A 201,201-nucleotide genomic window follows, 5' to 3' on the forward strand; every position below is an offset into this window, starting at 1 on the left:
GTGAAGGAGGCTGTCGGGGCGGCCGGGGGCGCTGTGCCCAAGGAACGGTCCGAGAACCAGTAGCGCTTGGCCACGTTGTCACTCGCCAAAACAACGAGGCCGGTGGAACTGTTCACGCTCTGCTTCGATGTAGTGACGTCATTCATGTTGGAGGACGAGGCACTCTGGATGATCGGTGTGCCCCTCCCGGCTGTGAAAACCGGGTTATCCATGGAAGCGGTCTTTTCATAGATGCTTCCTGCCACTCCGGAGTACGCGCAGCTGCTCACCGAAGTGGGTGGCGCCGTCTGGAAGGCCCGGACGAGGTTGTTTTGGGTGTCCAGGACGATCTGGGGACGTGAGACACATTCGGCAATGGTTGAGATGGTGGAGCTGGAGAAGGAACCGGTTCCGGGCTTGAAAACGAGCAGCAGGAGCTGCGGAAGAGTCTTGTCTGAGGAGGTGTCATTCAAGCTTGTCTTGACGGCGGCGAAGACCCGTCCGGTGGAATCAGCCTGCAGTGTTTTCAGATTAACGTGGTCATCAGCCTGGCCTTTGCCCCTAAGTGCCGGCTGAATCTTCCACGACCCGCTGGCCGTGGCAGGGTCACCGTCCTTGTGGGTGGCCCACCACACCGAATCCGTGACGTGATCGCTCCACATCACGCCGATCCTGTCGTTTCCGAAAGCTACTACCGCCGAAATATCGTCGGGTCCAGGGTTGGGATTGGTGACGGGAAGGACGAACGGTGACCCCCAGGTGGCGCCACTGTTCGCGGAGAAGTTCATGTACACCGTGTTGGTGAATCCAGCCGTCGCGTCGCCGGCAACCTGGGTCCACGTCGCCCAGACGCCCCCGGTCGAGTCAATGTCGATGGTCATGGATTCGCTGGAGTTGTTGGTGATCTGGGTGGGGAAGCCTGCATCCAGGGTGTACTTGCCGCCGGAGTAGCTGTACCTGTACAGCTTGGCGGGCTGCCCGGAAAGCGATGGCTTGGGTGTTCCGTCTCCGGTGATTGTCACCGCGTGCGAGGCAATATAGAGGTGGCTGCCGTCCCAGAGTGTGTCTGCAAGGGTGCTGCCGCGGGCGTCGTTCACCACGCCCGTGTCCACCCACGCTCCGGTGTTACGGTCGAGTCGGTAAATGCTCCATCCGGTACCGGTCGTCCACATGTCCGCCCACCAGGACCCGTCATTCCACCACAGTTTGCTCTGCGGTTTGTCGGAGGTCGGAGGGTTGCTCACACCGGAATAAGCCAGGCTCTGCGTGCCGTAGACGGGGTCCGCCGAAGAAGCCGGAGCCGTCGCCACCAGGGCTGCCCCGGAGATCGTGGCCAAGACAACTGCCTGAACAAGCCAGCTGATGGGGCGTCTGCTGTTCATGGAAACTCCTGGGCGTGAGTGTCTTCGAACTCGTCCGGCTGGAGGCATCGAAACCGTCAGCCCAGAACGACGGAAAACCCCAGTAAGACTAAACATAGCCCTAGGTTCCCGCCCCGGCAAGCAAATCCTAATTACCCCCTAATACCTAAGAATTTGGACCGCCGGAAATCCCCTATCCCTAAGATTCGCACCGATCCGCCACCCCCTTACTTACGTACGAACAGGAGCGGACGGCGGCGAAAAGTGAGTACCTACTACTGGTGACACCGGTTTGGTCCCACCGTAGGCTTTTCCCTACGGCCAGAGTCAATGGCAAATGAGAGCTGGGGCCAGAGACCAGACCACGACCGGATTAGCGCTTGTGTCGCGCTCTCCGTCCTCGGTGAGCGGGACGTTGAAGAAATCCGCAAACGTCATGAAGTGGTGAGGCATTTGTCCATTTCCACCCAGCTCTCAATTACTAATCCCCTCCCGGCCTTTGAAGCCGCAATGGCATCCGTCAGCGTCGTAATACCGACATTGAATGAGGCAAAAAATCTTCCCTGGGTCCTTCGCCGCATGCCCTCATATGTGGATGAAGTAGTTATCGTCGACGGGAGGTCAGAGGACAACACAATCGAAGTCGCCAAGGCCCTTCGTTCGGACGTCGTGGTGGTCCAGGAGCGTCGCAAAGGCAAAGGAGTGGCGGTCCGGTCCGGATTCGCCGCCTCCTCCGGCGACATCATCGTGATGCTGGATGCCGACGGTAGTATGGATCCGCAGGAGATCGGCTGGTTCGTCTCCCCGCTCCAGCATGACTACGACTTCGTCAAAGGATCCCGCTATGTCACCGGCGGTGGGTCCGAGGACCTGACCCGCCTGCGGAACGTGGGAAACCGTGCCCTGACCGGGCTGGCCAACGTGGTCCTGCACAGCAACTACTCAGATCTTTGCTACGGCTACATCGCCTTCCGCAGGGAATGCCTGGAGGTACTGGAGCTGGAATCGGACGGCTTCGAAATCGAGACCGAACTTATTGTCCGCGCAGCCCGGGCCGGCCTTCGGATCGCCGAAGTTCCCAGTATCGAGCTTGACAGGATCTCCGGAGCATCCAATCTTCAGACATTCCGCGACGGATGGCGTGTCCTGGGAACCATGGCGCGGGAATGCACCATGTGGGAGGCCCCCACGGCCGGAGCCCGGCCGGAAGCACTTCGCAGGGTCAAATACGCCTATGCCAATGTGCGGTTTCCCCGGACACCCACAGACCCTCAGAGTGTCCTCACAGTCGTCGGGGGTGCCTAGGATGTCCGGCCTACTGGCCACGGCCACGGTCTCCGTTGTCATCTGTGCGTATACAGAACGGCGCTGGGACCAACTGCTGGACGTCATCGAATCCGTGAGGGCCCAGACTGTTCAGCCGCAGGAAATCCTGGTGGTCATCGATCACAACGAGGACCTCTACGAGCGGCTGATCGAGATAGTAGATGACGTGACCGTCGTGGAAAGCACCGGCCCGCGGGGACTCTCCGGAGCCCGAAACACCGGGGTGGGCCTGGCGGACTCCGACATCGTGGCTTTCCTTGACGACGATGCCGAAGCGGCACCGGACTGGCTGGAGCGGTTGCTGGTCCTCTATGACGACCCCGATGTCCTCGCTGTAGGGGGACGGGTTGAACCTGTTTGGGAAAAGGGCCGCCCCGGCTACTTCGGCGAAGAACTCGACTGGATCGTCGGATGCAGCCACCGGGGAATGCCCAGGGTCGCCTCCGAGGTCCGCAATGTCATCGGAGCCAACATGTCCTTCCGGCTGGAGGTCCTGCGCCAGGTGGGTGGCTTCAACCTGGCTCTGGGCCGGCAGGGAACGTTGCCGCTTGGCTGCGAGGAGACGGAGATCTGCATCCGCTCCAAGATGGGATCACCGGGGTCCCGGATCGTCTATGAACCGGCCGCCCTGGTACGCCACCACGTGCCGGCCGAACGCGGAACACTCCGTTACATGCTGTCCAGGTCCTGGTCCGAAGGGATCTCCAAAGCCCAGGTCAGCCAGATCGTAGGCCACAAGCGGGCACTCGGCCCGGAACGGCGGTATGTCCGCAGCACCCTGCCACGTGCGTTCTTCTCCGGCATCCGGGACTGGAGCCGGGGCGACAACCCGCAAGGGCTTGGACGTGCCGGCGCTGTCGTGGCAGTGCTGGCATGCACGGCCGCAGGATACGTGCGCGGCCGGCGCAACGCCGTCCGCCTGGACCACATGTCCCCCGGGACCCTGGTTATGGATGCACCGTGGAGGGAGGTCCAGTGAGCGAACGCATCGACGAACTGGTTCCCGCGAGCGAAGAATCGGACTATCTGCTTGCTCCGGCCATGGAGAGCCTCTCCGCGCCGGAGTGGCCCGGCGCGCGCTGGATTGGCACGGTGGACCTGGAAACCGTTCCTGCCCGCCAGCCCATGAGGTTGCATCAACACCAGGGCTACACGCGCGCACGGCTGCTCGTCCGGGAGGGTGCCGCGGTACGTGGTTTCATCGATGTGGCGATCTCGGAAGGTTCGGTGGACCCCGCAGGACTCGAGGAAGCCGTTGCTGCCCTTCCGCCCCGGATACCGCAGAATTCCCCGTCGTCGTTGCCATTCATCTCGGTTGTCGTCTGCACGCGGGACCGGGCCGCCCAGCTGCGAGGGGCACTGACGTCCATCCTTGCCCTCGATTACCCGCATTTTGAAGTGCTGGTGATCGATAACGCGGGACGGACCGCCGAGACCCGGGACATGGTCAGGAACGAGTTCACCGATTCCAGGGTAACGCTCATTTGTGAACCGACGCCTGGACTGTCCAGGGCGCGGAATGCGGGCCTGCTCAAGGCCAGGGGCGCCATTGTGGCGTTTACTGACGACGACGTTAGAGTTGACTCCCTCTGGTTACGGCAGATCGCGGCGGGGTTTGAGCGCTCCCCGGGGACTGCCTGTGTCACGGGTCTGGTCCCGGCCGGTGAGTTGCGCTCACCCGCTCAGGGATACTTTGACAGCAGGGTCAACTGGTCCAGTTCCCTGGTCCCCGAGGTCTACTCGCTCGCGGATCCCCCGGAGGATCTCCCCAAGTTTCCCTTCAGCCCCGGCGTTTTCGGGACCGGCGCCAATTTTGCCTTGGACAGGCTCGAAGCGATCAGGCTCGGCGGCTTCGACACAGCCCTGGGGGTGGGAACCCGGACCGGCGGCGGTGAGGACATCGACATGTTTTGCCGGGTGATCCTCGAAGGATACGCCCTGGTGGTGCAGCCGTCCGCGATTGTTTGGCACCGCCACCGTGACGGATTGCCGGATCTCCTTGCCCAGGCACGCGGCTATGGCAGCGGGCTGGGGGCCTGGATGACCAAGATCCTTCTTGATCCGAAGACATCCGGGCTCGCCCTGGCCCGGAGCAGCGGCGTGGCCAGGCAATTTGTCCAAAACAGGAGGCTGGCCGCCGAAAAGCGTCCAGAGGACGCCCCGTCTGCTGACCTGCAACTCGCGAGGGTACTGCGCACTGAGCTGTTGTGGGTGGCACGGGGCCCCTTCAACTACTTCCTTGCCCGCGGGTTTGGTCCCGGCAGGGCACCCTGATGGCCACGCGCACCGCTAAGCCCGAACCTACCTAGGAGTTGCAACGGCATGGCCTTACTGATCCAGGACGATATTTCCGCACCTTCGCCACGTCCCACCGGTGCGGGGCAGGGTCTCCGATACGCCGAGATTGGCCTTGCCGCTGCGGGTGCCATCGCGGCTGTCTTCGTCCTGCTGGACGCCGGCGGCCCGATGCTCGCGGCCTTCAAACTGATGATGTGTATGGCCCTTCCCGGCTGGGTACTGATTTCACGGATCCCGAAGGTGGACCCCGCCGCGAAACTCGTCTGGACAGCTGCCGCCAGCGCCGCCGCTTACGCCATACTGGCTGTTGTGATGGCATGGTCCGGACTCTGGGCTCCGCGTCCCGTAGCCGCCGTTGTGCTCCTGTGCTCCGCTGCTGCAGTTTTCCTGATCCCGGGAAGGGCGGCTCCCGGTTCCGTCGAGAACGGACCTGGGCCTAATCCGCCCGGCAGGGTGGCAGTTCGTCCGGCCCGTGGCTTGCGGCTGGTGCTTCCATGGCTGATCCTTGGCGTTTCGGCGGCGCTGTGGGGGATTGGTCTGGCCATGACTCCCCAGGTGGAGTTGGACGACTTTGGGCTCCTCACTGTCCTTCCGCCCGTCTGGTTTGTTGGTGTGGCGCTCGTGGTTGGCCTCTGCATCTGGGGGACGGTGGCACACCGGATGTTCTCACCCCGGCTGATAAGCGCGTCGCTGACCGGTCTGGTGCTGATGCTTTATGCGACGCCGGCCTTGCTGGCTTCGGTCCCCCGCTTCCCCTGGACCTACAAACACATCGCTGTCACGAACTTCATCTCTGGCACAGGCCAGGTCGATCCATCCATCGATATCTACAACCGGTGGCCCGGTTTTTTTTCGTTGAGTGCCTTTCTTGGCGATGTGATGGGATACCGGAACGCACTGGACTATGCGGCCTGGGCTGAGACCGGTTTCGCGCTCGTTGACGCCGTGCTTGTGCTGGCCATTGCGCGGTCCATCACGGGCCGTGCCCGGATCTACTGGACCGCGACCCTGGTGTTCACGCTGTCCAATTGGGTAAACCAGAACTATTACTCGCCGCAGTCCTTTTCATACACGATGTATCTCGCGATGTGCCTGATAGCGCTCACGTTCCTGCGCAATGACCCGATCCGGGCCCTTGCCGGATTCGAGGGGCGGCTTGAAAGATTCTCAATAATTCAGCGGTTCAAGAAGCGGCAGCCCACCCCTGTGGCCGAGAAATGGGGGCAGCCGGTCATGGCAGCGCAGGCCGGCGCAATCGTGGCAATTCTGTTGTTGCAGACCGTCATCGTCGTCAGCCACCAACTGACGCCATACATGGCCATCCTGGGGCTCTTCCCTCTGTTCTTCGCAGGCTATTTCCGGGCCCGGTGGCTCGGGTTGGGTCTGGTGGCCATCGCCCTTGCCTACCTCGTTCCGAACCTGGCCTATATCAAAGGCAAGTACGGCCTGTTCACCGGCTTCGATATCTTTGCCAACACCGGCTACAAGCCCCCCGAGCCCGGAGCGGTGGTCCTGGGGACCTGGGTGTTGACCGGGCAGACCCTGGCGCACTTAGCGGCGGTACTGACGCTCCTGACCGGCCTGCTGGCGCTTGCGGGATTCGTCCGGCGCATTATCAAGGGTGACGTGCGTACCACCTTGGTAGTGGCATGGCTCGCGTTTGCACCGATCCTGAGCCTCCTGGCCCAGTCGTACGGCGGGGAGGGTCGCTTCAGAGTGTTCCTCTTTTCCCTGCCTTGGCTGTCCATTGGCGTGGCCTGGTTCTTCTGGTCAGGGCCCGTTCGCTCCTCCAAGGCCGTTGCGGGGGCGACTGCAGCTCTGGCTGCGATGGCACTGCTGTTCACTGTGGTCCACTTCCAGCCTGAGGCGGATAACCGCATTTCCAAAGACGTCGTGGCCGCGAGTCAGTGGCTTGATATGAATACTAAGGCCGGAGACCTCGTTTTTGATACGAAGTACTTTTTTCCCCATCTGATCGGACCAAATTATCCGCACTTTTTACAATGGGGCGCTGTGTCGTCGCTGGTTGAATACTTCAAGAAGGCGGACGGAGATATCAGCGTGGAGGGGCTACGCGATTATGCTGACCGCCTTCGCGGAGCCGAAAACAACTACGTAATTATTTCTGAGGACCAAAAGCGTGATGCGGTAGAAAGACAGCGTTTTGAGGCCGATTACTTACCCAGGCTGGAGGGACTGCTTGAGAATGGAGTCGCTGCCGAAAATGTCTACAGTAACGATACAGTCAGTATCTTCAGAATCAAGTCAGCCCGTTAGCCGCTCCTTTCTCAGGAAAATTGTCTTCGGTACCACTGCGGCTGCGGCGCTTATTACGGGGGCATTCTGGATTCCAATCGTTATAGAAGAAAGGTCAACGGAAATGCCCCTTGGGAATCTTCCCGGATGGAACCAATCCGGTGCGCAGGACTTTTCGGTGCCGGCTGCCCCTGGGCAGGTGGGGGACGTCTATGGTTCCGACATGAGGGGTTACGCCGGCTTTGCCGACAGTTCGGGGAGGGGGACGTACGTGCCGGATAAAGTCCTTTCGGTAAAGGATGGACACCTCGACTATTTTCTCCACACGGAAGCCGGAACCCCGCGCGTGGCCAGCGTTATTCCTTTTGGCTATGACGGTAAGAATTATGGCCGGTATTCCATCAGGTTCAGGTACGATTCCATGCCAGGATACAAAATCGCCTTCTTGCTGTGGCCTGCCAGCGATAACTGGAATGAAGGAGAAATTGACTGGCCGGAGGGCGGACTCGATGGCGCGCTTTACGGAAACTCGGCCATAAAGGGGTCTTTAACCGAAGGCCCTATGAAGTTCGATCCGGCGGAGCGCACGTTCACCTCCACAGGACCCGGGGATTGGCATGTCGCGACGACCGAGTGGACGCCGGGGAAGGTCAAGTGGTTTTACGACGACCACCTCATCGACCAGACCACGCTGCCCGCAGGTGTTCCCGATACTCCGATGCGATGGACGCTGCAGGCCGAAACGTCTGATCGCGCCGATGGAACGTATCCGGCGGCAAACACATCCGGGCATCTGCAGGTCGATTGGGTGGTGCAGTATGACTACGCTCCCTAACCCGATCGACCCCGCGCAGACCGTGGAACCGAACGTGGACATGGCCTTGCAGGCGCTGGAGAACTCTGGAATGCCGTGGCTGCTCCTGCGGGGCGAAGACGACCTCGCACGGCCTTCCGGTGACGTAGACATCCTCATTGCAGAAGAATTGATGCCAAGCCTGGATGGTGTCTTAGGCAATGCCGGTTTCCGCCGGGTGCTGGCCCCTGGTCACGGGAGCCACCGTTTCTACTTCGCGTATTCCCCGGGGGAGGATTATTGGGCAAAGCTTGATGTCGTCTCCGAGGTTGCCTTCGGTCCGCACCAGCAGTGGCGGACGGCATTGGCGCGGCGGTGCCTCGGCCGCCGTATCCGCTGCGGTTCGCTGTGGCTGCCTGCTGAGGGGGATAAGGCCTGGTTGCTGTTGCTTCACCTTTTCCTGGACAAAGGAGAGGTGACTCCGGCCAAGGAAGAGGCAGCCCGGTCCGCGGCTGAGGCGGCCTCGGCCGAAGATGCACTTGCCCGTTTCGTCGACCGCCGGATGGGTCAGGGCACGGCACGGCGGCTCCTGGACGTGGTGCTCTCGGGCAGGCTCGACGACGTTCCCGCCACCGCAGCACGAATGCGGTCCTTGTGGGCCGCCAGGGGCACTCCGCCCCGGCTGCTTGCGCTGCGGAGCAGAGTGCTGCGCCGGCTCGGAGCCAGGGTCCGGGGGCGGGGTCCCGTGGTGGGGGTGATGGCACCGGACGGTGCCGGCAAGACCACCCTGCTGCACGGGCTCAAAGACGCGATACCACTGCCCACACGCTACGTGTACATGGGGTTGTGGGGAGCCGGGCCCTGGGACTCCTGGCTCCGGCGGATCCCCGGGGGCCGCAGTGCCAAGAAGGTGTTCCGGGTTATCCGGGGCGGCCTGACGGCCAGATGCTTCAGCCTGCTGGGCCGGATCGTCCTCATGGACCGGGTTGTCTACGATGCCCTGCTGCCGGGGACCGGGGGTTCCGGACCCCAGGGCACCGCCGTGGACTCCCTCGCGTTCGCCCTCGTCCCCGACCCCGATGCGCTGATGGTCCTTGACGTATCCGGCGCGGTCATGTTCGAACGGAAGGGCGAACATTCCCCGGAAATACTGGAAGGCTGGAGGCAGGCCTACAGGCAGCTGTCGGGAAAGCTGCCGCGCAGCGTCATCCTCGACGCCGCACGGCCTCCGGAGCTGGTTCAACGTGAGGCAACCGGAATTCTCTGGCGCATGCTCACCCCCGCATCTTCCGCGGACACGCCCGCCAGCGCGGATGCGCGCAGCCAGGCAGGCTATCCGGGTCCAGCTGCCGGCGAAGATGAGGATTCAGAGGGTGCCTTGGCGCTGCATTTGTGGAGGCTGCTGGATTGGCGCTTCCTCCTGCCGGGTCTTCAGGCAGGGACGGTGGGCTATGGCGGCAGTATCGGCGCCGAACTTGACTCCGCCCTCCACCTGCTGGATCCCGGGGCAGTGGAGATCCGGGTGCCCCAACGCAGCACGGACGGGCTGGTCAACACGGGCGGACAATTCGATCTGGTTTTACTGGCAGCACCCGATTGGGCACTCTTCAGAACGGCGGGCTCGGCAATGGAACCCGGGGGCTGGATCTGCGTGCAGGCGCGGCGGTCCCTGCTGGCAAAATCGGGGCCCCGGACGCTGAACGGGTGGAAGCGGGCCTTTCACCGCGATGGTTATGAGGATGTCGCCGTGTACTGGAACGCGCCCTCGCTGGACGCCACCGCCCGCCTCGTTCCGGTTACTTCCGACGCCGGGATCAAGGACACGCTGTCCCTTCACAAGGACGTCCGTTTTGGAAGCGCCAAAGCCTTTGCCGCGCACGTGGCGCTGGCATTGGGCATGTTCGAGCTGGCCATTCCTGGCGGTACCATCGTGGGGCGAAAGCCCCGAGGGGGGAGCAGCAGTGACATTCATTGACCGTTTCCTGAATGAGCACCACCAGGAGCTTGACCTGGGGAAGTACGGTCTTACCGCCGGCTGGGAGAGCGTGCTGCTGACGCCCCGCTTCGTCACGTCCCGGCATGTGGTGGCCCTTATTTTCCCGGCGGGAGCGCGCCAGGCGAGCCTGGTGGTCAAGGTGCCGCGTCAACCAGGTGATAACGACAGCGTGCGGCATGAAGCGCGCGTCCTGAGGGAGCTCGCTGCCGGAGGTGCCGGTCCGGCTGCGGGCGTTCCGGAGATCGTGACCCTCAAGGATGTCGGCGCCCACGCGGTCCTGGTGGAAACCGCTGTCACCGGCGACCCGCTCGATCCGCGGAGGGTGGCGTCCGACCTCACCCGTGCTGTCAGCGCGGGCACCGATTTCGTGGACGGCATGCCTTGCACACGGGCCGCGGCCCTTAATCGCGACTGGTATGAACGGACCATCAGCGGGCCGCTGGAGGCCCTCACTGAGCTGGTGTCCCAGGCACCCCAGACCCGGGCGCTGGTGGAACATACGCACCGGAAGCTTGAGCCGCTGCGCACTGTTCAACTTCCCGCCGTCGTCGAGCACGGCGATCTGAGCCACCCCAACCTCTTCCTCAAACCTCAGGGGAGCCTCCAGGTGGTGGACTGGGAGAGGGCGCGTACGGACGGCGTTCCGGGCCATGACCTGGTCTTCTATTTCCAGTACCTGAGTGAATCGCGCGAACACGCCTTCTCCCGGGAAAACCAGGTTGCGGCCTTTGAGAAGGCTTTCGGGCCAGGCGGCTGGGCCAATGCCCCGTTGGCCAGCCATCTGGAATCCAGGGGAGTGGAAGCCGGGTTGCTTCCCTTGCTGGTGATCGCCACCTGGGCCCGGTCCGCGGCAACCCTCTCATACCGGCTGGACGGCAAAGCTGACGGCGCGCGGGCGGTTGGCCAGCTGCGTGCGGCAGTGGCGTCAGACCGCGATTACTGGCTGTGGCGGCACGTTGTTGAAGGCTGACCGGGTCTGAAGGCTGACTGAGCCGGCCTCAGGCCCGCAGTGCCCACAAGCCAGGAGCACACAAGCTAGGTCCTGCGCGCAAGCTTCAACAACTCATCGTGCAGGGTGGCGAACCGCAGCCGCAAAATCGCGTAGACGAGTCCCACTGCCACGATGACCACCGCTGCCGTTGTGGTCACGGGACCGAGGAGCGGCAGGGCCAGTGTGCCCAGTCCGGTCACGGCCACAGCGGCCCCGCAGACCAGGCCCGGCAGCGCAGCCCGCACCAGGCGGCGTGGCCTGATCTTCATCACCTTGGCCGCCACGGTCTGCATTCCGCAGGCGAACACGAAGGCCACTACCAGTTGTGCGCAGGCAACGCCCACGATTCCCCACTGAGTGGCAAACAGCAGGGCCGGCACCAGGATCACGAGCCGGACCACCGAGATCCCGATCGAAAGGCCGGGCCTGCCCAGTGCCTTGTAGACGTCGTTGGCGCCGGCGCCGAGGGACCGCACTGCGGCGTAGAGGGCCAGGAAGACAAGGGGCAGGACAGCGTCGGTCCACTGCTGTCCGAACAGCAGGGGCACGAGGAGGGGCGCCAGGATGGCCAGTCCGACGCCGGACGTGATCCCGTAGAGGGTCTGGATCTGCACGCTCATGAGATAGCCGTCCCGCAGCCTCTCCGGATCGCTTCTGACTTGGGCATAGAGCGGGAAAAGCACGGTGGAGAGCACAAAAAAGATGTTCAGGATCAGGGCCTCGGGGAGCCTGAACGCCAGGGTGTAGTAGCCCAGGGCCTGGGCTCCCAGCAGGAGCCCGATGATGAGGTAGTCGACGTCGAAGATCAGCCGGGCCAGGAGGTTGCTGCCCGCCACGGGTGCCCCGTAGTTGATGGTGGCGCCGAGGGCAGCCTTGCTGACGCGCCACACCTGCCATGGCCCGTTGGACCCGATCAGGATCCAGCACGTTATGGCATAGGCAACGGATCCCGCGGCCGTCCCGACTGCCAATGACCAGGCCTCGTAGCCCGCAAAGGCCAGAGACAGGGTCACGGTACCCATGGTGGCGGCACGCATCACGGGCGCCACAGTCAGCTTCTTGAATTGCAGGTCGCGTCGAAGAAGCGCCTCCGGAACCGCGCCGAAGGACGTGGCGAGCACCGACACGCCTAGCACCTGAACGAGGGGAGCGACGTCAGGAAGGCCGAAAACCGCGGCGATCCATGGCGCCGCGAGGAAGGCGCTCACGGCGAGGACCATGCCCAGGCCAACGGAAATCAGCAGGGCCGAGCGGGCGATCACCCCCTCACCCGGCAAGTAGATCAGGGCCTGCGCAACCCCGGCGTCGGCGATGGTCTCGGCATAGGCCATCAGGACAAGTGCCAGCGCCACCAGGCCGTAATCATGGGGAGAAAGCAGCCTGGCCAGCACGATGGTGGTGATCAGGACGATGACCCGCCCGGAAACGAAGGCTGCGCCCTGCCACACGGCGCCCATGACCCCGGTCCGTGCCAGGTCTCCAGGCGTGTCCTTCATGCGTTCCGGTTTCCCAACGGCTGACCGGCGCCTGCGGAACTGATCGCTGCGCGCAGCTCCTCCAGGTATTCGTTTGCCACGGTCTGCCACGTCCGGACGGGTGCTTCGCTGACCATGCCCGCGCGAGGCGGGCGGGACAGGATTTCCACTACGCGGTCCACGAAAAGTTCCGGGTCAGCTTCAATGCTCAGCAACGGATGGGCATCCTGTTCCCTGGCGGCCACCGGCGTGGCAACCACGGGAACGCCGGCGGCCAGCGCCTCGCGTACAGAGTTCCGTATCCCTACTCCGTGTTCGTCAGGAAATACTGCAACGTCGGCGCCGTCGAATACGTCGACGACGGATGGCACGTTCGCCAGAACGTTCACTCTTGGCCCGGCGAGGGCGAGGACGGCAGGGGTGGGACGGCGGCCGGCGAGTACGAACCTGGCTTCGGGAATCCGCTGCCACACCCGCGGTGCGACCTTGTTAACAAGGACAGAGGCACTGTCGATGTTGGGGCCGTAGTTCAGGCTTCCCACGAAACAGGCCACCGGCGCAGTCCGCGTACTGCCGGTCCGGACTGCAGGTTCGGCACCGTTCGGGATGCTCCTGACCGGGCGGCCCAGCCGGGCCGACCAGGCAACGGCATCCTGGGCCCCCACAGTGAGGAGCCTCGCCCGCAGGGGGAGGCGGCGCTCCGCCCTCAGGGATTGGAGTTCCCTGGCCAGGTAGGCCGGCCTCTGCAGGCCACCTGCGATGGCGGTGTCCATGCCCGCACGGATGGACCAGGGGTCCACTGTCTGCAGGACCAGGGGCCCCCGGACGTAGTGGGAAAGGAACAGGGCATGCGGACCGTGGATCAGTGTGGCGTCATGGCTGGCCGAGAGTTCGGATACCGCCCCAGTGGCCCGGGGTGTGGACCGTTCGTGCTTTCCGAGGCCGTTCAGGCCAAAAGCTGAGCGTAGCAGCGCCGAGCGGCGGGGGCGGGTGGGCAAAATGACCACTGCTTCGCAGCGCCCGCGTACGTCATCGGGAACAGGTACCGGACCGCCATACGTCAGGAGCGTGACAGTGACGTCCGCGGGGAGGTGCCTGATCAGCTCGTAGGGGATCATCGAGCTGCCGTCGCCTAGCACGGGGTCTCGGTTGGGAACGCTTTCTGTTGCGTAAAGCAACCTCATTGCAAGAGTGTACTGGAGGGGTACCGCGCTCCGAGGGGTAGCGGGGAATAACTGTGGTATTACACAGCAAAGGCGGCCGGACGGCTGCGGGAAGCCCCGTCGTCGTCCGTCCGCCTTAACTTTGGCCGGCTGAAATTACTGCCAGGCGCGCACGTAGTCAACCTGGACCTGCGATGCAGCTCCGTAGGTGGGGTTGGTGGATGCGGCACCGACGTTGAGGACGATGTACTGCGGTGCGTTTCCGTCGTTGGTGGGGTAGGACTTGACCTTGACGCCGTCATAGTAGACGTCCGAGGAAGTGGCCGTACGGTGGAGGCCGTAGGTGTGGAAATCGTTGGCCCAGTTTCCGGGGACCGTGCCCTGGTTCTGTGCGCCGGACGTTGAGTGGTAGTTCACGGTCATCTTGGCCTTGAGGACCTCGGCGATGTCGTTTTCCCCAGTGGACGGCCAGGACTGGCCGGTGGTCCAGAAGGCGGGCCAGTTGTACAGGCCGTTGGCGTTACCGGGGAACTTGATCCGTGCCTCGACATAGCCGGTGCCGAACTGGTAACCGGTGGTGGCGCCGCCCTTGGGGTTCGTCGAGACCAGCGCCCCTGACGTCGCGGAGTTGAGGGTCAGCACAAGATTTCCGCCGGCGACAGCAACGTTGCCGGGGCTGGTGCTGACCTTGTTCATGGTGCCGCAGTTCGAAGAGAACCAGCAGTTGGACCATTTTGTGCCGTCCAGGGACGGGGCGTTGAAGTCATCGTTGAACGCCATCGTCCAGTTTCCGGGAACGCCGAGCGGCGCAGCGCCGCCCGTGGCGGCAAGTGGCGCGGGCGCGGCGGCCTGTGCCAGCACGGGTGCCATAGTGGCGGGTGCAGGGGCCGGTGCCGGGAGTGCCTCGGCTGCCGGTGCCGCGGGCGGTTCGGTGGTGGCTGAGGGGGACGGTGTTTCAGCCGCAGGGGCCTGCGACTGTTGGCCTGACGTGTCGGTGACCGGGCTGAGCTCGCTGCCGGCGGCGCTGGAGGACTGGTCCTGGGCCTGGCCGCAGGCGGAAACTGCAAGGAGTGCAGCTACGGCAGCGGCAGCGAACGCAAGAGTGCGCGGGCTTTTCCTGTGCAGGAAGCCGTTCTTGAAACGGGAATCCGGCGTGGTGGGTTGGGTGGAGTGGACAGCTTTTTGGCGCGCGCTAACGCGCGACTGGGTTGATCCAGACATGGGTGATTACCTCTCAACGCCTGCGGAGTTAGCTGTCGGGTTCGGATGAGGCCATCCGGCCGCGCCCCATTGCGGCTTCACCCCGAGGGCCGGCAAAATGCCAAGGCCCGGACTCTGGGTCCCCCGTCTCTGCCTAAACCTAGTGGACTCCGGGAAGCGGCAGAGCTCGGCGTAACATCCCGGATTCGGGTCCGGATTGGCCGGGCCCACTGATCGACCGTACAGGACCGGTGGGTGATAATCACAATCCGGTAACAGGAATCACAACTGCGGAGGGTCCCCTTGCGCTCGGCGTTCCCGAGCTTCGGTTATCCCTTGTCGATGGGGTGGGCGGGTACGCCGACCCAGGTTTCGCCGTCGGGCACGTTGCTTAGAACGGCCGCCCCCATACCCACCGTGGCGTAGGACCCGACTGACGTCCGTTCACGGACGCTGCAGTTCATCCCCAGGTAGGCCGCCCGGCCGATCCGGACTCCCCCACCCAGCGACACGCCGGCCGCGAACGTCGCGAAGTCCGCCACGTCGTCGTCGTGCGTGAAGGTCACGGACGGCATGGCCACAACGTGGGCCCCGAGCGTGACGGAGGCTGTCAGTGTCACGTTCTTCAGGAGGATGCTGCCTCGGCCGATCCGGCAGCCCTCAGGGCACTCCACGCTGGGATCGATGGCGGTGGCGTAACGGGCATCGCGGAGGCCCAGGGCCGCCAGCCGCTCCACCACAGCTTCCCGGGACTTCCCGGAGGCCAGGCACACGAGCACCAGCGCGTGGGTGAACTTGGGTGCATCGTCAATGGTCCCCAGCACAGGCGCTCCGTCGACGGTGACGCCGGCCATTTCCTTGTCGTCGTCGAGCATACCGACGACGTCGTACTGCCCGCTGGCGCGGACCATTGTCAGGACTTCCCGGGCCAGTCCGCTGGCGGCGATCAGGACCAGTTCGCTCACCGGTGGACCCCGGCGGCCGCCCGGATGCTGTTCATGACGCGGTTCAGTCCGACGTTGTCCAGCCTGTGGAAAAGCGGAAGAACCAGGGTCCGGTCGGCGAGCCGTTCAGTAGCCTGGAGCCCGGCGTTTCCCGTATCCCGCCACCGGTAGGCCGGCTGCCGGTGAGCAGCCACGGCGCCGCGGTGCGCCGAAATCCCGGCATCAGCCAGGCGGCCCAGGAGCCCGTCGCGGTCGGTGGCAAAGCCCGGGAGGACTTCGAGCCAGAAGGACTGGAAGTTGGTGGCCCCATACGGTGGGTCGGCAACCAACCGGAGCCCGGCCAGGGCGGAAAGGCCTGCCGCATAACGAGCGGCGATCTCCCGACGGCGGGCCACGATCTGGCCCAGCCTGCCCAGTTGCACCATGCCGATGGCAGCCTGCAGATCCGTCATCTGGTAGTCGAAGCCGACCTCGACGTACACCTCCGGCGTGCAGACGCCGGATCCGCGACGGTCCGCCACCGGCACGTTCAGTGAATGGCAACGGAGGCTCCGGGCCCGCGCCGCCCAGTCCGCCCGGTGGGTGGTCAGCATGCCGCCTTCGCCCGTGGTCAGCACGTTGTCCGGATGGAACGACCACACGGCAACGTCCGCTCCGGCGCCCACCGGTCTGCCCTTGTATGCGGAACCGACAGCGCATCCGGCGTCTTCGATCACAATGATTTCGTGACGCTCGCAAAGCTCGCGGACGGGGTCCAGGTCAACCGGAATGCCGGCTTGGTCCACCACGATCACGGCCCGGGTGTCCAGGGTCAGTGCAGCCCGGACGGAGGCCGCAGTCACGGTGCCGGTGACTGGATCCACATCGCAGAACACTGGCCGCGCGCCGACATACGTCACCGCATTGGCGGTGGCGATTAAAGCCAGTGACGGAACCACCACGTCATCGCCCGGACCGATGCCGGCCACCACCAGCGCCAGGTGCAGCGCGGAGGTGCCGCTGGAGGTCGCGACGGCGTGGCGCACCTCCTGCAGTGCGCTGAACCTTGCCTCGAAGGCCTTCACTTTCGGCCCCTGGGTGAGCACCCCGGAGGCGAGGACCTCAGCCACGGCGCGGGTCTCGTCCTCGCCGATCCATGGTTCCATGACATTGATGCAGGCCAGCACGGTTTCCGCAGTCACCACACACCGGCTTCGCTGGCGACCGTTCTCATTTGTCCGCGTCCTTCCCACGTTCCGGCCCCCGGGGACTTTGAATCCGTACTGCCAAATTAGTCGGCTGCGTCCTGGTGGGGCACCGGAAGCCTCCGGTTGTGTGGGCACCGGCAGGGAACAATGCGGGAATTGCGGGAACCTGCAGCACCGTGCCCCGGCAGCTGGGCTAGAGGACCGGAAGGACGAACTGTTCCTTTGCCTGGGCGGTTTCCTTGCCCGTGGCAAGCGCTGTCAGCTGGGCGCGTGATTCCACCCCGAGCTTCCGGTAGATCGCGGTGAGGCGCACTTCCACGGTCCGCACAGACACATACAGGGTGGCCGCGATCTCCTTGTTCCGCATCCCGCGGGACACCATGCCCGCCAGCACGCGTTCGTGGTCTGCAAGCATGAGGATTGCGGGGTTGCCAGGGGCGCCGGCCAGTTCCACACGTTCGTCGAGGAGCAGCGAGTCAACGTGCTGGGCCCAGGCGTCCGCACCGGCTTCGTCAAACATGACCTTGGCGCGCATCAGCCCGTCCTTGGCCTCCCGCTGCCGGCCGAAGGCGCCCAACCGCTCCCCGTAGCAAAGCAGGGTCCGGGCGCGCTCCAGAATCGAATCCTGGGAGTTCCGGGCTTCGAGGGCATGCCTGAACAGTTGAAGGGACTGCTCGCCGTCGGCAAGCATGGCCCGGCTGCGGGCCACGGCCGTCAGCAGCCAGGGAGACCGCAGGCCGACCGCACGGCTCTCCAGCCGGTAGAGGGCCTGCGCCGCTTCGTGGTGGCGGCCGAGCCTGACCAGGACTTCCACCAGATCCGCCTCGCAGCGTAGCAGCGTAGGGTTTCCGTACGCCGTTCCGATCTCGGCGGCACGTGAGAGGTGCGCGAAGGACTCCGCCAGGTTGCCGCGCATGAGTGCAAAGTGGCCCTGGCAGGCCGCCAGCTGGGCCGTGATGGCCGGGTGGCTGTCCGCCCCGGAGAGATGCTGCGCCTCGGCCACGTACAGCCGTGCCAGGGCCTCATCGCCCAGGGAATGGGCCCGCCACACCCGGAAGATGTGCCGCATCCCCCGGTGGTATTTCGATTCCGGTTCGCTGAGTTCCAGGTCTTCAATGAGCCGGATGGCTTTGCCGACGCGGCCCGCCCTGACCTCGTTGTCAACGGCGAGGTAGGCTGCGGTTTCCCGCCAGTTGACGTTGCTCGCCTCCACCGAGTTCCGCACTATGGCGAAGGCTTCCTGGGCAAGGTCATATTGCTCGGCGTAGCTCAGGGCCCTCCCCTGCACCAGGAGCATGGCGATGGTGCTGGCGGCAGCCTCGTGCTTGCGGGCAACGTAGTCCCTGTTCCCACTGATCGCTTCGATCAGCAACCTGGCCCGGTCCGCCACCGCCAGGCAGTCCTTGGAGGCGGCATCGTTGAACTTTTCGGCGTGCTCGAGCAGCGCTTTCGCATCCTCCAGTTCCCACCGCTCGGCGTAATAAAGCGAACCGACAGCCAACAGCGAGGCAGCGTACGCCGGATCGTGCTGTCCGAACTCCTTCACCAGGCGCAGCACCATGCTGGACCGCACGGCGGCGCCCTGCATGAACTGGATTTCGAAGCCGAGTCCTGTCAGGCGAAGAATCAGCGGAGGGTTGCGTGTCACGCGCTGTGCCCAGTCCAAGTAGCGCCTGGCATAGACGAACTCGCCCCTGTTGAACAGCAGTTCCGCCACCGTGGAGAGCCGCGCCGCCGTCTCCGCCTCCCACGGATTGATGGTGAGCGCGCGCTCGATGAATTCCACGGCGAACGGCACCTCTCCGCTCCGGATCAGGTCGACAGCGAACCGCAGCAGGCCAAAAGGTGTCTGGCGTTCCAGCGCGGTGAAACTCTGGTGCCACCGGCGTGCGTACGGGTCCGTTTCCCCGGCGGCCTCTGCCAGTGCGCGGTGGTTGGCTGTCCGGACGGCCGGGGTCATCGTGGCGAAGGCGTAACCCCGGAGCAGTTGGTCCTGGATCCGCAGGTGCGGACCGGACCTGCTGACCATGCCGTTTGCCAGGAGTTCGTCGACCCCCGCCCACAGGTCGCCATACGCTTTTTCCAGGGTGGCGATGTCACTCCGGCAGGACAGCGACATCAGGTCCAGTACGTGCCGCGCGGCCGGGGTCAAACCGCCGACTGTTGCGGCGAATTCGGATTCAAAACTTCCCTTACAGGGCAGCGGAATGGGGAGGGCGTACTTTCCTTCCGCCTGGCGTTCCAGCAGGCAGGTGTAAAGTTCGACGGCGGCCAGCGGGTTGCCCTGGGTGGCAGCAGCGACCGCGTGGACAGCCGCCGTCGCAGTTTGCCGCGCGGGAATCGATTCCAGCATCCGAACGGTGTCGTTGTAGCTGAGCACCCGCAAGTGAAGCGCGGGGAGGCTGTTAAACGGGCTGTCCGGTGACACTTCCCGGACGCTGGTGAAAAGTGCGATGTCCGTGCCGGAGAGCCGGCGGGCAAGGAATCCGATCACCGCCTGGCTGCTGGGGTCCAGCTGGTCGGCATCGTCGATCGCAATCACAGTCCGCGACGATGAGCGCTGGTGCAACCCGTTCAGCAGCATGGATGAAACCGTAGGGACGTCCATGGTGCCTGCGGAATCCTGCAGCAAATTGTCGGCGAACCGGTTGAGCACAGGATCGTCTATCCCGTTGAGCAGTGCGGTGAGGCCTGACAGCGGCCAGTCGGACTCCGAGGCGCTGGCCCGGAGGAAGACCGTCCGGTATTCGGAGAGTTGGGGGATCCCGGACAGGAGGGCGGATTTGCCCACCCCCCTCCGCCCGACGATGGTCAGCGCGGATTCCTGTGGTCCCCGGATCACTGAGAGGATCCGCTGCAACTCCATGCTTCTGCCAATTAACGACATGCGGCCCCCATCATCTAAGAAGGAGACCGATTTCCCTTTACATCAAGCACTGCATCATATGGAGTCCGCACTGTCACAGGCGTGGCATTGCGGGCCAAAGTTCCTGGGCGCCCATTTGCGTCCAGCACGGTACCCAGCCGATGGATGCCAATATAGCTTCGATCAGGGGTTGGCACCAGAGAAATCCGAGGTCAGGTGTACTCGAGTTTGGCGCGCAGCATCTGGCCGCCTTGCAGGTACCGGCTGCGGCAGGGACCGGTTGCGGCTCAGACCGCAAGGCCCAGCACGAGGTTGATCGTCGCCGCGAGGATGACTGTGCCAAAAAGGTACGAGAGCAGGCTGTGTTTCAGCGCCTCCCGCCGGATCCGCGGATTCTCCAGGTTGGTGTCGGATACCTGGTACGTCATCCCGATGCTGGTGGCCAGGTACGCGAAGTCCGTGTACTGCGGGGCCTCGTCCTGGTTGAAGCTGACGCCCCCGTCCTTCTCCCCGCCGTAATAGTGCGCCGCGTACCTGAGGGTAAAGAGCGTCTGGACGAGCATCCAGGACAGTGCCACGCTGGCGAGCACCAAAGCCGCCCCGCCCACTTGTGTGGCGTCGTCGCGCCCTCGCGAATATGCCACAACGACGGCGACTGCGGCCAGGGACGCAACGTTCGCCGCCAGGATCAGCAGGTCGGTGGTGCCCCGGGAGGGGTCTTCGGCGACGGCATGGGCCTTGGTTTCCGCGGGATCCATCCGCCCCACCACCAGCCAGACCCAGGCGACGTAGACAAGGGCTGCCGTCGCCCACCCGGCGGCCGGCGCCTGCACCCACAGGCCGGCGGCACCGGTGGCCAGGGCCGCACTGATTCCGGCCACCATCATGGCCACGAACCTGAGCCGGCTGCGTCTCACCTTGAGCGGGCGGGCGTTGTGCTGGGCGGCTTCCATGCCCTGTACTCTAGCTTCGGCCCGGCCCCCCGGCGGGCTATGGACCGGCCACCGGCGCCGTTTTCCACATACGCGGCCGTCGGCTTCCTCGGGTCTTGGTCCGGCGATAGCCTTGAGTCAAGCGCGAATCGCCTATCCGGTCCAAATGCACTAAGATATTGAAGTCTGTGCTGCGCCCTGCCTCCGTTCCGTTGGCCGGGCATTTGCATGGCATCGCAAATGAACCTCCTGTTACGGAAATGCCGTAACCGCTTAGCCCAAAGGAGGTGGGTTCACATATGCGTCCTTACGAATTGATGGTAATCATCGACCCCGAGGTCGAAGAGCGTACCGTTGAGCCGTCGCTTCAGAAGTTCCTGAACGTCATCACCAACGATGGTGGAACCATCGAAAAGGTTGACATCTGGGGCCGTCGCCGGCTGGCCTACGAAATCAAGAAGAAGTCTGAAGGTATCTACGCCGTGGTGAACTTCACCGCCAAGCCGGACACCGCCAAGGAACTTGACCGCCAGTTGTCTCTTAACGAGACGATCATGCGCACCAAGATCACCCGCCCCGAAGAGCAGAAGGTTGTTGCTGAGTAATTCAGCTCCAGTTTTCATTCTTCACCCCGCAGGATCGAATTCTTCATCCAGGATCGAACAAGGAGGCAGTAGATGGCAGGCGAAACCACTATTACGGTCATCGGTAATCTCACCAATGACCCGGAATTGCGGTTCACACCGTCAGGTTCGGCAGTAGCGAACTTCACCATCGCTTCCACCCCACGCACCTTTGATCGCCAGTCCAACGAGTGGAAGGACGGGGAAACCCTGTTCCTCCGCGCCGCCGTCTGGCGTGAAGCAGCCGAGAACGTCGCCGAGTCCCTCACCAAGGGCATGCGCGTGATTGTTTCCGGCCGGCTGAAGAGCCGTTCCTACGAAACCAAAGAAGGCGAAAAGCGCACCGTCATCGAGCTCGAAGTCGATGAAATCGGCCCGAGCCTGCGCTACGCCAATGCCAAAGTCAACCGCACCCAGCGCTCCGGCGGTCAGGGTGGTCAGGGTGGCTTCGGCGGCGGCAACAGCGGCGGCGGCTTTGGCGGCGGCAACTCTGGTGGAAACCAGGGCGGCAACTCCGGTGGATTCGGTGGCGGAAACCAGCAGGCTGCACAGGAAGATCCTTGGGCAACGCCCGGTGTCTCCAACGCGGGCGGCTGGGGCAACGGCCCCGATTCCGAACCTCCCTTCTAAACAACAAAAAATAAGGCCCGACGCCGGGACCGCCACGGGTGCCGAAAGGCGCCCAGGCGACTGCCGCCGTCGGACCACCACCATCCCGTGGATCAACATCCACGGGCTCCATAGAATAGGAGCTCCACGATGGCTAAGGCTGAACTCCGTAAGCCCAAACCAAAGTCCAACCCCTTGAAGGCCGCTGACATCACTGTCATCGACTACAAGGACGTAGCATTGCTGCGCAAGTTCATCTCCGACCGCGGAAAGATCCGCGCCCGTCGCGTCACTGGCGTTACGGTTCAGGAACAGCGCAAGATCGCCCAGGCAATCAAGAACGCCCGCGAAGTTGCTCTGCTGCCTTACTCCGGCGCTGGCCGCGGCTAAGGAAGGGATTAACTAACATGGCAAAGCTCATTCTGACCCACGAAGTAACCGGTCTCGGTGCTGCTGGCGACGTTGTCGAGGTCAAGGACGGTTACGCACGTAACTACCTGCTGCCCCGCAACTTCGCCCTGACCTGGTCCAAGGGTGGCGAGAAGCAGGTTGAGTCCATCAAGGCTGCCCGCGCCGCCCGCGAGCACGCTTCCCTGGAAGATGCTCAGAAGCAGGCCGCTGCACTCTCCGCCAAGCCGGTCAAGCTCGTTGTCAAGGCTGGCGAGACCGGACGCCTGTTCGGCACCGTCAAGCAGGGCGACGTAGCCGACGCTGTTGAGGCCGCTGGCCTTGGCCGCATCGACAAGCGCAAGGTTGAACTGCCGGCACACATCAAGTCGGTTGGTTCCTACCAGGCCAACGTCCGTCTGCACGACGACGTTGCTGCTGTGATCGAACTCGACGTAGTCGCAGGCAAGTAGCACTTCCGGCCCTTTGGTCAGAGCGTTACGCAGTACTGAACTACCGGAAGACCCCTGTCGCCCTCACCGGCGGCGGGGGTCTTTCTGCTTCCCGCCACAGCAGCGCGGGGTCACTTATCGCCCAAAAAAGAGCCTCCGGAGGGCATTAAGTGACCCCGAGTTGGGGTGGCCAGGGGCGGGTCACGGGCTGTGAAGCACGGTGGTGGCGTGCCGGTATCCCGCCCGGATCAGCCCGGCCAGAACGCCCTCGTCCACGTCCTCGAGTTTGTTGATGTACAGGCAGCCGGCGCCGGTTTTGTACTTGCCCAGCCTGGGCAGCAGCTCCCCGGCCTCGGGCCCGTAGGTGAGGCCGTAGAGCGAGAGGCTCGCCTTCCGGGGAGAGAAGCCCACCGCCGCCGCATCGCCTTCCCTGCCGGTTTCGTATTTGTAGTGGTACCGGCCGAAGCCCACGATGGTGGGTCCCCACATCTCCGCCTTCTCTCCAGTGATCCCGCTCATCAGCTCCAGCAGGCGAAGACCGTCGCGATGCCGGATGGGGTGTTCCACGGCGGCCAGGAATTCGTCTACGGACGCGTCGGTTGCCTGGGTCTTGTTTTCAGCCATGCAGGCAGTCTGGCAGAGCCAAGACGGGTTGTCAGCCGCGCCCCGCGGGCATTTACTTCGGTGCTGAACGCGTCCCCGAGTCCGTGCTCGGGCCCGACGTTGGAACGAAGTTCCAGTCGAAAGACCCATCATCATGCAGCGTCAACCGAAGGAACCCGTGTGTGTCGCTGAACCGCTTCAGGATGTACGTCGGACTGTTGGTGAAGGGACGGAGGCCGATACCTCCCGTGGAAACCTGGAACGCTGTCATCCCGTCACTGACGCACCGGTCAGCGTTGTTCACCGGACATGACCGTTCGTAGTTGTGCTGTGACCCTGACAGAGTTAAACGGACCCGGTACTTCCACATCACGTCGATCCATGGCTTGTGGTCAGCGGCCCGCTCATGTTCGTCCGTGTTCGACGTGAAGTACGGCTCGTGGTAAACCACCGCCAGATGCTTACCCGCGGCCTGAGCGGCAGCGAGGTCATTGTCCAGCCACGTGGTCAGCTCCCGGGCCTTCGTCGGGTTGTACCGCCAGTGCGCGGACGACAGGAACGCGAAATGCCAGTTCCTGAAGTCCTTTGAGTACGGTTCCCCGTTCTCGATGAACCCACGCTCCTGGTTGATCGCAGCCTTCGCGGTAGACCCAGGGCATTCGCCATTCATAAAGTTGTCGAGGTCTTCGTTCCGCCCGGGCTGCCAGTCGTGGTTGGGGGCGGAGACCCAATACAACTTAGGCATCGTGCCGCCCCACAGCCGCGTCCAGTACTTCACGTAGTCATCGCAGCTTGGGGTGTCGTACTGGAAGTCCCCGAGCCCCAGGAACGCGTCAATCTCGTTATTCTCCACGAGCCGGGTGATCGCCGCTCCGTTCAGGCCGGACGCGCTATCAGGCTCGTAGGTCCTGACGCCGTTCATGTCACCCACGGCAGCAATCCGAACATCAGGCACAGGCTCCGGAGCCTTGGTGCAGCCCGCGACAGAGAGAGCCAGAAGGGCTGCGGCGGCGGTGGCCACACTCCGGATGAATCTGGGGTGAGGGAGTGCTGACTGCATCCGAAAACCCTTCGCGAGGCCGGACCGCTGGTCGGCTCCTAGGGGCGGCCAGGCGCACCGGCATGTCTTGATACTCCTCAAGCCCCGACTGGCTGTCAAGGCGTGCGATGCTCATGAAAGATGCCCGTAGATGCTATGGAACCACATGAGTGCTGCAGCGGTCATGTGTCAGGAATAAACACGGAAGGCCGCCGGTTACCCAGGTACATGCAAATACATGTAGCTTGGAATTAACCGAACCTCAGGAGTCCATCGTGGAAACCCGCCGCATCACCGTCCTGTCAGCCGGCCTTGGTGTGCCGTCATCCAGCAGGCTTCTCGCCGACCAGCTTGCCGCCGCTGCGGAACGCCGGATAGCTGCGGCAGGCTACGACGTAACGGTGGACGTAGTTGAACTCAGGGACTTTGCCGTGGACATCGCAAACAACTTTGTCACCGGCTACGCGGCCCCCCGCCTTGCCGGGGTCATCGCCGGCGTGGAGGCATCCGAAGGCATCATCGCCGTCACCCCGGTCTTCAGTGCGTCCTACAGCGGCCTCTTCAAGTCCTTCATCGACGTCCTGGATCCCAAGTCACTCGACGGCAAGGCCGTCCTGCTGGGCGCTACCGGCGGAACGGACCGTCACCAGATGGTGCTGGAGTACGCCATGCGCCCGCTGTTCAGCTACCTCCGGACGCGTATGACTGCCACGAGCGTCTTTGCGGGCCCCCAGGACTGGGGAAACACGGACGACGGCGGCTCGCCCCTTTCGGTACGGATCGACCGCGCAGCAGCCGAGTTCGCCGGCCTACTTGCCGGGGAGCAGCCCGGCCGCCGGCCTGCCGCGGCGGAGTCACTTCCCTTTGAGCAGTTGCTGGCAGGGATCTCGGGCGGCCGGTGACCTGGTGGACGACTATTCGTCCAACAGGGCGATGAACTCGCGCGCCTGCTTCAGGGTGATGTCCGAGTGCCGGATAAGGGCGTTTGCCGCGGCCTCGGTGTCGCCGCTTCTCGCCAGGGTGCGGATGCGGCCATAGATCTCGTCGTTGAGCATGTTGCTGCTGACCTCTCGCGTGACATCGCCCTTGCTGGCAATGGCGCGGTACCTGTACGGGAACCGCTGCGGCGCGTCGTCGTCGGCCTCCACCTCCACCACGTCAGGCGCCGGGCTTCGGTAGGGCTGCGGGTGCGCGGCCAACGCCGCCACAGCGTCACGGGCCGCACGCAGGCCGTCACCGGTGGACTCGTAATAGAGTTTGATGGCCGCCATCGCCTGCCCCTGCGCGATCAGTGCGTAAAGTCTGCGGTGCTGGTCCTCGGTGAGTTTTGCAGCGGCGTTCCGGGCGAGCTCAACCGGATCCGGCGGAGGCACGCTGCCGGCTTCCATGGCGGATGACTGCCGCCTGCTGAACGCACGGGCTGCCACTGCTACACCGGCGGCAACAACCACCAGGATGATGACGGGGATCACGAGCGATTCCATTTCTAAAGCCGATCTACATACTCTTTGGCGGTGGCCAGATCTGTTTGGGTTGCTTGGCGGAGGAGCTTGATGGCTTCGATTTTATGCCCGTTTCCGGCCAGGGTCTTCAGCTGCAAGGCCAGCTGTGGATTCAGTTGCCCGCCCAGCGCTGACGCGTGACCGTGGTGACCGGATGCCGTCAGCGACTGCGCGCGCCGCGCCGCCCGGGCATTATCTTCCTGCTGGGTCTGCTGCTGCTCGTTCTGGCTCGGGCGGGTATTGGCATCGAGCCTGGCACGTGCGGCCGTAGCCACCCGCACCTGCTCCGCATAGTGCTCCGCCGAACGCCTGGCCAGATCCTGCTGGTACTTCTCCGCGTCCGAGGTACCCGAATCGCGTGGCTTCAGAGCCGTTGAGAGCGCCCAGATAACTCCCCCCAGGATGATGGCCGGCAGCAGCATCATCAGTACGTCGCCCATATCTAGAGCTTATGCCAGATGCGGCGTTATCCACAGCACATTCCGCTGCTCGCATACGTCCCTTTGGGTGCTGCGTCAAACCCGGGCGACTATTGTGGCGTGCATCACCAAAGAGGTATGGATCGATCGCCCTAGGGTGCCAAAAGCATGGCCGCGGCAGCGCGAAGCTACTGCAAGCTGTGGATTAAGGTTGGGCAAAAGAATATTTAGTCCACACCCTCGACGAAGAGTTTTCGCAGGTCAGAGTCATATACAGGCTAAAAGTATTTCGGTTTCCACAGGTTCACCCACAGGCTGTGCACAAGCTATGCCGGTTAGTGCACAGGTTATCCACAGGCGGCCCGCGGGGTGGGCTTGGATGGCGGAGCAGGGCCGGATACCGTAGCGGGAGACCTGTTCCGTGGGGTGCGATCCGCGCCGTTGAAGGACAGGTTGGGTTCTTTGCGGCAGGGTTCCGGCCCCGCTTCAGGGCTCCCTCTGTGGATAACTTGTGGATTGTGGGGATAACTCCTGCGCGGCAACAAGGACTGCACGGGCCTGACGGCCTTGGTTGTCAGTGGCGGCTGATAGACCTGATCACAGCCGGGCTGTGAAGGCCTGCCCAGAAAGATCCACAGGCCGGCATCCGGCAGAAATTGGCTTTACGCGCCGCGGCATCACGCGGTACATAACGGAGGACGGCAGCTTTGTCAGTAACGCACCTGGACTCGATCGAGGGCACCCGCGGATCAGAAACCAGCCGAAAGCCGCCGCAGGACATTCCCGCCGAGCAGTCAGTTCTGGGCGGCATGATGCTGTCCAAGGATGCCATCGCCGATGTCGTGGAAATCCTTCGCGGCCAGGACTTCTACCGGCCGGCGCACGAAACCATCTACGAAGCCATCATTGACCTTTATGGCCGCGGCGAGCCCGCGGACGCCGTCACCGTTTCGGACGAACTGACCAAGCGTGCCGAGATCAACAGGATTGGCGGCCCGGCGTACCTGCACGAGCTCATCCAGACGGTTCCCACTGCGGCCAACGCCGGCTACTACGCGGAGATCGTGGCGGAAAGGGCTATCCTGCGCCGCCTCGTCAACGCAGGCACCAAGATCGTGCAACTGGGCTACGGCTCGGACGGCGAGGTCGAGGACCTGGTCAACCAGGCGCAGGCCGAGGTCTACGCAGTGGCCGAGCGCCGCACGGCCGAGGACTACGTGGTCCTCAAGGACGTGATGGAAGCAACGGTGGACGAGATCGAAGCGTCCGGCCACCGTGGCGAAGGCATGACAGGGGTGCCCACCGGGTTCTACGAGCTGGACGAACTCACCCACGGCCTGCACCCGGGACAGATGATCGTCATCGCGGCCCGGCCTGCGGTGGGTAAGTCAACCTTTGCCCTGGACTTTGCCCGTTCAGCGGCGATCAAGAACAACCTGGCCACCGTGATGTTCTCCCTCGAAATGGGCCGGAACGAGATCGCCATGCGGCTCCTCTCCGCCGAAGCAACCATCGGCCTGCAGGACCTCCGCAAGGGCACCATCAAGGACGAGCAGTGGTCCAAAATCGCCACCACCATGGGGCGGATGAATGATGCCCCGCTGTTCATCGACGACAGCCCGAACATGTCGCTGATGGAAATCCGTGCCAAGTGCCGGCGCCTCAAGCAGCAGCATGACCTCAAACTCGTGATCCTCGACTACCTGCAGCTTATGAGCTCGGGCAAGAAAGTGGAGTCCCGTCAGCAGGAAGTCTCCGAGTTCTCACGTGCGCTCAAACTGCTGGCCAAGGAGCTCCAGGTGCCGGTGATTGCCCTCTCACAGCTGAACCGTGGTTCCGAGCAGCGCCAGGACAAGCGGCCCATGGTCTCTGACCTTCGTGAATCCGGCTCCATCGAGCAGGACGCCGACATGGTGATCCTGCTGCACCGTGAAGACGTCTACGACAAAGAGTCACCCCGCGCCGGCGAGGCTGACATCCTGATCGCCAAGCACCGTAACGGCCCCACCAAGGACATCGTGGTGGCCTTCCAGGGCCACTACTCGCGCTTCGCCAACATGGCGGCCGACGCCGGGGGCGGCGGCTTCTAAAGTCTCCCCACTGGCGGAACAGGCTTAGCCCTGGGGCAGCAGGTGGTTGGGGAGCCGGTTCCCCGGCGCTGTACCCCGGATTTCGAGCAGCTCACGCGCATGCGCGTGCAGCCGCTTGTCCTCCTCCGAGACCGGCACCCACTCGGGAATGGGCACTGAGGTACCTTCGGCGTCGCGCGCCACCATCACGGTGAGGCAGTACGTGGTGAGGTTCAGTTCCCTGGTCTTCGGGTCCCCGGAGCGTACGTGGACTGCTATGTGCATCCCCTTCGTCCCCGTGTAGACCAGCCGTGCCTCCACCTCCACCACATGGCCGATCAGCAGTGGCCGGTAAAACCGGACGCCGCCGGAGAACACCGCTACGGTGTCCTTCCCGCAGTAGCGGGTTGCACAGACGTAGGCGGCCTCGTCAATCCACTTCATGACGATCCCGCCGTGGACCTTCCCGCCCCAGTTCACGTCGGTGGGGGCGGCCATGAACCGCAACGTCACGCGTTCGGCAGTCCCTGCGTCGGTATATTCCTGTGCGTTCATGGCTTCGACGATCTGTTCGCGCACCTTGATCCGCGCCAGGGCGTGGTCCCGCTGCTCAATCTCTTCCGGGGTGGACGGTTCAAACTGCTTGACCGGCGTGGGCCTGCCGTCATCGCCCACGGCTACGAAGATCACCATGCACTGGCTGCGCATCGTGGCTGGTCCGCCCTTGGGGTCGCCGGAGGAGACGACAGTGCGGATGTGCATGGAGGAACGGCCGGTGTACACGATGGTGGCCTCCACTTCCACCATGTCGCCGCTGTTCACAGGGTCCGCAAAGTGGATGTTGCCCACGTAGGCCGTGACGCAGTACGACTTGGCCCAGCCGACTGCGGCAGCGTAGGCGGCCTTGTCGACCCACTCCAGGACGGTCCCGGCGTCAACGGAGCCGCTGTGCCCCACGTCTATCGGGGCCGCCAGGAAGCGGAGGGTCACGGAGTTGGCCGGGGTCTCAGTCATGGTGCGATCATACTGAGCCTGCGGGTTACCGGAGGGTTGGGCAGGACACAAACCCGCAACAGGAACTGCCCTGCCCGCCACAGGGCAGGCAGGGCAGTTGCTGATGCAGCGGCCGGCGGTGGTGGTGTAGATCCGGAGTTCCATGCTGTCCGACGACGGCCACGCGACTTTCCGCGCCAGTCGCCAAGGAGGTCTGCCTTGGAGGCCTAATAAGAATGAGTATCATTAGTGTCATGATGAAACCCTCACTGCAACCCTCTCCCATCCATCGACGTACCCTCGCGTTCCCGGCTGCTGTCGCCGCCTCGGTGCTGGTGCTCTCAGCCTGCGGAGCCGCTCCCGGCATGGACGCAGGCCCCGTGGCCGGGACACCCTCTGACACAGCCGGCAGCAGTCCCGCCGGCGAAGGGGGCCGGGCAAAGGAGTCCCGGGCGCCGGTCCCGCGCCTGGTCCTGACGCATTCGGATGGGGTGTCTGTCCTGGATGCCAAAACCCTCGCGCCTGTTGCCGAGGTGCCGCTTGAGGGCTTCACCAGGGTGAACCAGGCGGGCGACGGCAGGCATGTCCTGATCTCGTCGGGAGATGCCTTCCACGTGTTCGATTCCGGCGTGTGGACCGAGCGGCACGGGGACCACGGCCACTCCTATGCCGGCGTGCCGCAGCTGACGGGCCGGGCCTTTGATGCCAGCGAGGCGGGTCATGTGGTCAGCCACGCGGAGAGGACTGCCCTGTTCAACGACGGATCGGGAAAAGTGGAGATTTTTGACCCTGCCACGCTTCCGGATGCGCTCAGGACCGGGTTGCCGGCAACCACCGCCTACACTGCGCCCGAGGCCCACCATGGCGTCGCCGTCACGCTGGAGGGCGGACAGTTGCTCGTCACACTGGGCGATGACGGGGGGCGCACTGGTCTTGCGCTGCTGTCTGCTCCGGCGGGCGAAGATGGCCAGGAGCGTGCCGAACTGCTCCGCAACGAGGACTGCCCCGGCGTGCACGGTGAGGCGGTGGCTGGCAAAGGAACGGTGGTGGTGGGCTGTGAAGACGGAATGCTGGTCTACCGGGACGGTGCCTTCACCAAGGTAGCCAGCCCTGACCCGTACGGCCGGATGGGAAACCAGGCAGGAAGCCCCGCATCCCCGGTGATCCTGGGCGACTACAAGGTGGACCGGGAAGCTGTGCTGGAGCGGCCAACCCGGATATCGCTGGTCAACACTGCCACCGGGGCGTTGCAGCTCGTGGACCTCGGGACCAGTTATTCCTTCCGCTCCCTCGGCCGTGGTCCGGCCGGGGAGGCGCTGGTATTGGGGACGGACGGCGTGCTTCACGTTGTTGATCCGGAAACGGGCGTTGAGATTCGTTCGCTTCCGGTGGTTCCTGCCTGGGAGGAGCCGGAGATCTGGCAGGATCCCCGCCCCGCACTGTTTGTCCAGGGCTCAATGGCCTACGTGACGGAGCCGGCCGGCTCCAAGATCCACGCCGTGGACCTCACCTCCGGCAGGGTGGTGAAGAGCGGCGAGCTGCGGCATGTTCCCAATGAGCTGACGGGCGTCAGTGGCTAACGGCGCCGACCACGCACGGGCGGATCAGCAGGACGATTAACTGCCGACGGCGGGCCGGCACCTGGGTGCCGGCCCGCCGTCGGGCGTGGTGTCTGTTGGGGGAGTCCGCTCTAGGCGAGGACGGCCAGCCGGGAATTCCTGCGGCCAAAGAGGGCGCGGTCCACGGAAAGCCGGCCGGCACCCGTGAGGGCCAGGGCAAGGGCTGCAGCGGCAAGCAGCAGTACCAGCTCATAGCCGCCCTTGTCTGCGAAGACGCCGGCCGGAGCGTGCACCAGGAACAGTGCGCCGAGCATGTTCAAGGCCAGGAGCGCTGCCACAACCCGGGTCAGCACGCCCAGGATCAGGGCGATGCCGCCGGCGAGTTCGAGGCCGGCAACCAGCGGAGCGGAGATCTGGGCGGCGGGTACACCCATCTGGGCGAAGGCTGCCTGCGTGCCGGCGACAGTCCATTCGTTGAACTTCTGCCAGCCGTGGGCGGCGAAGAGGAAGCCGAGGATGACGCGCAGGACGGTGATGGCGGTGGTGGTGAGGCGTGACTGATTCATAGGTCCAGTTTCCCTGACCATTAGTTGAAGTGTCAACTAATGGTCAGGGAATGTGTCCTTCGTCATGACTCGGGGCGTCACGGAAGGACGACCCTCGCCGGGCAGGCCGCATTAGGCTGTTCCTGTGCCCCGTCAATCCGCTCCTGCTGCTGTGGAGAGGCCAGCCACCCATGCCCGGGAGATTCTGCGTCTTGCCGTTCCGGCGTTCGGTGCGCTGATCGCAGAGCCCCTCTTCCTTCTGGCGGATTCCGCCATCGTGGGCCATCTGGGGGTTGCCCAGCTGGCCGGAGTGGGGTTGGCGTCCGCTGTGCTGCACACCGCCGTCGGGCTGATGGTTTTCCTGGCCTACTCAACCACGCCCGCGGTGGCCCGCGCCGTCGGCCACGGGCAGCTGGGAAAGGCACTCGCCGCCGGGCGCGACGGCGTCTGGCTGGCGCTGCTGCTGGGCGTCGCCCTCGCCGTGGCCGGTTTTTGGACCGCCGATCCGCTGGTGGGGCTGATGGGTGCGGAGGGCGAAGTGAGGGCCTTCGCCGTTGACTACCTCCGGTGGTCCATGCCGGGGCTGGTGGCGATGCTGCTCATTTTCGCGGGCACCGGGGTCCTCCGCGGACTGCAGGACACCAGGACGCCGCTTCTGGTCGCAACCGCCGGATTCGGCCTGAATATTGTGCTGAACCTGTGCCTGGTCTACGGGCTGGGCTGGTCCGTGGCAGGCTCCGCCGCAGGCACCAGCCTGGCCCAATGGGCTATGGCGGCCGTCTATCTGGTGATGGTCCAGCGGAACGCCGCCCGGCACGGCATCAGCCTGTGGCCGGACTGGAGCGGCATCCGTGCGATGACCCGGGTTGGTTCATGGCTGATGCTGCGGACCCTGAGCCTGCGCATCGCCATCCTGGCCACTGTGTTCGTGGTGACGGGCCAGGGTACGGTCAACCTCGCCGCGCACCAGCTGGCCATGACCATCTTCTCCTTCCTCGCCTTCGCCCTTGATGCGCTCGCCATCGCGGCGCAGGCGCTGATTGGCAAGGAACTCGGGGCCTCGCGTCCGGAACGGGCGCGTCTGCTGACGCGGACAATGACCCGCTGGGGTACCGGATTCGGTGTCGTCACCGGAGTCCTGCTGGCCGTGGCTGCGCCGTGGGCCGGCGCCTTGTTCACCACCGACGGCGGAGTCCAGTCGGCGCTGATGTACGCCCTGTGGGTCCTGGCAGCGGGTCAGCCCATCGCCGGATACGTCTTTGTCCTCGATGGCGTGCTGATCGGTGCGGGAGACGCCAGATATCTGGCCGTCGCAGGGGTGGTCAACCTCGCCGTCTACCTGCCGCTGCTCGTGGCCGTGGCTGCTGCAGGCATGTCCTCGGATGCAGGGCTGGTCTGGCTGTGGGTTGCTTTTGCCTTGGGTTACATGAGCGCACGGGCCGTGACCCTGGGTGTGCGTGCCCGGTCCGACCACTGGATGGTGCTGGGTTCGCACTAGGGGACGGGCCCACTAAACTGGACCGGTGAACCCACCACTGACACCCGCCGACACCGCTGAAGGCACCGCCCAGCAGGCTGACCTGTGGCAACCGGTCCTGCTGCGGGCCCTGGCTGCCCTGACGTTCGGAGCGCTGACCGTTTTCTGGCCCGGGCCGTCAGTGGAGGTCATGGGCATCTCGGGCGGACTCTATCTTCTGGCCACCGGCCTGCTGATGCTCTGGGGACTCCCGAGGACAGGGTTCGTGCGCAGCGGGGCTCCCGGCAAAATCCTCTCCGCCGGAGGGGCCGCACTGACCGGGGCCGGCGCCGCGGCCCTACTGCTTCACGGGGATGGCGTGTTTACGGTTGTCGCGGCACTGGGCCTCGGAATCGCGGGAGCCGCGGAACTGTACTGCGGTCTCCGGTACCGCGGGCGGCACGTGCTGGCCCGGGATTGGGTGGCTTCCGGAACCATCGGCCTGGGCACCGCGGCCGCCCTGCCTTTTTTCACCAGCCTGGGAGCCCACGCCTTGCTCGGCGTCGCCGGCGGCGGGGCCATCATCTCCGGCGTTCTGTGGGTGCTGTCCGGGCTGAGCCTGAGGCACGATTCCCGGCCCGCGTCCTCGAAGCCGTAAACTAGAAGCGAACGGGTTCTACCCGGCGTAGAAATGCCGCGGTCCACAACCCGCCTATTCGCGGGCCAACCGCATATCAGACCAGCAGCCTTCGGTGTGGCTGGAGGAGAGGAACTACCTTGGCAGACCAAAAACCAGGAAAACCGCGCAAGTTGCGGACCTCGGTGAAGGGGCCGCTGATGTTCTCCGCGTTCTGGGCCGTCCTCGCTTTTGTTGCGGTGCTGGTCTTCGCCTCCGGTGGCAGCGCGCGGGCACCGAGGTTTGATCTCGCCTTCACGGGCGCCGGAATCGCGTTCATCGTCACGCTGGTGATCGCCGCCATGCTGTCCATGAGCTACAAGGAAAACGCCGAACACCTGGGTAAGGGATCCGGTATCAACCTCAGCTCGTCCAAGAATGCTTCACATGGATTGGGCAGCCGCGGCCAGGACCGGCCAAGCGGACCGCCTGAGGCGCCCGACGCCGACAGTCAGGGCCCCGGCAACCCCTAGGTTTCGCCGGACAGGATCAGCCAAGCCTGGGCTGGATGGCCACGCCGGGCTGGATGGCCACGCCGGGCTGGAACACCCGGACAGGTCAGCCGGTTGTCACCCTTCGCGCCCGATAGGCGGCGACATGCGCGCGGTTCGCGCAGTTCCCGGTATCGCAATACCGCTTGGACCGGTTGCGGCTGAGGTCCAACACAACGGCGTCGCAGTCCGCCGCCGCGCATACCAGCATCCGGTCCATCTCCTTGCTGCGGATGACGTCCGCCAGTGCCATGGCAGCCTCTGTGCCCATCCGCTCGGCCAGCGGCGCTTCCCTGGTGGTGGCGTGCAGGTGCCAGTCCCACTCGTCATGCTTCATCAGCTGGGGCAGGGCGTTGGCTTCGCGCAACAGGCTGTTGACCATAGCTACTGCGGTGTCCTCGTCAGCAGTCCACAGCTCCGTCAGCCGGCCCCGGAGTTCCCGGACGCTGGCAATTTCGGCCTCATCCCTGGTCCTCGACCCGCTGAACCCTTCCGCCTCGAGGAAGCCGTCAAGATCAGCCACAGAGGCCAACATTTCCCTTCCGTTGGCGGCAGTGTTGACCAGATTCACCACTGTGCGCAGGGCGATCTCCGTGTCAGGGGCAAAGACCATCTTGACTCCTTACTGGGGCCGGGCGTAATGTCAGGACCATTACCCCACTTTACTCCTGACAGGAGGTCGCGGTGTCTGCCGCCCGCAATCCCGCAGCCGTGCGGTCGATCCTTGGCTCCGGCCTTGGCGTCGCGCTGTTCTCTTCGGCGGTCTTCGGACTCTCCGGCTCCTTCGCCAAAGCCCTCCTTGAAGCTGGATGGTCCCCGGGTGCCGCCGTAACAGCCCGGCTGACCGGTGCCGCGCTGATCCTCGCTGTCCCTGCCTTCCTGGCATTGCGGGGCCGCTGGCACCAGTTGCGGGACAACTGGGTCACCATTGGCCTGTTTGGGCTGATCGGGGTGGCCGCGTGCCAACTGTTCTATTTCAATGCGGTGGCGCGGCTCTCCGTGGGCGTGGCACTGTTGCTTGAATACCTGGCCCCCGTCCTCATCGTCTTGTGGCTCTGGGCTGCAAGCAGGAAAAGGCCACGGGCATCCACGTCCGCCGGAACACTCCTGTCCCTCGCCGGCCTGGTTCTGGTGCTGGACTTCACCGGAGCCGTCAAAATCGACCTCATTGGGGTCCTTTGGGGAATGGCCGCCGCGGTCTGCCTCGCCATCTACTTCTTCATCACGGCGAAGGAGAACGAGTCGTTGCCGCCCATCGTGCTCGCGTCGGTCGGCCTGATGGTGGGCGCGGCCGTGATGTGGCTGGCCGCGGCCACGGGCCTGCTTCCCATGGCCTTCAGCACCGCGGACACAAGGCTGGGGCCCTGGATCACGCCGTGGTGGGTTTCGCTGGCCGGCCTGATCGTCCTTGCCACTGTCCTGGCCTACGTTTCCGGCATCATGGCGGCCCGCGCCCTGGGGTCCAAGGTGGCCTCCTTCGTCTCGCTGACAGAGGTGCTGTTCGCAGTCATCTGGGCCTGGCTGCTTCTGGGCGAACTCCCCGGCGCCATCCAGCTCCTGGGCGGTGTCCTCATTGTGGGCGGCGTCATCCTGGTCCGGCTCGATGAGCTGCGCGGGGACGGCGAAGCGGCCGCTGCCATCAGGACTGCCCCGCTGGACCACGCGAACGACGTCGAGCCCGTCCCGTAGGTCCGGGCCATCGACTACCGGTGGTCGGGGGATTGACCCCCCCGACGCCGGAGGGCCCGGACACTGTGCTGTGTCCGGGCCCTCGGGGTGAATCTGTGGTGCTGGAGGCTAGCGTGAAGCCTGGTCCTGCTCGTTGGCGTTCTTGGTGGCCTTCTGGCCGGCTTCGTTCAGCGCCTGGATGACCTGGTTCAGCGCGCTGGTGTGGGCGCCGTTCCATTCGCTGCGGAAGTGCTGTGCGTCCGGGCCTTCCCAGTTGGTGCTCTCCAGCACGCGGCCGAGGTTGGTCCGCTGCTGCTCGATTTCCGATGCACCAGCCTTCAGCTTGTTTCCCAGAGTCCTGAGCTGCTCTACATCTGCGCCCCAAATAGCCATCAGTTTTCTCCTCATATCTTGGATCCGAACTCGTCGGCATCCCCAGCGGCCTCCGGCTCATCCGGAAGATCCATCACCTAGAACCTATCCCGGCCCCCGAAACACTGTCGATGGGCACCGCTGCCCATCCCGGACTGCCCCTCCACACCGCCCAGGCACCCGTCACAGACTGCTGACGGGCAGGCGGCCGGAAGGGCCAGGCCGAGGGGTCGATTCCAAGCGCTCCAGAGCCTAGCATGTCCATATGTGCCGGAATATCCGAACCCTTCACAACTACGAGCCGCACGCCACCTCCGAGGAGGTGCACGCCGCAGCACTGCAGTATGTGCGGAAGATCAGCGGAAGCACCAAGCCGTCCAAAGCCAATGAGGACGCCTTTGACGAGGCGGTACACGAAATCGCCCACATTACTCAACACCTGCTGGACTCGCTGGTTACGCACGCGCCTGCCAAAGACCGCGAGGAAGAGGCGGTCAAGGCCAAGGCGCGGGCTGCCGTGCGTTTCGGCACAACCTAAGCGCTGCTCTGAGTGAGCTGTGCTGCCTACAGCTGCTTGCCAGAGTTTCTGGACTGACTTTCCCGGCTTGCGCTACTTACCGAAGCTGCGCAGCCTGAGCGAGTTCGCTACCACCAGGACTGAACTGGCTGCCATCGCGGCCCCCGCGATCATGGGGTTCAAAAGCCCCAGCGCGGCCACCGGAATGCCGATGGCATTGTAGAAGAAGGCCCAGAACAGATTTGTCTTGATGGTGGCCAGCGTCCGCCGTGACAATTCGATGGCCTGGGCCACCTGGCCCAGATCGTTGCCCATCACGGTGAGGTCAGCCGCTTCGATGGCCACATCGGTACCTGACCCCATGGCAATGCCCAGGTCCGCCTGAGCCAGGGCGGCGGCATCGTTTACGCCGTCGCCCGCCATGGCCACGATCGACCCGGCGGCCTGGAGCCTGCGGACAGCTTCGACCTTTCCGGCGGGCAGGACACCCGCGTAGACATCCTCAGGGGATATGCCGACGGCGGCCGCCACCTGCTGCGCCACTGCCGCGTTGTCCCCTGTCAGCAGGACCGGCCGCAGCCCCAGTTCCTTCAGCCTCGCGATGGCGGCCGCAGAGCCGGGCTTGACGGTGTCACGGAGGCTGATGATGCCCGCAGGAACGCCGTCCACCGCTACCCAGATGGCGGTGGAACCGGTCGCTTCCGCCGCTGCGAAGGCCTTCTGCTGGCCGGCCGAAATGCTGATTCCGTTCTCTGCCAACCACCCCGTCCGGCCCGCCAGGACGGTCCGCCCTTCCGCTGTACCTTCCACCCCGCCGCCGGGTGCTGAACGGAAATCTCCGACGGCGGGGGCGCGCCCGCCGTCGAACGCGGCGGCAGCTACCGCCTGGGCTATGGGATGCTCCGACGCCGCCTCGACGGTGCCGGCGAGGCGCAGCACGTGGCGGTCCTCGTAACCGTCGAAGGCGAGGGTGGTGTCGACGGCGAGTCTGCCGCTTGTCACGGTGCCCGTCTTGTCCAGCAGGATGGTGTCCACTGTGCGGGTATCTTCCAGGACCTGGGGACCCTTGATCAGGATGCCCAGCTGGGCTCCGCGCCCGGTTCCCGTCAGCAGTCCCACGGGGGTGGCCAGGCCGAGGGCGCAGGGGCAGGCAATGACCAGCACGGCAACGGCGGCAGTGAAGGCGGCGCGGAGTTCGGCGGCTTCGATCACCGGGGTGCTGAAGGCAAGCCACAGGACAAACGTGAGCACGGCGATGGCCAGGACGACGGGGACGAAGACCGCGCTGATCCGGTCGGCGAGCCGGGCAATAGGGGCTTTGCCGGTCTGGGCCTGCGACACCAGCCTTGCCATCTGGGCCAACGTGGTTTCGGAACCCACCCGGGTGGCCCGGACCAGCAGCCTGCCGGAGGTATTGATGGTGGCTCCGGTGACCTTGCTCTCCGGCCCCACCTCCACGGGAACCGATTCCCCGGTCAACAAGGAAGCGTCAACGGCGGAGCTGCCCTCGATCACCACTCCGTCGGTGGCGATCTTCTCGCCGGGACGGACCACCACGACGTCGCCTACGCGGAGCTGATCAGCGGGGACTTTACGTTCCGAGCCGTTGTGCAAAACGGTGGCATCTTTGGCGCCGAGATTCAGCAACGCCTTCAGGGCATCGCCGGCTTTCTGCTTGGCATTGGCCTCCAGGAAGCGGCCCAGGAGCAGGAACGTCGTGACCACCGCGGCCACCTCGAAGTACAGGGCGCCCGACTCCATGCCGGCCATGGCCACATGCTCGGTCATGCGGGGATCGATGAACAGCTGCCACACGCTGAAAAGGTACGCCGCCGAAACTCCGATGGACACCAGGGTGTCCATGGTGGAGGCCAGGTGGCGCGCATTAATGGCTGCCGCGCGATGGAACGGCCAGGCTGACCAGCTGACAACCGGAAGCGCCAGCGCCCCCGCAACCCAGCCCCAGTTCGGGAACTGCAGGGCGGGCATCATCGAGACCAGGAAAACCGGGACCGTCAGGACTGCCGCCACGATCAGCCGCGGCCTCAGCCTGGCTGCGGCGGGACCACTGGGACGGGCCAAGGGGTCACCTTGTGCCCCGACTCCGGTGCCATGCTCCGCGTGCTCGGTCGTTCCTCCCCGGTGGCCCCCTGGCCTCGCAAGCTCGGCGAGGGAACCCTGCCCCCGTGGGCCCACCTTAGACGCACGCTTCCGCATACCACCGGAATCGGCGCCGGGCTCGCCCTCCGTACCGCCGCCCTGCAGCGTGCCCTGATGGTACTCGCGGCCGTGGTGACTTGGGATGGGAGGTGGGCGGAGGTGGGCCGTGTAGCCGATGGCGTTGACCGTGTTCACAATCTGTTCATCCGTGATGCCGGCCGGAACGGTGACGTGGGCCGACTCCAGGGGGAGGTTCACCGTGGCTTCCACGCCATCAAGCTTGCCCAGTTTGCGCTCCACGCGGTTGACGCATGAGGCGCAGGTCATGCCCTCGATGTCGAGTTCAAGCACCCTGGTTTCTTGGTGCTGCAGGTGGTCGGTGCTCACGGCGGCTCCTGGATCGGGAGGTTCTTAGGCCTCGTTGGCGACTACCAGGTAGCCCGCTTCTGCCACTGCTTCGCCGATTTCGGACGGCGAGAGTTCCTCGCTGGAGGTGATGGTGACGGTGGAGATGCCCCCGGCGTTGAGTTCGACGTCGACAGCTTCGACCCCGGCGAGCGACTCAAGTTCTTCGCTGACGGACGACACACAGTGCCCGCAGGTCATGCCCGAAACGTTGACAATGGTGGAGGTGGTGCTCATGGCGTGCTCCTTTGTAGGTGCCGGCGGATAGCCGGCAGCGGTTGGTAATTGCGGGTGTGCTTAGTGGGTGCGTGCTTCAGCGGAGGAGGCGGCCGATGGCCTCCGCTGCCTCTTTGACCTTGGCGTCAACTGCCTGAGCCCGGAGGCCGGCATCCGGCTCCGCTGCTGCGCCGATGACACAGTGTCCGATGTGTTCTTCCACGAGGCCCAGGCTCACGGCGTGAAGTGCCTTGGTGGCCGCGGCGACCTGCGTCAGGATGTCGATGCAGTATTTGTCCTCATCCACCATCCTGGCGATCCCGCGCACCTGGCCCTCGATCCGCTTGAGCCGGCGCAGATACGCTTCCTTGTTCGCGGTGTAGCCATGAACCGCGCCTGACTCACCGCCCGACTCGGCGCCAAGGTGCGGCGCGAGGCTGGTTCCGGGGTCGGTGTCGGCCTGGGCGGCGGCGGTTGCCTGGGAAATATCCATAGGGTCAACCTATACCCTGCGGGGGTATGCCGCAAGTACCCCCTGGGGGTATTCAACCCAGCCAGATCCCGGGTGGCACTCCGCCGCCGCTGCCAATAATTGGCCACAAAAAAGCTCCGGAGTGCGTTATTGGGGGATACGCACTCCGGAGCAGTCTTTGGGCAGATTCTCCCCGGCACGGTGGCCGGATCGCTCTGCTTGAACCAGCTTACTTGCCGGTATGCCTGTTCGCTACCACCTCGAATAACTACTTTCGCTTTATTATTCCGGCCGTCCGGAACGGCATCTCAGGCACCCTGCGGAGCCGCTCCCAGCTCCTCGCCCAGCTCCTCGCCCAGCTCCTTTTCCGGGTCCTCGCACGAGGACCTCATTCGCGGTCCTCGTGCGCGGGCCGCCGGTACGGAACCACCAGCACCGGCCGGCTTTGGTGGTGTGCGAGCCAATGCCCCACCGAACCGCTCAGCGCTTCAGCAATCCTGTGGGAGAGCCCCTTCTCGGACGTTCCGACGATGATCAAGGTGGCGTTGCTTTCCGCGGCCAGCCGGGCCAGCGCCCGGGCGGGATCTCCCGCCAGTGTCCGCAGGGTCCACTCCAAGGGGGCGCCGCCGGGCACTGCGCCGGCGAGGGCTTCCTCGATGACCGCCTTGAGGTCGCTGGTCACTGCGCGGAGGTCGTCGTCGTTCTGGTCCGGGTGAAGCGAGAGCCGGTGGGCGGATCTGGCCGGATCCCACTCCACCAGGTAGCTGGCCTCATCGACATAGGCGAAGACCAGCGGTGCGGACAGCCGGGCTGCCAGCGTTGCCGCGGTTTGCAGCACTTCAGGATGCTGTTTGGGCAGCACCCCGACCAGCAGCGGGGCGGGGGCACTGCGTTCTGGCGTCATGAACCCATTCTGGGCCCGCATGCCGCGCTTGAACAGGGCGTCCTCTGCCGATTCGGTTTCCTAGTGAACAGCCGGCGACGCCGAGACCACCACATTCTTCCCCCACGGGTCCTCCGTATAGCAGCTGATCAGGACCACGCGGTTGGGAACGATGTCCCAGACGGGACTGTCTTTGAGGCCGGACTTCACGTAGGTGGTCACACTGTCCACGCGGTACTGGATGCTGCCCGTGGCTGTGACGACGTCAAAGACATCGCCCACCATGGCTGCGGAACTCAGGTGGTTGAAGGGGGCATCGCGGCCCTCCCAGCTGTGCCCGATGATGTACGTCGTGTTTCCTGACCCGTTGCCGGGCGTCCCGAACGGAGTCAGCCAGTATCCGTCCATGGTGGTGGGCGGAACGAGGGTCCGGCTGGACACGGCCGATGCGTCCGGCTCCAACGGGTGGATGGCGGTATCTATCACCGCGGCTGGATACAGGATCCGCATGGGTGCGGACGCCTCGGGCAGGACAGGACCGGCCGGGGGGCCGGCCTCGCCGGGCACCGGTTCGGTGGCCGCGGTCGGTTCCGCCGCGGTTTCTGCCAGCGAACCCGTGACGGACGACGGCGGTGCCACCGCCGCTGCCGGCCTGGCTGCTGCCGGAACGGCGGGTTGCCCGTGGCTGAGCAGGGGAGCGCCGAACGTCAGGGAAAGGAATCCCAAAATTCCGCACAACAGGATGGCAAGATCTCCCCGGTTCCATCCACGGCCGAGCGACACACGGCTGAGGAGGCCACGCGGGCCGGAGTGCTTCGCCATGTTGCCCCCTAGGTGATCGGCCGGCCCTGGCCGGAGTCTTGCGCTTGGAACGGTTGGGTTTTGAGGGCGGGAATTGCACCGAGGGCGCCCCGCCTGGTTCGGCGGAACGCCCTCGGTATGAGTCCCCCAAAACCGGCTGGGTCAGCCCGCCGTCGGAGATTCCGTGCGGGCCCTGCGACGCACTGCCACCACGGCGCCGGCGCCAAGCAGGAGGCCCATGCCAGCCATCCACGTGGAGCTGTCCTCTGCCCCGCCCACCGTGGTCTGCGCGTTATAGCCCTGGTTGGTGCCACGGACTGCACTGGCTGCCGCGGCGGGAACCTTGGCTGCAGTCTTGGCGGCCGGCTTCGGTGCGGCAGCCTGTGGTGCCGGACTGACCGTCACCGGCGTTTGGGCCGTCACTGTCTGCGGTTCCACCACCGGCGGTTCCACCACCGCCTGTTCCACCGCTGCCGGCGGGTCGACGACGGCGGTGGGCGGGTCGACGACGGCGGTGGGCGGGTCAACGACGACGACGACGGGCGGGTCAACGACGACGACGGGCGGGTCAACGACGACGACGGGCGGGTCAACGACGACGACGGGCGGAATGACCACGCCGCAATTCTTGAAGCCGTCAGCGGCTACCCAGTTCAATCCGCCAGGCAGAACGTCGTTTGGCTCGATGATGTCCTCCGGGTGTCCGCTGTGGCCGTTGGGGCCGCCGACGCCGTTCAGATTCAGGCTGAGCAGCTTTCCGTCGTGACAGATTGAGACAAGCTTTTCTGCTTGTTTATCGTTTTCCGCGGAGGCCGGTACCGCGACACTGAACAATGCCAGCCCCACGACCCCCAAAGTTGTGATGGCTCGTTTCATGGTGTTTCTCCCAGTCGGTTTCGAAACGGACCATGGGTGGAGGGAGTAGCGACGGCTCTCGATGCCCCAACGACATGGCCAGCTTGCTTACCACTTCAGGCTAGGGGTGGGGGTACACCGCAGTCGCGAGTAGGGGGTACTCGTCTTTTCCTGGCTTTGACCTGCGACGATACCTGCGAGTACCCGGAACCGGGCGAGTACTACTTGGGCGCAGCGGGCCTTGAAGGAAGGCGGGAGCGAGCATAACGTTGGAGCATATGAAAGGTGCGTGAGGGTCATGGAAATCTTCATGTGGTGGCTGGATCTGGACCTGGAAAGCAAGGAATGGCTGCGGGAAAACCTCCGTGCGGAGGAGTTGCCGCTTTCTGTCCTGCAGGGCATCGCCGAAGCGGGTGGGCCCCACCCGGACACTCCCGTCGCGGTCCTGACGGAGGCCGACTGGGATTTTGTCGAAACACAGTCGGAATTCGTGGACTGAATTTCTGGGCTGAATTCGTTGGGTGCATGGCCGCGGCACCGCTTCAAGGGGTGGCGGTCCACATAGGTGAAGAAAAGCGTTGCGGCTGCCCGGCGGCGATGGTTGCATGGGGTGCATGGCAACCGCAGAGAGTTTTGTCTTGGCAGTAGGGACCAAAAAAGGCCTGTGGCTGGCCACCAGCCAGGACAGGCAGCAATGGTCCTTCTCCGGCCCGCATTTCCTGATGAGCGAAATCCCCAGCATCGGAATCGACACCCGGAACGGCCGCACGCGCATCATGGTGGGCGTCAGGTCGGAGCACTGGGGGCCCACGGTGGCGCACTCCGATGACCTTGGCGCCACGTGGTCCGAACCGGAACAGGGCGCCATCACCTTCCCTGAAGATACGGGCGCGGCACTGGAGCGCATCTGGCAGATCTACCCGGACGCAGAGTCCCGGCCCGGCGTCGTCTGGGCCGGAGCCGAACCGATCTCCGTATGGAAGTCAACGGACGGCGGGGAGCACTTCGAGCTGAACCGCGGGCTCTGGGACCACCCCCACCGCAGCGAATGGGGTGCCGGCTACGGCGGCGCTGCCGCCCACTCCATCGTGGTGAATCCCGCCGGAGACAACGTCCACATCGCCATGAGTACAGGCGGGGTGTACCGCTCGCTCGACGGCGGGACGTCCTGGGAGCCCAGAAACAAAGGGATTTCGGCCTACTTCATGCCGGACCCCAACCCCGAATTCGGCCAGTGCGTTCACAAAATTGCGGCAGATGCCGCCATCGAAGGCCGGCTCTACGCGCAGAACCACCACGGCGTCTACCGCACGGATGACAACGGCGAGAACTGGAGTTCCATCGCTGAGGGGCTCCCCGCCGATTTCGGCTTTGTGATGCTGACGCATCCCCGGCGGGAAGGAACGGCATGGGTGGTTCCGCTGAAGGCCGACGGCGAGCGGATCCCGCCGGACGGAAAGCTCGCGGTGCACCGCACTGACGACGCCGGGGCCAATTGGAAGAGGCTGGACACGGGCCTGCCCGAGCACGAGTACAACAGCGTCCTGCGCGACGCCGCCTCGGTGGATACAGCCGAACCGGCAGGTGTTTACTTTGGCACGCGCGGCGGAACGGTGTACGCCAGCCCGGACGAAGGCGAGACGTTTGCCGAGGTCGCCACCCACTTGCCGGACGTCCTCTGCGTCCGGGCCGCCGTCGTCTCTGGTGCGGTTGCCGTTGCCTGACATCAGCGTGGTGCTGCCCAGCATCCTCCAGCCCTTGGCCGGCGGGCAGCCGGTGCTCACTGCGTCCGCCGACGCGCCGCTGACAGTGGCCTCCCTGCTTGATGCGGTGACGGATGGTTACCCGGTGCTTGGCAGGCGCCTGCGCGACGAGACCGGTTCACTTCGCCGGTTCGTGAATATCTACGTGGACGGCGACGAAGTGCGCCGGCTCCACGGCCTGGACACCGAGGTTGCACCGGGCCAGGAAGTGCTCATTATCCAGTCCGTGGCAGGAGGATAGGCGACGCTGGCGGGTAGCTGAGAACCGGCGGCAACGGCGCCGCCAGCATTCCAGGGAGGCTACCTCTCGGCGACGGTATCCTGTTCCCTGGCCGAGGACTGGGTCCGTTCCGCGCACGATGTCGGCGCGGCGGTTCCCCGCTCGCGGATCGAGACACCCCTGGCGCTGAGTGGTTCCGCAGCAGGGGAGCTGCAGGCCATCCTCACGGGGCTGCGGATCCCAGCCACCAGCGTGGGTGGCGAGGCGGGAACAGCGGCCGGGCTGAAGTTGCTGCGCAGTGTTTTCATGAAGGGCCTCGCCGCGTCGGTCCTGGAGTCTGTCGCTGCCGCCCGCGCGGCAGGGGCGGAGGACTGGATCATCGACCAGATCGCTTCGGAGCTCGGCCCGTCCGGGCATGCGGTGGTCTCACGGATACTCGAGGGGACGCCTGTTCACGCCGCGCGGCGTGCGGCCGAAATGTGCGATGCCCGCTCGTTCCTTGAAACGCTCGGCGTATCCCATCCGATAACAGACGGCGCGATCGAGTGGCTGAACTCGCTGTCGCGGCCGGATCCAGAGTGAAACCGGGACCAGGGTAAAGCCGGATACGTGCTGACCAGGTGGGCTTGGCTGCTGGCCGGCGGGCAGTCCTGACTGACTACACCCGCCGCTGGCCAGCGCCGTGCATTGATTCGCACCCGAAGCCCATGCCGTTGAAGCCGGGTCAGGCGATCCGCCAGATCCTGCATTCATCCGCGTTGATGGCCTTGCGCATTCCCGTGTGGTGGTCCATGATCCACACCACCCCGATGCCCGGTGCAGTCTCCTGGACGCTGCCGCGCCGGATGACGACGTCGTCGTAGCTGGGGCCCACTGACAGCCGGGCCTCGATTTCGTCGCCGCGGTGGAGTTGGTCCAGGGCGCGGACTCGTGTCACATGGGTTCTGGCTTCCTTCAACATGGGGGGCCTCCTGGCTGGAGCTGGGTGTCTGCGCTTGCGGACAACTCCAGTGTGGCGGGGCAATGTTGCGGCCGGGTTTCCCCGGCGTTAGCTGCCGGTTAGTTCTCGGGCCGAAGTGTTGCCGGGCCGTTGCCCTCAGGCCGCCAAACGGGTTCGGTACGCCGCCAGGAACGTCGAGATCCTGCGGACCGCTTCCTCGATTTCCAGCACGGTGGGAAGGATCACGAAACGGAAGTGGTCCGGCGCGGGCCAGTTGAATGCGGAGCCGTGTGAGACGAGGATCTTCTGGTCCTGAAGGAGATCGAGGACAAACTCCTCGTCACTGCGGACCGGGTAAAGCTCAGGATCCAGGCGGGGAAAGAGGTACATGGCGCCTGCGGCGGGGACACAGCTGACGCCGGGGATTGCCGTCAGGAGGCTGTAGGCGAGGTCCCGCTGTTCCCGCAGCCTGCCGCCGGGCCGGACCAGCGCATCGATGCTTTGGTAACCGCCGAGGCAGGTCTGGATGGCATGCTGGGCGGGGACATTCGCGCACAGCCGCAGCGACGCAAGCAGCTCCAGCCCTTCCCGGTAGTTCGCCGTGGCCGCCAGGGGGCCGGTGACCGCCACCCAGCCCGCGCGGTACCCGGGCATGCGGTAGGCCTTGGACAGTCCGCTGAAGGTCAGGCAGCAGACGTCTTCCGCCACCGACGCAGTATGGATGTGCTGCGCTTCCTCATAAAGGACCTTCTCGTAGATCTCGTCGGAGAACAGGACAAGGTTGTGCCTGCGGGCAAGGGCCGCGAACTGCTCCAGGATGCGCCGCGGGTACACAGCGCCTGTGGGGTTGTTCGGGTTGATGATCACGATGCCTTTGGTGCGCTCGGTGATCTTTGCCTCGACGTCGGCCATATCCGGCCACCACTGCTCTGCCTCGTCGCACATATAGTGCACCGGCTTGCCCCCGGTGAGCGTGACGGCGGCTGTCCACAGCGGGTAGTCCGGGGCAGGGACAAGGATCTCGTCGCCGTTTTCCATGAACGCCTGCAGGCACATGGAGATCAGCTCGCTCACGCCGTTGCCGATGAAGATATCCTCGACGCCGATCTGCATCAGTCCGCGGGTCTGGTAGTACTGCGAGATGGCGGTGCGGGCCGAGAAGATGCCTTTGGAATCGCTGTAGCCCTGCGAACCCCGTAAGTGATAGATCATGTCCACCACCACCGATTCGGGAGCTTCAAGTCCGAAGGGGGCGGTGTCCCCGAGATTCATTTTCAGGATCCGGTGCCCCTCGGCCTCCATCTTTTTGGCCGCCTGGAGAATCGGCCCGCGGAGTTCGTACCGGACATTCTGGAGCTTGCTGGAGTGCTGCATCGTGCGCATGACTGATCATTGCACAGGGTGATTTCACATGGCGTTTTCTTGGGGCGCCAGTGAACGGCCCGCCGGAGGCTTTGGCAGGCAATCCGGGCCAAATGCGTCGCGTCAGATGCGTCGATCCCCCGGCCGCTGGATCCTGAACCAGCGGAAGCCGTAACGGCCCAGCTCAATGGAGAAGCCGCCGTCGGCCTCCAACGGCACATTGTCGCCGACGAGCAGATCCAGCAGGATGGCGCCGTCAAACGTCTCGTGGGGATTCTCCGGCGAGGAGACCTTGGCTGTGACCGCGGCGGGCTGCGCGGCCAGATTGTGGGCCACGACCATTGTGGAACCGGCTCGCGTGCAGCTGTGCAGGAGCACCCCCGGATCCGGCTGCTTGATGAGCTCGAAGTCTCCCCAGCTGAGCTCGGGGCTCTCCCGGTAGCGCCGGATGAGCGTGGCAATGAAATTCCACAGCGAACCGGGGTCCCTGACGGCCTGCGCTGCATTGATGTTCTTCGGCCCGAAGTAGCCGTCAACCATCTGGGCGACCAGCTTGTCCGCGGGCGCGGTGGAGAATCCGCCGTTGTCGGTTTCATTCCACTGCATGGGCGAACGGACGGCTGAGCGTCCCTCGGCCCGCAGGTCCTCACCCATGCCGATCTCCTCGCCGTAGAAAAGGACCGGTGTTCCGGGCAGGGAGAACATCAGCGAATAGACCATGCGCAGCCTGGCGGGATCGCCGTCGAGCATCGGCGGGAGCCGGCGCCGGAGGCCGCGTCCGTACATCTGCATGTCCGGGTCCGGGCCAAAGGCCGCGAAAACCTCCCCGCGCTCTTCGTCGGTGAGCTTGTCCAGCGTCAGCTCGTCGTGGTTGCGCACGAAGACTGCCCACTGGTTGTCCGGATGGATGGCTGGCCTGGCGGCGAGGGTTTTGGCCAGGGGGCGGGCATCCTCCCTGGCCAGGGAGAGGTAGAGGTTCTGCATGCTCAGGAAATCGAACTGCATGTTCAACTCGTTGCCCTCGGGACCGCCGAAATACTTCACCTGCTCCTTGTAGGGGAGGTTGACCTCGCCCAGGAGCACTGCGCTCCCGCTGCGCCGGTTCAGGAAGCTGCGCAGGGCGGACAGGTAGTCGTGCGGATCGATCTTCGCCGCATCCTCCTTGGACACCCCCTGCAGTTCCAGGAAAAACGGCACCGCATCCAGCCGGAAACCGTCAAGCCCCATCTGCAGCCAGAAACCCATGGATTTGGCGATCTCATCCCGGACCTTCGGGTTCGCGACGTTCAGGTCCGGCTGGTGCTTGGCGAACATGTGCAGGTACCACTCGCCGGTTGCCTTGTCCTGGGTCCAGATGGAGGTCTCCTCGCCGGGGAAAACCACCTGTTCGGACGTGTCCGGGGGCGTGTCTTTCCGCCACACGTAGTAGTCGCGGTAGGGGTTGTCCACGGACTTCCGCGATTCCTTGAACCAGGGGTGCTTGTCCGAGGTGTGGTTGATGACGTAGTCCGCGATCACCCGCATTCCCCGGTCCTTTGCGGTGCGGATGAACTCCACCACGTCACCCAGGGTGCCGAGGCGCGGATCCACGCCGTACATGTCGGTGATGTCGTACCCGTCGTCCCTGTCCGGCGACGGGTAGAAGGGCATCAGCCAGATACAGGTAACGCCCAAGGCGGCGAGGTAGTCCACCCGCTGGGTCAGCCCGGCGAAGTCACCGGTGCCGTCGCCGTCGTCGTCGAAAAAAGTCTCCGGATCCAGGCAGTAGATGACGGCGTTTTTCCACCAGAGGTCCGACGTTTCTGCGATTCTCACAGGGTGCTCTCCTTGAGAGGTGAATCCGGGAGGGATGATTCCAGGGGGGATGACGCAGGAACGGATGATGCAGGAACTGATGACTCAGGGGCGGCCTCAGCAGCGGCCGCGCGCCGCAGTTGCGGCAGGACATCGGCCGCGAATGCGTCGATGAACGGGGCCTGCTCCTGCCCCACGAAGTGCAGGTAGAGCTCGTCGAAGCCCAGGTCCGCGTACGCGGCGAGCCACTCCGCGTGCTGCTGCAGGCTGGCGGAGACGTTCACGGATTTGCGGATCTGATCCTCGCCGATGTGGGCGCTGACGCCGTCGAAATGCCCCGCGGTGGGGAGGTCCCACGGGACGGGCGGGGCGAAGGTGTTGGTGCGCCACTGGTCCATGGCTACCGCCACGGCGTCCTGTTCACGCGGAGCCCAAGACAAGTGGACCTGCAGTACGGCCTTGCCCCGGCCGCCATGGTCCCGGTAGACGGCCAGCATCTCCCTGAGCTTTTCGGCAGGCTGGTTCACCGTCACCAGGCCGTCCGCCCAGCCCGCTGCACGGCGCGCCGTGTCCACGCTGATGGCCGGGGCGATCAGCTGCGGGGGAGGCTCCGGGACATCCCAGATGCGGGCCTGCTCAACGGTCACCAGCCCGTGATGGGTCACTTCCTCGCCCCGGTGCAGGCGGCGGATGATGTCCACGCACTCTTCAAGCCTCTGCTGCCGGGTTTCCTTCGGCGGCCAGGGGTCCCCGGTGACGTGCTCATTCATGTTCTCGCCGCTGCCCGGGGCCAGCCAGAACCGTCCAGGGAACATGCTGGCCAGGGTGGCCGAGGCGTGGGCGATGATGGCCGGGTGGTAACGCTGACCCGGCGCCGTCACGACGCCGAACCGCAACGATGTGGTGGCCAGGGCAGCGCCCAGCCAGGACCAGGCAAAGCCCGAGTGCCCCTGCCTGGCTGACCACGGCTCAATGTGGTCAGAGCACATGGCGGCGTCAAAGCCCGCCTGTTCCGCGTGCTGGACGTCCTTGAGCAGCTGTCCGGGACTGATCTGTTCATGCGAAGCGTGAAATCCGATAGTGGGCATCGTTAAGGTCTACCGTCCCGCGGCGTGCAGTGTCGAGGCCCTCAACTGGGCTTTTGCCGCCGAAGGCCTTTCGCAGCCGCCGTGGCCGGGCAAGAATGGGCACTATGGACCTTCCCGTGATGCCTCCCGTTTCGCCCATGCTCGCCAAATCCGTCAGCGGCGTGCCGGACGGCGACTTGAGCTACGAACCAAAGTGGGACGGCTTCCGCTCCATCATTTTCCGCGACGGCGATGAGGTGGAGATCGGCAGCCGCAACGAGAAACCCATGACCCGGTATTTTCCTGAGCTCGTGGAGGCCCTGAAGGAGAACCTGCCGCGGCGATGTGTGGTGGACGGCGAGATTGTCCTGGTGGGTGCCTCAGGGGACCGGCTGGACTTCGATGCCCTGCAGCAGCGCATCCACCCGGCCGCCAGCAGGGTGAACATGCTGGCGGAGAAGACCCCCGCCAAGTTTGTAGCATTTGACCTGCTGGCCCTGGGCGGCGACGACTACACCGGCCGGCCCTTCGCCGAGCGCCGTGCCGCATTGGAGGAGGCGCTCGCGGGGAGCAAGGCGCCGGTCCATCTCACGGCTGCGACCCGGGACAAGGCGCTCGCCGAACAGTGGTTCCGGCAGTTCGAGGGCGCGGGCCTGGACGGGATCGTGGCCAAGCCCGTGGGCGGCAGCTACCAGCCGGACAAGCGCGTCATGTTCAAGATCAAGCACGAGCGCACCGCGGATTGCGTGGTGGCCGGCTACCGGGTGCATAAGAGTGGCCCGGATGCCATCGGCTCGCTGCTGCTCGGGTTGTACAACGACGACGGCGCCCTGGCCAGCGTGGGGGTGATCGGCGCCTTCCCGATGAAACGCCGCCAGGAGCTGTTCGAGCAGCTGCAGCCGCTGGTCACCGACTTCGACGAGCATCCCTGGGCCTGGGCGAAGCAGGAGGAAGGCGAACGGACGCCCCGGAACGCCGAAGGCAGCCGCTGGAGTGCCGGGAAGGACCTGTCCTTTGTTCCGCTGCGGCCTGAGCTGGTGGTGGAGGTCAGGTACGACCATATGGAGGGAGACCGTTTCCGGCACACCGCCCAGTTCAACCGCTGGCGGCCGGACCGCGACCCGGAATCCTGCACCTACGAACAGCTGGAGGAACCTGTTAACTTCGATCTGGCTTCCGTGCTCCAGACCGGTCAGCCCTAGGCGCGAGGGGGTCAGTCCCGACCAGCTCACCGGAGGCGCGAGGGGTTCAGTCCCGCCAGCCGGGCATGCGCGGCTAAAACGCCGCGGACTCCCCGGCGCGGCGGTTCCGTCTCTGCCGGTCCTAGACAGCGGTGTGGAGGAACCGTTCGATGCCGCCTTCTCCGAGGGAGAGGCCGATGTGGATGAAGTCGGGTTGGCCGGGACCGGGACAGGGTTGGTGTCGGGGTTCGGGTTTTTGTTGATTTTGGGGTTGTTGGGGCCAGTGTGGTGGTTCCCAGTCGTGGGGTTCGGCTTTGTAGTTCCTGCCGGTGGGTGAGGGCCAGCCGGGGGATTGGCTTCTGGCGGCGGCGGTGGGTGTCCAGCCGCTGTTGTGTTTGAGCTCATGGTGTTTGGGGCAGAGCTGGGCCAGGTTACTGATGCCTGTGGTTTCGCCGTGTTGCCAGGCGGTGAGGTGGTCGATGTCGTTGTCCAGGGACTGGTTGTTGCAGCCGGGGAAGGTGCATTTGCCGTCCCGGAGGTGGAGGGCGTGTTTCATGGCTCTAGTGAGCCGGTAGCTGGTCCGGCCGATCTCCAGGGGTGCCCCGTCGCGCGGGTCAACGAGGACCCGGTAGAAGGACTCGGCACCGTTGGCAACCAGGTCCCTGGCCATGGAGGCAGGGATCGGGCCGTACCCGTCGAGCATCGCGGGTTCAACGGTGGCGCCGAGCAGGGCGACCAACGGCACGGTGACCAGGACCTGGGCCCGCGGGGTGGGGACCCTGCCGGGATCACGTCCTTCCCCGTCGCCGGGCTGGTTCCCGGTGGTGAACGGGGTTCCAGTGTTCAGGAGCGCGGCGGCGAGGGTGTCGGCGCGGAGCTGGGTGAGGGTTCGGGATTCGCCGGGGCCCTGCAGGCCGCGGGAGATGGCGGTGGTCCGGTTCCAGATCGCTGCGGCCTGGTGCGCGGGGAGGTGGGCTGAGAGCCAGGCCATCCCGTCCTGGTCCGGTGTGTACTCGACTCTGCGGTCCAGGACACTCTTGGCGTGGCGTTTTTCGATGCTGTCGGCGTGGTGGCGTTCGCGCCAGGTCCGGGCCTTGTGCCGGAACCGGAACGCCGGTATTTGTCCTGCCGTACAGGCGCGGGTGGGGTCCGGGGCGTCCGGGCCAGGGTTGAGGAAGTGCGCTTCCAGCCCGGCAGCGCCTTCGGGGTGGAGGGTGGCTGCTTCGTCCACCATGACCCGGGCGTGCTGCCAGGACATGGTGCCTGCCTGAAGGGCGGACAGGGTCAGCGGCAGGGTAGTGGTGAGCATCTGTGCCTGGCCCAGCAGGGCGCCGGCGGCGCGGTGGCCGATGGTCAGGACGCAGGCGATTTCTGCCCTGACAGCCATCTCCTGCCCTGCCGCGTCGCCGGGCGCGGTACGGGGACCGGCGATCAACGCGGCAGTTTCCACGTATTTCGCGGCGGCGAGGGCCTTCACAGCAGCCATCCGCGGCTCCGATCCGGCCACCGCTGCAAGGATCTCCAGGCAATCTTCGGCCAGGCGGGCCGCCGGATCACCACAGGTATCAGCCCCTGAATCCGTCCCGGCGCCTGACCCGGCGCGGGCTTCGGTGACCAAAGCAGTAAGCACAGCAAGGCCGGCATTGATTGCCGCAAAAGCCTCCGTCACCACCGCGCTTGTTCCCATGAATTCATCATCACAGGTGGGTCTGACATTAATGCCTGGGCGGATGCAGGCCGGCCCCGAACACCGGAGTCCACGCGCCAAAACGACGGGCCCTGGGCGGGCGGAATGGCGGGGGCGAGTGAAAGGCGGGCGATACGCACCTGCTAAGCATCCGCCGTCGTACCCTTCCACTTCCCCGGGTGCCTCGACTTTCCCGGCGGCGCGGCTTCCTGAGCCGTGGGCTCGTGATCCGTGACTCCTGCCCACTTGGTCCCGTCCAGAACACGGAAAGCACGGAAAAGCCCGGCGCGTCCGTGGACACACCGGGCTTTCCGGTAAAGCAACTGGGCAGGAACATCCGGAAACGTCCGGACTGCCGGTTCCGCAGGGTTTACTTGAGGCCGAGCTGCTTCGTGGGGACCTTGAAGGTTTCCTTGGCGGTGAGGGCTGAGATGGCGGCCACACCGCAGATGACGGCGGTGAAGATGCTGATCTGGACCCATCCGCCGGGCTTGATGCCGCCCATTGCTGCCACGATGGCCGGGGCGAACCCTGCCATCAGGAAGCCAAGCTGGGTGCCGATCGCCAGACCGGAAAACCGGACCTTGGTGCTGAACATCTCGGCGTAGAAGGACGGCCAGACGGCGTTCGAGGCTGCGTAGCCGAAGGAGAAGAAGCCGATCGCGGCGAGGAACATCAGCGGAACGCTGCCGGACTCCAGGCTCAGCAGGAACACCGGGGTGAGGACGGCGCTGGCCACGGCACCGTAAATGAAGACGGGCTTGCGGCCGATCTTGTCGGCCAGCATGCCGAACAGCGGCTGGGTGCCGAGGGCCACCAGGTTGGCGCCGACGACGAGCCACAGCGTGGTGGTTCCGTCAACGCCGGCGACGGTCTTGGCGTAGCTGATGGCGAGGGTGCCGAACACGGTGGACACAGCGGCGATGAAGGCGCATGCAATGACGCGGAGGACATCGCGCCAGTGGCCCTTGAGCAGGTCCGCGACGGGGAGCTTGGAGATCTGGGCGGTCTTCTGGGCTTCCTCGAATGCCGGCGGTTCGTGCAGGGTGCGGCGGATGAAGAACGCAACGATGACGACGACGGCGCTGAGCCAGAACGGGATGCGCCAGCCGATGCCGTACTTGATCTCGTCCGGGAGGGCCAGGACGGGGATGAAGACGAGGGCGGCGAGGATCTGGCCACCCTGGGTGCCGGTGAGTGTCCAGGAGGTGAAGAAGGAGCGGCGGTTGTCCGGTGCGTGTTCCAGCGTCATGGACGAGGCGCCGGCCTGCTCACCTGCGGCGGAGAGGCCCTGGCAAAGCCGTGCCAGTACCAGGAGGGCCGGAGCCCACCAGCCCACCGTGCGGAAGTCGGGGAGGCAGCCGATCAGGAAGGTCGAGGCACCCATGAGGAGCAGGGTGAACATCAGGACTTTCCGGCGTCCCACCCGGTCACCGAAGTGACCCAGGATGACGGCGCCGACGGGCCGGGCCACATAGGCAAACCCGAAGGTGGCGAAGGACATGACCGCCGCGTTGGCCCCGGCGTCCGGGAAGAAGACTGTGGGGAAGATCAGGGCTGCGGCTGAACCGAAGATGAAGAAGTCGTAGTATTCGACGGCGCTGCCCAGGAAGCTGGCGAGGGCTGCTTTCTTAGGCGTCCCGGCCGGGGCAACTGTGCCCTGCCCGGCGGACGGAAGTGTCTGGCTCATGAAGTTCCTTAGATGTGACGACATTGTCGCGGATGGATCGGGGGTTCGCAGCCGCAGCTGCCGGGGTAAGGCGGGGCGCGGTGCGGCTGGGAGTCCAGTGAAAGACCCGGACCAGTAGCCACATGGTGGAAGCTACTTGTGCGATACAGCAATGATGACCGTGATGATGGTCACTTGTCAAGAAAATAATCATCATCTAGAAATTACTTCCACGATGTGGCAACATCGAAGCATGAGTGTGAACCAAACCACAGCGGCCGATGACGTCACTGCTGACATGAATGAAGCTTCCGCCGAGCCCGGGGCAAAGATCAAGACCGCCGGGGTAAAGGCCGGGATGAACGCTGCGAAGGCCGACCGTACTGACATGGTGGGCAAGGCGCTGGGGCTCCTGGTTCTCCTCGGGGATGAGCCCCGCGGAGCCAGCGCAGCGGAGATCTCGCGCCGCGCCGAGCTTCCCTTCAGCACCACCTACCGCCTGCTGGGGTCCCTGACGCGGGACGGATTTGTGGACTACGAACCGGACGGCCGCCGCTACCACCTGGGCCTCCGGATCTTCCAGTTGGGCCAGCGGGTGTCCAACCATCACGGGTTCGCTGGAACCGCGATGCCGGTCCTGCGGCGCGTCACCGAGCAGACGGGCGAGGCCACCATCCTCAGCGTCCGCGACGGCCACCACCACCTCACCGTCAACAAAGTGGACGGCCCACAGACCTTCCGGGTCACCAGCGATCCTGGACACCTGGGTGCCTTGCATGCCACTGCGGTGGGCAAGGCCCTGGTGGCCTTCGCCGAAGACGCGGAGCGCGAAAGCCTGATCGAAGAGCTGGAACTTGATCCCCTGACCGAGCACACCATCACTGACCGCGCAGCCTTCCGGGCGGAAATGGAAAAGGTGCGCCGCCAGGGCTACGCCGTCATGGATGAGGAAAACGAGAACGGGATGCGCGCCGTGGCCGTGCCGCTGCTCAATTCCCAGGGGCACGCCTTCGCCTCCCTGGCTACCGCCGTGCCGGTCTTCCGGCTCAGCATGGAGGCGCTGCTTGCGCACGTCCCCTTGCTGCAGGAGGCTGCCGCCGAGCTGGCGGCCCGCCTCCCGCAGCGGTGAGCTCCGAGCTGCCGCGGCGCTGGCAGGGCTGCCAAAGCAGCCGATGCCTGGCGTAACCGGCGCTCCCCACCGGGTGGCGCCGTCGTACTCTGTTCGTATGTCGAACAAGAGTGCGAGAAGTGAACAAGTGTTGTACTGTAATCCCTATCACCCGGCCCGCCGCGTCCGCCCAGTGCGCCGCCGCCCGCCAGGTGCCGTATCAAAGGAGCTGCCCGGATGAGCAATCGAACTGAGTCCTACCTCGTGGGACTGGTCGGCGATGGCGTGATGCCGTCACTCACCCCGCCCATGCACGAACGCGAAGGTGATGTGCAGGGCCTGCGCTATCTCTACCGCCCCATCGACCTGCTGGAGCTCGGCCTTCCGGGGGAAGCCGTGGGCGACCTGCTCAAAAGCGCCCGCAGCCTCGGCTTCAACGGCCTGAACATCACCCACCCCTGCAAGCAGCTGGTCCTGGCGCACCTGGATGAAATTTCCCCGGACGCCCTCAAGCTGGGCGCCGTGAACACCGTGGTGATCGAGGACGGCCGGTTCGTCGGCCACAACACCGACTTTTCCGGTTTCGCTTCCGCCCTGGCCTCCGGGCTCCCCGGCGCGAAGCTTAAACGTGTGGTCCAGCTCGGCGCCGGCGGTGCCGGTTCCGCCGTCGCCTACGCCCTGCTGACCGCCGGGGTGCTGGAACTGGATCTGGTGGACGTCGACCCCGCCCGTGCCGCGGCGCGCGCTGGCGAACTGGCCGGCTTCTTCCCGGGCAGCACCGTCACGGCGCGTACGACGGCGGAGCTGCCGCAGCTGATGCCGCTGGCTGACGGTCTGGTGCACTGCACGCCGGTAGGCATGGCCGCCCACCCCGGCACCCCGTTGGATCTTGACCTGCTCGAACCCAGGCACTGGGTTGCCGACATCGTCTACCGCCCCATCGAGACCGAACTGGTGCTCGGTGCCCGCGCCAAGGGCTGCGATGTCCTGGACGGCGGCCGGATGGCCGTAGGGCAGGCTGCCGATGCTTTCCGGATCTTCACCGGGCTGACGGCTGACGCGGACCGCATGCGCGGCCACTTCCTGGAGCTTGTGGCCGCCGAAGAGGTGGCCGCCTGATGCGCACCGGAATCGCCACGGTCTGCCTCTCCGGCACGCTGAAAGAGAAGATGCAGGCCTGCGCCATCGCGGGCTTCGACGGCATCGAAATCTTCGAGCAGGACCTTGTCACCTCGCCGCTCGCTCCGGAGGACGTCCGGAAGATGGCCGCAGACCTTGGCCTGACCCTGGACCTCTACCAGCCCTTCCGCGATTTCGACAGCGTGGAAGAGGACCTCCTCGCCGCCAACCTCCGCCGGGCCGAAGCCAAATTCAAGCTCATGGCCCGGCTCGGCATGGACACCATCCTGGTCTGCTCCAATGTGGCCACCGCCAGCATCGACAACGACGACCTCCGCGCCGAACAGCTGGGCCGCCTGGCAACCCTCGCGGGGGACCACGGCGTCAAGGTTGCCTACGAGGCACTGGCCTGGGGCAAGTACGTCAGCGACTACGAGCATGCCCACAGGCTGGTGGAAGCAGTGGACCACCCCAACCTGGGCACCTGCCTGGATTCGTTCCACATCCTTTCCCGCAACTGGGACACCGCCCCCATCGAAGCCTTCAACCCGGAGAAGGTCTTCTTCGTCCAGGTTGCCGACGCGCCTAAACTTTCCATGGATGTGTTGTCCTGGAGCCGGCACTACCGCGTGTTCCCGGGGGAGGGCCAGTTTGAGCTGGCCAAGTTCATGGGACACGTGGTCCGGGCAGGTTACAGCGGACCGGTGTCCCTGGAGATTTTCAATGACGTGTTCCGCCAGTCGGATGTGGAGCGCACGGCCGTTGACGCCATGCGCTCGCTGATCTGGCTCGAGGAACAGAGTGCCAAGTGGCTGGACGCGAACGCCCCCGTGCTGGCTGCCGCGGGTGCCGCCGGTAATGGTGCCGCAGCTCCCAAGGGCCAGGGCCGCCGTCGCTACCCTATGGAACTGGCCACGCTCCCGCAGGTTGCCGAGCCGGCGGGGTACAACTTCGCCGAGGTCCGGGCCGCTGACTCCAAAGTCCTCGAAACGGTCCTGGGCCAGCTGGGCTTCGAGTTCAACGGCCGGCACCGCACCAAGGACGTGCAGCTCTGGACCATGGGGCATGCCCGGGTGATCATCAACGAGCAGGCTGCGACGCATGCCGAACCGGCCATCGCTGCTTTGGGCTTCGACGTCGAGTCTCCCGTCATTGCCGCAGCCCGCGCCGAGCAGCTGAAGGCGCCGGCGGTCCCGCGGAAGAGCCAGGCCAACGAGGAAATCTTCCAGGGCTTCGCAGCCCCTGACTCCACGGAGATCTTCCTGTGCCAGGGCAGCCGCGACGGCACAGCGGCCTGGACGCGCGAGTTCGGCGAAGGCCTGGAAGTGCCGGCAGCCGGTGCCACCGCCGTGATTGACCACGTCAACCTGGCCCAGCCCTGGCAGCACTTCGACGAAGCCGTCCTGTTCTACACCAGCGCACTGGCCCTGGAGCCCCAGCCGTTCGCCGAGGTGCCCAGCCCCACCGGGCTGGTCCGCTCCCAGGTCATGCTCACGGCGGACCGCTCGGTGCGGCTGGTGCTGAACCTCGCGCCGCTGATGCAGCAGGACGGCGCCTCCGGACCGGGTTCAGCCACCGGTACCGGTACGCGCAGGACGTACCAGGAACACATCGCCTTCGCCGTGGATGACCTGGTGGCCACCGCCCGGGACTGCAAAGCCCGCGGCCTGGAGTTCCTGCAGATTCCGGCCAACTACTACGAGGACCTGGACGCCCGCTTCGGTCTGGCCCCGGACTTCCTGGCCACCTTGCAGGAGCTGGACCTCCTCTACGACCGCGACGCCGACGGCGAGTTCCTGCACTTCTACACCGCCACGGTGGGCAGCGTGTTCTTCGAGATGGTGGAACGCCGCGGGGCCTACGACGGCTACGGCGCCCCGAACGCGCCCGTCCGGCACGCGGTGCAGTACGACCACCTGCAGCAACGCAGCCCCCACCTCTTACCCTGACCCAACCCACCCAAGAGCAGTACCGCACATAGAACAGAAACCAGAAAGGAGCCAGCCGTGTTGCAAGAAACCAATGCCGAGCTTGAGACGGACGAGCTTGTACCCCCTGCTGAACCGAAGGCGGGGCACGCCCCCCTGGACGCAGCTGTCGAGACCCAGCAGGATCTCAGCGCCGAGATCAAGTCCATCGGGGAGGCTTACGCCCAGGCACTGAAGGGCGGCGCCCCGGCGGAAATCCAGCCGCGGCTGGACTACCCGCCGTACCGCAGCAGCATCCTGCGGCACCCCACCAAGGACCTGCACCACGCTGACCCGGAGACCATCGAGCTGTACTCGCCGGCGTTCGGCCACCAGGACGTGCACGCCCTGGAATCGGACCTGACCATCCAGCACAACGGCGAGCCGCAGGGCGAGCGGATCATTGTCACCGGGCGTGTGCTCGACGGCGACGGCCGGCCGGTGGCGGGCCAGCTGGTGGAGATCTGGCAGGCCAACGCCGCCGGCCGTTACATCCACAAGCGCGATCAGCACCCTGCCCCGCTGGATCCCAACTTCACCGGCGTCGGCCGCTGCATTACCGGCCCGGACGGCTCCTACCGGTTCACCACCATCAAGCCCGGCGCCTACCCCTGGAAGAACCACCTGAACGCCTGGCGCCCGGCGCACATCCACTTCTCGCTGTTCGGGACCGAGTTCACCCAGCGCATCATCACCCAGATGTACTTCCCCGGTGACCAGCTCTTCCCGCTGGACCCGATCTACCAGACCATCGTGGACCAGGATGCCCGGGACCGCCTCGTGGCCGACTACGACCACAACATCACCCAGCCCGAGTGGGCCCTGGGCTACAACTGGGACATCGTCCTGACCGGTCCCAAGCGGACCTGGACCGAAAATGAGGCCCTCGGTACTGCAGGCGACCAGAGCGAATAGGCAGAGGACAGTCACATGAGCAACCAGACCAAACTCACCCCCACGCCCGGCCAGACCGTTGGCCCCTTCTTCGGCTACGCCCTGCCGTACGCAAAGGACCGTGAACTGCTGGCCCCGGGATCACCGGGCTCCATCCGCCTGCAGGGCACCGTGTACGACGGCTCCGGCGCCACCGTCCCGGACGCCATCCTGGAAATCTGGCAGGCCGATTCCGAGGGCAAAGTGGTGGACCGGACCGGCTCGCTGGTCCGCGACGGCTACACCTTCACCGGATTCGGCCGGAGCTCCGTCGGCAATACCGGCGTTTTCACCTTCACCACGGTCAACCCCGGCCCCACTGAGGAGGGCGCGGCACCGTTCATCGCCGTCGCCATTTTCGCCCGCGGCCTGACCAACCGCCTGTTCACCCGGATCTACCTTCCGGAAAATGAGGAGGCACTGGCCAAGGACCCGCTGCTGTCCTCACTGGATCCGGAGCGCCGCAAGACGCTGATCGCACGCCGCGACGCCGACGGCGGGCTCACCTGGGACGTCCGGCTGCAGGGTGAGGGCGAAACAGTCTTCCTGGACTTCCAGTGACGGCTGCCGCCCTGGGCAGTTACGGAGGCGCCGCTGACGGCGACGCCGGCCTGCTCAGTCCCGTGTCGGCGTCGCCTTTGGTGCGGGCGCTGACGGGGGACCGCGCGGTGCTGGCGGCAATCCTCGCCGTCGAGTCCGGCTGGGCCGCGGTGCTCGAAGCGGCGGACCTGGCACCTGCCGGTTCCGCCGCCGTCGTGGCCTCCGCCGCCGAGGCGGGCCGCTACGACGTGGCGGACATCGCGCTCCGTGCCCAGGGCGGCGGCAATCCCGTGATCCCGCTCCTCGCCGATCTGCGGAAGCAGGTTTCGGCGCTTGATAGCGCGGGCATCGGGGCCGGGAAGGCGGTCCACACCTCCCTGACCAGCCAGGACGTGCTGGACACTGCCCTGATGCTGCTCGCCCGGAACACCGTTGACGCTCTGCTCGCGGACCTGAAATGCACGACGACGGCGCTCGCCGCCTTGGCGGAGAAGCATGCGGACACGCTGGGCGTGGGCCGCAGCCTGACCCAGCATTCCCTGCCCTTTACCTTCGGGCTCCGGGCCGCACAGTGGTTCCACGGTGTGGCCGCGGCGGGACGGCAGCTGGAACGCACTGAATTTCCGGTGCAGTTTGGTGGCGCGGCCGGTACCCTGGCCGCCGGAACCGTGCTGACTACGGGAGCTGCCAAGAACCCCTTTGACCTCGCGGACGAACTCGCCGTGCAGTTGGGGCTGGCCGCAGCGCCGGCACCGTGGCACACCAACCGGCTGGCCGTCACGTCCCTGGGCAATGCGTTGGCCACGGTGCTCGACGCCGCCGGCAAGATCGCGGCAGACGTCCTGTTCCTGAGCCGGGCCGAGGTTGCCGAGCTCGCCGAACCACGGGCAGCCGGACGCGGTGTGTCCTCGGCCATGCCGCAGAAACAGAACCCGGTCCTCTCCGTCCTGATACGCAGTGCCGCCCTGCAGGCCCCCCAGCTCGTGGCCCAGCTGCACCTGGCTGCGGCCAACTTCAACGACGAACGCCCGGACGGTGCCTGGCACACGGAATGGCCTGCCCTCCGCCAGCTCCTGCAGCTGGCCCTGGGGGCAGCCGGCCATCTCAGGGAGCTCGTCGAAGGCCTGCAGGTTTTTCCGGATGCCATGCGCCGCAACCTGGACCTCGCCGGTCCGCTGCTGCTGGCCGAAGGGGTGAGCGCCGCCGTGGCTCCGTTGCTGGAGGCCAAGGACGGCCGCACCGGCAAGGAGCAGCTGCAGGCCGTGGTGGACCAGACCCTGCGGGCCCCGGCCGCCGAGCAGGCCGCCACCTACCGCCGGCTGCTCCGCGGTGCCGTTCCGGCGGACCGGCTGTCCGACGAACAGCTGGCCGAACTGCTGGACCCCGCCAATTACCTGGGCCAGGCGGCCGAAATCACCCGGCGTGTCCTCGCTGCCTATCCGGACTTTGCCAGCCCGGCAAAACCCATTTCAGACCCCGGGTCCTCTCTGGACCCCAACCCCAACGCGAACGGAGCCAAGCGTGGCTAATCCGACCCTGAAGGCAGTCCTGCTTTCGCCCCAGCGCCCCTTGGGCGAACGTCCCCTCCTGGTGGTGGGGCCCTCGCTGGGTACGTCCTCGATCCTGTGGACCGCAGCGGCGTCCCTGCTGGGCAACGACTACGACGTGGTGGCCTGGGACCTTCCCGGCCACGGTGTTTCGCCGGCCGCTACCGAACCGTTCGACGTGGCCGCGCTGGCGGACTCCGTGGTGGACCTGGTGGACTCGATCGCCCCCGGTGTGGCCTTCCACTACGCCGGGGTTTCGCTCGGCGGAGCCACCGGCCTGCAGCTGGGCATCAAGCACGGCGAACGGCTCAAGAGCCTCTCGGTGCAATGCTCCGGTGCGAAGATCGGCACCCCCGAAGGCTGGCTGGAACGGGCCGAGACCGTCCGGAAGCTGGGGACGCCGGTGGTGCTCCAGGGCTCGGCTGAACGCTGGTTTGCGCCCGGCTTCATGGACCGGGATCCGGAGCTGAGCAGCCGCCTTCTGCACTCACTGCGCGACGCCGACCGCTTCAGCTACGCCTTCTGCTGTGAAGCGCTGGCAGCCTTTGATGTCCGCGCCGAACTCGGCAGCATCACCGTCCCCACGCAGGCGGTGGCAGGCGCGGCGGACACTGTTGTGCCGCCGTCGTTCGCGGAGGAAATCGTTGCCGGCATCACGGCCGGCGGCGGCACCGCGAACGCTGTGACGCTTGAGGGAGTGGCGCACCTGGCCCCCGCCGAGGCGCCGGCCCATGTGGCTGAACTGCTGCGGAACCTGATCTCCTGGAGCGAATCCCGCGGAGCAGGCAAATGACCGGTCCGGAATCCTCACACGCGGAAGCCTCAGGCGCGGAGCGCCACGGCGTGGTGCAGCCCGCTGCGACGAGCAAGGAAATTTACGACGGCGGCATGGTGGTCCGCCGCGAAGTGCTGGGTGACGCGCACGTGGACCGGGCAACCGCCAACATGGACGCCTTCACCGAGGACTTCCAGGACATGATCACGCGGATCGCGTGGGGCGGCATCTGGACCCGTCCCGGCCTCACCCGCCAGATGCGCTCGGCGGTGACCATCACCGCGATGGTGGCGCACGGGCACTGGGAAGAGCTGGCCATGCACATCCGTGCGGCCCTCACCAATGGCCTGAGCCGGGACGAGATCAAGGAAATCCTGCTCCAGACCGCCATTTACTGCGGCGTTCCGTCGGCGAATACGGCATTTAAGACAGCGCAGCAGGTATTCCATGAAATGGACAACGCCGTCATCGATACAGAAAGAAACGGGCAGTAAAAATGAATCAGGCTTTTGTGTACGACGCGGTGCGCACCCCGTTCGGTAAGTTCGGTTCGGGTTTGGCGGGGGTCCGTCCGGATGACCTCGCGGCGCATGTGATCAAGGAATCGGTGAAGCGCGCGCCCGCTTTGGATCCGGAGCGGATCGATGAGGTGGTGTTCGGCAACGCGAACGGTGCCGGTGAGGAGAACCGGAACATCGCCCGGATGGGCACGCTGCTGGCGGGCCTTCCGGTGTCGATTCCGGGCACGTCTGTGAACCGGTTGTGCGGTTCTTCTTTGGATGCGGCGATCATCGCATCGCGGCAGATCAACGCCGGTGATGCTGAGCTGATGCTGGTGGGCGGTGCGGAGTCGATGTCCCGTGCCCCGTGGGTGCTGCCGAAGACGGAGAAGCCCTACCCGGCCGGGGACCTGACACTGGCCTCCACCACGCTGGGCTGGCGGCTGGTGAACAAGGCCATGCCCTCTGAGTGGACCATCTCCCTGGGCGAGGCCACCGAACGGTTGCGGGAGAAGTACGGGGTGACCCGGGAGCAGCAGGACGAATTCGCCGCCAAGTCGCACAACCTCTCGGCCGCGGCGTGGGATGAGGGGTTCTACGACAACCTGGTCACCCCGGTCCCGGGCACTGACCTGGTCCGGGACGAAGGCATCCGTGGCGGGTCCTCCGCCGAGAAGCTGGCCGGGTTGAAGACCGTGTTCCGGACGGAGAACGGCACCGTGACCGCCGGAAACGCCTCCCCGCTCTCCGACGGCGCCTCGGCGGCGTGGATCGGCTCCGAGAACGCCGCCGGGATCCTGGGCCTGGAACCGCTGGCCCGGATCGCGGGCCGTGGCGCGCACGCCAATGACCCGCAGTTCTTCGGCTACGCCCCGGTGGAGGCGGCGAACAAGGCCCTCGCGAAGGCGGGCATCGGCTGGGACCAGGTGGGCGCCGTCGAACTTAACGAGGCGTTCGCCGCGCAGTCCCTGGCGTGCATCAACGCCTGGGGCATCGACCCGGGAATCGTGAACCGGCACGGCGGCGCGATCGCGATGGGCCACCCGCTGGGCGCGTCCGGCACCCGGATCCTGGGCACCCTCGCCCGGTCCCTGCAGGCCTCCGGCCAGCGCTGGGGTGTCGCCGCGATCTGCATCGGCGTCGGCCAGGGCCTCGCCGTCGTGCTTGAAAACGTAACCGCAGGAAAGGCGTAAGCGCATGTTGAACTTCGTAGACACCGTCAACGAGGCCGTCGCCGGCATCAAGGACGGCTCCACCGTGATGATCGGCGGGTTCGGCAACGCCGGGCAGCCGTTCGAACTGATTGACGCCCTGATGGACTGCGGTGCCAAGGACCTGACCGTGGTGAACAACAACGCCGGCCAGGGCGATCAGGGCCTCGCGCTGCTGATCAAGGAAGGCCGGGTGAAGAAGATGATCTGTTCCTTCCCGCGGCAGTCCGACTCCTGGCATTTCGACGCCAAGTACAAGGCCGGCGAAATCGAACTGGAGTTGGTGCCGCAGGGCAACCTGGCCGAGCGGATCCGTGCCGCGGGTGCCGGCATCGGCGGGTTCTTCACCCCCACCGGCTACGGCACCATGCTGGCCGAGGGCAAGGAAACCCGGATCATCGATGGCCGCGGCCAGGTCTTCGAGACCCCCATCCACGCCGACGTCGCGCTGATCAAGGCACTCAAGGCCGACGGCGTGGGGAACCTTGTCTACCGCAAGACCGCCCGGAACTTCGGCCCCATCATGGCCGCCGCCGCCAAGCACACGGTGGTCCAGGTCACCGAGATCGTCCCCACCGGAGGCCTGGACCCGGAAAACGTGGTCACCCCCGGAATCTACGTCAACAGCATTGTGAAGGTGGCATGAGATGAGCGCACAAACCAACAGCCAAGCCAGCATCCAGGCCTCCGATAAGCCACTGGGCCGTGACGCCCTCGCCGAACTCGTGGCGCGGGACATCGCGCCCGGCTCGTTCGTGAACCTCGGCATCGGCCAGCCCACCCTGGTCTCCAACTACCTCAAGCCGGAGCAGAACATCACGCTCCACACCGAGAACGGCATGCTCGGCATGGGCCCGGAAGCCAAGGGTGACCAGATCGACGGCGACCTCATCAACGCCGGCAAGATCCCCGTCACCGAACTCCCGGGTGCCTCCTACTTCCACCACGCCGATTCGTTCGCGATCATGCGCGGCGGCCACCTGGACATCTGCGTGCTCGGCGCGTTCCAGGTTTCCGCCACGGGCGACCTCGCCAACTGGCACACCGGTGCCCCGGATGCCATCCCGGCCGTGGGCGGAGCGATGGACCTGGCCACCGGCGCCAAGGACGTGTTCGTGATGATGACACTCCTGACCCGCGAAGGTGCATCCAAGATCGTGGAATCCTGCACCTACCCCCTCACCGGGGTGGGCTGCGTGACCCGCGTGTACACGGACAAGGCGGTGTTTTTGACGGGCCCGGACGGCGTCACCGTCCGCGAGACGTTTGGCTGCACTTTGGAGGATCTCCAGGAACTCGTGCCGGTCCCGCTCAAGGCAGCAACGTAGCAACGGTCCGACGCCCGCCGCGCCACTAGGATTGGTAACCATGACCGACGCACGCCAGGACGTACTGCCCGCACCGCAGGCGAGCGACCAGTACGTGCAGTCGCTGGCGCGCGGGCTGGCCGTGATCCGCGCGTTCGACACCGAACACCCGGTCATGACCCTCACCGAAGTAGCTGCCCGGACAAACCTGACCAGGGCCACGGCGCGGCGTTTCCTGCACACGCTCGTTGAGCTCGGCTACGTACGAACCGACGGCAAAACCTTCGCGCTCACGGCAATGGTTCTGCAGCTCGGGTACGCCTACCTTTCGGGGCTGTCCCTGCCGCAGCTGGCCATGCCGCATTTGGAGGAACTGTCCCTGAAACTGGGGGAGTCCACCTCCGCTGCGGTGCTGGACGGCACCGACATCGCCTACATCGCCCGGGTGACCACGCGCCGGATCATGAACGTCGGCATCACGGTGGGCACTCGCTTCCCGGCGTATGCCACGTCCATGGGCCGGGTCCTGCTCGCAGCCCTCCCGCCGGCCGGCCTCAAGGCCTACCTGGCGGCGACGGAGATCAAACCCCTGACCCCGCGGGGGCTGGGCAGCGTCCCGGAGCTGTTGGCGGTACTCGAAGCCGTCCGGGCGCAGGGCTGGTGCCTCGTGGACCAGGAGCTCGAGCTGGGGCTGATGTCCGTTGCTGCCCCGGTATACGACGGACCCACCAAGGTGGTGGCCGCGGTCAACGTTTCGCTGCAGGCACAGTCGGTCGCCGCCCAGCCGGACCGGGACGACTACCTCGCCTCCGTGGCCGAAGAAATTGTGGCCACAGCCAAGCTGATCTCCGCGGACCTGACCGCCCGGGGCTAGCAACCACTTCCCCCGCGATGCGATTCTGCGCGAACTGCTGCCACTTTGCGCGGGCGGGTCATAGACTCTAGCCAACTACGTCCGTGAGGGGAGTTGGCCGGTGAAACTGGGCATACCGCGGGAAGACCATGGCGGTGAGCTGCGGGTGGCGGCCACACCGGAAACGGTCAGGCAACTGGCAGGACTGGGCCTCGAGGTCATCATCGAGTCCACGGCCGGGGCCGCGGCCGGCTACCCGGACCAGGACTACGTCGACGCCGGTGGCCGGCTGGTCCGGGCCCTTGACCTTCCCGAACTGGACGTCCTGGCCCATGTCCGCCCGCTGGAACCTGCGACGGCGAAGGCCCTGAAGAGGGGAGCCGTCACCGTGGGCCTGGCCTCGCCGTCGTCCGAACTCCCCACCGTTCATGCTCTGGCGGATGCCGGTGTCACGTCCTTCGCCCTGGAACTGGTGCCCCGCATCTCCAGGGCGCAGTCCATGGATGCCCTCAGTTCCCAGGCGCTGGTGGCCGGCTACCGCTGCGTCCTGGAAGCGGCCATCCGGCTGCCACGGTTCTTCCCGCTGTTCATGACCGCCGCCGGAACGGTTCCGCCGGCCCGTGTGCTGGTGCTCGGCGCGGGAGTTGCCGGCCTCCAGGCCATCGGCACCGCGAAACGGCTGGGTGCCCGCGTCTCCGCCAACGACATCCGGCCGGCCTCCGCGGACGAGGTCGCCTCGATGGGAGGCACCTTCATCAAGCTCGACCTCGAAACCGCCGAAGCGTCCGGCGGCTACGCCCGCGAGCTCAGTGCTGATCGCGGCGCCCTCCAGCGTGAGCTGCTCGCCCCGTATGTGGCCCAGTCCGACGTCCTGATCACGACGGCGGCCGTCCCCGGCAGGCGCGCCCCCCTCCTTGTCTCCCGCCAGATGGTGCAGGCCATGCGCCCCGGTTCAGTCGTCGTCGACCTCGCTGCAGAGTCCGGCGGCAACGTCGAAGGCTCCGTTCCCGGCGAGGACATCCTGGTCCCCACCGCCGACGGCCACGGCCACGTCACCCTCGTGGGGCTGAAGGACGCGCCCTCAGCGCTGGCGTCGGACGCGTCCCGCCTCTACGCCAAGAACGTAGCCAACCTGCTGGCCCTGATGATCCGGGACGGCGTTGTTGCACCCGATTTCGACGACGACGTCATAGCGGGTGCCTGCCTCACCCACGACGGCGCAGTACGGCACCTGCCCACGGCGGAAGCACTCGCGGCGCTCATCCCGGCCCCGCCCGACCACGCACCCCATGTAGCCGCGCCCCACGTACCCGACCACGCACCCAGCGTGCCGGAAAGGGGTGAGCGCTGATGGACGGCATGAGCCTGCTGACGGTGACCGTGCTGGCGGTGTTTGTGGGCTTCGAAGTGGTCTCCAAGGTCTCCAGCACCCTGCACACGCCCCTGATGTCCGGGGCGAACGCCATCCACGGCATCATCCTGGTGGGCGCCATCATCGTGGCCGGGCAGGCTTCGGACCCGTGGGTCCTCGCGGTGGCGCTGCTCGCCGTTGTCCTGGCCACGGCAAACCTGGTGGGCGGCTTTGTGGTCACGGACCGGATGCTGCACATGTTCCACGCCCGCAAAGAGACCACTGCCCGCAAAGATCCGGCAGGTTCAAAAGAGCTGCCGGCAAAAGGGGAGGGGAAATGACCCTCCTCGATCCGGTCTGGACATCGCTCCTTTACCTCGCCGCCGCGGTGTTCTTCATCCTGGCGCTGCGCGGTCTGAGCTCGCCGCGCACTGCCAGACGAGGAAACCTGATCGGCGCCTTCGGGGCCCTGCTCGCCGTCGTCACCGTGTTCCTTTCGGCGCGGCTGGACAACATTCCCTGGATCATCGGCGCCATCGCGGTGGGCACCGCCGTCGCCGCACCGGTGGCCCGGCGGGTCAAGATGACGCAGATGCCCCAGCTGGTGGCGCTCTTCAACGGAGTGGGCGGCGGCGCCGCTGCCCTGGTGGCGCTGCTCGAACTCAGCCACACCGGCGACCCCTGGGTGCGGCTCGCCATCGTCTTCACCCTCCTGGTGGGCGCCGTGTCCTTTGCCGGATCGGGGGTCACCTTCGCCAAGCTGCAGGAACTGATGACCACCCGGCCGGTCGTTTTCCCCGGGCTCCCCGTAGTCATGGCGGCGGTGCTGCTCGCGGCAGTGGGCGCCGGCGTCGCCGTGGTTCTCACCGGCTCCCTGCCGCTTGCCGTGCTGCTCATGGTGTTGGGACTCGCGGCCGGGGCACTGCTGGTGCTTCCCGTGGGCGGCGCGGACGTACCCATCGTCATCTCGCTGCTGAACGCGTTCACCGGCCTCGCCGTCGCGGCGTCCGGCGTGGTGCTCGGCAACGTCCTCCTGGTGGTGGCCGGCACCCTGGTGGGAGCCTCCGGTACCATCCTGACCCGTGCGATGGCGGCGGCGATGGGCCGCAGCGTCGCCGGCATCCTGTTTGGCGCCTTCAAGGGAGGTTCGACGGCGGGATCCACTGCCGTGAGCGAACGTCCCGTAAGGTCCTCCAGCGCGGAGGACGTGGCCGTGCTTCTGGGTTATGCACAGCGGGTGATCATCGTGCCCGGCTACGGCCTGGCCGTGGCCCAGGGACAGCACACCGCGGCCGAACTGGCTTTGGCACTGGAAGCCCGCGGCATCGAGGTGGACTTCGCCATCCATCCCGTGGCCGGCCGCATGCCCGGGCACATGAATGTGCTCCTGGCCGAGGCCAACGTGCCGTACGAATCGCTCAAGGAAATGGGCGAGATCAACTCCGAGTTCCGGACCGCGGACGTGGTGCTGGTGGTGGGCGCCAACGATGTGGTGAACCCCGCCGCCAAGACCTCTTCGGGCTCGCCCATCTACGGCATGCCCATCCTCGAAGTGGCCGAGGCCCGCCAAGTGATCTTCCTGAAGCGCTCCATGCGGCCCGGGTTCGCCGGGATCGAGAACGACCTCCTGTACGAGCCGCAGACCTCCCTGCTTTTCGGCGACGCCAAGGACTCCCTGGCCAAGGTGCTGGGCGCGGTTAAGGCCCTTTAGCCAAGTACGCTTTCCTTTAGGCCCACCTCCACGTCAGCGAAGGACACCATGTCAGATACGAGCTCCACTACCCTCAAGCGCGCAGCCGTCATCATCAACCCCGCCAAGCCCGTGGAGATGGACGTGCGCGGCCTGATGGCCAAGCACTCCGAGAACAACGGCTGGGGCGAGCCCATCTGGCTGGAGACCACCAAGGATGACCCCGGCGTAGGCCAGGCGAAGGAGGCACTCAAGCAGGGGGCCGACGTCGTCATTGCGGCCGGCGGGGACGGCACCGTGCGGTGCGTCGCTGAGGTACTCGCCGGCACCGGCATCCCGATGGGGCTGCTGCCGCTGGGTACGGGAAACCTGCTGGCACGCAACCTGGGAATGGACGTCACCGACGTCGAAGGCGCCATGGTGGGTGCCCTGACCGGCTGGGAGCGCAAAATCGACGTTGTCCGCGCGGTCCGGAACGACCCGGACAAGGAACAGGTGTTCCTGGTCATGGCAGGGGTGGGGTACGACGCCACCATCATGGCTGACACCAACGAGGACCTCAAGGACAAAGTGGGTTGGCTGGCCTATGTGGACGCCGGCATCCGGAACCTGCCCGGCAAGCCCGTCAAGGCCACCATCATTGTTGACGGCAAGGACGTGGTCCACCGCGGGGTCCGCAGCGTGATGGTGGGAAACTGCGGCAAGGTCCAGGGCAACCTGGAGATCTTCCCCGACGCCAAGGTGGACGACGGCCTCCTGGATGTGGTGGTCCTCGCCCCGAAGGGGAAGCTCGGCTGGTTCTCGGTGATCGCCGGCATGATCGGCAAAGGCAAGGGCCAGGACACCTCCGTTGAATACTTCCAGGGCAAATCCGTGGAGATCACGCTGGAACACAACGACGACTACCAGCTCGACGGCGACCACGAGGGCGACGGCAAGCACGTGGTCATGACCATGGATCCCGAGGCCCTGACCATCCGGATGGCGGCCAACTAGCTTTCACTGGGCAGCGGCGCCGGCCGGTGGGCGAGGATTTCCGCGAGCTCGGCGAGCCGGTGGGCCCGGGCTGATTCGGCGGGCGTGAACGGCTCGCCGGGACGGGCGAAGGTGATGGGCCCGTGCCAGGCGGTGGGGATCTTCAGCCGGGTACCGGCGTCGTGCTTTTCCAGAACGGCCTCTGCCGGGGTGAGGATCCGGGCGCGGAGCAGCTCGGCCACTGCCAGCGGCAGTTCGTCCGGGGCGCCGGCGATCCGGGCCGCAAGGCTCAGCGCCTTGGTCTGCCCGTCGGCCATGGCAAGGGCCGTGGTGGGCCAGACCTGGGAACGCGACCCGCCGCCGTCGTGCAGTGCCTCCAGCAGCTGGCGTTCGCTGAGGTTCCCCGGAGCGGAGAGCACAAACTCATCAAGTACCCCACCGGGCACGGGATGGACGTGGATGCTCAGGATATTGGTGTCCAGACGGGCCAAAGCCTGGGTGACCTTATGCAGGGAGCCGGGCGTGTCCTGCATGACCGTGCGGGCCCGCCACAAGGCCGGTGCGGTGCCCAGTTTCCTGCGGAGTTTCAGCGCCGGCGCATGCAGCCAGCCACGCAGGATCCGGGCTGCGGAGGGTTCCGCCACCCAGATGACCAGCGCGGTTGCCGTGAGCGTGAGCACCAGGACTTTCGCCACATACGGCAGGTGCGTTTCCACCACCAGGGCGTGGACCAGCAGCTCTATCGGGAGCATCACCGCGATGTTGGCAAGGGTCAGGCGGGTCTTGGTGGGTTCGGGCATGAGTCCGCAGACTTCGCAGCTCAGGTCGGCGGCGGCAGGATTGGCGGCAGCAGGCTTCGTATCCCCGGAGTCCTTCATGTCCTTAGAGTCACAGGGCGGTGTTTCGGGGGTGTTGCCCTGCCGTTCCGATTGTGCGAAAGCTCCGGGACATAGGATCTAGAGGTGAAGTTCCTCGCTGAAATGTTCAGCATTGCCCCCGGCAACAAGGACCACCATCCCGCCCTGCGATGCGCCGTGGGAGTGTTTGTGCCCCTGATCACCCTGGTGCTGCTGGGCAGGCTGGATCTTGCCATCTTCGCGTCGTTCGGCGCCTTCACGGGGATCTATGGACGCGGGGAACCCCATGGCACCCGCTTCGCGCTGCAGCTCCGGGCGGGTCTACTGATGCTATTGGTCATGTTCCTGGCAGCCCTCGCGGCCCGGCTGGGCGGCGCCTGGGGGCTGGACGGGATGGCGGCCACGTGGTTCACGGTCCTGGCCACGACGTTGGTGGCCGGCGGCTGCTCCCTGGTGATTTCCCTGCTGCGGCTCCGGCCGGGCGGCTCGCTGTTCCACATCTTCGCCTTCGCAGCCATCGCCTCCATCCCCAACCAGCCACCCTTGGGCGAGGGGATGCTGGTTGCCGTGCTCACCACGGCGCTGTCCCTGGTGATTGGCTTTTCGGCACGGATCGTCCCCAGCCACCGCACACCCTGGGTACGGCCGCAGCCCATCCGGCGCGCTCCTGGCGAGAGGCGGGCCGCCTGGCTGGAAGGCCTCGGCTACCTTGTTGCTGCGGGCCTGGCAGGCTCCCTCGCCACCCTGGCGGGCCAGTGGCTGGGATTCGGCCATAACTATTGGGCCATGGTGGCCGCCGTGGTGCCGCTGGTGGGGCACACCACGCGGCACCGTATCCGCCGCGGCGTCCAGAGGATCATCGGGACGGTTCTGGGCCTCGTGGTGCTCGCGGCCATCCTGCTGCTCGGCCTGGAACCGTGGCAGACAGTGCTGGTGATGGCCCTGTGCCAGTTCGGAGCGGAGATGTTTATCATCCGGCAGTACTTGCTGGCGCAGGTCTTCGTCACACCCCTGGCCCTGATCTCCACGCTGCTGGTGGTGCCGGCGTCGCCCACTATCCTGCTCAGGGACCGGATCATCGAGACGGTGATCGGTGCTGCCGTGGGTGTGGGCGTGGTGCTGGCTCCTGCGGCCTGGCGGCGGCTGCGCCGGATGTAGTCTGGAAACAAAACGCACCATTGAACGGAAGCAGCAGCCATGGCCAATTCGACATCCGGGGACTCTGTTGTGGACCGCGTAGTGCGGGTGATCTCCGCCTTCCCCGAAGGGGTCAACAGCCTCCAGCTTTCCGAGCTCGCCGCCCGCTCCGGGCTGCCCCTCACCAGCGCCCACCGCATCGTGCGGCAGCTGTCAGCCCATGGGCTCCTGGAAACCGGCGACGGCGGTAGCGTCCGGCTCGGCCTGCGGCTGTGGGAACTGGTGAACCGTAATTCGCCCACACTGGCACTGCGGCAGGCTGCCCTTCCCTTTATGGAGGACATCCATCAGGTCCTCAACCAGAACGTTAACCTGGCGGTCCTTGACGGCTGGGAAGCCCTGTTCGTGGAGCGGATGTCGCGCCGCGGGTCCGTTGCAAACAGGGCCAGAGTGGCCGGCCGGATGCCGGTTCATGTCTCCTCGGCAGGTCTTGCCCTGATGGCGCACCAGGAAAAATCCCGGCAGGGGGACTACCTCAAACAGTTCAAGGATCCGGCCGGAAAGATCACTCCGGACGCCGTCAGGCTCCTCCTGACCGAGACCGCCCACCAGGGGTTCGCCCAGTTGGCCGGCGTCGTTGATCCGGATACATGGGGCATTGCCGTCCCGGTGCTGGACGGAAGGCAGCGTGCAGTGGCGGCGCTCGGCGTCGTCGTTCCTTTGAAGGAGATGCGCCTGCAGGCGCTGGTCCCGGCCCTTCAGACCGCCGCCCGTGGCATCGCGAGGCAACTGACAGAGAACTGAAAATTCTCCTTCCGTTGAACGGAAGCGGCCTTTGGGGCGGGACGGCTACCGGCGGACACTGTTAGCAGACGCAACCACCGACTCCTGTCTGCCAGGAGTCCCGCAACGAAGCGAGACAAGTCATGGCCCCACGCAAAGTCATCACCACCCAAGTTGCCATCATGGGTGCCGGCCCGGCAGGGCTGATGCTTTCCCATCTGCTGGCCAAGTCAGGCATCGAGTCCACCGTGATCGAGGTCCGCAGCCACAAGGAGATCTCCGAAACCGTCCGCGCCGGCATCCTCGAGCACGGCACCGTGAACATGCTGGTGGAAAGCGGCGCGTCGGACCGCGTGCTCCGCGACGGTGACCGGCACGACGGCATTGAACTGCGCTTCAACGGCGAAAGCCACCGCGTCGACTTCAAGGAACTCGTGGGAGAGTCCGTGTGGCTCTACCCGCAGACGGACGTCTTCCTGGACCTCGCCGCCCGGCGGAAGGCCGACGGCGGCGATGTCCGGTACAGCGTCACCGACACCACGGTGCATGACCTGGAAGGCAAGCCGAAGGTCTGGTTCACGGACGCGGACGGTGTGGAGTTCGAGATCCAGGCCGACTTCCTGGTGGGTGCGGACGGCTCCCGCAGCCACTGCCGGTTCCAGATCCCGGAGGCGCACCGCAAGTGGTACTTCCACGAGTACCCGTTCGCCTGGTTTGGCATCCTGGCCGAGGCCCCGCGCAGCTCAGACGAGCTGATCTACGCCAACTCGGACAACGGCTTCGCCCTCATCAGCCAGCGCACCCCTACGGTGCAGCGAATGTACTTCCAGTGCGATCCCAAGGAGAACGTGGCCGAATGGGACGATGACCGGATCTGGGCGGAATTCCGCGGCCGGGTCAACGGCAATGGGTTTGAGCTCAAGGAAGGGCCGGTCATCGACAAGATGGTGCTCCCCTTCCGCAGCTTTGTGCACACCCCGATGCGCTACGGGAACATGTTCCTGGCCGGCGATGCAGCCCACACGGTTCCGCCCACCGGGGCGAAGGGACTGAACCTGGCCATCCATGACGTCAAGGTCCTGTTCGAAGGGCTGGATTCGTTCTACGGCAACGGTTCCACGGCACTGTTGGATTCCTTCAGCGACCGCGCGCTGGAGCGGGTATGGAAGGCCCAGCAGTTCTCCTACTGGATGACCACCATGCTGCACACCCCCACCGACGCGGACGACTTCTCCCGGGCCCGCCAGCTCGGCGAACTGAACTCCGTGGTCTCATCGAAGCACGGCATGGCCTACCTGGCCGAGGCCTACACGGGGTGGCCCGGGGCGCAGTAGGCGCCAGAGCGTCACGGTCCCAGCAGCCTCCGGATCGCGTTTGCCACTGCGGCTTGGTCCGGCTGCTCGTCGCGGCGCGCGGTCAGAAGGTGGAGCAACAGGCCGTCCCCGTAGTCGGACACATCGCGGGCCCGCACACCTGCATCGGGGACGCCCAGGCCGGCGAGGGTCTGCTCCAGGCCGCCCACCAGCCGGTAATGTCCGGCCGTCACGGCCTCGGGCCGGTCCAGTGAGAGTGCCAGGCGGGCTCGCGTGAGGGGGGCGTGCTGCCGCATGAGGGCCATGACCAGGGCGGCCAACTGCTCGGCAATTTCCCCGGTATCCTGTGGTGGCCCGGTGGGGCCGAGGCGCTGGAGCAGTTCGACGTCCAGCTGCTCCAACCGGTCCAGCACGGCCTGCACCAGGGTTGCGCGGTTCCGGTAGTAGTTCGACGTCGTCCCTTCCGGAAGCTGCGCGGCGGCATCCACCGAACGGTGGGTCAGGCCCTTCATTCCTTTATCCGCCACGACGTTCAAGGCGGCATCGATGAGTAGCGTCCGGCGATCAGGCATTCATCAAGTCTAAGTGGGATCTTCCGCTTCACTACAAAAGTAGTAAAATGGGTCGCATGGAATCGATCTCGATCATTGGCGGCGGCATAGCCGGCCTTGCCCTCGCGGCTTGCCTGGATGAAAGCCGCTTCGACGTCACTGTCTATGAGAAGCGGCCCGGGTTGCCGGTTGTTGGAACGGTGCTGGCCATGTGGCCCAGTGCGCAGCGGGCGCTGGAAACGGTGGGTATCCTCGAGGACGTCAGGCGGTGCAGCCCGGCTGTCCGCAGCGGGGCCCTCCGAAATGCCGCTGGAGCTCCCTGGATCAGTATCGACGGCGCGGACGCGGTGGCCGTCTCCCGCGTGGACCTTTTGCGCCTGCTTGACGCCGCTGTCCCGGCCTCAGTCCGCCGGATCACCAGGCGGGTGGACACGGTTACGTCAGGACCAGATCTGGTGGTGGGTGCGGATGGCGTGCACAGTGCCGTCCGCCGGGACCTGTGGGGCGTACGGACCGGCGCGAGGCTCACGCCCTATCTCGCAGTGCGCGGTGTCGTCCCGGTACCCGTCAACCCTGACCATGTGGGAGAGTACTGGGGCCGTGGGGACCTGTTCGGCATCGGTCCCATCGCTACCGGTACCCTGTGGTTCGCAAGCTACCGTTCCGAAATTGGGCCCACCGGCATCAATGTCGCGTCAACGCTCGAGGAGGTCAGGCAGCGCTTCTCAGAGCACGGGCCCGCCATCCGCCAGGTGCTCGAGGGGGCCACGCCCGAACTCTCGCTGGCCCAGCGGATCTGGACAACTCCCCTGCTGCGGTCCTACGTCCGCGGCAACACCGTCCTGATCGGCGACGCCGCACATGCCATGACGCCCAACCTCGGACGCGGCGCCTGTGAATCGCTGGTGGACGCAGTCACGTTGGCCGGCCTGCTCAATACCCGGCCCCGCGCAGAGGCGCTGCGCACCTACGACCGCTCGCGCCGGCTCCGCACCCAGGGCATACGCTTGGCATCTTCGGCGATGGGGCGGGTGGCTCTCGCCGAGACTGCCCAGCCGCTGCGGGACCGGCTCCTGGCCCAGGCCGGACGGCGCACAGCACGCACCGCCGTCGGAACTGGCAGGTAATCAGCCCGAATCGGCGCCGGTTGGGGCAAGGCTGCTCACCGCATTTGACGCGGGAATCAGCGCACGGGCGCGGCAGGCTCCTTGCCGCCCGGAACCTCAGCCAGGACTGGACCCGGAACCGTTGGGGCCACCGCCACGCCGGCCCGCTTCCCCGAGGTCCCGCGGCGGCTGGACCGGCCGTAGACGAGGTACATGGTCACGCCCGTGATCACCATCAGCAGCACGGTGTACACGAAGGTGTTGGCCACCCCCTGGACCCCTTCTGCGCCGTCGGTGTTTGCCTTGATCACCAGGCCCAGCGGCTGGAATAGGGGGTGCGCCAGGAAGATCGCGGTGTCGTAGTCGTCCAGCATGCTGTTGAAATTCAGGGCCGTGATGGCGGCGGCGGCAGGCAGGACCAGCGGGAGCAGGATGCGACGGAAGACGTACAGCGTTTTGGCGCCCATAATGGCTGCAGCTTCCTCCAGGGAGGAGTTGACCGAGGCGAAAGAGGCTTTGAGCATCCGCAGCGTGAAGGGAATCTTGACTGTCACGAAAGCAATCAGCAGGATCACCGTGGTCCCGGTGAGGACCGCCCCGCCCACCAGGGGATTCGGGTGGTCGTAGCTGAGGATCAGGCCCAGGGCGAGCAGCGCTGACGGAAGCACCCAGGGGATGTGCAGCAGGTACTCGAACACCGTGCTGACCCAGTTCTTGTACTTCTGCAGCAGGCGGGCCACGAACAGCAGCCCACCCACGGCGATGACCGCCGCCAGTGCGCTGTAGATGACGCTGACAATGAACGGCCGGAGGCCCGAAGGCTGGGTCAGGACATGGATGTAGTTGTCCAGGGTCAGGCTGCCGAAGGAGATCTGGCCGGTCTGGATGGCGGCACCGTCAGCAAACGAGTAGAGCACGATCAGGACCACCGGAAGGGTGTAGATCGCGAACAGCAGGTAGGCCAGGATATGGACTGTGGCGTTCGCTGCCGGGCTGGTGATCTGCTGTTTCTGCAGCGCTGAGGAGACCTTGGACACCGAGAAGTAGGTGCCGCCCTTCTCCAGCCGGGACATCACGGCCAGCATCAGGATGGTGGCCACGCCCAGGATGACGGCCAACAGGGCGGCCAGGTCCCGTGAAGTGGGGCTGTTGGTGAACGTCAGGATCATCGGGGTGATGGTCTGGAAGTCCCGCCCGCCCAGCACCTGGGGAGCGCTGAGGGCACCGAGGCCGGTGAGGAAGGACAGGATGGTGACCGCGAAAAGGGTGGGTTTGAGCATCGGCAGCACTATCCGGCGCAGGATGGTCCATGTTGAGGCGCCCAGATTCCTGGCCGCCTCGATGGTCTGGTAGTCAACGCCCTTGAGCGCGTTGGCCACGAACAGCATGTGGTTGGTTGTGGTGGCGAACGTCATCACCACCAGCACGGCGAAGAAACCTGAGAACCAGGACGGGTCCATCCCGGGAAGGACCTTCACCAGGAGCGAAGTGACGATCCCCTTGTCCCCGTAGATGAACTTGTAGCCCGCGGCCAGCACAATACCGCCGTAGATGAACGTCGAGGCGTAGCCCAGGAACAGGATCCTGGATCCGCGGATTTTGAAGTAATGCGTGACCAGCACAATGAAGATGCCCACTACGTTGACGGTGATGGACAGTGCCACGGCCAGGAGGAAACTGTTGCCCAGGGACTTCATGGCCCGCTGCGATGAGAACAGTTTTTCCGCGGCGCGGCCGGAGAAGTTGCCGTCCGGAAAGAACGTGACCATCAGGACGTTCAGGTTGGGCCACACCAGGAACGCCGCGATGAACCATGTGAGGATCACGCCGACGATCAGTACGAACGGGGAGCGGAGCATGCCTTTGGTGGAGGAAGGCGCGCTCATGGCATGGCCACTGGTTCGCCCTGCCTGTCCAGGGCCAGCCCGGTATCCGGGTGGTACTGCAGAATGTGGTTGGGCTGGACATAGACAGTGGTGGCCGCCCCCGGCTCGGGCTGCGCGCCGCCGTCCTCTTTGACGAGCAGCCGGATGTCCGCGCCGTGGCTGCGGACCACGTAGCGGCTGTGAAGGCCGTGGTACGTGCGCGAGACCACCTGTCCGGAAAGTCCGACGGCGGCGCCTCCGTCCGCCGGCGGTGTGAGGGAGGCTTTTTCCACCCGGAGGTAGGAGCTGGCGTCCGTGCTGAGTTCCTCACCGGACACCCTGTTCACCTCCGCCACAAACCCGGCGGTGAGGACCGAGCTGTCACCAATGAAGTTGCAGACAAATTCCGTGGCCGCATTGTCGTAGATGTCCTGCGGTGTTCCTATCTGCTCCACCACGCCCTTGTTGAAAACAGCCACCCGATCGCTCATGGCCAGGGCCTCATCCTGGTCATGGGTGACATAGACCGTGGTGATCCCGAACTCGCTCTGCAGGTCCTTGAGCTGCTGCCGCAGCTGGTGCCTGAGCTTCGCATCGAGGTTGGACAGCGGCTCATCCAGCAGCAGGATCTTGGGCTTGAGGACCAGGGCGCGGGCCACTGCCACGCGCTGCTGCTGGCCACCCGAAAGCTCGGCCACGTTTTTGTGCAGCTGTTCATCGCTGAGCTCCACCCGGTGCGCGATATCGCGCACCAGGCGGTCGCTCTCAGCCGACTTTTCCTTCCGCACCCGGAGGCCGAACGCGATGTTTTCCCACACACTCATGCTGGGGAACAGGGCATAGTTCTGGAAGACCATGCCCACCTGGCGCTTGTCGCTGGGCAGTTTCGTCACGTTCTTCCCGTCCACCTGGACAGTTCCCTTGGACGGCTCAATGAACCCCGCCAGGGTCCGCAGCGCCGTTGTCTTGCCGCACCCGCTCGGACCGAGCAAGGTGAAAAACTCGCCGGGCCTGACGTGCAGGTCAAGGTTGGGAATGGCAATGAAATCGCCAAAGGTAACTTCGATGTTGTCCAAGCGGATCATGACGGAGCCTGTCTGGGTGGGACTGGATGGAACGGGACGGGCGGGGACTGCTACGGCATGTACTCGAGTTCGATCTTCTCCACCCACGGGCCCATGTTTTCCTGGACGAAGTCCCAGTCGATGTCCTGCTGCTTGAGGCTGGCGAAGAAGTCCACAACCTCGGGGTTGGCCTGTTCTGCCGCGACTTTGTTGACCGGCATCGAGTTGAACTTCTTGGCGAATGCGCCCTGGACCTCGGCGCTGCCGTACCAGTCGATGAACTTCTGGGCCTCTTCCTTCTTGTCGGTTCCCTTGACCATGGCGATCTGTTCCACGGCAAGCGGAACTCCGACCGACGGCATGACAGTCTCCACGTTGACCTTGAAGGTCTTCTCACGTTCGGTGATGATCGAGGACGGCATCTGGCCCATGTCCACTTGGCCGGATGCGATGCGGGCAAACAGGTCCGTCTTCGCTACGGCCGGGCTGCCGTTCTTGAAGTACTGCTCCACCTGCTTCCAGCCTTCATCCGAGATGCCCAGTTCACCCGAGTCATCCTTGTAGCGGGTAAGGATGCCGGCGAACACGAGCTGCGCAGTGGCGGTGCCCATTCCGGTGACGCGCTCGTAGCGGTCCTTGAATTCGTCCTTGGTCCAGAGGTCGGTCCAGTCCTTCGGGGCGGCATCAGCCTTGATTTTGTCCGAGTTGTAGCCGAGGAGAATGGCCTGCTTTACCAGCGGCCAGTAGGCCTCGCCGTCGCCCAGTTCCTGGTCCACGTCACCCGCCCAGGCCGGCTTGTACGGCTCAAGCGCACCTTCGGCCTTGATCTGGGCGAAGTACATGTTGTTCAACCCGAAGGCGATATCGGCGATGGGGTTGTTCTTCTCGGCGATCAGCTTGTTCGTGGCATCCGCCCCGCCTGCGCCCACCACCTCCACCTTGAAGCCCGCCTTGGTAGCCTCAGCAGTCAGCCAGTCGCCACGGCCTTCACCATTGGAGTTGGTGTAGATGACGAGGGTTTCGCCGGAAGCACCGGCGGGCGCGGACGAGGCATCACCGGACGTGGCCGGGGTAGGGGATCCGCCCCCGCAACCGGCAAGCAGGGTGGCGGCGACGACGGCGGTGGCCAAGGTACGGAATTTTCGCACGATCAGGACTCATTTCTGGACTGGAGCGGACCGGAGCATTGTTCGGCAAGCCTATAGCTGGGCGCGTCGAATAGAAGCGTCTATTGCTATCGATTTGATAAACAGCCCGGCTTATCAGTCTGGTGTGAGCACTGAAACGTTCTGCGTGCGGGAGGTAAACGGACGGAAAACCCTCGCGTGGACCGTCGTCGGACCCTCAGTCCTGTTCGAGCGTCTCCGTCAGGTGGTGCGTGGGGATCCTGTCACGGTCATACGTGATCTCGGTGTAGCCGTGCGGTTCCGGCTTGCCTGCCTGGTTGAGGTTCACAAACACGATCTCCTCGATGGTCAGGATGCTCTGGCGCGTAATCATGTTGCGTACCTCCGCCCGCATGGTCAGTGACGTCCGGCCGAAGCGGGTTGCCGTCAGGCCCATCTCGATCAGGTCGCCCTGGACGGCGGAGCTTACGAAGTTGATTTCGGAAATGTATTTGGTGACAGCGCGGCCGTTTCCGAGTTGCAGGATCGCGTAGATCGCAGCCTCTTCATCGATCCACTTCAGCAGACTTCCGCCGAAGAGCGTCCCGTTGGCGTTGAGGTCCTCAGGGCGTACCCACTTGCGGGTGCGGAAGGTGATGTCAGCGGATTCCATACGGCGAGGTTAGCCGACGGCGGGACGCGGTGCGCAGTGGCGGAGGCAGTGTGACGGCGCAGGGTCCTCCCGCTCAGGCCATGGCGGTGTGCGCTGCGCTGTGGGAATCGATTGCCTTGGCGTAACAGTACGAGTGAGCCACCCCGATGTAGGCACCGAAGTTGGGGACGGGTTCGAATCCGGAGTTCTGGTAGAAATTGCGGCCATCCGGCTGCGCCGAGCCTGCCTCGGCCTTGACCCGGGTGATGCCCTGTTTGTAGGCCTCCGCCTCAAGCGCCGCGAGAATGGAGCTGGCCACTCCCGAACCCCGTGTATACGGGAGTACGTAGAGCCTCTTGATCTCCGCAGTGACGCCGTCCAGGAGCCTGAGGCCGCCGCACCCCACCGGCTGCCCGGAGGCTTTGTCGTACGCCACCAGGAACACTGCACAGTCAGCGCCCGACGGCGGGGTGCCCGGTTCGTGGTCAGGCGTACCGAAGCGGGCATCAAGTTCGGCCTGCTGTGCCCTGCGCAGATCAGCCCCCACTGGGTTGGACCACGTGACGGATCTGATGCTGAGACGGGGATTGGTCTGCATGACTGCCTCGATTCCGGCGAACTCGAAGGTGGCGAAGGGCTATGCCTATCAAGCCTAGGAGGACACCGTTAACGCTGTGTTTCCTTGGAGTAAGCAAACTGATAACCCGGCGCTGCTTCGCGGGGCTCTCATAAAGCGACTTTGCATGGAAGCCTAGATATAAGACGGGCTAGTGTTATGGCATGGCTTCCATCGACAATGAGGGTTCCGGGTACTGGTACGGGCCTGACGGACAGTTGGACTACAGCGCAGCCGTATTGAAATCGCTGAGGGACTATCGCGCCGCCGAAACTGCGCTCCGGCGCTCTACGCGGGACTCCATGGGGATGGGCGAAACGGACATCCTTGCCCTCCGGTACCTGTTGCGCGTCCAGGCGTCCGGCAGCAGGACGGCTCCGAAGGACCTGAGCCGGTTCCTGGGCATCACCAGCGCCTCCACAACGTCCCTGATCGACCGTCTGGTGGAGAGTGGCCATGTGCGGCGTGAACCGCATCCAACGGACCGCCGTTCTGTCGTGGTCGTTCCCACTGCCGAGTCGGACAGCGAAGTCAGGTTAACCCTGGGAGGTATGCATCGTCGCATGATGGCGGTGGCCGAGGGGCTGTCGGCGGAGGATGCCCGCGTGGTGGTGGACTTTCTGCGGCGCATGGCGGAGGCGCTGGAAGGCGAGCGGCGGAACCCCCTTGAAGAAAGTACCTCGCCGGACTAGTTAGTTGAACTACATATATGTATGCTTACGATTGTTCAGTCCGTTGAGATGGAGTCGTGAGTCCGTTGGTCACTTTTGCACCGTGTTCCGAGATTGACTTCCTGTTCGACGAACAACCCTTTGCACGGGAAGGCAGCGCGCCGCTTCATTGCAGCGAGCCCATGGAATTGGTGATCCCCGCCCTCGGCGATGAGGCTGCCGGCTACTCGTTCGATCAAACCGAGGCTCCCGTCCAGCTGCCGCCGGTATGGCGTTGCGGTTGCGGGTTTCAACTCGATGCCTGGATCCCGCCGGCGCTAGCGCGGGGATTTGATGCCGACATGGCCCCAGCGGCCATGCACCTTGGCCTGTGAGGGTTTCCGCCGGCCCGGCCGCCGACACCGATCGTTTTCAGTTGCGGGAACGCCTGGGCCGCGGCTCGCTGGCTGTGGTTTTTCGAGCCATTGACCGCGCGGAGAACCGTGAGGTGGCTGTGAAAGTCGCAGCGGAGCCCGGCCCGAAGGCCCAGGAACGCATCCACAACGAAGCCCGGGTTCTTGCGGCCCTCGAGCACCCCTCCATCATCGGTTTCATCGCCGAAGGCATCATGCCTGCCGGCGGACCCCTTGCGGACCGGCCGTTCCTGGTGGAAGAACTGGCTCTTGGTACAAGCCTTCTGGGGGTGATCCGGACTGGTCCCCGCGGCCCGGCGGAAGTGGCGCCCTGGGCAGTGGGCATGTTCGAAGCGTTGAATCACATCCACACCAACGCCCTGGTGCACGGCGACATCAAGCCGGCAAACCTCATGCTCAGTGGCCTCCGGCGCAGTCCTGTGCGACTCGTCGACTTCGGCATCGCCTCACAGCTGGGAGCCGCGCCCCAGCCCGGCATCTCATCGGGAACCGTCCACTACATGAGCCCGGAGCAGGCCTCCGGTGGCGCTGCGCAGCCTGCCTGGGATGTCTACGCCATGGGGCTTGTCCTCCTTGAGCTGATGACGGGGAAGAAGTCGTTTCCCGGCACGGCAGTTGAATCCCTGGTTGCCCGGACGCTCCGGAACCCGGAGATTCCGCAGAACCTGGGCCCGGGATGGGAACCCCTGCTTCGGGCACTGACGGCCATGGATCCCCGGGATCGCCCAACGGCCGCCGAAGCTGCTGCCTGGGTTGGGCGGCTGCTCCCGGCGGTCTCATACCCCGATTTCACTCACCGCCGCCTGCGGAGCGCGCGGTTCCCAGGCAACCGGCAGCGGCTGCTGGCTTAGCTGGGTTTTTCCTGGCCAGTGGGGTCCTCAGCCGTGGGGTCCGCCAGCGCGAGGCCGCCCACCGGGCTCCCGTCCCAATGGATCAGCTTCCAGCCGGTGTCGGGATCCCCCTCCAAGGCCACAATTCCCGTGTTGGACAGCACATGTTTGGCAGCGAACTCGTGATCTGCGCCGTCTGCCCGAAGCCCTGCCCAGGTGCGGATCGCGGCGCCGTGGCTGACGACGGCGGCCACTCCTTCGTCGCCATCGCGGAAAGTGCGTTCAGCAATCACGGTGATGGCGGCGTCGAACCGGCTAAAAAACTCGTGGCCGTCGGGGCCGGCAGGCATTTTCCGGTCCAGGTCGCCGGCCGCCCACGCAAACACCGTTCCCATGTAGTGCTTGTGCGATTCCTTGTCCGTCAGCTTTTCCAGCGACCCGGCTTCAATTTCGTGCAGTCCGTCCAGCACCTCGATCTCAAGCCCACGCAGCCGGGAAAGCGGGGCAGCGGTGATCTGGGTCCGCAGGAGCGTTGAGGCGAAGAGGGCGCCGATCGGTTCATTAACCAGCGACCGTGCCATCGCCTCGGCCTGCCGTTCGCCGAGTTCGGTCAGCCCAGGCCCCGGATGGGCTGTGTCCAACTGGCCCAGTACGTTGCCGGGAGTCTGGCCGTGACGGATGAGGAGCAGCTTCATGAGTCCAGTTTCGCACCCGAGGCGCACTGCCGGCACAACCCCGTGCCGGCGTCGTAATTCATGTTGGCTGAGCGTTCAGCACCGCCAGCGGGCCGCAGCATATGTGCTGTGCGGCCCCTCCTACTTGAGGTGGTCCACCAACTGATCGGCGATACCGGTGTACTTTCCGGGGGTGAGCGCCAGCAGCCGCTCTTCGGCCTCGGCCGAGAGGCCCAGGCTCTGGACGAATTCCTGCATGCGGGCGGCGTCCACGCGCTGGCCGCGGGTGAGGTCCTTGAGCCGTTCGTACGGGTTTTCCATGCCCTCGACGCCGGCAATCGCCTCGGCGCGCATGACCATCTGGATGGCCTCGCCAAGGACTTCCCAGTTGGTGTCAAGGTCCGCGGCGAGGACGTCTTCGGCAACATCGAGGCGGTCCAGGCCCTTGGCCACGTTGGAGATGGCCAGGAGGGAGTGGCCGAACGCCACGCCAATGTTGCGCTGGCTTGAGGAGTCAGTGAGGTCGCGCTGCCAGCGGGAAGTCACCAAGGTGGAGCCGAGGACGTCCAGCAGGCCGGAGGAAATCTCCAGGTTGGCCTCGGCGTTTTCGAACCGGATCGGGTTGACCTTGTGCGGCATGGTGGATGATCCGGTGGCGCCGGCGACGGGGATCTGGGCGAAGTAGCCGATCGAGATGTAGCTCCAGATGTCAGTGCAGACGTTATGCAGGATGCGGTTGAACCGCGCGACGTCGGCGTACAGTTCCGCCTGCCAGTCGTGGCTTTCGATCTGGGTGGTCAGCGGGTTCCAGGCCAGGCCGAGGCCCTCGACGAACGACTTGGAGACCTGTTGCCAGTCCGCGCCCGGAACCGAAGCCACGTGGGCGGCGTAGGTGCCGGTGGCGCCGTTGATTTTGCCCAGGTATTCCGTCTTGGCGATCCGGTCCAGCTGGCGGGTCAGGCGGTGGGCGATGACGGCCAGTTCCTTGCCCAGTGTGGTGGGCGTGGCGGGCTGGCCGTGGGTCCGGGACAGCATGGGCACCGAGCGGTTGTCCGCGGCCATGGTGCTGATCCGGGCCACGAGGGCGCGGGCGGCGGGCAGCCACACGTCCTCCACAGCGCCCTTGACGCCGAGGGCGTAGGAGAGGTTGTTGATGTCCTCGGAGGTGCAGCCGAAGTGGACCATCGCCGTGAGGTGTTCGATGCCGATGGCGGGGAGGCGGCGGCCAATGTAGTACTCCACGGCCTTGACGTCGTGGACCGTCACGGCCTCGATTTCGGCCAGTTCGGAGACTGAGGCGGAGTCGAATTCGGTGACGATTGTGCGGAGCCGGTCCTGCTGTTCCTGGCTGAGGGGTCCGGCTCCCGGCAGGACATTGTTGCTGGTCAGGTGGATGAGCCACTCGACTTCGACAGCCACACGATCGCGGTTCAGTGCCGCCTCCGACAGGTAGTCAACGAGGGGAGCGACGGCGGACTGGTAGCGGCCGTCCAGCGGGCCCAGGGCGATCTGCTCCGGTGACGCGGCGAGGGCCAGGCGTCCGGAGGGCGTGCGGATATCAGCTGGGGCGGCAGTTTCAGGCATGTGCTGATTCTTTCACGAACTCCCTGGCGCCGCTTAGCGGCGACCTGGTGTGACTTGTCCACATAGCCGACGCCGGTGCTTCCTGCGCGCGGTCGTGGTTCCGTAGCGTCGGGACGGTCAACACAGATGTGGGCACTTTCATCACCACGTGACGGGCGAGAGGAACGGGCATGAGTGCGGACTTGGGGACACCGGACATGGGGGCATGTATGTCGCGCGCCTATGAGGTTCTGCAGTTGGCAACGCGCGTAGCCAGGTGCATTGAGCGGGTGGAAGGTGTTTCGTGCAGCTTCCGCGAGATCCAGCTGCTCGATTGGCAGTCACCGGCCGGGCGGGCATACCGGAATTCCGTGGCCCTGCAGGAGGTGGCGCTCGGCAGGGCACGGGTGCGGATGCAAGAGGCATCCGCTGCGGTGCACCGCCATGCCAGGGAGGTTGCATCGCCGGACGGAGCAACGGCCGGTCGGTACTGATGGCCGAGGTAACGCCCTCCGGCAGCGGCGGCCCCATCCGGCTCAGTGGGCCTGCAACTGACGGGGAGCTGGAAATCAGGGGCGGTATCGGAGGCATCACTTTCCAGCTTGAGGAACTCATCCGCGGGGCCGGCAAGCTCGACGATCTTGCCGACGAACTGGCCGCCGTGGAAGTGGAAGTGCACCGCATCCGGGAAGACCTGGGCATCTATCAGAACGATTCGCGGCCCACGGGAACCATGGCGCTGCTGTCCGTCGGCGAAGCCGAGTGGAGCGTCCGGGCTGTCCGCGACGAGCTGCAACGGATCAGCAGCCAGGTGCGGGCCAGCAAGCGCGACTACGAGGCCGCAGAAGAGTTGGCGGGACTTTCGCGCGGAACTGGTGCCGGGCTCGGGAACCCCGGGACCCTTGGTCGGCAGGCGGGAGATCTCTGGCTGGGCCATGCTCCCAATAGGGAAGTTGCGGAACAAATCGTCGGCCCGTTGGCACTGGGGATCCTCCTGACAGTCTCACCGGAACGCTTTGCCATGGCGGTGGGGGCCGATCTGGCTGCCGGCAGGCACATAGCAGCTGCCGTTCCCTTGCTCACCGGTGCGGCTGGGCAGTACATCCGGGTCCTGGAGCCGCGTCCCGTCACGGCGGACCGGAAGGAGAGCCTGCCCATCGAGTTCGACGGTTCTCCTGCGGCACTTCTGGAACGGGCGCGGATAGTCAATGAACGCGGCGACGGCTACATCGAAGTCATCGAGGTGGATAACGGGGGAGAGAAAGCCTATGTGGTGGTCATCCCCGGCACCCAGACCGCGGGTGAGATGGGAGGAAGCAACCCCTTTGATGAAGCAGGGGTCGGCGAAGGGCTAGGCCATCGTTCCAAGGAAATCAATGCTGCCGTCCTGCAGGCCCTGCGTGCTGCAGGGGCCGAAACCGGGGCGCCGGTGGTGGCCGTGGGCTACAGCCAAGGTGGAATCCATGCAATGAACCTTGCAGCCGATGAGCTGTTTCTCAAGGAGTTCGACATGAAGTATGTGCTCACCGCCGGTTCCCCGGTGGGTGGCATCGCACCGGCGGCGGGCGTCAGCACCCTGCACCTGGAGCACAGGCAGGACTGGGTTCCGGGAACGGACGGAACACCCGGTCCTGACGCGCGGAACAGGGTCACCGTGACGCTCAATGGCCCTGCCCACACTCCAGAGGGGGAGGACATGGGCCTCGGGCCCGGCCACAACCTCGGCAACTACGAAAACGGCGCCAGACTTGTCTCGGCCAGCGCCGATCCCTCGCTTGTGGCATCGACCGCTGTCCTTGGCGGGGTGCTCGGCGCTGGTGGTAAAGCGACGGCCACCCGTTTCGCGCTGACCCGAAGCCAAACCGAAACGGCGAGTGCGCCAGGTCCGAGGAAGTTGCCTACACCGCAGATGCCGGAGGCTGACCGCCAGGTGTCGACCGGAAAAATGCAGGGTTGACCGGACGGCCATCCGATGAGGCAGGGGCCTGAGGCCGGGCTGGCCATGTGTTCCGGCGTCAGCGCCGCTGGCCGCCGGGAACCCTGCCGGCCACGAGCGAGATCAGCGTGATGATGATCGCCGCGAGCACCGCCGTCCAGAAGAACGAGTCGATAGTGAAATGCACCGGCGTGTAACTGCTGATCCAGGACGTCAGGTACAACATGGCGGCATTGATGACGATCGTGAAAAGGCCCAGAGTAAGGATGGTGATCGGCAGACTGAGAAAACTGACGAGGGGACGGACGAACGCATTGACCACCCCGAAGATCAGGCCGATGAAGAGGTAAGCCAGGATGATGCCGATAGTGTCCGTGCCTTGGGTGACACCCGTCTTGGCCACGGCCTCGGTGGTCGCGGACGTGGAGATGTCCAGGCCCGGCAGGATCCAGCTGGCAATCCAGAGGGCCAGCCCGTTGATCAGGACCCGAACGATGAAGGAGCGCATACGTCCATGCTGTCACATTGCCCTGCGCGCCTCCTGAACCGCCGCCGCCGGGTGCACCCTCCCCATCAGAAGTAGGCTGGTTTGCATGACTTCTTCAGAGACCGTGCCCGGGGGAATCCGCCCGCGTCCGGTGGTCGCCCGGCTTCCACGCTACGCCGCAGGAAAACCTCCCGCCGCCGTCGAGGGACTGGCCAGCTACAAACTGTCTTCCAATGAGAACCCGCTGCCGCCGATCCCGGCGGTGCTTGAGGCCATTGCGGGGCAGACGGATTTCAACAGGTACCCGGATCCGCTCAGCAGTAAGCTGCGCGCGGCGCTCGCTGAATTCCTCGCCGTGCCCGCCGAGGACATCGTTACCGGCGCGGGAAGCCTGGGCGCCCTGAACCAGCTGCTGACCACGTTCGCGGGCCAGAACGATGACGGCAAAGCCGACGAAGTCATCTATGCGTGGCGCTCCTTCGAGGCTTACCCGATCAGCGTGGGCCTGGCGGGTGCCGAAAGCGTCCAGATCCCGCTGACCGCCGACGGGCGCCACGACCTCGATGCCATGGCGGCAGCAGTCACTGTCCGCACGAGGGTTATCCTGCTGTGCACTCCGAACAACCCCACCGGCCCCATCCTGACCGCGGCCGAAACCGAGCGCTTCATCCAGGCGGTCCCCTCCGACGTCGTGGTGGTCATTGACGAGGCATACCAGGAGTTTGTCCGGGCGGAAGACGCGGTGGATGGCATCGGGATGTACCGCAAATATCCGAACGTCATAGTGCTTCGGACGTTCTCCAAGGCCCACGGCCTGGCAGGGCTCCGGGTGGGCTACAGCGTGTCCAACCCTGAACTGACCCAGTACCTTCGTGTCGCTGCCACACCCTTCGCCGTGTCACAGATCGCTGAACGGGCTGCGATCGTTTCACTGCAGAACTACCACCAGGTTGTAGAAAGGGTACAAAGCCTCGTGGATGAACGGGTACGCGTCACTGCCGGGCTGCGGGGGCTGGGCTGGTTTGTCCCCGAGGCCCAAGGCAATTTTGTGTGGCTGGGCCTTGGCGCGAACAGTGGGGAATTTGCCGAGCTCGCGGGGAAGCACGCACTTTCGGTCCGCGCTTTCGGCAATGAAGGTGTGCGTGTCAGCATCGGCGAAGTGGAGGCAAACACCCGGTTCCTCCAGCTCTGTGCGAACTATACAAAGCCGCCACGGCGTTCCTAGCGCTTAACATGTACAAGCAGCGGCACCTGCTGAAGATAAAGTAAGGACCGGAAAGCCAAAATATATGCCACGAACGGAATGCATTCCTTGAATGGCATATATCCCAGCGATATTGCAACGCATCCGGATGCGGCAAGCAAGGAGACGGTATGGGCGACACACATCTGCCCTCCACCGAGTTCGACGGAACAGCGCTAGACGACCAACTTGAGGCTGAGGCGGAGGCCAAACTGGGCGCTCCGGCAGAACCCATGGTCCAGCTCCTGGCCCCTGACGGGACCCTGGGCACCGATCCGATGTTCTCGGCCTACGCCGACCGCCTGGATGCGGAAAAGCTTCGCGGCTTCTACGCCGACATGGCCCGGATCCGTCGTTTTGATGTCGAATCAACAGCCCTCCAGCGCCAGGGAGAACTCTCGCTGTGGGTACCGCTGACCGGCCAGGAAGCCGCGCAGATCGGTTCGGGCCGCGCAAGCCAGCCGCAGGACTACATTTTCCCGACCTACCGCGAGCACGGCGTCGCCCTGACCCGCAACGTGGACCTCGCCGAACTACTGAGGCAGTTCCGCGGCGTATCCAACGGCGGCTGGAACCCCAAAGACACCAATTTCCACCTTTACACGCTGGTCCTCGCGGCACAGACCCCGCACGCCGTCGGCTATGCCATGGGAATCCAGCGGGACCAGAAACTCGCTGCGGCTGCTGCCGACGGAGTGCCCGGCCAGCCGGCGGAACCGAAGGCTGCCGTTATGGTCTACTTCGGTGACGGCGCCAGTTCGGAGGGTGATGTCCATGAATCCATGGTGTTTGCCTCCTCCTACAAGGCACCTGTTGTGTTCTTCTGCCAGAACAACCACTGGGCAATCTCGGTGCCCAGTTCGGTACAGACCCGGATTCCGCTGGCCAACCGCGCCAAGGGCTACGGCTTCCCGGGTATCCGCGTGGATGGCAACGACGTAATTGCTGTCCACGCGGTCACTGAATGGGCCCTTGAACAGGCCCGCGAGGGCAACGGGCCGGTGCTGATCGAGGCATTCACGTACCGGGTCGGTGCGCACACCACCGCTGACGACCCCACCAAGTACCGCGAATCCGCCGAAGAGGCCCAGTGGCGGGCCAAGGATCCCCTTGACCGCCTGGAGAAGTACCTGAGGGCCCAGGGGCTGGCCGACGACGCTTTCTTTGAGCAGGTCAGGGCCGACGGCGACGACCTCGCCACCTATGTCCGCAAGACCATCCACGACTTCGAAGCTCCGGATATCCGGACAGCCTTCGCCAACACGTACGTTGAGGCGCACCCCCTGGTCGCCGAGGAACTCGCCTGGTTTGAGAAGTACAGCGCCGGGTTCGCTGACACCGCGGAATCCGACACGAAGCCCGCTGCGGCAGGGGAAAGGGCGGCCCGCTGATGACCACCATGACCATAGCCAAGGCGCTGAATGAGGGCCTGCGGGCAACGTTGGGCAACAATCCCCGGTCACTGCTCATGGGCGAGGACATCGGCGCCCTGGGCGGCGTCTACCGTGTCACCGACGGTCTCCTCGCCGAGTTCGGCGCGGACCGCGTGGTGGACACCCCGCTGGCGGAGTCCGGGATTATCGGCACCGCAATCGGCCTGGCCCTGCGCGGCTACCTCCCCGTCTGCGAGATCCAGTTCGACGGATTCGTGTTCCCCGGGTTCAACCAGATCACCACCCAGCTGGCCAAGATGCACGCCCGCAGCAATGGCAACCTGACCGTTCCCGTCGTGATCCGCATCCCTTACGGCGGAGGAATCGGCTCGATTGAGCATCACTCGGAATCACCTGAGGCACTGTTCGCCCATACCGCAGGCCTGCGGATCATCACGCCCTCCAACGCGCACGATGCCTACTGGATGATCCGGCAAGCCGTCGAGTGCCAGGATCCCGTGATTGTTTTCGAGCCCAAGCGCCGCTACTGGCTCAAGGGCGAGGTGGACACCGAATCACCCGGCGCCTCGGCCGACCCCTTTAAGGCGCACGTGCTGCGCGAAGGCACGGACGCCACTGTGGTTGCCTACGGGCCGCTCGTGCCGGTGGCCCTTGCCGCGGCCCACGCCGCAGCCGAGGACGGCCACAGCATCGAGGTCATTGACCTGCGCTCCATCTCACCCATCGACTTCGACACCGTCACGGAGTCAGCGAAGAAGACAGGCCGGCTGGTGGTGGCCCATGAGGCGCCGACGTTTGGCGGGATCGGCGGCGAGATCGCGGCCCGGATCAGCGAGAGGGCTTTCCTTTCCCTGGAAGCTCCCGTGATCCGCGTGGGCGGCTTCCACATGCCGTATCCGGTGGCCAAGGTGGAAGAAGACTACCTCCCGGACATCGACCGGATTCTTGAGGCACTGGACCGCGCCCTGGCCTACTAGCCGCCCGCACCTTCCCCGCTCGCGCCTGCCGCTGAAAGAGGACATCATGACCCTGAACAAGTTCAACCTGCCCGATGTGGGCGAAGGTCTTACCGAAGCGGAAATCGTCTCGTGGAAGGTCAAACCGGGGGACGCAGTTGCCATCAACGATGTCCTGTGCGAAATCGAGACCGCGAAATCGCTCGTTGAGCTGCCGTCGCCCTTTGCCGGCACGGTCACCGAACTGCTGGTCCCCGAAGGCGTGACCATCGACGTCGGCACGGCCATCATCAGCGTTTCGGACGCCGTCTCCGGCGACCCGACTCCCGCCGATGTCCCGGCACCCGCCACTCCGGTCCAGCCCTTGTACGGCATGCTTCCCGCGCACGACGCCGACACTTCAGGCGGTGCCCCGGCCGGCGGTCCGCTGGTGGGTTCGGGTCCGAAGGCAGACGCCGTCAAGCGCCGTCCCCGGAAGGCGGCGCCCGCCGCCGCAGTGTCACGCAACTCCCCGGAGGTCGAGCCGGTACAGCCGCACACGCTGGCTGAAGTCTCCGCGCAGCAGCAGGAGACTGCCCCGGGCCAGGCCGCCGTCGTCGACACCCGTCCCACGCTGGGCGGCACCATCACCGGGCTCGTGAACCGCGTCCTGGCAAAGCCGCCCGTGCGGAAGATCGCCCGCGACCTGGGGATCGATCTCGCCGATGTGGTTGCCACCGGCTCCCGCGGCGAGGTGACGCGGGAGGACCTGGTCAGCTACCAGGCCCAGCGTGACGCCGAGCTGGACAATGCCGATGGTTTCTGGGGCAGGGCCGGGAAGCCACAGGACCAGCGGATTGAAAAGATTCCCGTCAAGGGCGTCCGCAAGGCGACGGCCCGGGCCATGGTGGAGTCGGCGTTCGCTGCCCCGCACGTGAGTATCTTTGTGGACGTGGATGCCAGCCGAACCATGGAATTCGTCAAGCGGCTGAAGGCCTCACGCGATTTCGAAGGCATCAAGGTATCGCCGCTGCTGATCCTGGCCAAGGCCGTCATCTGGGCCGCGGCCAGGAACCCCAGCGTCAACGCCACCTGGGTGGACAATGCGGACGGAACGGATACCGCCGAGATCCACGTCAAGCACTACATGAACCTCGGCATCGCAGCAGCAACCCCGCGCGGCCTGATGGTTCCCAACATCAAGGACGCGCAGGACCTCTCGCTCAAGGAGCTGGCCGTTGCCCTGAACAACCTGGCCACCACCGCCAGGGCAGGCAAGACCCAGCCGGCCGAGATGCAGGGCGGAACGCTCACCATCACCAACATCGGCGCCCTGGGGATCGATACCGGAACGCCCATCATCAATCCCGGTGAAGTAGCGATTGTGGCATTTGGAACCATCAAGCAGAAGCCCTGGGTGCTGGACGGCGAAGTCATTCCGCGGTGGATCACCACCCTGGGCGGATCGTTCGACCACCGGGTGGTGGACGGGGACCTCTCCGCCCGCTTTATGGCCGACGTCGCCGCCATCCTCGAGGAGCCGGCCCTCCTGCTGGATTAGCTGGAGCACCCCATCGTGACCAACGCAGCGCTCCGGGCCCAAAACCGCACCGCCAGATGGCTGACCGAAGTCTTCCAACCCCCCGTGGTGGTCACGTTGGTGCTGCTCATCAGCCCTGTGATCGAGCCGGGATTCCCGGGAACCATCGGCTATGGCGCCCTGGCCGCGCTGTTCGTCTGCGTGCTCCCGCTCATCCTGCTGCTGTTACTGGTGCGCCTGGGCAGGGTCACTGACCACCACGTCAGCAACCGCAGGCAGCGTGCCCCGGTGCTGATCATGGCGCTGGGTTCAGTCGCCGCGGGTCTGGTGGTGCTTGCAGCCATTCATGCACCCCGGAGTGTGGTGGTCATGGTGCTGGCGATCGTGGCCGGCATCATCGTCCTGGCGGCTGTCAGCCCCTTCTGGAAAATCAGCGGGCATGCGGCCGCCATAACGTCGTCGGCAGTCATCGCGGTCCTCATGCTGGGGCCTGCGTGGCTGCCGCTGGTGCTCCTGGTTCCCGCCGTCGGCTGGTCACGGGTGGTGCTGCGTGCCCATACCCTGGCGCAGGTGGTGGCCGGATCGCTGTTCGGCGGGCTGGTGATGGCAGGCCTGTGGTGGCTGCTTCGCGGCTGGCTCCTCTAGGAACCGGCTACGGCCCGCAGGCCGTCGGGCTGCTTAGGTCGGGCTGCTTAGTAGGCGTAGGAGTACGCCAGCAGCAGCTCTGCCATTTCAGGGTTCCCGGCCATGGATGCTGCCATGCCCGCACAGGTGGCGAAGAACAGGCCGCCAACCACCACGGTGACTGCCGAGACAATCCCGAAGAACTTCCGGTCTTCCCGCAATACGCTGCGCAGGGTCTCCGGCAGGTGGAGATCAGGTGAGATGAGGTTGGGCGCGCTGTCCACGGATCCGTCGTCCAGGAGCGCGATGACGCGGCCGCTCCCGCGGTCAACCCGCATCGAGCAGATGTGGTTGCCGTGACGTGCCAGGAGGATGTCGTGGCCAACAAGCTGGCGGCGCTGCAGAGAAATCAAGGGGACCCTTTGGACGGAGCGGATGGTGGACGCGTATTCGGCTGTCCGCTCCGTTGAGGGCACTTCCATTTTACCGTCCGCTGTCCGTGGAAACGGGCCCTGGCGGCGTGAGAACGGACACCATGCACTCATGTGGATGAGTGCATGGTGTCCGGTGGTCCGCTGATTAGTCGACGTCGTAGGTGTTGGCGATGTAGACGTCGCAGGTGGCGTTGTGGGCCACGCTGTTGGCCACGCTTCCCAGGACCCGGCCGATGCCGCGCATCCGCCGGTTTCCCACCACGATCATTTTGGCCTGAAGGCGCTCGGCTTCCTTGATGAGTGCCTCGGCCGGCTTGCCGCGGGCGGACGAGTAGGTCACCTTGACGGGACCTGCCAGGGAGTCAGCTACCGTCCTTGCCACGTGCTCGGCGCCATCCGCGTCCGAAACGATCCACTGGTCGCTGCCCGAGCCAAAGACCTCGGTGCGGTCGCTGTCAAAGGCGGAGACCACGTGCAGCGAGGCATCCAGGGCGGCTGCAAGATCCCGGGCAGACTCGGCTGCCTTCTTGGCAGTTTCGCTGCCGTCAACCCCCACTACGATGATTCCGCTCATGCTTGCGCTCCTTTACTCGGTATGAATTACGGCCAGGCTCAGTGAGGCCTACGCTACAGCGCGGCGAGGGCATCGCGCAGTACCGGCGCCAATCGGCGGACGCCTTCCCTGATGGCTTCGGGCGGGACGGCGCTGAAAGCGAGCCTCAGCTTGTTGGACGGCTCGTCGGAGGGCGTGAAGGCGGCACCCGGAATGAAGACGACGCCGGCGTCGATGGCCTTCTGCAGCAGGGGGTAGGTGTCCGTGCCCTCGGGCAGGGTGATCCAGACAAAGAACCCGCCTTCGGGCCTGGTCCAGGTGGTCCCGGCCGGCATGTGTTCTTCGAGGGCGGACAACATGGCTGCGCAGCGCTCAGCATAAAGGCCGCGGTAGGTTTCGATCTGGCCCTTCCAGTCGTAGTTCCGGAGGTACGCGGAGACCAGCATCTGGTTCAGGGGCGGCGGGCACAGGGTCACGGACTCCGAGGCCAGGTAGTAGCGCCGCTGCAGGTGTTCCGGAACCAGGGCCCATCCGATTCGCAGGCCCGGCGCAAAGATCTTGGAGAATGAACCCAGGTAGATGACGTCGGCCGGGTTTGCGGCCCGGAGCGGCTCAAGGGGCTTCCCATCGAACCTGAGCAGGCCGTAGGGGTTGTCCTCGAGCACCAGGATATTCGCATTGCGGCATATATCAACGATCTGCTGCCGGCGTTCACGCGCCATCGTGATGCCGGAGGGGTTGTTGAAGCTGGGAATGGTGTACAGGAACTTGATGTTCTTCCCGGCAGTCTGGAGCGCCGCGATCTTGGCCTCCAGAAGCTCAGGCACCAGTCCGGCGTCGTCCATTTCCACGGTGGCCACCTCCACCTGGTAGGCCTCGAAGGTGTTGAGCGCCCCCACGTACGTGGGGTTTTCCACCAGCACCACGTCTCCGGGATTGCAGAAGACCTTGGTGGCCACGTCCTGGGCCGACTGCGAGCCCGCAGTGATCACCACATTCCGGGGGAGGGCGTCAGTAATCCCTTCAGCCGCCATGACCTCACACACCTGGGCGCGGAGTTCCTCGGTGCCCTGCCCCGCACCGTACTGCAGGGCAATGAGCCCCTCTTCGGCCAGTATGCCGGCTGCAGTCGCGGCAAGGCGCGGGAGGGGAAGGGACTGGAGGTAGGGGTTGCCGCCTGCGAGCGAGACCAGCCCCGGGCGCATGGAGATATCAAAAACGTCCCGCACGGCGGATTGCTTGATGTGGGCGGCGCGTGCCGAGAACAGCGCTTCGTGTGGATGGACGGCGCGGTGGGCCGACGTGGCCGCACGCTCGATGGCGTCGATGGCTTCAGGGGGTAACTGGGCTGCCGCGGCAGAAAGTGTTTCGTGGGTCACTTTCACAGGATACAGCCGTTAGTTGCCGATAAGACAACAGTTGTTGACAAAAATTCGCGCATCGAAGGCCTCTACTTCAGGCGGAGCGCTTCGGCCAGCGGGATCCCGTTGACGTAAACCTCGGCACGGATTGCGCCCACCGAGGCGACGGCGGTCTGCGTGAGCTGGGCCTCCACACGCGGAATGTCGCAGGCGCCGCCGGGTCGGATGGTGCCTGAGAGGTACACCGTGACGGTGGTGCCGTCGAAGCTTCCGGACAGGAACGTCAATGTTGACGCGGACAGGGCGTTGTACAGCCCTTCCACCGCTGATCCGTCCAGCAGGGCACGCATCGCGGCGGTCAGCGGCTCAGCCGAACCCGCAACGGACCGCCGGATGCCGGCGAGGCTGTCATTGCAGCCGAAGCGCACACCGCCGGCGCCGCCGTCGTCAAGCAGCACATAGTAGGCCGTGACCATCCGGGTGACTCCCGCCCTGCCCCCTGGCGTGTCAGAAGGCGTCTCCGCCGGCGGCGGTGCCGGGGAACCCGGCGCAGGCACCGGTGATGGGGCCGCCGTTGCGGGAGCGCTGCGGGGTGTGGTTTCTGTAGCGGCTGCAACGGCAGAGCCCCCGCTCCCTGATGACTCCGTTGCCGGTCCTGGCGGCGGGGAAGTGGCCGGCCCAACGGTTCCAGGCCCCTGTTGAGTTTGCCCTGGTGGGGTTTGAGCCGTCCCGGTTTGAGCAGGTTCGTTTTCAGCGGGTGCCGGCACGGCCGGCGGCAGTGCCCGGGGCTGCGGCTCCGGGACCAATGGCCCCTCGGCGGGCACGGTGCGCCCATAGCCTGTTGCGCCAGCGGTAAACGCCCGGTCCGCGGACTGATCGGTGCCAGGGGCGCAGCATGCCAGCCACAGCGGAAGCGTCAGTACCGCCGCCGTCGCCATCAGTTTCCCGGCACCCCGCCTGCCTGCCATGTCTGCACCGTGTTCCCGTCCCCGCGCATCCCAGTGCATTAACGTTACGGCTCTCCGACGTGCCTGAACATGCCGGCGGTGTTCCGGTTGGAGCAAGACTTGGTCACGCCGGCGGCCGCCGGGCCCTACCGCGCTCACGGTGCGGTAACAACGACAGCAAAATGCCCCGGACGCCAATGGGCGTCCGGGGCATTGAGGGTATGCAGGCCGTGCTGGAGCCGGCTGCGGCAGTCCGTTGCTGCTTGGGCCTTACGCTGCCGGCTGTGCTGCGACGGTGCGCGCCTCGGCGAGTGCGTCGAAGACGCCCTTGATCTGCTCGACCACTTCGGCGTCGTCCTTCGGGTGCAGTTCGGCGAAGCGGACCATGGAGCCGGGAACGGCGAGCTTGACGTCCTCGAGCACGGTGGCGCCGGCGATGCCGACGGCCTTGCGGGCCTCATCCTGGGCCCACACGCCGCCGAACTGGCCGAAGGCGGTGCCGACGACGGCGGTGGGCTTGCCGGAGAGGGCGCCGGCGCCGTAGGGGCGGGACAGCCAGTCGATGGCGTTCTTCAGGGAGGCGGGGACGGTGCCGTTGTGCTCCGGGGTCACCAGCAGCAGGGTGTCGGCATCGTTGGCGGCGGCGCGCAGGGCTGCTGCCGCGGCGGGGACCTGGCCCTCGACGTCGATGTCCTCGTTGTAGAACGGGATGTTGCCGAGGGTCTCGTGGATCAGGACCTCAACGTTCTCGGGGGCGTTCAGCTGGATGGCTTCGGCCAGCTTCTGGTTGGTGGACCCGGTGCGAAGGCTGCCGACAAGGGTAAGAACAGTGCTCTTTGACATGTGTACTCCTGGGTTCGGGCTGCGGCCGGGCCGCTAACCGATTGGAAAAGTGGAGGCATTGCTGCCTTCACTGATCTAAACGGACCGTGGTCCGATTAATATTCCCGGGGGCTAGGATACGGAGTGTGAGCTTCATCCCACTGCTGCCCGGATCGCTCTCGGGCCCGGTTCCCGAGCGAAGCGATGCCGCGCGGAACCGCCAGCGGCTGCTCGATGCCGCCCGCGAGCTGATCGCCGAGTCCGGGGCGGACGGCCTGACCATGGACGCGCTGGCGGAGCGTGCCGGAGTGGGGAAGGGGACGGTCTTCCGCCGCTTCGGCAGCCGCACAGGGCTGATGATGACGCTGCTCAGCGACTCTGAGGCAGCCTTCCAGGCCCGCTTCATGTTTGGTCCTCCGCCGCTGGGTCCGGGCGCGTCGGGACTGGACCGGCTGATCGCGTTCGGCACGGAAAGAATCGCGTTCGTGCTGGAGCACGGCGATCTGGCGAGCGCCGCCGAAGGCTCGCCGCACAGCCGCCACGAGGTGCCCGCCGCCGTGCTGGCGCAGCGCCACATCGAGTTCCTCCTGCGGGAAGAGGGCATGGAGGCGGACCCGAGGCTGATGGCGATGGCACTGAGCGCGACCCTTGATCCGGACAGGCTGCTGCACTCAGTCCGCGTCCACGGCCTGCCGCCCGAGCGGCTGGCTGCGTCATGGCGGGAACTCGTCACCCGCGTGATTCGCGGAGGGTAGGTTAGTCCAGAGTCGGGTGAAACGTCCAGTCAAATCAGTCGCACTGAAGAATTCATAACGATCTGATACGGGCGCGGGGCTCTCCGGGCAGATGCCCGTATCCGGGACTCATCTATGTGGTAGTTTCCTCTGGAATGTGACCCGCAACATAGTTCTTTTCGGACGTGTCTGTCAGGTCGCGAAAGCCGGCGAATGCGTCGGCGGAGACCTGGGGGCGGCGCGATCCGTGGCTGGCTGGGGAAATCGGAAGGATCTGGAACGTGGATGCAGTCGAGGTAGAAAAGCCGAAACCAGCAGAGGGCGATCCCCTGAGGTGTTTGTCCAGCGTTCCGGCGGCGACGATCCAGAAGTAGCTGCCGCATGCTCAGGTACCTTGCCAAGCGCGGCATCACGTACGTCTTTATGATCTTCCTGACCACGTCTGCCGGGTATTTCCTTGCGGTCAGTTCCCTCAAGCCGGCGCTGCTGGAGCAGGAACGGATTCCCCGCCCCACGCCGGAACAAGTGGCCAACTCCATGCGCCTGAAGGGCCTGGACCCGGACTTAAGCCCGTGGGAGCGCTACGTCGAGTGGCTCACCGCGATTGTGACCCGCTGGGACTGGGGCCGAAGCCCCAACGGCGCCTTCATCAACGCCGAATTCGGTGACCGCGTGTGGATCTCCACCCGCCTTTTCCTGGCCTCGATCGTCCTGACCCTGGTCATCGGCGTCGCCCTCGGTGTGTACTCGGCGGCCCGCCAGTACAAGTTCCAGGACCGGGTGATCACCTCCTACAGCTACCTGGCGTACATCGTGCCGGCTCCCATCGCCTACTTCCTGGTGCAGTTGGGCGCCATCAACATCAACGAGACGGTCGGGGAGCGGATCTTCTTCGTCACCGGCATCTCCACTCCGGGCCTGGCACCGGGGTGGGCCCAGTTCGTGGACATGCTGGCACACTACGCAGTGCCCACGATCGCCATCACGCTGGTTGGCTGGGGCTCCTACCAGATCGCGCAGCGGCAGTACCTGCTGGACAACGTCAACGCCGACTTTGTCCGCACGGCACGCGCCAAGGGGTTGACCCGCAACCAGGCCATTTCCCGGCACGCCCTCCGGGTATCCTTCATTCCCGTGGCCCAGAGCATCGCCTTCACCATTCCCGCCATCTTCGCCGGCGGCTTCTTCGCCGAGAAGATCTTCGCCTGGCCCGGTGTGGGCTCGTGGAGCATTGATGCCATCTCGCTGCAGGACGTCAATGCCGCAACGGCCACCCTCGCCTACGGCTCCGTGATCTTCGCCCTTGGCGCCATCCTCGCGGACTTCGCCACCACACTGGTTGACCCGAGAGTGAGGGTGCAGTAGCCATGACCAACCTCAACGCCATCGACCCGGCGGCAGTGGCCCAGGACGCCCATCTGGACAGCGCCGACGTCATCATCGGAAAATCCACCATCATCTTCCGGCGCTTCATGCGGAACAGGACCGCCGTAGCGGGCCTGGCCATCTTCGTCGCCCTGACGGTCTTCTCCTTTGTCGGCGGATACCTCACCCAGTGGGACAAGGAGACCATCGACCCCTTCAATATCGGCATGCCGCCGTCGGCCGAGCACTTCCTGGGCACCTCCCAGGCCGGCATTGACCTTTTCGCGATGACCGTTGAAGGCACCCGGATCTCCATCCTCATCGGACTCATCGTGGGCCTGGTATCCGTCCTGATTGCCGCGGTCTACGGCTGCACCATGGCCTATTTCGGCGGCAAAGTGGACAAGGTCATGCTCTTTGTCCTGGAGGCACTCATCATGATGCCCGCCCTGCTGGTGGTGGCCGTGGCCACCAGTGGCGGAGGGGACGGGCTGAAGAAGAACCTCCCGAGCTGGTTCCTGCTGATCATCGTCCTGCTGGTCTTCAGCTGGATGGGCACCGCCAGGCTCATCCGCTCACTGTCCATGTCGCTGATGCAGCGCGACTTCGTCAAGGCCGCCCAGTACATGGGCGTTCCGCCGCGCCGCATAGTGTGGCGGCACCTGGTCCCCAACATCGGTTCACTGCTGGTCCTGGACATTACCCGCGGCGTCACCGGCGCCATCCTGGCTGAAGTGGCCTTCTCCTTCATCGGAATCGGCATCAAGGTCCCGGACGTGAGCCTTGGCGTGCTGATCGGCGGCGCCACCTCGCAGGTGCAGACCTTCCCGTGGATGTTCTGGGTGCCGTTGACTGTGATGTTCCTCCTCACCGGGTCCCTGGCCATGATGAATGACGGCCTGCGTGACGCGTTCGACCCCAGTTCGAGTTCGGTTGGCCGGGCCAAAAAGAACAGCGCACAGAAGAGGGCCAAATGAGCAGCGGAACCTACCTCGAACCGGCCGACCCGGCCCCCTCGCCAGTAGAGCGGCTCCATATCGCGGGCATGCACCCGCCGTCGGACGCAGTTTTGTCCGTCCGGGACCTCAACGTCCGGTTCAACTCCGAGAACGGCGTGGTACACGCGGTCCGCGGCGTTGATTTCGACCTCATGCCAGGCCAGACCCTGGGCATCGTCGGTGAATCAGGTTCGGGCAAATCGGTCACCTCCCTGGCCATCATGGGGCTGCTCCCGCCCACCGCGGAAATCTCGGGATCAGTGCGGCTCAAGGGCAAGGAACTGCTCGGCCTCAGCGACAAGGCCATGTGCGCCTACCGGGGCAATGACATCGCCATGGTGTTCCAGGACCCGCTGTCCTCCCTGACCCCGGTGTACACGGTGGGAGCCCAGATCATCGAGGCCCTCACCATCCACAATCCCGGCATGGGCAATTCAGCGAAGGAAGCCCGCGCCGTCGAACTCCTGGCCATGGTGGGGATTCCCAGCCCCAAGGACAGGCTCCGGGCCTTCCCGCACGAGTTCTCCGGCGGCATGCGCCAGCGCGTGATGATCGCGATCGCCATCGCCAACAACCCGCGGGTGCTGATCGCGGATGAGCCGACGACGGCGCTGGACGTCACCATCCAGGCCCAGGTGCTTGAGGTGCTCCATACGGCGCAGGAGGAAACGGGCGCCGCCGTCGTCATGATTACCCATGATCTGGGCGTGGTGGCAGGCATCGCCGACGACATCATGGTCATGTACGCGGGCAAGCCGGTTGAAACGGGGCGGGTGGATGACATCTACTACAGCCCGCGCATGCCCTACACCATGGGTTTGCTCGGAGCTGTGCCTCGTGTGGACGTTGCTGAGAAGACGTCGCTGGTCCCCATTGAGGGCATCCCCCCGAACCTGATCCACACGCCCACGGGCTGCTCTTTTGCGCCGCGGTGCCCCCTGGTGGCGGACGCCTGCCTGACCGGCGAGCCGCCACTGCTGCAGGCCGGCGACAACCCGGGACACCTAGCGGCCTGCATCAGGTCCGGTTCATTGGGCGGCGACGTCGATGTCCTGGAAATTTTCGCGGCGCCGCCGGTTCCGGTGTCCGGCTTTGACGCCATCCCCCGGGCCGAACGCGCCACGGTCCTGGAGCTCAAGGACGTACGCAAGCACTTCCCGCTGACCAAAGGTGCCCTGCTGAAGCGGCGTATCGGCACCGTCAAGGCCGTGGACGGCCTGAGCTTCGACATCCGTGAAGGCGAGTGCTTCTCCATCGTGGGCGAGTCAGGCTCCGGCAAAACCACCACGCTCCTGGAAATCATGGAGTTCCACAAGGACCAGGACGGCGAGGTGATCATCGGCGGCCTCAGCAACAAGGAGGCCACCGACGCCAAAACCAGGGGCGCCATGCGACGTGAGCTGCAGATGGTTTTCCAGGATCCCACCGGCGCCCTGGACCCGCGCTTTACCGTGTATGAGGTCCTGGCCGAGCCGCTGCAGAACGCCGGCATGGACAAGGCAGCCATCCGGAAACGGATTATGGAACTGATGAAGCTGGTGGGGCTCCAGGCGGATCACGTCAACCGGTTCCCCAACCAGTTCTCCGGCGGCCAGCGCCAGCGGGTGGGCATCGCCCGGGCCCTGGCCGTGAACCCGAAGCTGGTGGTCCTGGACGAGCCGGTGTCCGCCCTGGACGTCTCGGTCCAGGCCGGCGTCATCAACCTGCTGGACAAGCTGCGCGCCGAGCTGGGCCTCAGCTACCTGATGGTGGCCCACGACCTCTCCGTGGTGCGGCACATCTCCAACCGCGTGGCGGTCATGTACCTGGGCAAGATCGTGGAGATCGGGGAAGTGGACAGGGTCTTCGACAACCCGCGCCACCCCTACACGCGCGCATTGCTCTCCGCCATTCCAGTCCCCGACCCGCAGCTGGAACGCACGCGGGAGCGCATCATCCTCCAGGGCGATCTGCCGTCGCCACTGGAGGCTCCCAAGGGCTGCAACTTCGCCACCCGGTGCCCGGTGTTCGCGGCCCTTCCTGCTGCCAAACAGGAGAAATGCCTCACCCTGGAACCGCCGTTGGAGGCGGTCCGGCCTTCGGCGGCCGTCCGGGCACTGGAAGCCGGGCCGTTACCGGTCCTTGACCAGCAGTTTGCCTGCTTCTTTCCTGACGGCCAACTGGACGAGGACATGCTGGTGGTCCACGAGACCGCGGAACCCCAGGCCCCCTAGATTTTTTCGAACCACCACAAGCACCACCACTCGCACCAATGAAGGGAACACCATGAAGAATCTGACCAAGATCGGCGGAGCGGCGGCCATTGCGGCAGCCTTGACGCTGACCGCTTGCGGCGGTGGAGGCACGTCTACCGGACCGGAGACAGCTAAGGGGCAGGAGTCCGGCAGCGACCTGTCCAAGCTCATCAGCGTTAACGAAAAGCCCGCGGCTGATCTTGAGCAGGGCGGCAAGGTTACCCTGCCGCTGGGCAACATCGGCCCGGACTTCAACGGATTCTCCAACAACGGCAACAGCGCGGACAACTCCGCCCTGCAGATCCCCATGAACCCGGTAGCTGTGAACAGCGGCGGCATCGGCGGCTGCTGGAAGGTCGACTTCGTTGGCAAGGTCACGCCGAACAAGGACTTCTGCGAGTCGGTCGAAAGCGAAGTCAAGGACGGCAAGCAGACCGTGACCATCAAGGTCAACCCAAAGGCCGCCTACAACGACGGCACCCCGATCGACATCAAGGCATTCAAGAACACCTGGAACATCCTCAAGAGCCCGGACGCCGGCTATGACATTGTGAGCTCCGGAGCCTACGAATTCGTTGAGTCCGTCGAAGCGGGCAGCAGTGACAAGGAAATCATCGTCAAGACGAGCCAGCCGGTCTACCCGGTGGATTCGCTCTTCTTCGGCCTGATCCACCCGGCAGTCAACACGCCGGAGATCTTCAACGAAGGATTCAACGGTGAGATGCACCCGGAATGGATGGCCGGCCCGTTCAAGCTGGACCAGTACGACACCGCCGCCAAGACGGTAACCCTCGTTCCCAACGACAAGTGGTGGGGCGCCAAGCCCGTCCTGGCAAACGTGGTCTTCCGTCAGCTGGAGACCAGTGCGCAGATTGCAGCCTTCAAGAACGGTGAGATCGACGGCATGTCCGCTAACACCATCTCGCTCTACAAGCAGCTGGATGGCACCAAGAACTCCGAGGTCCGCCGCGGCCAGCGTCTCTTCGCCGGCGGCATGAACATCAACGCCCAGAAGGTCACCGACGTCGCAGTCCGCAAGGCGATCTTTGCCGCCGTCGACCGTGAAGCCCTCCGCAAGGTCCGCTTCAACGGCTTGAACTGGGAAGAGCCCAGCTCCGGTTCCATGATGCTGCTGCCGTTCTCCGAGTACTACCAGGACAACTACCCGGTGAAGGAAACCGGCGCGGATGCAGCCAAGAAGGTACTGACCGACGCTGGATACACCGCCAACGCCGCAGGCATCATGGAGAAGGACGGCAAGCCCGCCGCGTTCAAGATCAGCAACTTCGGTGACGATCCCACCACGCTCGCCTTCACCCAGACTCTCCAGAAGCAGCTCCAGGCCGGCGGCATGGACGTTGGCATCGACCAGCGTGCTTCTGCCGACTTCGGGAAGGTCATCGGCGGCCGCGACTTCGACATGAGCGTCTCCGGCTACACCGTTGGTCCGGACGCCACGGACGCCGTGAAGCAGTACTACGACTCCAAGACCAACGAGAACCAGCTGGGCGACGCCGAACTGGACAAGAAGATCGCCGATCTTGCTTCGATCGAGGACAACGCCGCGCGCAACAAGGCAGCGATGGACGTTGAAAAAGAGCACATGGCGAAGTACTTCTCCATGGGTGTTGTGATGAACGGCCCGCAGATCTCCTTCGTCCGCACCGGCCTGGCCAACTACGGCCCCTCACTGTTCCAGAGCCTTTCCCAGGTTCCGGACTGGACCACCATCGGTTGGGTAAAGAAGTAACACAACCCGCCAGACCCTTCATTGCTGAGGCCGGCACTCCCCGATTTTTCCGGGAAGTGCCGGCCTCCGCCGTTTCCCCGTCCCCCTGCGACGCTCTGGCACCCTCTGCAGGTTTTCGGGCGACGCTCTTGCACTTCCTCTTCATCGCCGTCGGGGCAAAGCGCCCGATCTGCCAGAGCGTGCCGCTGGAACCCGCCGGTGCTGCCAGAGCGTGCCGCTGGAACCCGCAGGAACTGCCAGAGCGTGGCGCTGGAACCCGCAGGAGCTGCCAGAGCGTGGCGCGGTACCGTTGGCGTATGACCGGCACCGAACCTGAACCCGCCACCCGCTCGATCCGCACCGCCGTCGTCGGCTACGGACTCTCAGGGAGCGTCTTCCACGCCCCGCTGCTCGCAGCGGACCCCCGATATTCGCTCGACGTGATTGCGACGTCCGACGCCGGCAGGCAGGCTGCCGTCGCGGAGCGTTACCCGGGCACCAAAACAGTGCCCGACGGCGACGCTGCGCTTGCGCTGGCGGGGGACCTTGACCTGGTGGTGCTGGGGACGCCGCCCGCGACCCACTTTCCGCTGGCGAAGGCGGCCCTGGAGGCCGGGCTCGACGTTGTGGTGGACAAGCCCTTCGCTGTCAGCAGCGCCCAGGGACAGGAACTGATCGCACTGGCGGAGAAGCTGGGCCGGGTGCTCACGGTCTTCCAGAACCGGCGCTGGGACGGGGACTTCCTCACGGTACGGAAGCTGTTGGCCGGGGAGGCGCTGGGCAGCGTGACCCGCTTCGAGTCCAGCTTCGAACGCTGGTCCCCGGACATTTCAAAGGCATGGAAGGCCGATGCGACGGCGGCGGACGGCGGCGGTGTCCTGTTCGACCTGGGCACGCACCTCATCGATCAGGCGCTCCTGCTGTTCGGCCCCGCAACTGTGTCGCACGCGGAACTGCAGGTGCGGCGTCCGGACGAGAAGGTGGACGATGACGTCTTCCTGGTCCTGACGCACGGGTCCGGCGTGACCAGCCACCTGAGCATGAACATGCTTTGCGCCCAGCAGGGTCCGCGGTTCCGCATCCTCGGATCGGCCGGCGCGTTCACCAAGCACGGGATCGACCCGCAGGAGCCGTACATCGTGGCCGGCGGCAGCCCGCTGGACGAGGAGTTCGGCGTTGAAGCAACGGAATGGGCCGGAGCCCTGGGCCGCGACGGCCATCTCGACCGGCTGCCCACGGAACGGGGAGCCTACCCGGAGTTCTACCGCCTGCTGGCGGACAAGATCCTCGACGGCGGAACGTCATCCGCGCTGCCGCTCCCGGTGGACCCCGAAGGGCCGGTGGAGGTCCTCAAGATCATTGAATCAGCGCGCGTACTTACAGCGCGCTCTTGAAATCATGTGACATGAGTCACTAGGGTCTGATGTTGCGGGTGATGCTCCTGTCTGAGGGGCGACCCGGACGGTCCCCGGCAACAGCCGTTGGGACCGGGAACATCGGACCCTTGCCGGCGACGCACTTGCTACCGCGTGTGCCAGCCGGCAGAAACGGAGCAACAGCATGCAAAGATTCTCCAGGATTGTGGCACCGATCGGAGCGATGGCGCTCGCGATCGGGCTTTCGGCGGCCTCGGCTCCCGCGGCGGTGTCGGCCAGCGCCCAGGTCTCCAACCCCGCCGGCTTACAGGCTGCTTCTGTAACCGGCTCCCAGACCTACATCGTTCTCTACAAGGCGAACGGGGTTTCCGGCGCGTCGCTCTCGGCGGTACAGGCTGCCGGCGGCACCGTGGTCCAGACCTACCCGCAGATCGGCGTGGCCATCGTCAGGTCCGACCGCGCCGGCTTCGATGCTGCGCTGCGCTCGGCGGACTCTGCCGTTCAGGGGGCCGCGTCCACAGCGGGCTTTGCCGTCGCTGTCGAAGACGACAACTCCGGCGCTGCCGCAGACGCTGCGTCAGCGCCCGTGGAGCCCCTCGTCCCCGCGCCGGGCAACGACCCCCTGTCCGGCCTCCAGTGGGACATGGACCAGATCCAGTCTCCCGCAGCCCGCGCCATCACCGGTGGAAGCCCCTCCGTGGTGGTGGGCGACATCGACACCGGCCTGGACTACACCCACCCGGACCTCGCCGCGAACGTGGACTTCGCCAAGAGCGTTTCGTGCGTGGGCGGCGTCCCGGACCAGAACCCGGCCGCGTGGATGGACAAGAACGGCCACGGCACGCACACTGCCGGGACCATTGCTGCGGCGAAGAACGACATCGGCATGGTGGGGGTAGCTCCGAACGTGAAGATCGCCGGGATCAAGGCAGGCAATGACGACGGGTTCTTCTTCCCGGAGGCGGTGGTCTGCGCCTTCATGTGGGCAGGGTCAAACGGTATCCAGGTCACCAACAACAGCTACTTCGCCGACCCCTGGCTCTTCAACTGCAAGAACGACCCCGGCCAGCGGGCCATCTGGGAAGCCGAGCGCCGGGCCATCAAGTTCGCCCAGAACAACGGCACCACCATTGTGGCAGCCGAGGGCAACCAATCTGATGACCTCGCACACCCCACCCAGGATTGGACCAGCCCGGACGACACCACAGCGGTAATCCGTGACATCACCAACGCCTGCGCCGTGGTGCCCGTCGAGGTGCCCGGAGTGATCGGTGTCACTGCCAACGGAAACAAGCTGTTCAAGTCGTACTACTCCAGTTACGGCCTGGGCACCGCCGACGTTGTCGCACCCGGCGGGGACCGCCGCTTCCAGCTGACACCCGCCGCAACGAACGGGCGCGTCCTCTCCACCTGGCCGTCAGCCGCGCCGTGCGCCCCCGCATTGACAGTGACGGACGGGGCGGCCCGCTACTGCTACCTGCAGGGCACGTCCATGGCTTCCCCGCACGTAGCCGGTGTCGCAGCGCTGATCGTCAGCACCGGCATCACCAACCCGGGGACCGTGGCCTCGCGGATCAACAACACCGCGGACCCGATCGCCTGCCCCGCGGACATGAGCGTCTACGCGAATTTCCCGGCCTTGGACGGTGGAGCGCCCCAGGTCTGCCAGGGCGGCGCTGGCTACAACAGCTTCAACGGCCACGGCCAGGTGAACGCCCTCCGCGCCGTCGGCGGTTAAACGGCGGTTAGACGGCGGCTAAACACTGCTAAACGAAGGGTCTAATGCACGACGGCGGGTCCCCGGTCTGGAAGGTCAGGCCGGGGACCCGCTGCGTGTAGAGACTGGCGCGGGACGACAGACATCCGACAGCGTGCGTCAAAGCGACGAATGGGCCCACGCCGGCAGGGTTCCCTGGCCGAGCTTGCGAGGCTAGGGGGCAGGTGGGGAGCAGCACGCAGAGGATGTGTGTCGTCCAGCGCAGCAGGACGGCGAGGACTAAGCGGAGACCAGTTCGTGCCAGTCAGCCACGAGGGGCAGGCCGTGCGCTTCGGATACGGAGTGGTGCGCCACGTGGCCTGCTGCGATGTTGAGCCCGGCGGCAAGGGCGGGGTCGCGGTCGAAAGCGGCTTTGACGCCCAGGTTGGCCAGTGCAACGGCGTACCGCAGCGTGACGTTGGTCAGCGCGTAGGTGGACGTGTTGGGCACGGCGCCGGGCATGTTGGCCACGCAGTAGAAGATGGTGTTGTGCACCTTGTACGTGGGTTCCTGGTGCGTGGTGGGGCGGGTGTCCTCGAAGCAGCCGCCCTGGTCCACGGCGATGTCCACCAGCACTGAGCCGGGCTTCATGCGGGAGACGAGTTCGTTGCTGACCAGCTTGGGAGCCTTGGCACCGGGGATCAGCACCGAGCCGATCACCAGGTCCGCGTCCACCACTGACTTCTCGATCTCGTACTTGTTCGAGGCCACGGTCTTCAGGCGGCCCTGATACTGGGCGTCGAGTTCGCGGAGGCGGTTGATGTTGATGTCCAGGATGGTGACGTCGGCGCCCAGGCCGAGGGCCATTGCTGCCGCGTTGGTTCCGGCAACGCCGGCGCCGAGGACAACCACCTTGGCGGGACGGACGCCCGGTACGCCGCCGAGCAGCACACCCTTGCCGCCGGCAGGAGCCATCAGGGACGTGGCGCCAACCTGGACGGAAAGACGGCCGGCAACCTCGGACATCGGGGCCAGCAGCGGCAGCGAACGGCCTTCCTGGACGGTTTCGTAGGCGATGGCGGTGACGCCGGAGTTGATCAGCTCACGGGTCAGTTCCGGTTCGGCCGCGAGGTGCAGGTAGGTGAAGAGGATCAGGCCCTTGCGGAAGCGGTGGTATTCCGCAGCAATGGGTTCCTTGACCTTCATGACCATGTCGGCGCGGCCCCAGACGTCGTCGGCGGCGGCAACGATTTCGGCGCCGGCGATGGCATATTCCTCGTCTGTGATCCCGGAACCAAGACCTGCGCCGCGCTCCACCAGGACGGTGTGGCCGTGGGTGCGGAACTCGTGGACGCCGGCGGCCGTGATGGCCACGCGGAATTCGTTGTTCTTGATCTCTTTGGGGACACCGATGATCATTTTGGGCTCCATGTTCACCAGGCCTGTGGGCCCGGAATTGCGGGGAAAATTTGTACTTCCAGAATAAATCCGGTTGTGACTCAGCTGACACGAAAGCGGGAGGACCGCGGGACTGGACCGGCGTCATTCCGGGGTTTTTAGACCGCGCGACTCGACATTTGTTGAGCGTGGAAGCGTCAGGTGTCGCCTCGTGTCCGTTCGCCGAAGGGACACGCGTAGCAGTAGTGTTGCCCCATGCAGCAGCAGGATGTGGAACAGCTTGTGGAGCAGGTGGCGGGGAAGCTTGGACGCGGACTTTCGCTGGAAGATCTGGATGGCCTGCTGCTCGCCTACAGCTCCAACCAGGCCCACGCGGACAAGGTCCGGGTCAACTTCCTGTTGAGCAAAAGGGTGCCCGCTGATGTCAGCGCCTGGCAGCTCTCGCACGGGATTGCCACGGCGGTCCGCCCGTTGGCGATCCCCGCCAACCCGGACCTTGGAATGCTGGGCCGGATCTGCGTTCCGCTGATGGTCCGGGGATTCCGCGTGGGCTACCTGTGGGTGCAGCAGGACTCGGAGGACGAGAATCCAGCGGCAATCCTTGCCCAGCTGCCGGATGTGGGCCGTGAGATCGAGCAGCTTTCAGGCCTGCTGCTCGAATCCAATACTGCCGAATCCGAATTCAGGCGCGGCCGGGAACGGGAGTTTTTGGCCGCCTGTTCGGGGGAGGCCAACGCCCTGGCAGCTGTAGCCGGTTGGAAGGAAATCCAGGGCAAGGGCCCGTGGCAGGTGGTGACGGTGCTCGACGCCGACGGCTGGGCCGGCGGCCCTGACCCCATCGCCTCCACGCTGATCCACCGCTCCGCGGCCCTGCAGGCCACCATCGGCGTTGACCTGGTGCTGTTCAGTGCAGGAACCGAAACCCATTCGGTGGTGCTGTTCCGCGAGTCCGTGGGGCGCGCCAACCACGCCCAGGTACTGGTCCATTACCAGCTGGAGCTGGCCAAGCGCTCCGGGCGGCCGGTGCACCGCATCATCCTGGGCATCAGCGAGGGATTCGCCAAACCCCGTGAGCTTGCCGAAGCCTACCGGCAGTCCCGGCTGGCCGCCCAGGCGGCGGCGGTGGATCCCCAACTGGGCGAACTGGTGGACTGCCGGGCCACTGGGATCTACCAGTTACTCGGCTCGGCCGGGGGAGGTGCCAGTGCCTGGGCTGACTCGGGCTCCGTCTACGTCCGGATGCTGGAGGACCACGACCGCAACGGTGAGCTCCTCCCGGTGCTGGAACTCATCTACGACAACGACGGCTCCATCCAGGACGTTGCCACCAAACTCCACCTGCACCGAAGCAGCATCTACAACAGACTGGGCAGGATCCGCCAGCTCCTGGGGGCGGACCCGCTCCGGGGTATGCCGCGGCTGGAGCTGCACGCCGCGCTGAAGATGCGGCGCTGGGCCATGCGGCCGCGCATTTAGCTGCTACCTGCAGCCTGACCGGGTTGTTCAATTGCCGCCTCTACGCCGGCTCCCTGGGTGGTCCCGCCGTTCTGCTGTTCGCTCTTCTTCTGCTCGTCCAGCCAGGCCAGGATGGCAGCAAGCCTGATCCGGCGGTGCGTGCCGCGGTATTCCACCGGAATCTCGCCGCGGTCGGTCATGTTCCGAAGGTACGTATGGGAAATCCCGGCCAGTTCCGCGGCCTGGGATGTCGTGAGCATCTCCTCGACGCTGCTGACGGTCACCGCTTCGCCGCGGCTGAACCGGCTGAGGAGATCGACGACGGCGTCCCTCGCCTGGGGCGTCAGACGGTGGACCGTGCCGTCCACAAACACCGTAATGTCGTTGCCGCCTTCCAGCGCCCGCCGAAGTTTCCCTGCGTCCTCGGCCGGAAGGCCGGCGGTCATCCTGGGAGCTATCAGTGCCATCCCAACAGCCTAGCCCCGGATCCCTTGCGGACGGCGGTATGCTCACTGGGTGAAACTCAGCGGGGGCCAAGCCATTGAATTCGGCGGATTGACCGGCCGGCTGTACGCCTCGGTTGCGGCAGCCGGGGGCTCTCCGCGCCCCGTGTACGTTCTCCTGCATGGAATCGGGGTCTCGCACCGCTACCTTACGCGGTTGCACCACGAGCTGGCCCCAACCGCCGACGTTTACACCTTTGACCTCCCGGGCTTCGGCGACTCCCCGAGGCCCGGCCGCCAGGTGCCGGTGGGTGAGTATGCGGCCTTCGTCCACAGGGCGCTTTCCGACGCCGGCGTGGCATCGTGCGTGGTGATCGGCCATTCCATGGGAACCCAGCATGCCGTTGAACTGGCATTGCAGCAGCCTGAGCTGGTGGCCGGCGTGGTGCTGATGGGTCCCGTGGTGGACGGCCACCGCAAATCAGTGGCCCGGCAGGCGCTGGCGCTGACCCGTGATGCCATGTTCAGCGAGAGCTTGTCCTCGAACGCCCTTGTGTTCTCGGACTACTTCCGCGCCGGACCCCGCTGGTACCTGACTGAGCTGCCGGTGATGATGGAATATCCCATCGAAGCAAGGGTCCAGGGAATCGGCCAGCCTGTACTGGTGATGCGTGGCGGCAAGGATCCTGTGGCCACCCGCGGATGGTGTGAACGGCTCGCGGGTCAGGCCGTCCAGGGCGGCCTGACCGAAATTCCCGGGCACGGGCACGTCTTTCAGCACACCTCGCCGGGCCCCGCCGCCGCCGCGATCACGGCCTGGGTGCGGGCCGTCGACGGGTTCGGCGTCACCGCCTGAGCGCAGCCCCCAAGCTGCGGCCCGACGTCGCGCTTTACCCAGCCGGGCGTTAGACGGCGTCGAGGTCTGTCTCCAGCAGCTTGACCAACGAGTCCAAGGCCGCGTCGGCGCCGTCACCCTCGGCCCGGAGCACCACAACGTCTCCCTTTTCAGCTCCCAGTGTCATCAGCGACAGGATGCTCGATGCGTCCAGCGCCTCATCCGCGGGCTCTCCCGGCTTGGCAATGGTGACTTCCACTCCGACCTCGCCGGCAGCTTCTGCAAACAGCGCGGCCGGGCGTGCGTGCAGGCCGGAGCGGCTGGCGATGGTGGCGGTGCGTTCGAGCATGGTTCCTCCTGGTGGGGTATTGGGCGGTGGTAAGAAAGGCGTGGCTAGAGGCCGAGTTCCTCGAGGATGGGCAGCTTTTCCCGCACCCAGGCGCGGGCCTCGGTGGCACTGGGCGCAGACAGCGCGAGCTTGGCCAACTCCTGCGCCTCGGCGAGGGTGACGGTCTTGAGGACGGCGGCCACAGCAGCGAGCGACCGCGCCGTCATGGACAGCGTGCTGACCCCCAGGCCGGTAAGCACGACGGCGAGGGCCGGGTCCGCGGCCGCCTCACCGCAGACGCCCACGGGTTTATTGTGGCCCTCCGCCCGGGAGCCCTCCACTGTCAGGCCCACCAGGCGCAGCACCGCCGGTTGCCACGGGGTGTTCAGGTTGGCGAGCGGGCCGAGCTGGCGGTCGGCGGCCATGGCGTACTGCGTGAGGTCGTTGGTGCCCAGGCTCGCGAAACCCACTTCGCGGAGGATCGCTTCGGCGGTCAGCGCCGCGGACGGAACCTCCACCATCACGCCGGGCGTCTTGATCCCGGCGTCGGCGCACATGGATGCGAAGCGGGCAGCCTCTTCGGCCGTGGAGATCATCGGGGCCATCACCCAGACATCAGCCTGGGAGGCCTTCTCCGCCAGCGCGATGGCTTCCAGCTGGCGGTCCAGGACGCCCGGCGTGGTGAAGTCGGTACGGTAGCCGCGGACGCCCAGCGCGGGGTTGGGTTCGGTGGAGTCGGTCAGGAACGGGAGCGGCTTGTCGGCGCCGGCGTCCAGGGTACGCAGGACCACCTTTTTGCCCGGGAAGGCATCAAACACGCTCTGGTACGCCGCGGCCTGTTCTTCCACGGTGGGCTCGGTGTCCCGTTCCAGGAAGCAGAATTCGGTGCGGAACAGTCCAACGCCTTGGGCGCCAAGTTTCGCGGCCGCCTCGGCGTCCTTGCCGCCGCCAACGTTGGCGAGGAGAGGCACCAGGTGGCCATCCGCCGTCGTGCCCGTTCCGCTGAATTCGGCGAGCAGGGAAGCGGTGGCCGCCCATGCTTCCGCTGCCGCACGCAGCGATTCGTCGGGCTCGGCGGTGATGGTGCCGGCAGCGCCGTCCACATAGACTTCCGTGCCGTCCTTCAGTTCGTCCACGCCGACGGCCGCCACGACCGCCGGCAGGCCAAGGGAGCGGGCGATGATGGCCGTGTGGGACTGGGGGCCGCCGCCCGCCGTCACGAGTGCCAGCACCTTGTTCGGGTCCAGGGTGGCGGTGTCTGCCGGTGCCAGGTCCTCGGCCACCAGGACGAACGGCGTGTTGGAGGCGGGGATGCCGGGCGCGGGCACGCCGCGCAGCTCGGCGACGATCCGTGCCCGTACGTCCAGGACGTCGGTGGCGCGTTCGGCCATATAGCCGCCGAGGTTGTGGAGCATTTCCGAAACGGAGGAACCGGACTCCCAGATGGCGCGTTCGGCGGAGGTGCCGCGGGCCACGAGCTTGGCCGCACCCTTGATGAGCATGGTGTCCTTGGCCATCAGTGCTGTGGCTTCCAGGACTGCCTTGCCGTCACCGGTCGCGAGGATGGCACGGTTCTTGAGCTCATCGTGCACGGCCTGGGAGGCGGTCTTGAGGGCGGCTGTCGCATCCTCGGCGGTGACTCCGGCGGGCAGCTGTTCGCCTGCGGGGGGCTCGCTGATCGGTTTGGGCATTTGGCGGATGGTTCCGATGATGCGGCCGGGGCTGACGCCTACTCCTGGGAAGGTCTGCACTGAGTTCCTCGTTCTCTTCCGATAGCCAGGCCCGCCAAGGTTGTCCCGGCGCCATGCCGGGGCCGCCGCAACTACTCTGTGCAACAGCGGAAACGCGCCTGAAAAAATTGTATGTGATTCAGTTCATATAGCAATGCTATAGGTGATAGGGTAGCGGCTATGAGTTTGGATGGCCAGCTTCCCCCCAAAATGCGGCTGCTGCGAGCGGCTGCAGAGTTGCTGGCGAATTCCGCGGGAGCATCCGTTTCCACCCGTCAGATCACGCAGCTGGCGGGTGTCACGGCGCCCACGCTGTACCACCACTTCGGTGACAAGGAAGGCCTTTTCGACGCCGTCGTCGCCGCAGGTTTTGAGGAATATGTTGCGGGCGAGAGGGACTTCGCCCCGTCCGGGGATCCGATGGTGGATATCCGGCGGATGTGGGACAACCACGTCCAGTTCGGGCTCAACCAGCCAGAGTTGTATTTGGTGATGTTCGGCAATATCCGCCCCGAAAGCCGCCCCGCCATCGTTGCAGATGCTGAGGCGCTGATGGAGGAGATGCTGAACAAAGCCGCAATGGCGGGCCTGCTCAATGTCCAGCCGCGTGAAGCGGCCAGGTCCATCCTGGCCGCCAACGTGGGTGTGACACTGATGCTCATCGCGGAACCCGCCGCCGAACGCAACCTTGAACTGTCCACCATGACCCGGGACGCGATGATCTTTGCGGTGTCCTCCGAGCAGGCCACCGGGGCCGTCGCGGAAGACTCCGGGAAATCCTCGGTGGTGGTGGCAGCGATTGCCTTGAACGCCGCACTTCAGGCGTCGCATTCAGACCAGCTCTCGAGCTCGGAACTCAAGCTTTTCCTCGAATGGCTCCACCGGATCTCCAACAGCTCGTCGTAAATATCGGACCCAGCCCTGCGCAGCCGCAGGAATGACGGTTAGGAAATCACATGGCAACAGAGACAGTTGCAAAACCCCGCACCAGCCTGCGGGTCGGCGTCCAGAAATTCGGGACGTTCCTGTCCGGAATGATCATGCCCAACATCGGCGCGTTTATCGCCTGGGGCATCATCACGGCCTTCTTCATCCCGGCAGGCTTCACTCCCAATGAGATGTTGGCCAAGCTCGTCGGGCCAATGATCTCCTACCTCCTCCCGCTCCTGATCGGTTACACCGGTGGCCGGATGGTCCACGGCGTTCGCGGCGGTGTTGTCGGGGCGGTCGCAACCATGGGGGTGATTGTCGGAACCAACATCCCCATGTTCATCGGTGCCATGATCCTGGGTCCGCTGACGGCCTGGATCATGAAGAAGCTGGATAAGGTCTGGGAAGGCCGGGTCAAGCCGGGCTTTGAGATGCTGATCGACAACTTCTCCGCCGGCATTGTTTCCGCCGCAATGGCCATCGTGGGCATGCTGGTGATCGGCCCGGTGGTGACGGCCTTCAGCGATGGCGCCAAGACCGTGGTTGAATGGCTGGTCAATAACGGCCTGCTGCCTTTCACCAGCATCTTCATTGAACCGGCAAAAGTCCTGTTCCTGAACAACGCCGTGAATCACGGCATCCTGACTCCCCTCGGCACACAGCAGGCACTGGAAAACGGCAAGTCCGTCCTGTTCCTGCTCGAAGCCAACCCCGGCCCCGGCGTGGGCGTCCTGCTGGCGTACGCGATCTTCGGCAAGGGCCTGGCCAAGGCGTCAGCGCCCGGTGCCGCCCTGATCCAGTTCGTCGGCGGCATCCACGAAATCTATTTCCCGTTCGTGCTGATGAAGCCCGTCATCATCCTCGCCTCGATCGCCGGCGGCATCACGGGTATCTTCACGCTGGTGGTCACCGGCGCCGGCCTGCGTTCCCCTGCAGCACCGGGCAGCATCCTCGCCGTTTTCGCCGCAACCGCCAGCGACAGCTACTTCGGCGTGGCACTGTCCGTGCTGCTCGCCGCGACGGTGTCGTTCCTGATTGCCTCGGTGATCCTGAAAGCCAGCAAGACCCCCGTGGGTGAAACGGAGGAGGACAGCCTCAGTGCCGCCACCTCCAAGATGGAATCCCTCAAGGGCAAGAAGAGCTCCGTTTCCTCCGCCCTGACCGGAGCCGGCGGTTCCGGAGTGGGAACGGCCGTCCTCGCCGGACCCGTCCGGAACATCGTCTTCGCCTGCGACGCCGGCATGGGATCCAGTGCCATGGGAGCCTCCGTGCTGCGGAACAAGATCAAGGCTGCCGGCTTCCCGGACGTCAAGGTCACCAACTCCGCCATCGCCAACCTCAGCGATACCTACGACATTGTGATCACGCACCAGGACCTCACCGAACGCGCCAAGCCGGCCACGGCCAGCGCCGCGCATTTCTCTGTGGACAACTTCATGAACAGCCCGCGGTACGACGAGATCGTTGAGCTGGTCAAGGAAAGCAACAAGGCGGGAACCACGGAAACAACGGCCGACGCCGGTGCTGGCGCCGGGACCGCCGCGGGCGCTGGTGCTGCTGGTGCTGCTGGTGCTGCCGCCGCCGCTGCCGCTGCCGGACACGGCGCGCACGTGGCCGATGCCCCGGTTGACGCAGAACCAGCCGCCGTCCCGCCGTCGGACATCCTGGTGCCCGACAGCGTGATCCTCAACGGCAGGGCAACCACTCGCGATGCCGCCATCGACGAAGCCGGCCGGCTCCTGCTGGCACGCGGTGCCGTGGATGAGGCTTACATCGCCGCAATGCACGAGCGCGAGGAATCCGTTTCCACGTACATGGGCAGCTTCCTGGCAATCCCGCACGGCACCAACGCCGCCAAGGACCACATCATGAAGTCCGCGGTGTCCGTCATCCGGTACCCGGAGGGAATCGACTGGAACGGCAAGCAGGTCAAGTTCGTGGTGGGTGTGGCCGGTGTGAACAACGAGCACCTGCACATCCTGTCCTCCATCGCCAAGGTGTTCACCAACAAGGCCCAGGTGGCCCAGCTGGAAGCCGCGACTTCCGTGGATGAGGTCCTGGAGCTGTTCGGCAAGGTGAACGCATAGTGAAGGCCGTACATTTCGGAGCAGGCAACATCGGCCGCGGATTCGTGGGGCTGCTGCTGCACAACGCGGGCTATGAGCTGGTGTTCGCGGATGTCGCGGACGCCCTCATTGACCAGCTGGCGGCGGCGGACAGCTACAAGGTCCACGAGGTGGGGGAGCACCCCACCGTGCGGACCGTGGACGGTTTCCGCGCGCTGAACTCCGGCACCCAGGAAGCTGAGCTGGTGCGGGAAATCGCGACGGCGGATATCGTCACCACCGCCGTGGGCCCTCACATCCTGAAGTTCGTGGCGCCCGCCATCACCAAGGGCATTGCGGCGCGGGAAACGTCGCTTCCGCCGCTGCAGGTCCTGGCCTGCGAGAACGCCATCAACGCCACGGACATCCTGCGGGCCGAAGTGGCCGGCCTCTGGGACGACGCCGCCGGGTCGCTGGACTCGCTGGCAGTGTTTGCGAACACCGCCGTGGACCGGATCGTACCCAACCAGGAGCCGGGCCAGGGCCTGGACGTCACGGTGGAAACGTTCTACGAGTGGGTCATCGACCGTACCCCGTTTGGCGGCACGCCGCCGTCGATCCCGGGCGCAACCTTCGTGGACGACCTCTCGCCCTACATCGAGCGGAAGCTGTTCACGGTCAACACGGGGCACGCCTCCGCGGCCTACTTCGGCTTCGAAGCAGGCCTGGAGAAGATCTCCGAGGCCATGGCGGACCAGGATGTGGCAGAGGACGTCCGGGCGGTCCTCGAGGAAACCAAGCAGCTGCTGGTGGCCAAGCACGGCTTCAGCAACGACGAGCAGGAAGCCTACGTCCAGAAGATCCTGGTCCGGTTTTCCAACCCGCACCTGCCAGACACGGTGAACCGGGTGGGCCGCGCCCCGCTGCGGAAGCTGAGCCGGCATGAGCGGTTCATCGGCCCGGCTGCGGAGCTGGCTGAGCGCGGGATCGTGCCGGAGGCGCTCCTGGGCGCCATCGCCGCGGCCCTGCGCTTCAACGACCCAGCCGACGCGGAGGCCACGGAGCTTGCGCAGATCCTGGCGTCGTCATCCGCCGCGGAGGCCACCGAACGGATCACCGGCCTGGCACCGGACCATCCGCTTTTCAGCGCCGTCTCCACACTGGTGGAGGAGCGCCAGCAGGAGGGGGCCAAAGCCCCGGCCTAACCGCAACCCCAGCCCCAGGACGCTCTCTCACTTCCTGCAGCTTTTTCAGGAACCCTCTGGCAGATCCTGTGGGGTTTTGGGGAACGCTCCCGCACCAGGTACGACGCCGGCACTCACCGTGAGTGCCGGCGTCGTGCTGTGTCGGTCGCCGGCCTGAGAAATGAAACACTGCTTCCGGGACGCCATCAGGGCCGGAAGACATCCTGGAGTCCGGTCCCCCGGGTCCGGGGGCGCCCACGCCGCTGTGGAATGCTGGTGTGGTGATCCTGAACCAAGAGTCTCCACCTTTGCTGACTGCCGACGTCGACGGCGGGACGTTCCGGCTCCGCCGCGCCTTGCGCACCGATCTCCCCGTCATCGTGCAGCTGCTCGCGGACGATTCGATGGGTGCAGCGCGGGAACACGCCGGGGACATGGTGCCCTATGAGCGCGCTTTTGCAGCGATCGACGCCGACCCGTCCCATTTGCTCGTGGTGGGGGAGTTGGTGCCGGCCGGGGCCGTCGCTGGTCCTGTGGTTGCGACTTTCCAGCTGAGCTTCCTGCCCGGCATGTCACGCCAGGGATCGTGGCGCTCGCAGATCGAGGGCGTGCGGGTGGCGGGCAGCCTTCGTGGGAAGGGCATCGGTAACCTCATGGTGCAGTGGGCCATTGGCGAGTCCCGGCGCCGCGGCTGCACGCTCATGCAGTTGACCACCCACAAAGCACGGACGGCCGCGCACCGGTTCTACGAGCGCCTTGGCTTTGACGCCAGCCATGAGGGCATGAAGCTAACGCTGTAGTGCCAGAGCGTTGCCCGGATGGGTGCAGGAAGTGCCAGAGCGTTGCCCGGATGGGTGCAGGAAGTGCCGGAGCGTTGGGGTCAGACGGCGGAGCCTTTGCGGACAAACAGTGTATCGGCCTGCTCCAGGGACATGCCGTTGGTCTCCGGCACCTTGAACATCACAAAGAAGAATGAGGCTGCGGCGAACAGTGCGTACATGGCATAGGTCAGCGGCAGCGAGGCGGCGGCCATGACAGGGAAGCTGAGTGTGATGGCAAAGTTGGCCACCCACTGCGCGGCTGCTGCCACGCCCAGGGCACGTGCACGGATACGCGACGGGAAGATCTCGCCGAGCAGGACCCACACCAGGGGCCCCCAGGAGGCGCCAAAGCTGACCACAAATACGTTCGCGGCCACCAGGGCAACCGGACCCCAGGCGCCCGGAAGGGAGATCTCCGAGCCGGTTCCCACGGCGGAGGAGAACGCCAGTGCCATGGTGCCCAGGGAGACGGCCATGCCGATGGATCCGGCCAGGAGGATGGGGCGGCGGCCGATCCGGTCCACCAGGGCGATGGCCACGAGGGTCACCAGGATGTTGGTGATGGAGGTTGCCACCGAGATGGTGAGGGAGTCCTTCTCCTGGAAGCCGACAGCCTTCCACAGCGTGGTGGAGTAGTAGAAGATCACGTTGATGCCCACGAACTGCTGGAGGACCGAGAGGATGATGCCCACCCAGACCACGGCCTGCAGCCCGAAGGTCTTGCCCCGGAGCGAGCCCTTCTGGCCGGCCAGCTTGTCCTCCTCGATCGCGTCCTGGATCTCGCGGATGTGCCGGTCGGTTTCCTCGGAGGGGGCGATGGAATCGAAGACCTTCCGGGCTTCGTCTTCCTTGCCTTGGAAGACCAGGAAGCGCGGAGATTCGGGCAGTGTGTACGCGATCCAGCCGTAGACCACGGCCGGGACCGCAGCGGCGAGGAACATCCACCGCCAGGCTTCCATGCCCAGCCAGAACGCCTGGTCCGCACCGCCGGCGCTGGTGGCGAAGAGGGCATCGGACAGGAGCGCGGCGAAGATACCGGTGGTGATGGCGAGCTGCTGCAGCGAGGCCAGCCTGCCGCGGACCTGCCGCGGCGAAATCTCGGAAATGTAGGCCGGGGCGATTACCGATGCCAGGCCGATGCCCAGGCCGCCCACGAGGCGCCAGAAGATCAGGTCCCAGACGCCGAAAGCGAAGCCCGTTCCGATGGCGCTGACCAGGAACAGCAGTGCGCCGATCTTCATGGCAGGGATGCGGCCGTAGCGGTCTGCCACCTTGCCGGCGAGGAAGGCGCCTGCGGCACAGCCCAGCAAGGCGACGGCAACGGCAAATCCCGTGACCGCCTCGGAGAGGGCAAACTCATCCTTGATGGCATCCACCGCCCCGTTGACCACCGATGAGTCGAAGCCGAACAGGAAGCCGCCCACCGCCCCTGCAAGCGCCAGCCAGATCACCCGCTGCGGAACCTTGGCGGTTGTCTGCTCCTTGGCGGTGGACATGGTGCTCCCTGCGTTTGGGGTTGTGTGGATGCGGGTGCGGACGTCGTCGGCTGCGGTACCGGACCCAGTGCCCGGCGCACACGCGCTAAACAGTGTGGCACGTCACCGCCCGCGGTTCCACTTGCAGTTCCGCCCGCAGGCCCGGAAGCCGACGACGGCGGGGGCGCACCGCCGTCGTCGTCCTCAGTGCACTGTGCGGCGTCAGTGGACGGCGGCAGGCTCCTTGGCCACGTTCGGATCGGTCAGCTTCTTCTTCGGCAGCGCCAGGCTGATGAGGAACGCGACGCCGGTGAGGACCGCTGCGGTGAGCATCACGGCGTCGATCGCGTAGGCGAAGCCCTCCGTGATGGGCCGCGTCAGCACACTGTTGGCGGAGTGCAGCCAACTGGTGTCGTTGAGCGAATCGTTCGAGGCGCCGTTCTGGAAGAACTCATAGAGCTTGGCGTTGGCGGGGTCCGCGGCCACGGCGGGGTCCTTCAGGACGGCCTGGTAGGCGGTGCTCTCCACAGCGGACTTCATGGTTTCCGCGATCCGGCTGGCGGCGAGGCTAAACAGCATGGAGATGAACACCGCCGTGCCCACCGCGCCGCCCATGGAGCGGAAGAACGCCGCGGAGGAGGTGCCCACGCCCATGTCCTTGGGCGGCACGGAGGTCTGCATCGCCAGCGTGAGCGGCTGCATGCAGAAACCCAGCCCCATGCCGAAGAACACCGCAATCACGCCGGGGACCCACAAGCCCGTGTCCACACCCAGGGACAGGCCCATCACGAGCGCGGCGGCGGTCAGGATTGCCGTGCCCAGGATCGGGAAGATCCGGTACGTTCCCGAGGCCGAGATGGTGCGACCGGCGGTGATGGAACCGGTCAGGATGCCCACGGTGAACGTGATCATCATCAGGCCGGCCTCGGTGGGCGTGAGCCCCTTGACCAGCTGCAGGTACATCGGGAGCATGGCGATGGCCCCGAACATGCCGATGCCGATGATGAAGTTCAACAGCGAGGACAGGCCAAAGGTCGTGTTCCGGAAGAGCCGGAGCGGGATCAGGGCGTAGTCGCCGGCTCGTTTTTCGGCCAGCAGGAACCAGGCGATGCCCGCAACGCCCAGCCCGTAGCAGAGGAACGAGTTCAGGGAGGCCCAGCCCCAGCTGCGGCCCTGTTCAGCCACCAGCAGCAGCGGGACGATGGCCAGCGTGATGGCGGCGGCGCCGAAGTAGTCGATCTTCTGCTTCACGTGCTTGGCCGGCAGGTGCAGGTAGAGGAACACCACGGTCAGCGCGGCGAGGCCGATGGGCAGGTTGATGAAGAAGACCCAGCGCCAGCCGTCAAAGCCCAGGATGTTGGCTGATCCGGCAAACGCTCCGCCCACCACGGGCCCGAGCACCGAAGAGATGCCGAACACCGACATGAAATAGCCCTGGTACTTGGCCCGGTCCTTCAGGGACACGATGTCGCCGATGATGGTCAGAGCGAGGGCCAGCAGGCCACCGGCGCCCAGGCCCTGGACACCGCGGGCGAGTGCCAGTTCAGTCATCGAGTGCACGGAGCCGGCGTAGAGCGAGCCCACCAGGAAAATCGCGATGGCGATCAGGTACAGCGGGCGTCGGCCGAAGATGTCGCTCAGCTTCCCGTACAGCGGTGTGCTGACGGTGGAGGTAATGAGGTAGGCGGTGGTGGCCCAGGCCTGGAGGGAGAGCCCGTCGAGGTCGTTGGCGATGGTGTAAATGGAGGTGGAAACGATGGTCTGGTCCAGGGATGCCAGGAACATGCCCAGCATGAGCCCCACCATCACGGTGACGATCTGACGCTGGGTCAGGGTTTCGCCGGCGGCACGCGCGGCTGTGGTTTTGGACATGGGTGCTCCAACGAAGAAAAAGGGATCAAGCCTGTTAGTTGCTTTCGGTAACTATATTACTTCCCGATTTGTTCCTGACGCCGAGGGTTTTCTCGTCCAGGGGCGGCCGCAGCGTCAGCGCTGGACCAGTATCCCGTCCGGATCGCACCAGACACTGACACCGGGACGGAAGGTCACGCCGTCGATCACCACATCCACATCAACCTCGCCGGCGCCGTCTTTGGCGCTCTTGCGCGGGTTGCTGCCCAGTGCCTTGACCCCCAGATCCAGGCGCGCGATCGCCTCACGGTCACGGATTGCCCCGTTGATGACGACGCCGGCCCAGCCGTTTTCCACGGCGCTCTCGGCAATCATGTCCCCCATCAGGGCAGTGCCCAGGGAGCCGCCGCCGTCCACCACCAGCACGGCGCCGGCGCCGGGGGTTGCAAGGGTGGACTTCACCAGAGCATTGTCCTGGAAGCAGCGGATGGTCCGCACCGGTCCGCTGAAATGCGAGCGGCCGCCCAAGGTCTGGAACTGGAGCGAAACCGACGCCAGTTCATCGCCGCGCTCATCGTAGAGGTCGGCCGTGTTAATGGCGGTAGCAGGCGAGCTGTTTGCTGATGCGGCCATGAGGTTCTCCTTGGGTCCGGAAAGCGGAGTCTATACAGGGCAGGTGTCCATAAGGCGCAGGTCCTCGGCGCATGACACGCTGCGGTGATGCCCACGATAGTCTGATTTTCAGAATCGCCAACCGTTCCAGGGGGAACCAGCATGAGCCTGTCCGAAACACCGGCGGCACCGGATTCCGGCGCTGCGGCGGCACGTTCGACGGCGGCGCTCGCCGAACCGACCCAAAAGGTCACCGCGCGCTGGGTGACCGGTCTGGTGCTGGTCAACGTCGGCATCAATGCCGCCTTCTTCGGGCCCATCAATGTGTTTATCGGCCAGCAGGCCATCAGTATCGATGCCGGCAGCAAGGAAGCCATCCTGTCCCTGGTGACCGGCTGCGGCGCCGCGGTGTCGCTGGTGGCCAATCCGCTCTTCGGGGCCCTGTCCGACCGGACGGTCTCCGGATTCGGCCGGCGCGCCCCATGGGTCCTGGCCGGTGCCATCCTTGCCACTGCTGCGCTGCTGGCCATGTCCGGGGCCACTGCTGTGGCCCTGATGGTCCTGTTCTGGAGCCTGGTCCAGCTGGGCGCCAACGCCGCGTACGCCGCCATCACGGCTGCCGTTCCGGACCGGGTTCCGGTGCTGCAGCGCGGCGGGGTGGGCGGCCTCGCAGCCATGGGCCAGACCCTGGGAATCCTGCTTGGCGCAGTTTTTGGCGCGGTGGTCTCCGGGAACTACATGGTGGGGTACACCATGTGCGCGGCCGCCCTGTTGTTTTCGGTGCTGCCGTATCTTTTCCACCGGAATGATCCGCCGCTGCCAAGGGAGGCCCGGCCGCCGTTCGAGTGGAGGGGTTTCCTGCGGGGATTCTGGATCAGCCCGGCCCGCCACCCCGACTTCGCGTGGGCATGGCTCACCCGCTTCCTGGTCAACGTGGGCAACCAGCTGACCATCGTGTACCTGCTCTTTTTCCTCCGGGACGTCATCAAGCATGAGGACCCGGCCCTTGGCGTACTGATCCTCACGGGGATCTATGCGGTGATGGTGATGGTCACGGCGGTGCTGGCCGGACCCTGGAGCGACAGGGTGGGGAAACGAAAGCCCTTTGTCATCGGTTCCTCGGCCACCATAGCCATGGCCGGCCTGATCATGGCTTTCTTCCCTGTCTGGCCTGGCGCGCTCGTGGGCGCGGGCATCCTGGGAATCGGGTTCGGGGCCTACCTTGCGGTGGACTTCGCGCTGCTGACCCAGGTGCTCCCGCAGGCCGCGGACCGGGGTAAGGACATGGGGGTCATCAACGTTGCCAACTCCCTTCCCCAGGTCTTCGCCCCGCTCATCGCCTTCATTTCCCTGCAGTTCCTGGGCGGGTACGTCACCCTATTCATCACAGCGGCCACTATCGGCCTGCTCGGCGCCGTGTTCGTCGTGAAAATCAAAGGAGTTGACTGAATGCGCCACTGAGGGGTGGCGTATAGTTGGGGCCGACTGCAGGCGGTATGGGATGGGGGCGCTCCCGGCTGCTGCACCGTAAAAACACAACACCGGAATGCTGATGCCTGAGACCGTTTCCGTTTATCCGTCCATGGCCGACCGGCCAGCCACTCCCCGCCAGAGGCTGCGCTATGCCCGCATCCTGGAGTCCGCGGCCGGGTTTGCCCGCCAGGGGCTCGACTCTGTGGAACTGTCAGTAATAGCGGAAAAGGCCGATTTGCCGCTGGGCACGCTCCACCGCTACTTTCCCTCCGCCACCCACCTGATGCTCTCGCTGTACCGCCAGCAACTGGACGAGCTGCAGGCACGCACGCAGACTTCAGCATCCCGCTTCCGCGGCCGGGCGCTGACCGGTGTGGTGATGGAAATCTTCCACATGCGGGTCATGCAGCCCGCCGTCGAGCAGTGCCTGCGCCGCGGTGTCTACCTCGAAGAGAGGGACACCACGGCGCTCCTGCGGGAGATCGATGCCCTGAGTGAAAAGGCGGTTTCGGTGGCCTCCGACGACGCCGCGGCGGCTCGGGTGCTCCTGCTGACAGTCACTGGTCTGGTCCAGTCCGTCCGCAACCGCCGGTTGTCGCTCTTCGAAGCCGAAGAAGACCTCAAAAAGGCGTGCACCCTGCTGGCTCCGGCCCCGAAGGCGGCCGATACGGCCCGCCGAACGGCGTAACCGGTCTAGACCAATAAAGCCTTAAATGCGCTTTTTGACGTGATTTGGGTCACAAAAAAGCCTGCTTTTGCCCTTTTTGGGCCTGCCTGGACCCTTGACGTCCATTTCGCCCTACCCATCCTGATTATCATTGCAGGACCGGAGTGGCTGGCAACCAGCATCTGCAAGTACTTCACACCGGGCCCGCCACCTCTGGGCCCACGAAGCGCCGATTTCCCTCACCTTGAGCCTCCCTGCGCTTGAGCCTTTCCGCGCCGTGCGCCCACGGCTAGCCCCAGGAGACAACGAAGTGTCCATAGACGCAATCGCACCCACCGACAATTCCGCCGCCACGGCCCTGACCGAAGCGGAGATCTTTGACCCCCACCAGGGTGGCAAGCTCTCCATCACCAGCACCGTCCCGCTGGCCAACAAGCGCGATCTTTCCATCGCTTACACCCCGGGGGTGGCCGAAGTCAGCCGCGCCATCCACAACAATCCGGAACTCGCCCGTACCCTCACCTGGGCACAGCGCCTGGTTGTTGTGGTCAGCGACGGCACCGCGGTGCTGGGCCTGGGCAACATCGGGGCTAGCGCCTCGCTCCCCGTCATGGAGGGCAAGTCCGCCCTGTTCAAGACCTTCGGCGAACTGGATTCCATTCCCCTGGTCCTGAACACCACCAACGTGGACGAGATCGTGGAAACCCTGGTCCGGCTCCGCCCCAGCTTCGGCGCCGTCAACCTTGAAGACATCTCGGCGCCGCGCTGCTTCGAGCTGGAAGAGAAGCTCATCGAGGCACTGGACTGCCCGGTCATGCACGATGACCAGCACGGCACCGCCGTGGTTGCCCTCGCCGCCCTGACGAACGCCGCCAAGGTCACCGGCCGCGGACTGGAAACCCTGAAGGTGGTTGTTTCCGGTGCCGGTGCCGCCGGCATCGCCGTCGCCGAAATCCTGCTCACCGCAGGCATCGGCGATGTGGTGCTGCTCGATTCCAAGGGCGTCATCAACAAGGAGCGCGCGGACATTGCCGCCGATCCGCAGAGCAAGAAGTCCCAGATGGCCAACCGCAGCAACCCGCGCGGAATCGCCGGCGGCCCCGGCGAGGCATTGCTCGGTGCCGACGTGTTCATCGGGGTTTCGTCCTCCAAGCTCGCCGAGGACCACCTCAAGCTCATGAACGCCAACTCCATCGTGTTCGCCCTCTCCAACCCGGACCCCGAAGTCCTGCCCGAGGTCGCGTCCAAGTACGCAGCAGTTGTAGCCACTGGCCGCAGCGATTTCCCCAACCAGATCAACAACGTCCTGGCCTTCCCGGGGATTTTCCGTGGCGCGCTGGATGCCGGCGCCCGCCGGATCACGCCCGCCATGAAGCTCGCCGCGGCGCGTGCCATCGCGGAACTCGCCGAAGCGGACCTGTCCGCGGACTACATCGTGCCCAGCCCGCTTGATCCCCGCGTTGCCCCTGCGGTGACGGCGGCCGTCGCCGCAGCCGTGGTAGCTGAGTAGCCGCAGCGCCCAGAAACTCAACCAGCCACAACGCCCGACGGCGGTGCCTCCTCACGGGGGCGCCGCCGTGAGGAGGCACCGCCGTCGGGCGTTAATCCGGGGCCGTTAACCCGGGGCGTTGACCCGGGGCGTTAACCGGGACGTCAATCCAACTGTGCCCGGACCAGCCGCGCAGCCGCCCTAAGCTGAGTGTCATGAACTCCGAAACCGTTGTGACCATCCTGTGCGGCCTGGCGATCCTGGTCGGTGTGGCGGGCACCATCATCCCCGTACTGCCAGGCAGCTTCCTGATCGGGCTCAGCCTGCTGGCGTGGGCGATCTGGGGTGGCGCCGGAGCCGCCGGCTGGGTGGTCTTCGCCGTGGGGATGGTGTTTGTGCTCGCCGGTATGGCGGCCAGCGCGGTGCTGACGGGACGGAAGCTGAAGCAGCACAGCATTCCGAACCGCAGCGTGGTGATCGGCCTGGTGGCAGGTGTGGCCGGGATGTTCGTCATCCCGGTGGTGGGGCTTTTCGTGGGGTTCGCCGCCGGCCTGCTGCTCAGCGAATTCCTCCGCACCCGGAACATCGGCACAGCCGCTTGGACCAGCTGGGCCGCCCTGAAGGCCACCGGGCTGGGCATGCTGGCGGAGTTCGGGCTGGCGTGCCTGGCGGCGAGCACCTGGGTCATCGGGCTCTGGGTCGCGGCGGCCACGTAGCATGGAACTATGACCGCGGGGGATGCAAAAGGACCGATCTACCGGGATACGCGCGACCTGACGCCGTTCGGCCACACTCACCTGCAGACGCCGGTCCGTGAGCTCGCGGGGACGGTGGGCGGGCTGATTCACGGTGTTCTGGGCGGCCGGGATGCGGCCCTGATCGCGGTGGACGGCGAGGTCCCCAGGCTCAAGCGGATGCCGGCCAAGCCGGCCAAAGCGGTGCACGACGCCATCTTCAACAGCAAGGAACCAGAGCGGCTCATCACCCTGGGCCGCACCTACCCCGGCTGGGCAGGGCTCTGCTCCGTCATGGCCGGCCTCCTCGCCTACCAGCACGGCGGCTACCTGCGTGCCTCCGAGCTGCTCCAGCGCGGCCTGTCCATCAGGAATGACGACGACGCCAACATCTACGCGGCCACCTACCTCACCCGGGTGGTCACCCGCGTCGAGGTCGCCGAACGCATCTATGTTCCGGTTCTGTTCAGCCAGGAGTCTGTCTTCCTGGCGCTCTCCCATTCACTGAGGGAAACCGGGCAGCTGGATGCCGCGCTGCAAACGGTGTCCCGCCTGCCGCCGTCGCTGCCTTCAGCGCTGGCGCGTTGTGCGCTGGCGTTTTCCCTGGGGCGGGACAAGGAAGTGGTGATCTGGACCGAGGGCCTGACGAACTCCGATGACCTCTCGGCGGCGCTGCTGCTGCTCCGGGGCCGAGCGCTGCGGCGGCTCGGGGCGCACGCCAAAGCACACGAGACGCTGAAGGAGGTGCTCCGGCGTCGCAAGACCGATCTGGTGCTCCGCAACGATGCCCTGACCGACCGCGCCCTGCTGGTGCTGGACAACGGCCGCAAATCCCTCAACCCGCGGGACTGGCTGCGGGGCAGGCCCGCGGAGCTCGAGACCTTCGAAGTCATCCGGAAGGACATCGATGAGCGCCGGTTGTGGGAGCAGGAGTGGGAGCAGCTGGACGGGAAGTGACCATCCCGGCCGGCCGAGGCAGCCAGCCCTTTGCAGCTGATCCAGCCGGCCGGCCTGCCCGCTGACCTGCCCGCCGGTCTTGTGGAGCCAACCGCCCGGGGGTACAACGGAGGCATGAGCGACGCAGTGAATTCCTGGATGGCAAAGTACATCGCGGCGTGGACCACCAATGAGCCAGAGGATATCCGCGCACTCTTCACCGAGGAAGCCGTCTACGAAACCCGGCCGCATGACGGGGATCCCTGGCGCGGGCGCGAACAGATCGTGGACCGGTGGCTGGAGGCCCGCGATGAGCCCGGGGACTGGATCTTTGACTGGAACCTGCTGGGGACGGACGGCGCCCTGGCTTTTGTGCAGGGATTTACGGACTACCTGGGTGACCGGCCCAGCTATGACAACCTGTGGGTGATCCGCCTGGAGCCGGACGGGCGGGCATCGGCTCTCACTGAATGGTTTATGGAACGCAAGGCCTGAAACCCCGGTGTCTTCAGGCCGTGTGGAATAAGCCGGCCACCAGCGGGAGAAGCTGCTCGGACAAAAGCACCACCCCGAGCAGCACCATGATGATTCCGCTGGCCAGGGTGACTGTCCGTGCAGCGCCCGGGCGGGACTGCAGGAGTGTGCGGGCCAGCAGCGCCACGCAGGTGTAGACGGCTCCGGCGAGCAGGACAAAGGTCAGCCCCAGCAGGCCGGACTGGACCGGCACCGGGAGGCCGGCGTCCGGGCTGACGAACTGCGGCACCAGCGCCACGTAAAAGAGGAGCCCCTTGGGGTTGATGCCGCTGGTCCCCATGCCCTGGAGGAAGGTCCGCAGCTGGTTGGCGGGCTTCCCGACGGCGTCTGCCGCGGTGAAGGATGCGCCGCGCCATGAGCGGAGGGTGCTGATGCCCAGCCAGAGGAGGTAACCCGCCCCGGCCACGGTCAGCCAGCCCAGGACGCCGGGCAGGCCGGTCAGCAGTGCCGCGAGTCCGGCCACCAGCAGCACGGTGTGCAGGACGTACCCGCCGCAAAGCCCTGCAACTGCGGGGACGAAGCTGCGCTGCCGGAGACCGGCGGTGATGGAGTAGGCCCAGTCGACGCCGGGGGTGCAGGCGAGGGCGACAGCCACCAGCACAAAGGCGAAAAACAGCTGGGGGTTCATGGTTGGCTCCTGTCCGATGGCTACAGGACAAACCATATTGATTTCGCGGGCATAAGTGCTTACCTTTTTCGCTGGATTTACCGCGTACTTGGTAAGATTCTTGCGTGATTGACCACATTGACAGAAATATCTTGCGCCATCTTAAAGAGGATGGCCGAATGACTGCCACGGCTTTGGCCGCGAAGGTGGGGCTGACCGTTGCGCCATGCCACCGCAGGCTGCGCGATCTGGAGGCGTCGGGCGTGATCCGCGGCTACCGGGCGGACATCGACCCCGCCGCCGTCGGCCTGGGCTTTGAGGCGATCGTGTTTGTCACCCTTCGCCAGGTGGACCGCTCCACCATGGAGATCTTTGAGAACCGGGTGGCGGACAATCCCAACGTCGTCGAAGCCCAGAGGCTCTTCGGCTCGCCGGACTACCTCCTCAAGGTGATAGCCGAGGACCTGCCGGCCTACCAGCGGTTTTACGACGCCGAGCTCACGTCACTGCCCGGCGTCGAGCGGCTGACGTCCACGCTGGTGATGAAGAACCTCAAGTCCAACGCCGGCCCGCCGGTCTAGGGAGCCGCGTTGGCGGAGATTGCGTGGGCTCAGTCCACCGCCGAGACGTGGACGATGATCACCTGCGTCTCCTTGCCGCCGTCGTACCGCAGGTCATAGTTGACCTCCAGGCCTGTGGAGTTTCCGGGCGTAATGGAGAAGTCGCTCTTGCGGGCCACGTCCTTCTCGGCGGAGGAGATCCACCGTTCGGCGGAGGCGCCATCGATCCCGTACCGCACCACACCGTCGCGGATGAGTTCGAAATACTCCGCGGGCGAGCCTGCCGTGAGGAAATATGTCACCTCACTGAAGTCGGGCTGGGTGTTCACGGTCTTGAACCGGATCCGGTCAGTGTCGGCCGTGATCTCGCCGGCGGGGGCAACGATCGTGAGGGTGATCTTCCCCGAGTCCCTGGTGCTGATCTCTGGACCGTAGCTGTCCGCCGCGACGCCCACCGCAGCCTTCTCCAGCCGCCCCGAACTCATGTCCAGCCGTGCTGTCCTGGATTCGCGGATCTCAGCCACTCCGGCCGCGTCAAGAGTTGAGAAGCCTGACGGATTTACGGCGCTCCCTTGAGAGGTTGGCTCGGTGGACGTGCCACTGATCCGGCAGCCCGCGAGGGCCAGGGCCGCGGTTACCGCAAACAGTACGACGACGGCCGCCGGCTTGAGGCCGGATGTTGTGCGTCGGCCTGAAAAGTTACCCGCCATGCTTCCCCCTGATTTGATTCCCGTGCCAGCCTAGCTTGATGGTCACCGGCCGGCGATGGGGAGGGCTCCCCGCAGTTCAGTCCCGGAGCAGGCCGGAGGTGCGGTAGGGGATGACCTCTCGCAGGAACATGCTGGTGGACGTCCGCACAATTCCCGGGCAGAGCCTGATCTCCTCGGAAACGCGGTAAAGATCGTCGGGGCTCGTGGCCACCACCCGGATGAGCAGGTCGGTATCGCCGGCGGGCGCGTGGCATTCGAGGACTTCGGGAATTTCGCGGAGGGCAGCGATCGCTTCATTGAGGTGGCTCTGGTCCAGTTCGGCGCTGACTGCGGCAGCTACCCCGCGGCCGAGCGCGGAAGGCAGCACCCGGCTGCTGTTGGGGCGCAGGAAGCCCGACGCCGTCATCCGCTCGAGGCGCGCCTGCACCGTTCCGCGCGCCAGGCCGAGCCGCTGGGCCAGGACCATGACCGGCACGCGGGGGTCCTCATCAAGGGCGAGGAGGATCCGGCGGTCGGTTGCGTCGAGGTGCTGCTGCAATCTGATCAGTTCCTGTCGGTAGTTTCGGTGTTTGATTGATCAGACTGATCAATCAAAAGAAGCTCTGTTGTGCCAACTGTAAGTTCTCTGGTCAAATTGTGGCAACAGGGAAGAGGCTACCGCCGATGCCCGCAGGCTACAGGATCCCCGGCACACCTCCCGGTCCCTGGATTCAGCTTCCCGCAAGGAAGCCGCCGCTGATTGACTCTTGTTCACGCAATGTCACTCCGCAACCACCGCAACCACGCAAGAGCCCCTGAGCCACGTCCGACTCCCGCAGCCGGCCGTAGCTGAGGGGCTCTTGTTCTTGCAACGCGGGGTCACTTCTGGCCCCTCCAGCGCCCCGTTTCGGGCGTTAAATGAACCCGCGTTGGCCTGTTGCGTAGGGTTGGTTCCATGACCCCAGCCGGCCGCTTTGCACCGAGCCCCTCAGGCGAGCTGCACGTGGGCAACCTCCGCACCGCGATGCTCGCCTGGCTGTTCGCCCGTTCCACCGGCCGGGACTTCCTGCTGCGCGTGGAGGACCTGGACCGCGCACGGGCAGGCGCCGAGGCGGAGCAGCTCCGCGATCTGGCGGCCGTCGGCGTCACCTGGGACGGCGACGTCGTACGCCAGACTGAGCGTTCCGCGCTGTACAGCGGCGCGATCAGCAGGCTCAGCGCCGCCGGGCTGACGTACGAATGCTTCTGCACGCGCCGCGAAATCCAGGAGGCGCCGTCCGCTCCGCATGCCCCGCAGGGTGCCTATCCCGGTACCTGCCGGAACCTGGGAACTGCGGAACTGGAGATCAGGCGGGCCACCCGGCCTGCGGCGATCCGGCTTCGAGCGGAGGTGAAGGACTACACCGTCCGGGACGTTCTCCACGGCGACTTCACCGGCGTCGTGGATGATTTTGTCCTCCGCCGCAATGACGGCGTGACGGCCTACAACCTGGCCGTCGTGGTGGACGACGCCGCCCAGGGAATCGACCAGGTGGTGCGCGGGGATGATCTCTTGCCCTCGACACCCCGCCAGGCCTATCTCGCCGGGCTCCTGAATATTCCCGTTCCGGAATATGCCCACGTGCCGCTGGTAGTGAATGCCGACGGCGCCAGGCTGGCCAAGCGCGACGGTGCCGTGACGCTTGCCGACCTTGGGCTCGCCGGCAGATCCGCGGCCGACGTCCGGGATCTCATTTTTAAGTCGTTGGGGCTGCCGGCCGGAACGCTGGAGCAGGTGCTCACAGCATTCCGGCCGGAAAGCCTTCCCCGGGAGCCCTGGGTGTGGACCGGGTTCCAGCGCTAGCTCACGGCTGACCCGCTGAAAGCTTCCGAAGATCCGCCTTCCGGATCTTGCCGCTGGCAGTACGCGGCATCTCATCCACGAACACCACTGATTTGGGGATCTTGTAGCGCGCCAGCCGCCCCTCCAGGTGCGCCCGCAATTCGGCCTCGGTGAGCTGGGCCCCTTCACGCAGCAGCACGACCGCCCGGGGAACTTCACCCCACCTCTCATCGGGCACGCCTATGACAGCCACGCTGCCCACTGCCTCCAGCTCGGTGATGGCCTGCTCCACTTCGGCCGGATAGATGTTTTCGCCACCCGAAATGATCATGTCCTTGAGCCGGTCCGACACGAACACAAAGCCGTCGTCATCCTTGTAGCCCATGTCACCGGACTTGAACCAGCCGCCGGGCGTGTAGGACTCCGCACTCGCCTCGGGCCGGTTCCAGTATTCGCGGATCACATTTGGGCCCTTGATCTGGATTTCGCCCACTGATCCCGGGTCGGTAACGGTGCCGTCGAAGTCGGCGATCCGCACGTCGGTGAAGAAATGGGGAAGGCCGGACGAACCAGCCTTCTCCCGTGAGCGGGCAGCGGGCAGCGTGGTTGCACCCGGTGCTGTCTCAGTCATGCCGTAGCCGTTGGAGAAGCGCAGGCCCCGTTTTTCGTAGGCGTCAATGACCCGCATCGGCACAGCCGAACCGCCGCACGTGAGCTTGTTCAGCGAACTGAGGTCAGCGCTGTCCCATGCCGGGTCCTCGCAGAGCATCTGGTACGTCGTGGGCACGCCGCTGATGGTGGTGGCGCGGTGCTTTTCGATGAGTTCGAGGGTCCGGCGGGGATCGAACTTGGTTTCCAGCACCACAGTCCCGCCCTTGAGGATGGTGGGCAGAACCCCCATGTTCAGGGAGGCCACGTGGAACATCGGCGAGATCATCAGGGCCACGTCCGTGGAGGCAAAATCGAAGTCCACGATCACGTTCAGGCAGTTCCATGCGACGTTCCCGTGGGTCAGCAGCGCACCCTTGGGATGCCCGGTGGTGCCGGAGGTGTAGAGGATCATGGCGCCGTCGTCCAAGCCCACCTCCTCATCGATGTACTGCTCCGCGCCCGACGCGAGGACTGCCTCGAAGCCTTCCGCCGCCGTCGGACCCTGTCCGTTGGCAGTTGTGCCGTTTCCGGCGTCATTGCCGGCCGCGGAATCCACCACCGAGATGCGCCGCGCGACCGGTGTGCCGGCCATACCGGCCACGGCGAGGGCATCCAGGCTCAGGCCGTGGACCAGCGTGGCCGCCCCGCAGTCCACAAGCTGGAACTGGATCTCGGGCGGGGCCAGGCGCGTATTCAGGGGGACGAAGATGGCGCCCAGCTGCCCGCAGGCGAACAGGGTTTCCAGGAAGGACGGGTGGTTGTCGCCCAGGTAGGCCACCCTGTCTCCCTTGCTGACGCCGCCGTCCCTGAGAGCGTTGGCCAGCCGGGCGGACCGTTCGGCCAGCTGCTCGTAGCTGACTTCCTGCTCTCCGCTGATCAGGGCTGCCTTACTGCCGGACTTGGGACGGCGGCGCTCCAGCCACGAGCCAATGCCAAAGTTTTCCACGGCGAATCCTTTCCGCTCAGGACTTGACTGTCAGGAGGTCGTTGTTCTTCGGCTCCCGGGTCAGGAGGATGAAGACGATGGACACGATGGACATGATGGCCAGGTAGGTGAACACCGAACCCGTGTCCTGTCCGGAATCCTTGAAGATCTGGGCCACGATGCCGGGGGTGAAGCCGGCGCCCAGCAGGGTGGCCAGCTGGTAGCCCAGCGACGCTCCGGTGTAGCGGGAGGTGGTGCCGAACTGTTCGGAAACGAAGGCTGCCAGGGGTCCGAAGAGCGTGGAGTGGATCATGAGGCCGATGGCGAATGCCACGAAGATCAGGACGATGTTGTTCGAGGACAGCAGCGCGAACATCGGCACCAGGTAGATGATGAACAGCACCAGGCCGCCGATCATGACGGGGCGGCGTCCCAGTTTGTCCGAAAGCCGGCCGCCCAGGATGACAAACACGATGGACAGGGCCGACGCCGCCGCGAAGGCGTAGAGGACACCCTGCCTGTCCGCTCCTTTGGACACCGCGAAGGTCACCGAGAACGTTGCCAGCACCACCTGGAGCGCGAAGCCGGCGGCCCCCGCCAGCATGGTGAAGATCAGGGTCTTGGGCCGCCGGAGCACCTGCAGCAGCGGGATGTCCCGTTTGGTGGCCAGTCCCTGTTCCCGCGCTTCCTGGTCCGCGCGTTCCCGCTCGATTTTCTCCTGCTCAAGTGCCGCTTTGAAGATGGGGCTTTCGGAGACCTTCAGGCGGACGAACATCCCCACGCCAAGCAGTACAAAGGAGAGCAGGAACGGCACGCGCCAACCCCAGGTGAGGAACTGGTCGTTGGGCAGGGCCGAGAAGGCGCCCATCATGAGGGTGCCAAGGACGGCGCCGGTCGGTGCGCCGGCGTTCACGAAGGATGCCGCGAAGCCGCGCTTTCCCGACTCGGAGTGCTCAAGCGCCATCAGCGCTGCACCGCCCCATTCGCCGCCGACGGCGATGCCCTGGAAAACGCGCAGGATCACCAGGAGCACCGCACCCCACGGTCCGGCCACGGACGCATCCGGGACCACCCCGATGAGTGTGGAAGCGATGCCCATGACCAGCATGGAAATGATGAGCATGCTTTTACGGCCCATCCTGTCGCCAAAGTGGCCGAAGATGATGCCGCCCAAGGGGCGGGCGACGTAGCCGGCGGCAAAGGTGCCGTAGGCGGCGACCACGCCCACCCAGTCGTCCATCCCGCTGAAGAACACCTTGGGGAAGACCACGGCCGCGGCGGTGGCGTAGAGGAGGAAGTCGTAGTACTCGATGGTGCTGCCGAGGTAGCTGGAGGCGATGACGGTGCGCGCTTCCTTGCGGCGCTCCGCGGTGCCCATGGCTTGAAGCTGGGTAATTCCGGACATGGCTGTTCCTTTTGGTACGGATGAGTACGGAAGAAGAAGACGGTGGTTGGTGCGGAAGAAGGGAAAGCGGAGGTTTACTTGTAGAACCGCGCCAGGAATTCGGCGACGACGGCAGGTCGTTCCTGGCCTTCGATCTCGATGGTGTTGGCGACCTTGATCTGGGCGCCGCCCTTGACCTCGGTGACCTCAACGATGGTGGCCTGCATCCGGATCCGTGAACCGACCTTCACGGGAGACGTGAAGCGGACCTTGTCCAGGCCGTAGTTCACCTTGGTGGTGACGCCCTCGACGTCGAACAGCTCACCCCAGAACGGGATGATGAGCGAAAGAGTGAGGAAGCCGTGGGCGATCGGTGCGCCGAACGGGCCGTCCTTGGCGCGTTCGGGGTCCACGTGGATCCACTGGTCGTCACCGGTGGCGTCAGCGAATTTGTTGATCTGTTCCTGCGTGATTTCACGGTATTCAGTGGCGCCGAGGTCGGTGCCGGCGAGGGTGAGCAGTTTGTCGAAGTCGACGACGAGATTGGGCATCTTTGCCTCCAGTTGGGGAACGGATATTGGTTTGGGCCGGTGAATGTACGACGACGGCGGTTCAGCGGGTGAAGGCGCTTTCGCCGGTCAGCGCACGGCCGACGATGAGGGCGTTGATTTCATGGGTGCCTTCGTAGGAATAGATAGCCTCGGCGTCCGCGTGGAACCGGGCCACGTCCGTCTCGAGGGTGATGCCGTTGCCGCCCACAACCTCGCGGGCCAGGGCAACGGTTTCCCGCATGAGCAGGGACGTCTGCATCTTCGCGAGGGCTGAATCCTGGTCCCGGTAGATGCCCTTGGCCTGCTGTTCCGTCAGACGGACCACCAGGGACAACGCCGAGGTGACGTTGCCGAGCATCCTGGCCAACTTCTCCTGGACCAGCTGGAAGGACCCCAGGGGCCGCCCGAACTGCTGGCGTTCGGTGACGTAGCGGAGGGCTGCTTCGAAGGCACCGGCCTGGACGCCGGTGGCGATCCAGGCGACGTCGGAGCGCATGGCACGCAGCATCGCCGCCACATCCCTGAAGGAGTTGACATTGTGCAGGCGCATGGATTCCGGAACCCGCACCCCGTCGAGCGTGATGTGCGCGTTCTGCATCATCCGCAGGGAGGTCTTCCGGTGGATTTTTTCCAGCGTCACGCCCTGGGCCTGGCGGTCAACGAGGAAGGCCTTCACCTGGCCATCGGCGACGTCACGGGCAAAGACTGCCAGGACGTCTGCGCTGGCAGCGCCGCCGATCCAGCGCTTGGCGCCATCAATAACCCAGCCCTCACCCTCGCGCCGCGCGGTGGTGGCCAGACCGCCCGCGATGTCGGAGCCTGACTCGGGCTCCGTCAGGGAAAAGACACCCTTGAGGGAGAAGTCGATGACCTTGGGCATCCACTCCTGCTGCTGTTCAGCTGAGGCGCCCACCCGGATGGCCGTACGGAACAGCCCTGCCTGCGAGGTGTACCAGGTTGCCAGTGACGCATCGGTCCGGGCGAGCTCGAAGATCCGGAAGCCCTGGTAGATGCCCCGGGCAGGGATTCGCCCCGCACCCGCGTCACCACCATCATCACCACGGCCGGTCAGTTCCGCAGGTTCCATCAGGTCCAGGTCGATCAGCGGCTGGGCGAGTTCAGTGGGAAACTCGCCGCGTTCCCAGTGGTCGGCCAGCAGTGGCCGAGCCTGTTCGTCCAGGAAGGCGCGCAGCCGGCCCAGGACTTTGCGTTCGTCCACGGTCAGGAGGGACTCGGCGTCGTAGTAGTCGCAGACCCCATAGAGACGGACCTGTTCTGTTGCCGGGTTGCTGGTGGCGCTCATGGCCATGCTTGCACTCATATCAGCCTCCGAGTCCGAGCAGGCGGACGGCGTTGTGCTTGAGGATCTTGGGCCGGATCTCGTCCTTGAGGGGAAGGTCCGCAAAGGCGCCGAGCCACTTCTCCGGTGTGATGAGCGGGAAGTCGGTGCCGAAAAGGACCTTGTCCTGCAGGTAGGAGTTGGACGCCTTCACCAGGGATTCCGGGAAGTACTTGGGGGACCAGCCGGAGAGGTCGATGAACACGTTCGCCTTGTGCGTGGCGATGGAGTTGGCCTCGTCCTGCCAGGGAACGGAGGGGTGGGCCATGATGATCTGCAGTTCCGGGAAGTCTGCGGCGACGGCGTCCAGCAGGAGGGGGTTGGAGTAGCCGAGCTTGATGCCGTAGCCGCCGGGAAGGCCTGCGCCCATGCCGTTCTGGCCGGTATGGAAGATCGCCGGCAGGCGGAGGTCCTGGAGGGTTGTCCAGAGGGGATAGAACTGCTCGTTGGACGGGTCGAAGCCCTGCAGGCTCGGGTGGAACTTGAAGCCGCGGGCACCGAGGTCCTCGGCCTGGTGCACGGCACCGCGGATCGCTTCCGGTCCGGTGCGCGGATCCACGCTGCCGAAGGGGATCAGGACGTCATTGTTGCGTGCGGCGCCTGCGATCAGATCCGGGATGCTGTTGGGCTCGTGGTTGAGCTGGGTGCGGGCGTCCACGGTGAACACGACGGCGGCCATGTTCAGTTCGCGGTAGACCTCGGCGATGCGGTCAAGGGACGGGGTGCGGTCCTCGGACTTGAAGTACTTCGCGGACGCTTCGGTGAGCGTTGGCGGCAGGGACTCGTGGCCATGGCCATCCACCTCGAGGTGGACGTGCATGTCGATCGCATCGATTTTCGCGACGTCGATGGCCGTTTCGTAGCGGGTGGACATGTCAGCGTGCCACGGGTGCTGCGGGCTGGGCCGGCTTGAGATCCTCCGGGAGCGGGAGGAATTCCTCGCCCACGCTCTGGAGTTTGTCACCGAAGGTGGAGTCGAAGTGTTCCACCAGATCCTCGTAGCGCCAGCCGCCTTCGCGGTACTCCGTGGCGGCTGCCTCAGGATGGGTCCAGACCTGGAGGCGGTCACCGCCGGCACCGATTGCCTGGCCGGTAACGCCGGCTGCGGCGTCGGAGGCGAGGAAGGCAATAAGCCCCGCGACGTCGTCGGCCGTTCCGAACCCGAGGTCATGGCGGAAGAAGGCCGGCATGGCTTCACCCCGCTCATCCGCTTCGATGGCCTTCTGGAAGTACGGCACGGTCTTGGTCATGGCCGTCGCGGCGACAGGGATCACGGCGTTGACCGTGACGCCCGCCTTTTTCATTTCCAGCGCCCAGGTCCGGACCATGCCCACGATGCCGGCCTTGGCGGCGGCGTAGTTGGTCTGGCCGAAGTTGCCGCGCTGGCCGGTGGGTGAGCCGATGGTGATGATGCGGCCGGCGATGCCGTTTTCCTTGAAATAGGCGAACGCTTCGCGGACACAGGTGAACGTGCCCTTGAGGTGGACGTTGATGACCAGGTCGAAGTCCTCATCGGTCATCTTCAGCAGAGACTTGTCGCGGAGAATGCCGGCGTTCGTGACCAGGATGTCGAGACGCCCGAACTCCTTCACCGCCGTCTCCACGAGCTGCTTTGCCACTTCACTGCTGCCCACGGGAGCGACGACGGAAACCGCGCGGCCGCCGTCGGACTCGATAAGTGCCACGGCTTCTGCGGCCACTGCCGCGTCGACGTCATTAATGACGACGGCGGCGCCCTGGTGCGCCAGTTCCCGGGCGTAAGCGAGGCCGAGGCCACGTCCGCTGCCGGTAACGATTGCTACTTTGCCTGACAGGCTCATGCTGCTCCTTTGCTAGCTGACCGTGCATCCTGCCGTCCGGCATGGGATGCTGTTCTGTATCCATGAGAATATGGATTGTTGTAAATGTCAACGATTAATCTTGAGAACTTTCTGGAGCGTAATGACGATCGATGTGCAGGGCGTGAAGCAGGACGGCGCCGGGGAAAAACTGGTGGCTGCCTCGATCACCAACGACATGGGATTCCTGCTGGCCAAACTCCATGCGTCGGGGTCGGTGCTGAATAACCGGGCGCTGGCTGATTTCAATCTCAAAGAGCGCTCGTATTCGGTGCTCATCCTTGCGGACAGCGGACTGGAGCCGACCCAGCGCGAGCTTGCGGATTTCCTGAGCCTGGATCCCAGCCAGATCGTTGCGCTGGTGGATGAGCTCGAGAAACGGAAGCTGGTGGTCAGGGCTCCCGGAAAGCAGGATCGCCGGGCCAAGACCGTAACGGCCACCAAGGCCGGCTCGAAACTCCTGGATGAGGCGGGCAAGGCAGCCCGCGCTGCGGAAGCACAGGCACTGGAGCGGCTTTCGACGGACGAGGTGGCCACCATCAAGGGGCTGCTCCGGAAGGCGCTGTGGGGCGATGTGGCTTAGAAGCTCGCCTACAGAGGTGCCCGCGGACGGCCACGCGTAGCCCGGCGCGTAGGCTGGAACCATGTCCGAACCAGAGTTCCAAGAAGCAGCTTTTCCACAGCCCGGATTTACCGTAGACACCGCGAAGGTCCTGGCCGAAGTGGCCCACAACCGGCAAAAGGACAAGCTCAAGCGGCCCTACCGTGACCACGTGATCGCCGTGGGAGACGCGCTCGCGGACTTCGACGACGATATCCGGATCGCGGGCTACCTGCACGATATCGCCGAGGACACCCCCATCACCCGGCGGGCACTTCTGGACATGGGTGTTTCCGAGCGTGCAGTGGACATCATCGAACGGGTCACCAACCGGCTCCACGACAATCCCGACGACTACGCCGAGGGAATCCGCTATATCGCCGAAGACCACGACGCGGCCCTGGTCAAGATTGCGGATAACGCCCACAACTCCCTTCCCGAGCGCGTCAAAGCGCTGGCGGAGAAGTGGCCGGACAAGCCGCCCGTCACCAAGTACCGGGACGCCCGTCCCGTGCTCTATGCCGCCGTCGACGTCGAGGAAGTCCGCAAGATCCTCGCCCGAATCAACCCCTGGCTGCTGGACGAGTTGAACGACCGGTTGGACGAAGAAGATGACACCGACTACGAGAACCTCTCCTATGACGACAACGCTGGGACCCGCGATGACGCTGGGACCCGTGATGACGCTGGAACCCCCGATGATGCTACGGCTGGCGAGCATGCCGGAACTGACGTTGAGGCTACGACGGGCGGGGAGAAGTAGTCCCGGTTTCCAGTTTCGCCAGCGCCAGATGCAGCCGTTCGGAGCCCCGACGCTCGTCCACGACAATCGAGACACCCAGCGCCAGCACAATAACCAGCAGGCTGATGGGCACCGACGCCCCAGCGGCAGCCAGGCCCACTGAGGCTGCCAATGCGGCCAGAACACAGAGGGCCACGGTGATGATGGTGCGGTCCGCGCCCACCATGACGCTGTACAGCCAGGTCAGTGAGCCTTTGAACAGTGCCACGGGGACGGCGATGCTGGCCACGGCCAGCGCGGCGCTGATATGTGCCTCGTGGTCAATGTAGTAGGCCGCCACATGGAGCCCTGCGCCCGAGGCCGCAATCGCGGCGAAGATGGGGATGTGTCCGTATCCGAACAGGTATGACTGATGTCGGCGTATGTGCAACGCCCGGCCCGCCGGAAGCATGAAGTAGATCCACCACATGGCGAACGCCAATGCCGTTCCGCCGAAGCCCACGAGGGCTGCATCAACGCTCCAGCCATGGCTGGCCACGATCGCGCGGAGGGTCTCGATGGCGCCGACCAGGCATTCGCCTAAGGCGATGATGGCCAGGAGCCCGTAGCGCTCAGCAATATGGTGCGCGTGCCACGGAGTGGTGGCTTTGCGCTCGGCCAGGTACGGCGTGGCCATCTCGAGCACGATCAGGGGTGCCGTCATGAGGAACGTGCTGAGCACGTCGGCCTGAATAACCAGCAATGCGATCCACCCGAGTTGCACGAACGCAAGGTACCTGGCGTAGCGCCGGCAGGTCTGACGGCGGGCCGGATCCTGCCTTGCCGCGCGCAACCATTGGAATATGAGCGCGACCCGCATGACCACATAGCCGCCCACGATCACCTGGTTGTCGACATGTTCCCCTACCACTAGCGAGTGGAACATGGGCTCGATTCCCATGGTGAGAATCAGTACGCCGAGGATCTGGATCATGGTCACGACACGGAAGATCCAATCGTCCGTGTCATAGGCACTGGCGAACCAGGTGAAATTGATCCACGCCCAGATCACGGCGAACATGGCGAAGGAAAACCCGAGCAGACCCGCGCCGAAGTGGGCTTCGGCAATCTCGTGGGCGAACTGGCTTCCTGCCACGCCGAATGCAATAACAAACGTGAGGTCGAAGAAGAGCTCAAGCGGGGTTGCGGCACGATGCCGTTCGTGTGGATCACGCCCGCCCATGCGCGTCATGGCGTGCCGTAGTGGATTTAAAGGCATGGCCCAAAGACTACCGCTGCCATGTTTCGCACTCCACAGCCCCTCATTTCCCTGAAACTACGGCTTCCTCTGCAACAGTGGTTTTTCCCGAATTCGCAGCCACTTCCATCTCCGCAGCCACTTCCATCTCCGCGCGATTGGGTCGGGAAAGCTCTGGATATGGGGAATTGGCAGCGGGGTCTGCTGGCAGTTGTGGTGGTTCCCAGTCGGGGTATTCGCTGGCGTAATGTCTGCCTGTCGGTGAGGTCCAGCCCGGCGGATGGTCTTTGGTGGCCGGGCCGGGTTCCCAGCCGCCAGCGTGCCGGAGTTTGTGGTGTTTCGGGCAGGGCTGGGCTAGGTTGCTGATGCCGGTGGTGCCGCCCTTTGCCCAGGCGAGGAGGTGGTCTGCTTCGTTGTCCAGGGACTGGTTGTGGCAGCCGGGGAACGGGCATTTCCCGTCGCGGAGGCGCAGCCATTGGCGTTGGGCTTTGGTGACCGGGTAGCTGGTCCGGCCGATCTCCAGCGGTGCACCGTCCCTGGGGTCGATGAGGACGCGGTGGAAGGACGTGGCGCCGTCGGCGATGAGCCTGCGTGCCATGGTGACCGGGATCGGCCCGTACCCGTCCAGCATCGCCGGCTCATCGGTGGCGCCGAGCAGGGACATGATGGGCGCGGTGAGCAGGACCTGCGCACGGGGAACGGGGACACGGCCGCCCAGGGCGCCATGCATGTCCCCCGTGAGGCCCGCGCCGGCGTCAGCGGGAACCGCGGTGCCGCTGGCTTCCGTGTTGGGCGTGACACCGGTCCCGCCGAGGAGCAGGTTGGCGGCGATGTCGGCCCGCATCTGGGGCATGGTCCGGTCCTCGTCGGGGCCCTGCAAGGCGCGGGCGGTGGCTGTGGTGCAGTTCCAGATCCCCGCTGCCTTGTCAGCGGGCAGGTACGCCGAAAGCCAGGCCATTCCGTCCCGGTCCGGCGTGTATTCCAGCCGCCGGTCCGCGACGGACCTGTTGTGGCGTTTTTCGATGCTGACCGGGTGGTGGCGTTCCCGCCAGATCCGGGCCTTATGCCGGAACCTGGACGCAACCAGCTCCCCGGCCGGGCAGCCCCGGTTGGGGTTCTCCACCCCGGGGTCCAGGAAATGCGCCTCCAACGCCTTCGCGGCGCCGGGTTCCAGGTTCGTGGTCTCGTCCACCATCACCCGGGCATGCTGCCACGACATTGCCCCGGCCGTCAGCGCGGACAGGGTCAACGGCAAACCAGTGGTCAGGGCGTGGGACTCGGCCAGCAGGGCTGAGGCGGTCCGTTCGCCAACCGTGAGAGCACACGCGACTTCGGCCACCACCGCCATCTCCTGGGCGCGATCAGACATGTCAGGGGACGCCAACGCCTGGGCCGTATCTGCGTAGCCCGCCGCGGCGTGGACTGTCACGGCGGCGACCTGCGCGTTGATCCTGGTAGTCAGGGCCAGCGTGTCCAACCAGCCATCAGCTTCCTTGCGCAACGGATCATCATCAGCACACCCGGCAGAGTCCGCGGTCCCTGTGAACCCGGCAGGCTCCGCCGTCCCGGCCGGTCCGGTTAACCCGGCAGAGTCTGCGGTCCCGCCCGAATCAGTCCCGCGCCTAGCAGCAGCGAGCAGCAAGGCCGCGGAAGCACAAACAGCCTCCGCCGCCTCAACCGCCGCCCTGTATCCCATACATCAAGCATCCCGCGAGGCGGTGACGAAACCCGAGAGGAGCCTTCCCTATGTGGATAACTAACCGTTGTGGATAACTAACCGGTGTGGATACCCCGGACTTCAACGAAAACGCGGGCGAACGTTGGCGAACGCCGGTGACGCCGGTGCGGCCGGCGGCTGCGCCCAGTGCCTCCGTCACAGAGTCGTCACCCGGCGATGAACAGCAGCACCACGAAAGCCACAAGCCCGACGCCGGCGATGGCGAGGCCGAGCATACCGCGGCGCCGTCCGGGCCCCTTGCGGGCAGCCGTGTAAGCAATCGCCGCGCCGAAGAAACCGATCGGTAGCCAGATAAGACCCATGACCCGCACCCATCCGGGTGGGTTGAATCCTGCGCTGAGGCTCAGCACGTACGTGAACAGGGTGGCAGCCAGGGCAAGCACCCCGAGCACGACGGTGATGGTCCCGGCGCGTTCCGAGCCGGTGCCCTTATGGGTTTGCATGTTGTCAGTGGTCAACTCGCTCGTCTCCTTCGCGGCCCGATGAGGTCCCCTTCGCTCCGGGCTGCATTCAGCCGGCGGCCTGACCGATGAGGTAGGAGGCCACATTAAGCACGACGAACCCGATAGCGATGCCGGCCCCCACCAGGGCCAGCACCCTTCCGTCCTTGCGCCCGAGCCTCATCGCCTTGCGCCCCTGGCTCACTGCGAGAATGCCCGGAATCACGAACACGAGGAGCGCGGGTATGCCAGCTGCCAGAACCTGCCAGAACCCCGCGTTACCGCTGCCTTCGGTGACCAACGAGAGGATGCCTTCACCGACGGCGAAGGCAGCACCGAACGCCACCGGGTAAAGGGCCAGAGCCCACCACGCGCGACGGTAGGCAACGGCTGCAGCCCCACTGTGTACAGCCGCGCCGCCCGGCGCGGCACCAGGCGCCAGGTGTGCGCTTTTCTTGATCGCCATCGAACCTCCTTGCGGCTCACCTCCCATGTTGCCCCGACGTAATTGGGCGCAGTAGGGGCGTTAGCCCTCACTGTGGGTGGTGGTGTACATCTTTGGGAAGTACGGCTAGACCCGGCCCAGGGCGTCGATGTCTTCAAGGAACTGCTCGTGGACTTCCTGGCTGACAGTGGTCCGCGTTTCGCCGATCGCGTCAAGATAATCCTGCGTGCGTGGCCCCTTCCGGACCGCCTCGCGAACCGAAAGGCTACCGCCGGAAGCCGCGCCGCCGTCGTCGTACACTGCCTTTTCCAACGCCCGCTGGGAGGCGCTGCGGGCGGCGTACTCAATGTCCGCGGGGGAGAAACCTTCGGTCCGCTCCACCAGCAGTTCCACGTCCACGTCGTCCACCACGGTGGCGGGGATGAACCGCTGCCACATGGCTTCCCGGGCCTGGCGGTCCGGCAGGCCGATAGGAATGACGTAGTCGAACCGGCCGTGCCGAAGGAACGCCGTATCCAGGGCGCGGATGAAGTTCGTGGCGCAGACCAGCAGCCGGCCGGGCTGTTCGCGGAAGGCCGGAATGATCTTCAGGAGCTCGTTGGTGACGCCCTGCAGCGGCGACGGCGGTTCGCCGGAGCGCTGGGAGGCAATCTCTTCCACCTCGTCGATGAACACCACAGCGTGCTCCAGCTCCGCGATCTCGAGGAAAGTCTCCCGCAGGGCCCCGGCCAACCCCTTCGGGTCGGAGGCCAGGCGGGACGGGAAGACCTCCACGAACGGCCATTCCAGCCGGGAGGCGATGGCCTTCGCGAAAGTGGTTTTTCCCGTTCCCGGAGGGCCAAACAGCACAACGGCGCGCGGCGGAACCACCCCGTATTCATCCGCCAGGTCCGCCTCGGCAAGGGGGAGGACCAGCCGGCGTTCGAGGAGTTCCTTTTCCTTGCGCATGCCCGCCACGTTTTCCCAGAGGTCGCGAGCCAGGATCCGCCCGCCGAGTTGCCCGAGCGCGCCGAGTTCCTGGCGCTGCACGGGGATGGTCCGCTCGAAGTAGCGCAGGTTCTTTTTCAGAGCGAAGCCGCGGCTAAGGAAGGCCTCCACACGGGTCTCGGACTCAGGCATCAAAGCGGACAACTTGTTGAGCCCGTGGGGCGCCATGCGGTTCTCGACGGCGGCGAGCAGCGAGGTGCCGATCCCGCGGCCGCGGTACTCCGGCAAGGTGGCAAGGAAGACGATCCAGCCCTGGTCATGGGCGGCGCGTCCGACGGCGGCACCCACCACCATGTCGCCCAGGACCGCCACAACGGCGTGGTCCTTTTCGCAGGATGCGAGCACCTCGGAGAGGGCATATACGGGTTCCACGTTGTTCGCCTTGAGGGTCTCCCAGAGGTGCAGGATCCCGTCCAGGTCCGCCGAGTGGAAGTCCCTGATCCGCCAGTTGGTCATGCCGTTGCTCCCGGGTGGTTCGTCGTTGAACTGAGTCGTCTAGGTATGCTCACTGAATGCCTCGAGTTGCGTGGTGAGGCGCTCTGCTGAGCATAGGCGATCAGCCCGTTGCCAAGGGTTGCGGGAGCGTTGCATTACGGGACGGCAGGCTCGGGAGCTACGCCATGCCCGTGTTCTCCCCCTTGGCTTTGTGGCCTCTCCAGAGGTGGTGCGCGGCGTGGCTGCTGTCCGAATGGATCACCAGGACCGGGCAGTCGGCATGTGAAACGCAGGCCGTGCTCACTGACCCCAGATGCATGCCACGGATACCGCCGTGCCCGCGGCGGCCGACGACCAGCATTGCCGCGCCGGCCGCTGCTTCGACCAGTTTTGCCGGCGCCGGGCCGCGGATCAGCTCCTGACTGATGCCCTCGGGAGCGTCCGGACCGAAAGCCTTGTCGAGGCTCTCCGCCAGGGTTTTGGTCGCGGCTGCCTGAAACGCCTCGAAGTCGGGCGGGACGTAGCCGGCGTACATCTGCGGAAAGTCCCAGCAGGCTATGGCATGAATATGGGCGCCCAGGGCGGGCGCCAACTGTGCGGCGAAACGCAGCGCCTGCACTGAAGCGTCCGAGCCGTCGACGCCGACCACTACTTTGGCTTCTTTTTCCATCGCTGTTCTCCTTGAAGGAAGGGGAAACGCACGACGGCGGCACCCCGGTTCCTTGCGAAGGAACCGGCCGTTCCGCCGTCGTCCGTTTCCTGGCTGGTCAGACCCTCAGCGGGACAGGGTGGACCTCGTCCGCGGGATGACCTGTGCGCTCATGGATGCGCCTGACGGCGTCCGCTGACGGGGCCTCGGACAGGCAGTAAACGTGACCTGATTCGGGATCGGCCCAGGCCGACTTGAAGTCAACGCTTTCATCGCCTTGAATGGCGAGGTCGGCGTTATGGGCCTCTTGAAGGGCTTCCTTGGTGATTCCGACCATATTGCGGTGGACATCCATGAATTCCGGCATGATGCCAATGCTCCTTTACTGGTTTGTCCCTGAAACAGCAGGATGAGCCTGAGGCTAGACCCAGGCATGTAGGCCGTCAAGAGGATGCGTGGAACGGCGGGAAAACCTGCGGAACGCCTCAGGTTCAGTGTGGTTCGCCGACAGCTGCAGCGCTCAGATTCCCAGCGTCCCCATGGTGTTCCGCAGCGTGTCGGCGGAATGCTGCAGTGCTGCCAGTTCGCCGTCGTCCATGGGCGTGTGCAGGATGCGATGCACACCGCCGCGGCCCACCACGCTGGGCAGGGACAGCGCCACGCCGGTGATTCCGTAGGGGCCATCGAGCACCGTGGAAACGGGAAGCACGGCATTCTCGTCCCGGAGCAGGGCCTCCACGATCCTCGCACCGGACAGCCCGATGGCGTAGTTGGTGGCACCCTTTCCGGCGATGACCTTGTACGCCGCCTGGGTCACTTCCCTGGCCGTTTCGGCGAGGTAATCCGGGGTGAAGATCCTCTGACCGTCCTGTTCCCAATCGCGGATGGGGACCGGCCCGATGGTTGCGCCGGACCAGACCGGAAACTCGGTGTCGCCGTGTTCGCCCACCATGCTGGCATGGACGCTGGCCACGGAGACGCCGGCACGGCGGGCCAGCAGCCAGCGCAGCCGCGAGGTATCCAGCACGGTTCCGGAGGAGAAGACGCGTTCCGGTGGCAGCCCGGAGATCTTTTGCGCCGCCACAGTCAGCACGTCACAGGGGTTGGTGACCAGGACATAGACAGCGTCCGGGGCCTGCTCAAGCAGTTGCGGCATGAGCTGTTCGAGGATGCGGACGTTCGTCCCTGCCAGGTCCAGCCGCGTCTGGCCGGGCGCCTGCTTTGCTCCGGCAGTGATAACCACGACGTCGGCATCTTCAGTCACGGCGATGTCCCCACCCCCGGTGACGGTGGCCGCCGCAGCGGCGAACTGGGTGCCATGGGCCAGGTCCAGGACCTCCGCCTCGGCTTTGAGGACGTTGACGTCAAACAGGGCGACGTGGCTGGCCGAGCCCCGGATCAGGGCGGCGTAGGCGAGGGAGGTGCCCACGCTTCCGGCTCCCACGATGGCAAGTTTGGATCCTGGCATGACCTACCTCTTCCCGGTGTTTCCGGTGTTCCCGGAGCTCGGGGAGCTCCGGGAACACCGCTGCACGAGTGTCCGCAATGGCCTCATGCTACAGACTGGGGAGCCGCTTCACATCAGCACGCGTTGGCCGGACGGGCGAGCTACTTCTTGAAGGTTGCCGCCGGCGGGTTGGCGATGACGGGTGCGCTGCCGGTGAAGCCTTCGCGGGCTTGGGCGATTTCGCGGATGCGGTGGCGGCAGGCGTACCAGCCGGCGACCATGAGGGCGGAGGCGATGGCGGTGACGAGCATGGTGAGGGGGGATTCGATGAAGACCATCACGAGGACGCCGAGGAGGAAGAGCAGGGAGAGGTAGCCGGTGTAGGGGGCGCCGAACATCCGGAAGGAGGGGCGTTCGAGCCAGCCTTTGTCTGCCCAGCGTTTGAGCTGGATCTGGCAGAGGACGATGGTGGCCCAGGTCATGACGATGCCCACTGAGGCTACGTTGAGGACAATTTCGAATGCCTGGGCCGGGACCAGGTAGTTCAGCGGGACACCGAGGAGGGAGACTGCGGCGGTGATGGCGATGCCGCCGTAGGGGACGCCTGCTTTGTTCATGCGGGAGGCGAACTGGGGTGCTGAGCCGTTGACGGACATGGAGCGGAGGATCCGGCCGGTGGAGTAGAGGCCGGCGTTGAGGGAGGAGAGTGCGGCGGTGAGGACGACGAGGTTCATGATGACGTCCACGCCCTGGATGCCGATGGAGCCGAAGAAGGTCACGAAGGGGCTGACGCCCTTTTCGTAGGAGGTGTAGGGCAGGAGCAGGGCGAGGAGGATGACGGAGCCGACGTAGAACACGGCGATGCGGAAGACCACGGAGTTGATGGCCTTGGGCATGATCTTTTCCGGGTTCTCGGTTTCGCCGGCGGCTGTGCCGACCAGTTCGATGGAGGCGTAGGCGAACAGGACGCCCTGCATGAGGATGATCATGGGGAGCAGGCCGTTGGGGAAGATACCGCCGTTGTCCGAGAGGAGGCTCAGGCCCACCTGCTGGCCGTCCACGGGGGTGCCGAAGATGACGAAGTAGGTGCCGACGATGAGGAAGATGACCAGGGCCGCGACCTTGATCAGGGCGAACCAGAATTCCATCTCGCCGAAGACCTTCACGGAGACCAGGTTCAGGGCCAGGACCACCACCAGGGCGGTCAGGGCCCAGGCCCACTGCGGTACCTCGGCCATCCAGGGGATGTAGTGGCCGAAGAAGTGCATGTACATGGCGGCTGCGGTGATGTCCACGATGGTGGTGGTGGCCCAGTTGATCCAGTAGAACCAGCCGGAGACGAAGGCGGCCTTCTCACCGAAGAATTCACGGGCGTAGGAGACGAACGAGCCCGACGAGGGCCGGTGGAGCACCAGTTCGCCCAGTGCCCGGAGGATGAGGAACGCGAAGAAACCGCAGACCGCGTAGGCGATGACCAGGGACGGTCCGGCGGCGTTGAGGCGGCCGCCCGCGCCCAGGAACAGGCCGGTGCCGATCGCACCGCCGATCGCGATCATCTGGATCTGCCGCGGCTTGAGGTTCTTGTGGTAGCCCTTGTCCTCGGCGTGGAGGGCTGTTTCGCTGGCGTGCGCATGGCCGCCGTCGATGAGGTGGTCAGGGATGGGGGTATTAGTCATGGGGTGTCCTTGCGATAATCCGTCGGGGGCTTCAGGGGACTACTTGCTGAGGTTGGCGAGGCGTTCGGGGCTGAGCAGTTCCTCGAGCTGGGCAGCCGTCAACAGGCCGTGCTCCAGTACGAGTTCGGCCACGCCCTTGCCGGTGGCGAGTGCCTCCTGGGCGATGGCGGTGGCTGTGGCGTAGCCCAGATGGGGATTCAGTGCCGTGACCAGGCCGATTGACTGCTCCACCGTGCGGCGGAGGTGTTCGGTGTTGGCGGTGATGCCCCGGATACAGCGTGCCGTGAGGGTGCGGCAGGCTGCTTCCAGGTGCGAGATGCTCTTGTGGAGGCTGTGGACGATGATCGGTTCGAAGGCGTTGAGCTGGAGCTGCCCGGCTTCGGCCGCCATGGTGATGGTGACGTCGTTGCCGATGACCTCGTAGGCCACCTGGCTGACCACTTCCGGGATGACCGGGTTGATCTTGCCGGGCATTATCGAGGAGCCGGACTGGACTGCCGGCAGGTTGATTTCGCCGAAGCCGGCGCGCGGCCCGGAGGAGAGCAGGCGGAGGTCGTTGCAGATTTTGGAGAGCTTCACGGCCACCCGCTTGAGCACGCCGGACAGGTGCACGAAGGCGCCGACGTCCTGCGTGGCCTCGATGAGGTCGACGGCGGTGACCAGCGGCAGGCCGGTGATCTCGGCCAGGTGCCGGCAGGCCGCCTCGGCATAGCCGGGGTGGGCGTTCAGGCCGGTCCCGATCGCTGTGGCGCCGAGGTTGATTTCGTGGATCAGCAGGTCGGCTTCGGCCAGCCGCAGCCGGTCCTCGCCGATGGTCACGGCGTAGCTGCCGAACTCCTGGCCGAGGGTCATGGGGACGGCGTCCTGCAGCTGGGTGCGGCCCATTTTCACCACGGTGCGGAATTCCAGGGCCTTGGCGGCGCAGGCCTCTTCGAGTTCGGCGAGGGCCTCAAGCAGTTCCCGGGTGGCGAAGATGGTGCCCAGCTTCACGGCCGTGGGGTACACGTCGTTGGTGGACTGGCTGAGGTTGACGTGGTCGTTGGGGTGCAGCCGGGCGTAGTCGCCCTTGGGGTGGCCGAGGATTTCGAGGGCACGGTTGGCGATGACCTCGTTCGCGTTCATGTTCGACGACGTCCCGGCACCGCCCTGGATCACGTCCACCACGAACTGGTCACTCAGTTTTCCTGCCATGACGTCCTGGCACGCCTGTTCGATCGCGGTGGCGCGTTCGGCGTCGATGAGCCCGAGCTCGTGGTTGGTCCGGGCGGCGGCGAGCTTCACAGCTGCCAGGCCGCGGACCAGGTGCATGTTGGAGGACAGCGGCTGGCCGGTGATGGGAAAGTTTTCCACAGCGCGCAGGGTGTGGACTCCCCAGTAGGCACCCGCAGGAACGTCGCGGTCACCCAGGAGGTCGTGCTCGGACCGGGTTCCGGGCGCGGCGTCAATGGGTGCGGCTTCAATAATGGTCAGGTCAGGCATGGGGTCCTTACGGGGCTTCGGTGGCGGGCATGGACATCGTTGAGGCAGTGAGGAAATCGAGCGGCTGGAGCAGGCCGACCTGGTGGCCGCCGCCCAGAACCGGAGCAGTGCCGATTCCGGCGAGGGGCGTGGTATCCACGCCCAGCGCATTCAGGACGTGGACCGTGGCAGGCATCCGGGCGCGGTCGCCGCCGTCGGAAATCTTCACGGCAACTGCGCGGCCGTCGGGCAGGCCCACCAGCTGCACACCCTCAAAGCCGTCTTTCGCCACGGAGCCCGGGAGGAGCCGCATCAGCTCCGTGACGTCCCGGCGCTGGCCGGCCACCATGTCCGGGTGCTGCCGCATGGCAAGCCCGACGGCGGCTTCCGCTAGCAGTTGGGCGGTCCCGCCGTCGTGGGAGGTCCTGACGCCTGCCTCCGCGCCGGTCGCCCCGGCCCCGGCGGTGGCTGCGGCGGCGGCGATGGTTCCGAAGGCGCGGGCCATTCCGCGCAGGGTGAGGGCGAAGAGCGGGGTGCCGCAGCCGTCGGTGCTGTGGCCCAGCGCGTGCTCGCCGGTGAGCTCTTCGACGGTGGCGGCAACCAGTTGCTGCAGCGGGTGGGACGGGTCAAGGTACCCCTTGACCGGCCACCCGTTGATGACGCACGTGGCGGCCATGGCGGCGTGTTTGCCGGAGCAGTTCTGCGTCAGTTGCGTGGCGTGGAGTCCGGAGCGCAGCCAGTCCTCGCGTTCGCTGGTTCCGAACGGGAGGTCTGTGCTGTTTTCGAGATCGCTGGCCGTGAGGCCGTGCATGGCGAGAATGCGCTGGGTGCCGCCGCGGTGCCTGGCGCCGCCGGAGTGGCTCGCGGCGGCCAGGGCGAGCAGGTCGGCGGGCAGCTTCAGGCCGGCACGGACCATGGCCACGGCCTGCAGGGGCTTGAGCGAGGAGCGGGGGTAGAACGGAGCCAAGGGGTCCCCGGCCGCGGCCAGGATCGAGCCGTCCGCGGAGGTGGCGATGACCGAACCATAGTGGACGCTTTCCACCAGGCCGTCGCGGGTGGCGATCACCAGGGGTGAGTGCTGCGGGAGCATCCCCGGTTCTGGTTCGGTGGCGCGCAGGGCCGCTGTTTGGGCAGCAGGAAAGGCTGGGGCTGGCATGGAGTCCTAAGGGGAGCCGCTCGGTGAAGCGGGTACGTGTGCGGGCGGTTACTTGTTGAGGATGGAATCGAGGGCGACGCCGACGGCGCGCAGGTGTGTGGCCATGGCCTTGCTGGCTTCATCGGCAGAACCCGCTTCAATGGCGGCGAGGATGTGCTGGTGCTCAATGTCGGATGCGTGCTGACGGTCGGCCACCATATTCAACGTCTCGGACTGGAAGGCCAAGGCCCCCCGGATATCGGCCACCACGCTGGCGAACACCTTGTTGCCGCTGGCCCGGGCAATGGCGGCGTGGAAGCTGGAGTCCAGGGCAACCCAGGATTCGGGGTCCGTTTCAGTGGTCATGGCGGCGACGATGTGCCGGAGTGTCTCCAGCTCTTCCTCGGTCCGGCGATGGGCGGCAAGCCCCGCTGCCGGGACCTCGATGTGGGGACGGGCTTCGGTGAGGTCCCGGGCCGAGTACTGCCCCAGCGTGAGGTCGTTGGCTACCTTGTCGGCGACGACGAACGTACCCTTGCCGGTTTTGGTGACCGTCAGGCCGAGGGCGGTGCAGGAGCGGAGGGCTTCCCGGATGACCGAGCGGCTGACCCCGTACTGCTGGGCGAGGGCCGCCTCGGAGCTGAGCTTCCCGCCTACTGCGACCTGACCCGACTCGATGTCCGCGCGGATCGCATTGAACACTGCCTCCGCAGCGCTGAGCCGGACCAGCGGCTGGGCTGTGGGGGATTGGTCACGGGAAGGGTTCGCAGGCTGTCCTGCTGTCCGGCTGTCTGACAGGTTCACCCTTTAAATATGGCACGGGTCACAGGTGGTGTCAATCACGGCCGGGTCCCGGCGGCATGCAGGGCAGTTTATGAATTGCCGGTGTGTCCGGCGGTATGGCCCGCTTTTCCCTGTGCCGCCGATTAGTCTCCTGCCATGGATGAATATTCGGAGGAACTCGTCAACCTCGCTTTCATGGCACTGGACCACGCGATCGATTCAGTGGTTTCGTCAGGCTCGGACCTCGTGCCTTTTGTCATTCGGGAGCACGGTGGCCAGCGGAACCTGCAGCGTTACCTCGTGGGAGACCAACTTGAGGCGGGCGTCGCTGCAGCAAGGCAATCCCTCCGGGAGGAGCCGATTCCGGACCGGGTGGCGGTCGCCTGGGACGGGTTCATCACCTCGTCTGAGGGGCGGCAGGAGGCCGTTTTCGTTGAGTCGTACGAGCATGGCACCCCGGCCGGTTTCATCATGGCCCAGCGGTACCAGCGGGCCGGGTTCCTCAAGAAAAAACGCGAATCAGTGGGGAATCCCGCTCTCGTGGAGAAGAACACCGCGCCGCTCTTCTAGGCGGCCGTTCAGGACTGCGAGGCCTTGTGGCGTTGTGCCTTCAGGAGCCGCAACCCGCTGGCCAGCACGCCCACGTGGCTGAAGGCCTGCGGGAAATTGCCGAGGAACTCGCCCGTGTCGGGGTGGATCTGTTCGGGGAACAACCCCAGCGGATTGGCCCGCCGGCACAGTGACTCGTAGAGTTCGTGGGCCTCGTCCACACGCCCTTGCCCCGCAAGGTTGTCCACCATCCAGAAGCTGCACAGCAGGAAAGCGCCCTCGCCCCCGGACAATCCGTCGGGCGAGTCGCTGGGCAGGTAGCGGAACAGGAGGCCGTTGCCCGCGTCAAGGTTGGCTGCAATGGCATTCGAGGTGGACACCATCCGCGGGTCATCGAACGGAATGACGTTCCTGATGGGGAGGCTCAGCAGTGCAGCGTCCAGCCCGCCTTCCCCGCCCAGCTGTTCGGTGAAGGTATGCCGTTCCGGATTCCAGGAGAGGCCGAGGGCTGCCTTGTGGATTTGCCGTGCTGCCGCCTCCCAGCGCCTCTTCGGATACGGCAACCTGTGCCGCCGGGCGATCTGGATGGCCCGGTCCAAAGCCACATGGCACATGGCCGCCGAGTAGGTGAAGGGGCGGCCGTCGCTCCGGACCTCCCAGGGTCCGTTATCGGGCTTCTTCCAGCTGGTGATGGCGGCCTCCACAATGGGAACCAGGGTGGACCAGAGCTGGTGGTCCACCGGCTGCCCGCTGTTGGACCACTGATATGCGATGTCGACTATTTCTCCGTAGACATCGTGCTGGACCTGGTGGACGGCACTGTTTCCCCAGCGCACGGGGGAGGAGCCCCGGTAGCCGCGCAGCAGCGGATCCACTACCTCGTCCGGCGGCTGGGACCCGTCCAGGGCGTACATCACGTGCGGCACGCCGTCGCGCTCCACATTCGTCAGCACCCAGGCGAGGAACACGTCGGCGTCGCTGCGGTCGCCGATCCGCCGGAACACATAGTTGGAGAAGGATGCGTCCCGCACCCACGTGTACCGGTAGTCCCAGTTACGGGCAGAGCCCGGCCACTCAGGGAGCGAGGAGGTGGCTGCGGCCATGATGGCGCCTGTTTCGGCGTGATCAAGCAGCTTGAGGGTGATGGCGGAGCGTTTCATCAGCTCTGCCTGGGAGCCTTCGCAGTTCAGGGTTGATGCCCATTCCCGCCAGGCCCTCACAGTTTGGTCGATGAGTCGTTTCGCATCGGGCCGTTGGCGGAGACGGAACCGCCCTGACCAGTACAGGGCTACGGTGAGTGTTTCCCCGGCGCGCAGGGTCAGCTCGGTGCTCAGGCCACGGCCGTCGGGACGGAGTTCTTCCGAGGACCACAGGTAGACCTCCCCTGTCCCGTCCACCGGCCAGTCGAACCGCCACCCGGAGGCAAGATGGTCAAACGTGGCGCCCACCTTGGGTACGATCCGCACGCGCACCCGGACGTTCCCGCCCACCGCCTGGGCATGCCGGAGGAGCTCGCTCCGTCCTGCCGGGACCGGTTCGGCCAGGTTCGCCCCTGAGCGCAGGGTCAGGCAGTCGGTCACCTGGAGCATGCCGTGGTCCGAGAACAGGGACGTGACCACAACGCCGGAGTCTTCGGTATAGCGCTGGTCGGACGAAAGGAGCGGCAGGGGAGTGATCTCGAGCAGGCCGCCGGACTCGCTGTCCAGAATGCCTGCCAGGAATGGCGGGCTGTCGAATTCGGGCAGGCAAAGCCATGAGATTCCGCCGTCCCGCCCCACGAGGGCGCACGTGGAACCGTCGCCGATGAGGCCATGATCCTCGATGGGCAGGTAGCCATCGAGATGCTCCACCGGACGCGGATGTTCCGCAGCGTGCATGCCTGCGGGCTCCTTCAGTGTGTTTCCTGTACGTCTCAATTCTCCCGCGGATGGGGGACGTTTTCCACATACCGGGGCCTTTCTGCCCTTCCTGCCGGGTACTTTTCGCTGCCACGCTGAAGCATGAGGCCTCTCTCCGCCAGGAACCTCCGGCTGGGCGCTGCGATCCTTGCTGCCGTGCTGGTTGTAGGTGCCATCGTGTGGGTGGCGCTCCTCTCAAACGCCCCTCCCGCCGCCAATCCGCCGTCGAGCCTCTCCCCGTCGCCAAGTGCTGCATCCTCTGCCCCTGGCACCTCGCCAAGCCCGACTCCGACTCCGACCCCGACGGCGACGGCGTCGCCCAGCCCCTCCGAGCGGCTGCCTTCCCCGGCACCCACGGCGGCGCCGCCGGTGGTCAGCCCGGAACCGCCCGTGACGCCGCAGCCCCCGCCGCCTCCCGAACCGCCGCCGGCTGCGCCGTTCCCGCTGGCACTGCTGGGCCAGGACGTCGAAGTGATACCGGGCGCAGGACAGGCAGTGGCTTTGACGTTCGACGCCGGCGCGAACTCTGCTGCGCTGCCCAGCATTTTGCAGACACTCGCCCGGTCCGGGGTTCCGGCGACATTCTTCCTCACCGGCAGTTGGGCGGCAGCCAACCCTGCTGGAGTGTCCGCGATCGTGGCCTCGGGCCACCGGGTGGGCAACCATTCGATGACCCACCCGGGGTTCACCGGACTCACGGATGCTGGAATCGCGGCCGAAGTCCAGGGAGCCCAGCAGGCCATTCTCGCCGCCGGAGCCGACCCCATGCCGCTCTTCCGCTTTCCGTTCGGTGAGCGCGATGCCCGGACCATCGCGGCCGTGAACAACCTTGGCTACGTGCCCGTGCGGTGGACCGTGGACACCCTCGGCTGGAAGGGAACCAGCGGGGGCATCACCCCGCAGCAGGTGGCAGACAGGGTGCTGGCTGGGCTGCGTCCGGGCGAAATCGTCCTGATGCACATCGGATCCAACCCCGACGACGGCTCCACCCTGGATGCGGACGCCCTCCCGCAGATGATCGACCGGGTCCGCGCGGCCGGGTATGGCTTCGTGACGCTGGACAGCCTGCTGTAGCCGGAGGGGTTGGTGGGCGGGGCAGCCTGCTGGAACCTGCCCGGTACGATCGTGCCGGTATGGCGATGTTCACGAGCGGATGGCCGGCGTACGCTGGTAATACGCAGCAGAACGGCACGATCGTACCTATTGGAGCACGATGACTGAACCCATCACCGACTTGCTGGCATCGGAAGTCCGCGCCCGCCGCGTCCGCCTGGGCCTGACGCAGCAGGACCTCGCGGATATGGCCGGTGTCTCCGAGCGCTTCGTCAGGTTCGTGGAGCAGGGCAAACCGAGCGTCCAGCTGGATTCACTGACCGCGGTCCTGGAAACCCTCGGCCTCGAGCTCCGGCTGGGCACCCGGTCCAGCGAAGCTGCCAAGGCGCTTACGCGCGAAACCAGCGCCGGAGAAGCCGGGCCATGAAGCACCGCATCGCAGACATCTACAAGGCGGGGGTGCTCGCGGCGCGGCTGGAACGGCACGACGGCGGGACGAAGTTCAGCTATCTGCCGGCCTATCTTGCGTCCGGGGGACCCGCCGTCGCCAGTTCCCTCCCGCTGACGGCCGTCCCGGTCCTGTCCGCAGCCGGAGCTGCGCCGCCCTATTTCACCGGGCTGCTGCCCGAAGGCCGCCGGCTCAATGCGCTCCGGCGGTCCATCAAGACCAGCGCCGACGACGACCTTTCCCTGCTCATCGCCGCCGGCGGGAATCCGGTGGGCGACGTGCAGATCGTGGGGCACGGGGAGCCGCTGGACCCGGACGAGCATGCGGTCGAGGTGGACACCAAGCTGCCGGTGGACTTCGACCAGCTGCTGGGCGATCCGGACCTGATCGATCCGGTGGCCCTGGCCGGGGTGCAGGACAAGCTGTCCGCCGGGATGATCTCGCTCCCGGTGGCCAGTGCCGGCAGGCGGTTCATCCTGAAGCTCAACGCGCCGGAATTTCCGCACGTGGTGGAGAACGAGCTGGTGATGTTCCGGTATGCGGCCAAACTGCGGATTCCGCTGAGCAGGGTTGAGCTGATCCGCGATGTCGCGGGCCGGCCTGGCCTTCTGGTGGAGCGCTTCGACCGCGTCCCGGTGCCGGGCGGAATGCCTGGTGAAATTCAGCGGCTCGCCGTCGAGGACGGGGCCCAGGTCCTGAAGCTGTATCCGGCGGACAAGTACAACGTGGGCTTCGGCACGGTGTGCCACGCGCTCGCGGACTACTGCGCGGCACCCCTGCCGGCCCTTCGCAACCTCGCCATCCAAGGGGCGTTTGCGTGGCTGAGCGGCAACGGCGACCTGCATGCGAAGAACGTTTCCATGGTCCAGCAGCCGCACGGCGAGTGGACCATCGCGCCGGTCTACGACATCCCCTCCACAGTGGTCTACGGAGACAAGACCCTGGCACTGACCCTGAACGGCAAGCGGAGCGGCATTTCGCGCCGCCACTTCCTCGGCTGGGCGAAGGACCTCGGACTCACCGACCGCACGGCAGCCCAGGTCCTGGAAGTTGCCCTGAAGGCGTCAGGTCCGCTGATCGCGGATCTGGAGGCGGGCACCGCTTTTGCCGGCGTGAATGGCGCCGGCAGGAACAGTGCGGGCGTGAACGGTGCCGGCAGGAACGACGACGGCGGCTCGCCGTTCCCGGACATGGTCACCCGGGCGTGGGTCAAGGAGCTCAAGCACCGACGGCGGCTCTTGGACGGCTGACCCGGCAGGGGTGACTGACGCGAAACAGTGACTGACGCTCTCCGGCCAGTGCCGGCGTCGTGCGTTGCTACAGGTGCTGGATGCCCGCCCGCTGCATGGCGTCTTTGTAGACATCCACGCTCTTGGCCAGCAGGTCCTCCTGCTTGGCCTCGGAAACAGCAAAGGCCCGCCCGCCGAGCGCGCTGGCCTTGTAGATCTTGATGCCGCTGTTCTTCAGGGAAGAGTGATAGGTCTTCTCGAAGAGGGTGAGGAACGTGGAGGCATCGGTGCCGTGGGCAACCACTGCCGATACGCGGCGGTTGATCTTGAGGAACTGGCGGAAGGGCCGCAGGCCGTCGGTCTTTTCCTGGACGTTAAGGGCCGAGGGAAGGTCTGCGTCGCGGATCCACGGATACGCGTTCCACGGCATCACATAGCGGGGATCAAGCTCGGCAAGTTCGTAGATCTGCGTGGCACGGCGGGCGGCTTCGTCATCATTGAAGTGGGAGACGAAACCGGACTCTGTTCCCTTGCCGGGGCTGACATGAAGGCTGACAATCCGGCATTCGTCCTCGTCATGCACGGGGTCGATGTACGGGACGACGGACCCTGGCTTCTTTTCCATCAGTTCATCGCAGAGCTGCGTTACCGCCGCGATGTTTGGTTCCTGTAGCAGGGCCTTTTTTTCGTCCCAGTCAATCGTCACGATCTCTCCCTCAGCAGCACGGCGTCCAGAATCAGGCGTCTGGTTCCACTCTACGCTTTTGGGCGTGGGGGTGCGCAGGGCGATTTTGCTCCGCCCGGTTGGCGCCGGGCGGGGTAACGTCATCTGAATGGACAGGAAAACGCTCAAAGCTGAGGGGTTTGCCGGCTTCCGGACCTTAGGCAGCCTGGAGATCATGAGGGTGCCGCAGGGGACCGGACTGTTTGCCGTGCTGCGGCCGAATGAGTACGAGCCGCATTTCCTGAAGAAAAGCACCGCCGGAATCTTCAAGAAGAAGGACCCGAGCCTGCCCCCGGAGCCTCTCCTGGCCGAATGGGTGGACGGCGCGGACATCCTCTACATCGGCAAGGCAGGGCCGGGCAGCAAGGGCAACCGGGGCCTCCGGCGCCAGATCCAGGAATTCCTCGACTTCGGCAAAGGGAAGCCGCCGGGCCACTGGGACGGCCGGCTTATCTGGCAGTTGACCCACACGGATGCCCTCATCATCGCCTGGAAAGAGCTGCCTGCCGAGGAGCTGAACAACGCCGAAGCGCGCTATCACGCAGAGTTCGTCGAAGCCCATGGAAAGCTGCCGTTCGCGAACCTGGTCCAGGCGCGCGCGAAGGACCAGCGTCCGGAGACCGGCATCCCTGACTAGGCCAAACCGGCGTCGAACGTGAACCTGCCCGCCAGCAGCGTGGCGGCGACAGCCATGGCAGCCAACCCGGCGTCCGGGACGCTGAACGGATCGGTGTCGAGAACCACAAGGTCAGCCGGATCGCCCACGCCGATGCGGCCGCGTCCCCTGGCGGAGGCAGCCAGTGCCTGTTGCCGTGTGATGGCCTGCTCCGGATGCCAGGGCCCGCGTCCGTCACCCCGGGAACGGGTGGTGGCGGCTGCGATGGCAGCCCACGGATCCAGCGGTGCAACGGGAGCGTCCGAGCCGAGGGACAGCGTTGCGCCGGAATCCAGGAGGGACCGCAGCGGAAAGGCCCGGTCGGTGCGGCCGCGCCAGTTGGATTCGGCGGCGTCGCGGTCATCCAGGGCGTGGACCGGCTGGACGCTGGCAGTGACACCCAGCCGACCAAAACGGCGGAGGTCCTGCGCCTGGACAAACTGGGCGTGCTCGATCCGGCCACCTGTTCCGGCACGTTCAAACGCGTCCAGCGCCACCTGGTTGGCGGCATCGCCGATGGCATGGACTGCCGGGACGAAGCCGGCCTCCTTCGCGCGGACCAGCAGCCCGAACAGTTCCTCTTCGCTGACGGTGAGCAGGCCATGCCCGCCGTGGGGATAGGGGTCCACGCAGTAGGCCGTCCGGGTGTTCAGGGAACCGTCGATCAGGATTTTCAGCGGGCCGGTCCGCAGCAGCCCCTTGCCGCCGTCCACCTCCTGCCCCGTTCGCATCCCTGACCCAACGGCCCGCTCCAGATCCTCCGGATAGACGCCGGCATCCACACGGAGGGCATCAAACCCGTGAGCGATCCGCCGGAGCCAAGGCCCGCTGTTCCAGGTCATTTCGAAATCAACCACGCCCACCACACCCCGGGCCGCCGCTTTCAGGGCGGCTTCCCGGACCCACACGTCAACAACACTGTCCGGCAGTTTGCCCAGCTCACGGGTCAGGGCGAACGCCGGTTCTTCGCGGAGCAGACCGGTGGCATCCGGCTCCACGCAATAGCGGCGGGCGGCCGCACTGTTCAGCCAGACGCAGTGGAGGTCATGGCTGATCAGGACTGTGGGCTGGTTGCCGGTTCCGGCGTCGAGCATTTCCAGGGTGGGAACATCCGGCCAGAGTGCGTCGCGGAAGCCGACGCCAACGGTGGGGACTGAAGGGTCCCCGGCTGATGCGCGGGAACCCACGACGGCGGCCGCCTCGCCTGCCGAAGCGGCCCCCGAGAGGTCCAGCCGGTTGGTGTGCAGCGCCCATTGGGTCATGTGGACATGCTCATCCCAGAGCCCGGGAATGACGAAGCGGCCTTCCAGCTCCACCACTTCGACGCCGGCCGGAAACTCTTCACCGGTGCTGATCCCGGCCACGGCGCCGTCGCGCAGGTGCAGATTGCGGGGCTCGGCGTCGCCCGGCTGCCGGACCGCTGCCAGGACGAGTTCGGTCACGCGGGGCCCTTGAGCCGTTCCATCTCGCGCCGGTCCTTCTTGGTAGGCCGCCCGGCGCCGCGGTCACGTTGGGGGAGACCAAGCGCCGGTGCAACAGGCCGTGGCGGGGTGTGGTCAGTGAAACAGTGGGATGCGGCTTCGGCGCCCACCCGTTTGGCTATCAGGCGGCGGACTTCAAGGGTGCGTTCAAAGCCGGACATCCGGATGGTGACGGTATCGCCGGTCACCAGCGTGGCCGAAGCCTTGGCGGGGCTGCCGTTCAGGCGCACGTGTCCCGCCCGGCACGAGGCCGTAGCCAACGAGCGGGTCTTGTAGGCGCGGATGGCCCACAACCACGCATCAATGCGGACGCTGGCGGGGGAGGATGGAAGGCTGGTCATGGCTGGCAACGAGTATACGGCGTGGTTGTCCGGGCGGAAGGACCGGACCCGCAGTTCAGGGAGTGGACCGTGGGAGCGAGATCCGCATGGTGGTTCCACCCGGGCCTGTGCTGGCGATCTCCACAGTCCCGCCTGCAGCGGTGGCCACATCCCGGACCAGCGCCAACCCGATGCCGAAGCTGCGCTGCGCCCGTGTTCCGTCCGGACGCGGTGTCCTGACAAAACGCTCAAAGATCCTGTCACGTTCGACGCCGGTAATCCCGCTTCCCGTATCCGTCACCGTAATCACCGCGTTGCGTTGGGTGGCTGCCGCGGCCAGGGTGATGGTCCCGCCTGCCGGCGTGTGCGCCAGGGCGTTATCCGCCAGCGCCAGGACGGCACGGCGCAAACTGCTTTCGTCGATCCTGGCCAGGGGACGAGCGCCGGCTGTGACCGCGACGCTGACACCCTGATCGTGGGCGATGGTCCGGACGCTCTCCGCAACCGATTCCACCACCCCAGCCACGTCAATCGGTTCCGCGGGGGTTTCCACAGCCTGGCCCGTTGCGGCCACGAGCAGTTCGTTGACGATTGCCGTCAGGGCTGAGGTGTCCTGCCGGATCCGGACCAGCGCCAGCCCAGGCTTCGACTCCGGCGGGGTGTCGCGCTGGGCCAACTGGATCCGCGCATCCAGAATGGCCAGGGGTGTCCGCAGTTCATGGCTGGCGTCCTGGACGAACCGGCGTTGCAGGGCCATGGCCGCGCCCAGAGGCTCGATGGCACTGCGGGCACTGAACCATCCGATCAAGCCAGCGAGAACGATCCCTGCTGCGCCGGCGATGATCAGGGCCTTGAGCAGGTCCTTGTAGTCAAGGTAGGCAAAGTCACCGGCCCGGCCTGGATTTCCAGGCAGTTCCGGGTGGGACAGCTGGTTGGTCAGGTAGAGCGCAGCCCCCGCGAGCAGGCACAGGACCATGACGGCACAGGCGGCACTGATGCGGACAGCTATCCTGAGCGAGGCCTTGCGGAGGGTGGCCTGGTCCGGATCCGCGGCCGCCCGGGTCATCTCATTCATGGCCCTCGCCGATCTGGTAGCCGACGCCGTGGACCGTACGGATGACGTTCCGGGAGATCTTACGGCGCAAGTGGTGGACGTAGGTGTCGATCACGCTTGGCTGGTCAGTGGACGGGAAAACCGAGCCGATGAGATCGTCCCGGCTGAAGACGCGATCGGGTTCCATGGCCAGGGCGGCCAGCAGTTCGCACTCCTTCGCCGTCAGCGTCACCAGGGGACCATAAACGGACCGGACGGAACGGCCGACGGCGTTCAGTTCCCAGTCGCCGATACTCACCGTGGGCTGGGTGTAGCTGCGTGTCAGGGCGCGCAGGCGCGCACCCAGCTCACCGGCGTCGAACGGTTTGGTCATGTAGTCGTTGGCGCCGGCATCCAGGCCGCGCACTTTCTCATCCATTGCGCCCAGCGCCGTCAGAATCAGCACCGGCGTCGAAATCCCTTTCGCCCGAAGGGAGCTGATGAGGGCAATGCCGTCAATGCCGGGCAGGCCGCGGTCAATCACCATGACATCCCAGGGTTCCCCGAGCGCGGCGTTCAGGCCAAGCCTTCCGTCAGTTACCAGGCTGATCCGGTAGTCGCCTTCCAGCAGCTCGGCAATGAGCGGGCCCAGGGCGGGATCGTCCTCAACCAGCAGCAGGGAGGGCCGGGCATCTGTTGTCATGAGGCTATTCTTCCGTGGCCGGCTCTTCCACGCGCCGTTCCTGGGGTTCTTCGGCCGGTTCGGAGGCTGTGCCCTTATTCTTCCGGCGTTTGAGGTACTCAATGCCCCACGGGATAACGGAGACCATGACCATGGCCACGGCGATGAGGTCGATGTTGTTGGCGATGATTTCGAAGTGTCCCAGCCAGGACCCCAGCAAGATCACTGACGCGGACCAGGCCACGGCGCCCACGATGTTCCAGAGGGTGAACTTCCGGTACGTGTAGTGGGCGATTCCGGCAGCAAGCGGGGCGTACGTGCGCACGATCGGTACAAAGCGGGCCATTACCACCGCGCCACCCCCGTGCCGGTGGAAGAACTCTTCGGTTTGGGTCAGGTGAGATGTCTTCAGGATCCGGGCATCATCCTTGAACCACCGCCGGCCGAACTTCCGGCCGAGAAAGTAACCCACTTGGTCGCCTGCCACCGCAGCCACTGAGACGACGCCGATCAGGAGCGGAAGCGTGAGGTTGAGCTGCTGATGGAGCAGGCCGGCCGTGAAGAGGAGCGAGTCCCCGGGCAGGAACGGGAACAGGACTCCGGATTCGATGAAGACCATTCCCGCGATAAGCGCCAAGGCGGCCGGGCCCAGGCCCTCAAGGAGCCCCGCAGGATCCAGCGGCGAGGAAGCGGTTACCGTGACCAGTGCATGAAATGACTGCATGATGCCTTTCTGAGGGCAAGGGGCGCGAATCTGTTCCACAGCCCCGCGAGAAGAATCACTGCTGCGGTGCCGGCCAGCAGTGAACCGGCGACGTCGGAGGGGTAGTGGACGCCGATGTACACCCGGGACCACGCCACCAGGGCAGCCAGCACCACACCGGAAACTGCCGCGAATTTCGCCCACCGGGTGCCCCGGGCCAGGAAGTACACCGCAAAGGCAAGGGTCACTGCGAAGGTGACATGACCGCTCGGAAAACTGTCGGTACCGGATTCCGGGGCAAGGGGATCGAACAGCAGTGCAGCGTCCGGGCGTTGCCGGGTGACCAGAACCTTGAAGATCTCACTCGCCACCCAGCCAGAGCCGGCCGTCAGCGCAAACGCAACGGCGTTGACCGGGGCACGTCGGACCAGCAGCAACAACGCGGCGATGATGGCGATTGCCGCCAACCCCACCACAGGGCCGAACAGCAGGTTCAGGGCCATGGCCACGCCGGTGAGCAGCGCTACGTGGTGCATGCTGAGGCCTTGGTCCACGCCCAGTTCGCCTGCGCTGAAACCGGGAACCAGCTGGACTGTCAGGCCCAGGATTACCACGGCGGCAGCCAGGAGCACCCCGGACAGGATCCAATGCGGAGCCTCGGGCAACGTGAGCAGTCTGGTGTCGGGCATCAAGTACTCCTGCTGGGCGTGCGGGCCGGCCGGACGGCCGCCCTCCAGCAAGTCTGCCTTCAGCGTTTTAAGGAATCCTTAAGAAGCCCGGGCCGTGGCCCTTGTACCCCTTGCCTTTTGCTACCGGCCTTGGGGCCCGTCCGCAAGCCCTTACGCCACCAGGTTCGCGGCAGCAGTGTCCATGTGTTCGCGGATGGTGTTCCGGGCCAGCGAGGCATCGCCGGTCTCTATCGCGTTGACAATCTCGTTATGCCGGTCCACGCTCATGTTCTTGATGCCCCTGTCCTGTCCCGCGAACATGATGGACATCCGGATGGACCCCTCAAGGGACTCCCACGAATGCAGCAGGGTTTCGTTGCCGGTCAGGCGGCAGAGGGTCCGGTGGAATTCCAGGTCCGATTCCACGCGTTCCTGCATGCTGCCGTTCTCGGCCGCAGTCATCGCATCTATGGCGGCGCGCAGCTTGTCGCTGACGAGCTGGCGGTCCGGAAGTTCGCACAGGGTTCGGGCGGCCAGGGACTCCAGCGCGGCCCGAACGGAGAAAATGTCGCGGATTTCCTTGGCGTCCAGATGCCTGACGGAGAGGCGGCCGCGCGGTCCGGCCGAGAGCAGGCCCTCCTGCTCCAGCTGGCGCAGGGCTTCGCGGAGCGTCCCCCGGCTGATCTGGAGCATCTCCGACAGCTCGGTTTCCACGAGGTGCCGGCCAGGTTCGAGTTCGCCGCTGGTGATGGCGGCACGCAGTGCACTGAGTGCCTGCTCGCGAAGGCTCTTCTTTTGCAGTCCCAGCAGCGGTGCTGTTGCTCCGGCCATCGTCCTTACTTCCTCAATGTCAGTAGTTGACTGTTTACAGTGGCGTGTTAACAGCTGATGCTACGCCAGAAGCGCGGAGCCAGGGTGCTCTGGCTCCGCGCTTCTGGTCGAAGCTTCCGCAGGATCCCGCCTATTTAAGCTCGGCCAGGACCTTCGCCACGATCTTCTGCACCGTAAGGCCGTACCGCTCGTGCAGCGTCGGCAGGGCGCCGGCGTCCAGGAAGGCATCCGGCAGGGCCACCGGAACCACACGCTTGCCAAGGCCTGCGGTGACGACGGCGGAGGCCACCGTTTCGAACAGGCCACCGGTCACGCTGTGGTTCTCCAGGGTTACCGCCAGCCGGTCCGTGTTGATCTCGGCCAGGACCGTGGCGGCGTCGAACGGTTTGATCGTGGGGGTGTGGACGACGGCGACGTCCACGTTGTGCTCGGCGAGGGCCTTCGCGGCCTGCAGGGCACGCATGGTCATCAGGCCGGAGGACACGAACACCACGTCGTTTCCGCCGCGCAGGACCTTTGCCTTGCCCAGCTCGAAGGTGTAATCGTACTCATCGAGGACCGTGGGCACGTTGCCGCGCAGCAGCCGCAGATACGTCGGCCCCTCGCTGGCCGCGAGCTGCGGAACGGCCTGTTCGATGTCGATCGAGTCGCAGGGGTCCACGATGGTCAGGTTGGGCATGCCGCGGAAGATCGCCATGTCCTCGGTGGCCTGGTGGCTCGGACCGTAGCCGGTGGTCAGGCCCGGAAGGCCGCCCACGATGTTCACGTTGAGGTTCGGCTCGGCGGCATCGAGGCAGAGGAAGTCGTAGGCGCGCCGCGCGGCGAACACCGAATAGGTGGACGCGAACGGAACCAGGCCGGTCTCCGCCAGCCCGGCAGCGGCGCCGAAAAGCAGCTGCTCGGCCATGCCCATCTGGAAGAACCGTTCCGGGAAGGCCTGGGCGAAGATGTGCATGTCGGTGTACTTGCCGAGGTCCGCGGTGAGGCCAACGATCTTGTCGTTCTCCTGCGCGGCCTTGACCAGGGCATGCCCGAACGGTGCGGACGCGGTTTTCTGTCCGGGATCGGCGAAGGATGCGATCATGGCCGAGGTCTTCAGCCTGGGTGCGGTTCCCGCGTGTGCTGCAACGGTGCTCATTGGCCTGCCTTTCCTTCGAATCCTGCGGTCAGCTGCTCGCGGCAGGTCTGCCACTCGTGTTCCTCGATGCGCATGAAGTGCGCTTTCTCGCGCTCCTCGAGCAGCGGCACACCGCGGCCCACCTTCGTGTCGCACAGGATCACCGAGGGGGCTCCGACGGCGGCGGCCTGGGCGGCTGCGTTGTCGAACGCTGCGAGCAGCGCACCGACGTCGTTCCCGTCCACCCGCTGGGTGTACCAGCCGAACGCTTCCCACTTTTCGGTCACGGGTTCGGTGCGGAGCACAGTGTCCGTCTTGCCGTCGGCCTGGAGGGCGTTGATGTCCACCATGGCGGTCAGGTTTCCCAGCTGGTGGTGGTGCCCGCCCATGGCTGCCTCCCACGTGGAGCCTTCGTCCAGTTCGCCGTCGGAGAGGAAGTTGTAGACCCTCGCCTCCGAGCCCTGGTAGCGCAGGCCCAGGGCCATGCCGATGGCGATGGGGAGGCCGTGCCCCAGCGAGCCGCCGGAGATTTCCATGCCCGGGGTGTACGTGGACATGCCGGACATCGGGAGCCGTGAATCGTCCGAGCCGTAGGTCTCAAGTTCGGCCACCGGGATGGTGCCGGCCTCGGCCAGGGCCGCGTAGTGGCCGATCGCGTAGTGCCCGGTGGAGAGCAGGAACCTGTCACGTGCTTCCCAGTGCGGATCCTCGGGGCGGAAACGGAGCTGGTCGGCGTAGACCACTGCCAGCATGTCCGCTGCGCCGAGGGCCTGGCCCACGTAGCCCTGGCCCTGCACCTCGCCCATGTTCAGGGCGTGGTGCCGGATCCGGTAGGCAGCAGCGGAGACCCGTTCGAGCCGTTCTGCCGCGGTTTCCTGGCCAGCGTGCCGGTTCGCGGCAGGTGCTGCCGTGTGCAGTTCGTGTGTGGCGGTCATTAGACGTTCACCGACTGGGGGGTGCTTTTGGTGACGTCGTCGGCGAGCTGGCGCTCACGCTTGCCCCAGGTTTCCCGGGTGACAACGGCGGCCCAGAGACCGATCAGCGCGTAGGTGCCGAAGAGCAGGGCCGGCCCCATCCAGCCGAAGCTGACGAAGAGCAGGGTGGTGATGAAGGGCGTGAAGCCGGAAACCATGGCCGAGATCTGGTAGGCCAGCGAGGCGCCGGAAGCGCGGGTCTTGGCCTGGAAAAGCTCCGGGAACCATGCGCCCTGGGCGCCGGCCAGTGAGTTCTGGCAGACCGCGTAGGAGATCACCAGGGTGGCGATGACGAAGATGAACAGGCCGGTATTCACCAGCAGGAACATCGGGATGGCGAACAGGGCAGCGAAGGCGCAGGACCAGATGTAGAGCGGCCGGCGGCCGATCCGGTCGGTCAGCCGGGCCCAGGCCTGGGTGGCGAAGATGCCGATGGCGGAAGCGATGCAGAGGGCCACGAGGGTCTGGGTCTTGTCAGCCAGGTGCTGGCTGTTCAGGTAGGAAATCATGTAGGTGATGGACACTGCGTAGCCGGCGGTCTCGGCAACGCGGAGGCCGATGCCCTTGACGATGCTGCGCCAGTCGGTCTTGAGGACCTCGATGATGGGGGACTTCACGATGGAGCCGCTGTCCTTGACCTCGTCAAAGACGGGGGATTCGGGGACCTTGGAGCGGATGATCAGGCCGACGGCCACCAGGACGATGCTGGCCAGGAAGGGGATGCGCCAGGCGAGTTCCCCGCCGAGGCTCACGCTGACGAGGAAGACCAGGTTGGCCAGCAGCAGGCCCACGGGGAATCCGGCCTGGACGATGCCGGTGTACTTGCCCTTGGACTTCCACGGTGCGTGCTCGTAGCTCATCAGGATGGCCCCGCCCCATTCAGCGCCGAATGCCAGGCCCTGGACGATGCGGACGAAGACCAGCAGCGCGGGGGCGAGCAGGCCTACCTGGCTGTAGGTGGGGAGCAGGCCGATCATGAACGTGGCGATGCCCATCAGGATCAGCGAGGCCACGAGCACCGGCTTGCGGCCGAGCTTGTCGCCCAGGTGGCCGCCGATGATGCCGCCGATGGGCCGGGCAGCGAACCCGACGCCGAGGGTGGCGAAGGCTGCGAGGGTGCCCGTCACCGGATCGCCCGTGGGGAAGAAAGCGGTTCCGAAGTACAGTGCAGCGGCGGTGCCGAAGCCAATGAAGTCATAGGTCTCGATCACCGCCCCGACGCCGGAGCCGATGGCTACCCTTTTAGCGTCCTTGGTGCCGTGTACCGGGCCCCTCATGCTGAGAGCTTCTTTGCTCATGGTCTATCCCTTTCGAAAAGCGTGATGCTTTCGCACCACCACTGTCGACTGTTAACAACTGATGCGTCAAGTGTGACTTGCATCATGCATCAATGTCAACAGTCAACTTCAACGGTTGACTGTTGACAGTCAGCAAAGGTATTGTGGTCTGCATCACCACCCGCAAACGCATGAACCAGAGGATCAACGACGATGTTCAACTCCCGACTCGGCTGCTCGTCCATCAGCTTCCGCCACCAGGAACTGGCCACCGCCCTGCGGACCATCGCCGGACTCGGCTTCGAGGAAATAGACCTTGGTGCGTTGCCCGGTGTGTGTGACCACGTCCCTTACGACCTGACTCTGGATGCCGTGGCCGAAGTTGCTGCGGACGTTGCAGCCTCCGGACTGCGGGTCCGCTCCGTCAACGGGGACATCGGGGATTTGAATGAAGTGCTCGACGCCGGCCGGCAGGCCAGCCGCGAAAGGCACCTCGAAGCCCTGCTCACCCTCACGGCCAACAGCGGCGCCAAAGCGCTGGTGCTGCCGTGCGGCGCCCTCGGCGACGAACCGGTCCAGACCGTCGAAGCAGATCTTGACCTCATCGCGGCCCAGCTCATCCATGCCGGTCACCGGGCAGCCGAATTCGGCGTCGAGCTCTGGACCGAATCCCTGCACTTCCTGAGGTTCTGCTGGAATCTGGAGCGCGCCGAACAGCTGGCACAACGGCTGGCCGGCTCCGGCGTCGGGATTGTCATGGACTTCAGCCACATCGTGGCTGCCGGGGAGGACCCTCTGGAGTACCTCAAGGTGCACGTGGGACGGATCGCCCACGTGCACCTCCGGGACGCCGTGCCGGGGAACATCAACCTCAGCATCGGCAACGGCCACGCGGATTTTGCCACGGGACTGAGCGCCCTTTCGGCGAGCGGCTATACCGGCCACTTTTCGCTCGAACTCGAAACCCGGGACGTCACCCACGACGAACGCCCCGCCGCCGCCGCCAAGGCCGCCAGCTTCATCACCGACCTCATCTGAACTGCGTCACCCGCATTACTTCAACCCGCACCACCAATAACCCCTTCCAAGGAGCATCATGACCACCATCCAGCGCACCGCCGTCCTCACCGGAGCCACCTCGGACCGCGGCATCGGCATCACCACCGCACGCCGCTACGCCAACCAGGGCTGGGCGGTGGTGATCCTGGACCTCGACGCCGAGAAGTCCGCCAAGGTTGCCGCCGAGATCGGCAACGAGTTCAACGTCCCGGCATTCGGCTACGAGATCGACGTCGCCAACGAAGGCTCCGTCAACGCCGCCTACGCAGCCGTTAAAGCTGAAGTCACTGCCGGCAACCTTCCGCCGGTGGGAGCCCTGGCCAACATTGCCGGCATCACCTCCCCGGTGCCGTTCCTGGAGACCACCCTTGAGCTCTGGCACAAGGTAATGGACGTGAACGCCACGGGCACCTACCTGGTCACGAAGGCGTTCCTGCCGGACATGATCGAAAACGGCTGGGGCCGGATCGTCAACATGTCCTCCGTCTCCGCCCAACGCGGCGGCGGCGTCTTCGGCAAGGTCCCGTACTCCGCAGCCAAGGCGGCAATCCTCGGTTTCACCAAGGCCCTGGCCCGGGAAATCGGCGCCACCGGCGTCACCGTCAACGCCATCACCCCCGGCGCCGTGGACACCAACATCCGCGTGGGCAGCACCGAGGAACAGGAAGCCGCCATCAACGCGGGCATTCCCCTGGGTCGCAACGCCACCACCGAGGAAATCGCCGCCGTCATCACCTTCCTCTCCTCCGAGGAATCCGCCTACCTCACGGGCACCACCGTGGACATCAACGGCGGAAGCCACATCCACTAACAGCCTCACGGCACCCAGCAGACCGAGCGCACGTCAGAGAGCCCACCATGACCAAGATTTTCAACGATCCCTCCGAATTCGCCGAAGAAGCCCTGGCCGGATTCTGCGATGTCCACTCCGGCCTGGTGCGCCAGGTCCCGGGCGGTGCCGTCCGGCGCCACCGCCCTGCCGCGCCGAAGGTGGCGGTCCTCGCCGGCGGCGGTTCCGGGCACTACCCGGCCTTCGCCGGCCTGATCGGCAGCGGACTGGCCGACGGCGCCGTGGTGGGCAACATCTTCACCTCACCTTCCGCGCAGCAGGCCTACGCCGTGGCCAAGGCTGCCGAGTCCGGCGCAGGCGTCGTGTTCACCTACGGCAACTATGCCGGGGACGTGCTGAACTTCGGCATTGCCAGCGAGCGGCTTGCCGCCGAGGGGATCGAGGTTGAAAACGTCCTGGTTACTGACGACATCGCCAGCGCGCCGCCGTCGGAAGCTGAAAAGCGCCGCGGGATCGCCGGTGACTTCACTGTCTTCAAGATCATGGGTGCCGCCGCCGAGGCCGGCGCGGACCTGGCCGAGGTGGTGCGGCTGGGCCGGAAGGCCAACAGCCTGACCCGGACCATCGGCAGCGCCTTCCATGGCTGCACGTTTCCCGGCGCCGATTCCCCGCTGTTCACTCTCGGCGACGGGCAGATGGGGCTCGGTCTGGGAATCCACGGCGAGCCGGGTCTCTTCGATACCGATCTTCCGTCCGCGAAGGAGCTCGGCCAGGAATTTGTGTCCCGCATCCTCGCCGAAACCCCGCCCGGCGCCGGTGACCGGCTCGCGGTGATCCTGAACGGGCTCGGTTCCACCAAGCACGAGGAACTCTTTGTCCTCTGGCTGACGGTTGCCCCGCTCCTGCGCGACGCCGGCTACACCCTGGTCCTTCCGGAAGTGGGCGAGCTGGTCACCAGCCTGGACATGTCGGGTGTGTCCCTGACCGTCACGTGGCTGGATGAGGAGCTGGAACCGCTGTGGGCGGCGCCGGCCGAGACCCCCGCCTACCGGCGCGGTGTTGCGGCAGCCCAGACAGGGGACCGGAGCGCTGACGCCGCGGTCGATGACGCTGCCGAGACAGCATTTGAGGCCGACGGCGGCTCCCGCAGCTACGCGGTCCAGTGCGTGGCTGCGCTCGAGGCCACCCGCCAGGCCCTGCATGATGCCGAGGGGTGGCTCGGCGACCTGGACGCCGTGGCCGGCGACGGTGACCACGGCCGCGGCATGGTCCGCGGGGTCGACGCCGCAGCTGCAGCCGGTGCTGCCGCTGCCGCCCGTGGTGCGGGCGCCGGCTCGGTCCTGGCCGCCGCGGGCGACGCCTGGGCTGACAAGGCAGGCGGCACGTCAGGGGTGCTGTGGGGCGCAGGCCTGCGCGCCTGGGGCGAAGCACTGGGCAACCAGCAGACGCCCGACGCCGGTGCCCTGGCGTCAGGAATAAGCGCCTTCACGGCCAGAATCACAGGCTTGGGGAAAGCTGAAGCAGGCGACAAGACCATGGTGGATGCATTGCTGCCCTTCACCCGGACCCTGACCCGCCAGGTCCTGGAAGGCACCGAACCGGGACAGGCGTGGGCTTCCGCGGCACGGGAAGCCGACGCGGCCGCCAAGGCCACCGCCTCGCTGCGGCCGCTGAAAGGACGGGCACGGCCCCTCGCCGGGAAAAGCGTGGGAACCCCCGACCCCGGTGCCACCTCCCTGGCAATGATCTTCACCGTGATGGGACCGATCCTCACCGCCGCCATTCGCTCGCAGCACGCCCCCTCCCAGCCGGCAGGAGCCCGTTCATGACAAGCCCGGATGGAACCACCGGACTGCGTCTCGTGGTGGGCGCGGACGAAGCAGGCGTCGACTACAAAAACCGCATCCTGGCCGACCTGCGGGCCGATCCGCGGATCAGCGAGGTCATGGATATCGGAGTCAACCGCAGTGACGCCCCGGAGGAGTTCAGCAGGCCGTACCCCTACGTTGGCATCGCCGCGGGCGAGCTGATCCGCGACGGGAAGGCCGACCGCGCCATCCTGTTCTGCGGCACCGGGATCGGGGTGGCAATCGCCGCCAACAAGGTGGAGGGGATCCGCGCCACCACCGCGCACGACTCCTTCTCCGTAGAGCGGTCCATCCTCTCCAACGACTGCCAGGTGCTCACCATGGGACAGCGCGTCATCGGAGTGGAACTTGCCAGCAGGCTGGCCCGCGAATGGATCGGCTACACCTTCGATCCGGCCTCGGCCTCGGCGGACAAGGTCCGGGTGCTCACCGACTTCGAGGGCTGCTGACCCGAGGCACTCCGCAGGCCTCACTCCACAGTGACGCCGATCCGCTGCACCACGTTGTTGCCCATCCCCTGGTAATTCCAGTTCTGCTCCAGGGGCTGGGTTGCACCGGTGCTGTCCGTAGCCCTGCAGGCCAGTTCGTGCGCCCCCGCCTCCGCCACCCACGGCAGCGTCCATCTGCACCAGGCGAACGGCCCGGCGGGCTTCTCGAGGTGGGCGGCAACCCATTCGCCGTCGATCCCGACCTCCACTTTGGTCACCGCACCCCGGCCGGACCACGCCCTGCCCTCCAGCATCACCGGACCGGCCGGCAGCACCCGCGCGCGGGTAAAAGCCTCCGGAATCCCCGGTGGAACCATCAGCGAACGGATCCTGATCCGCGTCACCGGTGTGCCGGCGTCGTACTCGTTGTCCTGATAGCGGTAGGCCACTGCCTGCTGGAACCCCGTGAAAGGGGCCGTCACCACCTCAATGGACCGCAGCCACTTGACGCTGGCCATCCCGTACCAGCCGGGAACCACCAGCCTGAGGGGGTAGCCATGCTGCGGGGGCAGTTCACGGCCGTTCATCCCGTAGGCGAGTACGACGTCGGGACGCATCGCCTCGCGGATTGGCAGGCTCCGTGCATACTGCTGCCGGACGCCGCCCTCGATCCCGGTGTCGGCGCCTGTGAAAACCACCTCCGTGGCGTCGTCCAGGACACCGGCCTTCGCGAGCAGGTAAGCCAGCGGGACGCCGGTCCATTCTGCGGTCCCCACGCCTTCGAGAATCCACGGCTGGCTGACCGGCCGGGGTGTAAGCAGCGATCGGCCGTTGCCCGCGCATTCGAGCGTGACAGGGATGGTGATGGCCGGATCCTTCTTCAGCGCGGCCAGGCGCAGCTCCCACGAACGCTCCACCGCACCGTTGATCTGCAGGTGCCAGGATGCTGCGTCACCTTCCGGAATATCGAAGTGCGTGAGTACGTAGTGGAGCCCGGCCGGTGTAACGTCCCGGCGCATGGCCTCGAGCGGCATCGAATGGTTGCGCGCCGCCAGCTGCAGTTCCTCCGCGGTCAGCGGACCCGTGGTGGGCTCCCCGGCGTGCGGTGTGTGGCGGGCGGACTGACGGCGCTTATAGATCTGCTTCACGGCGGTGCGATTCTGCTCGATGGTGCCCTGCTGGTCCCCTCTTCACAGGTCTACGCCCGGCCGCCCCGCCGGGTCAACGCGCAATCCGCCCTGTCCTGGCCAGGACAGGACCTACAGCTGCGGTTGCTTCACGAACTCGGCAAGGCTCAGCGGCTCCTGGCCCGTCAGGGCGTGGACATCAGGCGACAGGCCCGCTGCCTCGCCCGCAGCAATGGAGGTATAGGTGCTCACCCAGGCGTCCACCTGCCAGGGCGGGGCGCCGTAGGACTGGCGGGAGCGGTACGCTTCCTCCACGGTTTCCGGGTGGTAGGTGATGCTCCGCCCGGTTTCTGCCGAGATTATTGCTGCTGCCTGGGCCAAGGTGAGTTCCTCCGGGCCGGTGAGGTTGTAGGTGGCACCGACATGGAGCGCAGGATCGCGCAGCACCATCACGGCACACCGCGCGATGTCCTCGCGCGCAACCGCCGAGACCACGCCGTCCCCCGCGGGGCCACGGATCACGCCGTCTTCGCCAGCAAGCATCGGCAGGAAGTCCATGTACAGGTTGTCCCGCAGGAACGTGTAGGCCATCCCGGAGGCCTTAATGCGTTCCTCGGTGGCGTAGTGGTCCCTGGCCAGCGTAAACGTTGCATCCGGGGCTGCGCCGTAAAGCGAGGTGTACACCACATGCTGCACACCGGCCGCGGCGGCGGCATCGACGAAGCTGAAGTGCTGGGCCAGCCGGTCCTCGGCCTCCTGGCCCGACACCATGAACAGCACCTTGACGCCGTCCAGCGCCCCGCCGGCACCCGCGGGCTCCGCATATGAGGACACCACCGGGACGGCACCCTCCAGCTCCGGAGCGCGTCCGGCATCGCGGACCAGCAGCCGCTGGGCGTTCCCGGCGTCTGCTAATTGCCGGGCCACCATCCCGCCCAGGACACCCGTGGATCCGGTGACGGCAAGCTCCGGCAAGGCAGTCATGTCTCTCCTAGGCTTCGCGGGTGGCAGGGGACTTGGTCTTCGCCGGATCCCGTTCAGCCAGCGAGCCCACGGTGTCATCGATTTTCTTCATCACATCAGGCTCCAGGACGATTCCGGCAGCGGCCACGCTGTCCGCGATCTGCTCCGGGCGGGACGCGCCGACAATCGCCGAGGCCACGTTCGGGTTCTGCAGGACCCAGGCCACGGCGAGTTGCGGCATGGAAAGCCCGGCCTCCGCCGCAACGGGCTTGAGTTCCTGGACTGCGGCGAGCACGTCGTCGCGCATCCAGCGCTCGATCATCTTGGCGCCGCCCTTGTCATCGGTGGCGCGGCTGCCTTCGGGGGCGGGCTGGCCGGGGAGGTATTTGCCGCTCAGGACGCCCTGGCCCATGGGGGACCAGACAATCTGGGAGATGCCCAGCTCTTCGGACGCGGGCACCACTTCAGCTTCGATGACCCGCCACAGCATGCTGTACTGCGGCTGGTTGGAGATCAGCTGGAAGCCCAGTTCCTTGGAGAGTGCGTGGCCTTCGCGCAGTTGCTCTGCCGTCCATTCGCTGACTCCGATGTACAGCGCCTTGCCCTGCCGGACAATGTCTGCGAACGCCTGCATGGTCTCTTCCAGGGGCGTCTCGAAGTCGTAGCGGTGGGCCTGGTAGAGGTCAACGTAGTCCGTCTGCAGCCGGCGGAGTGAACCGTTGATCGACTCCATGATGTGCTTGCGGGACAGGCCCAGATCGTTCTTGCCCTTGGGCCCGGTGGGGCCGAAAACCTTTGTGAAGATTTCCAGGGACTCCCGGCGCTCACCCTTCAGGGCCTCGCCGAGGACAGTTTCTGCGGCAGTGTTCGCGTAGACGTCCGCCGTGTCAAAGGTGCTGATGCCGGCGTCCAACGCAGCCCGCACACATTGCGTGGCGACGTCGTTCTCCACCTGCGAGCCGTGCGTCAGCCAGTTGCCGAACGTGATTTCCGAGACTTTGAAGCCGCTGTTTCCGAGGTATCTGAATTCCATGGTTTTCACGCTAGCGGAGATGACGGCTCACGGTAAGGGCTTTCCAAAATCACGTGGCGGCAGCATCACGACGGCGGCTGAGCGCCGGTGATCAGCGGCGCCGGAGCTCCGCGTACTCCAGGGACGGGACGACGGCCCCGGCGTCGCGTTCCACGAAGTTGGTTCCGGGCGGCACCAGTTCATCAATCGCATCCAGCACCGACTCGCCCAGGAGGCTGTCCGCGGCCTTGAGGTAGGCGTGCAGGTGCTCTTCGGTGCGCGGGCCGATGATCACGCTGCTGATGGCCGGATGGTTCAGGGCGAAGCCGACGGCGAGTTCCACCAGGGAGATCTCCAACTTGTCAGCCAGCCGTGCCAGCGAGTCCGCAGCCAGCAGTTTCCGCTCGCTGGCGGGTCCGGAAATGTCGTACCGGCCAGGCAGCGAATGCACGCGTGCCGGAGGCCTGCCGGAATCAAGGACGAAGTCGCCGGAAAGCCAGCCGCCCGCCAGGGGGCCATAGGCCAGGACTCCCAGCCCGTACTGCTGGGAAATGGGAAGGACATCGCGTTCGTTGCCGCGGACCAGCATGGAATAGGGGACCTGGTTGCCCACCGGCGGGATCAGGTGGTTGGTGGTGGCCAGCCACTGGGCCTCCACCAGCTGTGCCGGGGTGAAGACCGAGGTGCCGTAATAGAGGATCTTTCCCTGCCGGATGAGGTCGTTCAGGGCGGTGATGGTTTCCAGCACGTCGGTGTTGTAGTCCGGCCGGTGCGCCTGATACAGGTCAATCCGGTCCGTCTGGAGCCTGCGGAGGCTGCCCTCCACCGCCTGCATGATCCAGCGCCGCGAGTTTCCCGAATGGGCCGGGTTGGCACTCATCTGGCCGTGGAACTTGGTGGCCAGGAAGACGTCGTCACGGCGGCCGCGGAGTGCGCGTCCCACCACCTGTTCGGACTCGCCCTGTGAGTACACGTCCGCGGTGTCCACGGCGGTGATGCCGGCATCGAGCGCAGATTGGATGATACGTATACTGTCGTCCGCGCCCGTGGGGGCGCCGGTGGGGGTGGCACCGGGTGCCGCACCGAATCCTTCGCCGAAGTTCATGGTGCCCAATGTGAGCGGGCTGATGGGCGTGCCCGACCGGCCGAACACACGAAGTTCGCTGAGGCTCATCCCCGGCTCCTGACGATCGATTCCCCACGCGGTTTGCTGTGGATCGTCACGACGCTACACAAATTCGGGACTGCGCAGCAGGAACGTGCCACAGTCCTTAGTTTTTCGTAGCACGGGGTAACGCTGAGCAGGCCGATGACGGTTTGTGAAGGGAGCGGCGGGTGGTGATGGACGCGGGTTGTGAAGGACCGGACGCCCGTTCAGCGCTTGTCGGCGGGGCGCTTGCCTTTGAGGATGCCCGCGTGTCCGGAAAGGGACACCAACGAGCCGGTGTCCAGCGGGGACAGCGGCGCGGGGGCGGCGGGTTTCTTAAAAGAACGCGGCACATCCCGGGCAGGACGGTCCTGGTGCAGCGCTGACTCGACCAAAGGCGCCACCGCCACAATTTTTTCAGCCGGCACTCCGGGATCGGGCAGGTCCCGGACCGAGATCGTGATTTCCGGCGCGGCGGCACGCGCCCGGGCCATGGCACGGGCGTCAGCCTCCGCGACGGCGGCCGCCCAGTCCTCGGCCAGCACCGGCGGCTCACGGCGTGCGGCGGTAAGGAGCGGGTGGTGCTCCACTTCCTCGTGCAGCCGCGGCCTGAGCTCTGAGGGTTTGAGGAGGTTGCGGCCGTTGTTACCCTTGCTGTGCAGCTTCCGGGCGTGACCCAGCAGGACGCCGGTCCCCGCGCGAAGCAGCCCGGCGCGGGCGGGCCTCCCGGACGAAGCGGCCGCACCGCCGTCGTGCGCCGGCACCTCCGCTGACTTTGCCGCCCCGGAAAGGCGGACGAGCGGGAGCGTCTCATTCCTGGGGAGCCTGCCAAAGAGGGCCATCACCAGGAGGGCGGCCAGCCGCCCGACGCCGGCGATGACGAGCGTGAGGACCACCAGCAGGAAGAGCCCCAGGAACATGAGGAACGCCAGGCCGAGCGTGCCGAAAAAGGTCAGGTGGAGAGCGAGCGTCGTTGAATCTCCCACGTGCACTACTCCTATCTGCGGCTGCGGAGTCCGTCCCGGAAACCGCTGCCAGCGGGCAACCGGCCCCCTCCTCCACCTTACGGACTATTTGTGGGCCGCGCCGCCGTGGGAGGGGGTCCGGGGGCGGTTGTTCCGAACCTGTTACCGGACATGACAACCACGCCTGCGCGTGCAGCGGGGCCTATAGTCGGAAAAGACCACCACGGCCGCCGGACGGCGGCCGGAGCACCACCGGCCGGGAGCAACATGCCTGAAAAACCACTCGCCACGAGCAACTGTGTTTGCCTGTCCGGGCTGTCCTACGCCGAATGCTGTGGGCGCTTCCACACCGGCCAGGCCGAGGCCGCCACGGCTGAGCAATTGATGCGTTCCCGCTACAGCGCGTTTGCCCTGCTCAATGCCGGATATCTCCTCAAAACCTGGCACCCGGACACGGCACCTGCGGACCTGGAACTGGATCCCGCCATGGAATGGCGGCGCCTGGACATCCTGTCCACCAACCGCGGCGGCCCGCTGGACGCCGCGGGCACCGTCGAGTTCAAGGCCCACTTCAGGCACGACGGCGAACGCGGAGTCCAGCACGAAACCAGCCGCTTCGTCCGCCAGAACCGGCGCTGGTACTACGTGGGCGCTGACCTGCTGGACTAGCTCCCGCTGTACGTTTCATCAGGGGTGAAGCCGGCCCGGTCCACCTTGCGGTGGAAGTGCATCCCGGCCAGTCCGCCGAGGACGGCGCCGGCCAGGGCGACAACTGCCACCACAACGGCGGCGATGATGCCCATGGTGCTCAGCTGGCCCTCGTTAATGGGGATCCGCGGGAAGCTGTTCAGGTTGGCCAGGATGTTGAACTGCTGGCCGGCGATGATGCCCAGCAGGGCCACCACCACTGCGGCGATCAGCGCCCAGATCCACACCATGAAGCCTTGCCTGGCACCGTTGAAGCGGGCCATTCTGCCGGCCACGTAGCCGCCGGAATAGTAGGAAACGAAGAGGATCACCAGCAGGACGATCATCCCCACCAGCCCCACAGTGCCGTTGGTGGCCACCTGGTTGACGGCGTCGTTGACGTCGGTGTTGTTGGCCAGCCCGACGGCGGTCCCCAAGGCTGCCACGAAAGCGGTGAGGAGCACGGACATGCCGGTTGCTGCCAGCCAGCCAAAGAACGCTGAGCCCACCTTGATCCCGCCGAACTGTTCCTTCTCGCGGGCCACGGCGGTGTGCCGGTCCGTCAGGCTGGGGTCGGTCCGGCGCGGATCGAGGACCGGCGCATCCTCGCCGGGCTCGTAACCGGCCGGCTGGTAGGCGGCCGGTTCAGGCCGGTAAGCCCGTTCAGCGGAAGGCGCCGGCGTCTGGTCATACACGCGCGTGGGTTCTCCGCCGGCGAAGGCCTGGTCCCGAGAAGTTTCACTCCGTAGATTCTCGTTCCGGGCGGTCCGCGGAAGTTTGTCCTCTGGGTTCGTTTGGTTGCTCATGGATCAACTCAACCACTGGTTCGCCCCGATAACAAGGATGCTTACTATCGCGCTAGCGGTACCTCCGGTGCAGGTTTTCCTTTGTCGAGGCCCCCGGCGTCGCATCCGCGATCCACGGGCCTGTACCCTCCGACTGGTCCAGGACACCGGCCTCAAGCCAGGTGTAGTCGCCGGCCAGCACCTTGCGCGAAAGCTCACGGTCGCCGTCGTCGGTGTTGCGCCACAGCTCGTCGAAGTATTCGTCAACCCGTACCCGGGCCTGTTCGCAGAATGCTTCGGCGAGCTCGTACGCGGAGGCCGCGCGGTCCGGGGCTGTGTGGAGCAGCATCTCGGCACGCGAGCAGCACGCCGCCATCGCAAACAGCTCGGCACCGATGTCCACCACCCGGCCCAGGAACGCCTGCTTGAGTTCAAGCTTCGCCTGCCACCGGCCCATGCCGTAAAACGTCTGCCGGGCCAGCCTGCGGGAGGAACGCTCCACAAACCGCAGCTGCTTGCCCAGCCGGCCGAACTCGCTGTAGGACCGCGGGTCCATGCCTGCGCCGGCCACCAGCTTGGGCAGCCATCTGGCGTAAAAACCTGAAGCTCCGACGGCGGCCCGTGCCTTCTCCTGCAGGCTCGCATCCATGGATGCGAGGGCGCCGGCGGCGGCCAGGTGGGCGTCCACAGCTTCGCGGGCGATGAACAGTTTCATGATTTCCGAGGAGCCCTCGAAGACCCTGTTGATGCGCAGGTCCCGGAGCTGCTGCTCCGCCGGAACCGCCCGTTCGCCGCGGGCTTCAAGGGACTCGGCCGTCTCGAAGCCGCGGCCGCCGCGGATCTGGACCAGCTCGTCGGCGATCAGGTAACTGATCTCGGTGGACCACAGCTTGGCCAGGGCCGCCTCGATCCGGATGTCCTTCTGGCCGGCGTCGGCGAGTTCCGCAGACAGCTCGAACACGGCGTCCAGGGCAAAGGTCGTGGCAGCGATGAAGGCGATCTTCTTGCCCACCGCCTCATGCTTGCCTACCGGCTGGCCCCACTGGGTGCGGGCGTTCGACCATTCCCGGGCGATCTTCAGGCTCCAGCGGCCGGAGGCAACGCACAGCGCCGGGAGCGAGAGCCGGCCGGTGTTCAGGGTGGTGAGCGCAATCTTCAGGCCCTGGCCTTCGCGGCCGAGCCTGTTCGCCGCGGGGACGCGGACCTGGTGGAAGCGGGTGACGCCGTTTTCAATGCCGCGCAGCCCCATAAACGCGTTCCGGTTCTCCACGGTGATGCCGGGGGAGTCCATCTCCACCACAAAAGCGCTGATGCCACCCTTGTGCTGCGTGCCGTCCGCATCGGTGCGTGCCGGCACCACGGCCATCACCACCACCAGCTCGGCGATCACGCCGTTGGTGGTCCAAAGTTTCACGCCGTCCAGAACGTAGGATCCGCCGTCGTCCGTGGGAACTGCGGTGCTGCCCATCCGGGCAGGGTCGCTGCCCACATCCGGTTCCGTCAACAGGAAAGCGGTGATGGCACCGGCAGCGCAGCGGGGCAGGTATTCGCGCTTCTGCTCCGGCGTCCCGAAGACCTTCACGGGCTCGGGGACACCTATTGACTGGTGGGCCGAGATCAGGGCGCCGAGGCTCGGGTGGACACTGCCCAGCAGCGCCAGCGCCCGGCCGTAGTACACCATGGACAGTCCCAGGCCGCCGTACTCCTGCGGGATCTTCATGCCGAATACACCAAGGTCGGCCAGGCCCCTGATGTATTCGTCCGGGACTTTCGCGTCGCGCTCGATCAGGCGGCCGGACATGGTTCGGGCGTATTCGGTGAGGCGCTCCATAAAGGCGTCGCCGCGCTCCACGTCCTCAGCCTGCGCCTTCGGCCAGGGGTGGATCAGGCTGAGGTCGAAATCTCCCAGGTACAGTCCCTTGGCAAAGCTCGGCCTGTCCCAGCCTGTTTCACGGGCGGCCTCAGACACTGCGCGGGCTTCGGCCGCCGTGACCTCAGGGCCCAGGTTGCCGGCAGCGACGGGAACCTCCGCGGCCGGTGCGTCGGCGGCAGTGCTGGTGGCGGCAGTGGTGTTCGGGACAGCGGCGTTGGCGGCAGGACTGTCGGTTGCGGAGCTCATGGGGAATCTCCCTTGCCCGGGATGGCCGGTTCAAGCCATGGATCCGCCGGGTTGGAGAACCCTTCAGCTATCCCCTTAGATTACCCGCGGGTAGCTTCCGGTGCTAGGGGAGGGCTGGCCTTGGAAGTCCCCGGAAACTTCCACAGTGGAGGCGTGGTGCACCAGCCGGTCCCAGCCATGGTTGATGCCGTGGACCACGGCCAGCAGCGTGTTTGAAGCAATGAACCAGGCGAGCTTTCCCACCCCCACCAGGACCAGGGCCAGGAACCCCGCCGTGAGGATGAAGCCCACCAGGAGCAGGCCGAACACCAGTGTTCCGACGAACACCATGGTGGCCGTTTCCACTGCACTTAGATCAAACTGCATGCTTCCCCCTGCTGCGCCATTGCTTCGGTTGAGACCAGTAGCATGAGCCTAGGGGGTTGCCGCCGGACTGGGCCAGACCCGGCGCACCCGTGGAGCGGGTCGATATGGGATCGAAATGCTACCGGGACGTAGGTCACGGAGCGGTCGCGGAACCCTCACACACTCCCACCCAATCCCACCCAACGCGGGGTCACTCCCCGCCCGATAACCCCGCCGCATCGGGCCGGGAGTGACCCCGCGTTGTGTTCGGAGGGTCTGCGTTAACCTTGTAGTTGGCAGTTTTCGTCTTTCGCGGCGATTTATCTTGCCCAAACCAACCCCCTGCAGCTGAAGGAGAGTGTGTGCCCCGCTCCGCCGCGTCATCCGCTGACGCGATCAGCGCCCGGCTCCGGGACCTCGAACTCCTCACCAAGGGACCTGCCTGGGCACTCACGCGCTCGGCCCCCTGGGTCATCGCCGTCCTGCAGGCCTCCTTTACCAGAACGCGTCCGCAGCTTCCGCTCGAAGAGTTCCACGCCGACGTCGACTCCTTCCTTGAGCAGCTCCGCCGGCAGGACCCGGGGCTGGGCGGCTCCGCTGACGGCCCGGCCTCCGGGAAGAAGTACGCGGATGAGTGGACGCGAAAGAACTTCCTGACCCGCCGCAACCAGTCGGGGCAGATTGTCTACGAGGTCACCGAACCCGCGGCCCGTGTTCTGGCCTTCCTGGACAGCCTCTCCAGCGAGCGGTCAACACTGAACGGTTCCAGGCTGGGCACCCTGTTGGGCGATGTGGAGAAGCTCGCCAACGAGACCAACCCGGACCAGAGCGCGCGGCTTGAATCCCTCGCGGAGGAGATCGGCGAGCGGGAGCAGCTGATCCAGGACATCAGCTCCGGTGACTTCGACGGCCTGCTCGATGACGACGAAGCCGTGGAGGCGGCGGGGAACATCCTGGATCTCGCCGCAAGCCTGCCCGCCGACTACAAGAAGATGCGTGACCGGATCGAGGAACTGGTGGGCGCGCTCCGTAACCAGATCATCGAGGAATCCCTCAGCAAGGGCGCCACCATGGCCCAGGTGCTGGAGGCGGACAAGCGGCTCCGTCAAAGCCCCGAAGGCCGGACATTCCGGTCCTTCACCGCGTTCCTTGAGGACCCGCAGCAGCAGATGCGGTTCCGTTCGGCCATCGGCGAGGTGCTCAGCAGGCAGTTCGCCGATGACCTTTCGCCGGAGGACCGGGAGACCCTCAAGAACCTGGTGGCCGAGCTCCGCCACCAGCACGGCCAGATCCAGCGCATCTACGGCAAACTCAGTGAAAGCCTGAACACCTACGTCCAGAGCGACGACTTCCGCCAGTCAGTCCGCCTCCGGAAGGTCCTCCGCGAGGCAGAACAGGCCATCAGGTCCCTTCCGTACGAGCGGGAACGGCCCGGCCTGGTCCGTGGCCCGGTGCTGTTCAATGCCGGCTTCGAATCCCTGGCCATGGTCAAGCTCTATGATCCGGACGAGTTTGCCGTGCCACCCAAACTCGCGGATCCCATCGCGTTCAGCGACTCCGACCGGACCCGCTCGCCCAGGACGGGGAAGGCGCGCCCGGAAGCCATCCGGGCAGCCGTTGCAGGCGCTGCCACCCTTGCCGAAGCCTGGGCGCAGCTGCCGCCGGAGGAGCAGCACATCAACTCCATCCGGGCCCTGCTCTCGCACGCGCTGCAGGCCGGAGCGAATTTCGATCGCGAAGCCTGGGACGGCCTCGACTTCGAACAGATCGACGGCACCACCCGCAAGGCCTACCTGCCGGTGGTCACCCTGAAGAAGGATTGAGAATGACTGAAGAGATTACGACGGCGGCGCCTCCCGTAGAGGAGGACTCACACCTTGCGGAGACCATCCCCGAAGAGGTGGCCGCCTCCGCTGCGGAGGTTCCGGCTGATGCTGCACGCCCCTTTACAGTCACTCCCCGGGATACCTTCGTCGACGGAGCGGCATTGTTCCCCGGCGACACGGGCGTGCTCCCCATGAAGGTGCGCCAGGCACTGGTGAAGCTGCTCAAGGGGCCTTACGTGGACGGCGGCCGCGACGAGAAACTGTGGACCACGCTGCTGGACAACCAGATGATCCTCCGCAGCCGCCTCTCCGAACTCTTCCTCACCCTCCAGCTGGACCACGAACGCAAGATTGCCGTCCTGCGCCCCGTGGATCCCGACGCGATCGGCGGCAGCACACGGTCCAGCATCCTTCGCCAGCAGCGTGCGCTGAGCCGGGTGGAAACCATCGTGGTGCTCCGCCTGCGCCTGCTGCTGGACCGCCACGTCACCGCCCAGACGGACCCCACCATCACACGCGAGGAAATCGCAGACCTCGTGGCCCACTACCAGCCCGCCGGGCAGCAGGACGCCCTGCGCGATTCGGACGTGGTCACCCGAGCCATCACCAAGCTCCTGGCCCGCCAACTCCTCATCACCACACCCTTGGACGACGTCTACACCATCTCCAACGCCCTCCCCCTGGCCCTCCCCTTCGAAAACATCGGCGACATCCCGGCCCAAATCGAAGCCCTGGTAGCGGCCACGACAGATGCCACAGGCACAGAAGCAATGCTGGAGCTGGACGGCGACACGCAAGAAGTTGACAGTGCGGAGGACGACGACGCCGATGCCGCCCCCGCCCCTCCGCCGGGCGACTCTGCTGCAAGCAGCGAGTCGCCCGGCTCCGATAGGCCCGAAGCCACTCCCTGGGCGGCATCGGCGTCGTCGTCCGTGGGTGCGCAGGTTCCGGGTACGAGCGGTGACGCCGGGGACATGCGGCAGCGTGCGTCTAAGCGAGGAACGAGCGAGCACGCAGAGCATGTGTCCGGTGGTGCTGCGACTGGTGAGGAAACAACGGAAGCCAAGGGAGTAGACGCATGAGCATCGCAACCATGCTGCCGATGGGCGAGCTCACGAACCCGGGCCAGATGCGGCTGGCGCTGGTGCAGGTGGTCAACTGGGGGACGTTCCATGGGGCCCACACGATGCATGTGGACCGGAACGGAACGCTGCTGACGGGCAACTCGGGCGTGGGAAAGTCCACGCTTTTTGATGCCATGCTGCGGGTGTTTGACGCGAGGCCGCGCTCGAATGAGGCGGCTGCCCAGCGCGCCGGCGGTGCCGTGGAGGACAAGAGGACCACGTTCACGTACATGCGCGGCAAGGTGGGTGACAAGGCCGTGGGCGAAGGCTCGGCCAGTGCCTTCCAGCGTCCGGGTGCCACCTGGTCCGCCGTCGGCCTGACGTTCGACAACGCTGCGGGCACCCGGGTCACGGTGTCCGCCCTGTTCGACGTGCCCAAGAACGGCACCGAGTCCAGCGTTGGGCGCTTCTACCTGATCGACAACAAGCCGCTGGACCTGCCGGCCATCGAGGACATCACCGAAAAGCGCTTCACCAAGGCCGCGCTTGAGACCATTTTTCCCGATGCCCAGGTCTTCGATGTCCACAAGGCGTTTGCCGAGCGTTTCCGGCGGCTCCTGGGCATCAGCTCGGACCAGGCCCTGCCCCTGCTCCGCGTCATCCAGGCCGGCAAGGGCCTGGGCGGCAGCGTCAACACCTTCTTCCGCGACCAGGTCCTGGATGCCCCCGCCACCCTCGCCGCAGCGGACGACGTGGTGGAGGAATTCAGCAACCTGATGTCCATCCGGCAGCGGCTGGAGGATGTGCGCCAGCAGCGCGACCAGCTGGCTCCCGTGCCAGGGCTGAACAAGGAATACGCCCAGGCCTTGCTTGACGCGAACCGGCTCCGTGAACTGGCCGGCGAGGAGTTTGAAGCGTACAAGCAGCAGCTTGCGGTCACGGTGCACCAGAAGTCGCTGGCCCGGATCAAGGAACTGGCCCAGGCCCAGGCCAAGGAACTCGGTGTTGAACGTTCGGTCCGCGACGGACTGGCCAAGGAACTGCGCGAACTGGAGGCCGACTACAACAACCAGGGCGGCAACGCGATCTCCGCGATCGAGCAGTCGCTGGAGAACGCCAAGGTTGGGCTGAGGCTCCGCCAGCAGGTGGAAGAGGCTGCCCGCAAGGCATTGTCCGACGCCGGATTGCAGCTTGAGTGGACGGCTGAGGGCTGGGAACAGGCCCACGAGCAGGCAGCGGCCCGGTCCACGGAGCTGAAGGATGATTCCCAGGCCCTCCAGGAACTCCGCTTTGAGGCGTTCGACGGCCATGCCACCAAGAAACGTGAACTTGCCGCAGCCCAGCAGGAGCTCGTGTCGCTGAAGACGCGCAAGTCCCTGCTGCCGCCGTCGAGCATTGAAAACCGTGCAGCGATCGCCGCCGCAACGGGCGTCCCCGAAGACCGGATGCCGTTCGGCGGCGAGCTGATGGACCTTGCCGACGGGGAGGAGCAGTGGCGGCCGGCCGCGGAGCGCGCGCTCCGGAACCTGGCCACCACGCTGCTGGTCCCCGGTCAGCACTTCGCCGCGGTGACCCGCTACCTCAACGACCACAAGGTGCGCGGTGCCATCCGCGCGGTGGACGTCTCCAAGCCGCTCGCCGGCGGTGCGCTGGCCGTGGAGGACGCGCGCGACGGCGATCTGCTCACCAAGCTGGATATCCTCGCCAGCGGTGCGGTGGCAGACGCCGGGGAGTGGATCCGGGAGCGGATCGCCCTCGACTTCGCGTACCCGTGCGTCGAGGACCCTGACGAGCTGGCGAAGCTGGACAAGGGCCTGAGCCTGGGCGGTGTGGTCAAGCGAAACCGGCACACGGTGGAAAAGGATGACCGGTTCACCAGCCGCCAGGACTACGTGCTCGGTTTCGACAACGCCGCCAAGCTGGAGCTCGTGGCCGCGCAGGTGGAAGACCTGCAGCAGGAACTGGCCAAAGCAGCGGAGCTGGCGCAGAGCCGCGAAGAATCGCACCAGGGCATGAGCCGGCAGCTTGACGCCCTCCGCCGTATCGCAGAGGACCACCGGCCCTGGGAGCAGGTTTCCGCTGCGGTCGCCGGCGACGAACTCACCAGGATTGAGCAGAGGCTCAAGGACGCACTGGCCGCTCAGGCAGACCTCGAACCGCTGCGGGCGAACATCGAATCAGCACGCCAGAAACACCAGGCCAGCACCGAGGCCGCGGCTGTCCTGCAAAGCGAATACAAGTCGCTGGACCGGCAGCTCAGCGCCGCCGATTCACTGCTGGAAGCCGCACGGACCCGCCTGGAGCAGGCGCCTCCGTCGGCCGCCACCGTCACCGCGCTGGAACCGTACTTCACCGAGTTCGGTGACATCAGCGAGATGCACGAACTGGACAACCTCGCCAACCGTGTCCGGACAGCGCTGCTGGGGGAGCTGCACGCCACCGAGACGCGCGGCCAGGCAACCTCCGAGCGGCTGACCCGGATCTTCGAGGGCTTTGTGCGTGAGTGGGGATCAGCAATTTCCGCGGACCACGGCACGTCCATCGGCGCTGCGGGGGAGTTCGAATCCCGCTACCACGCCATCGTCAGCGACGGCCTGCCCGCCCAGGAATCGGAGTTCCGGCAGTTCTTCAACCAACGCACCCATGAATCCTTCAGCACACTGTTGCATCTGCTGGACGAGGAACGCCGCTCCATCTCCAGCCGGATCCTTCCGCTCAACGGCATCCTGGCCGAGGTCAACTTCCACGAAGGCAGCTTCCTGGAACTGGACATCAAGCAGACCATGCCGGCCACGGCCAAGCAGTTCAAGGACGCCATCCACAACGCGTTGAAGGCACGGCACAGCCGTTCCGCCCGCGGCGGTGCGGACACCACCGCACCCGGAGGAGACGACGACGCCGAGCTCACCGCCCGCTACAAAACCCTCGAAACGCTGGTCAAGAGACTGGGTTCCCAGGCCCCGGAGGACCGCCGCTGGCGCGCCGAAGTGTTGGACGTCCGCGGGCACCTTTTTATCCAGTGCAAGGAGCACCGTGAAGTGGCCGGTCCACGCGGCGGCAAGCGGACCGACGTCTACATGCACGCCGATACCGGCTCCATGTCCGGCGGCGAGCGGCAGCGTTTCACCGCGTTCATCATGGCCGCGGCACTGAGCTACCAGCTGGGCATCGCCGAACAGGGTTTCACCACCTACGGCACCGTGATGATGGACGAGGCCTTTGTCCTGGCCTCCGAGGAATTCGCCGGCGCGGGCATCAAGGCCCTGCACGAGTTCGGATTCCAGCTGTTGCTCGCCGCCCCGGAAAACGTGATCGACCTGTCCAGGCACCTCGGCTCTGTCACGGAGATCCTGCGGGACAAGCGCACCAACCGGTCAGGTGTCCTGACCGCCCCGGTGATACGGCCGCGGCCCGGCGAAGAAGGGTCCTGGCGCTCCGAGGCGAACCCGGTTGACATCGTTTTGCGCTAGCCGTGACGCATGGAACGTTTTTATAACAAATCGATGGATATATTGCTGAAACCCTAGGCGAGGCGATGGGGCGGGTGCCATTCTGATGGACATCAAACACTCGCCTTCATCCTCCCCGATGGGTAGTCGCGGAACGCTGGGTCCCGCGTCTGACGCCTGCTGAGCCTGACGGCCTTCCTGCGAAAGGCACCACCAATGCACCCAGTTCATCGCGCCCGCACCTTTGCGGCTCTCGCGACCCTCGCAGCCCTTACCCTTACGGGCTGCATGGCACACGTCTCATCAGAGGCTGCCGGCACTCCCGCCGCAGGGGCCACCGCCCCGGCGTCGGTGAGTGCCACCCCCGTCCCCAGCAACACGGCGAGTCCGACGACGGCCGGTGAGCGCCCGACGTCGTCCGCTCCAGCGTCGTCCGCTCCAGCGCCTGCCGGGCTGGCGACGTATACGTTCCCGGATGGTCGGCTCTCCTTCAAATACCCTGCAGGCTGGCGGGTGGAGCTGTTTGAGGCGTCCTCCTCGCCGTTTGTGGGTACGGCCACCATTTACGACGCGGGCGGGCAGAGGCAGGCTGAGATTTTCACGGGCGTGATTGCCGATGGCGTGAGCAGTCCTGTCATTCGGACCGTGTTTGAATCCCTGCCTGTCCCCGGCCTTCAGGGGCAGCCCGAACCCGACGGCCACTACTCCTTCTATGTGGACAATGTGAACGACGTCGCCACATACCGCATGCACCTGACGCCGGGGACCCCCGTTGCCGGGGCGGAGATGGGGCTGCCGGGGCTTATCCGCATTGGTGAGCGGGTCCTGATTGCCGAGGTCACGTTCATTGACAATCCCTTCGCGAACGACGAGGACGCCAAGGCCTGGCTTGCCGGGGCGGAAGGCCAGGCGCTCAAGGCCCTTCTGATGAGCATGTCCTACAGCTGACACTCCCATTACCAGGGGCGCTCCTTCACGGACGTGGGGGAGCGCTTTCTTGTGCCCTTCGTCACGTAGGGCAATTAAGCTACGCAAACCTTGCGTATTTCATCAGAGGGTAGGCTAGCCTTACTTAGGTTTGCTTCATTCACCTAAGGAGTTCCGTGACTTCCCCCCACTTTTCCGGCCCGACTGCCACCCGCCGCACGCTGTTCAAATCAGCGGGCAAGGTCACTGCCGTCCTGGCCGCCGTGGCGCTGAGCCTGAGCGCCTGCTCCACCGGACCCGCGTCCTCCACCTCGGATGCCACCACTTCCACCTCCAGCAGCGCACAGTTCCCGGTCACCATCAAGCACGTCTTCGGCGAAACCACCATCAAGGAACAGCCCACCCGCGTTGCCACGGTCTCCTGGGTCAACGACGACGTCGCCATTGCCCTAGGGGTTGTTCCCGTGGGCGTCCCCAAGAATGAATGGGGCGGCAATGAACAGGGCTCCACACCCTGGAAAGACGCGGCACTGACCGAACTCGGCGCAGGGTTCGGCTCGGAGAAGGCGCCCGTCCAGTACTCGGAGGCCGACGGCATCAACTTCACCGAAATTGCCAAGCTCAGCCCCGATGTCATCCTGGCCGCCTACTCCGGCCTGACCGAAGAGGACTACAGGAAGCTCAGCGAGATCGCCCCTGTGGTGGCCCACCCCGAGGTGGCCTATGGAACCTCGTGGCAGGACTCCACCTCCATCATCGGCAAGGCTTTGGGCAAGGACGCGGAGGCCACCAAGCTGGTCTCCACTACCGAGGCCATCATCAAGGACAAGGTGTCGAAGTACCCGCAGATCGCCGGAAAGAGCTTCATTTACGGCAACCTGGAACCGGCTTCGGCCGACGGCGTCAACGTCTACACCGCCAACGACAACCGCCCCCGCTTCCTGAGCGAGATCGGCATGCAGCCCGCTTCCGTTGTGGAGGAGAAGTCGAAGGGCTCGAAGGAGTTCTTCATCAAGTGGTCCGCCGAGAAGGCCAACGAACTGGACTCCGACATCTTCGTGACCTGGGTTCCGGATGCCGCCACCGCCGATTCCATCAAGGCGGACCCGCTGCTCGGCCAGATCCCGGCCATCCGGAACGGCGCCCTGGTTGCCGATTCGGACAACACCCTGACGCTCTCCATCTCCGCTTCCTCCCCGCTGAGCCTGCCGTGGTCGCTGGACACGTTCCTCCCGCAGCTGGCGAGCGCAGCGGATAAAATCACCGCCGCAGTGAAGTAAGCACCGTCCCATGACGGAAAGTACGACGACGGCGCCCACCCAGGGGCGAGGTCTCAGCGCTTTGGTGCCACCAAAGCGCCGAGATCTCACCTCTCAGAGTCCGGCCGGCATCCGCATGCGCCCCCGCGGCAAGCAGGCCGCCTGGCTGCTGGCCGCCGTCGTCGTACTCATTGTCCTGACTGCCGCTTCACTGGCCGTCGGTGCCCGGGGGCTTTCCCTGGCCACCGTGTGGCAGGCCCTCACCCAGTTCGACCCCTCCAGCGGCGACCACGCCGTCGTCCAGGCCCGTATCCCTCGAACAGTTCTGGGGCTTCTCGCCGGGGGTGCGCTGGGGCTCGCCGGCGCAGCCATGCAGGGAGTCGCCCGGAACCCCTTGGCCGACCCTGGAATCATGGGCGTCAACGCCGGCGCCGCCCTGGCCGTGGTCACCGGCATCTACATCTTCGGCATCTCCTCCCTCACCGGCTACATCTGGTTCGCCTTCGTCGGCGCAGCGGGGGCCGCCGTCGTGGTTTACCTCATCGCTTCCCTAGGCAGGGACGGTGCGACGCCGGTCAAGCTCGCCCTCGCCGGGGCAGCACTCAGCGCGGGACTGTTCTCGCTGATGAACGTCATCCTGGTCTCCAGCCAGGACACCCTGGACCGCTTCCGCTTCTGGCAGGTGGGCGGGATCGCCGGCCGCGACTGGTCCGCGGTGCTCCCCGGCATGCCCTTCCTGGCTGTCGGGGCGCTCATTATCCTTTCCACCGGCCGTATCCTCAACAGCCTCGCCCTCGGTGACGACATCGCCCGCGGCCTGGGCCAGCGCGTGGGCCTGACACGCGGCATCACCGCCTTCGGCATTGTGCTGCTCTGCGGTTCGGCAACCGCGCTGGCCGGACCCATCGGATTCGTGGGCCTGGTTATTCCGCACGCCGTCAGGTCCCTGACCGGCCCCGATTACCGCTGGATCCTGCCGTTCTCCCTGGTCCTGGCCCCGGCGCTGCTTCTCGGGGCGGACATCGTCGGCCGCGTCGTCCTGCTCCCCGGCGAGGTCCCGGCCGGCATCATGACGGCCCTCATCGGCGCGCCGGTCTTCGTCTGGCTGATCCGCCGCGGGAAAGGGGCCGGGCTGTGAAACTTACCGAAACCGTCCCCAAGCCCCCCGTTGCCCTATCACTTCCGGTCGTCAAAACCGGGTTTTGGCGACCAAAAGTGATAGCGCAAGGCTGGCGGACGGGGTTGCTGGCAGCCGGCGTGGTGGTCATGTTCGCCGTCTATGTCCTGCTCGGCAGCTACACCGTGACCATCCCGGATTTCTTCAAGATCGTGATTGCCCACCTGACGGGCGGCGAACGGATCCCCGGCGCCAGCTTCATCGTGATGGAAAACAAGCTGCCGCGGGCCGTGATCGGGACCATGATCGGGGTGGCCTTCGGCCTGGCCGGCGGACTGTTCCAGACCATGCTCCGCAACCCGCTGGCCAGTCCCGATGTGATCGGCATCAGCTACGGCGCCAGCGCGGCAGCAGTCACAGCCATCGTGGTCTTCGGCGCATCCGGCGCGGTAGTCTCCGGAGCTGCCCTGGCCGGAGCGCTGGGAGTGGCAGCCGTTATCTACGCCATCTCCCGCGGCGGATCACTCGGCTCCGGCGGCGGCAACCGCGGAAACGCTGCCGGAAACCGGCTGATCCTGGCCGGTGTGGGCATCGCCGCCGCCCTGCACGCCGTGGTCAACTTCCTGATGACGCGGGCGGACATCCGCACCGCTGCCGACGTGCTGGTGTGGCTCAACGGCTCCCTCAACTCGGCCAACTGGGACCGGGCCACCATGCTGTCCCTGGCACTCCTGGTCCTGGTCCCGGCGGTCATCGCCCTCGCCGGCCCGCTCCGCATCCTGGAACTCGGCGACGACGCCGCGGCCGGCCTCGGCATCCGCGTCGGCTTCACCCGGCTCGCCGTGGTGGTCACCGCAGTAGCGCTGGCAGCGGTGGCGACGGCGGCAGCCGGCCCGGTGGCGTTCGTCGCCTTCCTCGCCGGTCCCATCGCCCGGCGCTTCACGAACAAAGCCAGCCTGCCGGCGTCGGCCCTCGTTGGTGCACTTATTGTCCTGGCAGCCGATTACTTCGCCGCCAACATTGCCCCCCTGCTGCTGGACGGCACCGTGCTGCCTGTCGGCGTCATCACCGGCGCGCTCGGTGCCCCGTTCCTGCTGTGGCTTTTGGTCACGGCCAACCGGAAGGATGCCTGACATGGCTGTTCTCAGCGCCAAGGACCTCACGCTTAAATACGATCAACGCTGCGTGGTGGACGGCCTCACCGCTGATATCCCCGAGGGCAAGGTGACCATGATCGTGGGCGCCAACGCCTGCGGCAAGTCCACGCTCCTCCGCGGACTCTCCCGCCTGCTCAAGCCTGCCGCCGGGGCGGTCACGCTGGACGGGAAGGACATCCACTCCCGGCCCGCCCGCGAACTGGCCCGCACCCTGGGACTCCTTCCGCAGCACCCCACAGCGCCGGACGGCATTGCCGTCCGCGACCTTGTGGGGCGAGGCCGGTACCCGCACCAGGGCTTCTTCCGGAGCTGGAGCAAAGACGACGATCTCGCCGTGCAGCGCGCGCTCGAGGCAACGGAAACGCTGGACCTCGCCGAGAGGAACGTCGACGAGCTTTCCGGCGGCCAGCGCCAGCGTGTCTGGATCGCCATGGCACTGGCCCAGGAAACGGAGGTCCTGCTCTTGGACGAGCCCACCACCTACCTGGACCTGGCCCACCAGGTGGAAGTCCTGGACCTCGTTACGGAGCTGAACCGCAAACGCGGCACCACCGTGGCCATCGTCCTGCACGATCTGAACCTCGCGGCACGCTACGCGGACCATGTCATCGCCATGAAGAACGGCGCAGTCGTTGCCCTGGGCGATCCCTCTGCAGTTGTTACCGAAGAGCTGGTCCGCAGCGTCTTCGGCCTCGAATCCCGGGTGATCCCTGATCCGGTCTCAGGCACGCCACTGATCATCCCCATCGGACGCCACCACACCACCGCCACTGAATTGGAGCTCGTTTCATGAAGACCCGCGAAATTGCCGCCACCGAGCCCATGACCCTGGCCTTCGAAGTCACCGTTTCGTCCGTGCAGGAGCTGAGCCCCACCTTCCGCCGGATCACCTTCGGCGGGTACTGCCTCCGTGGCTTCGGCGTGAACGGCGACACCCTGGACCTGCGTATCAAGCTGATGATCCCCTCGCGTGCGGAGGACGGCACGGAGATCCCTTTGCCCGCTTTCGAGATGACACAGTCCGGCTGGTACCAGGAATGGCTGGCCGTGGACCCTGCCGTCCGGGGCTCCATGCGCACCTACACCGTCCGCGGGTCGCGGCTGGATTCCGTCTACCCGGAAATCGACGTGGATTTCGTCATGCACTTCGACGCCGAGGGCAACGGCGGTCCGGCCGCCAACTGGGCACTCAACGCCAAACCGGGCGATGCCCTCACCATCATCGGCCCCAACAACCGCGCCGCCCAGTGCTACACCGCCGAGATCTACGGCGGCATCGAATGGCGGCCCGGAATGGCACAGCGTGTCCTCCTCGCCGGAGACGAAACCGCCGTCCCCGCCATCGCCGCCATCCTCGAAAGCCTGCCGCCCTACATGAGCGGCCACGCCTTCCTCGAGGTCCCCGAAGCGGGTGACTTCCTGGACCTCACATCACCGGCCGACGTCGACATCACCTGGCTGGCACGCGGCGCCGCCATTGGCCGGTCCCGCCCGCACGGCGAGCTGCTGCAGGAAGCGGTGCGCAAGGCCGTTCCCGTCCCTGGCTGGGTGTGGATCAAAGCGTCCGACGCCGGCGCGGACGCCGGCGCAGGCCCGGAGCCCGAGGACGTCAATGTGGACGTTGACATCCTCTGGGAGACCCCGGCGCGGATGGAAACGGCCGAGATCGAGGCCAGCAAAAACCCTGACATGCCGGCCGGTGCCATGCCCTTCTACGCCTGGATCGCCGGCGAAGCCGCTGTCATCAAGGACATGCGGCGGTACCTGGTGCGGGACGTGGGGATCGATAGGAAGCAGGTCGCGTTCATGGGTTACTGGCGCCGCGGCAAGGCCGAGCTCTAAGGCCTCCAGCTGGATGAGCAGCGTGCCAGCGGTTGCTGGCTGAGTGCGTCGTCGGCGCTCCTTTGCCGTCGCTTAGACACCTTCCTTCGCTTCTTTCGGCCGCTGGCGGCCTCACTCCGCTCCGGTCGGCGATGCGCTCCCAGCAAAGAAACGCCGCCGACGGTGCCTCATCGCGCCTTCATGGGCACACACCCCAAACCCTCTGGCACTTCCTGTCGCGTTTTTCCGGACGCTCTTGCACTACCTGTCGCTGGCCGTTAACCCTCGTGTTTCCTTGGGTGGGTACGGTGTTGGGGTGTGTGCTGATTCTTTGCTTCCTTCGGGCGGGCGACGTGTGTTTGTTGCCCTGGGGGATTCCTTCACCGAGGGCGTGGGGGACCGGGACGAGCGGCTGCCCAACGGGGTGCGGGGTTGGGCCGACCGGGTGGCGGAGAAACTCGCCAAGGCCGATCCCGGGTGGGAGTATGCCAACCTGGCTATCCGGAGCAAGCGCCTGCGGCATGTGGTCAGCGAGCAGTTGGAGCATGCGCTCGCCATGAACCCCACCCTCATCACGCTGTACGCGGGCGGCAATGACATCCTGGACATCGGCACCGACATGGCGTCCCTGATGGACCAATACGAAAACGTTGTGGCACGGCTTGCCGGGAGCGGGGCCACAGTGGTCCTCTTCACCGGTTTCGACGTCAAGGTTTCGGCCGTCCTGGAGTTGCTGAAGAAGCGAAACACGCTCTACAACCAGCGTGTGCGGGCGATCGCGGCCACCTACGACGCCGTCCTGGTTGATTATTGGTCCCTGGACGCCTTCCATGACCGGCGTATGTGGGACTCGGACCGGCTGCACATGTCCAAGGCCGGCCACAAGTACCTCGCCGGGCAGGTGCTGGACCAGCTTGGGGTGCCGCACAAGATCCGTCCCATGGAGTGGGATCCGCCCGAGAGGCTCAGCCTGAGGGAGTGGGAGCAAAGGCAGCGCCGCTGGGTGAGGGAGTGGGTGCTGCCGCTTTTTGGCCGCAAAATCAGGGGCATTACGCTGGGCGACGCCCTCAGCCCGCGCTGGCCGGAGCCGGTCAAGGTGCCTCGCAAAGGCGGGCTGAAGAAGCTGGCCGAAAAGAAGCGGGCCAAGGCAGGAAAGTCCTAGGTGTCCAACAGGTTTTCAAAGCCTGGCGCCACCCTGTTGGCCGCGAATTCCATGATCTCGAAGTCAGCCACGCCGTTGACGTAAAAAGGATCCTTGGCCAGGCTGGCGTCGAGGGTCTGCCGGTCCGCCCTGGACAGCAAAAGCCCGCCGGTGCGCGGGACCTTGCGCCCGGCGGCAACAAACACACCGTCGTCAAAAGCATTCTTCAGCCACTCAACATGGCCGGCCAAGTGGAACTCCACGATGTCTTCGGGCACCTTGTAAGTCAGCGACACAACATACATAAGGCCATGCTACCGGGGCGTCGCCCAGCCACTTGAACTGTCAAGCATAGAATGGATCCATGACCGAACCGCGCTGGCTCAATGCCGATGAACGCCGTGCTTGGCTGGCCATGCTGAGCATCAACACCATGCTTCCCGCCGCACTGGACAACCAGCTGCACACTGCAGGCAAAGTGTCGCTGTTCGACTACAACGTCATGGCCATGCTGTCCGAGGCCGAGGGCCGTTTTCTGCCGATGAGCGAGCTGGCCGCCCGCACCAGTTCCTCCCTGTCCCGGCTCTCGCACGTCGTATCCAAGCTGGAGAAACGCGGATGGCTGGAGCGGCGTCCGCACCCCCGCGATGCCCGCGTCACCACCGCGCACCTGTCCGACGACGGGATGGCCACCTTGGTGTCGCTCGCACCGGGGCACGTTGAAGCCGTCCGCAACAAGTTCCTGGACGCCCTGACGGACCGCGATGTCAACGATTTGGCCCGCATCGGGGAAAAAATTGTGGCCCGCCTCGACGATGACCACTGGATTCTCCGCGAAAGCTGAAGCTTGGTTGCTCGCAGCAACAGATGACACACTGGCGCTATGGATTTTTCGACCCGCTTCGTAGCCCTCGGTGACTCCTTCACGGAAGGGGTGGGCGATGACGATCCCCACCGTCCCAACGGCGTCCGCGGCTGGGCTGACCGTGTCGCCGAGCAGCTGGGCGCGGCCGATCCTGGCTTCGGTTATGCCAATCTCGCCATCCGCGGCAGGAAGCTACGCCAGATCATGGCAGAGCAGGTGGACGCCGCCGTCGAACTCAACCCCACCCTGGTGACCATCTACGCGGGTGCCAATGACATCCTGCGGCCCAGGATCGACATCGACGATTTGCTTGCCGAGTACGACGCCGGAATCGGCAAGCTGGCCGCGACCGGGGCCACGGTTGTGGTTTTCACGGGGTTTGATGCCCGCGGCTCCAAGGTGTTCAGCACCATGCGCGGCCGCACCGCCATCTATAACGAACTGGTCCGCGGCATCGCCGGGGATCATGGCGCGCTGCTGGTGGACTACTGGCGCTTCAACGAGTATTACGACTGGGGGATGTGGGCCCAGGACCGGATGCACATGTCGGCTGCCGGACACGCCAATATGGCAAAACGGGTCCTGACGGTACTCCAGCACGATCACTCCATCGAGGTGCCGCCCATGACCCCGGTCCCGGAACTCAGCCGGGCCGATGCCCTCCGCGCCAACGCCCGCTGGGTCCGCGAATTCGCCGGGCCGTGGGTGGTCCGCCGGGTTACGGGCAAGTCCTCCGGCGACGGGCTGACGCCCAGGTACCCGCAGCTCACGCACCTGTAGCGGAAGCCGCACCTGGCGGAAGCCGCACGTTGCGAAAACTCATGCGGCGGAAGGCCCGCGGCGGAAGCCCGGCGTCGCGAGCAGTTCCCCATTCGCCCGGACCGCCAGGACGGCAACATCCCAGCCGTCGGTGGCCCGGTCCAGCATTGGCTGGCCACCGGCAACGATCGAAGTGGCCAGGACATCCGCCGTCGTGATGTCCGCAGCGGCGACGGACACCTGGATGAACGCATAACCGTCAGTGGACGGCCCCCAAATGTGGTCCCCCCGCTCGGCCGTACCCGACGTCGCCAACGCCGCGTGCCGGCGTCCGTGGCCCAGCGGATAGCCGGCCAGCAACGCCCCGCGGTCCAGGGGATCCATGATGCCGATGTCCCAGGGTTCGTCGCTTCCGGGCACCGGCGAACCGCTGACCAGGATGTCCCCGCCCGCGTTCAGGCACCAATCCGGGCGGCCGAGCGCCCGCAGCGAAGTCCCCGACTCGCGGATCGCATGGGCCTTGACGAGGCCGGAAAGGTCCAGCACGCCGTCGGGCCTTTCCGCTGTGAAGGCGCCTTCGGTGCGCAGCCGCCACTGCATCGCCTCCTCGTAACCCCCGCGCATGGCCGAGGACGCAGCCCGGAGCGGCAGCTCGCCGCGCGCCAGCCTGCTGGCCTCGGAATCCGCCCTGTACAGACTGAACGTCTGGTCCAGTTGATTGAACAGGCGTTCGACGACGGCGGCAGCTGCTGCCAGCTCGTCGTCCGGCGGGTTTCCTTCCGGGGTGGAGTCCAACGACGGCATTGCCACCGGGTCGACCGGCCCCGCGGTGATGGGCATGGTGAGGCTGATAGCCGTGCCCATGCTGTGGAAAGTCTTTGCCTTCAGGACCGGCGGCGGAGTCAGGCCGCGGTGGTTCTCAGAGGTTCGCGGCATCGATGGCTGCCTGGAGGGACGTGAGATAGGCGTTGCTTGTGACAGTCGCCCCGCTGATGCTCTTCACCTTGGCCGACTGGGCCGCCAGTACTTCGCTGCGCAGCAAGGGTGCGGCCCGGTTGCTGATCTGGATGGATTTCCGGTCGTCGTCGGTGAGCTGCAGGGCCGTGACGTCGGTGATTGCGCCGGCTTTCACGGTGATCTGCACCTGGACCGACCCAAACCGCGTCGGCACCACGGCGCCGTCGTACGTGGCTGCGGCAGCCGCCGCCGCTCCGGCCGAACCTGAGGCTACCGAACCTGACGAGCCGGATGTCCCGGCTGACCCGGATGAGCCGGATGAGCCCGTAGCACCCGTAGCACCCGTGGCCCCGGACGACCCCGTCCCATCCGTTCCGGTTCCCGCGGCAGTCGCCACGGCGGAGCCGCGGATTTCCGCCACCTGCGCACCGGCCTGCCAGCCCGCCAGGAGGATGCCGGCCGAAGCCAGCGCTGCTGATACCGCTCCCCGTGCTTTCACCAGTCAAACCTTTCGTGATGGATTTGTTCAGGCCCGACGCCCGCAGCGTGGGCAGCGGAGATAACGTTGCGCGCCCAGACGGCCGGCCCGCAGATGTAAACGTCAGAATCTGCAATATCGGGTACGTAAGACGCCAGGTTGTAGCCGGCGCGGACAGCGTCTTCGGGCAGCCAGCTGTTGGCGTCCCGCCGCACCCGCGGGCCTGTCAGATGGAACAGCCGCGCACCACGGTCCTCGCACAGTTCCAGGATTTCGGCTCCCAGATAGAGTTCCTGTTCGCTATGGCCACGCAACAGGACTGTGGCGTCCCCGGGGGCGAACGGGGTGCTTTCCAGCAGGGCGCGCAGGGGCGTGATGCCGATTCCGGCTCCGATCATCACCACTTTGTCCCGGGTGCGCGCGGCCGTACCGAACATTCCGTACGGGCCTTCCACGGCAACCCTGGTCCCGGGCCGCAGCCTCATGAGCTGGGCTGAACCGCGGCCCAGGTTCCGGACCGTAATGCGCAGCGTTGACTCGCCCCCTGGGCCAGGAGCCAGGGGCTCTGCCGACAGACTGAAGGGGTGCGGATGCCACCACAGGCCCGGGGCGAGGAAGCGCCAGATGAAGAACCGTCCGCCATGTCCGGAGAGCCTGTCCAGCTGGTACCCCGTCATTTCGATGTTCACCACGCCCGGGGCGACGCTGGCCACCCGGCTGACTGTGAGTTGATGCCGCGACGTGGCGACTATCGGCTGCAGCACCCGGAAGTACAGCAGGGCCGCGCCCGTGGCCACACAGATGGCCAGCCAGTACCAACGCTGCCAGGTCCCCTCCGCGAAAAGCCCGCCCACGCTGAACTGATGGGGCAGGGAGGTGCCGACGGCGGCATACGTCAGCAGGTGCACCGTGTACCAGAACTCATAGGGAAATCGGCGCCGCACGGCCACCAGCGAAGTAACCACCACGGCGATAAACAGGGCCATGGACACGAAGGCCAGCCACATATCGGGTACCAGTACCCACAGGGCAACCGATTCGCTGATCGGGTCGAGCCCCTCCGCCATCCCGTAGCCCGTGGCTATCAGCAGCCCGTGGCCCAGCAGAAGGTACAGTGACGGCTTACCCAGCTTGCGGTGGAATTCCAGCGCGCGGTCATGGCCGATCGTGCGGTCAATCACGGGGATCCGGGCCGCCAGGAGCAGCATCAGCAGAACCAGGTCCATGCCGGCCAGTCCTGCCACGATGCCCAGTGCCGTGAATGCTGAGGCGGCCGAATTGATTACTGTTGCGCCGCCGTCGGCCAGCCACAAAGCCACGGCGGCTGCGACGGAACCCCAGGCGGTGACGGTCAGGGCATCGCTTCGGAGAAGCCGGCGGCGGTGCTGCCGGTGGAACGTTGCGGAGCGGAACGCGCGGCCCGTGAGTGGGCGGCGGGGGCTCCGGTGGCCGGAGTGGTCTTGGGCCGGAGGGGCCGGCCGGAGCTGTGTTGTCATGCTTCAACGGTGAACCCCGAAGCTATCATTCAGCTGTGAAAATACCGGCCGCCCAGCTATGAGTGCAGCGGCGCAGGGGCCGCCGGACATTCCGCCGGTGCATCGCCCTTATACACCGGCCCGATGCTGGATTGGTCTTTAATTGCCTGAACTCGTAGACTTGGTAGGCGCTAAGTGCGCGGAGCGTGCGCAATTGCTCCGGTGGCCCGGTAATTTTCTCCAGGGTAGCCGGTAGTTAGGGGCTCAAGTTGCGTGACTAACCGTTCACCCTGATCACTTTGGGTCGCATTTAGACGCATGATCCTGCAGCAGATATGCGGATCATTACATTCAATTCTTGAGGAGAAGTCATGGCAGCACACTGCCAAGTGACCGGAGCCGAGCCGGGCTTTGGGCACAGCATTTCGCACTCGCACCGACGCAACAAGCGTCGGTTCGATCCGAACATCCAGAAGAAGCGCTACTGGGTTCCGTCCCTGCGCCGTAACGTCACGCTGCAGGTTTCTGCTCGTGGCATCAAGACAATCGACGTTCGCGGCATCGACGTAGTCGTCGCCTCGATCCTGGCTCGTGGGGTGAAGCTCTAGTGGCTAAGGACAAGGACGTACGTCCGATCATCAAGCTCAAGTCGACCGCGGGCACGGGTTACACCTACGTGACGCGCAAGAACCGTCGTAACGACCCGGACCGTATGGTTCTGAAGAAGTACGACCCCCGCATCCGTAAGCACGTCGAATTCCGAGAGGAGCGCTAAGCACATGGCTAAGAAGTCAATGATCGCCAAGAACGAACAGCGTAAAGTCATCGTTGAGCGTTATGCTGCAAAGCGCCTCGAACTGAAGAAGGCTCTGGTTGACCCCGCGTCCACCGACGAGGCACGCGAAGCTGCACGCCTCGGCCTGCAGAAGCTGCCCCGCAACGCGTCGCCCGTCCGTCTGCGTAACCGCGACATCATCGACGGCCGTCCCCGCGGTACCTTCCAGAAGTTCGGTATCTCCCGTGTTCGCTTCCGCGACATGGCTCACCGTGGTGAGCTTCCGGGCATCACCAAGTCTTCCTGGTAATCCAGCACCGCTGATTCCAGCTGCTTGAGAAGGGCCGGCAACCATTTGGTTGCCGGCCCGTCTGATTTTAAGCGTTGCGGTCCTCCCAAAGTCGGAGT

Annotated in this window: 195 protein-coding genes, 2 pseudogenes and 1 riboswitch; of the genes and pseudogenes, 102 read left to right on the forward strand and 95 right to left on the reverse strand. The window is 65.6% G+C overall.

Annotated features, from left to right (window positions below):
- Positions 1 to 1,361 (reverse strand): hypothetical protein (locus ACS5PJ_RS07590; protein ID WP_439434307.1); only part of this gene is annotated, 1,361 nt, incomplete at its 3' end.
- A gap of 489 nt (positions 1,362 to 1,850) precedes the next feature.
- Between ACS5PJ_RS07590 and ACS5PJ_RS07595 the strand changes: the two genes are divergently transcribed.
- The 7 genes from ACS5PJ_RS07595 (at position 1,851) to ACS5PJ_RS07625 (ending at position 10,979) form a co-directional block, all read left to right on the forward strand.
- Positions 1,851 to 2,645 carry a glycosyltransferase family 2 protein gene (locus tag ACS5PJ_RS07595; protein WP_439434308.1) on the forward strand — a complete coding sequence of 265 codons (795 nt, stop codon included), beginning with the start codon at positions 1,851 to 1,853 and terminating at the stop codon, positions 2,643 to 2,645.
- A gap of 1 nt (position 2,646) precedes the next feature.
- Positions 2,647 to 3,645, forward strand: a complete 999-nt coding sequence (locus ACS5PJ_RS07600; RefSeq protein ID WP_439434309.1) for a glycosyltransferase family 2 protein — start codon at positions 2,647 to 2,649, stop codon at positions 3,643 to 3,645.
- Positions 3,642 to 4,940, forward strand: coding sequence for a glycosyltransferase family 2 protein (locus ACS5PJ_RS07605; protein WP_439434310.1), 1,299 nt, complete (start codon positions 3,642 to 3,644; stop codon positions 4,938 to 4,940). Before ACS5PJ_RS07600 ends, ACS5PJ_RS07605 begins: the two co-directional genes overlap by 4 nt.
- A 477-nt stretch (positions 4,941 to 5,417) precedes the next feature.
- The gene (locus ACS5PJ_RS07610; protein ID WP_439434311.1) at positions 5,418 to 7,241 is read left to right on the forward strand and encodes a hypothetical protein; all 1,824 of its coding nucleotides are present in this window, start codon (positions 5,418 to 5,420) and stop codon (positions 7,239 to 7,241) included.
- Positions 7,242 to 7,443: 202 nt separating this feature from the next.
- Positions 7,444 to 8,055, forward strand: coding sequence for a glycoside hydrolase family 16 protein (locus tag ACS5PJ_RS07615; RefSeq protein ID WP_439434312.1), 612 nt, complete (start codon positions 7,444 to 7,446; stop codon positions 8,053 to 8,055).
- Positions 8,039 to 9,988, forward strand: coding sequence for a hypothetical protein (locus ACS5PJ_RS07620; protein ID WP_439434313.1), 1,950 nt, complete (start codon positions 8,039 to 8,041; stop codon positions 9,986 to 9,988). Before ACS5PJ_RS07615 ends, ACS5PJ_RS07620 begins: the two co-directional genes overlap by 17 nt.
- Positions 9,975 to 10,979 carry an aminoglycoside phosphotransferase family protein gene (locus tag ACS5PJ_RS07625; RefSeq protein ID WP_439434314.1) on the forward strand — a complete coding sequence of 335 codons (1,005 nt, stop codon included), beginning with the start codon at positions 9,975 to 9,977 and terminating at the stop codon, positions 10,977 to 10,979. Before ACS5PJ_RS07620 ends, ACS5PJ_RS07625 begins: the two co-directional genes overlap by 14 nt.
- A gap of 65 nt (positions 10,980 to 11,044) precedes the next feature.
- Here the strand turns inward: ACS5PJ_RS07625 and ACS5PJ_RS07630 are convergent, their stop codons facing one another.
- The 7 genes from ACS5PJ_RS07630 to ACS5PJ_RS07660 all read right to left on the reverse strand — a co-directional run bounded on the left by ACS5PJ_RS07630 (position 11,045) and on the right by ACS5PJ_RS07660 (position 20,788).
- Positions 11,045 to 12,496, reverse strand: a complete 1,452-nt coding sequence (locus ACS5PJ_RS07630; protein WP_439434315.1) for a lipopolysaccharide biosynthesis protein — start codon at positions 12,494 to 12,496, stop codon at positions 11,045 to 11,047.
- Positions 12,493 to 13,659: a glycosyltransferase gene (locus ACS5PJ_RS07635; RefSeq protein ID WP_439434316.1), complete on the reverse strand. Its 1,167-nt coding sequence runs from the start codon at positions 13,657 to 13,659 to the stop codon at positions 12,493 to 12,495. Before ACS5PJ_RS07635 ends, ACS5PJ_RS07630 begins: the two co-directional genes overlap by 4 nt.
- A 135-nt stretch (positions 13,660 to 13,794) precedes the next feature.
- The gene (locus tag ACS5PJ_RS07640) at positions 13,795 to 14,859 is read right to left on the reverse strand and encodes a glycoside hydrolase family 16 protein (RefSeq protein ID WP_439434317.1); all 1,065 of its coding nucleotides are present in this window, start codon (positions 14,857 to 14,859) and stop codon (positions 13,795 to 13,797) included.
- A gap of 3 nt (positions 14,860 to 14,862) precedes the next feature.
- Positions 14,863 to 15,038: riboswitch (cyclic di-AMP (ydaO/yuaA leader) on the reverse strand.
- Between the two features lie 129 nt (positions 15,039 to 15,167).
- Positions 15,168 to 15,803 (reverse strand): acetyltransferase, encoded by a 636-nt coding sequence (locus tag ACS5PJ_RS07645; protein WP_439434318.1) that lies wholly within the window; start codon positions 15,801 to 15,803, stop codon positions 15,168 to 15,170.
- Positions 15,800 to 16,963, reverse strand: a complete 1,164-nt coding sequence (locus ACS5PJ_RS07650; protein ID WP_439434319.1) for a DegT/DnrJ/EryC1/StrS family aminotransferase — start codon at positions 16,961 to 16,963, stop codon at positions 15,800 to 15,802. The genes ACS5PJ_RS07645 and ACS5PJ_RS07650 overlap by 4 nt, the downstream gene beginning before the upstream one ends.
- Positions 16,964 to 17,162: 199 nt before the next feature.
- Positions 17,163 to 19,856 (reverse strand): AAA family ATPase, encoded by a 2,694-nt coding sequence (locus ACS5PJ_RS07655; RefSeq protein WP_439434320.1) that lies wholly within the window; start codon positions 19,854 to 19,856, stop codon positions 17,163 to 17,165.
- A gap of 266 nt (positions 19,857 to 20,122) precedes the next feature.
- A complete protein-coding gene (locus ACS5PJ_RS07660; RefSeq protein ID WP_439434321.1) occupies positions 20,123 to 20,788 on the reverse strand; it encodes a DUF1345 domain-containing protein in 666 nt (221 codons plus the stop codon).
- 278 nt (positions 20,789 to 21,066) lie between these two features.
- Between ACS5PJ_RS07660 and rpsF the strand changes: the two genes are divergently transcribed.
- The 4 genes from rpsF to rplI all read left to right on the forward strand — a co-directional run bounded on the left by rpsF (position 21,067) and on the right by rplI (position 22,859).
- Positions 21,067 to 21,372 (forward strand): 30S ribosomal protein S6, encoded by a 306-nt coding sequence (gene rpsF / locus ACS5PJ_RS07665; RefSeq protein WP_011693941.1) that lies wholly within the window; start codon positions 21,067 to 21,069, stop codon positions 21,370 to 21,372.
- Between the two features lie 72 nt (positions 21,373 to 21,444).
- The gene (locus ACS5PJ_RS07670; protein ID WP_190990560.1) at positions 21,445 to 22,020 is read left to right on the forward strand and encodes a single-stranded DNA-binding protein; all 576 of its coding nucleotides are present in this window, start codon (positions 21,445 to 21,447) and stop codon (positions 22,018 to 22,020) included.
- 129 nt (positions 22,021 to 22,149) lie between these two features.
- Positions 22,150 to 22,389, forward strand: a complete 240-nt coding sequence (gene rpsR / locus ACS5PJ_RS07675; RefSeq protein WP_003800144.1) for a 30S ribosomal protein S18 — start codon at positions 22,150 to 22,152, stop codon at positions 22,387 to 22,389.
- Positions 22,390 to 22,406: 17 nt separating this feature from the next.
- The gene (gene rplI / locus ACS5PJ_RS07680) at positions 22,407 to 22,859 is read left to right on the forward strand and encodes a 50S ribosomal protein L9 (RefSeq protein WP_050057159.1); all 453 of its coding nucleotides are present in this window, start codon (positions 22,407 to 22,409) and stop codon (positions 22,857 to 22,859) included.
- 180 nt (positions 22,860 to 23,039) lie between these two features.
- Here rplI and ACS5PJ_RS07685 read toward each other — a convergent pair whose 3' ends face one another.
- A complete protein-coding gene (locus tag ACS5PJ_RS07685) occupies positions 23,040 to 23,462 on the reverse strand; it encodes a DUF1801 domain-containing protein (protein WP_439434322.1) in 423 nt (140 codons plus the stop codon).
- Positions 23,463 to 23,514: 52 nt separating this feature from the next.
- Positions 23,515 to 24,501 (reverse strand): metallophosphoesterase family protein, encoded by a 987-nt coding sequence (locus ACS5PJ_RS07690; protein WP_439434323.1) that lies wholly within the window; start codon positions 24,499 to 24,501, stop codon positions 23,515 to 23,517.
- 254 nt (positions 24,502 to 24,755) lie between these two features.
- On the opposite strand from ACS5PJ_RS07690, the gene ACS5PJ_RS07695 reads away from it, so the two are divergent.
- Positions 24,756 to 25,382, forward strand: a complete 627-nt coding sequence (locus tag ACS5PJ_RS07695; RefSeq protein ID WP_439434488.1) for a CE1759 family FMN reductase — start codon at positions 24,756 to 24,758, stop codon at positions 25,380 to 25,382.
- A gap of 12 nt (positions 25,383 to 25,394) precedes the next feature.
- On the opposite strand, the gene ACS5PJ_RS07700 is transcribed toward ACS5PJ_RS07695, so the two are convergent.
- Together ACS5PJ_RS07700 and ACS5PJ_RS07705 are read right to left on the reverse strand one after the other, a co-directional pair.
- Positions 25,395 to 25,964 carry a hypothetical protein gene (locus ACS5PJ_RS07700; RefSeq protein ID WP_439434324.1) on the reverse strand — a complete coding sequence of 190 codons (570 nt, stop codon included), beginning with the start codon at positions 25,962 to 25,964 and terminating at the stop codon, positions 25,395 to 25,397.
- Between the two features lie 2 nt (positions 25,965 to 25,966).
- On the reverse strand, positions 25,967 to 26,422 hold the full coding sequence (locus ACS5PJ_RS07705; RefSeq protein WP_439434325.1) for a hypothetical protein: 456 nt from the start codon (positions 26,420 to 26,422) through the stop codon (positions 25,967 to 25,969).
- Positions 26,423 to 27,108: 686 nt separating this feature from the next.
- On the opposite strand from ACS5PJ_RS07705, the gene dnaB reads away from it, so the two are divergent.
- The gene (dnaB, locus tag ACS5PJ_RS07710) at positions 27,109 to 28,491 is read left to right on the forward strand and encodes a replicative DNA helicase (protein WP_131683481.1); all 1,383 of its coding nucleotides are present in this window, start codon (positions 27,109 to 27,111) and stop codon (positions 28,489 to 28,491) included.
- Positions 28,492 to 28,515: 24 nt separating this feature from the next.
- Here dnaB and ACS5PJ_RS07715 read toward each other — a convergent pair whose 3' ends face one another.
- Positions 28,516 to 29,484, reverse strand: coding sequence for an acyl-CoA thioesterase (locus ACS5PJ_RS07715; protein ID WP_439434326.1), 969 nt, complete (start codon positions 29,482 to 29,484; stop codon positions 28,516 to 28,518).
- A gap of 233 nt (positions 29,485 to 29,717) precedes the next feature.
- Between ACS5PJ_RS07715 and aztD the strand changes: the two genes are divergently transcribed.
- A complete protein-coding gene (gene aztD / locus ACS5PJ_RS07720; RefSeq protein WP_439434327.1) occupies positions 29,718 to 31,043 on the forward strand; it encodes a zinc metallochaperone AztD in 1,326 nt (441 codons plus the stop codon).
- A 110-nt stretch (positions 31,044 to 31,153) separates the two neighbouring features.
- Here the strand turns inward: aztD and ACS5PJ_RS07725 are convergent, their stop codons facing one another.
- The gene (locus ACS5PJ_RS07725) at positions 31,154 to 31,588 is read right to left on the reverse strand and encodes a DoxX family protein (protein WP_439434328.1); all 435 of its coding nucleotides are present in this window, start codon (positions 31,586 to 31,588) and stop codon (positions 31,154 to 31,156) included.
- A gap of 124 nt (positions 31,589 to 31,712) precedes the next feature.
- Between ACS5PJ_RS07725 and ACS5PJ_RS07730 the strand changes: the two genes are divergently transcribed.
- The 3 genes from ACS5PJ_RS07730 (at position 31,713) to ACS5PJ_RS07740 (ending at position 34,172) form a co-directional block, all read left to right on the forward strand.
- Positions 31,713 to 33,065, forward strand: a complete 1,353-nt coding sequence (locus ACS5PJ_RS07730; protein WP_439434329.1) for an MATE family efflux transporter — start codon at positions 31,713 to 31,715, stop codon at positions 33,063 to 33,065.
- 25 nt (positions 33,066 to 33,090) lie between these two features.
- A complete protein-coding gene (locus ACS5PJ_RS07735; RefSeq protein ID WP_439434330.1) occupies positions 33,091 to 33,681 on the forward strand; it encodes a hypothetical protein in 591 nt (196 codons plus the stop codon).
- A gap of 119 nt (positions 33,682 to 33,800) precedes the next feature.
- Positions 33,801 to 34,172: a hypothetical protein gene (locus ACS5PJ_RS07740; RefSeq protein WP_439434331.1), complete on the forward strand. Its 372-nt coding sequence runs from the start codon at positions 33,801 to 33,803 to the stop codon at positions 34,170 to 34,172.
- Positions 34,173 to 34,257: 85 nt separating this feature from the next.
- Here ACS5PJ_RS07740 and ACS5PJ_RS07745 read toward each other — a convergent pair whose 3' ends face one another.
- Positions 34,258 to 34,803, reverse strand: a complete 546-nt coding sequence (locus ACS5PJ_RS07745; RefSeq protein WP_439434332.1) for a CGNR zinc finger domain-containing protein — start codon at positions 34,801 to 34,803, stop codon at positions 34,258 to 34,260.
- 71 nt (positions 34,804 to 34,874) lie between these two features.
- On the opposite strand from ACS5PJ_RS07745, the gene ACS5PJ_RS07750 reads away from it, so the two are divergent.
- Positions 34,875 to 35,879, forward strand: a complete 1,005-nt coding sequence (locus tag ACS5PJ_RS07750) for an EamA family transporter (protein ID WP_439434333.1) — start codon at positions 34,875 to 34,877, stop codon at positions 35,877 to 35,879.
- A 108-nt stretch (positions 35,880 to 35,987) separates the two neighbouring features.
- On the opposite strand, the gene ACS5PJ_RS07755 is transcribed toward ACS5PJ_RS07750, so the two are convergent.
- Positions 35,988 to 36,251, reverse strand: coding sequence for a WXG100 family type VII secretion target (locus ACS5PJ_RS07755; protein ID WP_354147146.1), 264 nt, complete (start codon positions 36,249 to 36,251; stop codon positions 35,988 to 35,990).
- A gap of 244 nt (positions 36,252 to 36,495) precedes the next feature.
- Here ACS5PJ_RS07755 and ACS5PJ_RS07760 point away from each other — a divergent pair, with 244 nt between their 5' ends.
- Positions 36,496 to 36,768: a DUF2277 domain-containing protein gene (locus tag ACS5PJ_RS07760; protein ID WP_439434334.1), complete on the forward strand. Its 273-nt coding sequence runs from the start codon at positions 36,496 to 36,498 to the stop codon at positions 36,766 to 36,768.
- 72 nt (positions 36,769 to 36,840) lie between these two features.
- Here ACS5PJ_RS07760 and ACS5PJ_RS07765 read toward each other — a convergent pair whose 3' ends face one another.
- The 6 genes from ACS5PJ_RS07765 to ACS5PJ_RS07790 all read right to left on the reverse strand — a co-directional run bounded on the left by ACS5PJ_RS07765 (position 36,841) and on the right by ACS5PJ_RS07790 (position 42,560).
- Positions 36,841 to 39,234, reverse strand: a complete 2,394-nt coding sequence (locus ACS5PJ_RS07765) for a heavy metal translocating P-type ATPase (RefSeq protein ID WP_439434489.1) — start codon at positions 39,232 to 39,234, stop codon at positions 36,841 to 36,843.
- Between the two features lie 84 nt (positions 39,235 to 39,318).
- Complete coding sequence (locus ACS5PJ_RS07770) at positions 39,319 to 39,549, reverse strand: heavy-metal-associated domain-containing protein (RefSeq protein WP_439434335.1); 231 nt, start codon at positions 39,547 to 39,549, stop codon at positions 39,319 to 39,321.
- Between the two features lie 76 nt (positions 39,550 to 39,625).
- A complete protein-coding gene (locus ACS5PJ_RS07775; protein ID WP_439434336.1) occupies positions 39,626 to 40,021 on the reverse strand; it encodes a metal-sensitive transcriptional regulator in 396 nt (131 codons plus the stop codon).
- Positions 40,022 to 40,388: 367 nt separating this feature from the next.
- The gene (locus ACS5PJ_RS07780; protein WP_439434337.1) at positions 40,389 to 40,904 is read right to left on the reverse strand and encodes a universal stress protein; all 516 of its coding nucleotides are present in this window, start codon (positions 40,902 to 40,904) and stop codon (positions 40,389 to 40,391) included.
- Between the two features lie 60 nt (positions 40,905 to 40,964).
- Positions 40,965 to 41,705: a class F sortase gene (locus ACS5PJ_RS07785; RefSeq protein WP_439434338.1), complete on the reverse strand. Its 741-nt coding sequence runs from the start codon at positions 41,703 to 41,705 to the stop codon at positions 40,965 to 40,967.
- Positions 41,706 to 41,846: 141 nt separating this feature from the next.
- Positions 41,847 to 42,560, reverse strand: a complete 714-nt coding sequence (locus ACS5PJ_RS07790) for a hypothetical protein (RefSeq protein WP_439434339.1) — start codon at positions 42,558 to 42,560, stop codon at positions 41,847 to 41,849.
- A gap of 277 nt (positions 42,561 to 42,837) precedes the next feature.
- Here ACS5PJ_RS07790 and ACS5PJ_RS07795 point away from each other — a divergent pair, with 277 nt between their 5' ends.
- The 4 genes from ACS5PJ_RS07795 (at position 42,838) to ACS5PJ_RS07810 (ending at position 45,104) form a co-directional block, all read left to right on the forward strand.
- A complete protein-coding gene (locus ACS5PJ_RS07795; RefSeq protein ID WP_439434340.1) occupies positions 42,838 to 43,038 on the forward strand; it encodes a hypothetical protein in 201 nt (66 codons plus the stop codon).
- Positions 43,039 to 43,144: 106 nt separating this feature from the next.
- Positions 43,145 to 44,263: a WD40/YVTN/BNR-like repeat-containing protein gene (locus ACS5PJ_RS07800; RefSeq protein WP_439434341.1), complete on the forward strand. Its 1,119-nt coding sequence runs from the start codon at positions 43,145 to 43,147 to the stop codon at positions 44,261 to 44,263.
- On the forward strand, positions 44,256 to 44,543 hold the full coding sequence (locus tag ACS5PJ_RS07805) for a MoaD/ThiS family protein (protein WP_439434342.1): 288 nt from the start codon (positions 44,256 to 44,258) through the stop codon (positions 44,541 to 44,543). Before ACS5PJ_RS07800 ends, ACS5PJ_RS07805 begins: the two co-directional genes overlap by 8 nt.
- Before the next feature lie 267 nt (positions 44,544 to 44,810).
- Positions 44,811 to 45,104 (forward strand): DUF1932 domain-containing protein, encoded by a 294-nt coding sequence (locus ACS5PJ_RS07810; RefSeq protein ID WP_439434343.1) that lies wholly within the window; start codon positions 44,811 to 44,813, stop codon positions 45,102 to 45,104.
- 142 nt (positions 45,105 to 45,246) lie between these two features.
- Here ACS5PJ_RS07810 and ACS5PJ_RS07815 read toward each other — a convergent pair whose 3' ends face one another.
- From ACS5PJ_RS07815 to ACS5PJ_RS07830, 4 genes are all read right to left on the reverse strand, one after another.
- The gene (locus ACS5PJ_RS07815; RefSeq protein ID WP_439434344.1) at positions 45,247 to 45,483 is read right to left on the reverse strand and encodes a hypothetical protein; all 237 of its coding nucleotides are present in this window, start codon (positions 45,481 to 45,483) and stop codon (positions 45,247 to 45,249) included.
- 135 nt (positions 45,484 to 45,618) lie between these two features.
- On the reverse strand, positions 45,619 to 46,845 hold the full coding sequence (locus tag ACS5PJ_RS07820) for a pyridoxal phosphate-dependent aminotransferase (protein ID WP_439434345.1): 1,227 nt from the start codon (positions 46,843 to 46,845) through the stop codon (positions 45,619 to 45,621).
- Between the two features lie 102 nt (positions 46,846 to 46,947).
- On the reverse strand, positions 46,948 to 48,639 hold the full coding sequence (locus tag ACS5PJ_RS07825) for an alpha-amylase family protein (protein WP_439434346.1): 1,692 nt from the start codon (positions 48,637 to 48,639) through the stop codon (positions 46,948 to 46,950).
- On the reverse strand, positions 48,636 to 49,706 hold the full coding sequence (locus ACS5PJ_RS07830; RefSeq protein WP_439434347.1) for a TIGR03885 family FMN-dependent LLM class oxidoreductase: 1,071 nt from the start codon (positions 49,704 to 49,706) through the stop codon (positions 48,636 to 48,638). The genes ACS5PJ_RS07825 and ACS5PJ_RS07830 overlap by 4 nt, the downstream gene beginning before the upstream one ends.
- A 104-nt stretch (positions 49,707 to 49,810) precedes the next feature.
- Here ACS5PJ_RS07830 and ACS5PJ_RS07835 point away from each other — a divergent pair, with 104 nt between their 5' ends.
- Entirely contained in the window at positions 49,811 to 50,887 is a 1,077-nt protein-coding gene (locus ACS5PJ_RS07835) for an ATP-dependent DNA ligase (RefSeq protein WP_439434348.1), read from the forward strand.
- A gap of 121 nt (positions 50,888 to 51,008) precedes the next feature.
- Here ACS5PJ_RS07835 and ACS5PJ_RS07840 read toward each other — a convergent pair whose 3' ends face one another.
- Together ACS5PJ_RS07840 and ACS5PJ_RS07845 are read right to left on the reverse strand one after the other, a co-directional pair.
- On the reverse strand, positions 51,009 to 52,553 hold the full coding sequence (locus ACS5PJ_RS07840; RefSeq protein WP_439434349.1) for an HNH endonuclease signature motif containing protein: 1,545 nt from the start codon (positions 52,551 to 52,553) through the stop codon (positions 51,009 to 51,011).
- Between the two features lie 370 nt (positions 52,554 to 52,923).
- Positions 52,924 to 54,243 (reverse strand): MFS transporter, encoded by a 1,320-nt coding sequence (locus ACS5PJ_RS07845; RefSeq protein WP_439434350.1) that lies wholly within the window; start codon positions 54,241 to 54,243, stop codon positions 52,924 to 52,926.
- Between the two features lie 232 nt (positions 54,244 to 54,475).
- Here ACS5PJ_RS07845 and ACS5PJ_RS07850 point away from each other — a divergent pair, with 232 nt between their 5' ends.
- From ACS5PJ_RS07850 to ACS5PJ_RS07925, 16 genes are all read left to right on the forward strand, one after another.
- Entirely contained in the window at positions 54,476 to 55,351 is an 876-nt protein-coding gene (locus tag ACS5PJ_RS07850) for an IclR family transcriptional regulator (RefSeq protein WP_439434351.1), read from the forward strand.
- Positions 55,352 to 55,567: 216 nt separating this feature from the next.
- Positions 55,568 to 56,449, forward strand: coding sequence for a shikimate dehydrogenase (locus ACS5PJ_RS07855; RefSeq protein WP_439434352.1), 882 nt, complete (start codon positions 55,568 to 55,570; stop codon positions 56,447 to 56,449).
- A complete protein-coding gene (locus tag ACS5PJ_RS07860; RefSeq protein ID WP_439434353.1) occupies positions 56,449 to 58,398 on the forward strand; it encodes a bifunctional sugar phosphate isomerase/epimerase/4-hydroxyphenylpyruvate dioxygenase family protein in 1,950 nt (649 codons plus the stop codon). Before ACS5PJ_RS07855 ends, ACS5PJ_RS07860 begins: the two co-directional genes overlap by 1 nt.
- 57 nt (positions 58,399 to 58,455) lie before the next feature.
- The gene (gene pcaH, locus ACS5PJ_RS07865; protein ID WP_439434354.1) at positions 58,456 to 59,331 is read left to right on the forward strand and encodes a protocatechuate 3,4-dioxygenase subunit beta; all 876 of its coding nucleotides are present in this window, start codon (positions 58,456 to 58,458) and stop codon (positions 59,329 to 59,331) included.
- Positions 59,332 to 59,346: 15 nt separating this feature from the next.
- Positions 59,347 to 59,910, forward strand: a complete 564-nt coding sequence (gene pcaG, locus ACS5PJ_RS07870; protein ID WP_439434355.1) for a protocatechuate 3,4-dioxygenase subunit alpha — start codon at positions 59,347 to 59,349, stop codon at positions 59,908 to 59,910.
- The gene (locus tag ACS5PJ_RS07875; RefSeq protein WP_439434356.1) at positions 59,907 to 61,418 is read left to right on the forward strand and encodes a lyase family protein; all 1,512 of its coding nucleotides are present in this window, start codon (positions 59,907 to 59,909) and stop codon (positions 61,416 to 61,418) included. The genes pcaG and ACS5PJ_RS07875 overlap by 4 nt, the downstream gene beginning before the upstream one ends.
- Positions 61,411 to 62,229 (forward strand): alpha/beta fold hydrolase, encoded by an 819-nt coding sequence (locus tag ACS5PJ_RS07880; RefSeq protein WP_439434357.1) that lies wholly within the window; start codon positions 61,411 to 61,413, stop codon positions 62,227 to 62,229. Before ACS5PJ_RS07875 ends, ACS5PJ_RS07880 begins: the two co-directional genes overlap by 8 nt.
- Positions 62,226 to 62,705: a 4-carboxymuconolactone decarboxylase gene (pcaC, locus tag ACS5PJ_RS07885; protein ID WP_439434358.1), complete on the forward strand. Its 480-nt coding sequence runs from the start codon at positions 62,226 to 62,228 to the stop codon at positions 62,703 to 62,705. The genes ACS5PJ_RS07880 and pcaC overlap by 4 nt, the downstream gene beginning before the upstream one ends.
- 2 nt (positions 62,706 to 62,707) lie before the next feature.
- A complete protein-coding gene (locus ACS5PJ_RS07890) occupies positions 62,708 to 63,904 on the forward strand; it encodes a thiolase family protein (protein WP_439434359.1) in 1,197 nt (398 codons plus the stop codon).
- 4 nt (positions 63,905 to 63,908) lie between these two features.
- Positions 63,909 to 64,568: a 3-oxoacid CoA-transferase subunit A gene (locus ACS5PJ_RS07895; RefSeq protein WP_439434360.1), complete on the forward strand. Its 660-nt coding sequence runs from the start codon at positions 63,909 to 63,911 to the stop codon at positions 64,566 to 64,568.
- A 1-nt stretch (position 64,569) separates the two neighbouring features.
- Positions 64,570 to 65,250, forward strand: a complete 681-nt coding sequence (locus ACS5PJ_RS07900) for a 3-oxoacid CoA-transferase subunit B (RefSeq protein WP_439434361.1) — start codon at positions 64,570 to 64,572, stop codon at positions 65,248 to 65,250.
- A gap of 40 nt (positions 65,251 to 65,290) precedes the next feature.
- A complete protein-coding gene (locus tag ACS5PJ_RS07905) occupies positions 65,291 to 66,103 on the forward strand; it encodes an IclR family transcriptional regulator domain-containing protein (RefSeq protein ID WP_439434362.1) in 813 nt (270 codons plus the stop codon).
- Between the two features lie 100 nt (positions 66,104 to 66,203).
- Positions 66,204 to 67,433, forward strand: a complete 1,230-nt coding sequence (locus ACS5PJ_RS07910; RefSeq protein ID WP_439434363.1) for a Re/Si-specific NAD(P)(+) transhydrogenase subunit alpha — start codon at positions 66,204 to 66,206, stop codon at positions 67,431 to 67,433.
- The gene (locus ACS5PJ_RS07915; protein ID WP_439434364.1) at positions 67,433 to 67,774 is read left to right on the forward strand and encodes an NAD(P) transhydrogenase subunit alpha part 2; all 342 of its coding nucleotides are present in this window, start codon (positions 67,433 to 67,435) and stop codon (positions 67,772 to 67,774) included. Before ACS5PJ_RS07910 ends, ACS5PJ_RS07915 begins: the two co-directional genes overlap by 1 nt.
- Positions 67,771 to 69,144 carry an NAD(P)(+) transhydrogenase (Re/Si-specific) subunit beta gene (locus ACS5PJ_RS07920; protein ID WP_439434365.1) on the forward strand — a complete coding sequence of 458 codons (1,374 nt, stop codon included), beginning with the start codon at positions 67,771 to 67,773 and terminating at the stop codon, positions 69,142 to 69,144. The genes ACS5PJ_RS07915 and ACS5PJ_RS07920 overlap by 4 nt, the downstream gene beginning before the upstream one ends.
- 48 nt (positions 69,145 to 69,192) lie before the next feature.
- Positions 69,193 to 70,119: a diacylglycerol/lipid kinase family protein gene (locus ACS5PJ_RS07925; RefSeq protein ID WP_439434366.1), complete on the forward strand. Its 927-nt coding sequence runs from the start codon at positions 69,193 to 69,195 to the stop codon at positions 70,117 to 70,119.
- Here ACS5PJ_RS07925 and ACS5PJ_RS07930 read toward each other — a convergent pair.
- Positions 70,116 to 70,976 (reverse strand): ACT domain-containing protein, encoded by an 861-nt coding sequence (locus ACS5PJ_RS07930; RefSeq protein WP_439434367.1) that lies wholly within the window; start codon positions 70,974 to 70,976, stop codon positions 70,116 to 70,118. The two genes, ACS5PJ_RS07925 and ACS5PJ_RS07930, sit on opposite strands and share 4 nt — an antisense overlap.
- Positions 70,977 to 71,060: 84 nt before the next feature.
- On the opposite strand from ACS5PJ_RS07930, the gene ACS5PJ_RS07935 reads away from it, so the two are divergent.
- The 3 genes from ACS5PJ_RS07935 (at position 71,061) to ACS5PJ_RS07945 (ending at position 74,209) form a co-directional block, all read left to right on the forward strand.
- On the forward strand, positions 71,061 to 72,113 hold the full coding sequence (locus ACS5PJ_RS07935; RefSeq protein ID WP_439434368.1) for an FUSC family protein: 1,053 nt from the start codon (positions 71,061 to 71,063) through the stop codon (positions 72,111 to 72,113).
- Between the two features lie 39 nt (positions 72,114 to 72,152).
- Positions 72,153 to 72,896: an IclR family transcriptional regulator gene (locus ACS5PJ_RS07940; protein WP_439434369.1), complete on the forward strand. Its 744-nt coding sequence runs from the start codon at positions 72,153 to 72,155 to the stop codon at positions 72,894 to 72,896.
- 122 nt (positions 72,897 to 73,018) lie between these two features.
- Positions 73,019 to 74,209 (forward strand): 4-hydroxybenzoate 3-monooxygenase, encoded by a 1,191-nt coding sequence (locus ACS5PJ_RS07945; protein WP_439434370.1) that lies wholly within the window; start codon positions 73,019 to 73,021, stop codon positions 74,207 to 74,209.
- Positions 74,210 to 74,220: 11 nt separating this feature from the next.
- Here the strand turns inward: ACS5PJ_RS07945 and ACS5PJ_RS07950 are convergent, their stop codons facing one another.
- A complete protein-coding gene (locus tag ACS5PJ_RS07950; RefSeq protein WP_439434371.1) occupies positions 74,221 to 74,760 on the reverse strand; it encodes a TetR/AcrR family transcriptional regulator in 540 nt (179 codons plus the stop codon).
- A gap of 56 nt (positions 74,761 to 74,816) precedes the next feature.
- Between ACS5PJ_RS07950 and ACS5PJ_RS07955 the strand changes: the two genes are divergently transcribed.
- Positions 74,817 to 75,866, forward strand: coding sequence for an FAD-dependent monooxygenase (locus ACS5PJ_RS07955; RefSeq protein WP_439434372.1), 1,050 nt, complete (start codon positions 74,817 to 74,819; stop codon positions 75,864 to 75,866).
- Between the two features lie 56 nt (positions 75,867 to 75,922).
- Here ACS5PJ_RS07955 and ACS5PJ_RS07960 read toward each other — a convergent pair whose 3' ends face one another.
- From ACS5PJ_RS07960 to ACS5PJ_RS07980, 5 genes are all read right to left on the reverse strand, one after another.
- Positions 75,923 to 77,731 (reverse strand): ABC transporter permease, encoded by a 1,809-nt coding sequence (locus ACS5PJ_RS07960; RefSeq protein ID WP_439434373.1) that lies wholly within the window; start codon positions 77,729 to 77,731, stop codon positions 75,923 to 75,925.
- On the reverse strand, positions 77,728 to 78,795 hold the full coding sequence (locus ACS5PJ_RS07965; protein WP_439434374.1) for an ABC transporter ATP-binding protein: 1,068 nt from the start codon (positions 78,793 to 78,795) through the stop codon (positions 77,728 to 77,730). The genes ACS5PJ_RS07960 and ACS5PJ_RS07965 overlap by 4 nt, the downstream gene beginning before the upstream one ends.
- Positions 78,796 to 78,845: 50 nt before the next feature.
- Positions 78,846 to 79,922 (reverse strand): extracellular solute-binding protein, encoded by a 1,077-nt coding sequence (locus ACS5PJ_RS07970; RefSeq protein WP_439434375.1) that lies wholly within the window; start codon positions 79,920 to 79,922, stop codon positions 78,846 to 78,848.
- 196 nt (positions 79,923 to 80,118) lie between these two features.
- Complete coding sequence (locus tag ACS5PJ_RS07975; protein ID WP_439434376.1) at positions 80,119 to 80,553, reverse strand: acyl-CoA thioesterase; 435 nt, start codon at positions 80,551 to 80,553, stop codon at positions 80,119 to 80,121.
- 73 nt (positions 80,554 to 80,626) lie between these two features.
- Positions 80,627 to 81,130, reverse strand: a complete 504-nt coding sequence (locus ACS5PJ_RS07980; RefSeq protein WP_354148970.1) for a GNAT family N-acetyltransferase — start codon at positions 81,128 to 81,130, stop codon at positions 80,627 to 80,629.
- A gap of 182 nt (positions 81,131 to 81,312) precedes the next feature.
- Between ACS5PJ_RS07980 and ACS5PJ_RS07985 the strand changes: the two genes are divergently transcribed.
- The 3 genes from ACS5PJ_RS07985 to ACS5PJ_RS07995 are packed head-to-tail and all read left to right on the forward strand — an operon-like array spanning position 81,313 to position 83,083.
- Positions 81,313 to 81,840 (forward strand): MarR family winged helix-turn-helix transcriptional regulator, encoded by a 528-nt coding sequence (locus ACS5PJ_RS07985; RefSeq protein ID WP_439434377.1) that lies wholly within the window; start codon positions 81,313 to 81,315, stop codon positions 81,838 to 81,840.
- A gap of 56 nt (positions 81,841 to 81,896) precedes the next feature.
- A complete protein-coding gene (locus ACS5PJ_RS07990) occupies positions 81,897 to 82,193 on the forward strand; it encodes a hypothetical protein (protein WP_439434378.1) in 297 nt (98 codons plus the stop codon).
- Positions 82,190 to 83,083 (forward strand): serine/threonine-protein kinase, encoded by an 894-nt coding sequence (locus tag ACS5PJ_RS07995; RefSeq protein ID WP_439434379.1) that lies wholly within the window; start codon positions 82,190 to 82,192, stop codon positions 83,081 to 83,083. Before ACS5PJ_RS07990 ends, ACS5PJ_RS07995 begins: the two co-directional genes overlap by 4 nt.
- On the opposite strand, the gene ACS5PJ_RS08000 is transcribed toward ACS5PJ_RS07995, so the two are convergent.
- Positions 83,080 to 83,757: a histidine phosphatase family protein gene (locus tag ACS5PJ_RS08000; protein WP_439434380.1), complete on the reverse strand. Its 678-nt coding sequence runs from the start codon at positions 83,755 to 83,757 to the stop codon at positions 83,080 to 83,082. The two genes, ACS5PJ_RS07995 and ACS5PJ_RS08000, sit on opposite strands and share 4 nt — an antisense overlap.
- Positions 83,758 to 83,877: 120 nt before the next feature.
- Complete coding sequence (gene purB, locus ACS5PJ_RS08005) at positions 83,878 to 85,320, reverse strand: adenylosuccinate lyase (RefSeq protein ID WP_439434381.1); 1,443 nt, start codon at positions 85,318 to 85,320, stop codon at positions 83,878 to 83,880.
- A gap of 170 nt (positions 85,321 to 85,490) precedes the next feature.
- Between purB and ACS5PJ_RS08010 the strand changes: the two genes are divergently transcribed.
- Positions 85,491 to 85,793: a hypothetical protein gene (locus ACS5PJ_RS08010; RefSeq protein WP_439434382.1), complete on the forward strand. Its 303-nt coding sequence runs from the start codon at positions 85,491 to 85,493 to the stop codon at positions 85,791 to 85,793.
- A complete protein-coding gene (locus ACS5PJ_RS08015) occupies positions 85,793 to 87,256 on the forward strand; it encodes a hypothetical protein (RefSeq protein WP_439434383.1) in 1,464 nt (487 codons plus the stop codon). Before ACS5PJ_RS08010 ends, ACS5PJ_RS08015 begins: the two co-directional genes overlap by 1 nt.
- 58 nt (positions 87,257 to 87,314) lie before the next feature.
- Here ACS5PJ_RS08015 and ACS5PJ_RS08020 read toward each other — a convergent pair whose 3' ends face one another.
- Positions 87,315 to 87,743 (reverse strand): phage holin family protein, encoded by a 429-nt coding sequence (locus ACS5PJ_RS08020; RefSeq protein WP_439434384.1) that lies wholly within the window; start codon positions 87,741 to 87,743, stop codon positions 87,315 to 87,317.
- 85 nt (positions 87,744 to 87,828) lie between these two features.
- On the opposite strand from ACS5PJ_RS08020, the gene ACS5PJ_RS08025 reads away from it, so the two are divergent.
- From ACS5PJ_RS08025 to ACS5PJ_RS08045, 5 genes are all read left to right on the forward strand, one after another.
- A complete protein-coding gene (locus ACS5PJ_RS08025; RefSeq protein ID WP_439434385.1) occupies positions 87,829 to 88,947 on the forward strand; it encodes a histidinol-phosphate transaminase in 1,119 nt (372 codons plus the stop codon).
- Positions 88,948 to 89,096: 149 nt separating this feature from the next.
- On the forward strand, positions 89,097 to 90,356 hold the full coding sequence (pdhA, locus tag ACS5PJ_RS08030; RefSeq protein ID WP_439434386.1) for a pyruvate dehydrogenase (acetyl-transferring) E1 component subunit alpha: 1,260 nt from the start codon (positions 89,097 to 89,099) through the stop codon (positions 90,354 to 90,356).
- Positions 90,356 to 91,336 (forward strand): alpha-ketoacid dehydrogenase subunit beta, encoded by a 981-nt coding sequence (locus ACS5PJ_RS08035; RefSeq protein ID WP_439434387.1) that lies wholly within the window; start codon positions 90,356 to 90,358, stop codon positions 91,334 to 91,336. Before pdhA ends, ACS5PJ_RS08035 begins: the two co-directional genes overlap by 1 nt.
- Positions 91,337 to 91,382: 46 nt before the next feature.
- Entirely contained in the window at positions 91,383 to 92,855 is a 1,473-nt protein-coding gene (locus ACS5PJ_RS08040) for a dihydrolipoamide acetyltransferase family protein (protein WP_439434388.1), read from the forward strand.
- Positions 92,856 to 92,870: 15 nt separating this feature from the next.
- Positions 92,871 to 93,479: a phosphatase PAP2 family protein gene (locus ACS5PJ_RS08045; protein WP_439434389.1), complete on the forward strand. Its 609-nt coding sequence runs from the start codon at positions 92,871 to 92,873 to the stop codon at positions 93,477 to 93,479.
- Positions 93,480 to 93,526: 47 nt separating this feature from the next.
- Here the strand turns inward: ACS5PJ_RS08045 and ACS5PJ_RS08050 are convergent, their stop codons facing one another.
- The 5 genes from ACS5PJ_RS08050 to ACS5PJ_RS08070 all read right to left on the reverse strand — a co-directional run bounded on the left by ACS5PJ_RS08050 (position 93,527) and on the right by ACS5PJ_RS08070 (position 97,596).
- A complete protein-coding gene (locus ACS5PJ_RS08050) occupies positions 93,527 to 93,871 on the reverse strand; it encodes a hypothetical protein (protein ID WP_439434490.1) in 345 nt (114 codons plus the stop codon).
- A 166-nt stretch (positions 93,872 to 94,037) separates the two neighbouring features.
- Entirely contained in the window at positions 94,038 to 94,466 is a 429-nt protein-coding gene (locus tag ACS5PJ_RS08055) for a universal stress protein (protein WP_439434390.1), read from the reverse strand.
- A 53-nt stretch (positions 94,467 to 94,519) separates the two neighbouring features.
- Positions 94,520 to 95,824: an aminotransferase-like domain-containing protein gene (locus tag ACS5PJ_RS08060; RefSeq protein WP_439434391.1), complete on the reverse strand. Its 1,305-nt coding sequence runs from the start codon at positions 95,822 to 95,824 to the stop codon at positions 94,520 to 94,522.
- A gap of 71 nt (positions 95,825 to 95,895) precedes the next feature.
- Positions 95,896 to 96,282, reverse strand: a complete 387-nt coding sequence (locus tag ACS5PJ_RS08065) for a GerMN domain-containing protein (protein ID WP_439434392.1) — start codon at positions 96,280 to 96,282, stop codon at positions 95,896 to 95,898.
- A 741-nt stretch (positions 96,283 to 97,023) separates the two neighbouring features.
- Positions 97,024 to 97,596: an NAD(P)H-dependent oxidoreductase gene (locus ACS5PJ_RS08070; RefSeq protein WP_439434393.1), complete on the reverse strand. Its 573-nt coding sequence runs from the start codon at positions 97,594 to 97,596 to the stop codon at positions 97,024 to 97,026.
- Between the two features lie 125 nt (positions 97,597 to 97,721).
- On the opposite strand from ACS5PJ_RS08070, the gene ACS5PJ_RS08075 reads away from it, so the two are divergent.
- The 7 genes from ACS5PJ_RS08075 to ACS5PJ_RS08105 all read left to right on the forward strand — a co-directional run bounded on the left by ACS5PJ_RS08075 (position 97,722) and on the right by ACS5PJ_RS08105 (position 107,749).
- Positions 97,722 to 98,330: a TetR/AcrR family transcriptional regulator gene (locus ACS5PJ_RS08075; RefSeq protein WP_439434394.1), complete on the forward strand. Its 609-nt coding sequence runs from the start codon at positions 97,722 to 97,724 to the stop codon at positions 98,328 to 98,330.
- Between the two features lie 360 nt (positions 98,331 to 98,690).
- Positions 98,691 to 99,674 (forward strand): ABC transporter permease, encoded by a 984-nt coding sequence (locus ACS5PJ_RS08080; RefSeq protein WP_439434395.1) that lies wholly within the window; start codon positions 98,691 to 98,693, stop codon positions 99,672 to 99,674.
- 2 nt (positions 99,675 to 99,676) lie between these two features.
- A complete protein-coding gene (locus ACS5PJ_RS08085) occupies positions 99,677 to 100,651 on the forward strand; it encodes an ABC transporter permease (protein WP_439434396.1) in 975 nt (324 codons plus the stop codon).
- Positions 100,648 to 102,885 carry a dipeptide ABC transporter ATP-binding protein gene (locus ACS5PJ_RS08090; protein ID WP_439434397.1) on the forward strand — a complete coding sequence of 746 codons (2,238 nt, stop codon included), beginning with the start codon at positions 100,648 to 100,650 and terminating at the stop codon, positions 102,883 to 102,885. Before ACS5PJ_RS08085 ends, ACS5PJ_RS08090 begins: the two co-directional genes overlap by 4 nt.
- Positions 102,886 to 102,937: 52 nt before the next feature.
- On the forward strand, positions 102,938 to 104,656 hold the full coding sequence (locus tag ACS5PJ_RS08095) for an ABC transporter family substrate-binding protein (protein ID WP_439434398.1): 1,719 nt from the start codon (positions 102,938 to 102,940) through the stop codon (positions 104,654 to 104,656).
- Between the two features lie 296 nt (positions 104,657 to 104,952).
- Positions 104,953 to 106,029 (forward strand): Gfo/Idh/MocA family protein, encoded by a 1,077-nt coding sequence (locus tag ACS5PJ_RS08100; RefSeq protein ID WP_439434399.1) that lies wholly within the window; start codon positions 104,953 to 104,955, stop codon positions 106,027 to 106,029.
- 166 nt (positions 106,030 to 106,195) lie between these two features.
- Positions 106,196 to 107,749 (forward strand): S8 family serine peptidase, encoded by a 1,554-nt coding sequence (locus ACS5PJ_RS08105; protein ID WP_439434400.1) that lies wholly within the window; start codon positions 106,196 to 106,198, stop codon positions 107,747 to 107,749.
- 258 nt (positions 107,750 to 108,007) lie between these two features.
- Here ACS5PJ_RS08105 and ald read toward each other — a convergent pair whose 3' ends face one another.
- The gene (gene ald, locus ACS5PJ_RS08110) at positions 108,008 to 109,126 is read right to left on the reverse strand and encodes an alanine dehydrogenase (RefSeq protein WP_439434401.1); all 1,119 of its coding nucleotides are present in this window, start codon (positions 109,124 to 109,126) and stop codon (positions 108,008 to 108,010) included.
- A gap of 125 nt (positions 109,127 to 109,251) precedes the next feature.
- On the opposite strand from ald, the pseudogene ACS5PJ_RS08115 reads away from it, so the two are divergent.
- Positions 109,252 to 110,581, forward strand: a pseudogene (locus ACS5PJ_RS08115) (PucR family transcriptional regulator).
- Here the strand turns inward: ACS5PJ_RS08115 and ACS5PJ_RS08120 are convergent.
- Positions 110,578 to 111,027 carry a helix-turn-helix domain-containing protein gene (locus tag ACS5PJ_RS08120; protein ID WP_439434402.1) on the reverse strand — a complete coding sequence of 150 codons (450 nt, stop codon included), beginning with the start codon at positions 111,025 to 111,027 and terminating at the stop codon, positions 110,578 to 110,580. The pseudogene ACS5PJ_RS08115 and the gene ACS5PJ_RS08120 overlap by 4 nt on opposite strands.
- 49 nt (positions 111,028 to 111,076) lie before the next feature.
- Here ACS5PJ_RS08120 and ACS5PJ_RS08125 point away from each other — a divergent pair, with 49 nt between their 5' ends.
- Positions 111,077 to 111,859, forward strand: a complete 783-nt coding sequence (locus ACS5PJ_RS08125) for an alpha/beta fold hydrolase (protein ID WP_439434403.1) — start codon at positions 111,077 to 111,079, stop codon at positions 111,857 to 111,859.
- 49 nt (positions 111,860 to 111,908) lie between these two features.
- Here the strand turns inward: ACS5PJ_RS08125 and ACS5PJ_RS08130 are convergent, their stop codons facing one another.
- Both ACS5PJ_RS08130 and ptsP read right to left on the reverse strand, forming a co-directional pair.
- Positions 111,909 to 112,187, reverse strand: coding sequence for an HPr family phosphocarrier protein (locus ACS5PJ_RS08130; RefSeq protein ID WP_439434404.1), 279 nt, complete (start codon positions 112,185 to 112,187; stop codon positions 111,909 to 111,911).
- A 44-nt stretch (positions 112,188 to 112,231) separates the two neighbouring features.
- A complete protein-coding gene (ptsP, locus tag ACS5PJ_RS08135) occupies positions 112,232 to 113,917 on the reverse strand; it encodes a phosphoenolpyruvate--protein phosphotransferase (RefSeq protein WP_439434405.1) in 1,686 nt (561 codons plus the stop codon).
- 159 nt (positions 113,918 to 114,076) lie between these two features.
- On the opposite strand from ptsP, the gene ACS5PJ_RS08140 reads away from it, so the two are divergent.
- The 4 genes from ACS5PJ_RS08140 (at position 114,077) to ACS5PJ_RS08155 (ending at position 118,855) form a co-directional block, all read left to right on the forward strand.
- The gene (locus tag ACS5PJ_RS08140; protein WP_439434406.1) at positions 114,077 to 114,802 is read left to right on the forward strand and encodes a TetR/AcrR family transcriptional regulator; all 726 of its coding nucleotides are present in this window, start codon (positions 114,077 to 114,079) and stop codon (positions 114,800 to 114,802) included.
- A 50-nt stretch (positions 114,803 to 114,852) separates the two neighbouring features.
- A complete protein-coding gene (locus ACS5PJ_RS08145; RefSeq protein WP_439434407.1) occupies positions 114,853 to 116,913 on the forward strand; it encodes a PTS mannitol transporter subunit IICBA in 2,061 nt (686 codons plus the stop codon).
- Positions 116,913 to 118,076, forward strand: a complete 1,164-nt coding sequence (locus ACS5PJ_RS08150; protein WP_439434408.1) for a mannitol-1-phosphate 5-dehydrogenase — start codon at positions 116,913 to 116,915, stop codon at positions 118,074 to 118,076. Before ACS5PJ_RS08145 ends, ACS5PJ_RS08150 begins: the two co-directional genes overlap by 1 nt.
- A gap of 260 nt (positions 118,077 to 118,336) precedes the next feature.
- Positions 118,337 to 118,855: a GNAT family N-acetyltransferase gene (locus tag ACS5PJ_RS08155; protein WP_439434409.1), complete on the forward strand. Its 519-nt coding sequence runs from the start codon at positions 118,337 to 118,339 to the stop codon at positions 118,853 to 118,855.
- 80 nt (positions 118,856 to 118,935) lie between these two features.
- Here ACS5PJ_RS08155 and ACS5PJ_RS08160 read toward each other — a convergent pair whose 3' ends face one another.
- From ACS5PJ_RS08160 to rraA, 3 genes are all read right to left on the reverse strand, one after another.
- Positions 118,936 to 120,372 carry a sugar porter family MFS transporter gene (locus ACS5PJ_RS08160; protein WP_439434410.1) on the reverse strand — a complete coding sequence of 479 codons (1,437 nt, stop codon included), beginning with the start codon at positions 120,370 to 120,372 and terminating at the stop codon, positions 118,936 to 118,938.
- Between the two features lie 201 nt (positions 120,373 to 120,573).
- The gene (locus ACS5PJ_RS08165; RefSeq protein WP_439434411.1) at positions 120,574 to 122,223 is read right to left on the reverse strand and encodes an MDR family MFS transporter; all 1,650 of its coding nucleotides are present in this window, start codon (positions 122,221 to 122,223) and stop codon (positions 120,574 to 120,576) included.
- Between the two features lie 114 nt (positions 122,224 to 122,337).
- Complete coding sequence (rraA, locus tag ACS5PJ_RS08170) at positions 122,338 to 122,835, reverse strand: ribonuclease E activity regulator RraA (protein WP_439434412.1); 498 nt, start codon at positions 122,833 to 122,835, stop codon at positions 122,338 to 122,340.
- Positions 122,836 to 122,976: 141 nt separating this feature from the next.
- On the opposite strand from rraA, the gene ACS5PJ_RS08175 reads away from it, so the two are divergent.
- From ACS5PJ_RS08175 to ACS5PJ_RS08200, 6 genes are all read left to right on the forward strand, one after another.
- Positions 122,977 to 124,263 carry an MFS transporter gene (locus tag ACS5PJ_RS08175; protein WP_439434413.1) on the forward strand — a complete coding sequence of 429 codons (1,287 nt, stop codon included), beginning with the start codon at positions 122,977 to 122,979 and terminating at the stop codon, positions 124,261 to 124,263.
- Positions 124,264 to 124,366: 103 nt separating this feature from the next.
- Positions 124,367 to 124,975 carry a TetR/AcrR family transcriptional regulator gene (locus ACS5PJ_RS08180; RefSeq protein ID WP_439434414.1) on the forward strand — a complete coding sequence of 203 codons (609 nt, stop codon included), beginning with the start codon at positions 124,367 to 124,369 and terminating at the stop codon, positions 124,973 to 124,975.
- Between the two features lie 289 nt (positions 124,976 to 125,264).
- On the forward strand, positions 125,265 to 126,464 hold the full coding sequence (locus ACS5PJ_RS08185) for an NAD(P)-dependent malic enzyme (protein ID WP_439434415.1): 1,200 nt from the start codon (positions 125,265 to 125,267) through the stop codon (positions 126,462 to 126,464).
- Between the two features lie 194 nt (positions 126,465 to 126,658).
- A complete protein-coding gene (locus ACS5PJ_RS08190; RefSeq protein ID WP_439434416.1) occupies positions 126,659 to 127,159 on the forward strand; it encodes a DUF456 domain-containing protein in 501 nt (166 codons plus the stop codon).
- 9 nt (positions 127,160 to 127,168) lie between these two features.
- Positions 127,169 to 128,134, forward strand: coding sequence for a hypothetical protein (locus tag ACS5PJ_RS08195; protein WP_439434417.1), 966 nt, complete (start codon positions 127,169 to 127,171; stop codon positions 128,132 to 128,134).
- A gap of 114 nt (positions 128,135 to 128,248) precedes the next feature.
- A complete protein-coding gene (locus ACS5PJ_RS08200) occupies positions 128,249 to 128,608 on the forward strand; it encodes a nuclear transport factor 2 family protein (RefSeq protein WP_439434418.1) in 360 nt (119 codons plus the stop codon).
- A gap of 13 nt (positions 128,609 to 128,621) precedes the next feature.
- Here the strand turns inward: ACS5PJ_RS08200 and ACS5PJ_RS08205 are convergent, their stop codons facing one another.
- Complete coding sequence (locus ACS5PJ_RS08205; protein WP_439434419.1) at positions 128,622 to 129,275, reverse strand: LysE family translocator; 654 nt, start codon at positions 129,273 to 129,275, stop codon at positions 128,622 to 128,624.
- A 104-nt stretch (positions 129,276 to 129,379) separates the two neighbouring features.
- Here ACS5PJ_RS08205 and ACS5PJ_RS08210 point away from each other — a divergent pair, with 104 nt between their 5' ends.
- The gene (locus ACS5PJ_RS08210) at positions 129,380 to 129,835 is read left to right on the forward strand and encodes an Lrp/AsnC family transcriptional regulator (RefSeq protein ID WP_439434420.1); all 456 of its coding nucleotides are present in this window, start codon (positions 129,380 to 129,382) and stop codon (positions 129,833 to 129,835) included.
- Between the two features lie 29 nt (positions 129,836 to 129,864).
- On the opposite strand, the gene ACS5PJ_RS08215 is transcribed toward ACS5PJ_RS08210, so the two are convergent.
- On the reverse strand, positions 129,865 to 130,524 hold the full coding sequence (locus ACS5PJ_RS08215) for a hypothetical protein (RefSeq protein ID WP_439434421.1): 660 nt from the start codon (positions 130,522 to 130,524) through the stop codon (positions 129,865 to 129,867).
- Between the two features lie 76 nt (positions 130,525 to 130,600).
- A complete protein-coding gene (locus ACS5PJ_RS08220) occupies positions 130,601 to 131,071 on the reverse strand; it encodes an Lrp/AsnC family transcriptional regulator (protein WP_439434491.1) in 471 nt (156 codons plus the stop codon).
- Positions 131,072 to 131,458: 387 nt separating this feature from the next.
- On the opposite strand from ACS5PJ_RS08220, the gene gluQRS reads away from it, so the two are divergent.
- Complete coding sequence (gluQRS, locus tag ACS5PJ_RS08225) at positions 131,459 to 132,346, forward strand: tRNA glutamyl-Q(34) synthetase GluQRS (protein ID WP_439434422.1); 888 nt, start codon at positions 131,459 to 131,461, stop codon at positions 132,344 to 132,346.
- A 1-nt stretch (position 132,347) separates the two neighbouring features.
- On the opposite strand, the gene ACS5PJ_RS08230 is transcribed toward gluQRS, so the two are convergent.
- From ACS5PJ_RS08230 to ACS5PJ_RS08255, 6 genes are all read right to left on the reverse strand, one after another.
- Complete coding sequence (locus tag ACS5PJ_RS08230; protein WP_439434423.1) at positions 132,348 to 133,922, reverse strand: acyl-CoA synthetase; 1,575 nt, start codon at positions 133,920 to 133,922, stop codon at positions 132,348 to 132,350.
- A gap of 16 nt (positions 133,923 to 133,938) precedes the next feature.
- Positions 133,939 to 135,306, reverse strand: a complete 1,368-nt coding sequence (locus ACS5PJ_RS08235; protein ID WP_439434424.1) for an MFS transporter — start codon at positions 135,304 to 135,306, stop codon at positions 133,939 to 133,941.
- Between the two features lie 74 nt (positions 135,307 to 135,380).
- Positions 135,381 to 135,836, reverse strand: a complete 456-nt coding sequence (locus ACS5PJ_RS08240; RefSeq protein WP_354149019.1) for a MaoC family dehydratase — start codon at positions 135,834 to 135,836, stop codon at positions 135,381 to 135,383.
- Positions 135,837 to 135,897: 61 nt separating this feature from the next.
- Positions 135,898 to 137,139: an acyl-CoA dehydrogenase family protein gene (locus tag ACS5PJ_RS08245; protein ID WP_439434492.1), complete on the reverse strand. Its 1,242-nt coding sequence runs from the start codon at positions 137,137 to 137,139 to the stop codon at positions 135,898 to 135,900.
- A gap of 19 nt (positions 137,140 to 137,158) precedes the next feature.
- Positions 137,159 to 138,049, reverse strand: a complete 891-nt coding sequence (locus ACS5PJ_RS08250) for an amidohydrolase family protein (protein WP_439434425.1) — start codon at positions 138,047 to 138,049, stop codon at positions 137,159 to 137,161.
- A gap of 1 nt (position 138,050) precedes the next feature.
- Positions 138,051 to 138,995, reverse strand: coding sequence for an SDR family NAD(P)-dependent oxidoreductase (locus ACS5PJ_RS08255; protein ID WP_439434426.1), 945 nt, complete (start codon positions 138,993 to 138,995; stop codon positions 138,051 to 138,053).
- A 121-nt stretch (positions 138,996 to 139,116) separates the two neighbouring features.
- On the opposite strand from ACS5PJ_RS08255, the gene ACS5PJ_RS08260 reads away from it, so the two are divergent.
- Positions 139,117 to 139,596: a MarR family winged helix-turn-helix transcriptional regulator gene (locus ACS5PJ_RS08260; protein WP_439434427.1), complete on the forward strand. Its 480-nt coding sequence runs from the start codon at positions 139,117 to 139,119 to the stop codon at positions 139,594 to 139,596.
- 61 nt (positions 139,597 to 139,657) lie between these two features.
- A complete protein-coding gene (locus ACS5PJ_RS08265) occupies positions 139,658 to 140,377 on the forward strand; it encodes an HD domain-containing protein (protein WP_439434428.1) in 720 nt (239 codons plus the stop codon).
- Here the strand turns inward: ACS5PJ_RS08265 and ACS5PJ_RS08270 are convergent.
- From ACS5PJ_RS08270 to ACS5PJ_RS08325, 12 genes are all read right to left on the reverse strand, one after another.
- A complete protein-coding gene (locus ACS5PJ_RS08270) occupies positions 140,355 to 141,614 on the reverse strand; it encodes a low temperature requirement protein A (RefSeq protein ID WP_439434429.1) in 1,260 nt (419 codons plus the stop codon). The two genes, ACS5PJ_RS08265 and ACS5PJ_RS08270, sit on opposite strands and share 23 nt — an antisense overlap.
- 43 nt (positions 141,615 to 141,657) lie before the next feature.
- Positions 141,658 to 143,289 (reverse strand): HNH endonuclease signature motif containing protein, encoded by a 1,632-nt coding sequence (locus ACS5PJ_RS08275; RefSeq protein WP_439434430.1) that lies wholly within the window; start codon positions 143,287 to 143,289, stop codon positions 141,658 to 141,660.
- A 188-nt stretch (positions 143,290 to 143,477) separates the two neighbouring features.
- On the reverse strand, positions 143,478 to 143,789 hold the full coding sequence (locus ACS5PJ_RS08280) for a hypothetical protein (RefSeq protein WP_439434431.1): 312 nt from the start codon (positions 143,787 to 143,789) through the stop codon (positions 143,478 to 143,480).
- A gap of 52 nt (positions 143,790 to 143,841) precedes the next feature.
- The gene (locus tag ACS5PJ_RS08285) at positions 143,842 to 144,237 is read right to left on the reverse strand and encodes a hypothetical protein (RefSeq protein WP_439434432.1); all 396 of its coding nucleotides are present in this window, start codon (positions 144,235 to 144,237) and stop codon (positions 143,842 to 143,844) included.
- Between the two features lie 105 nt (positions 144,238 to 144,342).
- Positions 144,343 to 145,659, reverse strand: coding sequence for an ATP-binding protein (locus ACS5PJ_RS08290; RefSeq protein WP_439434433.1), 1,317 nt, complete (start codon positions 145,657 to 145,659; stop codon positions 144,343 to 144,345).
- Between the two features lie 157 nt (positions 145,660 to 145,816).
- Positions 145,817 to 146,308 (reverse strand): universal stress protein, encoded by a 492-nt coding sequence (locus ACS5PJ_RS08295; RefSeq protein ID WP_439434434.1) that lies wholly within the window; start codon positions 146,306 to 146,308, stop codon positions 145,817 to 145,819.
- A gap of 97 nt (positions 146,309 to 146,405) precedes the next feature.
- Positions 146,406 to 146,654 carry an SCO4226 family nickel-binding protein gene (locus ACS5PJ_RS08300; protein WP_354149029.1) on the reverse strand — a complete coding sequence of 83 codons (249 nt, stop codon included), beginning with the start codon at positions 146,652 to 146,654 and terminating at the stop codon, positions 146,406 to 146,408.
- 153 nt (positions 146,655 to 146,807) lie between these two features.
- On the reverse strand, positions 146,808 to 147,755 hold the full coding sequence (locus ACS5PJ_RS08305) for an L-lactate dehydrogenase (RefSeq protein ID WP_439434435.1): 948 nt from the start codon (positions 147,753 to 147,755) through the stop codon (positions 146,808 to 146,810).
- 140 nt (positions 147,756 to 147,895) lie between these two features.
- Entirely contained in the window at positions 147,896 to 149,410 is a 1,515-nt protein-coding gene (locus tag ACS5PJ_RS08310) for an amino acid permease (RefSeq protein ID WP_439434436.1), read from the reverse strand.
- 39 nt (positions 149,411 to 149,449) lie between these two features.
- On the reverse strand, positions 149,450 to 150,889 hold the full coding sequence (locus ACS5PJ_RS08315; RefSeq protein WP_439434437.1) for an aspartate ammonia-lyase: 1,440 nt from the start codon (positions 150,887 to 150,889) through the stop codon (positions 149,450 to 149,452).
- A gap of 7 nt (positions 150,890 to 150,896) precedes the next feature.
- A complete protein-coding gene (locus ACS5PJ_RS08320; protein ID WP_439434438.1) occupies positions 150,897 to 152,024 on the reverse strand; it encodes an asparaginase in 1,128 nt (375 codons plus the stop codon).
- A 48-nt stretch (positions 152,025 to 152,072) separates the two neighbouring features.
- The gene (locus ACS5PJ_RS08325) at positions 152,073 to 152,807 is read right to left on the reverse strand and encodes a FadR/GntR family transcriptional regulator (protein WP_439434439.1); all 735 of its coding nucleotides are present in this window, start codon (positions 152,805 to 152,807) and stop codon (positions 152,073 to 152,075) included.
- A 135-nt stretch (positions 152,808 to 152,942) separates the two neighbouring features.
- On the opposite strand from ACS5PJ_RS08325, the gene ACS5PJ_RS08330 reads away from it, so the two are divergent.
- The gene (locus ACS5PJ_RS08330) at positions 152,943 to 153,356 is read left to right on the forward strand and encodes a hypothetical protein (protein ID WP_439434440.1); all 414 of its coding nucleotides are present in this window, start codon (positions 152,943 to 152,945) and stop codon (positions 153,354 to 153,356) included.
- Positions 153,357 to 153,364: 8 nt separating this feature from the next.
- On the opposite strand, the gene ACS5PJ_RS08335 is transcribed toward ACS5PJ_RS08330, so the two are convergent.
- A complete protein-coding gene (locus tag ACS5PJ_RS08335; protein ID WP_439434441.1) occupies positions 153,365 to 155,212 on the reverse strand; it encodes a glycoside hydrolase family 15 protein in 1,848 nt (615 codons plus the stop codon).
- Between the two features lie 123 nt (positions 155,213 to 155,335).
- On the opposite strand from ACS5PJ_RS08335, the gene ACS5PJ_RS08340 reads away from it, so the two are divergent.
- The 3 genes from ACS5PJ_RS08340 to ACS5PJ_RS08350 all read left to right on the forward strand — a co-directional run bounded on the left by ACS5PJ_RS08340 (position 155,336) and on the right by ACS5PJ_RS08350 (position 157,984).
- The gene (locus tag ACS5PJ_RS08340) at positions 155,336 to 156,307 is read left to right on the forward strand and encodes a polysaccharide deacetylase family protein (RefSeq protein WP_439434442.1); all 972 of its coding nucleotides are present in this window, start codon (positions 155,336 to 155,338) and stop codon (positions 156,305 to 156,307) included.
- A 139-nt stretch (positions 156,308 to 156,446) separates the two neighbouring features.
- Positions 156,447 to 156,713: a helix-turn-helix transcriptional regulator gene (locus ACS5PJ_RS08345; RefSeq protein ID WP_439434443.1), complete on the forward strand. Its 267-nt coding sequence runs from the start codon at positions 156,447 to 156,449 to the stop codon at positions 156,711 to 156,713.
- Positions 156,710 to 157,984, forward strand: a complete 1,275-nt coding sequence (locus ACS5PJ_RS08350) for a type II toxin-antitoxin system HipA family toxin (RefSeq protein WP_439434444.1) — start codon at positions 156,710 to 156,712, stop codon at positions 157,982 to 157,984. The genes ACS5PJ_RS08345 and ACS5PJ_RS08350 overlap by 4 nt, the downstream gene beginning before the upstream one ends.
- A gap of 67 nt (positions 157,985 to 158,051) precedes the next feature.
- On the opposite strand, the gene ACS5PJ_RS08355 is transcribed toward ACS5PJ_RS08350, so the two are convergent.
- Positions 158,052 to 158,669 carry a uracil-DNA glycosylase family protein gene (locus ACS5PJ_RS08355; protein WP_439434445.1) on the reverse strand — a complete coding sequence of 206 codons (618 nt, stop codon included), beginning with the start codon at positions 158,667 to 158,669 and terminating at the stop codon, positions 158,052 to 158,054.
- 127 nt (positions 158,670 to 158,796) lie between these two features.
- Here ACS5PJ_RS08355 and ACS5PJ_RS08360 point away from each other — a divergent pair, with 127 nt between their 5' ends.
- Positions 158,797 to 159,324, forward strand: coding sequence for a hypothetical protein (locus ACS5PJ_RS08360; RefSeq protein ID WP_439434446.1), 528 nt, complete (start codon positions 158,797 to 158,799; stop codon positions 159,322 to 159,324).
- On the opposite strand, the gene ACS5PJ_RS08365 is transcribed toward ACS5PJ_RS08360, so the two are convergent.
- The 10 genes from ACS5PJ_RS08365 to ACS5PJ_RS08410 all read right to left on the reverse strand — a co-directional run bounded on the left by ACS5PJ_RS08365 (position 159,321) and on the right by ACS5PJ_RS08410 (position 168,449).
- Complete coding sequence (locus tag ACS5PJ_RS08365) at positions 159,321 to 160,784, reverse strand: amidohydrolase (RefSeq protein WP_439434447.1); 1,464 nt, start codon at positions 160,782 to 160,784, stop codon at positions 159,321 to 159,323. The two genes, ACS5PJ_RS08360 and ACS5PJ_RS08365, sit on opposite strands and share 4 nt — an antisense overlap.
- A complete protein-coding gene (locus ACS5PJ_RS08370) occupies positions 160,781 to 161,164 on the reverse strand; it encodes an RNA-binding S4 domain-containing protein (protein ID WP_131683372.1) in 384 nt (127 codons plus the stop codon). Before ACS5PJ_RS08370 ends, ACS5PJ_RS08365 begins: the two co-directional genes overlap by 4 nt.
- Positions 161,165 to 161,219: 55 nt before the next feature.
- Positions 161,220 to 162,218: a sensor histidine kinase gene (locus ACS5PJ_RS08375; RefSeq protein ID WP_439434448.1), complete on the reverse strand. Its 999-nt coding sequence runs from the start codon at positions 162,216 to 162,218 to the stop codon at positions 161,220 to 161,222.
- The gene (locus tag ACS5PJ_RS08380) at positions 162,211 to 162,879 is read right to left on the reverse strand and encodes a response regulator transcription factor (RefSeq protein WP_439434449.1); all 669 of its coding nucleotides are present in this window, start codon (positions 162,877 to 162,879) and stop codon (positions 162,211 to 162,213) included. The genes ACS5PJ_RS08375 and ACS5PJ_RS08380 overlap by 8 nt, the downstream gene beginning before the upstream one ends.
- 4 nt (positions 162,880 to 162,883) lie before the next feature.
- A complete protein-coding gene (locus tag ACS5PJ_RS08385) occupies positions 162,884 to 163,582 on the reverse strand; it encodes a DedA family protein (RefSeq protein ID WP_439434450.1) in 699 nt (232 codons plus the stop codon).
- Positions 163,552 to 164,250 carry a phosphatase PAP2 family protein gene (locus tag ACS5PJ_RS08390; protein ID WP_439434451.1) on the reverse strand — a complete coding sequence of 233 codons (699 nt, stop codon included), beginning with the start codon at positions 164,248 to 164,250 and terminating at the stop codon, positions 163,552 to 163,554. The genes ACS5PJ_RS08385 and ACS5PJ_RS08390 overlap by 31 nt, the downstream gene beginning before the upstream one ends.
- A gap of 150 nt (positions 164,251 to 164,400) precedes the next feature.
- Positions 164,401 to 165,060, reverse strand: coding sequence for a GntR family transcriptional regulator (locus ACS5PJ_RS08395; protein WP_439434452.1), 660 nt, complete (start codon positions 165,058 to 165,060; stop codon positions 164,401 to 164,403).
- A 130-nt stretch (positions 165,061 to 165,190) separates the two neighbouring features.
- Positions 165,191 to 166,198: a transketolase family protein gene (locus ACS5PJ_RS08400; protein WP_439434453.1), complete on the reverse strand. Its 1,008-nt coding sequence runs from the start codon at positions 166,196 to 166,198 to the stop codon at positions 165,191 to 165,193.
- On the reverse strand, positions 166,195 to 167,112 hold the full coding sequence (locus ACS5PJ_RS08405) for a transketolase (RefSeq protein ID WP_439434454.1): 918 nt from the start codon (positions 167,110 to 167,112) through the stop codon (positions 166,195 to 166,197). The genes ACS5PJ_RS08400 and ACS5PJ_RS08405 overlap by 4 nt, the downstream gene beginning before the upstream one ends.
- Positions 167,112 to 168,449: an MFS transporter gene (locus ACS5PJ_RS08410; protein WP_439434455.1), complete on the reverse strand. Its 1,338-nt coding sequence runs from the start codon at positions 168,447 to 168,449 to the stop codon at positions 167,112 to 167,114. The genes ACS5PJ_RS08405 and ACS5PJ_RS08410 overlap by 1 nt, the downstream gene beginning before the upstream one ends.
- Before the next feature lie 192 nt (positions 168,450 to 168,641).
- On the opposite strand from ACS5PJ_RS08410, the gene ACS5PJ_RS08415 reads away from it, so the two are divergent.
- From ACS5PJ_RS08415 to ACS5PJ_RS08430, 4 genes are read left to right on the forward strand one after another with little or no spacing between them, the layout of a single operon-like run.
- Complete coding sequence (locus ACS5PJ_RS08415) at positions 168,642 to 169,466, forward strand: sugar phosphate isomerase/epimerase family protein (RefSeq protein ID WP_439434456.1); 825 nt, start codon at positions 168,642 to 168,644, stop codon at positions 169,464 to 169,466.
- A gap of 58 nt (positions 169,467 to 169,524) precedes the next feature.
- Complete coding sequence (locus tag ACS5PJ_RS08420) at positions 169,525 to 170,298, forward strand: SDR family NAD(P)-dependent oxidoreductase (protein ID WP_439434457.1); 774 nt, start codon at positions 169,525 to 169,527, stop codon at positions 170,296 to 170,298.
- Positions 170,299 to 170,345: 47 nt separating this feature from the next.
- Positions 170,346 to 172,106, forward strand: coding sequence for a dihydroxyacetone kinase family protein (locus tag ACS5PJ_RS08425; protein WP_439434458.1), 1,761 nt, complete (start codon positions 170,346 to 170,348; stop codon positions 172,104 to 172,106).
- On the forward strand, positions 172,103 to 172,594 hold the full coding sequence (locus tag ACS5PJ_RS08430; protein ID WP_439434459.1) for an RpiB/LacA/LacB family sugar-phosphate isomerase: 492 nt from the start codon (positions 172,103 to 172,105) through the stop codon (positions 172,592 to 172,594). Before ACS5PJ_RS08425 ends, ACS5PJ_RS08430 begins: the two co-directional genes overlap by 4 nt.
- Positions 172,595 to 172,614: 20 nt before the next feature.
- Here the strand turns inward: ACS5PJ_RS08430 and ACS5PJ_RS08435 are convergent, their stop codons facing one another.
- The 5 genes from ACS5PJ_RS08435 to ACS5PJ_RS08455 all read right to left on the reverse strand — a co-directional run bounded on the left by ACS5PJ_RS08435 (position 172,615) and on the right by ACS5PJ_RS08455 (position 177,808).
- Positions 172,615 to 173,721: a sulfite oxidase gene (locus tag ACS5PJ_RS08435; protein WP_439434460.1), complete on the reverse strand. Its 1,107-nt coding sequence runs from the start codon at positions 173,719 to 173,721 to the stop codon at positions 172,615 to 172,617.
- Positions 173,722 to 173,832: 111 nt separating this feature from the next.
- Positions 173,833 to 174,684: an SDR family oxidoreductase gene (locus tag ACS5PJ_RS08440; RefSeq protein ID WP_439434461.1), complete on the reverse strand. Its 852-nt coding sequence runs from the start codon at positions 174,682 to 174,684 to the stop codon at positions 173,833 to 173,835.
- Between the two features lie 7 nt (positions 174,685 to 174,691).
- On the reverse strand, positions 174,692 to 175,696 hold the full coding sequence (locus tag ACS5PJ_RS08445; protein ID WP_439434462.1) for an aldo/keto reductase family protein: 1,005 nt from the start codon (positions 175,694 to 175,696) through the stop codon (positions 174,692 to 174,694).
- Positions 175,697 to 175,787: 91 nt separating this feature from the next.
- Positions 175,788 to 176,849 (reverse strand): aldo/keto reductase, encoded by a 1,062-nt coding sequence (locus tag ACS5PJ_RS08450; RefSeq protein ID WP_439434463.1) that lies wholly within the window; start codon positions 176,847 to 176,849, stop codon positions 175,788 to 175,790.
- A gap of 200 nt (positions 176,850 to 177,049) precedes the next feature.
- The gene (locus tag ACS5PJ_RS08455) at positions 177,050 to 177,808 is read right to left on the reverse strand and encodes a hypothetical protein (protein WP_439434464.1); all 759 of its coding nucleotides are present in this window, start codon (positions 177,806 to 177,808) and stop codon (positions 177,050 to 177,052) included.
- Positions 177,809 to 178,054: 246 nt separating this feature from the next.
- Between ACS5PJ_RS08455 and ACS5PJ_RS08460 the strand changes: the two genes are divergently transcribed.
- The gene (locus ACS5PJ_RS08460) at positions 178,055 to 178,456 is read left to right on the forward strand and encodes a YchJ family protein (RefSeq protein WP_439434465.1); all 402 of its coding nucleotides are present in this window, start codon (positions 178,055 to 178,057) and stop codon (positions 178,454 to 178,456) included.
- Here ACS5PJ_RS08460 and ACS5PJ_RS08465 read toward each other — a convergent pair.
- From ACS5PJ_RS08465 to ACS5PJ_RS08475, 3 genes are all read right to left on the reverse strand, one after another.
- Complete coding sequence (locus ACS5PJ_RS08465) at positions 178,453 to 179,280, reverse strand: TIGR04086 family membrane protein (protein ID WP_439434466.1); 828 nt, start codon at positions 179,278 to 179,280, stop codon at positions 178,453 to 178,455. The genes ACS5PJ_RS08460 and ACS5PJ_RS08465 overlap by 4 nt on opposite strands.
- Before the next feature lie 52 nt (positions 179,281 to 179,332).
- Positions 179,333 to 181,378, reverse strand: a complete 2,046-nt coding sequence (locus ACS5PJ_RS08470; RefSeq protein WP_439434467.1) for an acyl-CoA dehydrogenase family protein — start codon at positions 181,376 to 181,378, stop codon at positions 179,333 to 179,335.
- Positions 181,379 to 181,453: 75 nt separating this feature from the next.
- A complete protein-coding gene (locus ACS5PJ_RS08475; protein ID WP_439434468.1) occupies positions 181,454 to 181,744 on the reverse strand; it encodes a hypothetical protein in 291 nt (96 codons plus the stop codon).
- 341 nt (positions 181,745 to 182,085) lie between these two features.
- On the opposite strand from ACS5PJ_RS08475, the gene ACS5PJ_RS08480 reads away from it, so the two are divergent.
- From ACS5PJ_RS08480 to ACS5PJ_RS08525, 10 genes and pseudogenes are all read left to right on the forward strand, one after another.
- A complete protein-coding gene (locus tag ACS5PJ_RS08480; protein WP_439434469.1) occupies positions 182,086 to 183,546 on the forward strand; it encodes a DUF3375 family protein in 1,461 nt (486 codons plus the stop codon).
- A 2-nt stretch (positions 183,547 to 183,548) separates the two neighbouring features.
- A pseudogene (locus ACS5PJ_RS08485) lies at positions 183,549 to 184,391 on the forward strand (DUF4194 domain-containing protein); the annotation flags it as partial.
- 236 nt (positions 184,392 to 184,627) lie between these two features.
- On the forward strand, positions 184,628 to 188,083 hold the full coding sequence (locus ACS5PJ_RS08490) for an ATP-binding protein (protein WP_439434470.1): 3,456 nt from the start codon (positions 184,628 to 184,630) through the stop codon (positions 188,081 to 188,083).
- 195 nt (positions 188,084 to 188,278) lie between these two features.
- Positions 188,279 to 189,010: a hypothetical protein gene (locus ACS5PJ_RS08495; RefSeq protein WP_439434471.1), complete on the forward strand. Its 732-nt coding sequence runs from the start codon at positions 188,279 to 188,281 to the stop codon at positions 189,008 to 189,010.
- Positions 189,011 to 189,165: 155 nt separating this feature from the next.
- The gene (locus ACS5PJ_RS08500; protein ID WP_439434472.1) at positions 189,166 to 190,269 is read left to right on the forward strand and encodes an ABC transporter substrate-binding protein; all 1,104 of its coding nucleotides are present in this window, start codon (positions 189,166 to 189,168) and stop codon (positions 190,267 to 190,269) included.
- Between the two features lie 115 nt (positions 190,270 to 190,384).
- On the forward strand, positions 190,385 to 191,386 hold the full coding sequence (locus tag ACS5PJ_RS08505) for a FecCD family ABC transporter permease (protein ID WP_439434493.1): 1,002 nt from the start codon (positions 190,385 to 190,387) through the stop codon (positions 191,384 to 191,386).
- A gap of 128 nt (positions 191,387 to 191,514) precedes the next feature.
- Positions 191,515 to 192,498: a FecCD family ABC transporter permease gene (locus ACS5PJ_RS08510; RefSeq protein WP_439434494.1), complete on the forward strand. Its 984-nt coding sequence runs from the start codon at positions 191,515 to 191,517 to the stop codon at positions 192,496 to 192,498.
- 1 nt (position 192,499) lies between these two features.
- On the forward strand, positions 192,500 to 193,315 hold the full coding sequence (locus ACS5PJ_RS08515) for an ABC transporter ATP-binding protein (RefSeq protein ID WP_439434473.1): 816 nt from the start codon (positions 192,500 to 192,502) through the stop codon (positions 193,313 to 193,315).
- Positions 193,312 to 194,364 (forward strand): siderophore-interacting protein, encoded by a 1,053-nt coding sequence (locus ACS5PJ_RS08520; protein ID WP_439434474.1) that lies wholly within the window; start codon positions 193,312 to 193,314, stop codon positions 194,362 to 194,364. Before ACS5PJ_RS08515 ends, ACS5PJ_RS08520 begins: the two co-directional genes overlap by 4 nt.
- Positions 194,365 to 194,698: 334 nt before the next feature.
- A complete protein-coding gene (locus ACS5PJ_RS08525) occupies positions 194,699 to 195,505 on the forward strand; it encodes an SGNH/GDSL hydrolase family protein (protein WP_439434475.1) in 807 nt (268 codons plus the stop codon).
- Here ACS5PJ_RS08525 and ACS5PJ_RS08530 read toward each other — a convergent pair.
- A complete protein-coding gene (locus tag ACS5PJ_RS08530; RefSeq protein WP_439434476.1) occupies positions 195,502 to 195,789 on the reverse strand; it encodes a YciI family protein in 288 nt (95 codons plus the stop codon). The two genes, ACS5PJ_RS08525 and ACS5PJ_RS08530, sit on opposite strands and share 4 nt — an antisense overlap.
- Positions 195,790 to 195,848: 59 nt before the next feature.
- On the opposite strand from ACS5PJ_RS08530, the gene ACS5PJ_RS08535 reads away from it, so the two are divergent.
- Both ACS5PJ_RS08535 and ACS5PJ_RS08540 read left to right on the forward strand, forming a co-directional pair.
- Positions 195,849 to 196,328, forward strand: coding sequence for a MarR family winged helix-turn-helix transcriptional regulator (locus ACS5PJ_RS08535; RefSeq protein WP_439434477.1), 480 nt, complete (start codon positions 195,849 to 195,851; stop codon positions 196,326 to 196,328).
- A 39-nt stretch (positions 196,329 to 196,367) separates the two neighbouring features.
- Positions 196,368 to 197,129: an SGNH/GDSL hydrolase family protein gene (locus ACS5PJ_RS08540; protein ID WP_439434478.1), complete on the forward strand. Its 762-nt coding sequence runs from the start codon at positions 196,368 to 196,370 to the stop codon at positions 197,127 to 197,129.
- A 39-nt stretch (positions 197,130 to 197,168) separates the two neighbouring features.
- Here ACS5PJ_RS08540 and ACS5PJ_RS08545 read toward each other — a convergent pair whose 3' ends face one another.
- From ACS5PJ_RS08545 to ACS5PJ_RS08555, 3 genes are read right to left on the reverse strand one after another with little or no spacing between them, the layout of a single operon-like run.
- Positions 197,169 to 198,044 carry an FAD:protein FMN transferase gene (locus tag ACS5PJ_RS08545; protein WP_439434479.1) on the reverse strand — a complete coding sequence of 292 codons (876 nt, stop codon included), beginning with the start codon at positions 198,042 to 198,044 and terminating at the stop codon, positions 197,169 to 197,171.
- The gene (locus ACS5PJ_RS08550) at positions 198,028 to 198,564 is read right to left on the reverse strand and encodes an FMN-binding protein (protein ID WP_439434480.1); all 537 of its coding nucleotides are present in this window, start codon (positions 198,562 to 198,564) and stop codon (positions 198,028 to 198,030) included. The genes ACS5PJ_RS08545 and ACS5PJ_RS08550 overlap by 17 nt, the downstream gene beginning before the upstream one ends.
- On the reverse strand, positions 198,561 to 200,039 hold the full coding sequence (locus tag ACS5PJ_RS08555) for a ferredoxin reductase family protein (RefSeq protein ID WP_439434481.1): 1,479 nt from the start codon (positions 200,037 to 200,039) through the stop codon (positions 198,561 to 198,563). The genes ACS5PJ_RS08550 and ACS5PJ_RS08555 overlap by 4 nt, the downstream gene beginning before the upstream one ends.
- 350 nt (positions 200,040 to 200,389) lie before the next feature.
- Here ACS5PJ_RS08555 and rpmB point away from each other — a divergent pair, with 350 nt between their 5' ends.
- From rpmB to rpsN, 3 genes are read left to right on the forward strand one after another with little or no spacing between them, the layout of a single operon-like run.
- On the forward strand, positions 200,390 to 200,626 hold the full coding sequence (rpmB, locus tag ACS5PJ_RS08560) for a 50S ribosomal protein L28 (RefSeq protein ID WP_108598676.1): 237 nt from the start codon (positions 200,390 to 200,392) through the stop codon (positions 200,624 to 200,626).
- Positions 200,626 to 200,793: a 50S ribosomal protein L33 gene (gene rpmG / locus ACS5PJ_RS08565; protein ID WP_011693743.1), complete on the forward strand. Its 168-nt coding sequence runs from the start codon at positions 200,626 to 200,628 to the stop codon at positions 200,791 to 200,793. Before rpmB ends, rpmG begins: the two co-directional genes overlap by 1 nt.
- Positions 200,794 to 200,797: 4 nt before the next feature.
- Entirely contained in the window at positions 200,798 to 201,103 is a 306-nt protein-coding gene (gene rpsN, locus ACS5PJ_RS08570) for a 30S ribosomal protein S14 (protein ID WP_011693742.1), read from the forward strand.
- Positions 201,104 to 201,201 lie beyond the last annotated feature (98 nt).

Source organism: Pseudarthrobacter cremeus, assembly GCF_051857465.1.
Taxonomy (GTDB): Bacteria; Actinomycetota; Actinomycetes; order Actinomycetales; family Micrococcaceae; genus Arthrobacter.

Bases quoted from the DNA above. Each gene is read 5' to 3' on its own strand.
- ACS5PJ_RS08305 (WP_439434435.1), bottom strand. From the start codon at position 147,755: ATGCCAGGATCCAAACTTGCCATCGTGGGAGCCGGAAGCGTGGGCACC.
- ACS5PJ_RS08510 (WP_439434494.1), top strand. From the start codon at position 191,515: ATGTTCGCCGTCTATGTCCTGCTCGGCAGCTACACCGTGACCATCCCG.
- ACS5PJ_RS08495 (WP_439434471.1), top strand. From the start codon at position 188,279: ATGCACCCAGTTCATCGCGCCCGCACCTTTGCGGCTCTCGCGACCCTC.
- ACS5PJ_RS07705 (WP_439434325.1), bottom strand. From the start codon at position 26,422: ATGGGCGACGTACTGATGATGCTGCTGCCGGCCATCATCCTGGGGGGA.
- ACS5PJ_RS08335 (WP_439434441.1), bottom strand. From the start codon at position 155,212: ATGCACGCTGCGGAACATCCGCGTCCGGTGGAGCATCTCGATGGCTAC.
- ACS5PJ_RS08065 (WP_439434392.1), bottom strand. From the start codon at position 96,282: ATGGTCACGGCCTACTATGTGCTGCTTGACGACGGCGGCGCCGGCGGT.
- ACS5PJ_RS07940 (WP_439434369.1), top strand. From the start codon at position 72,153: ATGGCCAATTCGACATCCGGGGACTCTGTTGTGGACCGCGTAGTGCGG.
- ACS5PJ_RS07950 (WP_439434371.1), bottom strand. From the start codon at position 74,760: ATGCCTGATCGCCGGACGCTACTCATCGATGCCGCCTTGAACGTCGTG.
- ACS5PJ_RS08505 (WP_439434493.1), top strand. From the start codon at position 190,385: ATGCGCCCCCGCGGCAAGCAGGCCGCCTGGCTGCTGGCCGCCGTCGTC.
- ACS5PJ_RS07745 (WP_439434332.1), bottom strand. From the start codon at position 34,803: ATGGTCTTTGCCCCTGACACGGAGATCGCCCTGCGCACAGTGGTGAAT.
- ACS5PJ_RS08020 (WP_439434384.1), bottom strand. From the start codon at position 87,743: ATGCGCTCCTTCATCGTTCGGGTCCTGATCAACGGGCTGGCCCTCTGG.
- ACS5PJ_RS08490 (WP_439434470.1), top strand. From the start codon at position 184,628: ATGAGCATCGCAACCATGCTGCCGATGGGCGAGCTCACGAACCCGGGC.
- ACS5PJ_RS08360 (WP_439434446.1), top strand. From the start codon at position 158,797: ATGGACAGGAAAACGCTCAAAGCTGAGGGGTTTGCCGGCTTCCGGACC.
- ACS5PJ_RS08260 (WP_439434427.1), top strand. From the start codon at position 139,117: ATGACGATCGATGTGCAGGGCGTGAAGCAGGACGGCGCCGGGGAAAAA.
- ACS5PJ_RS08025 (WP_439434385.1), top strand. From the start codon at position 87,829: ATGACTTCTTCAGAGACCGTGCCCGGGGGAATCCGCCCGCGTCCGGTG.
- ACS5PJ_RS08410 (WP_439434455.1), bottom strand. From the start codon at position 168,449: ATGAGCAAAGAAGCTCTCAGCATGAGGGGCCCGGTACACGGCACCAAG.
- ACS5PJ_RS08295 (WP_439434434.1), bottom strand. From the start codon at position 146,308: ATGGAAAAAGAAGCCAAAGTAGTGGTCGGCGTCGACGGCTCGGACGCT.
- ACS5PJ_RS08120 (WP_439434402.1), bottom strand. From the start codon at position 111,027: ATGGCACTGATAGCTCCCAGGATGACCGCCGGCCTTCCGGCCGAGGAC.
- ACS5PJ_RS08400 (WP_439434453.1), bottom strand. From the start codon at position 166,198: ATGAGCACCGTTGCAGCACACGCGGGAACCGCACCCAGGCTGAAGACC.
- gluQRS (WP_439434422.1), top strand. From the start codon at position 131,459: ATGACCCCAGCCGGCCGCTTTGCACCGAGCCCCTCAGGCGAGCTGCAC.
- ACS5PJ_RS07900 (WP_439434361.1), top strand. From the start codon at position 64,570: ATGAGCGCACAAACCAACAGCCAAGCCAGCATCCAGGCCTCCGATAAG.
- ACS5PJ_RS08520 (WP_439434474.1), top strand. From the start codon at position 193,312: ATGAAGACCCGCGAAATTGCCGCCACCGAGCCCATGACCCTGGCCTTC.
- ACS5PJ_RS08420 (WP_439434457.1), top strand. From the start codon at position 169,525: ATGACCACCATCCAGCGCACCGCCGTCCTCACCGGAGCCACCTCGGAC.
- ACS5PJ_RS07820 (WP_439434345.1), bottom strand. From the start codon at position 46,845: ATGCGCACGATGCAGCACTCCAGCAAGCTCCAGAATGTCCGGTACGAA.
- ACS5PJ_RS07835 (WP_439434348.1), top strand. From the start codon at position 49,811: ATGGACCTTCCCGTGATGCCTCCCGTTTCGCCCATGCTCGCCAAATCC.
- ACS5PJ_RS08515 (WP_439434473.1), top strand. From the start codon at position 192,500: ATGGCTGTTCTCAGCGCCAAGGACCTCACGCTTAAATACGATCAACGC.
- ACS5PJ_RS08425 (WP_439434458.1), top strand. From the start codon at position 170,346: ATGACCAAGATTTTCAACGATCCCTCCGAATTCGCCGAAGAAGCCCTG.
- ACS5PJ_RS08090 (WP_439434397.1), top strand. From the start codon at position 100,648: ATGAGCAGCGGAACCTACCTCGAACCGGCCGACCCGGCCCCCTCGCCA.
- ACS5PJ_RS08105 (WP_439434400.1), top strand. From the start codon at position 106,196: ATGCAAAGATTCTCCAGGATTGTGGCACCGATCGGAGCGATGGCGCTC.
- ACS5PJ_RS07985 (WP_439434377.1), top strand. From the start codon at position 81,313: ATGGCTTCCATCGACAATGAGGGTTCCGGGTACTGGTACGGGCCTGAC.
- rplI (WP_050057159.1), top strand. From the start codon at position 22,407: ATGGCAAAGCTCATTCTGACCCACGAAGTAACCGGTCTCGGTGCTGCT.
- ACS5PJ_RS08195 (WP_439434417.1), top strand. From the start codon at position 127,169: ATGACCGCGGGGGATGCAAAAGGACCGATCTACCGGGATACGCGCGAC.
- ACS5PJ_RS07630 (WP_439434315.1), bottom strand. From the start codon at position 12,496: ATGAAGGACACGCCTGGAGACCTGGCACGGACCGGGGTCATGGGCGCC.
- ACS5PJ_RS08430 (WP_439434459.1), top strand. From the start codon at position 172,103: ATGACAAGCCCGGATGGAACCACCGGACTGCGTCTCGTGGTGGGCGCG.
- ACS5PJ_RS08140 (WP_439434406.1), top strand. From the start codon at position 114,077: ATGAGTTTGGATGGCCAGCTTCCCCCCAAAATGCGGCTGCTGCGAGCG.
- ACS5PJ_RS08440 (WP_439434461.1), bottom strand. From the start codon at position 174,684: ATGACTGCCTTGCCGGAGCTTGCCGTCACCGGATCCACGGGTGTCCTG.
- ACS5PJ_RS08085 (WP_439434396.1), top strand. From the start codon at position 99,677: ATGACCAACCTCAACGCCATCGACCCGGCGGCAGTGGCCCAGGACGCC.
- ACS5PJ_RS07980 (WP_354148970.1), bottom strand. From the start codon at position 81,130: ATGCAGACCAATCCCCGTCTCAGCATCAGATCCGTCACGTGGTCCAAC.
- ACS5PJ_RS08555 (WP_439434481.1), bottom strand. From the start codon at position 200,039: ATGACAACACAGCTCCGGCCGGCCCCTCCGGCCCAAGACCACTCCGGC.
- ACS5PJ_RS08145 (WP_439434407.1), top strand. From the start codon at position 114,853: ATGGCAACAGAGACAGTTGCAAAACCCCGCACCAGCCTGCGGGTCGGC.
- ACS5PJ_RS07595 (WP_439434308.1), top strand. From the start codon at position 1,851: ATGGCATCCGTCAGCGTCGTAATACCGACATTGAATGAGGCAAAAAAT.
- ACS5PJ_RS08055 (WP_439434390.1), bottom strand. From the start codon at position 94,466: ATGAGCGGAATCATCGTAGTGGGGGTTGACGGCAGCGAAACTGCCAAG.
- ACS5PJ_RS08390 (WP_439434451.1), bottom strand. From the start codon at position 164,250: ATGCCCGACACCAGACTGCTCACGTTGCCCGAGGCTCCGCATTGGATC.
- ACS5PJ_RS08095 (WP_439434398.1), top strand. From the start codon at position 102,938: ATGAAGAATCTGACCAAGATCGGCGGAGCGGCGGCCATTGCGGCAGCC.
- ACS5PJ_RS08190 (WP_439434416.1), top strand. From the start codon at position 126,659: ATGAACTCCGAAACCGTTGTGACCATCCTGTGCGGCCTGGCGATCCTG.
- ACS5PJ_RS08340 (WP_439434442.1), top strand. From the start codon at position 155,336: ATGAGGCCTCTCTCCGCCAGGAACCTCCGGCTGGGCGCTGCGATCCTT.
- ACS5PJ_RS07760 (WP_439434334.1), top strand. From the start codon at position 36,496: ATGTGCCGGAATATCCGAACCCTTCACAACTACGAGCCGCACGCCACC.
- aztD (WP_439434327.1), top strand. From the start codon at position 29,718: ATGATGAAACCCTCACTGCAACCCTCTCCCATCCATCGACGTACCCTC.
- ACS5PJ_RS07840 (WP_439434349.1), bottom strand. From the start codon at position 52,553: ATGGGAACAAGCGCGGTGGTGACGGAGGCTTTTGCGGCAATCAATGCC.
- ACS5PJ_RS07685 (WP_439434322.1), bottom strand. From the start codon at position 23,462: ATGGCTGAAAACAAGACCCAGGCAACCGACGCGTCCGTAGACGAATTC.
- ACS5PJ_RS08540 (WP_439434478.1), top strand. From the start codon at position 196,368: ATGGATTTTTCGACCCGCTTCGTAGCCCTCGGTGACTCCTTCACGGAA.
- ACS5PJ_RS08460 (WP_439434465.1), top strand. From the start codon at position 178,055: ATGCCTGAAAAACCACTCGCCACGAGCAACTGTGTTTGCCTGTCCGGG.
- ACS5PJ_RS08350 (WP_439434444.1), top strand. From the start codon at position 156,710: ATGAAGCACCGCATCGCAGACATCTACAAGGCGGGGGTGCTCGCGGCG.
- ACS5PJ_RS07925 (WP_439434366.1), top strand. From the start codon at position 69,193: ATGTCAGATACGAGCTCCACTACCCTCAAGCGCGCAGCCGTCATCATC.
- ACS5PJ_RS07915 (WP_439434364.1), top strand. From the start codon at position 67,433: ATGGACGGCATGAGCCTGCTGACGGTGACCGTGCTGGCGGTGTTTGTG.
- rpsF (WP_011693941.1), top strand. From the start codon at position 21,067: ATGCGTCCTTACGAATTGATGGTAATCATCGACCCCGAGGTCGAAGAG.
- pcaG (WP_439434355.1), top strand. From the start codon at position 59,347: ATGAGCAACCAGACCAAACTCACCCCCACGCCCGGCCAGACCGTTGGC.
- ACS5PJ_RS08275 (WP_439434430.1), bottom strand. From the start codon at position 143,289: ATGGGATACAGGGCGGCGGTTGAGGCGGCGGAGGCTGTTTGTGCTTCC.
- ACS5PJ_RS07960 (WP_439434373.1), bottom strand. From the start codon at position 77,731: ATGAGCGCGCCTTCCTCCACCAAAGGCATGCTCCGCTCCCCGTTCGTA.
- ACS5PJ_RS08405 (WP_439434454.1), bottom strand. From the start codon at position 167,112: ATGACCGCCACACACGAACTGCACACGGCAGCACCTGCCGCGAACCGG.
- ACS5PJ_RS08200 (WP_439434418.1), top strand. From the start codon at position 128,249: ATGAGCGACGCAGTGAATTCCTGGATGGCAAAGTACATCGCGGCGTGG.
- ACS5PJ_RS08535 (WP_439434477.1), top strand. From the start codon at position 195,849: ATGACCGAACCGCGCTGGCTCAATGCCGATGAACGCCGTGCTTGGCTG.
- ACS5PJ_RS08385 (WP_439434450.1), bottom strand. From the start codon at position 163,582: ATGCAGTCATTTCATGCACTGGTCACGGTAACCGCTTCCTCGCCGCTG.
- ACS5PJ_RS08175 (WP_439434413.1), top strand. From the start codon at position 122,977: ATGAGCCTGTCCGAAACACCGGCGGCACCGGATTCCGGCGCTGCGGCG.
- ACS5PJ_RS07895 (WP_439434360.1), top strand. From the start codon at position 63,909: ATGTTGAACTTCGTAGACACCGTCAACGAGGCCGTCGCCGGCATCAAG.
- ACS5PJ_RS08235 (WP_439434424.1), bottom strand. From the start codon at position 135,306: ATGTCCGGAATTACCCAGCTTCAAGCCATGGGCACCGCGGAGCGCCGC.
- ACS5PJ_RS07780 (WP_439434337.1), bottom strand. From the start codon at position 40,904: ATGACGCCAGAACGCAGTGCCCCCGCCCCGCTGCTGGTCGGGGTGCTG.
- ACS5PJ_RS08130 (WP_439434404.1), bottom strand. From the start codon at position 112,187: ATGCTCGAACGCACCGCCACCATCGCCAGCCGCTCCGGCCTGCACGCA.
- ald (WP_439434401.1), bottom strand. From the start codon at position 109,126: ATGATCATCGGTGTCCCCAAAGAGATCAAGAACAACGAATTCCGCGTG.
- rpmB (WP_108598676.1), top strand. From the start codon at position 200,390: ATGGCAGCACACTGCCAAGTGACCGGAGCCGAGCCGGGCTTTGGGCAC.
- ACS5PJ_RS07965 (WP_439434374.1), bottom strand. From the start codon at position 78,795: ATGATCCGCTTGGACAACATCGAAGTTACCTTTGGCGATTTCATTGCC.
- ACS5PJ_RS07790 (WP_439434339.1), bottom strand. From the start codon at position 42,560: ATGAAACGAGCCATCACAACTTTGGGGGTCGTGGGGCTGGCATTGTTC.
- ACS5PJ_RS08290 (WP_439434433.1), bottom strand. From the start codon at position 145,659: ATGACCAACTGGCGGATCAGGGACTTCCACTCGGCGGACCTGGACGGG.
- ACS5PJ_RS07975 (WP_439434376.1), bottom strand. From the start codon at position 80,553: ATGGAATCCGCTGACATCACCTTCCGCACCCGCAAGTGGGTACGCCCT.
- ACS5PJ_RS07660 (WP_439434321.1), bottom strand. From the start codon at position 20,788: ATGGAAGCCGCCCAGCACAACGCCCGCCCGCTCAAGGTGAGACGCAGC.
- ACS5PJ_RS07830 (WP_439434347.1), bottom strand. From the start codon at position 49,706: ATGCCCACTATCGGATTTCACGCTTCGCATGAACAGATCAGTCCCGGA.
- ACS5PJ_RS07620 (WP_439434313.1), top strand. From the start codon at position 8,039: ATGACTACGCTCCCTAACCCGATCGACCCCGCGCAGACCGTGGAACCG.
- ACS5PJ_RS08545 (WP_439434479.1), bottom strand. From the start codon at position 198,044: ATGCCGCGAACCTCTGAGAACCACCGCGGCCTGACTCCGCCGCCGGTC.
- ACS5PJ_RS07725 (WP_439434328.1), bottom strand. From the start codon at position 31,588: ATGAATCAGTCACGCCTCACCACCACCGCCATCACCGTCCTGCGCGTC.
- ACS5PJ_RS07635 (WP_439434316.1), bottom strand. From the start codon at position 13,659: ATGAGGTTGCTTTACGCAACAGAAAGCGTTCCCAACCGAGACCCCGTG.
- ACS5PJ_RS07800 (WP_439434341.1), top strand. From the start codon at position 43,145: ATGGGGTGCATGGCAACCGCAGAGAGTTTTGTCTTGGCAGTAGGGACC.
- pdhA (WP_439434386.1), top strand. From the start codon at position 89,097: ATGGGCGACACACATCTGCCCTCCACCGAGTTCGACGGAACAGCGCTA.
- ACS5PJ_RS07785 (WP_439434338.1), bottom strand. From the start codon at position 41,705: ATGGCGAAGCACTCCGGCCCGCGTGGCCTCCTCAGCCGTGTGTCGCTC.
- ACS5PJ_RS07700 (WP_439434324.1), bottom strand. From the start codon at position 25,964: ATGGAATCGCTCGTGATCCCCGTCATCATCCTGGTGGTTGTTGCCGCC.
- ACS5PJ_RS08205 (WP_439434419.1), bottom strand. From the start codon at position 129,275: ATGAACCCCCAGCTGTTTTTCGCCTTTGTGCTGGTGGCTGTCGCCCTC.
- ACS5PJ_RS08415 (WP_439434456.1), top strand. From the start codon at position 168,642: ATGTTCAACTCCCGACTCGGCTGCTCGTCCATCAGCTTCCGCCACCAG.
- ACS5PJ_RS08445 (WP_439434462.1), bottom strand. From the start codon at position 175,696: ATGGAATTCAGATACCTCGGAAACAGCGGCTTCAAAGTCTCGGAAATC.
- ACS5PJ_RS07795 (WP_439434340.1), top strand. From the start codon at position 42,838: ATGGAAATCTTCATGTGGTGGCTGGATCTGGACCTGGAAAGCAAGGAA.
- ACS5PJ_RS08285 (WP_439434432.1), bottom strand. From the start codon at position 144,237: ATGGCGATCAAGAAAAGCGCACACCTGGCGCCTGGTGCCGCGCCGGGC.
- ACS5PJ_RS07615 (WP_439434312.1), top strand. From the start codon at position 7,444: ATGAGGGGTTACGCCGGCTTTGCCGACAGTTCGGGGAGGGGGACGTAC.
- ACS5PJ_RS07860 (WP_439434353.1), top strand. From the start codon at position 56,449: ATGCGCACCGGAATCGCCACGGTCTGCCTCTCCGGCACGCTGAAAGAG.
- ACS5PJ_RS07845 (WP_439434350.1), bottom strand. From the start codon at position 54,243: ATGAGCCAGACACTTCCGTCCGCCGGGCAGGGCACAGTTGCCCCGGCC.
- ACS5PJ_RS08035 (WP_439434387.1), top strand. From the start codon at position 90,356: ATGACCACCATGACCATAGCCAAGGCGCTGAATGAGGGCCTGCGGGCA.
- ACS5PJ_RS08215 (WP_439434421.1), bottom strand. From the start codon at position 130,524: ATGGCGGGTAACTTTTCAGGCCGACGCACAACATCCGGCCTCAAGCCG.
- ACS5PJ_RS08370 (WP_131683372.1), bottom strand. From the start codon at position 161,164: ATGACCAGCCTTCCATCCTCCCCCGCCAGCGTCCGCATTGATGCGTGG.
- ACS5PJ_RS08255 (WP_439434426.1), bottom strand. From the start codon at position 138,995: ATGAGCCTGTCAGGCAAAGTAGCAATCGTTACCGGCAGCGGACGTGGC.
- ACS5PJ_RS07655 (WP_439434320.1), bottom strand. From the start codon at position 19,856: ATGTCGTTAATTGGCAGAAGCATGGAGTTGCAGCGGATCCTCTCAGTG.
- ACS5PJ_RS08345 (WP_439434443.1), top strand. From the start codon at position 156,447: ATGACTGAACCCATCACCGACTTGCTGGCATCGGAAGTCCGCGCCCGC.
- ACS5PJ_RS07640 (WP_439434317.1), bottom strand. From the start codon at position 14,859: ATGTCTGGATCAACCCAGTCGCGCGTTAGCGCGCGCCAAAAAGCTGTC.
- purB (WP_439434381.1), bottom strand. From the start codon at position 85,320: ATGCCTGAAACTGCCGCCCCAGCTGATATCCGCACGCCCTCCGGACGC.
- ACS5PJ_RS08245 (WP_439434492.1), bottom strand. From the start codon at position 137,139: ATGAGCGCCACCAGCAACCCGGCAACAGAACAGGTCCGTCTCTATGGG.
- ACS5PJ_RS08395 (WP_439434452.1), bottom strand. From the start codon at position 165,060: ATGGCCGGAGCAACAGCACCGCTGCTGGGACTGCAAAAGAAGAGCCTT.
- ACS5PJ_RS08475 (WP_439434468.1), bottom strand. From the start codon at position 181,744: ATGCAGTTTGATCTAAGTGCAGTGGAAACGGCCACCATGGTGTTCGTC.
- ACS5PJ_RS07930 (WP_439434367.1), bottom strand. From the start codon at position 70,976: ATGAAGGACTCCGGGGATACGAAGCCTGCTGCCGCCAATCCTGCCGCC.
- ACS5PJ_RS08160 (WP_439434410.1), bottom strand. From the start codon at position 120,372: ATGTCCACCGCCAAGGAGCAGACAACCGCCAAGGTTCCGCAGCGGGTG.
- ACS5PJ_RS08080 (WP_439434395.1), top strand. From the start codon at position 98,691: ATGCTCAGGTACCTTGCCAAGCGCGGCATCACGTACGTCTTTATGATC.
- ACS5PJ_RS08015 (WP_439434383.1), top strand. From the start codon at position 85,793: ATGGCCGAGGTAACGCCCTCCGGCAGCGGCGGCCCCATCCGGCTCAGT.
- ACS5PJ_RS07755 (WP_354147146.1), bottom strand. From the start codon at position 36,251: ATGGCTATTTGGGGCGCAGATGTAGAGCAGCTCAGGACTCTGGGAAAC.
- rpsR (WP_003800144.1), top strand. From the start codon at position 22,150: ATGGCTAAGGCTGAACTCCGTAAGCCCAAACCAAAGTCCAACCCCTTG.
- ACS5PJ_RS08040 (WP_439434388.1), top strand. From the start codon at position 91,383: ATGACCCTGAACAAGTTCAACCTGCCCGATGTGGGCGAAGGTCTTACC.
- ACS5PJ_RS08375 (WP_439434448.1), bottom strand. From the start codon at position 162,218: ATGAATGAGATGACCCGGGCGGCCGCGGATCCGGACCAGGCCACCCTC.
- ACS5PJ_RS07765 (WP_439434489.1), bottom strand. From the start codon at position 39,234: ATGACCTGCGCCTCATGCGTCAACCGCGTGGAGCGCAAACTGGGCAAG.
- ACS5PJ_RS07690 (WP_439434323.1), bottom strand. From the start codon at position 24,501: ATGCAGTCAGCACTCCCTCACCCCAGATTCATCCGGAGTGTGGCCACC.
- ACS5PJ_RS07955 (WP_439434372.1), top strand. From the start codon at position 74,817: ATGGAATCGATCTCGATCATTGGCGGCGGCATAGCCGGCCTTGCCCTC.
- ACS5PJ_RS08180 (WP_439434414.1), top strand. From the start codon at position 124,367: ATGCCTGAGACCGTTTCCGTTTATCCGTCCATGGCCGACCGGCCAGCC.
- ACS5PJ_RS08465 (WP_439434466.1), bottom strand. From the start codon at position 179,280: ATGAGCAACCAAACGAACCCAGAGGACAAACTTCCGCGGACCGCCCGG.
- ACS5PJ_RS07945 (WP_439434370.1), top strand. From the start codon at position 73,019: ATGGCCCCACGCAAAGTCATCACCACCCAAGTTGCCATCATGGGTGCC.
- ACS5PJ_RS08000 (WP_439434380.1), bottom strand. From the start codon at position 83,757: ATGAAGCTGCTCCTCATCCGTCACGGCCAGACTCCCGGCAACGTACTG.
- ACS5PJ_RS08310 (WP_439434436.1), bottom strand. From the start codon at position 149,410: ATGACTAATACCCCCATCCCTGACCACCTCATCGACGGCGGCCATGCG.
- ACS5PJ_RS08380 (WP_439434449.1), bottom strand. From the start codon at position 162,879: ATGACAACAGATGCCCGGCCCTCCCTGCTGCTGGTTGAGGACGATCCC.
- ACS5PJ_RS07670 (WP_190990560.1), top strand. From the start codon at position 21,445: ATGGCAGGCGAAACCACTATTACGGTCATCGGTAATCTCACCAATGAC.
- pcaC (WP_439434358.1), top strand. From the start codon at position 62,226: ATGACCGGTCCGGAATCCTCACACGCGGAAGCCTCAGGCGCGGAGCGC.
- ACS5PJ_RS07770 (WP_439434335.1), bottom strand. From the start codon at position 39,549: ATGAGCACCACCTCCACCATTGTCAACGTTTCGGGCATGACCTGCGGG.
- ACS5PJ_RS08240 (WP_354149019.1), bottom strand. From the start codon at position 135,836: ATGCCCAATCTCGTCGTCGACTTCGACAAACTGCTCACCCTCGCCGGC.
- ACS5PJ_RS08265 (WP_439434428.1), top strand. From the start codon at position 139,658: ATGTCCGAACCAGAGTTCCAAGAAGCAGCTTTTCCACAGCCCGGATTT.
- ACS5PJ_RS08470 (WP_439434467.1), bottom strand. From the start codon at position 181,378: ATGAGCTCCGCAACCGACAGTCCTGCCGCCAACGCCGCTGTCCCGAAC.
- ACS5PJ_RS08450 (WP_439434463.1), bottom strand. From the start codon at position 176,849: ATGAGCCTCAGCGAACTTCGTGTGTTCGGCCGGTCGGGCACGCCCATC.
- ACS5PJ_RS07600 (WP_439434309.1), top strand. From the start codon at position 2,647: ATGTCCGGCCTACTGGCCACGGCCACGGTCTCCGTTGTCATCTGTGCG.
- ACS5PJ_RS07775 (WP_439434336.1), bottom strand. From the start codon at position 40,021: ATGGATATTTCCCAGGCAACCGCCGCCGCCCAGGCCGACACCGACCCC.
- ACS5PJ_RS08530 (WP_439434476.1), bottom strand. From the start codon at position 195,789: ATGTATGTTGTGTCGCTGACTTACAAGGTGCCCGAAGACATCGTGGAG.
- ACS5PJ_RS08315 (WP_439434437.1), bottom strand. From the start codon at position 150,889: ATGCCTGACCTGACCATTATTGAAGCCGCACCCATTGACGCCGCGCCC.
- ACS5PJ_RS07715 (WP_439434326.1), bottom strand. From the start codon at position 29,484: ATGACTGAGACCCCGGCCAACTCCGTGACCCTCCGCTTCCTGGCGGCC.
- ACS5PJ_RS08100 (WP_439434399.1), top strand. From the start codon at position 104,953: ATGACCGGCACCGAACCTGAACCCGCCACCCGCTCGATCCGCACCGCC.
- ACS5PJ_RS08165 (WP_439434411.1), bottom strand. From the start codon at position 122,223: ATGTCCAAAACCACAGCCGCGCGTGCCGCCGGCGAAACCCTGACCCAG.
- ACS5PJ_RS08300 (WP_354149029.1), bottom strand. From the start codon at position 146,654: ATGCCGGAATTCATGGATGTCCACCGCAATATGGTCGGAATCACCAAG.
- rpsN (WP_011693742.1), top strand. From the start codon at position 200,798: ATGGCTAAGAAGTCAATGATCGCCAAGAACGAACAGCGTAAAGTCATC.
- ACS5PJ_RS08070 (WP_439434393.1), bottom strand. From the start codon at position 97,596: ATGTCAAAGAGCACTGTTCTTACCCTTGTCGGCAGCCTTCGCACCGGG.
- rraA (WP_439434412.1), bottom strand. From the start codon at position 122,835: ATGGCCGCATCAGCAAACAGCTCGCCTGCTACCGCCATTAACACGGCC.
- ACS5PJ_RS07920 (WP_439434365.1), top strand. From the start codon at position 67,771: ATGACCCTCCTCGATCCGGTCTGGACATCGCTCCTTTACCTCGCCGCC.
- ACS5PJ_RS08250 (WP_439434425.1), bottom strand. From the start codon at position 138,049: ATGTCCACCCGCTACGAAACGGCCATCGACGTCGCGAAAATCGATGCG.
- ACS5PJ_RS08270 (WP_439434429.1), bottom strand. From the start codon at position 141,614: ATGCCTTTAAATCCACTACGGCACGCCATGACGCGCATGGGCGGGCGT.
- ACS5PJ_RS08320 (WP_439434438.1), bottom strand. From the start codon at position 152,024: ATGCCAGCCCCAGCCTTTCCTGCTGCCCAAACAGCGGCCCTGCGCGCC.
- ACS5PJ_RS07855 (WP_439434352.1), top strand. From the start codon at position 55,568: ATGAGCAATCGAACTGAGTCCTACCTCGTGGGACTGGTCGGCGATGGC.
- ACS5PJ_RS07850 (WP_439434351.1), top strand. From the start codon at position 54,476: ATGAGTGTGAACCAAACCACAGCGGCCGATGACGTCACTGCTGACATG.
- ACS5PJ_RS07905 (WP_439434362.1), top strand. From the start codon at position 65,291: ATGACCGACGCACGCCAGGACGTACTGCCCGCACCGCAGGCGAGCGAC.
- ACS5PJ_RS07815 (WP_439434344.1), bottom strand. From the start codon at position 45,483: ATGTTGAAGGAAGCCAGAACCCATGTGACACGAGTCCGCGCCCTGGAC.
- ACS5PJ_RS07890 (WP_439434359.1), top strand. From the start codon at position 62,708: ATGAATCAGGCTTTTGTGTACGACGCGGTGCGCACCCCGTTCGGTAAG.
- ACS5PJ_RS08330 (WP_439434440.1), top strand. From the start codon at position 152,943: ATGGATGAATATTCGGAGGAACTCGTCAACCTCGCTTTCATGGCACTG.
- ACS5PJ_RS08010 (WP_439434382.1), top strand. From the start codon at position 85,491: ATGAGTGCGGACTTGGGGACACCGGACATGGGGGCATGTATGTCGCGC.